Raw genomic sequence first — 204,829 nt, forward strand, 5'->3', positions numbered from 1 at the left:
AGATCGGCATGGCGGTGCGGAGTTTATCCATCTGTTTTTCAATGTCAGTGATTTGAATGTTTTCCATCCGACCAATATGAGCGCAAGTTGCCATAAGTCGAGACCCTGCCAAAACTAAAAGTTGACATGTGGGTGACGGCCATCTATCTAGGGTTTATCGATATTTGCTTGCTGAGCTTTGGTTACCGCGCGATTAGCACCGCGCTCTGAACGAACCCCTCTTCAAAAATCGCTATCCTCCGCAGCGCATTCGCGTTGGGATTCTCTATTGCTTGAAAGGGTTCATCATGACCACAGGCACAGTAAAATGGTTCAATTCCACGAAGGGCTTCGGTTTCATCCAGCCTGACAACGGCGGCGCTGACGCCTTCGTCCATATCTCGGCCGTCGAACGCGCCGGAATGCGCGAAATCGTCGAAGGCCAGAAGCTCGGCTACGAACTCGAGCGCGACAACAAGTCGGGCAAGATGTCGGCCTGCAATCTTCAGGCCGCGTAATCTGAACTGCTCCCGCTTTGACCACGGATGTACTGGCACTGCGGTAAGCTAGTTTTTGGAAGGCCGGACTTATGTCCGGCCTTTTCCGTATGTCAGTCCACAGCTATCGGAGGACTTTATGTCCGTCAGCAAATCCCGTGAACATGCCGAAGTCGCATTCGGCCATCTGCAGTCCCAGTTCTTCGCGCGCGGTCACGCGGTCGAGGAGATGGATCACGTGACGAAGTCCCGTGAAGAAAAGACGTCCCGACTACGTGAAGCAAGGCTCGCCAGGGAAGAACAGGACCGTCTGAGCGCCTCGACGAAGCCAGCCGCGAAAACACGTAAGAGGACCTGATGATGGCCAAGGCCCACAGCTTCGATCATTTCGACTGGTCGCCCGACGAACTTCGCGGTGCCCTCGAGGCGGCTGAGTTGCGCTCTGGTCCTGGTAGGTCGATACTGACGATCTCCTCATGGACAGCCATGGCTATACGCTGTGGGATGTCCGTCGAGCCATCGATGCGATCACTCCGCGTGCATTCGCAATGACGTACTGGAAATAAACTTTCCTCCGAGAAGTTTGCGGGGTTCGTCCAGTTCGGCTTCATTTGGCTTTAGAATTCCAATTTGGAGTGAGGCTGCGATCCAGGTGGAGCGATCCCGGAAATTTGCATTTTGAATATTCGTCTGAAGAACCCGGGTCTTGCTTATTTTCCGGATGGTTTGCGCAATTGCGGCCGAATCTAGGACGTTGGCGGGCATTGCGAGACTGATGAAACCAGCCCACGGTTACATCGATTGCCCGCTCGCGATCCGAACCGCTCCTTTGCATACTCGAGAATATCAGACGTTCCGGTCAATCGCTTCCTCAACAGTGACGACAGCCAATACAGTCCCCAGGTCGTCGCTTATATCAATGCCCAAATATGTTGTTCGTCGACCGGTGGCTAACTGGTCTGCTACCATTTCGAACAGACTTGCCCTAGCATCTACCGTCGCAGCCTCGAGGTTTTGAAAGGGTATACCGTCGTCGTCGGCCTCAACTCCCAGGGACGTCCTGACATGGAAATGAAATCTCGGCATGAAGCTATCTCCACTCAGTTAGAGCCACTGTAGGCACAGGGCAGGTAGCTAAAAACAAGACGACAGACTAGCGAGGTGGAGAGGCAGCCTAAGAGAACGCCATTCAAGCTACAATTATAGCTCGTGACATTTGTTCCTGCCCGGCTACGATAAACTTTTGTGGAGACATGCGGTGATCGAGTCTTTGATTGCGAATCTTCGGGCGCGTGACGTGGTATCGTCTCACGAGGCGCAACTTCTGTCGTCAATCATCGTGCGCCAGCGTTGGATCGCCGCCGATGAGGACCTGGTGAAGGAGGGCTCACGGCCGACCTACAGCATCCTCCTCGTTGATGGCATTGCCGCGCGATACAAATTTGTCGAAGACGGAAAAAGACAGATCACGGCACTGCATGTGTCCGGGGACTTCGTCGATCTTCACGCCTTTCCCCTAAAGGAAATGGACCATGGCGTCGTGGCACTGTCGCACTGCCATGTTGCCTTGGCCGATCACAGCGACCTGAAGAAAATCACCGAAACAGAACCACATTTGGCGCGGCTGCTTTGGCTGTTGACGGTTATCGACGGGGCGATCCACAGAGAATGGATCGTGGCGATGGGACGGCGCTCGAAGAAGTCGCATATGGCTCACCTTTTTTGTGAGCTGTTGCTGAGGCTCGAGGTGGTTGGCAAGGTTGAAAACTCCAGCTTTTCGTTTCCACTGACGCAACTCGAAATGGCCGACGTTTTAGGAATATCGCTGGTCCATCTAAACAAGACTTTGCAGCTTTTGCGCGACGAGAAAGTGTTGCAATGGACAAAGCAGACAATCACTGTACTCGATCTTGAAAGGCTAAAATCGATCGGGGAGTTCGAGCCCGGGTACCTAAACTTACGGGTAGAACCACGATAGTCGCATCGTCCATTGTCGGTGTCGAACGCTGGTAGCCGCGTCGCACTGGTTGCTCGCGCCCTTTTTTAAGTCGGTCCTGTGCGAACGGGCTACAGCCACGATCGTCGGGACAATGATTCGACGGTATGGAACCATTTTCCCAATGCTTGGTTCTGGCGGCGAGGGTCGCGGTGCGTGTCAATCGGACGCGGCGGGGATGACGAACACGGGGATTTTTCCAATTTCTTCCCGTGGCCAACGAAACGGCATTCGAGTGTCCAACCCGTCCGGCCGCGCCCTCAGCATCCTCTCGTAGAAAGTTTTCCATGATTGATCCCCCACGCCAACAGCCGGGCCATCCCGAGCGGAAATTTGAATTGCATCAGGCCGTGGACTACGTGGTTCAATTACTCGTGGAGGAAGCACATGTGTCGGATGGCAACGGATAGAATTCCTCACAGCAGTGATGGACGCGGCGAACCCGCGAATCTCTGCCATGGAAGAAGAGGTAGAGATCGAGGAGAGCGAACCAGCGATCCTTACCGAAGGCAATTCGAGACCGTAAGCGATTTGCCGGAGCCGACGATTTATTACTGCGTCGAACATATGGGTTCAAAATGACCAACATTGCTATCATCGGCTCCGGGCCGACTGGAATTTACACTTTAAAGGGGCTGATGGAGAGCAATACACCGCTATCTGTAACCGTCTACGAAGCCAATGCCGATCCGGGGAAGGGAACTCCATATCACCCCCGCGCCAACGATCGGGCAATGCTCGCAAACATCGCAAGTATCGAGTTACCACCCGTGTGCGAGAGCCTGGCGAACTGGCTTCGGCGCAAGAACCCGGCCGAACTCGCGATGCTAGGCGTTCCAGTCGAGACCATCGGCGAACGGGAGTTTTATCCGCGGGTCGTTCTTGGGGAGTATTTCGAGGCGCAATTCAACGGCCTTTTGGCGAAGGCGGTGTCGCGCGGGCATGTCGTTCACGTCAAGGCAAGTCACAGGGTCGTGGATATTCAGCTCAGAGAACGCGACATTGATGTCGCGGTCGAGAGTGCTGACGGCACAACCGAGCGCAACGCATTCGACCATGTCGTGATGGCGACGGGTCATGACTGGCCGGAGAAAACCGAGACGAAACCGGGATTCTTTGTTTCTCCGTGGCCAGCCAAAAATCTTGACACGATCGGAGATGTCTCGGTCGGCGTACTCGGAACGTCTTTGAGCGGTATAGACGCTGTCGTGTCGGTCGCCACGTCCCACGGGTCGTTCCTGCTCGATGACTCGGGAACGATGCAGTTTCACTCGGGTTCCGGCCCCGACTTCCACCTGACGATGATGTCGAGGAAAGGCCTTCTTCCTGAAGCTGACTTCTACTGCCCCATCCCCTACGAACCGCTCGCGATATTTACGGAGGCGGCCGTGGATCGCCTGGTGGAAACGGTTCCCTACAGGCTACTCGACGAGATGTTCGAACTCTTCCGTGCCCAGCTGTTCGCCAGCGACCCGGCCTATGCCGAGAGCATCGGGCTCGGCATGCTGACAGTCGAGACCGTGGCCGACGCATACTTCGCGGAACGGGAGACTTACGACCCGTTTACCTGGGCCGCACTCAACCTTGGAGAAGCCAAGGCCAATAAGGCGACGCGCAACACTGTTGCCTGGCGATACGCGATACTGTCCATGCACGAGACCGTGCTAAGGGCCGTCCCGCATTTCAACGACGTCGATCTGAAACGCTTTCACAAGCATTTCAAGACGCTATTCGTCGACGACTATGCGACCGTGCCGCACCAGTCGATCGAAAGGCTTCTGGCGCTCCATCGGGCTGGGCGGCTGTCGGTTCTCAAACTTGGACCGGACTACAAGCTCGACCACGACACCGTCGAACGGGGAGCCGTGATTGAGATCGGAGATAAGCGGCACGCTTTCACGGCATTCATCGACGCGACGGGTCAGCACGCCGTTTCCGCATGGGATGTCCCATTTCCAAGTCTGATAGAGCAGGGTGTCGTGCGCGAAGCGCGGACGGTGAAAGCATCCACCGCACTCGCCGCCAACGACGACACGGCCACTGTCGCGACGGGCGGCATCGATCTCGACAGCCAGTTCCGGCCAAAGTTCGAAAAGCCGCTCAGTCACAATCTCTACTGTGTGTCGATACCGTTCCTTCTTCACAAACTGCCCTTTGTCCAGGGAATTACGAGTGCCGAGGAACTCGGGAGCCTTGTGGCGAAGGCCATCTTGGAGGATGCCGCAAGCACCGAGTTCGGTCTCGACGTTGTGCGGAAGGTGGTCGCCTGATCCTTCTGCTCAGTGGAAGCGGAACAATAGCTTCGACGACTGGTTGTGCTCACGCCTCCAACCAAAGGAACATGCATATGTTCATGAGAGTCGACCAGCTGCAGGCTTCCCTGCCAGCTCCAAATCGTGCAGACCCCAACGCAGCCGCCGCCCTGCAGGAACTCCTCGGCGGAAAGTACGGCGAGATGTCCACTCTCGGGAACTACATGTTCCAGAGTTTCAACTTTCGGTCCAAGGAAAAGCTGAAGCCATTCTATTCCTTGGTTGCCAGCATCACCGCCGAGGAACTCGGCCACGTAGAGCTTGTCAGCGCGGGCGTTGCTATGCTCAACAACGGTCCTGACAAGAAGGACGGAGACATGGGCGACGGCGGGGATATCTCCGACGCGCCCTGGGAAGGGATGAAGGATATCCGGCTAGCTGCGGCATTCCTGTCCGGCGCGGGCGGGGCGCAACCCGTCAATAGTAACGGGGTGTCGTGGAACAATGACTTCATCACGACGACGGGCAATGTCGTCATCGACCTGCTGCACAACTTCCATCTCGAATGCGGCGCGCGTCTTCACAAACTCCGTGTCTACGAAACTCTTTCCGATCCGACGGGTCGCGAGGTCTGCGGATATCTACTCGTGCGCGGCTCTGTACATGCGCATGCCTATGCTCTGGCGCTCGAGAAAATCACTGGCGTCGACGTGAGGAAGTTTCTGCCGACACCAAACATTCCGCTCGACAAGATTCCGGAATGCCAGAAATACCTGGATGAGGGCTCCCACCGCAGGCTCTACACGTTCAGCCCGAACGACTACAAGGAGATGTCGGGTATCTGGGGCAACGGCGAGGTAGCATTGCCGACCGACCCGCCAGGCGAACTGGAAGTCGTAGACGGCATGCCGGAAGGCGGAAAAATCGAGCAGCTTGTCGGCGTTCCGTCGGCGTTCACGCCGGACTACGCGCCGGAAGAGATGTTCGAGATAGCAGAAAAACTTTACAAGGCGTCGAGATAATCCGAGCTTCGGGGGCTTTGGTCCCCGAAGCCCTTCTCAACAGGAGCGGCGCGGGGTCCAGTGCGTCTCCGCACGCGGACAGGGGAGCGATCAGGATATAGCCACACGCCTGATGACGGGTATCTTCTTGAATGTCACGGGCCGCAAGCAGGCTGAAGAAGGACACGAGCTCTTGGCAGGAGAAATGAGCCACAGGGTGAAGAATCTGCTCGCCATCGCTACGGAATTTACTCAGTTGACATCGCGGTCTTCGAGTTCGATCGCGGATATGACCACCCAGCTCACTCAGCGACTGACAGCTTCCTAACGATCTCACGACCTCAGAGGCGGTCATTACAAGGAAAACGCAACACCTGCCAAATGACCCGCCCGTTCCACGAATAGGCGTTATCCCACGAAGTAAGTCTTTTCAGACGCTTTAAGCTATGTGACCAACCAGTCGCCGGTTCGACTCATATCAAGGCGCCTGGGATTGATGAGGCGGGCCAGTGGTTCGAAATCAAATCGTGTTGGGGGCAGATGACGGCGGTGAGTTATTCCGGCATTGTCCTTTCCCATGTTCCGCCAGTCCACGCTCTCCCCCTTTGTGTATTTGTCTCCGGCTCTTCATCAGGATGAGCTGGCAGCTAGCCCACTTGCAACCAATGGCATGAAGCTTCTCCGCCATGTCGAGCAAAACAGCGGCATTCCGCTGACGCAATCCATGGGCGCGTTTCATAGGAAATGTGTCGAATGGGCCGCGCATGAATTCCAGTGGCCAGGATACGAACCGGAAATTCTCTATTCGGTGAATAAGGTTCTCAACGAACTGGATTTCCCCCCGCTCTCCATCCTGCATTGCGCGCTGCAGGACCTTCGTATCATCCGCCACTACAAGGGCCGGGCCATTCTAACAAAACGCGGCAGGTCGATCCTCGGCAATCACGGGGAGCTTCAGGCTGTTCTCGCCGAATGGATGCTGGCGGCTCCGCTGCAGGAGAGCCTGTCCCCTGAGGCTGCCGCCCTGTTCTGGGATCTTAGGCATATGCTGGGCATCGTCTCGACCCGGTTGGGCGACTGGGTGACGCTTGGCGATTATACCGAATGGGCACTCCCGGCGGAGATTTTCCCGGCGAGGGGACCGCTCGGCCCCCGACACGAGGCAGGCTGGTTCATCGCACATAATCTCGTTCGCCCGCTGACCTGGTTGGGCGTACTGGAAAACTCGCCGCAGACCGTGCCAGCCATGTCGATGATGGACAGGCAATTTCGGAAAACGGTGTTGTTCGATAAGTTCTTCAGAATCGGCCTTCCGATCGAGATACAGGCGGTCGTACTCCACTAAATGAGCCCAAAGGACGGGGTCGCTGGGGCTATCGCGAGCGGGCGCTCTGACGCCCACGCCGGCGCACTTGCCGTCGTACAGATATTCAGCCCACAGCACGTTCTGCGGTTTGTAAATCACCGCGCGGTCCGATGCAGCACCCGGAATCTATAGCGCCAACCAGCGCTGTGCGGTGGATGCGACAATCTGTTTTATCGCGGTACGTCTTGGGATCTCTTTGCTGTCAATTTTGATCATGGAGCTAAGGGGGCGGCACTGGAATGTGAGAGGCGGCCCCGCGCGCCGGGGGCTGTCGATCCCGATTTCCGGCGTTGCCGTCGCTATGCTAAATCTCCGGCGGCAACCCTTTTAACCGGTCTTGCGGGAGGCGAACGGCTTTCGCACCTCCTGCTACAGCTGGTATGCCTTTTCCTGTTTTAGACGCTTCCGCGAAACGACCCAGAGCTCCCACCGCGTGAAACTGCGCGGTTGTAAACCTTGCTCGCCGAGTTGGCTGAAATCGCCCCCCGCCAACACGGTTGATCTGCCGATCGTGCCGTGTTTTGAAGGTGGCAAATTGGCAGCGGGGCTTTGACAACAGAAATGGCAGAACAGTTTGACATGTTTTCGGAGCAGGCTGCGCGCGATCCGATGGTCACGCGTGGCGCCACCAAATCCGCCAAACCGGACAGGCATGCCATCCCCATGAGTGAAGCGGACATGGTCCGTCATCTGTCGGAGACAGGCCGCTATCGGATCCTGCAGAAACTGGTGCCGCGCGCAATCTCACCGTTCCCGCGTCCGGAGTACCGCCTCAAGGGCATCATTCTCGACACAGAGACCACGGGCCTGAATGCTCGCAAGGATGAGATCATCGAGATTGGCGTGATCGCTTTCACCTTCGATGCGACCGGAAGCATCGGTGACGTGACCGGCATCTACGGTGGACTTCAGCAGCCAAGCGTTTCGGTTCCCACAGAAATCACTAGGCTTACCGGGATCACCGACGAAATGGTCGCCGGACAATCGATCGATGTGACTGCTTTGCGGGCGCTGATAGAACCGGCGGATCTGGTGATCGCCCATAATGCCGGTTTCGACCGGCCATTCTGCGAGGCATTCTCTCATCTATTTTCCGGCAAGGCCTGGGCCTGCTCGAACTCCGAGATCGATTGGGCTTCGCGTGGATATGAAGGCACCAAGCTCGGCTACCTCATTGGGCAGGCAGGCTACTTCCATGAAGGTCATCGGGCGGTCGATGATTGTTTCGCGCTATTAGAGGTTCTCGCTCGGGAAGTCGATGGATCGGCTTCCACCGCTTTCGCGGAACTCTATCAAGCAAGCCAGAGATCGCGTGTCCGGATCTTTGCGGAGAACAGCCCCTTCGACATGAAGGACCATCTGAAGGCGCGAGGCTATCGCTGGTCCGACGGAAGCGACGGCCGTCCCAAATCCTGGTGGATCGAGGTTGGCGAAGAAGCGCTCGATGTTGAGCTCCGCTATCTCAGGGCCGAAATCTACCGCTATCCAGACGCCGATCCTCCCATCAAACACCTGACCGCCTTCGACCGCTTCCGGGCCTGATGCAATCCTATTGATGCATCTCCGAAGCGACCCATGCTTTGAGCGCATGGCCGACCTGAGACCTTGTGCCTTATCGACGGGCGGGCAACGGCCTATATTCTAATCATCGAAACGACGTTGGAACTAAAGCATGGTTGCTGGCGTCAAGAGAACTCACGAAAGGGGATCACCATGAACGTAGCACGCTCTTTCAATAACTGGCGCAAGTATCGTCAGACCGTTACCGAACTCGGCCGCATGAGTTCGCGCGAATTGCAAGACCTCGGCATCGATCGCGCCGACATCCACAGCGTTGCCCGCCAGTCGGTGGCTCGCTAAGCGGCTTTTCCTGCCCATCCTGTATGACAGTACGCCCGCTGATGACGCGGGCGTTTTTGTGTCTGACCGCCGCGAGGCGCCGCGCTGGAGATCGCTCTCATCAGAACTACGTCGTGCATTCTACGCATAGCTGCACTGCAGCAAAGTCTATTTAATGTGCTGTGTGAATGAGTATCTTGGTTTCCATCGAAGCGATGCACCTCCTCCCGCAGAGCTTCGATTTCAGACGGCCCACTCCTCCTCCCAAGGGACGTCTGTCGGAACAGCGGCACTCCTCCTCCCAGCCGTTGTTCGGCTCTTTTCGGAAAGCCTGCCGCACCTCCTCCCGCGGCAGGCTTTTCGTTTTCAGGGCCGTCGCATTAGAGCCCGAGAGCGAGTTGCGGTTCTTGCCCGCTCACTTCCGTGTTGAGCGATGACAGGGTGATCCCGAGGAGCCGCACCGGACGTTTGAACGGGAACACCGAGGCGAGCAGGGTCTCAGCATTCTCCAGGACCATGTCGATGTCTGACATGGATCCCGACACGGTCCTGCTGCGGGTCGCCTGACTGAAATCCGAATATTTGATTTTGACGGTGATCGTCTTTCCCGTGATGTCGTGCGCCTCGCAATACCGCCAGACCTTCTCGGCCAACCGGCCGCAACTCGGCTTTGGCCAGATCGAAATCGTCGATGTCCTCAACGAAGGTGTCTTCCGCGCCGACGGACTTCCGGATGCGATCAGGTCTAACCTGCCGTTCGTCGATCCCGCGGGCAATGCCGTAGAAATACGGACCGGACTTGCCGAAATTCTGCTGAAGGAACGCGAGGGACTTCGACTTGAGATCAAGCCCCGTCTCTATGCCATGCCGTTTCATTCGCTCGGCCGTGGCCGGCCCCACGCCATGGAATTTCTTGACGGGGAGGGCCTCGACAAAACCCGGGCCGTTCTTTGGCGTAATGACCGCCTGGCCATTCGGCTTGTTCAGATCGCTCGCCATTTTGGCCAGGAACTTGTTGTAGGAGATGCCAGCCGACGCATTGAGGCCCGTGACCGCCTTGATTTTCGCACGGATCTCAAGCGCAATCTCGGTGGCGATCTCCATGCCCTTCAGGTTTTCGGTGACGTCGAGATAGGCTTCGTCCAGCGACAGTGGCTCGATCAGCGGCGTGTATTCGGCAAAAATCTCGCGGATCTGCTGCGAGACCTGCCGATAGACGTCGAAGCGCGGCGGCACAAAAATCAGATCCGGGCATTTGCGCTTGGCGGTGACCGATGGCATGGCCGAATGCACGCCGAAGACACGGGCCTCGTAACTCGCGGCCGCCACAACGCCACGTGCCGCGGATCCACCGACGGCCAGTGGCAGGCCACGCAGCTCCGGGTTGTCACGTTGCTCGACCGAGGCATAAAAGGCATCCATATCGACATGGATGATTTTGCGCACGGGTTGCACGCTCCCCATGACGTCAGTTCCCAAAGAATAAGCCGGCATTTGGTAAACCGCCATTTGACTGCCCTGGTCGTGCTCTGTGCTTTCAAAGCAGCAGACCTTCCTCGTCCGGCTTCGGTTTGGCCTGTGGCGGCACGATCACAAGCATGTTGCCCGGGAGCGGACGCTGTAGGTGGCGGGCTTCATCCCACGGTGCTGTCAACCAGGTCTCGACTTCTTCAGGCGTGGTCAGGATGGAGGGCATTGCCTTTTGATGGATAGGCGAGACGATCTCGTTGGGCGAGGTCGTCAAAAATCCGAACAGCTCGTATTCCTGCTCGCCATCCCTGACTTTGCGCACGCCCTTCCAGGGCGTCCAGAAGCCCGCGAAAAACATCAGCGGCCGGTCTTCGTTGCCGGCGAACCAGGCGTTCGGCACACGCCCGCCTTCGACCTTGCTGGCCGGGTCGGGCTCGGCAAAGGAGGTGAACGGGACTACGCAGCGGCTGGTGGGTCCAAGCCAGCGGCGCCAGTGCGGCGACGCCACATTGCGGATATTGGTGACGCCGGGATCGTAGTTCTTCACATAGGCAGGCGGTGACGGCATGCCCCATGTTGCCCGTGCAATCTCCCGCTGACCGTCCTCTGCGATGCGGACAATCGGCGCTTGATAGCCCGGGTAAACGTCGAAGCTCGCTTCGTTCCAGCCAGCGCGATCCCGGAAGGCTTTCGTGAACTGCAGAACCGCGTCACGGGTGGTGGTCACATTGTAGAGATTGCACATCAGATCCTCTCCCTATTTCCACATGGCCCGCATGCGCGCGCCGACATCGATGCGGATCTGCTGGGCGCTTCGCTCAGATGCAGTTGCTGAAACCTTCGGCCAGGTCGTCGTCTCGAAGAATTGGAGCAGGGTTGCCGGGACGAACCGCGTCCTCGCTGCATAAACGTGCCGATCCCCTTGAACGTTCTGCCCATGGGTAAAAAACCGCTGCGGCGTGATCAGGGCCAGTTGATCCCTGGCGCGTGTCATGGCGACATAAAGCAGCCGACGCTCTTCCTCGAGTTCCTGGCTGGTGCCGGTTCCAAGATCCGACGGTATACAGCCGTCGACAACATTGAGCATGAAGACCGCACGCCATTCCTGGCCCTTGGCCGAATGAATGGTCGACAAGATCAGATAATCCTCGTCGAGCAGCGGCACCCCCGCCTGGTCGCTGGTGGCATCTGGCGGATCAAGTGTCAGTTCGGTCAGGAAGCGCTCGCGCGAGGGGTATCCACTGGCGATCTGTTCGAGCTGCAACAGGTCGGCCTTGCGGGTGTCGGCATTCTCATGGATGCGGTCGAGATGCGGCTCATACCAAAGGCGTGCCTGCCCAATATCCAAAGGCCAGCCATCTTCGGCCTTGCGCAGGTTTGCGAGCAACTGGACGAAGGAAGTCCAGTCTTCGCCGGTCTTGGGCGGAGGCGGGATTTCGGCAAGGGCCAGCAAAGGTTCAGGGTCGGCCGCGATCGTCTCGAGAATGTTGCCGGCCGTCTTCGGCCCGATGCCCGGCAGCATCTGCAGCAGCCGGAAGCCTGCGACACGGTCGCGTGGGTTCTGCGCGAACCGCAGCACCGCCAGCATGTCCTTCACATGGGCACTGTCGAGAAATTTCAGGCCACCAAATTTGACGAATGGAATGTTGCGGCGGGTGAGTTCAACTTCGAGCGGACCGCTATGACTGGATGTGCGAAACAGCACGGCCTGGTTCTTCAGCGTCATGCCAGTCTCGCGATTGGCAAGCACCTGGTCGACAATGAAGTTCGCCTGTTCCGTCTCGTCCTTGACGGTGACGAGCTTCGGTCGATCCAGCGATTGCCGCTCGGTCCACAGGTTCTTGGTGAAGCGCTCGCGCGCCAGATCGATGACGCCATTGGCCGCAGCCAGGATCGGCTGTGTCGAGCGGTAGTTGCGATCAAGCGTGATTATGTCGGCGGCTGGGCTGAAGGAAGACGGGAAATCAAGAATGTTGCGAACCGTCGCTGCCCGGAACGAATAGATCGACTGGGCATCGTCGCCGACCACGGTCAGGCCACGACCGCCCGGTTTGAGCGCCATCAGCACCGAGGACTGCAGCTTATTGGTATCCTGGTATTCGTCGACCATGACATGGTCGAAGCGATTGCCGATATCGTCGGCAAGATCGGGGTCGCTGACCATCTGCGCCCAATACAGCAGCAGATCGTCGTAATCGAGCACGTTCTGAACCTGCTTGGCCTCGACATAAGTTGCGAACAATTGCTTCAGCTGTTCTTCCCAACTGCCCACCCATGGATAGTGCTGGCGAAGAATGTCGTTCAGCGGCGTCTGCGAATTGACCGCGCGCGAATAGATCGACAGGCACGTGCCCTTGGTTGGAAAGCGGTTTTCAGTCTTGGACAATCCGAGCTCGTGGCGGGAAAGATTCATCAGGTCGGCGCTGTCTTCGCGGTCGTGGATGGTGAAATCCACGTTCAGCCCGATCTGCTCGGCATAGATCCGCAGCAACCGCGCGCCGATTCCATGGAACGTCCCGGACCAGGAAAGCGCGTCGGTGAGTACGCCGGAATTGGCGCCAAGCACCTGTTTGCAGATCCGCTCAACGCGGCGCGACATTTCGGAGGCGGCACGCCGTGAAAACGTCATTAGCAGAATGCGCCGAGGATCGGCGCCATTGACGACCAGATGGGCGACCCGGTGCGCCAAAGTGTTGGTCTTGCCGGATCCGGCGCCCGCGATGATCAGCAGCGGTCCCGCGACCTGTCCGTCCGCCAGCCCAATACCGTGTTCCACAGCCTGCCGCTGCTGCTCGTTCAGTTTTTCAAGATATGCGGCCATGAACGCTCGATTGACAGGTCGGGTCGGGACAACTCTTGCTCCGAACAAATACGGAACATACAATCGAGAAAGCAGGTTGGGAAGATGGCATTTGCAGAGTTAGGGGCGGGGCGCTCTCGCATCCCATAGCGATTCCTGCTGAGAACCGTCGAACACCCTTTGTATCGAATGCGAATCGAAACCAACGGCAAGCCAAAGCGTTGTGTACTGTGACCTCACCAAAGCGGAGACAGACCCATGGCCGACGACAGCACCACAACGATTAAAGCGACTTTCGATACCCGCGCAGCAGCTGATCTTGCGGTCGAGCACCTCGTTCAGCAGCACAGCATATCAAGGCCGGACATCTTCATCCAGTCAGCCACATCCCAAAACACGGCCGGAACGTCTCCATCCGGCGGGGATGCCTCCCATGAAGACGGTGCTCGCCGCGATGCGCCGCTTGGCGGAGAGATCGAAGTCTCTGCCGACTTCCAGCCAGATTGCCGCCGTTCAGCGCAGCCTGGGCGAGGCTGCAGCAATTCTGGTTTCCGGCCGCTGATGGTTCCGTCGCGGCATCACGCCGAACCCAGTATCGTTTGCGTATCAGGATAGCGAACCAATGGCAGACACTCTTTCGACTTACCGCGCCAAGCGCGATTTCAAGAAGACAGCCGAGCCGAGTGGTGAGGCTCATGTCAAGCCGTCGAACCGCCGGCGTTTCGTGATCCAGAAGCACGATGCGACGCGGCTGCACTATGATCTCCGGCTCGAACTCGACGGCGTATTCAAATCCTGGGCGGTGACCAAAGGTCCTTCGCTCGATCCACACGACAAGCGCCTGGCCGTCGAGGTCGAAGATCACCCGCTCGACTACGGCGACTTTGAAGGCACAATTCCGAAAGGTCAGTACGGCGGTGGCACTGTCATGCTGTGGGATCGCGGCTACTGGGAGCCGGAGGGAAATAAGACGCCCGAGGAGGCGCTCGCCAAGGGCGATTTCAAGTTCACCTTGGAGGGCGACCGGCTCCATGGCAGCTTCGTTCTCGTGCGCATGCGCCATGACCGCGATGGCGGCAAACGCACCAACTGGCTTCTGATCAAACATCGCGACGAGGCGGCCGTTCACGAGAATGGCGCAGCAATCCTCGATGACAACGACACATCGGTCGCATCGGGCCGGACGATGGACGCCATCGCTGCTGGCAAGGGGAAAAAACCTAAGCCGTTCATGCTGGAGGGTGGGGCGGTCGAAGCCGACGCTATCTGGGACAGCAATCATGGTCTTGCGGCTGAAGAGCGCAAAGCCGGGACAAAGACCGCAGTGAAAGCTAAAACGACGAAGAGAAAGCCGTCTGTTGCGCAACGTGCCAAATCCGAGATGCCCGACTTCATTGCGCCGCAGCTGTGCGACAACCTTTCGCGTCCACCGTCAGCGCGTGGCTGGATCCATGAGATCAAGTTCGACGGCTACCGAATCCAGATGCGCATCGAGGGAGGTGAGGTTACGCTCAAAACCCGCAAGGGCCTGGATTGGACGGCCAAATGGCCCGCCATCGTCAAGGCGGCTTCGGTACTTCCCGACTGCATGATCGACGGTGAAATCTGTGCGCTCGACGAACAGGGCGCACCGGACTTCGCAGCACTTCAGGCGGCGCTATCAGAGGGCAAGACAGGCGATCTCGTCTATTTCGCTTTCGATTTGCTGTTCGTTGGAGGTGAAGACCTGCGGGAGCTGCCGCTCACCGAGCGCAAGGAACGGCTGCAAGCCCTCCTATCGGATGGCGGCGAGGACGCTCGTCTGCGCTTCGTCGAACATTTCGAGACGGGTGGCGACGCTGTGCTGAAATCAGCCTGCCGCCTGTCTCTCGAGGGCATTGTCTCCAAGCAGGCTGATGCACCCTACCGGTCGGGCCGGACCGATACCTGGGCAAAGTCAAAATGCCGCGCCGGCCATGAAGTGGTGATCGGTGCCTATGCCAAGACCAACGGCAAATTCCGCTCACTGCTTGTTGGCGTCAATCGTGGCGACCATTTCGTCTATGTCGGCCGGGTAGGCACGGGCTATGGTGCCAAGACCGTCGAATCTTTGCTCCCTAAGCTTCAGGAAATGGAAACGTCCAAATCGCCGTTCACCGGGATCGGCGCACCGAAGAAGACTGCGAATATTGTCTGGCTGAAGCCGGAGCTTGTCGCCGAAATCGAGTTCGCCGGCTGGACCGCCGATGGCCAGGTCCGGCAAGGCGCCTTCAAAGGCCTGCGCGAAGACAAGCCAGCGGCGGAGGTCGAGGCCGACGAACCGGCGTCTCCCTCGAAGGCGGATGTCCCTGATCCCGAGACCGACAGGCCACCGGCTAAGCGCTTGCGCAAAGGTGCAAAGGAAGAGGTCATGGGGGTGATGATCTCCAGCCCGGAAAAGGCGCTTTGGCCGGATGCCGGCGACGGGGAGCCGGTCACCAAGGTCGATCTGGCGCGCTACCACGAAGCGGTTGGCTCGTGGCTGATCGACCATATCAAGGGCCGACCCTGTTCGATCATTCGAACACCTGATGGTGTCGGTGGCGAGCAATTCTTTCAGCGCCATGCCATGCCAGGCACCTCGAACCTGTTGGAACTTGTGACCGTCTTCGGTGACAAGAAGCCCTATCTCCAGATCGATCGGGTCGAAGGTCTTGCGGCAATTGCACAGATCGGCGGCATCGAGTTGCATCCCTGGAATTGCGAACCTGGCCAGCCGGAAGTCCCCGGCCGTCTGGTCTTTGACCTTGATCCCGGCCCCGATGTGGAATTTGACACGGTCGTCGAGGCCGCACGCGAAATCCGCGATCGGCTGGAAGAGTTGGGGCTCGTCAGTTTCTGCAAGACAACGGGTGGCAAGGGCCTGCATGTCGTCACGCCTCTGGCTGTGCCGAAAGGCAAGAAGCTCAGCTGGGATGAGGCGAAGGGCTTTGCCCATGACGTCTGCCAGGAGATGGCACGCGACAATCCGGACCTGTATCTAATCAAGATGGCAAAGAACCAGCGCGAGGGTCGGATCTTTCTCGACTATCTGCGCAATGACCGCATGGCGACGGCCGTGGCGCCTTTATCGCCGCGGGCACGGCCGGGGGCGACCGTGTCCATGCCGCTCAATTGGACGCAGGTGAAGTCAGGCCTTGATCCCGCACGTTTTACCATCCGGACCGTGCCGGACCTCATCAAGAGGAGCACGGCCTGGCAAGACTACTGCGATGGTCAAAGACCGCTGGAGCTGGCGATTAAACGGCTGACTAAGGCGAAGAAGGCGGCTGCCTGATCAGCGGTCGGACATATCGAATATGGCCGCATTGTCCTGAACCTCGCGGAGACCTTTGTAGGATGCGTGACGCAAACTGCCGTCGTCGGTCCAGCCGCGAAACTCGATTTCCGCAATCAATGTCGGTTGCGCAAACACAAGATTCTTTCCCTTCAGCGGCACGGCCGGCATTTTGGTCCGAAGTTTATCGAGCGTGGACTTCAAGTTGACAGCGTCTTTTTCCTTGAAGCCAGTCCCGACGGCCCCAACGGAAACCCAGTCGGTACCGCGACAAGCGGCAAGCAACAGGCTGCCCAAGCCGCTACGGGCGGATGCCGACCGCTCATAGCCGACGACGATGAAACTTTCGCTCTGGATACATTTGATTTTCAGCCAATCGCCATTGCGGCCGGATCTGTAGGTGCTGTCCCGGCGCTTGGCAATAATGCCTTCGAGACCGAGGGAACGGGCATTTTCCAGAAGGTCGCCGCCATCGCCGCCAACCTCCTCCGACAGCCGGATCGTGGTTCCCGCGCCTTCCAGCAGATCCTCTAGCAGATGGCGCCGGACCGCAAGTTCGGTGCCCGTGAGGTCGTGGCCATCGAAATAGAGAAGATCGAAGGCAAAGAGCACTGACTCCGTGGACTCCCGCTTTCCACCTCGGCCGCCGAGCGAACGCTGCAACGCGCCGAAATCGGAGTGTCCTTCATCGTTGAGTACAACGGCTTCACCATCCAGAATTGCGGTTCCAACGCCGAGCTTGCCAGCTGCGTCGGCAATGGCCGGAAAACGGTGGGTCCAGTCGTGGCCGCCGCGGGTGATGATCCGCACCCCCTTCGGCTCGATATGGATGGCAAGTCTGTAGCCATCCGATTTGATCTCGAACGCCCAATCCGGCCCGCTTGGCACTGTTGGTTTCAACATAGCGAGGCAAGGCTCGACACGGTCCGGCATCGGATCGAAGGGTAGATTGGGCTGCGCCGGATCGCGCCGTCTGCGCGGTTTTGACTGGGCGGCCTGATTATCCTGCAACAGCGGTTTGGCGCGTTGCTTCATCGGTTGGTCCGGGTTTCGGCGGCAACGGATTTCTTCAGGGCATCCATGATGTTGATGACGTTGCTGGGCGCGGGGGAGGACGCTGGCGTCTTGGTCTTGGCTTTCGCCGGTTTTTTCATGGCCTTTTTCTTTGCCTTGATGATGTCGAGCAGACGATCCTGCACCGGATCGACGACCATCGTCGCATCCCAATGCTGCGTCTTGTTTTTGATGAGCTGCTGAATGAGCGGCATCAGGTCTGAATCAGCTTTGTCATCGCCAATACTCTCAAAATAGCTGTCCTCGTCGCGGACCTCATCACCGTAGCGCAAGGTCCATAGAACGATACCCTTGCCGCGTGGCTCCAGCATGACGGCGCGTTCGCGCCTTGAAATCACCAGGCGAGAAATGCCGACCATATCCTGCGAAGCCATGGCATCGCGGATAACCGAGAACGCCTCCTGAGCGACGATCTCGTTCGGGGAGAGGTAGTAGGGCGTATCGAGCCAGATCCACTCGATGGTGTCGCGTTTTGTAAAGGTCGAGATATCGATCGTCCGGGTGCTGTCGAGCGCGACGTTCTCAAGCTCGTCGTCTTCGAGAATGATGTACTCGTCCTCACCGCGCTGGTAGCCCTTGACCTCGTCGTCTTCCTTGACGTCCTTGCCCGTGACGGAGTCTACGTAGTGGCTGACGACACGGTTCTGGGTTTCGCGATTGAGCGTATGAAACCGAACCTTCTCGCTTTCGGATGTTGCCGGCATCATTTGCACCGGGCAATTGACGAGGGAGAGTTTCAGGTAACCCTTCCAGTAAGGACGAACGGCCATGGGTGTCTCCTATCAACCGGCGCGGCGGACTGGTGCTGCTGCGGTTTTCGCCTTTGCGGTAGCGGGTTTGGCTTTCGCGCGACCGGCACCCTTATTGGCATTGGCCGCCGCCCGCTTGGGTTTCTCCTCCTTGGCGCCAAGGCCAGCACTCTCGCGCAAAGCTTGAAGCAGATCACTCGACTTCGAAACGACCGGTGCCTTTTTCTTCGGTAGCGATCGACCCTCGATCTTGGCTTTGACGAGTTCGGCCACCGCCTCCTCGTAGCGGTCGTCGAATGTGCTGGCGTCGAAACTGCCCTTCTTTTTGCCGATGATCAGTTCGGCAACTTCGAGCAGTCCCGGATCACTCTTCATGTCCGGCAGGTCTTCAAACGCGTCTTCGGAGGAGCGGACTTCGTAGTCGAAGTTCAGTGTTGATGCGATCAGTCCGTTGCCATGCGCGCGGATCAAGACGGTACGCAGGCGGCGGAACAGCACCGTCTGGGCAATGGCCGCGACCTTGGCGGCCTTCATGCCGTCGCGGAGAAGCACATAGGCATCAGTGCCCATCTTGTCCGGCGTCAGATAGTAGGGCTTGTCGAAATAGACGTTGTCGATTTCCGAGCAGGGAATGAAGGACAGTATCTTGAGCGTCTTGTCGCTCTTGGGGACCGCCGCTGCAACTTCCTCTGGCTCAAGCACGATGTACTGGCCGTTTTCGACCTCGTAACCTTTGACCTGATCATCCCGCTCGACCGGATCACCGGTCTCGGTATCGACGAACTCGCGCTTTACTCTATTGCCGGTTGCCCGGTTCAGCGTGTTGAACGCGATGCGCTCCGACGAGGACGCGGCCGTGTAAAGCGCAACGGCACAGGACACCTCTCCGAACTTGATGAAGCCTTTCCAATTCGCTCTTGGGGCAACCATGATACGCGCACTCCTGTACAACCGACGCGATTCAACGGAATGAGCTGCCGAATCGTTCCGAGGCAAAACGAATCATTTTCAATGACTTAGCACCGGAGCTGTTCGCGTTTGGCGAGTCTTGCCTAGAGTCCTGATTCAAATGCATCTTTTGTCGGTGACGCGCGTTTATTGGGGACAGCAACCCTAGAGGAGTCGGCTATGAGCAAGCGCGAATTGATCAATACCGGTACTGACAAGCGTTATGTGCGCCGTGATGAAGACGGCAAGTTCGAGGAGAGCGTCGATGTCTCGCGGTCTCTTTCCGCCGACGCCCGCCACGATGCCAAGAATGATGCGAAACCCGCCGAGGGCGACAAGGGCGATCGCAGGCGCTGACCCCTTCGGTGAAACTCGCAACCTACAATGTCAACGGCATCAACGGCCGCCTCGACGTGCTGCTCCGCTGGCTTGAGGAGGCAGAGCCGGATGTGTGTCTGCAGGAACTGAAGACACCCAACGACAAGTTTCCCCGCAAGGAGATTGAACGCGCCGGCTACGGCGCGATCTGGCACGGGCAAAAATCCTGGAACGGCGTGGCTATCCTTGCGCGAGACAGGGAACCGATCGAGACGCGACGTGGCCTTCCCGGCGATCCCGACGATGGCCACAGTCGGTATATCGAGGCGGCCGTCGACGGAATGATCGTCGGCTGCCTCTACCTCCCGAACGGCAATCCGGCTCCAGGACCCAAGTTCGATTACAAGCTGCGCTGGTTCGAGCGGTTGCAGTCCTATGCGGCGGAACTGTTGGAGCTGGACGTCCCTGTCGCATTGGTTGGCGACTTCAACGTCATGCCCACCGACCTTGATGTCTACAAACCAGAACGCTGGACCGACGACGCGCTGTTTCGTCCGGAAGTAAAGGCGGCCTATGCCGACTTGGTCGCGCAAGGGTGGACGGACGCCATCCGGCATCTTCATCCCGACGAGCGCATTTATACGTTCTGGGCTTATTTCCGAAATGCCTTCGCGCGAGATGCCGGTCTTCGTATCGACCATTTCCTCTTGAGCCGGGCGCTCGCCGCAGATCTCAAGCGATATGGCGTCGATAAATCGGTGAGAGGCTGGGATCATACGAGCGATCACGCCCCGGTGTGGATAGAGCTCTAACGTGGTCGGGAGATCGTTCGGCGGCGAGGTCCGTTGCCCTGTTCAGACAGTCCGGTCTATTTGAACTTTGCAAGACATGGAAAGCTTTTCCCGCATTGGTCGCCGTCGGGATGAACGAGACGGTCGCAGCCGAGCGCCGACATCCGCCGCAGGCGCGCGAGCGTGATGCCGGCCCCATGTTTTTTGACAAGTTCCGCTCTGACATAGCTTCCCATCCGGCCGCATGGTCGACACTCCACGTCGATGACAGGGTCGCGGATCTGGCGCAGGGTGGAGGTCAGACGCACCGCTTCAATGTTCGCACGGCTCATCGCTGCTCTGCTCCCACCATCGGGCGTAACAAAGGGACGTTGTTCAAACCATGGTCGTGCAATTCCATCGTCCCCAAATTTATTTGAACCATGCCAGACGCCTGTCTGTGGATGTTATCGGTATGATTCGCTTTACGAATCTATTTTTTCCCAAATGTTGAGGACGATATTCCTATTTTTCACACTGTTGACTCTCTGGTTATGAAGGAACAGAACGTGAACTTCAATTGTTAAAAGCGGCATGATGTCGTCCATGAAGAGAACACGAACCTAGAGGATTCCGTGACCGATGACGGCTGCGCGAGAGCACGTCATAGCCGATCTTCGTACCCGCATCGCGCTGCAAAGTGGCCCTGCGAAGCAATCCGGCTGCCTGCCATTCGGCGTTGACGAAATCGACACCATGCTGCCAGGAGGGGGTCTTATGCGTGGTGCGCTCCATGAGTTCGCAGGCGGTGGTGCGGGTACGGTCGATGGAGCAGCGGCTGCCCTGTTTGTTGCCGGGGTCGCTGCGCGTACGAAGGGCAAGATCGTCTGGTGTCTGACGCGACCGGATCTGTTTTTCCCGGCGCTTGCGCAGGCCGGCCTGAATGCAAACCGGGTCATATTTGTCGAGGGCGACAGGCAAGAGGACGTGCTTACGTCCATGGAAGAAGCCTTATCCTATGGTGGCCTCGGCGCCGTTGTGGGGGAAGTCGTCCGCCTGCCGATGTTGGCAAGCAGGCGCCTTCAGCTTGCGGCCGAAAAGAAGGGAAGCCTTGCCCTCGTCGTTCGCAGATGGCGCCGCCAGTCTGAGGCCAACGATTTTGGCCAGCCGACCGCGTCGACCACAAGATGGCGCGTAAGCGCGCTGCCGTCGGTAGCATTGCCCGTGCCCGGCGTTGGACGGGCAACCTGGTTGCTGGAGTTGATGAGATCGCGTGCAGGCGAGTGTGCTGAGTTTATCGTTGGAGCGTGTGATGACCAGGGTCGTATCGATCTACCTTCCCGATCTGTCGACGGATCGCATTCGTCGCGCCGATCCCGCCATTCCGGTTGAGCAGGCCATTGCCGTGATTGCAAAGAGCGGATCGAAACGCTGGGTGTCTGCGGCCGATGCTTCTGCAAAGAAGGCAGGTGTCCGGATTGGCATGCCAGCCGCGAAAGCCCAAGCCCTGTTCCAAGGGCTCCTCATGATCGACGCAGATCCACGAGCCGATGCTGCGGCACTCGAAAGGATCACATTATGGGCGTTGACCCAGTATTCGCCCATCGTCGCCGTCGATGCTTCCGACGGTATCGTCATGGACACCGAAGGGGCCGATCACCTTCGGGGCGGGGAGCTTCCAACGCTGACGGGCATCGCCAATCTGTTCAGGGGCAGGGGTCTGATGACGCGTGTCGCCATCGCCGACACATGGGGCGCCGCTCATGCCTGCGCGCGTGCGATCTGCCGGGATACCGTCATCATCCCCAGAGGCGAGACCGTGCGAGCCGTCGAGCGCTTGCCCGTCGGCCTGTTGCGGCTCCCGGAAAAGACTGTTGGCGATCTCAGGACTCTCGGGTTTCGCACAATTGGGGAGCTTTCAGCGACACCGCGGGCGCTGCTCACGCTTCGCTTCGGGCCTGAGATTGGACGACGGTTGGACCAGATGTTCGGCCGCGCCGGTGAGCCGATCGACCCCATCCGCAGTTCCGAGCAGATTGAGGTCAGTCGCTCTTTCCAGGAACCGATCGGGGCAGCCGAGACGATCGACAAATATGTCGGGCGGCTTGTCGTCCAGCTTTGCGACGAACTTCAGAAACAAGGGCTCGGCGTGCGGCGCGCGGATCTCATTATCGACAAGGTTGACAACACCCGTCAGGCGATCCGCGCAGGAATGGCAAAGCCCGCACGGGATGTAGCGTGGCTCACCAAGCTGTTCAGGGATCGCACGGAAAAAATCGATCCCGGGTTCGGCATCGAGAAGCTGACCCTCGTGGCCGTGATGTCTGAGTTGCTCGAGGAAACACAGACGGCATCGTCGTTTATTGAGGATGTCGGCGAAGATCTCACGCCTCTCGTGGACATCTTCGGTAACCGCGGCCAACGGGTCTACCGCTTGGCTCCAGTGGCGTCCGACGTCCCGGAGCGCAGCGTCCGGCGTATTGCCGCTACCGCTGACGATGTCGACGTCTTCTGGTCACATCAATGGCCGCGCCCGGTTCGGCTTCTCGCTCATCCAGAACTGGTCGAGGTCATTGCGCTGATGCCGGACCATCCGCCTGTGTCCGTGACATGGCGCGGCAAACGCCGAAGGGTCAAAAGCGCTGATGGGCCCGAACGGATCTTTGGCGAATGGTGGCAGCGCACGTCCGAATGGGCTGCCGTTCGCGATTACTTCATCGTCGAAGATGATGCAGGCGAGCGCCTCTGGATCTTTCGATCCGGGGACGGTGTCGACGGCGAAACCGGTTCTCACAAGTGGTTTGTACAGGGAATTTTCACATGAGATATGCCGAGCTTCAGGTGACCACCCATTTCAGTTTTCTAAGGGGCGCGAGTTCGGCGCAGGAGCTGTTTGTCACCGCGAAACAATTGGGTATCGAAGCGATTGGAGTTGTCGATCGCAACTCGCTTGCCGGGATTGTCCGTGCACTCGAGGCCTCGCGCGAAACCGGCGTGCGGCTGGTCGTCGGCTGCCGCCTCGATCTGGCTGACGGCATGTCGATCCTGGTCTATCCGACCGACCGGGCCGCCTATTCAAGGCTGACCCGACTGATCACACTCGGCAAAAGCCGAGGCGGTAAGAACAACTGCATCCTGCATCTGAACGATGTCGCGATGTATGCGGATGACCTCCTCGCCATCCTCGTCCCTGACATTGCCGACGATACCTGCGCGGTTCAGCTTCGCAAGATGGCCGACATTTTTGGGGATCGCGCCTACCTGTCATTGTCCTTGCGGCGTCGCCCGAACGATCAACTGCGGCTGCATGACCTATCAAACATAGCCGCGCGCTGCAGGGTGAAGACCGTCATCACCAACGATGTGCTGTTTCACGAGCCAGCAAGGCGGCAACTGCAGGACGTCGTCACCTGCATCCGCAACAACACCACGATCGACGAGGTCGGTTTCGAGCGTGAACGTCACGCCGACAGATATCTCAAGCCGCCCGAGGAGATGGAACGCCTTTTTCCGCGCTATCCGGAAGCGCTGCGGCGAACGATGGAGATTGTCGATCGTTGCAAATTTTCGCTCGAGGAACTGACCTACCAGTATCCGGAAGAGGCCATCGTTCCCGGAAAATCGGCCCAGGAGTCGCTCGAACATTATGTCTGGCAATGTGTGCCTGATCGTTATCCGGAGGGCCTGCCGCCAAAGACGCTGCAGATCGTCCGGCATGAGCTCGACCTGATCAACAAGATGAAATACGCGCCTTACTTCCTCACGGTGTTTTCGATCGTGCGGTTTGCGCAAAGCCAAGGCATTCTCTGCCAGGGACGTGGGTCCGCTGCGAACTCTGCCGTTTGCTACATTCTTGGCGTCACCTCTATTGATCCTGAGACGAACGATCTCCTTTTCGAGCGCTTAGTCAGCCAGGAGCGGGACGAGCCGCCGGACATTGATGTCGATTTTGAACACGAAAGGCGCGAGGAAGTCATCCAATGGATCTACAAGACCTATGGCAAGGTAAAGGCGGCACTCTGCGCGACCGTGACGCGCTATCGCGCAAAGGGGGCGATCCGTGACGTGGGCAAGGCGCTGGGCCTGCCAGAAGATTTGATCAAGGCGCTGTCGTCAGGCATGTGGTCGTGGTCGGAAGAAGTCAGCGACCGTAACGTGAAAGAGCTCAATCTCAATCCGGATGATCGCCGTCTGATGCTGACTCTGCAGCTGGCGCAGCAATTGATGGGAGCGCCTCGCCACCTCGGACAGCATCCGGGTGGCTTTGTGCTTACCCATGACCGCCTTGACGATCTCGTTCCCATTGAGCCGGCCAGCATGAAGGATCGGCAAATTATCGAGTGGGATAAAGACGACGTCGAAGCGTTGAAGTTCATGAAAGTTGACGTGTTAGCCTTGGGCATGCTGACCTGCATGAGCAAAGCCTTCGAACTTATCTGCGAGCACAAGGACGAAGACCTGGATTTGTCCAAAATCCGTCAGGAGGATCATGCCACCTATTCGATGATCCGCAAGGCCGACACGCTGGGGACGTTTCAGATCGAGAGCCGGGCGCAGATGGCGATGCTGCCGCGCCTGAAGCCGAGGACATTTTACGATTTGGTCGTCCAGGTCGCGATCGTGCGTCCGGGCCCAATCCAGGGCGACATGGTGCATCCATACCTGCGCCGGCGGGAGGGCAAGGAAAAGGTCGAGTATCCGACGCCGGAACTGGAAGCTGTCCTTGGAAAAACGCTCGGCGTGCCGCTTTTTCAGGAGAGCGCGATGAGGGTCGCGATGGTCTGCGCCGGGTTTACTGGTGGCGAGGCCGATCAGTTGCGCAAGAGTATGGCGACGTTCAAGTTCACCGGAGGCGTCAGCCGGTTCAAGGACAAGCTTGTCTCGGGCATGGTTCGAAACGGTTACACGGCCGAATTCGCTGAAAAGACCTTCAGCCAGCTCGAGGGGTTCGGATCCTATGGCTTTCCGGAATCCCACGCGGCTTCCTTCGCGCTGATCGCCTATGCGTCCAATTTTGTGAAGTGCCACTTCCCCGACGTTTTCTGCGCGGCCCTTTTGAATAGTCAGCCGATGGGCTTTTATGCCCCCGCCCAGATCGTCGGCTGCGCTCGCGCCCATGGCGTTGAGATCCGCCCTGTCTGTGTCAACCAATCCCGTTGGGACTGCACGCTGGAGCGGATCGGAAATACCGAGAGACATGCGGTCCGGTTGGGCATGCGGCTGGTCAGAGGGCTGGCTGTCTCGGACGCCGCCCGGATTGTAGCAGCTCAGATGAACAGTGAATTTGCTTCCGTCGACGACATATGGCGCCGGTCGGGTGTGCCAGCTGCTTCGCTGGTCGAACTTGCAGAGCAGACGCGTTTCGGCCGGCCCTGAATCTTGAGAGACGCGATGCCCTGTGGGCAATCAAGGCGTTGCGCGACGAGCCGCTGCCTTTGTTCGCCGCTGCTGCCGATCGGGAGATGCAGACGATCGCCGAGCAGCACGAGCCCGAAGTCGAGCTCAGGCAGATGACCGAAGGCCACAATGTGGTTGAGGACTATGGCCATACCGGGCTGACCCTTCGTGACCATCCGATTGCGTTCCTGCGAAACGACTTGGCAAAGCGCAGCATCGTGACCTGCGAGGAGGCCATGACCGCACGGGATGGTCGTTGGGTCATGACGGCGGGACTGGTGCTCGTGCGGCAAAAGCCGGGCTCGGCGAAAGGAGTGATGTTCATCACGATCGAAGATGAAACCGGACCTGCGAACATCGTGGTCTGGCCAAAGCTGTTTGAGAAGCGGCGCCGGGTCGTTCTGGGGGCGTCGATGATGGCGATCAATGGACGGATCCAGCGGGAAGGCGACGTCGTCCATCTTGTCGCCCAGCAGTTGCTCGACTTGTCAGGCGATCTCTCCGGCCTTGCGGACAGAGACATGGAGTTCAGGCTGACATCGGGCCGCGGTGATGAGTTTGCCCATGGCTCTGCCGGAAGTGGGGATTCACGAGACCGGGCACCGCCACCGAAACCCCGTGATATTTTTGTCCGTGACCTTCATATCGACACCTTGAAGGTCAAGGCGAGAAACTTCCAGTGACTGTCATCAGCTTGTCTGTGGTCGGGTCTCACCTTATCCTGCGGCAATGACAAAGGATCCGCCACACGACGCCTTCGAGCGCGCACTGGAGCGATTTGCCGATGGCTATACGCAAGGCATGTTCGAGGGGCGGGCATGGGGCGTGACCGTAAAACGCTCTGCGGATCGTAACCGCATCTGGCTTTACGCCGAGGACCTCGCCGGATCCGACATTGTCAGCTTCAATCTTTATCGACTAAAAGGCGCGGGCCTGACGCTAAAGCCGTGCGAGATGTCATCCGAAAAGGTTATGGCCTTCGTGCTCGGCTTTAACATCGGGCCGTCATCATCGACGGGCGGCATAATGGCGGTCTCGATTTCCAAAACTCCCGTTGGACCGAGAGCGACTGATCAGGTGCTTATGTTGGCCCACCAATCGGCATAGGGCGTGTTTTTGGCAAGCTTGCGATTGTAATCCGGCGCATCGTCCCACCAGGTTGGCCCTCGTTCTCCAAGGGCGATCTTGGCATCATCGACCCGTTTGCGCGCGGCGGCCGTTGCGTCCTTGTCTCGCCTGGCATCGCGAACGGCCCGACGTGCCGCCATCAGTTCGTTGACGAGCTCGACGCGTTTCGTTTCATCCAGGTCGGGATTGCTTTTGCGCCAGAGCCGCCCTTTCACCACGAAGTACCGACCGTCTGGCGTGTCCGGATATGTTTGCTCGTCTTTTGACATTTGGATTTCACGCGGAAAACAGGTCTGCGGTCTGGCTGGGATGCCCGCCAAGGCCGCCGACCGCCGTGTATCGCGGCAGAACCGTCATTCTCTCTTCCGGAAGCGGTCGCTGGAGCTTCTTGGCCTCCTTCCAGTCCGCAGTCATCCAGATCTCACATTCCTCTTTCGTTGTCAGAAGGACCGGCATGGCTTTGGGATGGATTGGTTTGACGATCTCATTGGGGTTGGTCGTCAGGAACGCGTAGATATCGTGCTCACCCTCACGCGGTGCTTTGATCGGACCGCGGGCACCAGTCCATGTCGTATGAATGCCGGCCAGGGCGAACACCGGTTGGTCTTCGTTCACGACGAACCAGCGCAGGGGCTTCTTGCCCGTTTCCAGGTCGGCCACTTGTTCGTACTCGCTGAACGCGGTGGCCGGCACAAGGCAACGGTGTTCCACACCAAGCCATTGCTGCCAGTGCGGGATCCATGTCTGGCGCACATTTGTGACGCCCTTGTCCGGCTTGCCGTCAAGGTGCTCTTCCGGGGTTGGCATGCCCCAGACCGACATCGCCAGTTCCCGTTCACCGTCGACATCGACACGAACAATCGGCCCGGGACGGTCGGGGTGGACATTGATGGAGGGAGGCAGATTGCCCTCTCGATATCTGGTGATATCGATAAAATCCCGGATAGCCTGCTGATTGCTTGTCAGATTGTACAGGTTACACATCGCATTCCCCCTCGCTGGCATGAAGATAGAATATCCAGTTCGACTATCAACGTTGTGCATCGCCCGCTCGTTGCATCGGGTCCGCGCCTCGATGCAACGAGCGACGGTCAAAGCGCTGCAGCGCATCGCATTGGCCCCGACGCGTGAATTCCTGACTGGCATCCATGCTGTCTGGCCCGGTGAACCTGGGAGTAACATCAACAGCGCGCTCATAGCGGATCTGACGGCAAACCTTGCTTCTTCGTGTCGTCAGTGTCTTATTGCCGATGAGCGGGACTCATTGCGGCCGGCCCTCAAAACGAAAGATCAGGGCGACTGCCTTATGCCAAATACCATAATCCTCAACCCGAATACTGGTGCGCCTTCCTTCGGCCTGGTGCCAGGGATGAATAGCCGGGGCACCGTGATCGTGTCGGGAGAAATCCGGCTACTGCGCGGCAAACACCTTGGCCCCAATCGGGGATTTGGTGCCTGCCACATATGGGCCGAGCACACCAAGGAAATGGAAAAGCTCGGCTTTTTGCTTGAATCCGATGTGCCGAAATACGTGGCTCACATCATTCGCACCGGAACGCCATTGTTCTACAGTGGGGATAGCTTCACAAAGATACGTCTCATGGCGGTGAGGGCAGTGGCGGGTACCGCCATTCTGGAAGTGAGAGAGCAGCGTGAGCTGACGTTCTGGTCTGTCGTGACGGCATACTCAGGAACAAAAAACCACGGCACCCGTGTGGGAACCGTGGTCTGAAAACTGGTGTGATTGCAGTAGCAGCGTCGCCTTAGCTCAAGGGTTCGGAGACCAACCTAATGTCCTGCAAATAAGCTCCCTGTAGAGCTTACCATCCACATGAGCGGGCCAATTTACAGGTGAAGCCGACTCAAAATGCTCTTTATGCCACAGTGGATATATAGGTGAACATGACGGCTCCGTCAAGTTCAGCAGGGTTAGACACCCTGCGAGAACCTATGCGACCCCGCGTCAGAATTCCTGCCCATGCTGAGCTATATAAGAGCAACGGCAACACCCTTCCAGTCATTTCACCAGAAGTCGCCGTTTGCCTCAGAGAAGATTTTTTCCCGCCATCGCGCGTTAGCAGATGAGCATTCAGGCAGTGGATCTGCGTAATAGATTTTGGTCAGGCGCACGCACGGTCGCACCAGCCGCCAGCGTTGCCAAACCCAGCTCTCTTGTCTGGCATCCCTAATCCAGTCCCGTCCTTGGACGGTCAACCCACAAGGGGGGTCGCAGCTACTGCGACCTCTCTGGCTGTGCCGCCGAGGTGACCGCGGCCGGGCCCGGATCAAACGGGCGCCATCGAGCGGGGATTGGCCCCGCCAACCGATGGAGCCTCACATGTCGGATCGCAGCCTCGCACAAAACCACGCACTCGATCTTGCCCGGACCCTGATGGTCCCGGTCACCCTCTTCGAAATCGATGGCGAGATCGGCGTCATGCCTTCCGCCGAGTATGACGGCGACGAAGACGCCATCATCAACGAATACGATCCGTTTGCCTATGGATCGGCTCATTGAGCCGATCATCCCTTCGGGGGAAGGCGTGCCGCTTGCGCTGATGCGCGCGCAAGGGAGGCTTCGCCGCGAACTTTCCTCGCAGATCTGCACATTGCGAACCGCGCCCTTGCGCGCTTCCATCTTCGCGGCCTGGGCGCTGCCAGTCCGAAAAGTCAGGAAAGCTAAAGGTGGCGATATGGAAAAGAATGACATCGAAAAGTTGCGTACCCGGGTGGGCTGCGCAGCAGTGCTTGAGCATGAGGGCTTTGCGATAGACCGGAAAGAGAGCACACGCCGGGCAGTCAAATTCCGGCGCGACGACGATATCATCATCGTAATTCACGACGACAGGGGCTGGTTCGACGCCCGTTCGGATTTCAAGGGCGATGTGTTTGCACTCGCAAGCTATCTGCGTGGGATCGGCTTTGCCGAGGCCCTGACCATGGTTGGCGATCTCGTCGCGTTTCAGCCAACCGCACCGACCTGGGAAAAACCTATCGGTTGCACGCAAACAATGGCTTCGGTCGCTGACCGCTGGAACCATAGAAAACGGCCGTGGCGCGGATCGGCGACATGGAACTACCTCCGACAGGGACGGGCTTTGCCATGGCAGGTCATCTCTGCGGCGATCGATGCAGACGTTCTTCGCGAAGGACCCTACGGCTCGATGTGGGCAAAGCATGTCGATGAGGCGGGCGCCGTCATCGGCTGGGAGGAGCGCGGTCTGGACTGGCGCGGGTTTTCCACCGGCGGCGCCAAGGCGCTCTTCCGGTTTGGAAAGGTGGATGCCCGTCGGATCTGCGTCACAGAGGCGGCGATCGACGCGCTCAGTCTGGCGGCAATCGAACAGACGAGACCCGACACGCTTTATGTCAGCACAGGTGGCGGCTGGTCGCCGTTGACCGCTCAGGCGTTGGAAAAACTGGCTTCCCGGGATGGCGCGTGGCTGGTGGCGGCGACCGACAACAATGTCCAGGGAGAAGTCTTCGCCGATCGCCTGCGCCAGATGGCGGAATGCGCCACTTGCGATTTCTCGCGACTGAGGCCGCCATGTGAAGACTGGAATGAGGAATTGAAGGAGAGGAGGGAGAGAGGAGAGCTGCCGCATACGCGGACAGCGCATCAAGGGTGAAGCTGCCGCCCGCCTGACTGCGGCCCTTGACCCGCTGCCCACGAGGCGCCGGCTGAGGAGGGGTGATCAAAGGACTGAACAGAGAGGTCGATCAGGCTTCGCGTCAGTCGTAACCCCGAAGGAGCCGCAGATGTTCGTTTCTCCAGCAATTCGTAAAGTGTTCGAAGGCGTCGCCAGCCGCCACGAAATGTACGCCCTGTTCAATCGCCATAGCCAATCGCCGTTCGACGATAACAGGATAAATGGCACGCGATATATCGGCGAGTGGTTTGAGATATCAGAAGCCGAACACGACCACATGTTCGAAATTCTGCCGCCGCTGTTCTATCGCGGTGATATCTTCGCCATGCGCGAATTTTTGGCCGCCAGCGTCACCAGTGTCTTTTTCGCGCTGACGATCGATGATCGCTCCCGCTGGTTTCACGGCTATTGCGATCTGAGCGATCGTCAGTCGCCCGACCGGATGCGCGCCGAGATCATCACCCGCGAATCCCGGCCGGTGCGTGCCATGAACCGACAGGAAAAGCTCGATCATATCTGGAGCGCGACCAGTCCGGATTTCCGCGGCTATGCCGACGCTCGCTTTCCAGCCGATCTGCGCAATCGCCAGACCGTGCTCGTCTATCCCTCAGCTCACGGCAAGATCTGGAAGCTGCTCGACGATCTGACCGACGAGGAGATCGCCGCAAAACTGCCGGTGCAGTTCCGTCTCCTTCCAGAAACCATTGCTGCCTGACGGCAGCCTTCACTTCCTAATCTAACCATTCGCGTCCTGGCAACACCCGCAGTCAACAGCGGGTGTGCCTCGGCGCGCCCAGTTACAGGAGTTTTCCAATGGCGCAAAACGACCCTTTCACCATCGACCTGTTTGGCAATACAGCTCTCTCATCCAGCTTCGATCTCGGTGTGCCGGGTTTTGCAGCAGAGTTCGGGGCCGATCTCGACCCGCCGCCATCGACGCCGGCGATGGCCGCTACGGTCCGCAAAGAACCGAAGCCCGCACCGCCGATACGGACGATGGCCAATTTCCGGCTGCAGGGTTCTCGCGGTCTTGCGAAATCCTGGCGTGACCGTGCGCGTGACAATATCGCCGCGATCCTACTGGCCAACGAGGTAGAGCGTCAGGGCCTGCCGGCCCGACCTGACCAGCAGGCGAGGTTGATCAAGTTCACCAGCTTCGGTGCCTCGGACCTGGCCAACGGCATATTCCGACGTCCGGGCGACATGGTGTTTCGCAAAGGCTGGGAGGAGCTCGGCGGCAATCTTGAGAGCGCCGTCGCGGTAGGAGACTACGCATCTCTGGCGCGCTGTACCCAATATGCCCACTTCACACCGGAGTTTATCGTTCGTGCCATCTGGGCAGGTTTAATCCGTATGGGCTTCCAGGGGGGACGGATCCTCGAGCCGGGCATCGGCACGGGCATGTTTCCTGCCCTGATGCCGGATGCGCTCTCCCGCACCAGCCACGTCACGGGCGTCGAGCTTGATCCGGTCACCGCCCGGATTGTCCGATTGCTGCAACCACGGGCCAGGATCATCACAAGTGATTTCTCGCGGGTGGAGTTGCCTGCGCATTTCGATCTGGCGATTGGCAACCCGCCGTTTTCGGATCGGACAGTGCGGAGCGATCCGGCTTTCCGCTCTCTCGGCTTCCGGCTGCATGATTATTTCATCACCAAGTCCATCCACCGCCTGAAGCCTGGCGGGCTTGCTGCCTTTGTGACCTCGTCCGGCACCATGGACAAGGCCGACGCCCGTGCCCGCGAACACATCGCTGGCATGGCCGATCTCGTTGGCGCGATCCGCCTCCCCGAAGGCAGCTTTCGCGCTGACGCAGGCACGGATGTTGTCGTCGATCTCCTCTTCTTCCGGAAGCGCCGCGCCGACGAGCAGGCTGGAGACGACAGATGGGTCAATCTCGCGGATGTAAAGGTGGCAGGTGAGGGCGACAGCGTCCGTATCAACAGCTGGTACGCCAATCATTCCGACATGGTGCTGGGACGGCATGCAGTCACGTCAGGTCCGTTCGGCGAAGCCTATACATGCCTTCCTTTTAACGATGACCTCGAAACGATCTTGAACTCCGCGATCAGCCAGCTACCAGCTGATATCTATGACGGTGAGGCCTCCACAATTGACTTCGCCCTTGAGGACGAAGTCGCGGAAGCCGTGGCGGAGCGCCCGGATGATCCCAAGGTTCGCGAAGGCAGCTATTTCATCGGCAAGGTTCACAGCGTGCCTGGGACCTGTTCGTCAAATCCCGGTTCATCGAGACGAAGAACCCCGGCAGGGCGCTGGTGCTGGCGTCGGGCACGCCGATCACCAACACGCTTGGCGAGATGTTCTCCGTGCAGCGGATGGATCCAGAGGCGTTGTCGGAACGTGGTCTGCATGAGTTCGATGCCTGGGCGTCGACCTTCGGCGATACCTCGACCGAACTCGAGCTTCAACCGTCCGGCTAATACAAACCGGTCACGCGATTCAGCCAGTTCGTCAACGTGCCGGAACTGATTGCCATGTTCCGGTCGTTCGCCGACGTCGTGCTGCCGGTCGATCTGAAAACATATGTGAAAGTGCCGGAGGTCTCCGGCGGCAAGCGCCAAATCGTCACCGCCGAGCCGACGGCCGCTTTCAAGTCCTACCAGAAACAGCTGGACGCGCGGATCAAGGCGATCGAGATGCGCGATGGTCCGGCCAAGCCCGGCGACGACATCCTGCTCTCGGTCATCACTGACGGTCGTCACGCCGCCATCGATCTGCGCCTGGTCGATCAGGCTATGAGCAATGAGACCGCCAACAAGCTGAATGCACTTGTCACGAACACCCACCGGATCTGGCAGGAAACGGGAGAGGCGGAGTATCGTCGCAAGGACGGCAAGCCGTTCGACCGGCCGGGCGCTGGCCAGCTCATCTTCTCCGATCTCGGCACGATCAATGTCGAGGCGACGCGCGGGTTCTCGGCTTATCGCTGGATCCGCGATGAGCTGGTGCGGCTTGGCGTGCCGACTACCGAGATCGCGTTTATGCAGGATTACAAGAAGTCGGACGCCAAGCAGCGGCTGTTCAACGACTTCAATGCCGGCAAGGTCCGCGTGCTGATCGGCTCGTCCAAAACCATGGGCACCGGCGTCAATGTCCAGGCCCGGTTGAAGGCGCTCCATCACCTTGATGTGCCGTGGTTGCCATCGCAGATCGAGCAGCGTGAAGGCCGTATTGTTCGCCAGGGCAATCAGCATGACGAAGTCGATGTGTTCGCCTATGCGACGCTCGGCAGCCTCGATGCCACCATGTGGCAGAACAATGAGCGCAAGGCCCGCTTCATCGCGGCTGCACTGTCCGGCGACACTAGCGTCCGCCGGCTGGAGGACATGGGCGAGGGACAGGCCAACCAGTTCGCCATGGCCAAAGCCATCGCATCCGGCGACGAACGCCTCATGCAGAAGGCGGGACTGGAGGCCGAGATCGCCCGCCTCGATCGCTTGCGCGCCGCCCATATCGACGACCAGCATGCTATCCGGCGCCAGATCCGCGACGCCGAACGGGATATCGAGTTATCCAGCTGCCGGATCGAGGATGTGGGAAAGGACATCGACCGTCTGGTCCCAACCATTGGCGACGCATTCACGATGCAGGTCGGAAGGGCCGAACTTGACGAGCGAAAGCTCGCGGGCCGTGCGCTGATGAAGGAAATCCTGACGCTGGTTCAGCTTCAGCAGGAGAAAGAGGTGATCATCGCCACCATCGGCGGCTTCGATCTCGCCTATCAGGGCGAACGGTTTGGCAAGGATGGTTATCGCTATGACACCCTGCTCCAACGCACAGGTGGAGGCTACGAGATCGATTTGGCCGTCACCACCACGCCGATCGGCGCGATCTCCCGGCTCGAACATGCGCTTGGCGGGTTTGAACAGGAACGAGAGAGCCATCGCATTCGTCTCGCCGATGCGAAACGTCGGCTCACCTCCTACACGCCACGTTTGGGTGAAAGCTTCTCATTCGAAGCCGAACTTGAACTCAAGCTGGGCCAACTGGACGAGATCGAAAGGGATCTTGCGACAACAGCCGATGAACCAGAGGAGGATCGCCAGGAAGCCGCGTAAACTGCGGTATATTCACCGTCACTTGAAACGGGGTCGGACCATACACATCTATTGGTCATCACCCGTTTCGATGGTTTCCTGCAGTGGCGATTGCCGCGCGTTTGAAACTGTCCGGGTTGTGAGGGCGCTCCCCGAAAGGGTCGAGCGCCCTTTCGTTTCTTGCCCTACAGGCGCTATTCCGGGAGTTTGTAGATCGCTGCGTTATCCTGCAGTTCCCGCAGGCGTGTTGCAGTTCACATCGAACCGAACTCGGTACGGATCATCACCCGTGGCGGTCATGACTGGACCGACAGGTTTCCGGCAATCGCCGCCGCTGCGCGCAAGCTTGGCGTCGGAACGGCCATTCTCGATGGGGAAGCCGTCGTCCCTGATGCCGAGGGCCGCTCGGACTTCGGGGCGCTGCAGCGTTCGCTTGGCGGGCGTGGGGGCAAAAAAGCATCTGAGGATGCGAGCCTCTACGCTTTCGACCTGTTGTATTTCGATGGCCATGACCTGACGAAGATGGAATTGTCCGGACGTCGTCACTTGCTGGGAGACCTGATCGGCGAAAACGAAGGAGCGATCCGCGTCTCGCAGAAGATCGAAGTGGATGGCGCGACACTTCTGGAGGCCGCGCGAGAGCACGGTCTGGAAGGCATCATCGCCAAGCACCGCGACAGTGCCTATCATTCGGGCCGGCTCGGCGACTGGCTGAAGATCAAATGCATCCAGAGCGAAAGCTTTGTGATTGTCGGATACGAGCCATCCGCTGTGGCACGCGGCGGGATCGGCAGCCTGTTGCTTGCGGCATACCAGGGCGACGCGTTCGTCTATGTCCCGCTGCTGCTGGCAGATCCCTCAGACGATCTCGGCGCCATGCAGTCCTTTGCGGAAAACATCGCCCGCGAACCGCTGAACCCGGTCGACCAATGGCGCGCCATCGAGCGGCTGGTGGCTCTCGGATGGACCGAGGAGTCGATCGCCATGGCGCTGGCACTTCCGAGCCGGCAGATCCGCAAACTCCGGCTTCTGGCCAATATCCTGCCCGCCATGCTCGACCAGATGGCGCGTGGCGATATGCCGAACGAGCAGCAGCTGCGCACGATCGCCGCCGCCGGTCAGGACGAACAGGCCGAGGTCTGGAAGAAGTACAAGCCGAAGAAGCAGGATCCGCAGGTGTCTTGGTGGGAGGTGGCTCGCGCACTGACCACGACCCGGATGCTCGCGAAACATGCAAGTTTCGGCGACGATCTGGCTTTGGCTTATGGCATCACCTGGGTCGAGGACCTGTTTGCACCCGCTGACGAGGACAGCCGCTATACGACAGACGTCGAGGCGTTTCTCGGTGCGCAGCAGGAATGGCTCTCCAACAATCTGCCGAAGCGTGGTTCGGTCATCGAGGCCAATGAATACGGCCAGGCCAAGCTGCCGTCCAAGGCACAACAGGTCTACGGCAAGCCGGGCAAGGGTGACCTGACCGGCTGGTACATCAACGCGCGCGACGGCTCGGTTCAGTCGGTTGCCTATCGCATGCCGGAGGCGAAGAAGCCGAAGTTGGTCAAGGATGCCGATGGTGTCGAGACTGTCGTGGAGGAGGTCGAAGCTCCGAAAGCACGGCCCGATGTGACCCAGAAGGGTCTCGACATGATCGGCGACTTGCGGACGGACGCTCTGCACGAGGCGCTTGCCCGTGCGCCGATCGAGGACGATACGCTGATGGCGCTGCTCATTCTGGCCTTCACCGGCACCAATGTCAGCATTGCCAGCGGCGCATCGGACAATCCCTATGGTCATGCGAAATGCGGCCCGCATGCTGCTAGGCTGATTGGCGAGGACGGCAAGCTGTCCTTCGATCGCGAGACACTGGTGCAGGCTGCGCGCTCGGTCCTGATCGAGGCGCTGTCGCTTCGCCGCAATCGCTCCGACAGCGGACTGGTCGCCCGCATTGCCGGGGACTCCGTCGGCGCTGATCAATTCTTGCCCAATATGGCGACCGAAGACTTCCTCTCCTGCCTGTCACGCACTGCGCTGGAGGCGACCGCGGAAACGGCGGGCGTGCCCGGTCGGATCAAGGTGAAGGCTACCCGCGCGGCTCTGGTCGAGCATTTTGCCGAGGGAAAGCTGGTGCATCCAGCAGCGCTGCTCGCGCCATCCGCTGAGGAGGTGCGATCGTGGGTCGGACGCTACACCAGCGTCGACAGCGGATTGGAGGATGCTGGCGACGTTCCCGATACGATCGAAGATCAGCTCTCAGGTGGTGACATTGTGGACCATTCTGCGGCCGAGGAAGAGGCGGACGAAGGTTTCCGCGAGGCTGCCGAATAGCACCAGGCATCAGGATCTGAACCAACGCCGCTGGCTCACGCTGGCGGCGTTTCTGTTTCGAGCAATCAGAAGGAGTTTGTCATCGCAGAGATCCATGATGACATGGCCACAGAAAAAGCAGTGCATCAGGCTGAACTAAGGGCATTGGACCGGCCGACGATACAAGCAGGAGCGTCGACGCCTTGGGGCACGGCACAGGTCTCGCGACGATATGCCGACGGTATCGTTCTGCATTCGACCGCCGGCCATGGTGGTTTCCATCTCGCCGAGAATGCCAATACCATCGTCCATGCCCTCTATCGTAATGACACCGAGTTTTACGAAGAGGATTGTGAATGGGCGAAGGTTGCCCATGCTTTCCCGGATCTATTCACGACCTATGAACGTCGGTTGGCCGATCGGACGCTTCGCGACTAATTCCCTGATGCCTACGAGCGCGTCACGGGCGCAATACTGAACGGCAGTCAGTCTCACATGCGGGACAGTCAAGAATTCGAGAGTCGCCATCGCAACGACTGGGTGGTGATCGCAGCCCTCAATTCCGATCATCAGCCTGGCTTTGTCGAGTGCATCGCGACGCTGGGCGGGATCCGGGGCGAGACCGGCGAACGACGGTTCCTGGTTCCACGCTCCGACTACGTGATCGGCCGGCATGGCTTCGTCATCGATCCACTGAAGCAAAGGCCATATGACGGTCCGTCCAGCTTCGTGACCTGGGCGGCAAGGCTATGACTGTCGCGTTCACAGACAGCAGGGCTCCCCGAAATCAGGTGATCGACTTCACCGAGCTCTATCGCAGGATCTGGGCACGGCAGCGGGAACGGCATGGCCCACCATCGACCACTGCACGCAGATCAACTGAGCCGGGTGAGAGTGGAAAGCCCGGCCAACGTGAGGTGCGATAAAGCGTTGATCGACGTGCGGAAGACATGGCACGGGGCAACCGGCTTGCAATGGCGTGTGCTTGGCCCCGAGATTTGTCAGTGCCCCCAGTGGGTGACGCGGCGTTCCCATGGTCGGATCGCTATGGCTTTGCATCATGCCGTCGTGGACCAGATCGTCGGCCGGCACAGCACCTCGGTTTTGTTGCGGTCTGACATGGGCGCGTCCCGGTCAAAGGCCGCTGGCGCGCCGCGTTGCGACAGGATCATCGCCTCGTTGCAAGGCAGGCCCGCGTCTGTCGCAGCCCGCAAGTGCAGGCAGCACCATCCGCAAACCATCCTTGCTCCTCCTGGCGATGCCCTGACCTTGGGCCGGGCCGCTGACGCCCATGTCCTTTTGCCCGCACCCGAGGGGCTGAGCCGGACGACAACCGGCACCCCGGGCTTCGCTGAAACATCGCTCATAAAGGATCCGATCATGGCATCGCTCAACCGCTCCACCCAGAAGAACCGTCCCGCCAAATCCCAACGCGCCACCACCCTCGAAATGGTCAGGCACGCCTGCCCTGATACAGCCCAGGCGCTGCGCATCTCCGAAAGCTTCGGCCTTGCCCTCATCGACAGCGACGGGATCCGCGACCTCCACCGCGGCCAGTTGATCGAAAGCGCCGATGCCCTGAAGGAGGGCCTCGTCGAAAAGGCCATGCAGATCCACATGCAACGCATCGTCGGATCCTTCGTCGGCTCAGCCTACGGCGCCGGGCAATTCTACAGCCGCGCGGTTACAGAGGCCCGCGACCTCACCACCAAGCTTTCCAACGATACCAGAGACGAGGACCTCGACGGCCCGGTAGGCTTCGACAGCCGCGCCCAGCGCAAGCGCGAGTTCGCAGCCGACATGGGCCTGCAGGTCCACGTGCTTCGCATGGCAGCCGAAGGTGCGGTCTCCGCCTACGAAGACATCACCGGAGAGACCTGGAAGCCCTATGAGCGCACGGTCGAGCAACCCGCCAACTCTGTGACAGACAAGCTGCGACTGCCCAAATGTCAGCGTTCGAGTAGCCGACTTGCGGGGCTTCGGCCCCGCATTTCTCCAATGCCCGCAACGCCGTTGCGACGTGTTTCGGAAAAGAAAAAAGGGCCGACGGAAAACCGCGGCCCATAAAGTGTGAAGGTCATGGACCTCCAGAGGGGAACAGCTGCTGCGGCGGAACTGGGAGGAGCCGCCATGTGCATCAGCTGAAGTCTGTATGCACGAATTTTCACCACGCTGCACCTAATTTTTGTGCAGTGCAGCTATGCGTTCGTGGCCTGAAGGACCGCAATCCCTATGCCGGCATTTTTCCGATGCGCTATTAAAGTGAACGCTACCAGGTGATCAACGGCGACTTGCGCAACCAATGATCCGTGGTGACTTGATCCAGCACGAAGGTCGCAACGTTTTCGCGCGAGATGGAGCCCCCGCGGAACTGGCTGAAATCCGTGAGCGTCTGGATTGTCTCGTGACGAGGCTTGTTATTGAGAACGGTGGGACGGACGATGGTCCAATCGAGTCCGCTGTCCCTGATGATGGCTTCCTGCCTGTTTTTATCCGCGTAGACCTTTCGCAGGAGCAGAGGGAAGATTAAGTTGTCAGAGAGGAGACCGCCGTGCCCTGCGCTATCGCCAGCGCCCATACCGGTAATGGTGACAAGACGCGAAACGTGTTCCGCCTTCATGGCGCTGACAAGCGCTCGGGTCGCGGTCGAAAGAAGTGTGACCTCGCGAAACGGGCTTGCGGGTGTGCCGAGCGCGCTGATCACGGCATCGCGACCCTTGACGGCCTGGCGCAGCACCGTCTCGTCACGGGCGTCTCCAACGACGATCTTCGCTCCCTTCATGTCTGCGGCCTTTTCCGGCGAGCGCACCAGGAGCGTGACATCGTAGCCGCAGCTGACGGCCTGGCTCACGATATGGGGGCCGGTTGGTCCAGTCGCGCCAAGGACCAGGATCTTCGGTGCGGCGGAGAAATACTTGTCAGTGACGGAAGCGGTCATGGTTTCGGTCCTCTTTAAAGCAGGGCGCCTCTCAAGAGGCCGCCCTGCAGGGTTTGTTATGTGGGATGATCAGAGCCTGCCTTCCGCGAGCAGTTCTCGGGTCCGCTTCAGCGTCGACAGCAGCGCGAACTTGTAGCCCTTTTCACTGTCGAACTGCGTCTGCTCGGCCTGTTCTTCCGAGCCGTTCGGCGGCTTGCCGCGCAGGCCGAGGTAGCAGTAAAACTTCAGTTGCAGTGCGCCTGCTTCGTTCTCGAATAGTTCATTGATAATGGCGCCTTCGCGTGGGCCGGTTGCCTGGAAGAAGGTGATTTTGCTCTGTGGCTCGAGGGTGATGATTTCCCTGATGTCGGAACCGGCAATAGTGGCTTCGCGCACGAAATGGACAGCGCTTTCCTCGACGACGTTGCAGCGGGTGCAAAGGCCGGGCGGGAGAAACAGGCGCGGGTCGCGCGCCTTCAGTTCGAGGTCCTTCCAGACCTGCTCCCGGGTGAGTTTTGTTTCGCCTTCCGGATTTACCGGGTTGCGGTCGAATAGATCATCACGGTTGTCCTTTGAAATGTTGGCGATTGCCTCAGGCAGCGGCCACGGTTTCCGAGGCAAAATCTCGATAAGAGCGGAGCGGACGGCCGAGAAGCGTCGTCAGGCGCTCGACATCGCCGCCTTCAGGCAGCATGCCATCTGTCAGGAAGCGCTCGCCCATGATGCGCATGTCATAGGCCATCCACGGCGGCATGAACTGCTTGAGGTTCTGTTCGAAAGCTGCCGTATCGCCGCCGCCATAGTTGATCTGACGGCCAAGAACATCCGACCAGATAGCAGCGATAGCCGTGCCGGTGAGTGTGTCAGGGCCGACGAGGTTGATGCGATAGGTCGGAAGCGGCTGTGCGGCCCGTTCGCGTCGCAGCAGTTCAATTGCAGCAATCTCCGCGATATCGCGGACGTCGATCATGGCAAGGCCCTTGGTCCCGACGGGCATCGGGTAGACGCCATAGCCGGTGATGACGTCCTTGATCGTCAGATCGTTCTGGATGAAGTATGCCGGACGTAGGATGGTGGCGTTTATGCCCATCTGCTCGATCATCCGTTCGACGCCAAACTTGCCGGCGAAGTGCGGCACGTTCACGTAGACATCAGGGTGAATGACCGACAGGTAGACGATGCGTTCGATGCCAGCCGAGTGGGCGACGTTGAGGGCGATCAAAGCCTGGGTGAACTCGTCTGGTGCGACAGCGTTCAGCAGGAAGAGCGTCGACACACCGTCGAAGGCCGTGCGCAGGGCATCGACGTCGAGAAAGTCACCTTTGACGACGGCAACACCTGCCGGGAAATTGGCCTTGGAAGGGTCGCGGACGAGAGCGCGGACATCAGCGCCGCTATTGACGAGATGCTGGATGACTTGGCCGCCGATATTGCCGGTGGCGCCGGTAACGAGAATGGTCATGGGATTTTCTCCGGGTTGGTTTTGCTTGACACCCGGAATATGGCTGGTTCACTATTAAACCAATAGACCGTTAAAGTAGACAGTTCGTCTCACAGGTGGAACGATCATGGATCTCGTCGCACTTGCCGATTTCAACCTTGTCGCGCGTCACGGCGGTTTCGGCAAAGCGTCGCGGGCGTCTGGGCGCCCAAAGGCGACCTTGTCTCGACGGGTGACCGAACTGGAGGCTGCCCTTCAGCTTCGCCTATTTGAACGTGGCGCGCGCAACCTCAAACTCACCGAGGAAGGACGCGCCCTTCATGAGCGGACAGCCGCTCTGCTGACGGAGCTCGACGAAACGGCGGCCACCATCGCGGCGGGCGGGGACAAGCCGCGCGGCAGGTTACGGATCAGCGCGCCGCTTTTGTTTTCGCAGACAGCCATGGGTCGGATCGCGGCCGGCTTTGCACTGAAATATCCCGACGTGCGGTTGGAAGTCACGACGGAGGACCGGGCTGTCGACATGATCGAGGAAGGCTATGACCTCGTCATCCGGGTCAATCCGGACCCGGACGAAAGTCTGGTCGGCCGAGCCTTTCTGCATGATCGTCTGGTCGTCGTGGCAAGCCCCGACCTTCCCCGCCCAGTGGCCGATCTCCCGGCGCCAGGTGTCGTGCGCGTGGCGGGCGATCGGCAGACCTGGAGCGTCGTGACTTCAGAAGAACCCGCGACGATCGGGATCGAGCCCATCCTCGCACTGTCTTCACTCATCATGGTTCGGGATGCCGTGCGAACGGGCGTCGGCGCTGCTCGTATGCCGATTTCGCTGGTGAGCCACGATCTAGCCGACGGCACTTTGCTGCACTGGGGCGATATCGAGGGCTCCGAGATCGCGCTGTGGGCGCTCTATCCATCGCGTCGATTGCTCAGCGCGCGTGTCTCCGCCTTCCTGGATTTTTTAAAGCAGGCTTTTCCCAACGGAACGCCCGATGAACTAGCGGCCTACATCGGCAGGTGAGGGACCGCCTGTTCCAATTCTGCAATCGCGCTAGCGTTGGCCAGCAGTGTTTATGCGCGAATAAGCGCCGGGCGGCATTCCTACATGCCGACTAAACGCAACGCTGAAGGCGCTTGCCGATCCATAGCCGACGCGTTGCGCAATCTCCGCCGTGGCGACATCCTCGCGGAGCAACTCCTTCGCCAGCGCCATGCGCCAACCGGTCGCGTATTCCATCGGGGCGACGCCAACCTCCCTCCGGAAACGATCGAAGAAGGTCGACCGGGACATGGCGGCATCCCGCGCAAGTGTTTCTACCGTCATGCTGCGACCTGGATCCGCGTGGATCTGGCGTAAGGTCGGTGCCAGCAGAGGATCGGCCATGCCGCGCAGGAGACCGGGTGGGGCCGCAGCGCTTCCCGTTGATCGCAAAGCTTCGATCAACAGCACCTCCAACAACCGGTGAAGCACCATCTCGCGCGCGGAACGGTCGGCTCTCGTTTCGTCATTTATCATCCGGACCAATATCGTCAGCCGCTCTTCGCCTCGAACATGGATGATCTCCGGCAGCAACGAGACGAGAAGAGCTTTGTCATCCGAGCCAAAGGCACAATGGCCAACCATTGCCTTGATTTCGGCGGCGCTTCGGGGTCTCCGAGCCGGAAGACACCCGGGCTGGTCTCAAGGCGCTGGGCAAGCGCTCCGCGCGGCGGAGGTTCCAGGCTGCTCATCGTAAACGAGAAGATTTCCGGAACCAGCACGAAGTCGCCGGCCGTAAGCAAAATTGGCTCACGACCGGCGATCGTCATCCGGCAATGGCCCTCGACTACCGCGCAGTAAAAGGGGCTTCCAAGTTCCGTGCGCTCGACGAGCCACTGACCGCCACCCGTCACCAGCTTTGAGATCGACGGCATTGGCTTGAGCAGGGAAACGACTTCGGCAATTGGATCGCTCATGGTTTCGGACTCATGCTAAAAATTCTCGGACAATCGAATATAGATAGTCCGATGTGTCTGGTCCATCTCTTGGCAAGGTAATTGTCAGGAGACAGAACATGCCAAGGATTCTCATCACCGGTTGCTCGTCCGGTTTCGGTCTCGCCATCGCGCAGACATTTGTGAGCGCAGGATGGGACGTGGTCGCGACCATGCGTACTCCGCAGACCGATCTGATGCCCCATAGCGAAAAACTTAAGATACTGGCGCTGGACGTGACCAGCGCCGACAGCATCACGAAGGCGGTCGAAGCGGCCGGGCCGATCGATGCTCTTGTCAACAATGCCGGCGTCGGCATGCTCAATGTACTAGAAGGCGCCGAGATGCCGAAAATCCGCGAACTGTTCGAAACGAACGTGTTCGGCGCGATGGCGATGACCAAAGCCGTTCTTCCGCAGATGCGTATCCGTCGGTCGGGCGTTATCGTGAACGTCAGCTCCAGCGTCACCATCAAGCCGCTGGCCGCACTCTCTGTCTACAGTGCCAGCAAGGCAGCGCTGAACGCTTTCACGGAAAGTCTCGCTCTGGAGACCGCTCTGTTCGGCGTGCGTGCGAAGCTTGTTCTGCCGGGTTCGGCGCCGACGACCGGGTTCGGCAAAAATGCCGTCGCACGTATGGGAATGGATATTCCCGAGCCATACAGCGCATTCGTCCACGACTACCTGACAACACTGCGTTCCGGCACAGAATTCACGACGCCGGATGATGTCGCAGACGCCGTCTGGCGCGCCGTGACGGAACCGGATGCACCGATGAAAACGCCCGCCGGCGCCGATGCGAAAACCTGGTTCCGCGAGGCAGGCCACTCGCTGGCCTGAAGACGACCACCCCAAAATCAATGTTTAAGGACCCGAACGTGAACAACCTGATCGATCTCGCCAAACATATTCCCACGCCTGAGGCGACGCTCACTGTGGCCTATACCCCAATCCGTTTGCCGATGGTCGGCCGCCAACCGCTGGAACTGCGTCTGACCGCGCCCGCGACCGGCGGCAACCTTCCCATCGTGCTGCTGTCGCATGGGTTCGGCCCCTCCAACTACATCCCGTCAAAAGACGGTTACGCTCCGCTGGCCCAGTTCTGGGCGGAACGGGGTTTCGCGGTTATCCAGCCGACGCATGCGAGTTCGCTCGTCGGTGGCTTGCCTTCGGATTCCCCCGGCGCGCCGTTCTTCTGGCGCGAGCGCGTCGAGGAGATAAAGGCGATCCTCAACCAACTACCCGAGGTTGAACGGCAGGCGCCCGCCGTTGCGGGCCGGATGGATCATTCGCGCATCGGCGCGGCCGGCCATTCTTTCGGTGGGCACACCGTCGGGCTCCTGCTAGGCGCGCAGCTGAATGGTGAGGATTTCTCCGATCCGCGTATCTCAGCAGGCATTCTACTGACGACTCCGGGGCGAGGCGGCAAGGATATGACCGAGGAGAAAGCTGCCCGGTTTCCGTTCTTCGACGTTGATTTTTCGCCGCTGACGACCCGCAGCCTTGTCGTCTGCGGTGATACGGACAATCCGCATTTCACAACGCGCGGCCCTGAATGGCATGCGGATGCGTTTCACGATGCGCCGGGCGCAGAGGCCCTGTTGACGATGCACGGCGTCGGACACGGGCTTGGCGGGATCGCCGGATTTGACGCAAAGGAAACAGAAATCGAGGCGCCCGATGTGCTGGAAGCAACAAAACGTCTGACGCTCGCTTGGCTTCAGACGGTGCTAAGAGCGGATGTAGGTGCATGGCCCGGCGCATGCCTTGCGCTCGAGGGTGAAGCCGCGCCGCTTGCGGATGTCACACAAGGCCAGAACTAAAATTGGTAAAGTCGATTTGCGGCCAGGTTGCTCCTCGCGATCTGGCCGTTGGTGGCTTAAAGGAACCGGTTGCACGGCGGAAAACTTCGAGCGGCTTGAAGCCCTTGGATTGGTCCAGGGTGTGGTCTGTCTGAAGCTGGGAGTGGGGAGTGAGCACGTCTCAATCTTGTCACCCGTCCAGGCATGGCACCACAACCACCAGCGCGAAGAAGCAATGCAGCGTTCCCGGGAACCTCCCAAATCCAGTCGTTGGCTTTGACCAAGTGTTTGGGGCTTGTGGGCGCTATGCATCCATTCCCATTGGTCGCCACCCGATGATGCCAATGTGTATCCCTTGATCCGCCAGCTGGCACGTCCACTGCGGTCTCGATGGGGCATGTCTGACCAAAGACCGCCTCGAGGTGCTCGGCTCGATCGGCATCCGCAACGGCCGGCTCGTTTTCTTCCCCTGACTGCAAGCAGCCATTCCTCGCGAGGCAAGAAAGCCTCTCCTATGGCCGTCCTCCACTCCGTTTCGGCCTTTCAGGTGCGGGCCCATCGTCCCCGGTCCTATCGACTGCCATCGAGATCCTATGAGTAATGGCGGCGATCTGTTTTGATCTGGTTGACGTCAATGCCGTTGCAGAAAGGAGCAGGACGATGTCGCAGGATGGTGTTTATGCAGCAGGAACTCCCCAAAGAGAGCTCGGGGCGATTTTCACCTCGATCGAATTGAGCAAAAAGACGTGGCTACTGACCTCGATGTCACCCGGCGCCGGTGAGAAGATGTCTCGTCACATTATTGCCGGTGGCGATATCACCGGCCTTTTTGCCCAACTCACTATGTTGCGGCGAAGGGCGTACGACCGAACCGGCTCCGATTATCCGTTCGTCATTATACAGGAGGCCGGCCTCGATGGATTCTGGGTCCACCGCGCGCTGACGGCAGAGGGCTACGAGAGCCATGTCGTTGACGCGGCCTCCATTGCAACATCACGACGCAAGCGGCGGGTGAAGACCGATAGATTAGACGGCGAGAGTTTGATCCGAGCGTTGCTCGCCTTCAAGCGGGGAGAGCCGCGGGTCTGCTCGATGTTGCGCGTGCCGACCCCGGATGAAGAAGATCGCCGTCGCATCGTCCGGGAGCGGAAAGTTCTGATGGAAGAGCGTATTCGACACAGCAACCGTATCAAGGGTCTGCTCTTCTCGCAGGGGATCACTGGCTACGATCCCCTGCGACGTGATCGCCGCGAACAGTTGGAGACGCTTCGTACGGGCGATGGGCGAGCTTTGCCGCTACACATGAAACGGCAGGTCTTGCGCGAGATGACCCGCATGGACCTGCTGATCGACCAGATCAAGGAGGTTGAGGCAGAACGTGACGACATGCTTGCGGAGGAACGGCAGTCGGCTCGCGAAGTGGTATTGCTGTCGAAGGTCGTGGGTATCGGGCCAGAGTTTGCTGCAGTCCTTTGGGGTGAGGGCTTGTTTCGACGGTTCGACAATCGGCGGCAAGTCGCCGCCTACGCGGGGCTTGCGCCAACGCCTTGGCAGAGCGGATCGATTGACCGGGAGCAGGGCATTGGCAAGTCCGGGAACCCTCGGCTTAGATCGACCCTGTTGGAGATGGCCTGGCTTTGGTTGAGGCATCAGCCCGCCTCAACGCTCAGCCGTTGGTTCAATGAACGAGTCGCGCAAAATGGCGGCCGCTTCAAGAAGGTGATGATCACGGCACTGGCGCGCAAGCTGGTTGTGGCGTTGTGGAAATATGCCAGCGCGGGCGTCGTGATCGAGGGCGCGGTGGTCAGACCGTGACCGTTTAAGCGCATACCAGTTCGGCACAGGCCTGATCAGCCTCGCCGGAACCAGGTGGACGACCGCATCGCGGCTTGGCTTCAAATGCCGTCATCGAGAATGGTCTCGTCCTCCTGAGCCCTAGCCGCCGTAGGCGGGATTGTGGTGCGGCCGTTGAAACGGCGACCGGATATGAGGTTGATACGTGCAGGGCGCGCGGATCAAGAAACGGGCTCAGACCGAAGGTTCTAAAGGCGAATTCGATGCGCCACCAGTGCCGGTCCATGGTTGGAAGATCGTTGTCCAGCATCGTTCTCGTGAGAGACCGGTGTCCGGAGCGGCCCCTTGCGACCTCTCTTCAGGCTGGTCTGACGCCAATCTGTCCTGATCCTGCAACGGCTTCGCCGAACTTCTTCCCCTGCGTCGTCGCCGCATTCCTCGCGAGGCAACAAGTCCGGCTTTCGCCGTCCTACGCTTAGCGCTGCGGCCCTTGGGATGCAGTCGGCCTGATTGGCGTCTTACGACCGCTATCGAGGCCGCAAGGGGCGGCTTCGGCAAACTCAGTCAGGAGAATGACAATGGCTACCATCGGAACCTTCCAACAATCGGGCAACGACTTCAGCGGCGAGATCGTCACTCTTTCCCTCCAGACCAAAAACGTCCGCATCGTTTCCGATACGCGCTCCAGCGGCGAAAACGCTCCCAGCCACCGCGTCTTCGTCGGCCGGATCGAAATCGGAGCCGCCTGGTCCAAGCAGTCCAACGAGGGCCGCAACTACCTCGGTCTCAAACTCGACGACCCGAGCTTCACGGCTCCGCTCTACGCAAATCTGGTCGAAGACGAAGATGGCAAGGCCTTCAGCCTCATCTGGTCGCGGCCGAACCGCCGGTCCGGCGACTAACCCCTCCCAACGTGACGCCCTACACCTGCGGGGCGTCACGAAAACCAGCCACTCACAGCTCGAAACCGTAGCTTGACGAGTGGCTCCTCATATGAGGCCGCGATGGACGCGGCCCGAACAACCGAAAAGGATTACGACAATGGCAACCATCGGCTCTTTCACCGCTTCCGGCAACGGCTTCTCCGGCACCATCAAGACCCTCAACCTCAACGTCAAGGCAACCATCCGCGCCGTCGAGCGCACTTCCGAAAAGGGCCCGGACTACCGCATCCTCGCCGGGGCTACGGTCGAATTCGGCGCAGCCTGGAAGAAGACCTCGAACGAAGGCCGTGACTACCTCTCGGTCAAGCTCGACGATCCGAGCTTCCCGGCCCCGATCTACGCGACGCTAATCGAGGTCGAAGGTGAAGAAGGCCTCTCCCTCATCTGGTCCCGGTCGAACCGGGACTGATACTGGATGCCCCGCCGTAAGGCGGGGCTCTCCACGTCAAGGATCACTTGTTCAGTGCATCCTTGAGCGCCTTGGCAGGCGCAAAGGTCAGCTTCTTCGAAGCCGCAACCGTCATCTTCTCTCCGGTCGCAGGATTGCGACCCTCGCGCTCAGGCGAAGCTTTCACCTTAAATTTGCCGAAGCCAGGGATCGACGTTTCAGCGTCGGAGCCTGCAGCATCGGCGATGGCCTGGAACACGGCCTCGACAATGCCCTTGGACTGAACCTTCGTCAGGCCGTTGTCGGCTGCAATCTTGTCGGCGATTTCATTGGTGGTGGTCATGGAATTCCTCGCATCTTGTTGTCAAAGATAAAATCCGTGTCAGCTTATGACCGGATTGTCATCGGCGACGATGGAGACGAGGATCAGATCCGTGGGATGTCCACAGGTCGTTTTGGCCGATAACCCCGTTTGCGCTTCTCACAAAGGACGTCGAGGAACAGGTTGATGGCCTGGCTCTCGTTGTCAAACAGATGCACCATCTGCTGTCCGCGCGTTCCAATCCGCCCCCAGGCACGTATAAGCGACATCTCGCCGAACAATGTCGGCTGAACGGCGAGCGCGTAGAACCGCGCCATGTTCGTTTCCGGCGCGATACGCTCGATATAGAGGTGGTAGGGCTGCGTGATCATGACGGCAGATTCGCGCGTTCAAAGACTGCCGTCCAATGAGAGTTTTGAATCGGATGGGCCTTATCGATTCATAACATTGATCCCCGACGCCCGGATCACTCGCACCAGCCCCGGCGTGATACCTGCCACTTCCGGGCCAGTCCCTCGGCAACGAGCATATCCCCGACCGATCGCCGATCTCGGTAGACGATCCTGAACTTGCGACCGAAGCGATCTTCATCCCTGGCGGTCGTCTTGAACAAGAGCGGACCGGAATTCAGGGTGTCGAGCAAACGTTGTTTCGCCGCAAGGCCACGCTTGCGTTCGCTCTCGCATCTTGGCGGGCTGAGCTCCGGCGTGTCGATGTCGGCGATCCTGATCTTTTCACCTCGAAACCAGAACGTATCACCGTCCACCACGCAGGTGATCCTATGGCCGCCATCGCACAGAGAGAAGGCTTCGCTCGCTCTTTTCGGCTGTTGGGCTGACACCGCGGATGCGAGGAGGCAGACTGCTATGGTCGATAGGGTGGCAACGGCCGTGGAAATTTTCAATCTATTGTCTCCTCGATTCCCGTGGAGCGGCCTGTCCCATTTGCATTCGACCCTTTTATGGCTTGCCTGTGAAACCGGTTCTCCCCGACGGAAGCGCTCATATCCTTGCGCCTGAACCAGATGGCGCGACCGCAGCGTAGCGGCGCATTGCCAGCGGTGAAGACGATCTGCTCGTCGCCGCGCATGCGCATCACTTCATGCGGGAGGATCAGCGGACGGCGGGTCAATTGTTTCGATCGTGAGCGCGACGATCCTTTCATTCCGGAAGAGCGGTTTGTCTGGTCGATCTCGACCGTGGTGTCGCCGCAGCGCTTGGATATGTACTCTGCGGACTCCGGATCGTTGATCGCCGCGAACGAAATCCACGATGCAGACTCGAACCATTTCGAGCTGGCATCGCGACCGCCATAGGCTTCGCGCATCTGGCCGAGTGACTGGAAGATCAGTGCCAGGCTGATGCCATATTTGCGTCCGGCGTCACGGGCGGTTTCCAGGACGCGCAGATAGCCGAGGCGGGCTACCTCATCGAGCAGAAACAGGGTGCGACCTGCAACCTCGCCATTGCGATTATAGATCGCATTGAGGAAGGAGCCGATGACGACCCTTGCCAGCCCCGGGTGCGATTCCAGAACCTTCAGGTCAAGGGCGATGAAGATGTCCGTGCCGCCGGTCGCCAGCTCGTCGGTCGAGAAGCTGTCGCCTGAAACGAGGGCGGCATAGTTCGTATAGGAGAGCCAGTGCGTTTCCTTGACCGCATTGGCGTAAACACCGCTGAATGTTTCCGGCGTCATGTTGACGAATACGGCGACGTTCTCGCGCACGAAGGTGGATTGCGACTGCTCGTAAATCCGCGTTAACCGCTCCCGCAGTTTCGGTTCGGGCTCGGATAGATTGGCGCGGACACGGCGCAGCGTCTGGTCCCTGGCGTCCGTGTGTCCGGACAGGCAGACATCGGCGATCAGCGCCGTCAGCAGCTACATGGCGGACGCGCGGAAGAAGTCGTCGCGTGCGGAAGCTGCTCGGGCATTGTCGGTCATGATCCAGGTCGCGACTGCGACGATGTCCTCTTCCTTCGTGCTGCCGTGTCGCCCGATCCAGTCGAGCGCGTTGAAACCGACGCCTGACGCCTAGGGATCGAGAATGATCACCTTCCGGCCAGTCTTGCGGCGATGCTCCGATACCATCGGCGCCACTTCGCTCGACGGATCGAGGACGACAAGGCCGCACCCCACTTGAGCGCGGTCGGGACCGTTACCGACGTCGTCTTGAAGCCACCGGAGCCGGCGAAGACAATGCCATGGGACGAGCCGAACGAGCCGTCGAAGCATAGGAGCGGGCTCTTGCCCCCCGCTCCCCAGGTCGACGGATCGTCAGCGCGGAACGACACGGCCGCAACGCTGTCGCGATCGACGCGATATCGTTCGCCTAGGACGATGCCGCCGGGATCGGGAAAAAGTTTTGCAGCCTCCTGCACCGTCATCCAGTCGGCCTCGCCATGCACCGCTCGCTTTCCCCCAATCCGCCGTGGTGCGGCTTGGGCAAAAGCTGCGTTTCCCTTCGTCGTGACGCGCAGTGCGAAGACGCCGGCGAGGAATGCTGTCAATGCGCCAAGCATCGTTGCGGGGTCCGCATATCCGAGCACGGATTGACCTTTCGGGATGTCGCCAGCCATCCCGGCCAGGCGAACCCCCTCGCGCAGGCGAGCGATGAGGATTGCCACTCCATTTCCGCTAACGACCCCCCATCCTGCAGCCTTGATACCCGCTGCGCCATTTGCCGCGAACAGAAAGATCGTGCCGATTGCAGCCGCAGTGGCATAGGGCAACGCAAGGCCGATCCGCCCGAGCATCAGCTTGGCCTGCGCGGTCTTGCCGAGCGCGGCCAGCAAGTGTTCGATCCCCGGCATGAACACCACGACGACGATCATCGTCGCCGCCGGGATGACGGCGAGGAACAGTTTACTCACTGTCACGACCGAACACCTCCGCGCCTATCACTGTCAGGCGCGATTGCTCCGTATCGTTGCCCTTGAGGCGACGACTGGCATCGATCAGCAGGCCGAGCAGTAGTGCCCGCTTCTCGTAACGCAGTCCTGCCTTGACGATGAGGCCACCGAGTTCGATTTTTTCGCGGGTGTCTTTCTTTCGGGCGTCAGCCGTCATTGTGCGGGCCATGCGTTCAAGCCTCACCAGGCCTGCCCGCAGGCGCGCCAGTTTCGATCGTCGTGACCGTCTCGCCTGCGGTCCTGCCGTCGCCGACATTTCTCTTCCCGGTCGCACTTCCTTTGCCTCCGCGAAACCGCCTGGTGATCTCCTCGAACGCAGCCTGTAACTCGTTTTCCTCGATCTCGATCTCACCGAGGCCGGCCTTCAACGCGATCCGGCCGATGCGCTCGGCCTCGCGTGTTTCCGCTTGTCTCAGCTGATCCTGCAATCTGGCGATTTCTTCCCTGATCTTCGATGATGGTTTCTTCATTCCGGTCGCATCTCCCCTGGAAATCTTGGCGGCTCTGTTCCGTTGCAAGATTTCCCCAAAAGCACATCCGAAGGAATGTGCAGATCTGCACGTCGGCAAAGCCGACACTTTGGAGGATGATCCCGCCGTTCCGAAGGAGCGGATCCAAGTGCGCAATTATACGTCGCTGACGCGACGCCCTGCGTAGGGGCCTAAAGAGGGGCCGACCATGGTCCGACCGCTCCCGACGATGAAGTTCAAACCGGGAGCTTTACCGCCGTGGCCATCGCGCACTTCTCAGCCAGCATCGTCAGCCGCGGCGGCGGCCGCAGTGTGGTGCTGTCTGCTGCCTACCGGCACTGCGCCAAGATGGAATATGAGCGCGAGGCCCGTACCATCGACTACACCCGTAAAGAGGGGCTGCTGCATGAGGAATTCGTCTTGCCTGCCGATGCCCCGAAATGGGTGCGCGCGATGATTGCCGACCGCTCTGTTGCCGGAGCTTCGGAAGCCTTCTGGAACAAGGTCGAAGCCTTCGAAAAGCGTTCTGATGCGCAGCTCGCTCGCGACCTGACCATTGCGCTTCCATTGGAGCTGTCTACCGAGCAGAACATCGCACTGGTGAGGGACTTCGTCGAGAAACACGTCCTCGCCAAGGGTATGGTGGCCGACTGGGTCTACCACGACAATCCCGGCAATCCGCATATCCATCTGATGACCACATTGCGTCCGCTGACCGAGGACGGGTTCGGATCGAAGAAGGTCGCGGTCGTTGGCGAGGATGGCCAGCTGGTCCGCACGAAGTCCGGGAAAATCCTCTATGACCTCTGGGCCGGATCGACCGACGACTTCAACGTCCTGCGCGATGGATGGTTCGAGCGGCTGAACCATCATCTGGCGCTCGGCGGGATCGATCTCAAGATCGACGGCCGTTCCTACGAGAAGCAGGGCATCGAACTCGAGCCGACCATCCATCTTGGCGTTGGCGCCAAGGCGATCGAGCGAAAGGCGCAGGAGCAGGGCGTCCGGCCAGAGCTTGAGCGCATTGAATTGAACGAAGAGCGGCGGTCGGAAAACGTGCGTCGTATCCTGCGCAATCCAGCCATCGTGCTCGACCTGATCACGCGAGAGAAGAGCGTCTTCAATGAACGCGATGTCGCAAAGGTTTTGCATCGCTATGTCGATGACCCGACTGTTTTCCAGAAACTGATGTTACGCATCATCCTGAATCCCGAGGTACTTCGGCTGCAGCGTGACACGATCGCGTTCGCGACCGGAGAAAAGGTGCCGGCCCGTTATTCGACCCGTGCGATGATCCGGCTGGAAGCGACGATGGTGCGGCAGGCAATCTGGCTGTCGAACCGGGACGGTCATCCAGTCTCTGAAGCAGCTCTGGCCGCAACGTTCCGGCGGCATGAGCGGTTGTCGGACGAGCAGAAAACTGCGATCGAGCGGATCGCCGGTCCCGCCCGGATCGCAGCTGTGGTTGGACGCGCCGGCGCTGGCAAAACCACGATGATGAAAGCTGCCCGCGAGGCATGGGAACTGGCCGGATATCGTGTGGTCGGCGGAGCACTTGCCGGCAAGGCGGCGGAGGGCCTGGAAAAGGAAGCTGGGATACAGAGCCGGACGCTTGCGTCTTGGGAACTGCGCTGGAACCGTGGTCGTGACGTTCTCGATGACAAAACCGTCTTTGTCCTGGACGAGGCCGGCATGGTCGCCTCAAAACAGATGGCCGGCTTTGTCGATGCCGTCGTCAGGGCAGGTGCCAAGATCGTTCTGGCCGGCGATCCCGAACAGCTCCAGCCGATCGAGGCGGGGGCTGCCTTCCGCGCCATCGTTGACCGCATAGGTTATGCCGAACTCGAGACAATCTATCGCCAGCGCGAGGACTGGATGCGCAGGGCGTCACTCGATCTGGCGCGAGGCAACGTGGAAAAGGCGCTGACCGCCTATGATGCCAATGTCAGGATCACGGTAACGCGCCTGAAGGCCGAAGCGGTCGAGCGGCTCATCGGTGACTGGAACCACGATTACGATCAGACGAAGACAACATTGATCCTCGCGCATCTGCGCCGTGACGTGCGCATGCTGAACATTATGGCCCGCGAAAAATTCGTTGAACGCGGCATTGTCGGTGAGGGCCATGTCTTCAAAACGGCTGACGGCATTCGCCAGTTCGACGCGGGCGACCAGATCGTCTTCCTGAAGAACGAAGGGTCGCTCGGCGTCAAGAACGGCATGATCGCTCATGTCGTTGAGGCTGCACCAAACAGGATCGTTGCTGTTATCGGAGAGGGTGATCAGCGCCGCCAGGTCATCGTCGAGCAACGCTTCTACAGCAATCTTGATCATGGCTACGCCACCACGATCCATAAATCGCAAGGCGCTACTGTCGACCGCGTGAAGGTGCTGGCAAGCCTGTCGCTCGATCGGCATCTGACCTACGTGGCGATGACCCGCCACCGCGAAGATTTGCAGCTTTATTACGGCCGCCGGTCATTCGCCTTCAACGGCGGGCTCAGCAAAGTTCTTTCCCGAAAAAATGCCAAGGAGACCACGCTCGATTATGAGCGCGGAAGGCTTTACCGCGAGGCGCTGCGGTACGCAGAAAACCGTGGCCTCAACATCCTCCAGGTGGCGCGGACGCTGCTACGCGACCAACTCGACTGGACGCTGCGCCAGAAGACGAAACTGGTCGATCTCGGCCAGCGCCTTGCAAACTTTGCAGAGCGTCTCGGTCTGCACCATCCCCCGAAAACCCAAACGATAAAGGAGGCCGCGCCCATGGTCGCAGGCATCAAGACATTCCCCGGTTCCGTTGCCGACACAGCATGGAACAAGCTGGACACCGATCCAGCCCTCAAGAAACAATGGGAAGAGGTCTCGGCCCGCTTTTCTTACGTCTTTGCCGATCCCGAAACCGCTTTCCGGGCGATGAACTTCGATGCGGTTCTGGTGGATAAGGAAACGGCCAAACTGGCGCTTCAGACGCTGACGACCGCCCCGGCGTCGATCGGACCGCTCAGGGGCAAGACAGGCGTTCTTGCTAGCAGGACAGAGCGCGAGGACCGTCGCGTTGCAGACCTCAATGTTCCGGCCCTGAAGCGCGATCTTGAGCAGTATCTGAGGATGCGCGAGACCGCCGTGCAGCGGCTGCAGGCGGATGAACAGGTTTTGCGTCAGCGCGTGTCGGTCGACATCCCGGCATTGTCGCCGGCAGCACATCTGGTGCTGGAGCGCGTGCGTGATGCAATCGACCGCAACGATCTGCCGGCTGCCATGGCATATGCACTGAGCAATCGGGAAACCAAGCTGGAAATTGACGGGTTCAACCAAGCCGTCACCGAACGCTTCGGCGAACGTACCATGCTCACCAATGCCGCGCGCGAACCCTCCGGAAAGCTCTTCGACAAACTCTCCGAAGGGATGCAGCCCGAGCAGAAGGAGCGTCTGAAGGAAGCTTGGCCGATCATGCGTACGTCGCAGCAACTCGCCGCTCACGAGCGCACCGTCCAGACCCTGCGGCAAGCCGAGGATTTGCGTCTCTCCCAGCGCCAGACGCCGGTGATGAAACAATGAGTCGGCGCCTTCTCCTGTTCCTGGCCGGTGCGGGCGGGGTGATCGCCGCACTAGTGGCAGTCGGCTATATGGGCGGCTTTCGGTTGAACCTGACGCCGAGCGAGCCGCTTGGACTCTGGCGTATCGTGACCCTCCAGCGTCCGGTCGAAGCCGGCGATCTCGTGTTCATCTGCCCACCGGCAACCGCTTCATTCGAGGAAGCACGGCGCCGCGGCTATGTCAGGCGCGGCCTCTGCCCGGGTGGCTATGCGCCGCTGATCAAGACAGTGGCGGCGCTTCCCGGACAGCATGTGGAAATAGGCGCGAATGTCACTGTCGACGGTAGGCCTCTCGCCTCATCGATCGTTCGCGCGAGCGATGGCGAGGGCAGGGCGATCACACCGTTCAAAACCGGCATCGTGCCACTGAGATATCTGTTTCTTCACTCATCCTTTGCGAGCTCCTATGATAGTCGGTATTTCGGGCCGGTTCCGGACACGGGCCTTCTCGGCCTGGCGCGGCCGGTCCTCACATTCGATCCATAACTGGCGGCGATCCTGCCTGCTCATCGCGGTATCTGTCACTTGCGGCTGGACTGCCTGGAGCGGCCATGTCTTGACCCTTCCGGTTGCTGTGTTGTTTCCGGCGCTCTGGGTGTTGTCGCCGTCCAGACTGACCGCGTTGCTCGTCTCGGCCGGATATTTTCTGGCTGCCTCGCGTGGGCTGCCGCAGGGCGTCGCCAACTTCTATGCCGCCGATCTCTGGCCTGGGCTTCTGCTCTGGGCAACAGCTTCTCTCTCCTTTGCCGGCACTGCCGGAAAGCTACAGGTCAGAGGAATTGACCGGTGGCCCACAGCATCTTCGTTACATTGAGGCCAGCATCGAGATGCACGCGCAGATGAGCGCAGTGAGTACCCTGATCAGCATGCTCGGCTACATCCCGACCGTTAACTAATCCGGATTCATGGCCATACATGGTGAGCAACTCGGCCACCGGCGCTCTCACATCAGTTTTCTGCGAATTGCCAGCGCCGTAAGATGGGCCTTGCTCCGGACATCGAAGCGCTTCATCGCCTCGCGAAGCTTGACGCGGACGCTGTTGTATTTGACGCCCTCCACATCAGCAATCTCCTCCATCGTCATGCCGACGGCGATCCATCTTAGATAGGTCGCCTCTTTAGGATCGAGCCAGGTGGCATCTTCCACGGTAGGAGTGGTTTGAAGGAACGAGATGCAGGCAGGGAGCTGTCCGACGGCAGCGGCGGCCGCGACCGCGTCGATCTCACGGTCGAGATCGATTGCTTGCCTTTCCGACGCTAGAGTGAACATCGACATCGAGCCGTTGGCAGTCTTGATCGGAACGGTTATCCCGGAGCGGATGCCGAAATCGGCAGCATGCGCATAGAAGGCGCGCTCTTCCTTCGATTGCCTTGCGCGATCGTGTTCGCTGGACCACGCAAAAACTTGCTTTCTGGATTTCGCGCGCTTGACGACCGGATCGAGCTTATCGAAGTTCGTCTCGAAATACGTCGACCGCCACTCGCGATGATAATTGGTGACTGCAATGCTGTGCTTGTGCTGGATGTGCAGATAGGCGTAGCCGGTGAAGCCAAAGTGGTGGGTGAGGTCGGAAAGGCCCTGCGTGAGGATGCTTTCGTCGCCCTGTATCGCCGCAAGATCGGTCAGCTTGTCCAGCCAATGCTGCATTTTTCACTCCGATTTGGTCGTCAGGTGGAACAGATCACTAGAGCCCCTCGACGTTTACAATTATATGCGCTCAAAAATCAACCCAAGATTGCATAATAGTGCATGTGGAACTAGAATAAAAGCCACTTTATGAGTTTGTGAAAACCCTCGGCGACGCGAGCCTTCGCCCCCGGCGGACTTCGCTCACCGCGGAGTGAATGCGTTGGAACAACTCGCGACAGGACCTACCGAACCTGCAACTGCCAGTCTCGCCTGATCGAGCGGGGACGGGTTGGAGATGTCTTTGTGACTCAGAGCGAGCGCAATGTCGATCTGATCGGACAGAACCCCTTCTGTGTAATACATATGCCCGGTCTCGCAGCTGGTTGAGATCGAAAGTGGCTTTACAATCATATGCAGACGCTCGTGCTCATCGCCAGGAACACGGCAATCGCTTCCCTGGTCGACGGAAGCATCCCTGTACAGAATTGATCCTGACGCCGGCGGCGGAATATCTCAATTTTCGCCGCCACCAGCCTCTCGGCGTCAGTCAATCGAGCGTCAGCGCCAGGAATCAAGTGCTGGAAAAGGAGCGCGTATTCCGCTAGGGCGGCAGCGATGTGGGTTTTGCATGTGCCGGGCCAACCAACCAGACAATCGCGCTTGCCAGGATAGCGCGCAGGTCTGTTCCATTGAACCCGCTGTAATTTTTCCTCACGACGTTCTGGAACAGCTAATCGACTCTGCCAACCGCTTCATCATTTTTGGAGAAGAACTACGGGAGCAATCAGGCTATTAGCACAGCGCCGCCGGCGCCGCAGGTCAACATCAGCTATAGATCATAGTGCTTTGCCTTGGCACAATGTGGTAGGTCCGCCAGCTAGCCAAGCGAATAGCAAGCCTGGAGCGACTAGTTCCTGAGCCTGCGAAGTACCCCCTGCGAAGCGGCGAAACTTGCCCTCCTTGTCCTCGAACCATGCGTCCAACGCACAGTACGGGATCGCGCGGTTGGTGTTTCAGTTCCATAAACAGCGTGTGCCTAAGTAATGATGTCCTCATCAGACAGATCACCCTGGCTGGGGGTGCAAAGGTCCGTTTGATGCAGCTTCGTGGATCGTTGGTGCGCACACTACCATAGTCTCCCGCTTCTGAGTTGTCGTTGATGATCGCTGGATGCTTTGGCGCCTGCATCTTGGCTCGCACCATATCACCGAAGCTCAGCCGGGGGTCTTTGATGCCGGACCAGCGAGCGGGCAATATCGATGATATCGTCCCGCGAGGCCGTTGGATCTTTCATATTCCAGGCAACCCCCATGCCAATCTTGAAATCCACCCCCCTCACCTTTCGAAGCTCGAAATTGCGGTTGGGGAAATCTCTCGTCCATTGCGGTGCAAAGCCAATGCCAAGGCCTGCTGATACCAACGAGATCAGCGCGAAGGTGTCGTCGCAGCTATAGGCGATATTGCGGGCCAGATCGTGCTCGGCAAACATCTCGGCAAAGTACCGCTCTGTATAGGAGAGGTTCTGGCGCGAAAACGAGATGATCTTTTGATCGCGTAGGTCTTCGATGTCGATCTCTGCCAGATTGGCAAGACGGCTTTCCTTGGCCACAGCGAGCAGATATTCATCATTCGCCATGGAGAAGAACCGCAGGCTTCCGATGTTCTCCACGGGCCGGATGAAGCCAAGGTTGATCTGGCCGGATTCCAGGCTGCGGATGATATCGCTGGTCGAGCCGCTCTGGATCTGCAGCTGGATGTCGGGATATTTACGAGCGATCTTCGACAGAAAGGTTGGAAGCACGCCGATGGTGGCTGGATAGATCGTGCCGATCCGGATCTTGCGCACGGTCTTGCCGGCAGCCGAACGCGTCGCTTGCGCACTCATATCGATATCGCTCAAAATCCGCACACTGCGGTTATAGAATGTCTCGCCGGCAACCGTAAGCTCTACCCGCCGTGTCGAACGGACAAACAGCTGCACGCCCAGCTCCCGCTCCAGCGCCTGGATCTGCGTCGACAGGGCCGGCTGGGCGATATGCACCCGTGCTGCCGCCCTGCCGAAATGCAACTCCTCGGCAACAGCGACGAAGTAGGTGAGTTGGCGCAGTTCCATTTATCCTACATATTGTTGGTTTTGATACCAACATATCGTACATGGACCCGTGTGGTTTGTCATGAACAAATTGTGGGGATGGAGCCATTTGCTAGAAACTTACGCTCACGCGCCGCGAAACTCGGTATTTCGAATGCCGAGGTGGCTCGCCGTGCCGACCTGAGCGATCGCCGCTATGGCAATTACGTCAGTGGACGGCGGGAGCCGGACCTAGCGACGTTAATTCGTATTTCAAGAGTTTTGGGTGTCAGCGTGGACGAACTGGTAGGTTCGACAGTCGAAAAACGGACTGAAAGCAAGGAGCATCTACTTCAAGAACGCATCGAGGCTGCACTGCGAACTCTTGACCATGACGATCTTCAGAGACTTGCCATCATGGTCGAAGCACTTGCGGTTGCTCGCACCCCCCCATGAACGGCTCACGCCCGCGGCGACTCGGAAATTTGCTCGCCTTGATAGGAACGATCAACAGTTTCAGTTGGATTTCAGTAGTTTCAGCTACTTAGGTAACTCCGGGCGAGAGTATCCGTAGCGAGCAACGGAGGCGGACTGTGTAACGTACATCCACATTGGTTGCGGATGACATTCAAATAGCTGCGCACAGCATCAATCGCTTTGGCGCAACTTAGCGAGGGCATCATCTGAGAGTTAGCGCCCCATAATGAACAAGCACCGTTGCCTACCTTTTTGATCCATTCTTGCAGTGAGCGCACCAAATTCCTTTGCTTTGGGACTGGAGGGCGGGTTTGCCACAGCGAAGTCGCTCGGGGAAGATAGGAGAATAGTTTGCGCATCACCTGCGTACCTAGAAAAAAATGGCACACCAATGCATCCGGATGACTTCGCCAAACACGACTGCATCACGATGCGTTTTGTACAATATCTTGATCGTGAGTGGCCCTCTGTCGTAGACGGCGCCGTGCGAAACGTTGCAGTAAAAGGCCGTCGGGTTGCCAATGGGGGGGGAACCCTTAGTTTTGAAGCATAGGTGAATCGGTTTCGTCCGGTTGTTTTCGTATGGTCAACCAGGCGTGATCCATCTCGCGGCCAATCAATCATTCTGGGGAAACCGCTGCTAACCGCACCGAAGCGGTGTCGCTCCAAAGAAGTTGTACTTGTACAACAACAGCTTCCCGAATCCGGATGCTGTTGGTTAATCTGTCGTTAACGAAAAAGACTTTGCCACGCCGGATAGAATCGGGCCTAATGAGATCAGCGCATTTTAAGCGCTAATCAAATAATAAGCGCGGATTGAGTCGGGGCCAATATGTTGAACATCGCAGGCAATAAAAATGGTGAGAGCCTGCGCTCTCTGATCGCCACTGATGCCGAAGAATTGTCGCGCCAGCTGCAGGCGCACCAACAGCGCACATTCCCGCCCACAGCGCAAAAGAATATTCGCCAGTTCACACCGGCTGAGGCTGCCGATTTCATTGGTATCCACCAGGGATATCTGCGCCAGATCGTGGCGGATGGGCATGGGCCTGAACCCTTGGCCAATGGCCGCCGTCAATATTCGGTGCAGGACATCGAAAACCTTCGCCATCTTCTTGACGAAGGCGGGAAGGGGCCTCGCAAATATGTCCGCCATCGGCGTGAGGGTGAAAAGCTTCAGGTCATCTCCGTGATGAACTTCAAGGGCGGTTCGGGAAAGACCACGACATCGGCGCATCTTGCACAGTTTCTCGCCTTGCGCGGCTACCGGGTTCTTGCCATTGATCTCGATCCGCAGGCATCGCTCTCGGCGCTGTTCGGGCATCAGCCGGAATTCGACGTCGGCGAAAATGAAACGCTTTACGGTGCGATCCGTTATGATGGCGCCAGGCGGGACGTGACCGATATCGTACGGGCGACCTATACGCCCAATCTCCATATCATTCCGGGAAATCTGGAATTGATGGAGTTCGAGCATGAAACGCCCAAGGCTCTGGCCGACCGGCATCAATCGGATTCGATGTTCTTTGCCCGCATCGGCGAATGCCTGGCAGAGATCGAAAGCGCCTACGACATTGTGGTGATCGATTGCCCGCCGCAATTGGGCTTCTTGACGCTTTCAGCGCTCTGCGCGGCGACGGCGGTTCTCATCACTGTGCATCCGCAGATGCTCGACGTGATGTCGATGAGCCAGTTTTTGCATATGACCGGGGATCTGCTGTCGGTTGTCGAAGAAGCCGGCGGTTCGATGGACTATGATTGGATGCGCTATCTCGTGACGCGGTATGAGCCGAACGACGGTCCACAATCGCAGATGTCAGGCTTCATGCGCTCGATTTTCGGAAACCGGGTTCTGGAAAATTCGATGGTCAAATCGACGGCGATTTCCGATGCCGGGCTGACCAAGCAGACGCTGTATGAGGTGGACAGGAACCAGTTCACCAGAGGTACCTATGACCGGGCGCTTGAATCCCTCACGGCCGTGAATACGGAAATAGAGGATCTGATCAAGCGAACATGGGGGAGGAAGTAACGGGTGGCGCGCAAGAATGTTTTTAGCCTCATCGAATCCGATGTGAACCCGCAGGTGGACAATGAGCCTGCGTTTGCCAATTCGCGGCCGCTTGCCGGTTTTGAAAAGCCGTTGAAACGGGCAAGTCCCGTTGGCGCCATATCCCAGTCGCTGGGTGGCGTGCATGAGAAGGCACAGCGTGTCGATGCGCTGGAGAAGCAGCTTGCTCAGGGGCAGGCGATCGTCGAACTCGACACGGCGGTACTGGACAGTTCGTTCGTTGTCGATCGGCTCAGCGTGAGTTCGCAAGACCAGGCGCTTCTGGTTTCTCAGATTCGCGAACACGGGCAGCAGGTGCCTATCCTTGTGCGTCCGCACCCGGAGAGGGAAGGGCGCTTTCAGGTTGCCTATGGTCACCGCCGCCTGGCCGCCATCAGGACGATCGGCGGCCCCATCCGCGCCGTGATTCGCGATCTCACTGACGAACAGCTCGTTGTCAGCCAGGGGCAGGAAAACAATGCGCGGACAGACCTGACATTTATCGAGCGCGCCTTCTTTGCTTCACGCCTGGAAGGACGCAATTTCAGCCGCGATGTCATCATGTCTGCGCTGGGTGTCGATAAGGCTGCCCTGTCGCGCATGATCGCGCTTGTAAACCGGCTGCCTGCTGAACTTATCGAAGCGATCGGTGCCGCTCCCGGTTTTGGCCGGACGCGCTGGGCCGAGCTTGCCGATCTGATCGAAGACGAGAGCCGGAGGAAACGAGCGCTCGATTCACTTCGCGCCACAGGTTTTGACAGCCTGACATCAGACGCGCGCTTCCAGGCGGTCTACGACCGGCTGCGGGAGAGCAGGGACAAGGCGCGAAGCTCGTTTTGGAGTGCCGGTACGGGCCGCAAGGCGGTGAGAATATCCGAGACGGGCGACGCTTTGAAACTGGTGTTCGACAAGACGGTCGAGCCGGATTTTGGCGCCTATGTGGAAGGCAAGCTTTCCGCGCTTTACGACGATTTCGTGCAATCGAAAGAGACAACAGGAACAGGAGACTGAACCGCAAAAGAAAAAGGCCCCCAAACGTTTCCGTCGTGGAAGCCCTTCTCATAAGTTTCGCAGCTAGAGAATCACATTTCCACGAATCATAGTCAAGAGTCTTTGGCATCGTTTTGGTGAGCAAATTTCTTTTGCCTTTTACAAGGTGAAGAAAATGCAGGTTGGAAGTGTGACGACGCCCTTTGGGCGGCGGCCGATGACGCTTGCCATGGTGGCAAATCAAGTTTTGGCCCAGGAGATCGAGCCGGAAAAGTCGGTCGACAAGTGGAAACTCTATCGCAGTTTGTGCGAGGCACGTTCGCGCCTTCAGATAACCGATCGTGCTTTAGCGGTTATGAACGCGCTCTTGAGCTTTTATCCGAAGAATGAGCTGTCGGTGGACAACGGCCTCGTCGTCTTTCCCTCGAATGCGCAGCTCTCGTTGCGTGCCCATGGAATGGCGGAACAGACGTTGCGCCGGCATCTGGCGGTGCTTGTCGAGGCGGGGCTTCTGTCGCGCAAGGACAGTGCCAACGGCAAGCGCTATGCGCGCCGTGACCGGGCGGGCTCGATCGACGAGGCCTTCGGCTTCTCCCTAGCACCGCTTCTGGCACGAGCCGATGATATCGAACGGCTGGCAGACGAGGTTGTTGCGGAGCGCCTGCATACGCAGCGCCTGCGCGAGCGATTGACCATCTGCAGCCGCGACCTATCAAAGCTCATCGAAACCGCGCTGGAGGAGGGGATTGCGGGCGATTGGGCAGGCACGCATCTGCATTATAGCGCTCTTTTGGGCGCACTCCCGCGCAAGCCAGGGGCAATTGAGCTGACGGCCGCGCTGGGCGAAATCGAGGCATTGCGCGATGAGGTGGCCAACCGATTGGAAACACAGATCAATCAACAAAAAACAAGCGGCAATGCCCTCCAAAATGAGCGGCACATACAGAATTCAAATCCCGACGCTACTTCTGAATCTGAACCTGCTCTCGAAAAGAAGCAGGAGGAAAATTCCGTGACCGGGCGGCACGGTGGGAATGAGCGGGTAAAGGCGTTCCCACTCAACATGGTGCTGTCGGCATGCCCGGATATCACCATGTACGGGCCGGGCGGCGGTATTTCCAGCTGGCGTGACCTGATGGCTGCCGCAGTGGTGGTGCGCTCGATGTTGGGCGTCAGTCCCAGCGCCTATCAGCAGGCTTGCGAAATTCTCGGTCCTGAAAATGCGGCGGCCGTGATGGCTTGCATCCTAGAGCGGGGCGGCCAGATCAATTCTGCCGGCGGATATCTCCGCGATCTGACCCGCAGAGCCGAAAAGGGCGAGTTTTCACTGGGGCCAATGTTGATGGCGCTGATGCGGGCCAATGCGCCGGGGGACCGGAAAGCCGGGTAGGGCAGGGGGCCTTGTCCAGCCCACAGAGCCCTGTTTGCAGTCTAGGCTGGCCTTCGCAACCGGGACGCCTGATCGTCAATCGGGGGAAGCGCGTGAAAATCCTCCGGGGGCGCGGGCCGGCCGACATGAAAGCCTTGGACGTGATCGATGCGAAATTCGCGCATGAGTTCCAGCTGTTCGTCGGTTTCGACACCTTCGACGAGGATTTTGTGGCCGCGATTACGCACCAGCCCGATAATATCCTGCAGCATGGCCTTACCCCTTGCGGTGCTGCTGTCGTGCAGGAAGGAACGATCAATCTTGACGGTATCGAAATCGATCAGACGCAGCCAGGAGAGGCCGGCAAAACCCGTTCCGAAATCATCGAGCCAGATCCGGATACCCAGCATCTTCAGATCGCTGATGCAGCGCAGGATGTCGGAATTCATCTCCATTTCGATGCCCTCGGTGATCTCGAAGGCAAGCCTGCCGCCGGCAACACCGGTATCGCCAAGGATGGCAGCCACAGATGTGGCAAAACCAGGCGTCTTCAGCTGGATCGGCGATACGTTGACGCTGACGACACGGACATGATTGTCGATCAGGAGATCGGCACAGACTTTGCGGATAGCCCAGTATCCAAGGTTCAAGATGGCGCCGGTTCGCTCTGCGATCGGGATGAAGAGAACGGGAGAAACCGCAGTTCCATCCAGCATCTTCAGACGCATCAGGGCCTCGACGGCCTCGAGGCGGCCGGTGGAAACGTTGCGGATCGGTTGATAGACCAGCGATACAAGGTTCTGACCGGTGGCGATTTTCAGGAGAGCCGCGATATTTTCGCTCTCATCGCTGCTTTGCGGATCATTGGGGTCGAACAGCTTCGCGCAGTTGCGTCCGCTTGCCTTGGCGGCGTACAGGGCGCGATCGGCCTCGTGGATGATCTTTTCAAGTTTCGTGCCGGCCTGGCTCCGGGTGAACGCAGCCCCGACGCTGACCGTGACGATCGACATGCCATCGCGGCGCTGCTGGTGCACCAGGCCCATGCTTTCCACGGTCTGGCAGATGTTTTCCGCCAGATCGGCAACCTCTTCCAGAGTGTCCACGCGCGCAAGCACGACGAACTCTTCGCCGCCATAACGACCGATCGAGCCATTGTAGCGCTTTATCGAATCCGCAAGGGCATCGGCGACCAGGATAAGGCATCGATCGCCTTCCTGATGGCCGTAGCAATCGTTGTATTTTTTGAAGAAATCGACATCGATGAGGATGGCTGCAAAACTGGTGCCATATCTCTGCCAGTCGCTCCAGTAGTCCCGGAGCCGTTGATCGATGGCGCGGCGGTTTTCAAGTCCGGTCAGCGGGTCGGTATTTGACAATCGCAACAGTGCATCGCCCCGCTCCGACGCCTCTTTTTGCTGAAGCTTTGCCTCGAAAGCATTCAGGAACACCTTGTAGCGCTCCCTGTTCAGCTTCCAGTTCACATACGAGGTGAAAACGAAGCAGGAGATGCAAAATGTTCCGAATGCAAGCTTGTAGGAGTGGTCGATCAGCGGAAAAGACTGCAACGCAGCCAGGAAAATGAACAGGATAATGGCTGAGGCAATCAGGGACAGGCGGAACTGGAAGCTGAAAAACAGATTGACGCTCATCATGAAGATCGCGCCGAACACCATGTAATAGGAGATGCTGACGGTATCGGCCGTCATCAGCGACGGGTAGAGCCAACCGGCATAGGCAACAACCAGGCTGGCGGCGCAGGTTGTGTCAATCACATCGGCACTGGCATTCCAGCGAACCTCGGCTTCCAACAGGAAAAAAGCAATGGTCCCGATGACGAAACGGGATGCAACCACATATGCTGCGACGTCCGGAACGAGCAGAACGTCGGTGATCGAAAACAGCAGGTAGACGGCGATCGCGATCCACATGCCGTGACGCGTATCCTGGCGGCGGATGTTCTGGCCTTCCTCCTTATAGAGCGTGCGAAGCTCCGCCGATGCCGGCCGTAACGGCTCAGCATTGAGGTCGATCTCCACTACATCGGCCAGCGTGTGCTTCATGCACGTTCCATGGGGTTGCGTCGCATCCTTCCACCCTTGAACTGAAATTCCGGCTGCGACCATAACCCGCGATATTTGCACGCGCAGGAAAGCGAGGCAGCCCATCAAGAAAAGACAGCACTTTTAGGCACAGTAGGCGACGTACATTAAGTTTTCCTGAATTTGCCGTAGGTTAGCAGGCTCGGGCGATCAAACCAACTGTTACGCGAGCACGTTAACCATGACATGCGGTTACGTGCAATTTTGATTGGCACTGCACGCGTTTTTCTCCATAGTGTTAACGATCCGTTAACGCATGAGGCTCGAGTGACCCAATTTAAGATTGCCTTTGATGGCGAAAGCCTGATCACCCCTGCGGCCATAACCACAGAACTTTCATCCTCCAAAACCGATCTTCACTATGAGCAATTGGCAACCGGCCGCGTGGAAGTCGCGCTGGCGCTGAAGATTGCGCAGCAGCAGATCACCGATGAGCAGAGCCCCGCGCTGATCATCCATCGCCTGATCGGCACGCTTCATGAAACGCGGCGCAAATATCATCACAACGTCTGGCAGGAACTGATCCCGATCGTGCAGAACCATCCGGTCGCCGATTTCTTCCATGAGGATCCCTTCACGCGCTGGTCGTTCATGAAGCCGCGTGGTTATTCCGGCGATGCGCAGTTGATCGACTTCATCTACGGCCATCCAAGCGTTTCGGGGGAAATCGCCAAGGCTTCGCCGCTCGGCAAGGAACTCTACGGTTACACCAGCCAGTCGCCATCTCCGGTTGCAGTGCGCGAACGGCGCGATCTTCTGACACGCTATGTCGACGAAATCGCGACGGAAAAAGGTCCGGATACGGAAATTCTGACTGTCGCGGCCGGCCATTTGCGTGAGGCTGACAATTCGGTTGCGCTGCGCGAAAAGCGGATCAAGCGCTGGGTGGCCCTCGATCAGGACCCGCTCAGCGTCGGCTCGATGGTCCGCGACTTCAACGGTACCTGCGTCGAGGCGATCGACGGCTCCGTTCGCGGCCTTTTGACGAAATCACACACACTTGGCAAGTTCGACTTCATCTATGCGGCAGGTCTCTACGACTATCTCGCCGACAAGGTGGCGATCAAGCTGACGCAGACCTGCCTGGACATGTTGAAGCCAAACGGCGTGTTTCTGTTCGCCAATTTCTCGCGTGACGTCGATGATGACGGCTATATGGAAACCTTCATGAACTGGGCATTGCTGCTGCGTTCAGAGGTGGAAATGTGGAACATCATCAACGCCAGCGCCGACCGCAACGCGGTTGAGGCGCGTGTCGAATTCGGTGAAAACCGCCATATCGTCTACGGTATTATCCGCAAATACGGCTGAGACTTGAGAGGGGCGGCCAGGCCGCCCCGATCCATCAACCCTTGAACAGATATTGCTCGATGGAGGCCGGTTTCATCTCGATGGAGAAGCCCGCGGCCTGGGGCGGCATATAGGCGGCGTCCTGAATGATGCAGGGCTCCAGGAAATGTTCGTGCAAGTGGTCGACATATTCGATCACCCGCCCGTCCTTGGTGCCGGATACCGCGACATAGTCGATCATCGACAGGTGCTGGACATATTCGCAAAGGCCGACGCCGCCGGCATGCGGCCAGACCGGAAGGTCATATTTCGCGGCAATCAGCAGAACGGCCAGCACCTCGTTCAGCCCACCCATGCGGCATGAATCGATCTGCACGATGTCGATCGCGCCCTCGGCGATGAACTGTTTGAACATGATGCGGTTCTGGCACATTTCGCCGGTCGCAACCTTCACGGCGCCTATGCCGGCGCGGATCTTGCGGTGTCCGGCCACATCGTCCGGGCTGGTCGGTTCTTCGATGAAGAATGGCTTGGCAAAGACGAGCTTGTTCACCCATTCGATGGCTTCGTTGACTTCCCAGACCTGGTTGGCGTCGATCATCAGGTAACGATCCGGGCCGATGACCTCGCGGGCGATACGCAGGCGGCGGATGTCGTCATCGAGATCACGGCCGACCTTCATCTTGATATGGTTGAAGCCCGCATCGATCGCTTCCTGGCAGAGGCGGCGCAGTTTGTCATCGTCATAGCCGAGCCAGCCGGCGGATGTCGTGTAGCAGGCATAGCCTTCCGCCTCGAGCGTCGCGATGCGCTCGGCCTTACCGGCTTCGGCGCGCTTGAGAATGGCGACCGCTTCCTCGCGGGTGAGCACGTCGGTGAGGTAGCGGTAATCGACGATATCGGCGATCTCTTCGGCCGGCATGTCGGCGACCAAGCGCCAGACGGGCTTGCCGGCCTGTTTGGCAAGCAGATCCCAGACGGCATTGACGACGGCGCCGGTGGCAAGATGCATGGCGCCCTTGTCGGGGCCGATCCAGCGCAGCTGGCTGTCGCCGGTCAGATGCCGCCAGAACTTTCCGGGATGCGCGAGGATATCGCCAAGTTCGGCGCCGATGACCAAGTGTTTCATGGCATTGATCGCCGCGCAGCAGATTTCATTGCCGCGGCCGATCGTAAATGTCAGCCCGTGGCCCGAAAGGCCGTCCATATCTGTATCGAGAATGACGTAGGCCGCCGAGTAATCCGGATCGGGGTTCATCGCGTCCGAACCATCCAGGCTTTGCGAGGTGGGGAAGCGCAGGTCAAAGACGCGAAGATCGGTGATGCGGGTCATGGGTTTGCTCCGGAATGGATGGCGGCGTCGGTCGTGAATGGGAGCTGGCCGGTGCGAGCGATCCCGCACCGGCCAAGACTCTAGATATCTGCCCGTGTGGTTTGCTTCTGGCTTCCGAGACCTTCGATGCCGAGTTCGACGACATCACCGGCTTTCAGATAACGTGGCGGCTTCATGCCCGTGCCGACGCCGGGCGGCGTCCCTGTCGAAATGATGTCGCCGGGATGCAGCGACATGAACTGGCTGAGATAGGACACGAGGAAGGCCGCCCCGTAGACCATGGTTTTCGTCGTGCCGTTCTGCACCGTCTCGCCATTGACCTTCAGCCAGAGCCCGAGGTTCTGCGGGTCGGCAACCTCGTCCTTCGTTACCAGCCAGGGGCCGATCGGGCCGAATGTGTCGCAGGATTTGCCCTTGGTCCACTGGCCCGAGCGCTCGATCTGGAAGGCGCGTTCGGAAACGTCATGCACGGTGCAATAGCCGGCTACATAATCGAGGGCGTCTGCCTCGGACACATATTTGGCCGTCTTGCCGATGACCACGCCCAGTTCGACTTCCCAGTCGGTTTTTTCGGAACCGCGCGGGATCAGCAAATCGTCGTTTGGTCCGACGATGGCCGAGGTCGCCTTCATGAAGATCACGGGTTCCGGTGGAACGGCCATGCCGGATTCGGCGGCATGGTCGGCATAATTGAGACCGATGCAGATGAATTTCCCGGTTCCGGCAACGCAAGGTCCGATGCGCGGCGTGCCCTCGACCAGAGGCAGGCTCGATAGGTCGAGATCCGCCAGTGTGGCCAATGCAGCCGGGTCGATATCCTTGCCACCGATATCGGCGACATGGCCAGACAGGTCACGGATCGCGCCATCGGCATCGAGAATGGCCGGCTTTTCGGCGCCGGGTGTACCATAGCGAAGAAGTTTCATGAGGGTGTTCCTGTTTTAGGGCGTTAGATCGTCCAGCCGCCGTCGATGGCGTAGGCCTGGCCGGTTGTATAGGTGGCGCCGGCGAGATAGACCGCGAGGCCGGCGATCTCTTCCGGCGTGCCGAGCCGGCCCATCGGCTGGCGGGCGATGAAGGCGGCGCGGGCGGTATCGTAGTCGCCCTGCGAACGCATGCGTTCCTGCAGCGACGGACTTTCGACCGTGCCGGGGCAAATGGCGTTGCAGCGAATGCCCTGCGCGACATAATCGGCAGCTATGGCCTTGGTCAGGCCGATGACGGCTGCCTTGGTGACGCCATAGGCAAAGCGGTTGGGCACGCCCTTGATGCTGGAGGCGACCGACGACATGTTGATGATCGAGCCGTCGCCACGCGCCAGCATGCCGGGAAGGACGGCGCGGATAGTGCGGATCATCGCCTTGACGTTAAGGTCGAACGCGAATTCGAGATCGCTGTCCTTCATCTCCAGAACCGAGCCGCCATGAACGACGCCGGCGCAGTTGAACAGAACGTCGATATCGCCGATTTCGGCGACCAGCTTTGAAACCGCATCGGCTTCCAGCACATTGAGAATGTGGGTCGTCATACCCGGCTCATTGCCGAGCTTCGCAAGCGCCTCGGCATTGATGTCGGTGGCATGGACGGTGGCACCCGCACGGGCGAAGGCGAGGGCCGAGGCCTGGCCGATGCCTTGGGCTGCAGCGGTGATCAGGACTTTCTTGCCGGTCAGATTGGCGGTCATGTCATTAGCCTCTTTTAGGTTTTCTTGCGTTCGACGATAAGAATGTGATCGGCGGCGAGCACGACTTCGCCGCGTTGGTTGATAACTTCGCAGCGTTCGGTGACACGGCCGGATGCCGGCCGTTTCGGGTCGTCATCCTTGGCCGCGATCGTCACGCGCGTGCGGATGGTATCACCGATATGGACCGGACGGACGAAACGCAATCGATCATAGCCATAGGAAAATGCGACGGGATTGATCAGCGATGCGGTGAGGCCGACGCCGATGGAAAAGATCATCGTACCATGGGCGATACGCTGGCCGCCGGGCAGGGTCTTGGCAAATTCGGCATCCATATGATGCGGGAAGAAATCACCCGTATGACCGGCATGCACGACGAAATCGGTCTCGGTAATGGTGCGGCCGGTGGTCAGCCTGACGGAGCCGGGTTCATAGTCTTCGAAATGGATGATCTGTTCGCTCACGGTTCAAACCTCGGCAAGGGCGCAAGCGGCGTCGCCGGCTGCGCACTGGATTGATAGGCAGCCTCGACCAGCGCCATGGTCTGCCAGGCATCTTCGACGGAGCCGATCAGGGCATCGTCCTCGCCGGTGGCAAAGCGCTGCAGATTGGCCATGCGATTGGCAAAGGCATCGGGAAACCATGCGCCCTGCAACGGCACGGAAATCCATTCCTCGCCACCGGCAGGGCGGATCCAGAGCTCGTCCGGCTCGCCGCGCGGATAGTCGAGATTGACGCCCAGCTTGACATAGGCAGCGCCCTTGGTGCCGGAAATGCGAAACTCGCAGGCCTGGAACTTGCGGCCGAAATCATGGTCGTGATTGACGGACAGAACGCAGCGCAGCCTGTCGCCATAATCGAAAATGGCCGCCGTGCGGGTCTGGGGGACGTCATGGTTGGGATGACCGATGGTCTTGGCGTGGACACCGTGTGGATTGCCGATCAGGCCCCGGATGAAATCGAAATAATGAATGGAGTGCATGGCGATTTCGATCCGTGGCAGACCTTTGAGAAAGGGCCATAGTCCCCACGGCGTTGCAAGCGCCAGCCAGGCGTCAAAATCGACGATCTCGCCGAGAAAACCGCGATCGACGGCATCTTTGAGAGCCAGCATCATCGGCGCAAACCGCAGCTGGAAATTGACGGCCGCCTTTAGCTGGCGCGCGCGGCAGATCGTCAGGATTGCGGTTGCGGCGGCAAGGTCCGCGCCCATCGGCTTCTGGATGAGCGCGGCAGCGCCGATCGGCAGTTTCGACAGGATGGCGGCATGTGTTGCCGGAGGCGTGGCGAGGTCGAAAATGGCGCCCTGGACTGCGAGCGCCTCGTTTTCATCCGCAAACGCACGGGTGCCCCATGTTTCCGCCAATACACGGGCCTTTCCGGCATCCGGATCGTAAACCCCCGCAACCGGAAAACCGGCATTCCTGTAAGCCGGCAAATGCGCATCGCCAACGATGCTGCCAGCCCCAAATATAACGATGGGACGCGGGGCATCAGGCTTTGGCCACCATTGGCGCAGCGTTGTGGGATCGAAGGTCATGTCGTTACCCTCCCCTTGAGGGGGAGGGTCGGGCCGCAGGTCCGGGGTGGGGTGATTGCCGCGAACTCAGAGCTTGTGGTGATCACCCCCACCCGCGCGTGCCGCGCGACCTCCCCCCTCAAGGGGGAGGTAAAGGGCGACCGGCTGATGTGGAATGAAGTCGCCGGGCAACGATCTCCCTCTTCTCCCCAGCGGGGAGAAGTGCCGAGCGGATGCGAGGCGACGAGGGGGGCTTCGGCGGAGCCGGAGCCAAGGTGAGGTGGCCTTCGGCCCCCCTCATCCGGCGTTCCACGCCACCTTCTCCCCGCTGGGGAGAAGAGGGAGGACGCCGAGGGCCATATGCGATTGCCCTTTCCCTGTAAGTGAGTTCGGCCAAACATCTCAATCATGATGAAAAACCTCTTCCATCATCGCCCACCACTCGCCGTCTTTGCGCGTGGACAGCGGTCTCTGGCAGGGCATGCAGACCGACCACCATTCCTTGTTTTTCGGATGCGCCGCCATCTTCGCCATATCGGCGTCGAAGTCGGAGCCGGTATATTCCCAGTAGCCGAACAGCAGGTTTTCCGGTTCCTTCAGGAAGATCGAGTAGTTGGTGATGTTGCAGTCCGAGATCAGGGCCAGGATTTCCGGCCACACGGCCGCATGCAGCCGCCGGTATTGCGCGATCTTGGTGGGCTCAAGCCCGATCACCATGCTCATGCGCTGCATCATCGTCTCCCGTCAGGCCCGGAATTCGTGGGTGAATTCTTCGACCGAGCGCGATTTGACCGCATCCCAATCCCAGGAAATGCCGATGCCCGGCTCGGAAGGTGCCAGCGCCTTGCCATCGACGATCTCCATGCGCTTGTCCGTCAGGTCGTCGAGCTGCGGAATATACTCGACATATTTGCCGTTCTGTACGGCGCAAACGAGGCTGACATGCAGTTCCATCAGAAAATGCGGGCAGACTGGAATATCGAAGGCTTCGGCTGCATGCGCAACCTTCAGCCATGGCGTGATGCCGCCGATACGGGCGACATCGACCTGGACGATCGAGCAGGCGCCCTTTTGCATATACTCACGGAAATGGCGGATCGAATACATCGATTCGCCAACGGCAATCGGCGTCGTGGTCGAGCGCGAAAGCCGGATATGGCCGTCGAGATCGTCGGCCGGAAGCGGCTCCTCGATCCAGGCGAGATCCAGTTCCTGCAGGCGTCCAGCGCGCCGGATCGCCTCATCGACGGCAAAGCCCTGATTGCAATCGGTCATGATCTCGAAGGCCGGTCCAACGGCCGCGCGCACCGCCGACAGCCGGTCATAATCTTCCGAACCGTGCGGGCGGCCGATCTTGATCTTGGAGCCGGAAAAGCCTTTGGCTTTCGCCTGCAGCGCATCATCGACCAGCGCCTGCTTGTCGATATGCAGCCAGCCACCCTCGGTCGTGTAGAGCGGGCAACGGTCGCGGGCGCCGCCGGCAAGCTTCCAGAGCGGCAGGTTCTGCTTCTTTGCGCGCAGATCCCAGAGTGCCGTATCGACAGCCGCGAGCGCCAAGGCCGTGATCGGGCCGATCGTGGTGGCATGCGTGGCAAATTCCAGCTTGTGCCAGATCGCCTCGATGCAATCGGGATCCGCGCCGATCAACAGCGGCACGAGATGGTCCGACAAAAGCCGCATGACGGAGGAGCCGCCCGTGCCGATCGTATAGCTATAGCCGGTTCCGGTTGCGCCATCGGAATCGGTGATGGTGACGAAAGGGGTTTCCTGGCTGACAAAGCTCTGGATCGCATCGGTCCGCTTCACCTTCGGCTGAAGGTCCACCATTCGCAGTTCAATTCTCTCTATACGGGCCATCAAAGCTTCCTCAGGGTACAAGGCTCTTGCCGGTGGTCAGGTCGAACAGGTGCGCTTGCGAAAGATCGAAGCTCATCTTGATGGCCTGGCCGGAGGGCAGGGGGCGCGGATTGAGCATACGCGACACCCAATCGCGGCCGTTGAAACCGACAAAGACCAATGTTTCGTTGCCCAGCGGCTCGGTGATCGACACCGGCAGTTCCAGTTCGGCGACCGCCTCGGCATCGCCGGAATTGAGCCCATGACCTGCCGGAAAGAAATCGTCGGGCCGCAGGCCGAATGTCAGCTTCTGGCCGGCCGTCAGGCTTTGGCGGAATTTTGGTGGAATTGGCAGCGTGGCGCCGCTGGCAAAGACCAGCTTGCCATCATCCACGGTCACATCATCCATGTTCATCGGCGGCGAGCCGATGAAGCCGGCAACAAATTTGGTCAGCGGCCGGTTGAACACTTCTTCCGGCGTGCCGATCTGCTCGATATGGCCGTCGCGCATGATGACGATACGGTCTGACAGCGTCATCGCCTCGACCTGGTCATGCGTGACATAGATCATTGTCGCCTGCATGCGGGCATGCAGCTTCTTGATTTCGGTTCGAACCTGCGTGCGCAGCTTGGCATCGAGATTGGACAGCGGCTCGTCGAACAGGAACACATCCGGGCGCCGGACGATCGCCCGGCCCATGGCGACGCGCTGGCGCTGGCCACCGGAAAGCTGCGACGGCCGGCGCTCAAGCAGATGCGAGAGATCGAGGATGGCGGCGGCATCGGCCACCTTCTCCTTGATTTCATCGACCGGGCGCCCGGCGATCTTCAGCGAAAATCCCATGTTTTCGCCCACCGTCATATGCGGATAGAGCGCGTAGGACTGGAACACCATCGAGATATTGCGGGCGCGGGGCGGCAGGTCGTTGACGACATTGCCGCCGATCTCGATCGTGCCGCCGCTGACGTCCTCGAGGCCAGCGATCATGCGCAGCGTCGTCGATTTTCCGCAGCCGGACGGGCCGACCAGGGCGATGAACTCACGGTCCTTCACTTCGAGGTCGATGCCGTGCACCACTTCCAGTGCGCCGTAGCGCTTGACCAGTTTCTTCAGACTGACAGGAGCCATGATTTATCCTTTGACCGCGCCGAAGGTGAGGCCGGAGACGAGGTGTTTTTGTATGATGAAGGTGAGTGTCAGCGCCGGGATGATCATCACGACGGCGAGTGCGCACATGCCGCGCCAGTCGATGGTGAACTCGGCGGTATAGTCGAGCAAGCCGACCGGCAACGTCTTGGAATTCACCGAGCGGGTGATCTGCGAGGCCAGCGCATATTCGTTCCAGGAGATGAGAAAGGCGAAGATGCCAGCGGATGCGATGCCGGGACCGGCCATCGGAAACTCCACCTGCCAGAACGCCTGCCAGCGGGTGCAGCCGTCGATCTGGGCGGCTTCCGCCAGGTCCTTCGGCACCTGCCTGAAGAAGCCGTCGATCAGCCAGATGGTGAAAGGCACGTTGAGCGCGACATAGGTGAGGATCAGCGCAAAATGCGTATCGATGATACCGGTGCGGGCAAAGATCATGAACAAAGGCAGCGACAGCGCGATGCCGGGCACGGCGCGGGTCAACATGAACCCGAGGAAGATCGCCGACTTGCCCTTGAACTTGTAGCGCGCAAAAGCGTAGCCGCCAGCCATGCCGATCCCCAGCGCAATGAATGTCGATGTGATGGAGACGATCAGCGAGTTGCGGAAATAGGACCAGACGGGAATGCCGCCCTGGCCTGCGCCTGAAAACATCGAGCGATAAGCGTCAAGCGACAGGTCCTGGGGGATCCAGACCGGCGGCTTTGCCATGATCTCGACGGTCGGGCGCAGCGACGACAGGATGATCCAGAAGCCGGGCAGGCAGATGATCAGCATCGCCACAAATAGGGTGATGACATGGGCGAGCGCATTAAGCCGCTTGCGCAGGCGGTGGGACGAATTGATATCCATTACCACTCAGCTCCGATCTGCTGGCGCGCGGCTGCGAGCTTGCGGAAGAAATAGACGGTGAAAAGGATCGACAGGACGATGGCGAAATAGGCCATGGCATTGGCCAGCCCCATACGGGCATCGCCATAGGCGGTGCGTCCGACCAGCGTCCACAAAAGCTCGGTGCGCTTGGCCGGGCCGCCATCGGTCATGATCTTGACGATGTCATAGGCTCTCGCCACATCCAGCGAACGGATGGTCATGGCGATGAAGGCAAACGGCATCAGATAGGGCCAAGTGACATAGCGGAAGGTTTGCAGCGGGGTGCAGCCATCGACATGGGCGGCCTCGATCGGATCGCGCGGCATGGCGAGAAGACCGGCCAGAATGAGGATCGCGAACACCGAGGTCGATGACCAGACTTCGGCAACGGTGATCGAAAACAGCGCCAGGTTGCCGTCGATCAGCCATGGGATGGCCTGGTCGGTCAGCCCCAGCGATTGCAGGGCGTTGTTGATCAGGCCGATATTGTCGTTGAACAGGAACTTGAACTGAAAACCGACGAGAACCGGCGAAAACATCATCGGAAACATCATCAGCGTGCGCAGCAGCCGCTGACCGCGCACGGCCTTGGAGACCAAGAGCGCAAGACCAAGGCCGAGCAGCATTTCGGCATTCAGCGCGATCGTCAGGAACAGGACGGTGCGTCCGAACGCGACCCAGAAATCCCAGCTCGAAATGACGGTGATATAGTTGCGCAGCCCGATGAAGACATAGAGCGATTCCGGCTTTGTGAGGCGGAACGGCGTGAAGCTCGAATAGAAGGATAGGGCGAGCGGCACGACGACGACGGCCGCCAGAACCAGGAATGCCGGAAACAGCAGCAGCACCGGGGCCGATAATCTGGATAGTTTCATGTCGCGCCCTTTGATTTGCGCCGGAAATGAAAAGCGGCGCCACGGCATCAGCCGTGGCGCCGCATCAGTTCAATCAAAGCTTGCCGGCATCCTGCAGGATGGCCGTGGCCTTTTCGGCGGCCGCATCAAGCGCCTGCTTGGAGGTCTTGTCGCCAAGGATCGCAGCCTGCAGCTCGGGATACACCGAGTTGGAAATCTCGATCCATTCGGCTGTCTGCGGAACCGGGAAGGCATTCTTTGCCGCTTCCTGGAAAGCCTGCAGCACTTCGGTCTTATAGGCGTCGCCCTCGGCGGCCTTGATGTTGAAATCCCAGACGGCGCTGCGTGTCGGCAGCGGACCGGTCGCCGATTCCAGCTTCTGGCTGTCTTCGTTGGTCAGCCACCAGACCAGCGATGCGGCGGCTTCCTTGTTGGCGCAGGATTCCGTGACCGAGAAGCCATGGTGACCGGACCAGCCGGTGCGCTTGCCGGACGAGCCGGCCGGCTGCACCTTCACGCCGACATTGCCCGCGACCTTGGAGGACTTCGGGTCGTTGAAGAAGCTTGCCCAGCCAGGCCAGTCGAGATTGAGCGCGATCGAGCCGGAGGCAAAGCCCTGGCCCAGATCGTCCCAGAGATAGTTGGTGGTCCCGGCCGGAACGGCCTTGTTCTTGTAAAGATTGACGAACCAGTCGAGCGCGCGCACGCCGGCGTCCGAATTGAAGGCCGGGCGGCCGTCCTTGCCGAGATATTCGCCGCCTTCGGCAACCAGCATCTCATAGAAGCGGCCATTGATTGCCTCTTCCTTGCCGGCAAACTGCGTGCCGTAGAAAGTCGGCGGCGAGGAGAAGAACTCGGCCTGGTCGGTGACCTGTGCCCATGTGTCCGGCGGTGTCAGGTCGTAGCCGTACTTCGCCTTAAACGCCGTCTTCTTGGCTTCGTCCTGATAGAGGCTCTTTTGATAATAGAGTGCTGACACGTCGAACTGGGCGCGCGGCAGCATGACCAGCTTGCCGTCAAGCGTCGAGGCGGCAATCAGCGCCGGGACGAATTTGGCAAGTTCCTCGGCCGGGATCAGCGGCGTCAGGTCGGTATAGATATCCGGATATTGCGGCGCGAACGACGAATGGTTCGAGCCGACGCACCAGCTGAGGCCACCGGTGGCGATATCCGATTTGATTTCCTTGTCGAGCTCGAAATGGTTCTTCTTCGAGAGAATGTTGACCTTGGCGCCCGTCGCCTTTTCCCACTCGCCGATGCGCTCGTAGAGCTTTTCATATTGCTGGCCACCGATGAGCTTTGCGTCGATCGTGACGCCATCGAATTTGCCGGGCAGGTCAGCAGCTTGTGCCGCGACCGAGCAGGCAAACACCATTACCCCGGCGGATACGCCGGAAAGCAGCTTGTTCATGATTTTTCCTCCTCACGTCCTCACCATCCCAATGGCAGGAATTCCTCATTTGTGAGGAATTGATTTATATACAAACAGCAAACAGCCCGTTGCGTCAAGCCGCAACTTTGCTTTGTCGCGCGCCTCGTATGCGTATATGAAGTGTTTCATTCACAGGGGGATGTGTTGATGGACGCTGATGAATCCGACCGTTACCGCGCGCCAGCGCTCGACAAGGGGCTTGATATTCTCGAGCTTTTGGCTGGCGTCGATGGCGGACTGACCCAGGCCGAGATTTCCAAGAAGCTGGAGCGCAGCCCGAACGAATTCTACCGGATGCTCGACCGGCTGGTGCGGCGCGGCTATGTCACGCGGATCGACGGCGATCGCTACTCCCTGACGCTGAAGCTGTTCGGCTTGGCGCAGCTGCACGCACCTGTCCGGCGGCTGGCATCCTACGCAACGCCGCTGATGCGAGACCTTGCGCAGCGTAGCCGCCAGGCCAATCATCTGGCGGTGTTCGACCGTGGCTTTGCCGTCGTCATCGCGCAACAGGAAGCCCCGGATTACTGGGGTATCTCGATCCGCGTCGGCTCGCATATCAGTCTTTTCGACACCGGATCAGGCCATGTCCTGCTGGCCTTCCGCAGCGAGGAAGAGCGGAAGATGATGATCTCCGAGCATGTCAAGAGCCAGTCTGAACCGCCGCTGTCGGACGATTTTTTCGAGCGGCTCGACCGGATTCGTGAGCGCGGTTATGAAATGATGGCCAGCGCCCAGACCGCCGGGGTCTACAACCTGTCTGCCCCGATCCTTGGACCCGACGGACGCGGTATTGCGGCATTGACCTGCCCCTATATCGCCCTGGTCAACGCGCCGTCTGCGCCTGATATAACCGAAAGCATCGCGCTGTTGCAAAAGACTGCCGCCCAGCTGTCGCTGCTTGCCGGATCGGATGTGAACCATTCGGAATGAGAAAGCGTTAACGCGGAAGATGATAAAATTCTTATTTGAATGATATCTTCCTATGTGAAATAATTAGATGAGACGCCGGGGAGGAAACGGACCAATGATCATCGACACCCATCTGCATCTGATCGACAGGGCAGCACTTGCCTATCCGTGGCTGTCGGGGGTTCCGGCGCTGGATCGTGACTTTCTCTACGAAACCTATGCGACCGAGGCGAAACGCTGCGGTATCGCGGCCGCACTTCATATGGAAGTCGATGTCGATCCCACTGAGATCGAAGCCGAGATCGATTATATCCAAGGCCTTTCGAAACAGCCCGGAAACCTGATCACCGGCGCCATCGCCGCCTGCCGTCCGGAAGAGGCCGGTTTTGCCGCCTATCTTGAACGTCAGCGCGCCAACCCGTTCGTCAAGGGCTTTCGCCGCGTGCTGCACGTCGTGCCCGATGATGTGTCGGAAGGCGCACTGTTTCGCGAGAATATCAAGCGCCTTGGCGAAACCGGCCTGTCCTTCGACCTCTGCGTCCTGCCGCATCAGATTCCGAATGCGATTGCGTTGGCCGATCTCGCACCGGACGTTCAGTTCATCCTCGACCATTGCGGCGTCCCGGCCATCGCGTCCGGCGCGGTCCAGCCGTGGCGGGACAATATGAGCGAGATCGCCAAACGCCCGAATGTGACCGCCAAGATTTCCGGCGTCGTCGCCTATGCGGAGGCGGAAAGCTGGTCCGTCGAAACCCTGCGTCCCTATGTCGAGCACACGATCGCACAGTTCGGCTGGGGGCGTGTTGTCTGGGGCAGCGACTGGCCGGTCTGCACGCTGGGTGGCGGCCTGTCGACCTGGATGGCTGCAACGCATGCGCTTTTGGCCGGGTGTTCGCAAACGGAGCGCGATCAGCTTCTGTCGGGCAATGCCAAGAGGATTTGGCGTCTATAAACAGGCGGCCGGCGTGATCCGCCGGCCTGCTTTTTATCAAAAGCTCTCCGCGAACAATCGATTGATGTCACCGACGACGGCCCTAGCGGATTGACGCTGCAACAGGCCTGCGTTGAGACGGTCGGATGCCGCCTGCTGGAAGCCCATGTAGCCGTTATGACGGGGCCGGACCCAGGCGGCATCGAGCGTTGCGCGGGTGCCGCGATAGAAATCTGCGGTGGCGTGGTTGACGGCGGCATCCTCCCACGCCTGCGCATGGCCGGGTTGTCCGCCGGCTGCCGCATACCCCGCTTTCTGGACATCACCGCTGGCGATCCAGTAGGCAAAGTCGATCGCGGCATCGGGGTTTTTAGAAAAAGCCGAGACGGCAATGCCGGTCCCGCCCAGTGCCGAGCCCACCGGCCCGCTTTTACCCGCAGGAGGAATGTCGCCGAAGCGGATGAGGCTTGGGCGGAAATCCTTCACCGAATAGCTGACATAACCATAGATTAGCGGCGCGGCGACAGCGGTTGTCTCGGGCGCTGCCATTTGTTCGAGAACGGCGATGGGGTCCATTTCGAAACAGGCCGGATCCATCAAAGCTGCGATTTCACGCAGCATCTCAAAAACCTGCACCCCCGTTTCAACATTGACCAAGTCACCCGGACCTTCGACCGCGCAGGGCCGCCCGATATTGCCGCAGAGCGTGTAAAAGCTCATCAGCGAATGGGGCGGGCGCAGCGGAATGAGAATCTTGCCGGCCCGTGCCAGTTCAAGCACCTCGGCCCAACTCTTGGGAGGGGTGTCCGTGAGATCGTGCCGCCAGGCCTGCACCTGCGTGGCCGCATCGATCGGAAAGGCCCATTGGCGGCCCTGCCAGGTGTAGCTCGGATAGGATTGCCCAACACTGGCTGCCGCCAGAGCACTTCGCTCGATCTCGCGCCCGGTTACGTCCAATGGCAAGAGGCATTTCTCATGGGTGATCTGCCCGACATGCGGATGATCGATGACGATGAGATCGAACTGCCGCGCCAGCTCTTCGACGGGGAATGTCTCGAAATCCTGCAGCGACCGCTTTTCCCATTCGACCTGCACACCCGTGTCCTCAAGCCAGCGGCTGGAACAGGCGACCATGGGATCGTAGCCGCGCGGATGGTTCCAGGTCATGCCTTTGAGTGTGATGGTCATAGGCCGAACTCTTCGCGAATAGCCTGGCTATGTTCGCCGATGCGCGGTGCGGCGCGATCGACCTTGGCGCGCACGCCGTTGACGCGCAGCGGCGAGCGGGTCGTCGTGATTGAAATATTGTCGTCTCGGGTCACGGTCTGCAGCATGTCGAGAACCTGGAAGCCTTCGCTTTCCAGAAGCTCGTTCCAGTTCAACACCCGCGCGCACCAGATATCCGCCGGCTCCAGGATTGCCAGCCATTCATCCGTCGTCTTGGTGGCGATGCGCTTGGCGATCAGCGCCTTGATCTCGTCGCGGGCGGTAAACCAGGTGGATGATGTGTCGCGGTAAGGCGCCAGTTCCTCCATGCCGAGCAGGTCGGCAAGTTTCGGGATCGGCGTCATCGCGATGGCAAGATATCCGTCGGCCGCCGCATAGACGCCGTAGGGTGCAGAGAGATAGGCATGGGCACTGCGGAAATTCGACCGTTTCGGCAAGCGCTTTCCGTCGTTGAGATGGGTGGTCAACACCTCGAACTGGAAATCAACGAGGGCTTCGAGCAGGCTGGTCTCGACATGGCTGCCGGTGCCCTTGACACTGCGGCGCACGAGCGCTGCGAGAATGCCTTGGGCCAGTGCTGCACCAGCCAGCATGTCGCCGATCGCCAGGCCAAACGGGACAGGCCCCTGGTCTTCATCGCCGTTCAGCCACATCACGCCCGAGCGCGATTGCGCCAGGAGGTCCTGTCCGGGCCGCTTGACCCAGGGGCCTTCCTCGCCGTAACCGCTGATCGACGCATAGACGAGGCGTGGGTTGATCGCCTTGACGGCCTCGTAATTCAGCCCCAGCCGTTCGATCACGCCCGGCCGGAAATTCTGGATCAGCACATCGGCCTGGGCAAGCAACGTCCGCAGCGCAGCCAGATCCTTCTCGTCCTTCAGATCGATGGACAGGCTTTCCTTGGCGCGGTTGATGGCATGGAAAATGGTGGAATCGCCGCCGATCTCGGTGTCGCTCAGATAAAGCCGCCGCGACAGGTCGCCGCCATCCGGCCGTTCGATCTTGATGACGCGGGCACCCAGATCCATCAGCCTTAGGGAGCAATAGGGTCCGGACAGGAACTGGCTGAGATCGACGACGATCAGGCCGGCGAGGGGTAGGTCGGTATCGGCTGGCATTTATTGTTTTTCCGTCTTGCCGGCAAAATCGGCGGGGTTCTTGTATTTCACGGTCTGCAGGTGCTCGCAGTAGAGCACCAGTTCGCCTTCGCCCTTGAAGATTTCATAGCTGGCGCGGATCAAGCCCATGTCCTTGTAGCGCGGCGTCTTCTCGAGATTGGTGCGGATCGCGTAGATCGTGTCGCCGATGAAGACCGGCTTGATGAAGCGCAGCTTGTCATAGCCATAGGAAAAGGCATTGACACAATTGGTGGCGACAAGCCCGAGGCCGGCTGAGAACACGAAGGCTCCCGCAATCAGCCGCCTGCCGAAAATGCCTTCGCGCTCGGCAAACATCTGATCCTGCACATAAGGGTGAATATCGGTGACCAGCATGTTGAACATGTGGCTTTCGCCTTCGGCCATCGTGCGACGCAAGGAGCGGATGCGCTGTCCTGCCGGCCAATCCTCGTAGAACCAGTTTTCGGCATTCCAGACCGGAAGCGAAGCATGGTCTTCCGGCATGTCGGAAGGGTGGGTGGAGGACACGCCAACGGTGGGTGCAGTCGCGCTCATGGCGTTCCCGCCGCGCGAATTCCGTCTCGCTCTGTCATGTCCAAACGTGCCTCCAATTTTCTTATGTAAAGAAGGTTTTCACATATGGATGATTTTTGCAAGCGTGAACCGGCGCTTTAAGCGCGCTTGCCGGCGCCGAAAACGATTGCCCGCACGAAAAACGAGGTGCGAGGTGATGAGGGGACTGAATTGCAAATGGGATGTGCAGGATGCCGGATGAGCCCGATGGAACACTCCATTCCCGCTGAAAGGGCTTTTTCGGCCGCTAAAACCGGCAAAGCCAGGCGCTGGATACCAAGCGTTAACTATATGCTTTGTAAATCAGAATCACCAACATGGAGAACCGCCTGATGAGTGCTGCGTTGAAGGATGTGCGTTTTTCGGAAACGGAAGAACGGGTCGTACCGTTTCCCCTGTCGGGACAGGCCAGCACCATCAGACGCTGCGCGCGCGAGCTTGAAAACGTCCATGGCGAGGAAGCTCTGCAATATTGGAAAAGAGAATGCCGCGCGCTGGCCGAACGCCTGAGCAATCTCGGCATCGGTGAAGACGCCGTCCGCAACCAGGTCCTGTCGTTCCAGACGGAGGTCCAGGTCGAGATGATGCGGCGTTATTCGGACCGTCTGGCAGCTGAGGCGCAGGACGGCTACACGCTCAATTCCTGATCAGTCTCTCCGGTCGGAAACATCAAGACTTCGATGCCTTGGGTCAGGGCATTAAAAAGGGCAGCCGGGCTGCCTTTTTAATTGTAGCAAGCCAGTTTATGTCTTCTTTTTCTTGAATACCGCGTAATATTCGTCCGCCATGGCGCGCAGCGAACGGCCGATCGCCGCATATTCGAATTCGTTGAGATTGGCGAGCGAGGCGCGTCCAGCCGGTTGCTGGGTGCCGAAGCCGCGGCCGGGGAGGAGCACGATCCCCGTCTCGTCGGCAATGCGGAACAGCAGTTCGTTGGTGGAGAATTCCGCCTTGACCCATTTTGCAAATTCCGCGCCGTAAAGTTTCAGCGCAATCTCCTCCAGGTCGAGCAGGGTATAGTAATCGACCGAGTTGGGGTTGTCGGTGACGGGAATTCCGAGTTCGCGGTAAAGTGCGGCCTCACGGTTGCGGATCACCTTCTTCAAGGTCGATTTGTAGACATCGTTCTCGTCCATCAGCGCAAACAGCGAGAACAGGACCATCTGCACCTGCTGCGGCGTCGATAGGCCGGCGGTATGATTGAGGGCAACGGTGCGGCTGTCGGCCACCAGCCGGTCGATGAATTTCAGCGAGCTGACATCCGGCAGCAGGGAGCCATAGCGGCGGTCCAGCGCAGTCTTGGTCGTCTTGGGCAATTCCCGCAGCTTGCCATCGAGGATATTGTCCTGGTGGGTGGCAATCACGCCGAGGCGCCAGCCGGTCGCGCCGAAATATTTCGAGAACGAATAGATCAGGATGGTGTTGTTCGGGCAAATGGCAAACAGCGAGCGGAAGTCATCGGCAAAGGTGCCGTAGACGTCATCGGTCAAAATGATCAGGTCCGGGCGGTGGTTCTTGACGATATCAGCGATCTTGTTGAGGCTGCGGTCGTCGAGTTTCACCGACGGCGGGTTGCTGGGATTGATGCAGAAGAACACCTTGATGTCAGGGTCCTTCAGCTTTTCAAGTTCCTCATCGGTATATTGCCAGCCCTGTTTCGGATCGGCGTTGATCGCCACTTCCTTCAGGCCGTATTCGTCCAGTTCCGGAATTTCGATATAGGGCGTGAAGACCGGCATGCCGATCGCCACCTTGTCGCCCTTGGTAACGAGGCCGTTCTGCTTCAGCGTGTTGAAGATATAGGTCATCGCCGCCGTGCCGCCTTCAACGGCGAAGACATCGACGCTACCAGCCGAAAGCGAGCCGCCGATCATCTCCCTGACGATATATTGGCGCACGATCTGCTCGCTGATCTTCAGCATGCGCGGCGGGACGGGATAATTGCAGCCGAGGATGCCTTCAACCATTTCATGCAGGAATTGCGAGCCGGAGAGACCGAGCTGGTCGCGGACATAGCTGAGCGACCGCTGCAGGAAGGCAACGCCGGCCTGATCGCGGTTCTCGGTCGTGAAACGCTCGAAGCGCGCCTCGATGCCTTCGATATTGGGCAGGCCGCCGATCCATTTCTGCATGTAGGAATAGGACAGCTCGGATTCCGTGGCGGCAAAAAGCCCGAGCCGGAAGAAGGCGCGGCGTGGCAGGGTGGCCATGAAATTCGGATTGCCGCGTCCTGCATTCAGCATGGTCCGGTTTTCCTTGGCCGAAGCCAGCTTGATCAGTTCGTCCTTGAGCTCGAACGGGCTCAGTTTGGCGAAGCTGCTATAGTCGGTCATAGGTTCACTCCTTGCTAAGTCACAGATCAGACGAAGGCGACGACGAGCGGGCCAAGCAGTGTCAGGAAGACGTTGGCGAGCGCGTAGGTAATGGCGAAGGGTGTGGTGGGGACGGTATTTCCTGCCTTGTCGAGGATTTCGCCAAAGGCGGGATTGGCGCTGCGCGAGCCGGAAAGCGCACCGGCGAAGATGGCGGTATTGTCGTAGCGCAGGATGTAGCGGCCGACGAGCATGGTGATGATCAGCGGCAGGATGGTGACGACGACGCCGATCAGGAAGATCGAAATGCCGTTTGCCGCGATCGTGTGCACGGCCTGTTGGCCGGATTGCAGCCCGACGACAGCGACGAAGCCGGCAAGGCCGAGATCGCGCAGCAATGTAGAGGCGGCCGTCGGCATATTGCCGAGCGTCATGTTGCGGCTGCGGTACCAGCCGAAGGCAAGGCCGGCGAGCAGCGCGCCGCCGCCGCTGCCGAGCGTCAACGGAATGGAGCCGATGCGGATGACCGCAAGGCCGATCAGCAAACCGATGACGATACCCAGCCCATGGAAGACGAAATCGGTCTTGTCGCTGGGGGTGATCACAGTGCCCACCCGCTTGGCGATGCGCTGCAGGTCTTCCTGCAAGCCGTGCACGGTGACGAGGTCACCCGCCTCGATGCGGGTATCGGCCACAAGCGTCAGCGGGTTGCCGCCGCGCTTGACCTGGAGCACGAAGACGCCGTGGCGCAACTCCTTGGTCGCCTCGATGATCTCGGCAACCGTTTTGCCGGCAAACTCCTTGTTGCCGACGACGACATCCCGCGTCGCCACGACCATGTCCATACCGTCGGAGGATTGGGTTTCAGGCCCGATCGTGTCTGCCATGCCGACCACGCCTGCGCGGCGGCCGACAACGAGAACAATGTCGCCGGTTTGCAATTTGAGATCGGGTTCGACGCCGATGATGGCGCCCGCGCGCTTTACCCGCTCGATGGCAAGTGCTGCCCCGGTTGCGCTCCTTTCGATTTCCGAGATCGTGCGCCCCGCAGCCTGAAGAACCTGGAACAGCCGTCCGACGAGATCGGGAAGGGCAGGGGTTTCCCCAGGTCCATAGACCTTGGCACCCGCCAGCATCTCGGCCTCGGCCTTGACCGCCTCGTCCCGGATGCTGCGGCCCATGAACCAGGGCAGAATGTTGACGCAGACGATGATCGCCCCAAAGGAGCCGAAAATATAGGTGACGGCATAGCCGATCGCGACATTGGCCTGCAGGCGTTGCGTTTCGTCAGCGGCAAGGCCGAGCTTGCCGATGGCTGAACTGGCGGTGCCGATGATCGCCGATTGGGTGAGGCCACCGGCGGCGATCCCGGCTGCAAGTCCCTTGTCGAGACCAAACATCTTGGCGAGCACGACGACGGTAACAAGCCCGCTGATGGCAAGCACGGCAGCCATGACAATTTCCCGGATCGACTTGCGCCCAAGCGAGCGGAAGAATTGCGGGCCGCTCTCGAAGCCGACGGCGTAAATGAACAGCGCGAAAAGGACGGCCTTGATGCCGTTGTCGATGGTGATGCCGATCTGGCTGAGCACGACTGCAACCAGAAGCGAGCCGGCGACACCGCCGAGCTGGAATTTTCCGAATTGGAACTTGCCAATCCAATATCCACCGGCCAGGGAAAGAAACAGAGCAATTTCAGGAGATTGTTGAAAAATCGACTGCAGGAATGACATAGGCCCCTCCGGATCAATGCTGCTTGTGCGCCAGAATTTGATCAGAAACGAGGGTTGCGACGGGGTCAATAAAAAACTTGCGCGGGAAGATTAACGCAGTTCAGCTTTTGTGCAGATTTGAGACTCATTGCCAAAAAAACGAAAACGCCCGGCATTTTCGCCGGGCGTTCATTCTGCAGGACCTGAGGGAGGATCTACATGTCCTGCGGAAGCGGTGTGATCAGACCGTTACTTGCCAGCGTCGAGGCGGTCGATTGCCTCGACATTGCCGGCCGACGAACCGTTCGGATCGAATTCAGATTCCAGCCACTTATCGACGATGGCCTTGGCCAGTTCCGGGCCGATGACGCGGGCGCCCATGGTGATGATCTGGGCGTTGTTGGATTTGGCGGCGCGTTCTGCCGAATAGGTATCATGGGTGAGGGCTGCGCGGATGCCCGGCACCTTGTTTGCAGAGATCGAGACGCCGATGCCGGTACCGCAGATCAGGATGCCGCGGTCGTTCTGACCGTTGACGATGGTTTCGGCCAAGCCCTTGGACAGGTCGGCATAGAAGCCGGACTGGCTGAGATTGGAGACTTCAAGGCCGCTCTTGGTGGCGAGATGGGCCTCGATGATGTCGAGAAGCGGCTTGCCTGCGCTGTCGGCGCCGATTGCGATTTTCATGGCTTTAATCCTTCCGTTGACTGTTGTTTCAGAGCGCCGAAGCGACGCGTTTGAGGATGTCGAGATAGCCTGAGACGTCCCAGGCCGAGCGGCCGATGAAAAGGCCGTCAATATGCGGTTTGGCAATCAGCTCCTCGCAATTACCGGGATTGACGCTGCCGCCGTAGAGAACCGGAACGGAAACGCCCAGGCTTGCCTTCGCCCATTCGGCAATCTCCGCATGACGCTCATCGGCATAATCGGCAGAGGCTGGAATGCCGTTGACGCCAATCGCCCAGACCGGCTCATAGGCCAGAAGCACCGGCTTTTCCTTGTCAGCGCCGTCGAGCAGCGCGAGCGCGCCTTCGACCTGGCGGCGCAGGACCGTAGTGGCTTGGCCGGCCTCGCGCTCGGCCAGCGTTTCGCCGATGCAGATGAGCGGGATCAGGCCGTGCCGGACGGCAGCGGCCGTTTTCAGGCCGACCGTACGGTCCGTTTCGCCGAAATGCTCGCGCCGCTCGCTATGGCCGAGCTCGACGATATCGAGATTGCAATCCTTCAGCATGACCGGCGAGATTTCACCGGTCCAGGCGCCGGCATCGTCCCAGTGCATGTTCTGCGCGCCGACCTTGACGCTGGTTGCGGCAAGCCGCTCCTTCACCTGACGCGTGGCCGTGAACGGCGGAATGACGAAACGCTGGACGCGGTTGTCTCGTTCCGCATCAGCCTCCGCCAGCCCGTCGGCAAAGACCATCGCCTCGGCGAGCGTCTTGTTCATCTTCCAGCTGGTTCCAACCCAGACGGATGTCTTTGTCATCGTGTTTCCTCCGCGGTCTTTCCGCTGATCTTGTGAAGCTTGATCCCGGCTTCCTTGAGGCCTTGCTCGAAGGACGGTTCGATTTCGGCGCCGGTCAGCACCATGCCGAACGCATCGAGCCCTGTCAGGAAGTGCAGGGCGGATTTGCCGAACTTGCCGTGATCGACGAGCAGAACGCTGCGTGCCGCCGACTGCATCATCTGCCGCTTGGTCTGGACCACTTCCTGATCCTGATGAAAGGCGGATGCGCCATGAATGGCCGAGCTGGACAGGAATGCCATATCGGCGCGCAGCGAGCGCAGGGCCTCCTCCGTGGTTATGCCGAAGAAGCCGTTGAACTTTTTCGAATACTGGCCGCCGAGCGAGATCACGTCGATACCGGCGACCGTTGCCAGCTTGTTGATCACGCCGAGATTGTTGGTGATGACCGTCAGCGGCCGGATCTCCTTGAGATAATCGGCAACGCCGCCTGCGGTCGATCCATCATCGATGATGATGATCTGGCCCGGTTCGATCAGCGAGGCGGCATGCTGTGCCAGCCGCCGCTTTTCCTCCGCTGCAATCTTCTCGCGATAACGGAAATCGCTTTCGAACTGCGGGCTCGACTGGATGGAGGCGCCGCCATGCACCTTGCGCAGAAGGCCTTCCTGTTCGAGGTCATCGAGATCGCGGTGCACGGTCATCTTGCTGACGGCAAAACGGCCGGCCAGATCCTCGACCGAAGCCGAGCCCGTTTCCATCAGGATATCCATGATCGCCTGGCGCCGGTCTTCGGGCTTCATCGGGATGCTTTCGCGTGGCCTGTTTCACCCGTGGAGATATAACGATACCTGTGAGAATTTCAACTGTATAAATGGTATTTTGTGATATTTTAATGTTACGATGTGATGTTTACGGACGGCGCTGCGGCGTCAAATAAGGGCTGGCCGGTTTTTCCGGCTTGAGGGAAATTGCTTTGTTGCATCAGCCTGTTGCGGCGGGGGCGAATGCCGTGCCATGACTGTTGCGGAGAACCGGACGCCGTGCCGGAGCGGGAGAGACCATTCATGACCAAGACCGACATCGCTCGCCGGGTCTATAACAACGCCTGGAAACTCGATCCGGTCGTGCGCAGCCTGCTCGACACGGATTTCTACAAACTGCTGATGTTGCAGATGATCTGGCGGCTCTATCCGGATGTCGATGCGACCTTCTCGGTCATCAACCGGACGAAAACGGTTCTCTTGACCGACGAGATCGACGAGCAGGAACTGCGCGAGCAACTGGATTATGTCCGCGGCCTGCGGTTTACCAAGAAGGAAATGATCTGGCTCGCCGGCAACACCTTCTATGGCCGCAAGCAGATCTTCGCGCCGGATTTCCTCGCCTGGCTCGCTGATTTCCAGCTGCCGGACTACGAGCTTTCGCGCAAGCACGGTCAGTATGAATTGACCTTTCCCGGCAAGTGGACCCACACCTCCATGTGGGAGATCCCGGCGCTGGCGATTATCAACGAGTTGCGCTCCCGCACGGCGATGAAGGATATGGGGCCATTTGCGCTGGATGTGCTCTATGCTCGCGCCAAAGCCAAGATGTGGTCCAAGGTCGAGCAGTTGAAGACCCATCCAGACCTGCGGATTTCCGATTTCGGCACGCGCCGTCGCCACAGCTTCCTGTGGCAACGCTGGTGCGTCGAAGCGCTGAAGGAAGGCATCGGCAAATCCTTTTCCGGCACCAGCAACGTGCTTCTGGCCATGGATACCGATCTGGAAGCGCTCGGAACCAACGCCCACGAACTGCCGATGGTGGCGGCAGCGCTTGCCCGCACCGATGCGGAGCTTGGGGCGGCCCCCTACAAGGTTCTGCAGGACTGGAACCAGCTTTACGGCGGCAACCTTCTGATCGTCCTGCCGGACGCCTTCGGCACGGCGGCATTCCTGCGCAATGCGCCCGACTGGGTCGCCGACTGGACCGGTTTCCGGCCGGACAGCGCGCCGCCGATCGAGGGCGGCGAGAAGATCATTGCCTGGTGGAAGAAGATGGGACGCGACCCCAAGGAAAAACTGCTGATCTTTTCCGACGGCCTGGATGTCGAAACGATCCTGGAAACCTACGAGCATTTTCAGGGACGCGTGCGCATGAGCTTCGGCTGGGGCACGAACCTGACCAATGATTTTGCCGGATGCGCGCCGACCCAGATCAGCGGCCTCAACCCGATTTCCATCGTCTGCAAGGTGATCGATGCCGACGGCCTTCCGGCGGTCAAACTGTCTGACAATCCCCGCAAGGCGACGGGCGAGCCTTCCGAGGTCGAGCGCTATCTCAAGTACTTCGGAACGGAAGATTTTGCCGAACTGGCCGTCAAGGTCTGAGCGGCACCCTTCACAACGAAAAACCCAGCCGGCGGAGGTGCCCGGCTGGGTTTGCGTGCGCATTCTTGGGGGATGCGCCGGGAGAACTTCAGTTCCGTTACGCGCTCATGCGGAGGCAGTCGGAGCGCGAAGCGAGCGGGTGGACCATCGACAGCAGGCGGCGCTTGGGCGCTGCAAGCAGGTTGGTCGTATGATTTTTGGCGCTTACCGTTCCCGGCTGCATTTCGCGCAGCGCGCTGGCAGCGGAGTAGAGGAGCGTTTTCATTTCATTGGTCGTGACGCCGTCCGCACGCATGACGGCACGGATCATCGGGTCTGTCAGGACCTCGTGGATCGTCAGATCGCTGTTTGCCTGGTGCATTGGGGTATTCCTTCGGGTTCGTCGTCTTTTCCGGCGGGCGGGTCCCATCCGGTGTCTCAAACTTGACATCGTTTTCATGTGGTGTTACCAGTAAGTAACATCTGAATAGTTACCGACCGGTCACACCTATGTCAAGAAGCTTTGCCGATAAAAATTCGAAATCCGTATCGTCTCCGAAACCGGCCGATATAAGGCTGGAAAAAGGTGACTGTGTGCAGGTGCGCCCGGCGCCGCGGGACCGTATCGTTTCAACGGCTTGTGAGCTGTTCCGGCAACACGGCATCCGCGGTATCGGCGTCGATGCGATCGCCGAGGCGGCCGAGACCAACAAGATGACTCTGTACCGTCATTTCGGCTCGAAGGACGACCTGATTTGCGAGACACTCAGGTTCACATCCGACAAAGCGGCCGCCTTCTGGGACCAGCTCGAAGCCGACCATCCCAAAGATCCGATGGCGCAGCTGCAGAGCTGGGTGAAAGCCCGGGCACAATGTCTGGCCGATAATAAATATGGTTGCGACCTGGCCAATGCCGCCGTCGAACTGAAAGAGCAGGGGCATCCGGCCCATGTGGTGATCGAGAACTTCAAGCTCGCCCAACGCCGCCGTCTCGAACAGCTCTGTCGCGATGCCGGCGTCAGCGAACCGGAGCTGCTATCCGACACGCTGTCGATGCTGATGGAGGGCGCGCAGGTGAGCAAGCTCGCCACCGGCAGCGAAGGCCCGTCGATGCGGTTCATGCGGGCCTGCGAAGCGGCCATCGCCTCGTTTCGCCAGCCGGCAAAGGCAGCTGTCGAAACAGTCGCCTGAATTCACAGCTGCTTAGTGGCATGTCGGATATTGCTCGCATAGGCTGATTGTTGTCACCCCCGAAGCTTTCGATGGAACAATCCGGCCCCGTGTCCATTTACTCGTTGATTGAAAGCGCAGCCTTTGCGCCTTTAGCCGCAGCCCTGCGGCGCACGCCAACGAGAAGGACAGCATGTCCCCCATACAGGACTTCATCGTCACCCCGGACCCTGCAGATTGGTGGACAGCCCATCGTGGCTCCTCGCCGATCGTCGGCACGGCTATCCATAATGGCCATGATATTCGCAGCGCGCTTGGCAACCATCTTGGTCTCAGCGACGGGGAGCGGTTGCGTGAGGAAGACCCGTTCACCGAATTTTTCATCCGCGACCTGCCAAACCGCATCGTCTTTCACCGCTCCCGTTTCGAAATCGATCTCAACCGGGCGCGTGATGGCGCAATCTACCTGACGCCGGAACAGGCCTGGGGTTTGAAGGTCTGGTCAAAGCCGCTGACGGACGATCAGATTGCAGCCTCGCTTGGCGTACATGATGCTTATTATACGATGCTTGACAGCTATCTGCGCGGCGTCGAACAGCAGTTCGGCTCCTTCGTTGTACTCGACATGCACAGCTACAATCACCGCCGCGACGGGGCGGACGGCCCTGAAATGTCTTTCGAAAAGGCGCCGCAGATCAATATCGGCACGTCCTCGATGGACCGCGAGCGCTGGGCGGACGTACTCGATCCCTTCATCGAACATCTGCGCCGCTTCCGGTTTCGTGGCGAGCCGATGGATGTGCGTGAAAACATCGCCTTTCAGGGCAAGGGCGAGCAGACCCGTTTCGTGCACGAACGGTTTCCCGAAACCGGATGCGCCATCGCCATCGAGTTCAAGAAATTCTTCATGGACGAATGGACCGGGGAACCGGACCTTGAAGCGCTGACCGCGATGCGCGAAATGATCCGTCAGTCGCTGCCTGTCCTTTTGGAAAGCCTGCGAGCGCGGCCATGACCAGCCCGCACCGCAAACAGCCGCAGGCGGCAAGCCATCACCCGCAATGGCTGGAAGACATCCTCGACTGCCTCCGCACGGACAAGTCTGTCCGCAAGGATTTTGACAATGGCGGCCGCCTTCATATCGACCGGCCTCTGCCTTTTCTCTCCGTTCATATTGCCAAGGGCAGGGAGGATCTGGCAGCGCGCGATATCGCTGCGGCCAATGCGTCCTATCTGATCGTCGAGGATATCAGCGAGGCGCTGCCGATCATCCTGGCTGTCGGCGGTGTGCTGCGCGACCGTTTCGGGGCGTTTCTGCTTTTGGATATCGACGAGTTCGATCATGACACGCTGATCACCGACGACGCCCCCTATCTGCCGCCCTTTGAGATCGGCATCGCTTCTACCTGCGACCCGGCAGCGCAGAAGGCGGGTTCGGCTTTGGCTGAGGGTGCCGATGTCGGCGAGGTCAAGTTCCGCACCCCTCATGTCAACCGGTTCGACCTGGAGGCCGACGCTCAAGCGGCGGCGCTGGCGGTACAGACCGGCTTCCCGCTGGTTGCCGTCCGCTTTGCACCGATCTACCAGGCGCCGGAATCCGGCAATATCTATCCCGATCTGCGCGAACGGCTCGTTGCCAATATCTTTGATGCCGGACTAAAGGCTTTCGCAGCCTTTGTCGGCACCACCCAGAGCCTGAAGCTGACTACACACCGGGCGCTTGGCCGCAAGGCTTTCGTCGATGCCGTCAGCCGCGCCGACCGCAGCATGGATGAAGTGGCCTCGAGCTTCGATTTCTTGCTGGCGGTCACGCCGATCAACACAGACGCCGCCTGGAAGGCATTCAAGGCGGCAAAGTTCAAGCAGGAACCGCAGTTCCTTTACCGGCCGCTGTCGGTGCAGGTCGAGGCAGAAAAACGCAAGCTCTTCTCCGTTGCATTCGATCGCTTCGAGGATCCGGTTCTCTACCATCTCTACCGTGAGAAACAGCAGGAACTGGACCTCCAGCTGTCCTTGATTTCCGCCCGCGAAACCAGCCGCTTCGTCGAATATGGCCGCGCGCTTTATGGTCCGGTCGAGCTTTCGCTCCACCGCGCGGCCACCGATATCCTCGCAAAGACTGCTTCGTTTGCCGACGATGGCGATGACGTCGAGGACGATCCGCAGACTGCCGATTGCGAAGAGGTCGCTGGGGCCGCGCGCGCCATGATCGGCGATTATCACCGGCAATATCCGGGTTTTGCAGCGGAAATCGAGTTACGCGACGACCTGCCGTCCGGCCTGATGGTGTCGGGCGAACGCCTGCTCATCTCCCGCCAGACCCTGATGCCGAAGGCACGGGTGCATGCACTGCTGAGCCACGAGATCGGCGTGCATCTCCTCACCTATTTTAATGGTTCGGCACAGGGGCTGCGGCTCTTCCGCTCCGGTCTGGCCGGTTATGAGGGCATGCAGGAAGGTCTTGCAGTCTTTTCCGAATATATGGCCGGCGGCATGACGGTCGGGCGATTGCGCCTGATTGCCGCCAGGGTCGTTGCCTGTGCGGCGATGCTGGAGGGGCGGCCGTTTACCGGCACTTACGCCATGCTCGTCGATGAACACCGGTTTGGACCGGTTGCTGCCTTTCATCTCGCCATGCGAATCTATCGTGGCGGCGGCCTGGCCAAGGATGCGATCTATCTGCGTGGCCTGTTGGAACTGCTCGGCCACCTGAAAACGGGCGGCGCCCTCGATCCGTTCTGGATGGGCAAGATTTCCGCGTCGCATTTCCGGGTGATGCAGGAATTGAGCCTGCGCGGCCTGCTCAAGGCGCCCGTCATCCGCCCTGCCTTTCTCACCCATCCGCAAGCACAAGCCCGCCTGGACAAGGCGCGGGCAGGACTGAACCCCCTGGATATGATCATCAGTTAGGAGCCACCATGCGCGTCGCATTTTTCGTCAATTCGATCGAGAGCGAGGAACCTCATTTTACCACGACCGGGCTGGCGATGGCGGCGCTCGCCCGTGGCCATGACGTCTGTTACATCGCGCCGGGCGATTTCGTCCTGCGCGCCGATGACAGCCTGATGGTGCGGGCAACAACCGTTGCCGCAGGAAAATACAAGAATGCGCAGGCATTCCACGAGGGATTCCAAGGCAAGAATGCCAAGGTCCAGACGATCGACGTTCGCGAGGTCGATATCATCTTCCTGCGCAACGACCCGTCGCTGGATTCCGACGACCGGCCATGGGCCGCGCATATTGGCGCTATGTTCGGACGTCTTGCCAGCGAACGCGGCTCGATCGTCGTCAACGACCCGGCTGGCCTGGCACTTGCGCAGAACAAACTTTATTTCCAGGGCTTTCCCGAGGCCGTGCGTCCGGAGACTTTGATCTCCAAGAGCATCGAAGAAATCCGCGCTTTCATTGCCGACCATCGCAAGGGCGTGATCCTCAAGCCGCTGCAGGGCTCGGGTGGCAAGAACGTCTTCAAGATTGCCACTCCCGACGATGCCAATCTGAACCAGATTTTCGAGGCGGTGAGTGGCGAAGGGTACCTGATCGCGCAGGGCTATCTGCCCGAAGCCAAGGCCGGCGATATCCGTTTCTTCATGATGAACGGCAAGCCGCTGCAGCGCGACGGCGCCTATGCCGCCTTCCGCCGTGTTCCGGCCAAGGGCGAAGTGCGCTCCAACATGCATGCGGCCGGTACGGCGGAAGCGGTCAAGATCACCGATGACATACTGGCCGTTGCCGAGATGGTGCGCCCCAAGCTGATCGAAGATGGCATGTTCCTGGTCGGCCTCGATATTGTCGGCGACAAGATCCTCGAGATCAACGTCTTCACGCCGGGCGGAATTCCAGACATCGCCGCCATGCACAAGGTGGACTTTTCCGAGGATATTATCGAGGCCCTGGAGAAAAAGGCCGCCATCCGCAAAGCCTATGGCGGCGCCATGTCGAACCGGGCGCTCGCAACGCTATAGCAGTCGGTTCCGTTCGCAGATGCTCCAGGCTGTTTTTGCTGATCATCTGTGCTATCGCGGGCGCCTCAACGATTGGAAGCGCCCGTGATACCCTGGACCCTCATTGACACAGCGATCATGCCCGATGGCGGCGGCGAGCTGCGGCTGAAACAGCGCGGAACAGAATTTTCGATCATGCTCGGCACGATCGAACTCATGAACAGCCGGTTGAGCGGCTCTGAGGAGGCGTTGGCCCGTCTTTCCCATGAGCGTATCCGCACCCATTCAAAACCGCATATGCTGATCGGCGGGCTGGGCATGGGCTTTACGTTGCGCGCTGCCCTGGCCGAACTGCCGCTGGATGCCCGGATCACGGTCGGGGAACTCGTGCCTGCCGTCGTTACCTGGGCGCGCGGGCCGATGGCGGCGGTGTTTGCCGGCTGTCTGGATGATGCAAGGGTAACGATCCGCGAAGGCGATGTCGGCCGCCTCATTCAGTCGGCAACCGGAGACTATGACGCGATCCTTCTCGACGTTGATAACGGGCCGGAGGGACTGACCCGCAGGGCAAACGACGATCTCTACAGCGTCGCCGGGCTACGAGAGGCGCGCAAGGCGCTCAGGCCGAACGGTGTTTTGTCCGTCTGGTCGTCAGCGCCCGATGCCGCCTTCACGCGCAGGCTGAAGCAGGCCGGCTTCGTGGTCGAGGAATTATCAGTGCGCGCCAGCACCAAGGGCCGTGGGGCGCGCCATGTCATCTGGATGGCCACGAAAAAGGCAGCCTGACACTCTTTCCGTCAGAGGCCTTCGCGTTCCAGCAGGATGCGCACTTCATCGAACCGGCGCTTGTTTTCCTCGTTCTTTTCATCGGCAGAATAGCAGGTGCTCGACAGGCAGAACTTTTTTAGCCTGAACGGTGCCGTGGCGCTCTCGAACTGGCATTCGATCGTATCGACCATGTCCTTTTTCTCAACGCCGTCGCGGGTCGAATAGGTCATGCGCGCGCCTGGCGGCTTGAGTTCGGGAAAAGACTGAACGACGCCGGTGTGCAGGGTTTCGGTCATCAGAAGATTCTTGGCGACTTTCACGCACATATCCTCAACCTTCACCGTCTGTGCAGCAGCCGGGGAGGCCAGCAGCACCAAGGCAAGCACGAATTTTTTCATGATACACTCCTGAAACGCCGGCCCCCATGCCGGTGCGCCGGTCATAACGATTATGGGCGCTTTTGGTTCCATAGCCTTGCGAGAAAACGCGTTTCGCTGGTTGTGGTTTGAGGCATGCGCACGTCACGCGTCATCATCGCAGAACAGTTTTTCAAACCGCGTCTGGCTCCTGGTCTTACGGCGTGTCATTCTGCTTTGACGCGAGGTTTGATCGTGGCGGATATTGAACGCGATATGTTGGTCTTAAACGGTGTTCTCTGGGAACCAAGCGCTCGCGCAGAAGTTTCTATGTGGCCATTTCGACAAGGATAAAAAGAGATGACGGAGATCAGTGAAGACGACATCAGATTGCGAGCCTATGCCCTTTGGGAATCCGATGGCCGCCCTGCTGGAAGTCATGATGTGCATTGGCTGCAGGCCCTGCGGGAACTGACGGAGGAAGCTGGCGCTTCAGGCGGCGATACGCCGAAAAAGAAAGCCAAGGCCGCCAAACCAAAAGCCGCTGTCCACGAAGAACCAGTCAAACCGGCTGCCCGCAAGCGCAGCAAAACTACATAATTCTTTGAAAGCTCTCCTCTCGCTGCTTCGGTTTTACGTCAGCATCTAAAAACATGCGGGAGTGAACGAAAATCAGAGCACGTCCATCGCTTTATTTTGCGATGCAAAAACTTTTTGCGCTTGCGATGCGCTTTTCGGGGGACATCATCATCGCTTTGCAACATCATGTCTTTGCGGCCTGCGTCGTGTCGCAGCTGCGTCGTTAATAACCGGTGATTAAAGGCCGGTGCTACAAGGAACGTGACCTGCGTGAAGATACTATCGGTGACGTCGGAAGTCTTTCCATTGATCAAGACCGGCGGGCTTGCAGATGTGACAGGCTCGCTGCCCAAGGCCCTGGAGGGCTATAATTGCTATACGCGCACGCTGGTGCCTGGCTACCCGCAACTGTTTTCAAAGCTTCCCGACGCCCGCCAGATCTATTTCTTCCCGGACCTGTTTGGGGCTCCTGCCTCGTTGCTTGAAGCCCGCTATGAACAGCTCGATCTTTTAATCCTTGATGCGCCCGCCCTCTACAACCGGCCAGGCGGTCCTTATCTCGACGAAACCGGCCACGATCATCCCGACAACTGGAAACGGTTTGCCGTCCTGTCTTATGTGGCATCGGCCATTGCCGGCGGATTGCTGGCCAACTGGTCGCCCGATGTCGTTCACACCCATGACTGGCAGACCGCGCTGACCTCGGTTTACATGCACTATTCCAGCAATGCCCGGAAGGTTCCAAGCGTCCTGACAATCCACAACCTGGCATTCCAGGGACAGTTCCCGACCTCGGTCGTCAGCCAGATCGGCCTGCCGCCGGAAGCCATCTCGCTCGATTGCCTCGAATATTATGGGGATGTCAGCTATCTCAAGGGCGGCATCCGTACCGCCAGCGCCATCACGACGGTGAGCCCCACCTATGCGCGTGAAGTCATCGGGCCGGACCTCGGCATGGGCATGGAAGGGGCGCTGAGCTCGCGTCCGCGCACCTTGACCGGGATCGTCAACGGCATCGACATGGATATCTGGAACCCGGCCACGGATGCCTACCTGCCTGTCAATTACGATCACAAGAGGATCAGGCAGCGGGGACAGAACCGCGCAAAACTCCTAGAGACCTTTCGCCTCGACGATGGTCCCGGACCCGTCTTTGCCGCCGTAACCCGGCTGACATGGCAAAAAGGCGGTGACATGCTGGCAGAGGTGGCAGAAGAGATCGCAGCGCTGGGCGGCCGTCTGATCGTGCTGGGCAAGGGTGAGGAACATATCGAGACGGCGCTTCTGGCGACTGCCGGCCGGCATCCTGATCGCATCGGCGTGCGTGTCGGCTATGACGAGGCGACGGCCCATCTTATCCACGGTGGCAGCGATGTCATCATCCAGCCATCACGCTTTGAGCCTTGCGGGCTTACCCAGCTCTATGCTCTGCGGTACGGTGCGGTTCCGGTCGTGTCGCGCACCGGCGGCCTTTCGGAAACCATCATCGATGCCAATGACGCGGCGATTTCGGCGCGGGTAGCAACCGGCTTCCAGTTCCACCCGGCAACGGCAGAAAACCTCCGGCTCTCCATCCACCGCGCCTTTGCAGCCTATCGTGAACCGAAGAAATGGGCCCGGCTGCAGAACCAGGGAATGAAGGCCAATTTCTCCTGGGAGCGCAGTGCCGAGCAATATGCGGCACTTTACGCGCAGCTCATTCCGGCCCGCAAGACGCGGTCCGTTCCGCGCGTGAAGGCTGCAGAATAACGGCGCCGCGATGGGCGCCGTCATCTTCGATTGATCCGTATCAGGCCGGATGCAGCAGGGTGAGGCTGCGGGCGGGAAGCTCGAAGTCAGCCGGCACGTCCGTGCCGGTTTCCGCCGCGTCTCCAGTCGTGAGCGCACAGGCCCAGGAGCCGGACAACGAATCCGGCAGCTTGAACGGCACGGGTCCGTCATGCGGGTTGAACAGGATCAGTGCCTCTGACCAGACGCCATCGACACCTTTAAGGTCGTCGCGGGAGAGACGCACGCCAAGCGTCGTGCCACCCTCGTCCTGCCACTGCTCTTCCGTCTGCTCGCCGCCGCCGGGATTGAACCATGTCACGGTCATACCGTCGCGCCAGCTTTCGCGGCGCAGCAGCGGCTGGGCCGCCCGCAAGCCCGTCAGCTGACGAACGAAATCGCGCAGTTCTTCGGCGCTGCCGGGCAGGTTTTCCCAATGGACCCAGCTGATCTCGCTGTCCTGGCAATAACCGTTATTGTTACCCATCTGGCTGCGGCCGAACTCGTCGCCGGCAAGCAGCATCGGGGTGCCGTGGGACAAGAGCAGCGTGGCAAGCAGGTTGCGCTTCTGCCGGTCGCGAACGGCGTTGATGGCGGCATCGTCGGTGGGGCCTTCCACGCCGTAATTGGCGCTACGGTTGTCGCTATGGCCGTCCTTGTTGTCTTCGCCGTTCGCCTCGTTGTGCTTCTCGTTATAGGAGACGAGGTCGTTGAGGGTGAAACCGTCATGGGCCGAGATGAAGTTGACGCTTGCCCACGGACGCCGTCCGCGCTGGTCGTAAATATCACCGGAGCCGAGCAGGCGGGCGGCGAAATCCGGCGCCGTGCCGTCGCCGTCCTTCCAGTAATCGCGCACGGTGTCGCGGTACTTGTCGTTCCATTCCGCCCAGCCCGGCGGAAAGCCGCCGACCTGATACCCGCCGGGGCCAATATCCCAGGGCTCGCCGACCAGCTTGGTCCTGGAAAGAACCGGATCCTGCGACACCGCATCGAAGAAGCCGCCACGCTGGTCGAACCCTTCGGGTTCCCGGCCAAGGATGGTGCCGAGATCGAAGCGGAAGCCGTCGATATGCATCTCCTCGACCCAGTAGCGCAGCGAATCCGTGACCATCTGCAGGACGCGCGGATGCGAGGTGTTGACCGTGTTGCCGGTGCCGGTGTCGTTGATATAGTAGCGGTGATTGTCGGGCAGGGTGCGGTAATAGGAAAAATTGTCGATGCCCTTGAAGGACAAAGTCGGGCCGAGTTCGTTGCCTTCGGCGGTGTGGTTGTAGACCACGTCCAAAATGACCTCGATGCCGCCATCGTGCAGAGCCCGCACCATGTCGCGGAAACCGTCCATGGCGCGTGGACCGTAGTAGCGCGTTGCCGGTGCGAAGAAACCCAGGCTGTTATAGCCCCAGAAATTGCGCAGACCCTTTTCCGCCAGATGGCTATCATCGGGGAAGAAATGGATCGGCAAGAGCTCGACCGAGGTGATGCCGATGCTTTTCAGATAATCGACGATAGCCTTGTGCCCGAGCCCTTCGAATGTTCCGCGCAGGTTTTCCGGAATAGCCGGGTGCAGCTGCGTGAAGCCCTTCACATGGGTTTCGTAGAAGATGGTCTTCGACCAGGGAATGTTGGGACCGCGATCGGCTTTCCAGTCATAGGCCCTCGGATCGATGATCCGGCATTTGGGCATGCCGGCAGCACTATCGCTGTCGTTGAAGGACAGGTCCTTGTCCTCCGCTTCGAGATCATAGGCGAAATGCGCGCTCGACCAGGCGACATCGCCAACCAGTTCGCGGGCATAGGGGTCGATCAGAAGCTTGTTAGCATTGAAGCGATGGCCGTTGGCCGGATCGTAGGCGCCGTGAACGCGGTAGCCGTAGAGCGCGCCGGGCTTCAGGCCGGGAATATAGCCGTGCCAGACTTCGTTCGTATATTCCGGCAGCTCGATGCGCGCCGTCTCGACCGCGCCGCTGTCGTCGAACAGGCAGAGTTCGACTCGCTCGGCATTGGCGGAAAACAGGGCGAAGTTGACGCCGTCCTTGTCCGGAACAGCGCCAAGCTGCTGCCACTCGCCGGGCTCTATTTTATGCTGGTTCACCTTGGCATCCACGTGCGAAAATCCCCTCTGTACAAAATCTGCCCCACCCAATTGTGCAGCGCATCATTTTGTTCCGTCCGGAAGAGCCCGGAATGCAAATATTTCGCTGTTCGGCTTGGGATCGGCTCTTGTTTGCTGATATCGCGGCGATCTCTTTCATCCCGGCCGGAAAAACGGCGAATATTATCTTTGCCGGATTGATGTCATGATGAAACGCGCTATTTAGCGCCTGCTGCGATCTTTTTGGCAGCCGGGGCCCTCTTTTCATTTCAGGTTTTCATGCAAGCGCCTGCATCCGACACGCGATACCCGTTCCTGGCCGAGGGTGGCGAGCTTGCGGCGCTGATCCGCGATTTCGACTGGTCAAAAACCTCGATCGGCCCGCTTTCAACCTGGCCCTATCATCTGAAATCCGTCGTTGCGATCATCCTGCGCGCCAAGGTGCCGATGATCCTTTTGTGGGGCGGCGACGGCGTGATGATCTACAATGAAGGTTATGCCGCCTTTGCCGGTCAGCGCCATCCCGTTTCGCTCGGCTCGAATGTCAGGGAACATTGGCCGGAGGTGGCGGAGTTCAATGCCAATGTGCTCAAAGTGGTGCTGGGCGGCGGGACGCTTGGTTACCGCGACCAGCATCTGGTCATCGAGCGCAACGGTTCGCCGGAGGATGTCTGGCTGAACCTCGATTACAGTGCGGTTCCGGATGAGAACGGCGTGCCGGCCGGCGTGCTGGCAATCATCAAGGACACCACTCACCGGGTGCGGACCGAGCAGCGCCTGCGCATTGCACAAGAGGCAGGCGGCATCGGCACGTTTGAATGGTACCCGCAAACCGGCATGCTGGAGGTATCGGACGAATATCGCCGCATCTGGGGCCTTGCGCCCGACGTGGTGGTGACCGACAAGCTCCTGGTTGGTCTTCTGCATCCGGACGACCGGGCCAATACCGGTCCGGCGAAACTCAGCCAGAGCAATCCGCTCGACTATGCCGAATACCGCCGGATCGACCCCCAAACCGGGCAGGTCCGATGGATTGCCCGGCGCGGCGAGGTCGTATCAAGCCCCGAAAGTGGCCAGAGGCGGTTCATCGGCATTGCGTTCGACATTACCGACCGTAAATGCGCCGAGGCTGCGGTCCGCGAGGGCGAAGCGCGCTGGCGCGGCCTGTTCGAACAGATGCAGGAAGGCTTTTTTGTCGGCGAGGTCATCCGCGACCCTCAGGGCCTGATCCACGATTTCCGGTTTGTCGAAGTCAATCCGGCATTCGAAAAGCATTCCGGCGTCCCGGCCGATAGCGCGCTCGGACGCAGCGTCCGCGACGTTATTCCGATGATTTCCGACGACGTTTTCGAAGCCTATGCCGAGGTCGTCAATACCGGCATAGCGCAGGTTTTCGAGGTTCAGGTGGCTGCGCTGGATGGGCGCTGGTTCGAGGTTCGCGCCCGCAAGGCCGCGCCCGACCGGTTTGCAGCGCTTTTCGTCGATATTTCCAGCCGCAAGCTTGCCGAAAAAGCGGTCGCCGAAAGCGAGGCCCGGTTCCGCAACCTGGCGCAGTCGATGCCCAATCACGTCTGGACGGCGTCGCCGGATGGCATGCTGGACTGGTTCAACGACCGGGTCTACCGCTATAGCGGCGCGCCTGCGGGCACTCTGGATGGCGAAAACTGGGGTGTCATCGTTCATCCCGACGATATCGGCGATGCCGCCGAAGCCTGGGCCGCGGCCCGTCATACCGGTGACCAATATGAGACCAAGTTCCGGCTTCGCCGGCATGACGGCGCCTATCGCTGGCATATCGCCCGTGCCGTTTCGCTGCGTGACCGCGCCGGCCGGATAGAGAAATGGATCGGTACCAACACCGATATCCAGGAACAGAAGATCGCCGAAGCGGCGCTGGCGGAACTGGCGTCAACGCTCGAACAGCGGATCGAAGCACGCACGTCCGAACTGCTCCAGACCCAGGATGCCCTGCGCCAGAGCCAGAAGATGGAATCGATCGGCAACCTCACTGGCGGCGTCGCCCATGATTTCAACAATCTGCTGCAGGTGATCAGCGGCAATCTTCAGCTGCTTTTGAATGAAGTGCCCGGCAATGAGCGCGCCGAGCAGCGCGTCCAGAATGCCATGGCCGGTGTTGCGCGCGGCTCCAAGCTCGCCTCGCAACTGCTGGCATTCGGCCGACGCCAGCCGCTCGCGCCGAAAGTCGTCAATATCGGCCGCCTGTTGCGCAATCTCGACGATATTTTGCGCCGGTCTCTCGGCGAGGCCATCGAAATCGAGACAATCGTCGCGGGTGGTTTGTGGAACACCCATATCGATCCCGGCAATGTCGAGAATGCTATCCTCAATCTCGCCATCAATGCTCGCGACGCGATGAGCGGTAGCGGCAAGCTGACGATCGAGGCGGGTAACGCCTATCTCGATGCCAAATATACCGAGGCTTATGCGGACGTTCCGCCCGGCCAATATGTTCTGCTGGCGGTGACCGACACTGGCTCGGGCATGGCGCCGGACATCCTGGAAAAGGTATTCGAACCCTTCTTCACCACCAAGCCGGAGGGCCGGGGCACCGGGCTCGGCCTGTCGATGGTCTATGGTTTCGTCAAGCAATCGGGCGGCCATATCAAGATCTACAGCGAACTGGGGCATGGCTCGACGATCAAGCTCTATCTGCCCCGGTCGATGCAGTCGGAAGACGTTCTGATCGAGCGGGATGCGGGACCGATCACCGGCGGCAGCGAAACCATCCTCGTGGCCGAGGACGACGAAGCCGTTCGCGAAACCGTCGTCGCCATTCTCACCGACCTTGGCTACCGTGTCTTGAAGGCCAAGGATGCGCAGAGCGCGCTGACGGTGATCGAAAGCGGTGCCTCCATCGACCTGTTGTTCACAGATGTGGTAATGCCGGGCACGTTGAAAAGCCCGGAACTGGCACGCAAGGCGCGGGAACGGCTGCCGCAACTGAGCGTCCTGTTCACATCCGGCTATACCGAAAACTCGATTGTCCATTCCGGCCGCCTGGATGAAGGGGTCGAACTCTTGAGCAAGCCCTATACGCGGGAAGCGTTGGCCCGCCGGATCCGCCATGTTCTGGCAAAGGAACCGGCTGTGGCATCACCGGCGCAAACACCGGCACATGACGCTGCCAACGATCAGAAACCGGACGGGAAAAAGACTGTCCTCGTCTGCGAGGACGATTGGCTTATCCGCGCCAGCACGGTCGATATGCTGGAAGACCAGGGACATATCGTTCTGGAGGCTGCCGACGCGAAGACAGCGCTTGCCGTGCTGTCGGAACAACCGATCGATGTTCTGGTCACGGATGTCGGGCTTCCCGATATGTCGGGCGTGATGCTGGCGGAGCGTGCCAAGGTTCTGGTTCCCGGCCTGCCGGTCATATTCGCCACCGGCAACAGCCATGTTGAGGGCGTGACGCTCGGGCCGAATGTGCAACTGGTGGTCAAGCCTTTTTCCGGCGAGGCATTGGCGCAGGCTATCGCTCTTGTGACACGAGGGTAAAGTCTCAAGACGCTTTTTCAGCAACATCCGTTCCCATAATGGAACAAAACACCGTGCGTTTTTCTTCGACGCGGGGTTGCAGGTGACAAAGCTCCCGGTGAGTGCTCTAACTTTCTAAAATGCAAGAAAGTGCCATTGCGGCGGTGTGAGCTGAGGGGTCGGCCTATGAGAGCATCTGGTAATATCAGGCTGTTGGTCTTGCGGTTGTGGTGCTTGGCGGCTTTGGTGCTGGGTGCCGGTCCAGCGATGATCCAGCCGGCCCTCGCACAGGCGGCAAATTCACAGACGGCAAATCCACAGACGGGAAGTGTACAGGCGGCAAGTCCACCGGCGAGCTCCGACAAGGTCGATCAACTGATCAAGCTGCTCGACGACCCCGAAATACGCGCCTTGCTCAACAGGCAGACGGCGGCACCCGTTGCCGACGCTGATACCAATATGTCCGCGACGGAGTTCAACGCCTTTGGCGACCGGGTGCGGGATCATCTGCGTCATATCGGCCAGGCCATTCCGCTGCTCCCTTCCGAGTTCATGCGCGCGGGCGCAACCATTGCTGACGATATCAACGGCCATGGTCCCTTCGGTGTGTTCGTGCTGTTTCTGACACTGGTGGCGATCGGCCTTGGGGCGGAATGGCTGTTTCATCGCATTGGACGCCGCAGCCGCATGCATGCAAATCTGGCCCATGCGGACGGTGCGCCGGAAAACCCGCTCTATGCCGCCGGCCGGCACCTGTTTGCGCTTTTGGCCCCGCTCGTCGCGTTCAGCTTGGCAAGCCTTGGCCTGTTGATGGCGATGACATGGCCGCCGCTGCTCGATGCGCTGATGCTGCCTCTGCTTCTGGGCGTCATTGCCTGCCGTTTCGTTATCCGGATTGCCCGGCTGCTGCTGCTTGGGCCGGCGAGCGGCGCTTCCGAAGCGGCTGGCCTTGCCGCTGCCGATCACGCCTCCGGGGCCTTCTGGTACAGGCGGATCTTCTGGTTGTCGTGCATCCTGTTTACCGGCTGGTCCCTGGCGGGCGTCATGGAAGCCTTGACCATTGCGCCGGCAGTGCGGGGCGTCGTCGTCTATGCCCTTGGTCTCGGACTGCTGCTGGTCGGTATTGAAACCATCTGGAACCGCCCGGCAGCGATCGCCCGCCCGCATGGCCGGGGCGCTGTCGAATGGGCGCTGACATTCTATCTCTGCCTGCTCTGGGTGCTCTGGGTTGCAGGTCTCGTCATCATTCTTTGGGTGGGCATCTATGCGCTGATATTGCCGGGCATTCTGAAAGCCACCACGGCAGTGTCGAGAAACGCGTTCGCGGCCCGGCCCGGAATGCCCGGCGGCAATCCCGTTATCGAGGTTCTTGTGGAACGCGGCGCGCGGGCGGCCATCATCACGCTTGCCGTGCTCTGGCTTGCCTTCATTGTCAGTAAGCGCTCGTCGATGTTTACCGGCGAGGGCATGGCGGATCATATCATCCAGGGCGTTTTGGCCGGTGCGGTCATTCTGCTGGTCGCCGACATTCTCTGGCAGATCGTCAAGGCGGTGATCAACCGCACGCTGGAACAGGCCAGGAGTTCCGCGACCGGCGACACGGCGCATGGCGCGCGCAATGGGCGGCTTTTGACATTGTTGCCGCTGCTGCGGACCGTGCTAGCCGTACTGATCGCCGTCATCGCCGTGTTGATGGTTCTCTCCGGCCTTGGCGTTCAGGTGGCCCCGCTGATTGCTGGTGCGGGCATTTTCGGCGTGGCCATCGGGTTTGGTTCGCAGACCCTGGTCAAGGATGTGATCAGCGGCGTTTTCTACATGATGGATGATGCGTTCCGGGTCGGGGAATATATCCAGAGCGGCAGCTACAAGGGCACCGTGGAATCGTTCAGCATCCGCTCTGTGCGGCTGCGCCACCATCGCGGCCCGGTCTTCACCGTTCCGTTCGGTACGCTCGGTGCCGTCCAGAACATGAGCCGCGACTGGGTGATCGACAAATTCACCATCTCGGTCGGCTACGACACCGACATCAACAAGGTCCGCAAGATGGTCAAGGGTGTTGGCGCAGCGCTGCTCGAGGACGAGGAATATGGCTCGATGATCCTGGAAACCCTGAAGATGAAGGGCGTCGAACAGTTCGGCGACTATGGCATCAACCTCAGCTTCGCGATGATGACCAAACCGGGATACCAGACGACGATCCGCCGCAAGGCCTATATGATGATCCGGGAAGCATTCACCACCAATGGCATCGTCTTTGCCTCTCCCACAGTCCAGGTCGCCAGCAACGACCCGTCGGCAGCGGCAGCCGCGGCTGCGACGGTGAAGGCGGCGATGGATCAGAAGAAGCTGGCCGAAAGCGGGGAGGGTGCCTGATGGCAGGTGCTATTCCTCGTAGAGGTCCCGCAATGTCTTCAGCGTTTGTTTGAGGACTGGTGGTGGAACGATGCCCAAACGTTTAACGAGGGGTTTCTTGTCAAGCGCGCGGGACCAAAGGAGCGGCGCTTCACCATGTCAAAGCGTCGTCATCTTTATTGCCAAATTCGGACCATCCGGAGACATCATCCCCGTTTGCTGCCAGCCGTTTGGCATCGGCGGCCCAGCCTTGTCGCGGTGACGTGATCACGCGCTCAATGATGATGCTACCCGCGTCAACGATGAGCTGAACATGATCGCCGGCCGTGGCGCCCAATTCCATCAGCATTGGCTTGGGGATAATGATATATGTCGAATTGCCGGATTTCTTGACGGTGCTCAACATCGCATCCTCCAGGCCGCTGAGGTGGATTGATTCTTATCATTCAAGCGATGAAGTGACAGCCATGTTGCCAGCAATCTGGGGCAGGGTCTTTGGCTCAAGAGACAGGGAGGAGGCCGGAATCTCTCCGGCCTTCGCTCCTGATTAGCGCTGGCGGGCCTTGCGGGCGGCATAGCGGCGATCGCGCTCGGCCTTGCGCTCGGCTTCGTCGGCAACGACGCGGGCGATGCGATCGCGGGCGGCTTCTTCGCGGGCGGCAGCTTCGGCTTTCGATTCCAGCTCGGCGGCGGCGGTCAGCGCTGCGGCTTCTGCGAGCTGGCGCTCGTTTTCTTCCTGCTTCAGGCGGTCGCGTTCGGCGCGGCGGGCTTCGCGCGCAGCCGTATTGGCCTGCCGCTCGGCGAGCTTTGCTGCCAGTTCCGGGTCATCAGCCTTCGGTGCCGATGCAAACTTCTTCAAAAGCTGCTGCTTGGCTTCGGCTGCGGCTTTGCGCCGATCGGCAAAGCCATTATCGGATGCGTGTCTCAATCTTCGTCGTCCTTGTTTGTCGATTCAGGTTTGTAAATTTAGCTCTGGCCGGTCATGGCCGGGAGAACATTCGTCGCCGTGCCGGCCGGCATCTGTGTCGTTTCGCATTTTGCGCCTTCCCAAGATAGGGTGGAAGCGCCAAAAAAATAGAGAGGCCGCCGTCTTTTGCGTCCTATTTCAGTAGAACTGAATGATAACAGCTATATGGCGGCCGTAAAAGCCGCGACAAACAATCAGCGTTTTGTTTGTTTTTCAGCGGCCGCCGCCTTGGCGGTTGCAGCAGCTTCCTTTTCCAGCCGCAATTCGCGCAGCCGCAGGGTCTTTGCATCCCGCTCGGCTGCCACGGCATCGATCTCGGAAATCGTCCGGCTGCGGGCCATGAACTGGGTCTGTGTCCGGCTGAACGCCGTTTCCGCCTGATCGCGGGCTTTGGTCGAATTCTCGGTCAAAATCATATCCTGGTGCTGTCGCACCGGCGTTTCGTCCAGATCGTTCTGTCGAAGACGGCGCGTGGTTTGGCGGTTTCGCCAAGAAAAAAGGCCAGGCGACTAGCCTGACCTTCCATTGGATTTCGCCTCGTCGACGATGCCAGTACATCCGTGGTCATCGGAGAGGCTACGTCCGATTTAAGCAGCCTGAAGCTGGCAAGCGGACATTTTGCCCGACTTGTTGTCGCGTTCCATCTCGTAGCCAAGCTTCTGGCCTTCGACGATTTCGCGCATGCCGGCCCGTTCGACAGCGGAGATATGGACGAATACGTCCGGACCGCCGTTGTCAGGCTGAATGAAGCCGAAGCCCTTGGTGGAATTGAACCATTTAACTGTGCCAGTGGTCATAACGAACCCTTTCAATAGCAACAAATATCCGTCACCGTACGACGCACGGTGATCAGCAGTCTCGATTTTTGAAGGGGGAAGTTCGTCAGAGACGCGGCAAGCGCGGGCAGAAACAAATATCAGTCAAACAACTATCGATGACAGGTATATAGGCTGTCCTTTACGTCCTGTCAACTTTTAGTTTTTTTGGCTGCGCCGGATAATATTTCCGGTTGTATTCCTTTCTTCTTCCCGCGTCTTTATTCGTCGCCGGAGAGGCAAAAATTTCACGACTGCAATCCGGCTCATCCTTGAACAGTGATTTTCAATTGTTCAGCAAATGACGACAATGCGTCCAGCTTTGTGTGCCTATCGAACCCCGCCAATTGAGCCCATTTATAGCGGCGACACCAAGCCCAACTTGGGCACACCGCGATACCACATATCTGAGGCGAAGCGTTGGGACTGCCCGCAGCACATGCCTGCGGCGATCCTCAAGCGGCGCTTACAGAAGCTGGAAGGCCAAGGGAGAAACAGCATGACCGATTATGGCTATGTGCACCGGGTGAAGGCCGGCGCACCGGGAAATCCGATCTTTTTCGTCTTTCACGGGACCGGCGGCGACGAGCGGCAATTCTTCGATTTCGGCGGCGATCTGCTGGCGGATGCGACGATCGTCTCGCCGCGCGGTGACGTGTCGGAACATGGCGCGGCGCGCTTCTTCCGCCGCACCGCAGAGGGCGTCTACGACATGACGGATCTTGCCCGCGCGACCACCAAGATGGCGGAGTTCGTGGCGCGGCTCTCGGCAGAGCATGAAGCCTCGGACGTGATCGGCCTCGGCTTTTCCAACGGCGCCAATATTCTCGCCAACCTGTTGATCGAGACGAGCCTGTTTAACAAGGCGATCCTCCTGCATCCGCTCATTCCCTTCAAGCCGAAGGACAATCCGGCGCTTGTGGGAAGACAAATCCTGATCACCGCCGGCCAGCGCGACCCGATCTGCCCGGCGCCGCTGACACAGGCCCTTGCCGATTATTTTGCGGCGCAGAAGGCGGTGGTCGACATGGAATGGCACACGGGCGGGCATGATATCCGGCCGAACGAGATCGAGGCGATCAAGCGGTTTTTGGGGTGAGGCTTTTTCACCTCCCCCTTGAGGGGGGAGGTCGCAGCGCAGCTGCGGGAGGGGGTGACGGCCGCATATTCAACAGGCAATTGCGTGCGCCGCAGTCACCCCACCCCGGCACGATGTGCCGACCCTCCCCCTCAAGGGGAGGGTGAACACTCAATACCCCCGTGCAGCCCCCGACGTCGCGCGGCTGTCCATGGCGCCGTTGTAGCGGGCGCCGCCGCCCTCCTCGATCTCGGTCAGGTTCTTGCCCCCGACGAGGATCCCGGCCGCCTGGCCCCAGATGGTCCAGCCCGGATCTACGGCGACGTCATGGCCCATTTCCGTCAGCAGTTTCAGCGTATCCGACGACAGCGCGAAGGGTTCCATGTACACTTTATCGGGCAGCCATTGATGATGGATGCGCGGGGCGTCGATGGCTTCCTGGATGCTCATGCCATGGTCGATGACATTGATGATCGCTTCGAGTGTGATGGTGATGATGCGCGCGCCGCCGGGACTGCCGATGACCATGAACGGCTTGCCGTCTTTGGAGATGATCGTCGGGCTCATCGATGACAGCGGCGTTTTCTTCGGTTCAATCGCATTGGCTTCCCCCTGGACCAGGCCGTAGAGATTGGGCGAACCGGGCTTGGAGGTGAAATCGTCCATCTCGTTGTTGAGGAGGATACCGGTTCCCGGAGCAACGACGCCCGCACCGAACGAGCCGTTCAGCGTATAGGTGACCGCGACCGCATTGCCGTCATTGTCGATGATCGAATAGTGGGTGGTCTCGGTGCTCTCGCCCATGCCCTTTGGCATCAGGTCCTTCGAAATCCCAGCCTTGAAGGGATTGATCCGAGCGCGGATTTCCTTGGCATAGGCCTTGTCCGTGAGCTTTTCGACGGGGTTTTCGACGAAATCGGGATCGCCGAGCGCCGAGTTGCGATCGACATAGGCACGGCGCATCGCCTCGACCATCGCATGCACCGTTTCGGCCGAGCCATAGCCGAGATAGGAGAGTGGATAGCCTTCCAGCACGTTGAGGATTTCACAGATGATGACGCCGCCAGAGCTTGGCGGGGGCGAGGAGGCAATCTCATAGCCGCGATAATTGCAGGTCACGGGTTTCAATTCCCGGACCGTGTATTGCTCGAAATCGGTCTTGGCGAGAATACCGCCGGTCGCCGCACTCGCCTTGACGATATCGCCGGCAATCGCCCCCTTGTAGAAGGCGTCCGGGCCTTTCTCCGAGATGCTGGCCAGGCTAGCGGCCAACTCCGCCTGGACCAGGGTGTCGCCGATCGAGAACGTCTTGCCGTCGGGCTTGAGGAAGATTGCGGCGGCGGCCTTGTCCATGGACAGTTTCTTGGCGCCGTTCTGCAGCGAGGCGACATCGCCCTGATCGAGCACGAAACCGTCCTTGGCAAAGCGGATGGCGGGCGCCAAAAGTTCCTGCCGAGACAGCGTGCCGTATTTTTCCCGCGCCGTCTCAAGGCCCAGGACGGAGCCGGGCACGCCGACGGCCAGATAGCCGGCGGTGCTGGCACCCTTGACGATCTCGCCCTTGCTGTCGAGATACATGGTCTTGGTGGCGGCGAGCGGTGCGCGTTCGCGGAAATCGAGGAAGGTGGTCTTGCCGTCTTTCAGCCGGATGGTCATGAACCCGCCGCCGCCGATATTGCCGGCGGTTGGATAGACGACGGCCAGCGCATAACCGACGGCAACCGCCGCATCGACGGCATTGCCGCCCTTCTTCAAGACCTCGACGCCGACATCGGAAGCGAGATGCTGGGCGGTGACGACCATGCCATGTTCGGCCTTGACGGGCTCGGGCGAGGCCGCTGCCGCGGGGTTAAGCGGTAAGAGAGCAATGGAAACGATAAGCGCGGCAATCGCGCCGGTACGGGGGTGAGGCAACATGGTGTTTCTCCCGGTTCCGGTTTTCGGATCGGCCATCTTCGCCGAGATCGGCCGGCAATGCCAGCTTTTGCTATGCTGCAAAGCCGCAATCGCCGGAGCCTGCTATCGTGTTATCGCGGCGGAATGACCTTGCCGGGGTTCATGATGCCGTTGGGATCGAGCGCCGTCTTGATGCGGCGCATGACGCCAATCTCCGCTTCGCTGCGGGAATGATCGAGGAAGTCGCGCTTCAGCGTGCCGATGCCGTGTTCGGCCGAGATCGAGCCCTTGTATGTGCGCACGAGATCATAGGCGATGGCGTCGATCTCATGCAGGTCCTCATCGCGCGGTGCCTTGATCCAAGCTGCCACATGCAGGTTGCTATCGCCGACATGGCCGAAGAAGGAGACGTGGGCGGCGGGAAAACGCGCCAAAAGCGCTCTTTCGCAATCGCCGGCGAAATCGTCGAGCTGTCCCACCGGCAGGCTGACGTCGAGATTGATCAGGCCCGGCAGAAGCTGATCCATCATGTGGCCCTCGCGCACCGACCAGAAGGCGCGGGCTTCCTTTTCCGACTGGGCGATCAGCGCATCAGTGACCAGGCCATTTTCGAAAGCCTTGGCAAGGAAAGCCTCGAAACGGTCCTTGTCCTCATCGCTGCCGTCGACATCCTGTTCGATGATGACGGCAAACGGATAGGCCTTGTCGAAGAACGTCAAATTGAGCGCTTCGGCGTTGAAGCGGAAATAGCTTTGCCACATGGCTTCGAAGGCCGACAGGCCTGAAAGACTGCGCTGGGCCGATTTGAGCAGCGCGACGACGGACACGTAGCTTTCGATGGCGCACAGTGCGGTCAGCCGGGAGGCGGGCAGGGGGCGCAGCCGCAGCACGGCGCGCGTGACGATGCCGAGCGTGCCTTCCGAGCCGATGAACAACTGGCGCAAATCATAGCCGGTATTGTTCTTGGTCATGCGGTTCAGCGACGACAGCACGGTGCCATCGGCCAGCACCGCCTCGAGGCCCAGCACATTGTCACGGGTGACGCCATGGCGGATCACGCGGATGCCGCCGGCATTGGTGGAGATATTGCCGCCGATCTGGCAGGAGCCGCGGGCACCCAGATCGATCGGCAGCAGGAAGCCGGCGGTTTCGGCGACAAGCTGCGCCACCTCGAGCGGCGTGCCGGCCAGAAGGGTCATGGTGCCGGCGGCGATGTCGATCTCCTCGACGCCGGACATGCGCTCCAGCGATATTGCGATATCGCCAGCGCGCGCATTGGCGCCGCCGGCAAGGCCGGTGAGGCCGCCCTGTGGCACGACGGGCTGGCAGTGCCGGTCGCAGATGAAAAGGGCGGTTGCGACCTCTCCGGTGCTGGCGGGACGCAAAACGGCAAGCGGTAGAGCTTTACCGGTGCCACTGGCATCGCTGCGGTAACGGCCACCGATGGCCTCGCCGGTCAGCACCACGTCTGTACCAAGGGCTTCGATCAGGTCGTCGATAACGGTCATGGTTTTCTTCTCCGCTTCAGCCCTGCCGGGCACCGTAATGGGCGGGCGCATGGAGGAAGGAGGGCAGCTCGGCAACCGTCCGGCAGCCAAGCTGGGCCATCGCGCCGGACAGTTCAGCCTTGAGGATATCAATCAGATGACCGCCACCGGCGGCCCCCATCGCGGCGCTGGCAAACACGAAGGGGCGGCCGATCAGAACAAAATCGGCGCCGAGCGCCAGCATGCGGGCGACATCGAGGCCCGAGCGGATACCGCCATCGGCGGCGATCAGCACGCCTTGACCCAGCGCCACGCGAATGGCGGGCAGGACGGAGATGGCGGTAGGGGCCGCATCGAGCTGACGGCCTCCGTGATTGGAGACGATCAGGCCGTCGGCGCCCATGGAGAGATAGGCCTGCGCTTCCGAAACGTCGAGCACGCCCTTGATCAGCAGCGTGCCTTTCCAGGCATCGCGGATGCGGCGCACGCGGTCGGCGCCGAGATGACCGGTCATGACGCGGCCGACGAATTCAGCCGACTGTTTCAGCGACGAACCCTTGGGGTAATAGGGCGACAGGTTTTCGAAATCGGGAATGCCGTGGCGCAGCACATGGCTTGCCCAATGCGGATGGGTGGCGATCTGGACCATCGTCTTTAGATCGAGGATCGGCGGCACGGACATGCCGTTGCGAATATCGCGCTCGCGGCGGGTCGGCGCGGGGATATCGACGGTCAGAACCAGCGTCTGGTAGCCGGACCGGGCGGCACGGACGAGCATATCGGCTTCCATGGCCGGATCGTTGGGCGGATAGAACTGGAACCAGCCATTGTCGCCGGTGACCGGTCCGATGGTTTCCATGGCGCGATTGGCAAAAGTCGAGAGCACATGCGGTATGTTGTGAGCCTTGGCCGCTTTCGCGATCGGCACTTCGCAGCCTGGCCAGAGCAGGCCGGCAAGACCGAGCGGGGCAACGCCGAACGGCGCATCGAACCGTTTTCCGAGCACAGTGACGCTCAAATCCGGCGCGGGCGCTTCCGACAGGTAGCGTGGCATCAGTTCGATCGTGTCGAAAGCTTCAGCATTGCGCCGGACGCCGCTTTCCCGGCCAAGGCCGCCGATCAGATAGTCATGTACAAAGCCCGGCATGCGCCGCGCGGCCGCTTTCTCCATATCGGGGATGCAGGGAAAACGTCTGTGAAGATCTGTCATGCTTGGTCCGGATGCTCCTCGAATCGCCGGGAACCTTAGCGGGTTTAGCCTGTTGGCCGAAAGCCCCTCACCCTAACCCTCTCCCCGCATGCGGGGAGAGGGGATGACAGAGTTTGCCGCTTGTCCTTCGCCCCGCCCAGCGGGGAGAAGGTGCCCGAAGGGCGGATGAGGGGCCTTTCTGAGGAGCCCTACGCCGCTTCCCGGACCAGAGCCTGCGCCATGCAATGGATGCCGCCGCCGGTCTTGGAGATTTCGCTCATATCGACGGCGGCGACTTCGAAGCCGCGGGCGCGCAGTTTGTCGATCAATGTCTTTGACGATATCGGGGCGATGACGCGGTCGCGGCCGAGCGACATGAAATTGCAGCCCAGTGCCATCGTGTCCTGGAAGGGCACGTCGATGATTTCGTGGCCCTTGGCCTTCAGCCAATCGACAATGCCCGGTTCCGTGCAGGCAAGGCAGACGGCCGTCAGCTTGGGCGCGATCGGCACGACCATCAGGTCGATATGCACATAATATTCGTCAATGAAGGCAAGGCGGGTTTCCCAGCCCTCCTTTTTGAACCAGTCCTCCACCTGACGGGCGCCTTCCTCCTGCGTGCGGGCGCCGCCGCAGCCGATCAGCACGACGCCGTCCTCGATCACGTTGAAATCGCCGCCCTCGAAGGTGCCTGCCGTCACCATGTCATAGATGGGAATGCCGAGCTTTTCATAGGTGCGGATGGCGGCATAGTTTTCGCCGCGCCGCCACCAGTTGGCCATGGCGGTGATGATGGCGCCATAGGGGGTCATGACGCTCGAATCGCGCGAATAGACCTGCATCGGCAGCTCCGGCGTCGGCTCATGCCAGTGGATCTTAACGCCGAAATGCTCATAGGCCGAGACCAATTCCTTGTGCTGCGACTGCGCCACCTGGATATTGCAGGGCGCCTCGCGCAGATGCTTGCGCGACAGCGAACTGGTGGAGAGGTGCCGCAGATGCGCCGGCGAGCCGAGCAGAACGTCGCTCAAGGGATCGGTCTCGTTCTTGAAGCCCCAGCGGGTAAGCGGCGCGGTGCCGCCTTTCGGATTGCGGCGCTGAAGCGAAAAAGGCTCGTTGAACTGCATGTCATGCCTCCGGGGTTGAGGGTTTGGGGATCCACCAGTCGCGGCCACGGGCGGTGGTCACATATTCGGGCCAGCGGAAATGGATGGGGGGTTCGTAATCGCAAAGAGGCGGGATCCACTTTAATCCGCCGATGCCGCCACCGGTGCGCTCGTTAAACTCGGTTTTGGCGGCTTTGCGAAGAGTATCGTCTTGCAAAAGCCGGATGGCAGAGACCGCAATCGTCTTGGCGGCGCAGAGCACGGTCGGATCGATGGTGGCCGGTATGCCGCCGAGCGCATTGGAGACCCAGACGGGATAGGTGTAATCCGCCGGTGCCTTCAGCGCCGGACGGGCGATGTAGAAGCGGGCAGTCGGCGCGTGCCAGCTCATGTCGGTATAATCGTCCGAGGTGGAATTCAGCTGCGACGGGGCGAGATCGCGCCGCAGGATGGCTTCTGCGTCCTGCGGTGAAATCAGCTTTTCCATCTCGTCGATGAAAGGATTTTCCATTGTCTCGACGCCCAGGTTTGCCTGAATTTCGCGGGCGGCGGTCCTTGCGGCCGCGTCCCAGCGCGGCGGGCCGACGCTCTGCAGGGCGTCCCAGACGAGATTGGCCATCGCGTGGTTGGCAAGCCCGGGCCGGGATTTGGAAACCCAGTGGCGTTCGTAGCGGCAGCCGGTCATGGTAGCCGCCGCTGCGGCATTGCGGTCGAGCACCGAGGCCACTTGCTCGGCCATGGCGATGGTTGGCACGCGGATCATATATTGGATTTCGGCAAGGCCTGCCGGCAGGTTGTCTGCGGTTGCCTGGCCCGCCGTCAGGATCGCCTCGCTGATCGACCAGCCGCCCTGATGGGTAAGCATCGAATCGCGCAGTGCCTTGGACGCCATGTACATGGTCATCAGCGCATCGTTGGCACCGGGCGCGCGCACGGCGGAATGCGATTGCGGGATCGGCGCATCGTCGCTGCGGCCCCAGGCTTCCGGCTGGTCGCAGATGAAGCGGTAGATCATCGAATAGGCAGCACCACAATGGGTATCCCAGCGCACCGTATTGCACATTGGCAGCATGTAGAACGGGTGGAACGAAAACATGCCGTCCAATCCGTCATAATAGCCCTTGGCCGCGTGGATCGGCTTGGAGCCGCGCACTTTTTCCGCCGGTTCGCCGGTGAAGCGCAGGATGCCCTTGATATCGTGCCGCTGCATCGCCGCCTTGGTGGCGAGCAGGCCGCCGAGTGCGCCGATACCCAGCGCCGAATGCGGATCGGTATGGCCTCCCGCCTCAAAACTCAGGTTTTCGCGCGGTTCGCGGCGCGTCGTGGCCGCCTGGCAATTGCCGGGTACCGCGTCATATTCCGCATACATGCCGATGACGGGGCCGGGACCGTTGCTCCATTCGGCCGAGAAGGCTGTCGGCATGCCGGCTGAGCATTCCTCGACGGAAAAGCCCTGTTTGCGCAGGAGATCGACATACCAGGCGGCCGATTCATATTCACGCCAGGCGGTTTCGCCAAACGAGAAGATCCGCGCCGTCCAGTCCGACAGGTCGGCCCGGATGGTCTCGACATAGCTCAGGGCTGAGGTCTGGGCGGCGGATATCGGCACGAGGGTTCGTTTCGCTGGAGGGATCGGCTGAGTTGCTGCGATCAGTTAAGCGCCGATCCAATCTTTGAAAAAGTGAAATGTTTTCCCGCCTTCGACAAATTAAGTTCGCCAATGCTCAAAATCCGGACTAGCCTTTCGCCATTATCAGGAGGGCGCCGATGCAGAGAATTCCATCGACACAGGCTTTGCGGGCGCTGGAGAGTTTTGCACGCCATGGCACGGTCTGGAAGGCTGCCGACGAACTCAACCTGACGCGCAGCGCCATCAGCCATCAGCTGCGCCTGCTGGAGCGGGAGCTCGGCTTCCAGATCTTCAACCGGGTCGGCACGCGCATCGAATTGACCGAGCAGGGGCTGGGATATGCCGCGGATATCAGGCAGGCGCTGAACGCCATTGCGGGGTCGGCCTCGCGCCATGCCAGCCGCGGCGTCAGCGGTTCGATCACCGTCAGCTGCCCGCCGGGCTTTGCCTCCAACTGGTTGTGCAATTACATCTCGCATTTCCGCGACGCCTATCCGGATGTGCGCATCTCCATCGTCACGCCGCGCCGGCTCGACGATATCAGCAATCCCGATGTCGATGTTTTCATCGCATTCGGCACGGGAAACTGGCCGTCGATGCAGGTGGAACTGATCATCGAGGTGGAGTTTGCGCCGCTCTGCAGCCCGGTCCTCTTGAACAAGATCGGCGGGTTGAACGACCCCAGCGATATCAAGAAGATGTGCCTGCTGCACCTCACCGACTACGAGGACTGGGAGACCTGGCTGGCATTGGCGGGGGTGGACCAGAGCTACGCGTCGACCGGCATCGTGTTTTCCGACATGAACCTGGTTTTCGCCGCGACTTTGTCGGGACAGGGGGTTGCCGTGGGCGACCGCTTTACCTGCCGGCACGCCATGAACAGCGGGCAATTGGTGCAGCCCTTCGATATCAGCATCAATTCCAGCCGCTCCTATTACCTGGTGACATCGGAGGCCAAGGCCGACAACCAGGCCGTGGTGGCCTTCAGTTCTTGGCTGCGCTCGGAAATGCTTAAAAATGACGCAGATGCCTAGGCAACGGCGTGGGGAGAAGGCGGCTTTTGGCAAATTATATTTGTCCAAGCGGGGAAAAGATTTCGTTTGTCCTGCCGCTCAAACGCCCATACGATTTCGGGGGTTGGAAAAGGAGCGTCGATGAAGAGCGGACACGAGGCGGCCGAAATCGCAGCGAGCGGGATAGGCAAGGCCTATGGCGATTTCCATGCCCTGAGCGATATCTCGCTGACCATCGGCTCCGGTGAGTTCCTGACACTTCTCGGCCCCTCCGGCTCTGGCAAAAGCACCTTCCTGATGATCCTGGCCGGCTTCGAGACGCCGACATCGGGGACGCTTCGCAAGAACGGCGCGGATATCACCACCGTCCCCGCCGAAAAGCGCGCTTTCGGCATGGTCTTCCAGGGCTATGCGCTGTTTCCGCATATGACGGTCGAGCAGAACATTGCCTTTCCGCTGCAGGTGCAGGGACGCGCTGACACTGACATCAAGAGCAGCGTCGATCGGATCATCGATCGTGTCGGCCTGCGCGGGCATGAAAAGAAGCGGCCATCCGGATTGTCCGGCGGCCAGCAGCAGCGTGTGGCGCTGGCGCGCGCCCTGGTGTTCGAGCCTTCGGTGCTTTTGCTCGACGAGCCGTTTTCCGCACTCGACAAGAATCTGCGGTCCTCGATGCAGGAAGAGGTCCGGCGGCTGCATCAGGAGACCGGCACGACCTTCGTCTTCGTCACTCACGACCAGTCCGAGGCCTTGGCGCTCTCGACCCGCATCGGGATTTTCAATCACGGCAAGTTGCAGCAGCTGGGCACGCCGAAGGATGTCTACGAGCGGCCGGCAAACCGGTTCGTGGCGGAATTTCTGGGCGATGTGAATTTCCTGTCGCTGTCAGCCGTCAAAGCAACGGCGGATGGTGCCGAGGGGTTGTTCGAGGGACATCCGATGCGGATTTCAGCGCCCGGTCAGTCTGTCAGCGAACATTTCGCCATCCGGCCGGAACATATGGTGATGTTCGAGCAGGCGCCGCCCGAGGGCAATATGCTGAAGGCCGAGATTGGCGACATCACCTATCTCGGTGCCGAAACGCGCTTTGGCCTGAAAACGCCGGGGGGCATCGATCTCGTTTTGCAAATGCCGACGCGGGAGGTGAAAAGCGCCTTCCAGCCGGGACGGCAGGTCTGGGCCGGCTGGCCCGCCAACCAGGGTTTCTTTCTGTAAGTGCTTTGAACGTGCCTGAACGTGCATGACACGAGCGACGCCGATAAAGGCGCGCCGCAAAAACCAGAGGAGAACGGCATGAGCGAAATATTGGCCAATGGCGGCATGTCCCGCCGCAGATTTACCCAGCTGGCAGCCCTGTTTCTGTCGGTCAGCCCGATCGCGCTTGGTGCGACGCGCGGCTGGGCGGCGGAAGGCGAACTGGTCTTCGTCAACTGGGGCGGCGATGCCGGTCCAGCCTATGACAAAGCCTATGGCGCGCCCTTCAAGGAAGAAGCCGGCGTCACCGTGAAGCAGGACGGCTCCGGCCCGACGGAAGGCGCTGTCGCGGCCCAGTTTTCAAGCGGCAAGCCGGCCTGGGATATCGTCGATATCGATCCCTTCTCGGCAGAAGCGCTCGGCAAGAAAGGCATGATGGAGCCGATCGATTACGCGATCGTCGACAAGGCAAAGATGCGCGAAGGCTTCGGCTGGGAATATGCCGCCTCGACCTATTTCTTTTCCTATATCATCGCCTATGACGCCTCGAAGTTCGGCGACAAGGTGCCGGCCGGCATGGCGGATTTCTTCGATGTGGAAAAATTCCCCGGCAAGCGCTCGCTCTATAAATGGGGTGCGGGCATGTGGGAAGCGGCACTTCTCGCCGATGGTGTGGAGCCCGCAAAGCTCTACCCGCTTGATCTCGAGCGCGCCCACAAGAAGATCGAGGCTTTCAAGGACAACATCGTTTCCTATTGGGGTGGCGGCGCCGAGAGCCAGTCGGTGCTTCTGAACGGCGAGGCCTCGATGGCGCTGATCTGGTCGACCCGCGCCGGGCTGATTGAAAAGGATTCCGGCGGTTCGATCAAGTTCGTGTGGGACCAGGGCCTGATCTCGCCCGGTGCCATGGGCGTGATCAAGGGCAATCCGGGCGGAAAGGACGCAGCGATGAAGTTCATCGCCTCGGCGCAGGACCCGAAGAAGCAGGTCATCATGTTCGAGATGCTCGGCCAGGGCCCGGCAAACCCGGCCGCCGATGCGCTGCTGTCTCCGGAACAGGCCCGCCTCAGCCCCGTCGATCCGGCCAATATGTCCAAGCAGATCGCCCTCGACATGGCCTGGTACGAGACCAATTACGGTCCGGCTTTGGATGAGTATACGAAGATTATTTCGGCTTAAGCGGTTTTCCTCTTCTCCTCTTCGGGGAGAAGTGCCGAACGCAGTGAGGCGATGAGGGGGCGGCGAATTCAGGGCCTGCCGCCCCCTCATCCGGCGCTACGCGCCACCTTCTCCCCGGCGGGGAGAAGAGGGGGCCTGACCCCGCCATCGTATCAAGTCCGCATCATAGAAAGGAGCACCGCCATGACATCCGACAGACTGAAACCGGTGCTCCTGCTCGGCCCTCTCGTGCTGTTTCTCGGCCTTGCCTATCTCGTGCCCTTCCTCGGCGTCATGCAGTGGAGTGTCACCCTGCCGGAGCCCGGGTTTTCGCAATATGGCAAGGCCGTCACCGATCCACTGATCCAGTCGGTGTTTTTCCGCACCTTCCGCATCTGCCTGATCGTCACCTTCTGCGCTGTCGCGGCTGCCTATGCGATTGCCTATGTCTGGGTGCGCGGTACGCCGGCGCAGCGGCTGGTGACGGAGCTTTGTATCCTTATTCCGTTCTGGATTTCGGTCTTGACGCGCGCCTTCGGCTGGGTAGCGCTTTTGTCCAATCGCGGGCTGATCAATACCTGGCTGCAGGCGGCCGGCATTATTTCCGAGCCGCTCACCATGGTGCGCAACGAGTTCGGCGTCGCGCTCGGCATGATGCATTTTCTCATACCGTTTGCCGTCTTTCCGATCGCATCCGCCATGCGCAGCCTGGACGAGCGGGTGTTTCTGGCGGCCCGCGGCATGGGGGCATCGCGGCTCAGGATCTTCTGGTCGATCTTCGTGCCGATGACGCTGCCCGGCATTCTCGGCGCCGGGTTGATGGTGTTCGTCTTCGCCCTCGGCTTTTTCATCACACCGGCGATCCTGGGTGGCGGCCGCAGCGTCATGATTGCGGAACTGATCTACCTGCGCCTCTTCCAGAGCCCGGACTGGGGGCTGGGCGCTGCGATCAGCGTCATCCTCATGCTGATTGTCGCAGCACTTTTGATCCTGATGCTGCGCCTTGTGCGGCCCAACAAGATGCTGGGTTGAGCCGATGTCGATGAAACCCACGCCGATTGCCGTTTTCCTCGCCTTTGCGGTGGCGCTGTTCCTGCTCCTGCCGCTGATTGCGGTCGTGCCGGTCTCCTTTACCCCGGCGCGCTTTCTGTCGATGCCGACCGATGTGTGGTCGCTCCGGCACTATCAGGCGCTTCTCGACAATCCCGCCTGGCTGCAAAGCATCTGGCTCAGCCTGCGCATCGGTATTCTCAGTTCGGTGATCGCGACGCTTCTGGCGCTGATGTTCAGTCTCGGCATCTGGATGTTCCGGCCGTGGTTCGGCAGCCTGCTGTTCGGCTTCGTGCTTTTGCCGATGGTGGCGCCGCCTGTCGTCTCCGCCATCACGCTGTATTTCTTCCTGACGACGCTGTCCAAGGTCAACGATGTCGTGGCCTACGATACCTGGGTGGGCGTCGCCATCGCCCATGCTGTGATGATCGCGCCGTTCGCGGTGGTGATGGTGACCGTTGCCTTGGCGCAGGTGGACCGGCGCATCGATCTGGCCGCGCGCGGTTTCGGCGCTTCGGTCAGCCAGCGGGTGTTCAAGGTCATTTTGCCCAATATCAAGTTCGGTATCTTCACCGCCTTCTTCCTGTCCTTTGTGCTCTCCTGGGAAGAAATCGGCGTGACACTGTTCATCACCAGCGTTGATGCCGTGACCCTGCCGAGGATGATGTGGATGGGGCTGCGCGACAATATCGATCCGGCCATTGCCGCGATCTCGGTCATCCTGATCGGTATCGTCATCACGGTCATTCTGGTGAAAACCGCCTTTACCCTCAAGCTTTCCCGCAAATCCTGAGAGAAGCCCGCGCCGGTCTTGCGCGCGGTTAAATTATACAATTGTATAGCAAAGAATGAGACGAGGACTATCCGCATGATCAGTACCGGTATGTATCTGACGAAACTGCTCACCTCCTATGGCGTCGATACCGTCTTTGGCATTCCGGGCGTGCATACGGTCGAGCTCTATCGCGGGCTGGCGGGCAGCGAAATCCGGCATGTGACGCCGCGCCACGAACAAGGGGCGGGGTTCATGGCGGATGGTTATGCGCGCGCGACCGGCAAGCCGGGCGTCTGCTTCATCATCACCGGGCCGGGCATGACCAATATCGTTACCGCGATGGGGCAGGCTTACGGCGACAGCATACCGATGCTGGTGATCTCGACCGTCAATGCCCACGGCCGGATGGGATCAGGCGAGGGATGGCTGCATGAACTGCCCAACCAGCAGGCGCTGGTCAGCGGCGTCTCGGCCTTCAGCTGCACCGTCAACCGGCCGGAGGATCTTGCGCCGGCTTTGGCGCGCGCCTTTGCGATCTTCGACAGTGCCCGGCCGAGGCCCGTTCATATCGAGCTTCCGATCAATGTCATGCTGGCTCCGGCTGATCATCTGACCGTTGCGGACAAGCCGTTGCGCCTGTCGCGGCCGGCTGGGGATGCAAACGCGTTGAGCGCGGCGGCAGCGGCTCTGGATGCGGCGAAGGCACCGGTGATCTTGGCAGGAGGCGGCGCCATTGGTGCGGCGGCGCAGATCCGGGCGCTGGCCGAAAGGCTCGATGCGCCGGTGGTGATGACGACCAATGGCCGGGGCATTCTGCCGCCGGGACATACGCTGGCGGTCAATTTTTCTGCCAGCATGCCGGCCACCCGTGCGCTGATCGAGGCGGCCGATGTGGTGCTCGGCATCGGCACGGAGCTTGGGGCCACCGATTACGACATGTACGAGGACGGGTTCTTTTCCATTCCCGGAACCTTCATTCGCGTCGATATCGACCCGGCACAACTGATGCGGACGCGCGCGCCCGAAATCGGCATTGTCGGCGATTCAGCGGCTTGCGCGGACGGTTTGGCAGCTCTGGTGTCCGAGCGTGTGCATGACGGTGCCCTGCGCGTGGCTGAAGTCGAAACGCGCGTCCACCACGATATTCCCACCGCCATGATCAACGACCTGATCATTCTGGAGGCGATCCGTGATACGTTGCCCGGCGTGCTGATCGCCGGGGATTCCACCCAGCTGGTCTATGCCGGGAATACCGCATATGTGGCGGCCTCGCCCGGCTCCTATTTCAATTCGGCGACCGGTTACGGCACGCTTGGCTATGGCCTGCCGGCCGGCATCGGCGCCAAGATCGGGCAGCCGGACCGTCCGGTGGTGGTGCTGGCGGGAGATGGCGGCTTGCAGTTTTCGCTCGCCGAGCTTGCCTCGGCGATGGAGGCGAAGGCGCCTGTGATCCTCATGCTGCACGACAATGGCGGTTACGGCGAGATCAAATCCTATATGGTGGCGAAGAACATCCCACCGCTCGGCGTCGATCTGCACACTCCCGATTTCATCGCCATCGGCCGTGCCTATGGCTGGCATGCGCAGCGGCTGGAAAGCTTTAAGGGCTTGAAACCGGCGTTGGAGGCGGCGGCAAAGCGGGATGTGCCGACGATGCTGGTGTTCGGCGACGATTTTCGCGCTGAGGCCGCAGCTGAAGGAGCGTAAGGCATTTATCCAGCAGGCTGCACCCGGGCAAGCGACATTGCGGCATAGCCGGCCGATGTCAGAACGATGATAACGCAGACATAGATATCCGCGGTCATGGTCAGCCCGACGGCGCGCGACAGGAAGCCCGCGAGAATGGCGGGAATGCTGAAGGCCAGATAACTCTGGACATAATAGGCCGAGAGCAGACCGGCGCGTTCTTCCGGCTTGGCCAGCGGCATGATCGTGCTGACCGCACCGAGGAAGCAGGCGCCGAAACCGGTTCCGGCGATGATCGTGCCGGCAAACAACAGAGCCACCCAGCCGGTATGGACGCCGGCGACGACGATCAGCAGTCCGATCATCATGGTTAAAACGCCGAGCGTGAGATTGGAACGGGCGGGCTTCTGACGGCGGAAGAAGACGGCGAGCGCGCCGCTCAGCGTCAGGGCTGCGACCGTCAGGCCGCCTGTCATCGGCGAATGATTGCCGGTGGCGGCACCCACAAGCGACGGCATCAGCGAGAGATAGAAGCCACCGAGCGACCAGATCGAGATGTTGATGGGCGTGATCGCCATCAGCGACGGGCGGACCTGCGGCGGCACGCCGACATGCGGACGCAGCGATGCCAGCGCGCCGGGCTTGGACATAGCCGTTTCGGGAACGCTCCACACAAAGACGGCCTGCGCCAGCAAGGCTGCAAACAGCACGAGATAGACGAGACGCATCGGATCGGGCGCAAACTGCACGAGCGCGCCGGCACCCAGCGCACCCACCGCCATGCCGAGCAGCGGCGAGATGCTGTTGACGATCGGGCCGCTGACCTTGTTGGCGTCGACCAGAGCCGCGCCGATGGCGCCGCTTGCAGCTCCGGTGGCGATGCCCTGGACGATGCGGGCGGCGATCAGCCAGGAGGGGCTGTCTGCCAGCATGAACAGCAGCATGGCGGCAGCCTGCAAGAGGATGGCAGCGAAGATGACGGGGCGCCGGCCGATATGATCGGACAGGGAGCCGACAATCAGCAGCGTCGTCAGCAGGCTGAACGCATAGACGCTGAAGATGAAGGTGAGCAGGATGGGCGAGAAATGCCAGCTCTCCTGATAGAGATGATAAAGTGGGGTGGGCGCAGCCGAGGCGGCGAGGAACGTGATCAGGGTTGCTGCGTGAAAGCTCAGCGCCCACAGCCGTTTGGCGGGTGAAAAATCGCCGGAAACCGGTTCACTTTTGCTCGACATGGCACTATTGTCCCTAAAAGCTAAAATATTGCGTTAGCTCTTGTAGCGCGACTGCGATATAAAAGCAAATTATTTGCTTTAGCGATTGTGCTGATAACATTGAGCGGAGATGGCGCCGATGAACATACGGGAAAATATCCGGCCGGGCGGACGCAGCGCTCGCGTGCAGGCCTCGGTGCACCAGGCTGTGCGCAGTCTTCTGGTGGCGACGGACCGCAGCGACGTGACCATCCCGCTGATTGCAGCCGAAGCCGGCGTCACGCCCTCGACGATCTACCGGCGCTGGGGCGACCTGCAGGAGCTTCTGGCTGACGTTGCCGTCGAGCGGCTGCGCCCGGATGCACCGCCCAAGGATACCGGGTCGGCGCGCACCGATCTGATGCAATGGGCGGAGCAATATGCGGACGAAATGGCCTCGGGGCCTGGCCGCGCCATGATCCGCGATGTCCTGTCCAGCGTCGCAACCGACAGCCGCAACGCCGGAAAATGCTGCGGCTATACCCGCGAACAGCTGCAGGTCATTGCCGGACGCGCGCGGGAGCGCGGCGAAGACTTTCCGGATGTGGAGACAGTGATCGACGCCGTGGTCGCCCCGATCATGTACCGCATCCTGTTCGACGACGCACCGCCCACTGCAGGCAAGGTTTCAGCGCTGGTCGAGCGGATGATGCCGCAATGGCGTTCGAGCGCTTCATCTTGAACTTGGCTTGCCAATGTAATACCTTTGTAAAAACATTCCTTACCGAGGTGCAGCATGAGCGCGACAGTGACGACGAAGGGGCAGGTGACCATTCCCAAGCCGGTGCGTGATTTTCTCGGCATCGTGCCGGGAACGCGGGTGGATTTTCAGCGCGGCCCTGACGGCAGCGTCGTCCTGACGCGCGCCGACGAAAAACGCCCTGCCAGCCGCTTCAGCAAGCTGCGCGGCCATGCGGGCAAGGGGTTGAGCACCGATGCCATCATGGCGCTGACGCGCGGTGACGAGTGACGCTGATCGATACCAATATTCTGCTCGATGTGGTGACGGACGACCCCAACTGGTCGGACTGGTCGATCGATCAGCTGGAAGCCGCTGCCCTGCGCGGTCCGCTGCTGATCAATGATGTCGTCTATGCCGAACTGGCGGTGCGCTACGAGCGGATCGAAAGGCTGGAGGCGTTTTTAACCGAAGCCGGGATCGAGATTGCGTCAATGCCGCGCGCGGCATTGTTCCTGGCCGGAAAAGTCTTTAAGACATACCGCAAGGCGGGCGGTTCGCGCGCCGGCGTCCTGCCGGATTTCTTCATCGGCGCGCATGCGGCCGTTGAGCGGCTGGCGCTTTTGACGCGGGATAGGGCGCGCTACAGGACATATTTTCCGACCGTGGCGCTGATTACGCCTGACCGGTAGGGCAGGGCACGCACTGAAAGAAAAAGCCGGGCAAATGCTGCCCGGCCCGTCATTCCTCAAATCATCCCCGCTTCCGGCGGGATCGGTTTTTCCTTTGGCCTGTAGCCAAACGAGCGCAGCGCGACATAGAAGACCGGGGTGAGGAACAGGCCGAGGATAGTCACGCCCAGCATGCCGGAAAACACGGCGGTGCCGAGAGACTGGCGCATTTCGGCGCCGGGGCCTGTGGCGATCATCAGCGGTACAACGCCGAGAATGAAGGCGAAGGCGGTCATCAGGATAGGCCGCAGGCGCAGGCGGCTGGCCTCGATGGCGGCATTGACCGGGTTCATGCCCTCATCCTGCGCTTGCCGCGCAAACTCGACGATCAGGATCGCATTCTTGGCCGCAAGGCCGATCAGCACGATCAGTCCGATCTGGGTCAAGATATTGTTGTCCTGGCCGCGCAGATGAACGCCGATCAGAGCGGCAAGCACGGCCATCGGCACGACGAGGATGATCGCCAGCGGCAATATCCAGCTTTCATATTGGGCCGATAGCGCCAGGAACACGAAGATCACCGAGAGGGCGAAGATGAAGATCGCCGTATTGCCGGTATTGCGCTCCTGGAAGGCAAGGTCCGTCCATTCGAACGAGGTGCCAGGCGGCAGGATCTGGGCGGCCAGTCCCTCCATCTTGTCGAGGGCCGCGCCGGTCGAGATGCCGGGTGCCGGATTGCCCTGGATCGGGACAGACACATACATATTGTAGCGCTGGACGAGCGCAGGGCCTGTGGTATCGCGGATATCGACAAGCGTTCCGAGCGGCACCAGCGCGCCGGTGGCGGAGCGCACCTTCAGGGCGAGAATGTCTTCCCGGTCCAGCCTATATTGCTGATCGGCCTGCGCCCGCACCTGATAGACGCGCCCGAAAGCATTGAAGTCGTTGACATAGGACGTGCCGAGGTTGATCGACAGGGTCTCGAAGATATTGGGGATCGGCACGCTCAGCGCCCGCGCCTTGTCGCGGTCGATCGCCAGGAAATATTGCGGGCTGGATGCGGAGAAGGTGGTGAAGACACCGGTCAGCCCCTCCGTCTGGTTGGCGGCACCCATCATCTGATAGGCAAGGCCCAGGGCCCGGCGCATGTCGGAGCTTTCACGATCGACGATCTGCATCTTGAAGCCGCCGGAATTGCCGATACCGCGAATGGATGGCGGCGGCACGGCGATGATGAAGGCTTCCTCGATGCTCTGCATCGAACCGTAGAGCTGGCCGATTATCTGGTTGGCGCTATAGCCGTGTTTCAGGCGTTCCTCGAACGTGTCGAAGGCGGCAAAGACCACGCCGGAATTGGACGCATTGGTAAAGGTCGCGCCGTTGAAACCGGAGAAGGCGACGGCGTTCTTGACACCCGGCACCTTGAGGATCATGTCGGACGCGCGCTGGATGACGGCGTCGGTGCGGGCAAGCGAGGCGCCTTCGGGCAATTGCACGACGACGATCGCATAGCCCTGGTCCATCGTCGGCACGAAGCCGCGCGGCACGATCTGCGCCATGTACCAGGTCGCCGCCAGCAATCCGAAAAACACGATCAGGCTGGCGCCGAGCGCGATCCGCGTCGAGACCAGATGATGGACAACCCAGGAATAGCCCCGGGTCATCCGGTCGAAACCAGAGTTGAAACCATTGGCAAGGCCTCTGGTGACGCGGGTCAAAGGATTGCGGGTTTCGTGGTGGTCCTGATGCGGACGCAGGATCAAGGCGGCAAGAGCGGGCGACAGTGTCAGCGAATTCAGGGCGGAAATCGCCGTTGCCACGGAAATCGTCACCGCGAATTGCAGGTAGAACTGCCCGGAAATGCCGGGGATGAACGCAGTCGGTACGAAGACCGCGATCAGCACCAGCGAGATGGCGATGACGGCGGTGCCGACCTCGTCCATCGTCACATGCGCCGCCTGTTTGGGCGTCATTCCCTTGGAGAGATTTCGCTCGACATTCTCCACCACGACGATGGCGTCATCCACGACGATGCCGATTGCCAGAACCAGCCCGAACAAGGTCAGCATATTGAGCGAGAAGCCGAAGGCCAGCAACAGCGCGAAAGTTCCGATCAGCGACACCGGGATGGCGACGATCGGGATCAGCGCGGTGCGCCAGGACTGCAGGAAGATCAGCACGACGATGGCGACCAGAATGGCCGCTTCGAGGATGGTCTTGTAGACCTCGTTGATGGATTCGGAGATGAACTCCGTCGGATTGTAGACGATGGTATATTCGAGGCCGGGCGGGAAATCCTTCTTCAGGGTTTCCATCGTGCCCTTGATCTGTTCGGCAGCTTCCAGGGCATTGGTGCCAGGGCGCGAGAAGATGCCCATGGCGACGGCGGCCTTGCCGTTCAGGTAACTGTTGGTGACGTAGTCCTTGGCGCCAAGCTCGATGCGGGCGACATCCTGCAACTGCACGAGACGTCCGCTCGCCGTCGATTTGACGATGACATAGCGGAACTGCCGGGCATCGCTGAAGCGGCCCTCGGTGGTGACCGTATACTGGAAGGCATTGGTGCCCGCGTTCGGCGGCCCGCCAATCGAGCCGCCGGACACCTGGACGTTCTGATCGCGCAACGACTGCACGACATCGCCGGAGGTCATGCCGTAGGAGGCAAGCTTTTCCGGATCGAGCCAGATGCGCAGCGCATATTCGCGTTCGCCGAACAGGATAACGTCACCCACGCCTTCCAGCCTCACCAGCTGATCGCGAGCGCGGCTGCGGGCATAGTTGGAGACATAGAGCTGGTCGTAGCGGTCATTCGGCGAGATGAGATGGACGACCATCATCAGGTCGGGCGAGCTTTTCGCCGTGGTCACCCCGATGCGGCGGACCTCTTCCGGCAGGCGCGGCTCGGCGATCGAGACGCGGTTCTGCACCAGCACCTGCGCCTTGTCGAGATCGGTGCCGAGCTTGAAGGTGACGGTGAGCGCCATCGAACCGTCCGCTGTCGAATAGGAGGACATGTAGAGCATGTCCTCGACGCCGTTGATCTCCTGTTCCAGCGGGGTGGAGACCGTATCGGCGATGGTCTCGGCATCGGCGCCGGGATAGGCGGTGCGGATGACGATGGTCGGCGGGGCGATCTCCGGATATTGGGCGATCGGCAGCTGAAAATAGGCGATGCCGCCGACGATCAGGAGCACGATCGACAGGACCGATGCGAAGATCGGCCTGTCCACGAAGAAATGGGCAAATCTCATTGGCCGTTCTCCACAGCCACTGCTTCCGGCGGCAGGACAACCAGTTTCGGATCGACGATCACGCCTGGTCTCAGGCGCATCAGGCCGTTGACGACGATGGTCTCGTCGCCGGTCATGCCTTCGCGGATGACCCGGTAACCGTAGAGTTTCGGTCCGATGCGAACGGGTTTGGTGGTGAAGCTGCCATCCTCGGCAACGACATAGACGACGCGCTGATCCTGGTCGGAACCGACGGCTTCATCGGGCACGAGAATGCCCTTGTAGGTATTGGAGGCATTGACCTCGACGCGGCCGAACAGGCCAGGCTGCAGCACGAATTGCGGATTGTCGAAACGGGCGCGCACCCGCATCGTGCCGGTTTCCTGATCGACGCGGTTTTCGGCGAAATCCAGTTTGCCCTTGAAGGGTTTTTCGGTGCGGTCGGCGATGGTCACGGAGACCTCCAGCGCGCCGCCGCCTTCCTGCAGGTCGCTGCCATGTTCGCGGGCGACACGGGCATAGTTCAACAGCCGGCGTTCGTCGACATCGAAGTAGAAGTCGATCGGATCGAGCGACACGATCGTCGTCAAGGCGGTCTGGTCGGCCTGCACCAGGTTGCCGACGGAGATCAACCGCCGGTCGATGCGGCCGCCAAGCGGGGCGACGATCGTGGTATATTCCATGTCGAGCTTGGCGCGGGCGAGACTTGCCTCGGCGCCGCGCAGATTGGCCTGGCCGGACTGCAGCTCGCGGCGGCGGTCATCGAGGGTGGAGATCGAAAGCGTGCCTTTCTGCACCAGGGCTTCGGTACGGTTGAATTCCGATTCCGCGAAGGTCAGCGTTGATTTTGCCACTTCCTGCGCCGATGTCGCGACATCAAGTGCGGTCTTGAAGGGGCGCTGGTCGATGACGAAAAGCGGATCGCCCTTCTTCACCATCGCGCCGTCCTTGAAATTGACCTGATCGAGATAACCGCCGACCCGCGAGCGCAGGGTGACCTCATCGACGGCTTCAAAGCGGCCGATGAACTCGTCACTATCGACGACATCGCGCACAACCGGTTTGGCCACGGTGACCGGGGCTTTTTGTTGTTCCTGTGCGAAGGAGGGGCCTGCGGTCAGGGTCGTGGAGAAAAGCAGTATTGCCGGAACAAGCCAGTATCGTAGCATTGATAAGCCCCCTGAAGCGCATGAAACACGTTTCCCCGCACGGGTGCACGGGTCAGTTCACGACGTTTTTGAGTGGTCAGCCTTGCCGGACTTAACGTGATTTCGGGCAGTCTGGGCACGGGTATGACCAAGTCGCGGTTCGTTCAAAATCAGCAGATATTTCAAATCGGTAGATGCTTTGCCCGTTGGCTGCCCCCGGCTTTGACGCCACAGCCCTGTCAAACAGGCAATGCTATTTCATCTGTAGCTTACATCATTCGCACCGCGTGTCATCACGGAAAAGACACGATCGGAAAACGGGGTGGCTTTTCAGGCTTTGTGTCTTTCGTCATGCGACAAGCCACACCCGGATATCCGTATTTTCATTCCCCGCTAATCTGTCCGGGCGATTTTCGCTTGGAGCTTATGGGCGGTCCAGCCGGCGAAGGAGCCGAGCCCGCTGACGGCGGCAAGCTCTGAAAAGGCAAGGATGCCCGGCTCGAGATGGGCGGCGAAGAAAGTGATCAAGCCAAGGAAATAGGCTGGAATGTTGTTGATGGGGGCCGCCGCCCGCAGCGAGACGACGATAACAGCCACGACAAAGACGATGGCGCCGAAGGCGAACGGCCCGATCAGCGGCAATAATGCGCCGACGGCAAGGGCGGCCCCGGTTCCGATTGCGATGCCGATGGCAAGGCACAGGTAGCTGTAGAGCGCGTCCTTGCCGGAATGGCCGCGGGTAAAGAACGCGACCCAGCCCATGAACATCGCCCAGACCGGCCAGCCGAGGCTGGCGGAGGTGGTTGCGGCGATGGCTGCGGTCAGAGCGGCTGCAAGCGTCAGGACGGTGAAGCGTAGAGATGCCGGGCCGGGGGGCGCCTTGATATCGGAGGTCATTGTCTTCTCCTTTGAGATGTTTGGTGCCAATGCCGGTTCGACACGGAACTGGCCCATTGCGGTTCAGCCGTTACCGGCAGGTGTCAGGAGATCGGCCAGGCCGATATTGCGGAACATTTCAGCCCTGACGCGGTCGGCAACGCCGTTGACGATTTCGGCACCATCCTGCGATGGATCGATATGGACGCGGAATGGGCGCGTGCCGAAGGGCCTGTTGACGATATCGACAATGGCCTCAGCAACGGAAGCCGGATCGGCATCGGCAGGCTCCAGAGCTGCGAGACCTTGCAACGCCTTTTCTGCCACGCCCTTGTAAGGGCCGCCGTTATATTCGGCAGCACGGGCTTCGTCAGCCGGCGAGCCGGAATGGGCGAAATGGTTGGTGCCTTTGGTAAAAGCGCCGGGCACGACGATCGATGTTTCGATGCCCCAGCGGGTAAGCTCCGCCGCATAGGAGACGGCGAGCGAATCCATTGCAGCCTTTGCGGCAAAGTAGGGGGCCAGATACGGTGGTGTGCCGCCGCGTGTGGAAGAGGACGAGACCCAGACGACCAGGCCCTGGCCCCGCTTGCGCATATGCGGGAGTGCCGCGCGGTTGATCCGCTGGGTGGACAGGACGTTGATGTCATAGAGTTCGGCAAACTGTTCCGGCGTGAAGGCTTCGGCGGGACCGAAGGACATATGGCCGGCATTGTGGATGACGACGTCGAGACGGCCGGCATCCGCGATGATTTCAGCGATCCCTTCCTCGACGGAGGCATCGGCGGTGACGTCAAGTTCGACGGAGCGCAGATCGACACCGTGCTCAGTGGCAAAGGCCGCCGCATCGGCAACGGCTTTGGCATTGCGGGTTCCGGTGGCGCGCATGCCGGCATAAACCGTATGGCCTGCTGTTGCGAGCGCCCGGGCAGCCATGGCACCAAAGCCGCTGGAAGCGCCGGTGATGACGATGATGTGCTTGCTCATGGTCCTGTTCCTTCCGAAAAATAGGTGGGTCTGGGCCGTTGATCTCTTGGTCTTCGACGGCGAATGGGGAGGCGCGGATCAAAGCGCGACGCTCCCGGGGGAGGCTCGGTTGACGCTCAGACCATGCCGCCATTGGCGCGCAGGACCTGGCCGTTGATCCAGGCGCCATCGGGACCGGTAAGGAAGGCGACGGCGGAGGCGATATCCTCTGGCGTGCCAAGGCGTTCCAGCGGGTTCATCTTCGCCATGCGGGCGATCAGCTCTTCGCTCTTGCCGTTGAGAAAGAGATCGGTGGCTGTTGGGCCGGGGGCCACCGCATTGACCGTGATCGAGCGGCCGCGCAGCTCCTTCGACAGGATCGCGGTCAGCGTTTCGACGGCGGCCTTGGTGGCGGCATAGACGCCGTAGTTCTCAAGCTTCAGACCGACGACGCTGGTCGAGAAATTGACGATCCGGCCGCCGTCGCGCAGGCGTCTTGCCGCTTCCCGCAGCGTGTTGAACGTGCCCTTGAGGTTGACGGCGATTTGGCGGTCGAACAGGGCGTCGCTGCTGTCGGCGAGCGATGAAAGCGTCATGATGCCGGCGTTGTTGACGAGCACATCGACACCGCCAAAGGCTGTTTGCGTGGCGTCGAACATCTGGCGGACCGCTTCCGCGTCGCTGACATCGGCCTTTGCGGTCAGTGCGCGGCCGCCGCGGTCTTCGATTTTCCGCGCCAGGACTTCAGCGGGTGCGGCATCGCCCGAATAGTTGAGGACGACGGTGAAACCATCCGCGGCGAGACGTTCGGCAATGGCTGCGCCGATGCCGCGCGAGGCGCCGGTGACGATGGCGATCCTGTTGCTGTTATCCGGCATTGTCTTTCTCCTTGGTTAACCACGCCACAGCGCGTTTTCGATGAGGAGAAGATGCCGCTTTTCATTCGGCGGATAATTAGCCATTATTCGGCATCACTATTCGAAATTGGCGAACAATCCGCGATGGACAGATTTGAAGCGATGCGGGTGTTTTCGCGCGTGGTGGAGCGGCGCAGTTTCACACTGGCAGCCGAAGACACCGGCCTGCCGCGCTCGACCGTGACCGACGCGGTCAAGCAGCTGGAAGCGCGTCTCGGCGTCCGCCTTCTCCAGCGCACCACCCGCCATGTCAGCCCGACGCTCGATGGCGAAGCCTATTATCGCCGCTGTCTGACCATTCTCTCCGATATCGAGGATGCGGAGGGCGCCTTTGCAGGGGCCAAGCCGAAGGGCCTGTTGCGCGTCGATGTGCATGGCAAGCTCGCCCGGCATTTCGTCCTACCCGGATTGCCGGCGTTCCTGCAGGAATTTCCGGACATCCAGATCTATATGAGCGAAGGCGACAGGCTGGTCGATCTCATCCGCGAGGGGATCGATTGCGTGCTGCGGGTCGGCGACCTGCAGGATAGCGACATGATCGCCCGGCGCGTCGCCCTTCTGGAAGAGGTGACCTGCGTCTCGCCGGCCTATATCGCCCGCTTTGGCCTGCCGCAGAGTATAGACGATCTGGGTGGCCACCAGATGGTCGGCTTCTGGTCGACGGCGATCGGCGGCCTGCTGCCGCTGGAGTTTACCGTGGATGGCACTGTCCGCACCGTTTCGCTGCCGTCCACGGTGTCCGTCAACGGTGCCGATACGCTGGCGGCGGCGGCACGGCTGGGGCTCGGCATCATGCAGGCGCCGCGCTACTCGCTGGAGGAGGATTTGAGGCAGGGCACGCTCGTCGCCGTCCTTCCCGACAATCCGCCGACCCGCACGCCTGTGTCGCTGCTTTACCCCCGCAGCCGTCAGCTCTCGCCGCGCGTGCGCGTCTTCATCGATTGGCTCTCGCGCGAATTTGTCACACGCCAGGACGATATGTAAAAAGACACTTGTTTAGCCTTGCCGTCCGGCTGCAGCTTCCCCACATGGGGCGGCAACGTCACGAGGCTCCCCCTCACATATCTCCCCGTATGGCCGGTAGACCGGCCCCGTTTCTGAATTCGATTCCGGATCGATCGGTTATGCGATAGACGTGTGAATGTGGGCAGGAATCAGGGAAATCGATATGAACGCCAACGATATCAGCGAGATTTCCGCCTGGTTGACGACGCAGGGCCTGAAGGGCACCGACGAAATGGACATCGTCAACGGCTTCTGCCAGCGCGTTCGCGAGGCAGGCATGCGGCTCGATCGTGGTCTGGCGCTGATCGATACGCTGCACCCGGTCTATGAAGGGCGGGCCTTCCAGTGGGACAGCCAGGAGCCGGTGAAAACGGCGTTCGAATATGGCCCCACCAATGAAGGCGTTTCAGCCGATAACTGGGAGCGATCCGCGTTCTTTCACTTACGTGAAAACAATCAGAATGAGCTCCGCCGGCGGCTTGGCTTCGGCGATCCCGCCGATTTCTACATGCTGGATGTGATGCTGGCGGCTGGGCACAAAGACTATATCGCGATGATCCATCGCTTTGCCCAGGAAAGCCATATCGGCGATATGGACTGTTTCTATTCGCACTGGACCACCACGGATGAAGAGGGATTTCGCGACGAGGACCTCGCAGCGCTGCGGCAGCTGGTTCCGGTGCTGGCGCTGGCGATCAAATCGGGATCGCTCACCCGTATTTCACGCACCATTGCCGAAGTCTATCTCGGCGAAGATGCGGCAAAGCAGGTGCTCGAAGGCCGCATTTCACGCGGCAAGGCCGAGCGGATTTCTGCCGTTTTATGGTTCTCCGACCTGCAGAACTACACGCGCATTTCCGACAACCTGCCGCCCGACGAGATCATCCCCTTTCTCAATGATTATGCCGATGCGGTAATCTCCTCCATTCACGAGGCCGGCGGAAATGTGCTGAAACTGATCGGCGACGGCACGCTGGCGATCTTCAAGGCGGAGGAACGCGAGGACGCCTGCGGCCGGGCGCTGCTGGCCGAACAGAACCTGCGCGCCAAGCTGAAAGGCCTGAACGAGCTGCGTCTGCTGGAAGGGCGGCCCGTCACCGAGGTCTATCTCGGGCTGCATATCGGCGATGTCTTCTATGGCAATATCGGCTCGAGCGACCGGCTGGATTTCACGGTGATCGGCCCGGCCGTCAACGAGGTCAGCCGCATCGCCTCCATGTGCCGCTTCGTCGATCGCAGCGTGATCATGTCGTCGCAATTCGTGGCTGCCGCACCACCGCCGCGCAATTCGGAAGTGGTATCGATCGGCCGCTATGCACTGCGCGGCGTCAAGCGTGCGCAGGAACTGTTTACCCTGATGCCGGTGGAATCTCCCGCGGTCGAATAGGCCGCGCCGGCGGCAGCGTCTTTGCGGTACTCGGCGCTATCTTTTTTCTGGGATGGAGAAACGGATATCCGCGACCGAGGCGACGACGATGATCTCGTCGCCGAGCGACCATTCTGCCGATCGTGCGGCCATGGCGGCTGGAACCAGTCCAGAACCGCCGGGGCCGGGCGGGACGTCATAGGTTGCGTGACCGTCATGCGGCAGGATGACACCATAGCCGCGCTGCATCGCGCCCCGAGCCGTCGCGGCCACGCACATCTCCGAGAGGACGCCGCAAAGCGCCAGGGTCCGAATACCAAGCCCGGTGAGGATATCGTCCAGTCCGGTTTGTTCGAAGCCATCGTCCATGGTTTTTCTGACGACGATTTCATGTGCCCGTGGCGGAAAGTGCAATTCCCAGCCCGGTTGATGCGGCGCATCCACCGTGCCGGGTGTACCGTCATTTTGCAGGAAGATGACGGGGGCTGTTGCAGCGCGCGCGGCATCGATCGCGGTTTGGACCGCTTCAACCAACGCGGCATGTCCTGGAACGGCTGCATTGCCAGTGACGAATGCTGCCTGCATATCAACGATTAGAAGTGCTTCCGCCTGCTGCAAGGCTACTCCAAATAAAGTCTTTTTGGCCGAACCTCTCTCACAAACGCTTGCTTATGTGGAAATTACTGAATTGCCGGTCAATGTCAAAACCGCAAGCCACCGCTGTACCCTATGAAATCAGACCTTCTGACCAGCCTCGTTGAAGAAATGTAGGTTTGTCACCGGTAGCCTGACATTGACCTCGCTGTGCATGCCAAGGAAACGGCGGTCGAGCGTGAAGGCCTTGAAGGCGACGGGGCCGAGTTTCAGGTGGACGATAATGCCGAAGCCGGTCGGCTCGACCAGATCGACGGTCGCTGCAAGCACATCCGGGCCCTCGGCGCCGAGAACGACATGTTCCGGCCGGATGCCGAGGGTGGCGCGGCTGCCATCTTCGAGATTGGCGGTGCCACTGAGCGGCAAGACGATGCCGCCGGTCAGGGCGAAGTTTGCGGTCTCGCCGGCCGCCATGTACCGGCCTTCGAAGAAATTCATGCCCGGCGAGCCGATGAAGCCGGCGACGAAGAGGTTGGCGGGGTTGTCATAGAGTTCGAGCGGGCTGCCGACCTGCTGGATGATGCCGCCATGCATGGCGACGATCCGGTCGGCGAGCGTCATGGCTTCGATCTGGTCGTGGGTAACGTAGATCGAGGTCGCGCCGAGGTCCTGGTGCAGCTTCTTGATCTCGGCGCGCATCTGCTCGCGCAGGCGGGCATCGAGATTGGACAGAGGTTCGTCGAACAGGAAGGCCTTCGGCTCGCGCACGATGGCGCGGCCCATGGCGACGCGCTGGCGCTGGCCGCCGGACAGAGCTTTCGGGCGCCGTTCCATCAAAGGGTCGAGCCCCAGCTTGCTGGCAGCACCGGCAACCACGGAGGCGATCTTTTCCTTGGCGGTTTTTCTGAGGCGCAGGCTGTAGCTCATGTTTTTCGCCACGCTCATATGCGGATAGAGCGCGTAGGACTGGAACACCATGGCGATGTCGCGGTCCTTCGGGGCAAGGTCGTTGACGCGCTTGCCGTCGATACGGATCTCGCCTGACGTGACCGCTTCCAGACCGGCGATCATCCGCAGCAGCGTGGACTTGCCGCAGCCAGACGGGCCGACCAGAACGACGAACTCGCCGTCCTTGATCTCAAGATCGACACCATGCAGCACCGGGTGGATGCCATAGGACTTGCGGATAGCGGCGATATCGATGGATGCCATGGGATCAGCCTTTCACGGCGCCGGCCGTCAGGCCCTGCACGAGGTAACGTTGGATCAACAGAAAGAACAGGCAGGCCGGGATGAGCGCCATGACGCCCGCCGCCATCATCTGTCCGAAATCGACCGAGAATTTGGAAACGAAGGACAAGAGCCCGACGGGGAAGGTCGCCGCATCATTGCCGGAGATCAGCATCAGCGAGAACAGGAGTTCGCTCCAGGCGGCCGTGAAGACGAAGCCGAGGGTTGCGGCGATACCCGGCAGCGTCAGCGGCAGGATGATCTGGCGGAAGGCAACGAACTGGGTGGCGCCGTCGATCATCGCGGCCTCTTCTAGATCCTTCGGGATGCCGTCGAAGAAGGACTGCATCAGGAACGTCGCGAACGGCACGTTGAAGGCGGTGTAGACGATGACGAGGCCGGTCAGGCTGTTGGTAAGGCCGAGCGGCGAGAGGATCTTGAAGATGGGTGCCACCAGCATGACCAGCGGGAACATCTGCGTAAGCAGCATCAGCGTCACGATCCAGTATTTGCCGCGGAAATTGAAGCGCGACATGGCATAGCCGGCCAGCGAAGCGAGTATCGTGACGATGATCGCGGTGGAGCCGGAAACGATCAGGCTGTTCTTGAAGAAGGTCGGGAATTCGCTGTGTTTCAGCACGAAATCGAAATGCTCGAAACTTGTCCGCGACGGCCACATCCGGATGCCTTCGGAATAGAGCAGCTTGTTGGGCGTGACCGAGACTTTGAGGAGCCAGTAGAGCGGGAACAGCGCGAAGACGACATAGGCGAGAATGGCCAGACGATGCGCGAGAACGGAGAGGATGCGTGTGCCGGTCATGATCTCAATCCTTGCTCAGGAGCCACTGCCGCAGGATCACGATCAGCATCGAATAGGTGATCAGCAGCACAAGCAGCACCAGCGCGATGGCTGAGGCATAGCCGAAATCCAGCCGCTTGAAGGCTTGCGTGAAGATATAGCTGGCGACGATCTGGCTGCGGTCGGCCGGGCCGCCATTGGTCATGACGATGATGAGATCGGCAAAATTGGAGATCCAGACGGTGCGCAGGAGAACGGTGATGGCAATCGTCGGGGCGAGGAAGGGCAAGGTGATCGAGACGAAGCGCTGCACCGGACCGGCGCCGTCGATGCTGGCCGCTTCATAGAGGTCACGCGGGATTGCCTGCAGCGCTGCCAGAAGCGTGATGGCGAAGAAGGGAATTCCCCACCAGACATTGGCAATGATCGGCCCCCACATGGAGAGGTGCGGATCGGAGAGAATATTGGACGGCTCGCTCATGAGCCCCATCGCAAACAGCCAATGCGGGATGGGGCCGACGACGGGATTGAACAGCCAGGCCCAGTTGAGGCCGGCCAGGAAACTGGGAACGGCCCAGGGCAGGAAGACCAAAGCCTGGACGATAGCGCGGCCATGGAAGGGCTTGTCGAGCAAAAGCGCAAGGATCAGGCCGAAGACGAATTGCAGGAGCACCGACCAGCCCGTCCACCACAGGGTGTTCTTCAGGGCCCGGTAGAAATTCTGGTCTTCATAAAGCGTGCGGAAATGATCGAGCCCGATAAAGCCGCCGGAAAAGGGATTGAGCAGCTGGATATCGCGGAAGGCATAGGAAATGCCGAGCACCAGCGGCACCAGCATGACGGTGACGATTAGGATCAGCGCGGGCGCGCTATAGAGATAAGGCGCGGAAGCATCGGCAAGCCGCTTTTTCAGCGGCCGCTGATCCCTGTGCGCGCCGCTATTGCGGGCTGCTGCTTGTGAGGCCATCGTCAGATATTTCCGTTTCATAGCTGTTCGCGGAGTTCGGCATTCAAGGGCGCGCGCTTGTTCGCAGGCGACACCCCCTCTGGCCTGTCGGCCATCTCCCCCACAAGGGGGGAGAAAACTCGGGGTAAACCTCTCGCCTCAAGCTTTGGGCAGTGCGGTGTCCGAGCCCCTCCCCCTTGTGGGGAGGGGTTGGGGAGGGGCACGCCTCAGCACAGTCCTTGGCTTACTTTTTCGCAAGGAACTTTTGTTGCGCCTTGGTCATGTAGTCAGCCCATTGCTTGGCCATCTCTTCCGGCGTGATATCGCCAAGCATGGCTTCCTGGCTGGTCTTGATCGCCATGGAATCCTTGAAGAAAGCGAATTCTTCGAGGTAAGTCGGCATCACCGTCGGAACCGCGTCCTTGTCGGCCAATTCCTCGAACCAGCCCTTGAACTGATCGGTCGCAAAGAAGGGGTCTTTCTCTGCTGATTTGAGCGCGGGCAGGGCGCCGATCTTCTTGTTCCACTCGATATTGCCTTCCGGGCCTTCGAGCGTGGCGATCAGCTTCCAGGACAGGTCCTTGTTGGCGCTGGCCGACATCATCGACCAGCCGGCAAAACCGATGGTCGGGAAGGTCTTGCCGGAGGGTCCCTTCGGCATGGTCGTGATGCCGTAATCGGCGGCGTCCATGCGTTCGGCAATGGCGATCAGCGCGTCCGGATCCTGGTCGAGCATCGCGCAGGTGCCGGTGTAGAAGCCGGCGACGATTTCGTTGAAGCCCCAGTTGACGCTATCCTTCGGCGCATAGCCGTTCTTGTAGAGGTCGGTCATCCAGGTAAAGCCCTTGACCCAGCCTTCCTCCGAGAACTTGGATGTGCCATCGGCATTGAAATAGGTGTTGTCACCCGCCATGGTGGCGCCCATCATCATCCAGCCATTGAGGCCGCCCGGACCGCCGCGCATGCAATAGGCATATTTGCCCGGCAGCTTCTTGATCTTCTCGGCGGCGGCGACAAAGTCGTCCATCGTCTTTGGCGGGCCATCGACACCGGCTTCGGCGAAGATCTTCTTGTTGTAGAACATCGCCCGCAGATAGAAGCCGTAGGGCAGCATGTACGCCGTATCCTTGACGTCGCGGCCGAGTTCCAGCGCGCGATCCGTCAGTTCCGGCGTCTGGTCCCAGGTCTTGAGATAAGGCTCCAGGCTTTCGAGCATGCCGTTATTGGCATAGAGCGACAGCCAGGTATCCGGCATTTCCATCACATCCGGGATTTCACCGGCCGACACCATCGTGGCGAATTTCTGGAAGGCTTCGCCCCAGGGCAGCGAGATGATCTCGACCGTGGTGCCGGGATTGGCGGCTTCGAACTTGGCGACGATCGACTTCAGCGTCTCGGTGCGTTCCGGGCTGGTGATGACTTCAACCAGTTTCAGCTTGGTGTCAGCGAGCGCTGTGCCAGCCATCAGCGTGGCGACCAAGGTCGCGGCAATCAGTTTCCTCATTTTCGTTTCCCTTTTATTGTTCAAGTGGTTTGCTTGCTGTCGTGTCAGCCTATCGAGGCGGCTGTGATTGCCGCTTCGATATCGCTCCAGAGGGCCTCCGTTCCCTCCAGGCCGACATGGAGCCTTACCGACCGCGGGCTGATGCCGAAGGCGACCGCGGAATTGGGTTGTGCTTTTTGCGACAGGACGACTTCGCCCGGTACGATCAGGCTTTCGTGGCCGCCCCAGCTGACACCGAGCTTGAACAGCTCAAGGTGATCGGAGAAGGTGCGGACATTGACGCCGTCCTTGAAGATGAACGAGAACAGGCCGGACGTGCCCTTAAGGCCGGGGGCCAGCTGATTGGCAAGACCCGGATAGCAGACCGTCTCAACCGCATCGTGCGCCTGCAAGCGCTTGGCGATTTCGACGGCCGATTGCTCATGCGCCTTCATGCGGATCGGCAGCGTGCGCATGCCGCGGATCAAAAGCCAGGCATCGAACGGCGACAGCTTGCCGCCGAGATAGGGATAGGCTTCCGAGCGAATGCGGCCAATCAACTCCTTGGAGCCCGCAACGACACCGGCGACGACATCGCTATGGCCGCCAAGATATTTCGAGGCCGAATGGATGACGAGATCGACACCGAGCGCGATCGGCTGCTGGAAGACCGGGCTTGCCCAGCTGTTGTCGATGGCACTGATGATGCCATGGCGCTTGGCGAGCGCTGCAAGGGCTGCGACGTCATGCGTTTGCATGACCCAGCTCGTCGGGCTTTCGAGATAGAGAAACTTTGCGCCGGGCAGCGCCTTGGCGACCTCTTCCTCGTCGCGGCCATCGACATAGGTCACCTCGATGCCCATGCGCTTGAAGAAGGTGCCAAACAGGCGGTAGGCATCGGGATAGAGATGCTTGACGGCAACGATGCGGTCTCCGGGCTCAACGAAGGACAGCACCGTCGATGAGATGGCCGACATGCCGCTGGCAAAGCCGATGGCGTCTTCGGCGCCTTCGAGCTTCGCGAGCATGTCCTCGAAAATCCGCACCGTGGGATTGAGACCGCGCGTGTAGATCGGCCGGACCTTTTCGCCGCGATAGGAGGCGACCATGTCGTCATAATCGGTGAAGGTGAACAGAGACGTCTGCACGATCGGTGGCACGACGGCGTCATAGGCATTGCTCACGTCATGGGCGACGATGAGGGAGGCTTCTTCGAACGGATCGAACCCGTTGCTCATTTGGACATTTCCTTGATGTCTTCCTCGACGATCGCGAGGATTTTCAGTGTTTCGCTGCGGGCGGCTTCAGGGTCCTGGGCCGCGATCGCATTGAAGAGGGTGCGGTGGAACGGAAAGGAGCGGCGGGCAAAGTCCGGCCGGTCGAAAGGCTTTTCCCAAAAACGCTCGAAAGCGCCGCGCATCTGTTCGAGCAGCTGCTTGAACAGTGGATTGTGGGTGGCGTCGTAAATGGCAAGATGGAAGGCAAGGTCTTCCGGGCCGGATGTGCCCTTGGAGAGATGCACCCGTTCCATCTCGTTGAGCTTCTCCTCGATCATCCGGACGTCCTGCGCTGTGCGGACGCGGGCGGCAACCATGCCGGCTTCCGCCTCGATGCCCCGGCGCACCTGCAGGGTCATCAACAGCACGTCGCGCAGATGCGTGGTGTCCAGCGACAGCGGCATGTGGATCGTGGTGCCGGAGATCGGCTTCAACAGGTAGGTGCCGCTGCCCTTGCGGGCCTCGACGACGCCGAGTGCCTGGAAATGGCGGATGACTTCGCGGATGGTCGAGCGTCCGACGGCAAGCGCACTCATCAGCTCGCGCTCGGCCGGAAGGCGGTCGCCCGGAACAAGGTTGGAGCGCTGGATGTAATCGGCAAGCGCCGCCGTCACCTGCTGCGCCCGGTCGGCCGGGGGCAGGGGGACAAGCGCTGCTCTTGCATCCGAATGCTTCATCGTCCGCTTTCCAGCTGAAACCAAGAATTGGTCTGACATCTGAGCAATAGTGCAAATCATGACGCTGCCGTCAAGCGCGTTTATCCGGCGCTGGCGAAAGCTGCGTAGAGTAGGGGACACGGTTGGACGGGTGATCCGCTCTGCGGGCACACAGGAAGAAGGGATCACCATACAGGTGATGCCGTCCTCCTGCGAGCAACGGCGAAATCCAGCTTGTCATTCATTCAGGGAATGTCAGCGGGTGTCGCGGCCGCTGAATCCGCAAGCCCCGCAGGATAGGTGCGGCCGCTCAGCGGTACCGCGTCGATCGCCGCAACCAGTCTGTCCACCAGCAGATTTTCGGCGCGGCTGCCGCGCGCAAACCGCCGGGTGACCAGGTAGACATCGGCGGCGGGCGGGTTTTCGTAGGGCGGCAATTGCCAGAGCTGCCGCGCTTCGATATCGGCCGCGACCACATGGATGGGCAAGGGCCCAAAGCCGAACCCGACTTTGATCAGCCGCTTGACCTCTTCGAGATTGGTGAAAAGACCAAGCACCTGGCCGCTGAAATTTTCCCGCTGCCGCAGCCGGGCGACCGGTGCGAGGGCGCCGCCGAGGTGATCGGTCTTGAAGGACACGTAATCGAGCGTAGCCAGATCGGCGGTCTGCGTCCCGCGCTTGCCGAACAGCGGATGACCGGGGGCGCAGAAAAAGCCGAAATGCTCGCGATAGAGCACGGTATAATCCAGTTCCGGGTGCTTTTCATGGGCAAGACAGATGCCGAGGCAGGCTTCGCCGGACAGGACGTTCTCGATCACCGTTTGGCTTGCAGAGACCGTGGTGGAGAAACTGACACGCGGAAACGTCCTGTGGAAGTCGGCCAGGAACCGGTCGAGGAACGGGCATTCGATATGGCTGGCAAACGCCATCTCCACATGGCCGGTCACCAGGTCCGGATCGTCCTTCACGAGATCCGGCAGGCCGTTGACGATGTTGAACATGGTCTGGCATTCGGCATAGAGCCGCGCGCCGGCCGGTGTGGTCCGGAAATGGTTGGACGAACGGTCGATCAGGCGGCAGGCCATATGCTCTTCGAGGCGGCGAAGCGCATTGCTGATAGTCGGCTGCTTCAGCGACAGCCGGTTGCCCGCAGCCGTCAGGCTCTTTTCCTCGACGATCACCGTGAAGGTGCGCAGGAGGTTCCAGTCGATCTCCCAGACGAAACGGCGTCTTGGGCTGGGCATGGGTCACCTCATTCATTTGGTGAATGCTGGTCCTTCACCTAATGTATTTGTCGGGTGGAGTCCATTGTGGTTTGATCATCGCGGACCGACGACCCTGCGAGGCATGACGTGACCGATCAAGACCCAGTTTTCCCCGATTTCGGATTGACCCCAGAGGAGCGGCACCAGGCCGTTCGCGGTCACTATTACGAATATCCGGGCATGGACGGCGCCCGTGGTGAAATCTGGTGCTACACGCGGTCCTATGCCTACACGCCCGGCGCAATGGTGGACCTGCATATCAGCTCGACTGCGTCCTCCTGCCGTTTGGAGATCGTGCGCGACGGTGCCGTCGAGATCAGCGTTTATGGCACCGACAATATCGAAACGGTCTGGCAGGAAACGCCGGACCAGGTCTCCGTCACCGGCTGCGGCTGGGAGCCCACTTTCACGTTCCAGGTCCATGACAGCTGGCCTTCCGGCGCCTATCGCATCACGCTGACGGCTGAAGGGCGCGACGGCAAGCCGATCCAATGTCACCACATGATTATCGTCCTGCCGAAACCCGGTCCGAAACCCGGCCGCATCCTGCAGGTTGCCGCCACCGGCACCTGGACGGCCTATAACACCTGGGGCGGATCGAACCATTATCAGGGCATTACCGGCCCCAACCGCGACAAATATGCGACCACCGTCAGCATCGAGCGGCCGCTCTGCCGCGGCTTTGTCGTGCTGCCGCCGGATGCGCCGCGCGTGCCGCTGGAGGTCAGCCTGCCGCCGGGCACCATCCCGCGGTATCCGCATATGGAATGGGCTTTCGCCAACGGCTATTCGAAGAAATACACCTCGTCCGGCTGGGCAAGCTATGACAGCCAGTTCTTCCGCTGGGCGGAGCGCGAGGGCTATGGCGTCGATCTCGCCAGCCAGCACGAACTGCACAACAATCCCGGCATTCTCAATGATTACGACTGCGTCGTCTTCGTCGGCCATGACGAATACTGGACCTGGGAAATGCGCGATGCCGTCGATGCCTATGTCGATCAGGGCGGACATGTCGCGCGCTTTGCCGGCAATTTCATGTGGCAGACGCGGCTGGAAGACGAGGGCCAGCGGCAGGTCTGCTACAAATATGTCGCGCGCACGGAAGACCCGATCTACCAAAGCGGCGATGTCACCCGCGCCACAAACTCCTGGGAAGCGCCGGAGATCGGCCGCCCCGGCGCACTGACTTTCGGGCTCAATGCCACCAATGGTGTCTATTCCGGCTGGGGCGGCTGCGCGCCGCGCGGCGTGCGCGGTTTCCCGATCTACCGGCCGCGTCACTGGGCCTTTGCCGGAACCGGCCTGTTCTACGGCGACCTGCTCGGCGCCGACAGCCATATCTATGGCTACGAAGTCGATGGTCTTGCCTATGAGATTCGCTACGGCCTGCCTTATCCGGCAGCTGACAGCGGCGCGCCGGAGGGTCTGGAAATCCTGGCTCTGGGCATGGCGAGCCAGGTCGAGGAAAGCGATATCCTGACGCGCGAAGATCTGTTTTTCGGCGACGAGGACGGGCGGTTCATTGCCGAGACGCTTTATGGCGAGGCGAGCGACGAGAACATGGAAAAGGTTCGCTACAGCAACGGCATGATCGTCAACTTCAAGCGCGGCAAGGGCGAGGTTTTCCACGCCGGGACCTGCGAATGGGTGGCAGGCCTGCTGCGCCGGGACGCCATGGTCGAGCGCGTCACCGCCAATGTGCTGAACCGCTATCTCAACCGATAATTTCACCAAAGAGCAGAGCATCATGACCATCCAAGCCAATGAGCGGCCCGCATCCCATCTCTTCTACGTGACCCGCCTGCGCCGGCCGCTGGTCGATCGCGCCGAGGGCATTTATTTCTGGACTGAGGACGGCCGCCGCTTCATCGACGGCTCGAGCGGGCCGATGGTCAGCAATATCGGCCACGGCAACCGCCACGTCATCGATGCCATGAAGCGGCAGATGGAAAAGACGAGCTTTGCCTACCGCCTGCATTTCGAAAACGAGCCGGCCGAAGAGCTGGCCCGGCGGCTCGCTGGAAAGATGCCTGGCGATCTCGACCGGATCTTTTTCGTCTCCGGCGGTTCGGAAGCGGTGGAATCGGCAATCAAGCTGGCGCGGCAATGGGCAGTGGCAACCAGCCAGCCGAAGCGCTGGAAAGTGATCTGCCGGTTTCCGTCCTACCATGGCGGCACGATGGGGGCGCTCGGCGTGACCGGTGACCTGGCGCTGACTGAAACCTTTGCGCCGCAGATCCAGCCGATGCCGGCCATTCCGGCGCCGACAGCCTACCGCGACCGCGACAACCTGACGATGGAACAGCGCGGCCTGCGTTACGCCGACATGCTGGAGGAGAAAATCCTTGCCGAAGGGCCTGACAGCGTCGTCGCCTTCATCATGGAACCGATCGGCGGGGCGGCAACGGCAGCGCTTGTCGCACCCGATAGCTATTTCGCGCGCATCCGCGAAATCTGCGACAAATACGGTATCCTGCTGATCCATGACGAGGTGATGAGCGGCGCGGCGCGCACCGGCCGCTATCTCGGCGGCGACCACTGGAACTGCAAGCCTGACATCATCACTCTCTCGAAGGGCATCGGCTCCGGCTACGCCGCGCTTGGCGCCATGGTGGCCTCGTCGAAGCTGGTCAAGCCGGTGCTCGACATGGGCGGCTTCCAGCATGGCTATACCTATGCCGGCAATCCGCTGGCCTGCGCTGCCGGTCTGGCTGTGCTTGAAGAAATGGAACGGCTTGGCGTCGAAGCCAATGCGGCCGCGATGGGGGATCTGCTGAAATCCGAACTGGAGGGGCTTTCCAGGCGCTTCCCCTTTATAGCCGGCGTGCGCGGCAAGGGGCTGTTGATCGGCGCCGATCTCGTCGCCGATCCTGTGACCTTTAAATCCTTTCCCAAATCACAGGCGACCAACCAGCGGCTGCTCGATATCGCCTATGAAAAAGGCCTCATCCTCTATTCGCGCCGTATTCGCGGCGATGGCTACGAGGCCGACAATCTCATTTTGGCCCCGCCGCTGATCATCACGGCTCAGGAAATCGGCGATATGGTCTCGATCCTTGGCGATAGTTTCGAACAGCTGGCGCGTGAACTCGACCTGCCAGTGAACGGCTGAGAACGCGATCATGAAAAACAAGGTCATCATCACCTGCGCCGTCACCGGCTCCGTCCACACACCGTCGATGAGCCCCTATCTGCCGGTCACGCCGGACGAGATCGCCGGACAGGCGATCGCAGCGGCCGAAGCCGGCGCGTCGATCCTGCATCTGCATGCCCGCAATCCCACGGACGGCCGCCCAACCGCCGATCCCGCCGTATTCATGCAATTCCTGCCGCGCATCAAGCAGGCAACGGATGCCGTCATCAACATTTCCACTGGCGGCAGCTCGCTGATGACGCTGGACGAGCGCCTGGCCGCCTCGCTTCAGGCACAGCCGGAAATGTGCTCGCTCAACATGGGCTCGATGAATTTCGGTATCTTCCCGCTCGCCAAGCCCGGCATGGAATGGCAGCACGACTGGGAGCCGCAGCTGCTGGAGGCGACGCGCGGCACGATCTTCAAGAACACCTTTGCCGATATCGAAGATATTCTCAAACGGCTGGGCGAGGGGTGCGGCACGCGTTTCGAATTCGAATGCTACGATGTCGGCCATCTCTATTCGCTGAAGCATTTCTACGATCGCGGGCTGGTGAAAGGTCCGCTGTTCATCCAGTTCGTGCTAGGAATTCTCGGCGGCATCGGCGCCGATCCCGACAATCTCAGCCATATGAAGCGCATTGCCGACAAGCTGTTCGGCGCGGACTATCGCTTCTCGGTTCTGGCCGCCGGCCGCCAGCAGATGCCGCTGATCACCATGGGAGCGGCGATGGGTGGCAATGTGCGGGTCGGGCTCGAAGACAGCCTCTATCTCGGGCGCGGTGAGCTGGCCAAATCCAATGCGGACCAGGTGAGCCGCATCCGCACCATTCTTGAAGCTCTTTCGCTGGACGTCGCGACCCCCGGCGAGGCGCGCGCGATGCTGGCGCTCAAGGGCGGCGATCGGGTGGGCTTCTGATGGGAGAGAATTTACACCCGCCCGTGAAAATCCGCGTCGCGGCCGCCGAGGACGTGCATCTCATCCATGCCGGCCTGCTCATCATCGCCCGGCATCTCGATGCCGAAGGAAAGGTTACGGCGACGCCGGAAGACCTGCGCAAGCATGGTTTTGGGCGCAAGCCTGCCTTCACCGTTCTGCTGGCGGAATCCGGTGGCGAATTTGCCGGCATGTGTCTGTTTTTCCCAAGCTTTTCCACATGGCGCGGCTGCACCGGCGCCTATATCCAGGACATTGCCGTTGAAGAACGCTTTCGCGGCACAGGGGTCGGCGTGGCGCTCCTGCGCCACACGGCAGCGCATGTCCGCGCCGAGGGGGGCCGCTATCTGCGCCTGTCCGTCGAAGCGAAGAATGTCTCGGCGCAGCATTTTTATGAGCGGATGGGGCTTGCCTGGTCCGGCGAGGAGCGCATTCATGCGGCCTATGGCGAGGCTTTCGAAGCGCTGGCCGGACAGCATGAGAGCGGGGTTTAAGCAATGAGCATGAAGACATTTTACGCTGAAGAGCAGGCGAAACACGATCCGAAAATGTTTCTCTCCAGCGGCGCCCCCCAGCCCAATCCGGAACAGCCGGAGCGGATCGCACGGCTTCTCGCAGGCGCAAAGGCGGCGGGATCCGAGATCGTCAGACCGCGTAATCATGGCCTAAAACCAATCGCCGCTGTGCATACGCCGGAATATCTGGAATTCCTGCAAAACATCTTTCTGCGCTGGCAGCGCATCGAGGGTGCCTCGCAAGAGGTGATCCCGAATATCCATCCGCTGGCAAGAACCGGCCGCTATCCAGCCTCCGCCGTCGGCCAGGCCGGTTATCACATGGCCGATACGGCTTGCCCGATCTCGGCCGATACCTGGGGCAGCGCCTGCTGGAGCGCCTGGAGCGCCGTCGAGGCGGCGCAAGCGGTTCTGGCCGGCGAACGCCATACCTATGCGCTCTGCCGCCCGCCGGGCCACCACGCCTTTGCCGATGTCGCCGGCGGGTTCTGCTTCCTCAACAATTCCGCGATTGCTGCGCAGCATCTGCTGACGTCGTCGAAACGCGTCGCTATCCTCGATGTCGACCTGCATCACGGCAACGGAACGCAGGGGATTTTCTATGGCCGCAGCGACGTGCTGACGGTATCGTTGCATGCCGATCCCGTGCGCTTCTATCCGTTCTTCTGGGGCAATGCCGATGAACGCGGCGAAGGCCTGGGGCTGGGCTACAACTACAATCTGCCACTGCCACGCAAGACCGCCGACGCCGGTTTCCTCGAAGCACTCGACGCCGCCAACCGCCGCATCGAAGCCTATGCACCGGACGCGCTGGTGGTTGCGCTTGGCCTCGACGCCTTCGAAGGCGATCCCTTCGGCGGACTATCCGTTTCCACCCCCGGCTTTGCCCGCATCGCCGAAGCCATCAGCAACCTCAGCCTCCCAACCGTCATCGTCCAGGAAGGCGGCTATCTCTGCGACGCGCTCGGCGATAACCTGACGTCGTTTTTGACCGGCTTCGGGCATTGATGGGTGGATTGGCGGCGGCATGGGTGAGAGTTCCATAACTTACCTTATCCATTCCGGAGCTGTAGCCGGGTGGATTCCATTTCCAAGTGCGACATCCCGATCGTGCCGGCCGCTTAGTTCTGGTTTCCGGCGCGGCTTGCCTCAGGCCCGTCAGGTCTTGCGCTTGCGGCAGTAGAGTTCCAAGCGGTGGCGGACCAGGTCGTAGCCGAGTTCTGCGGCGATCTCGGCTTGTAGCTGCTCGATCTTGTCGGAACGGAATTCGATGACCGCGCCGGTGTCGATGTCGATCAGATGATCGTGGTGCGGCGCATCCGCGGTTTCAAATCGGGCGGTGGCGCTTTCAAAGGCGTGGCGATGCACGACGCCCTGCTGCTGCAGCGCAGACAGCGTTCTGTAGACAGTTGAAAGCGAAACAGTAGCGTCGATTTCCTTTGCCCGGCGGTGCAATTCGCTGGCATCCGGGTGGTCCTCGGCATTGGCGAGTATCTTCAGGATCGCTGCGCGCTGACGCGTCACGCGTACGCCGCCGTCCCTCAGCACGCCCTCCAATTCCACAACGCGATTCTGGTTCTGTTTCATGGCCGTACACTAAAGCGCTTCATCGTTAAACGGAAGCCATTTAGCCCAAGCATGACGCGTTTGAAAATAGCCAGTTGCGAATGCTTCTCATTTGCATTGACTTGTGCAGATCATTCCCGTTATCCTGCCCGCGTCATCAAGGAGCATGGAATGATCGATCAGACGAGACGGATTATACTGGCTGGAGCAACGGCACTGGCAGTCTTGGCGCTTGCTGCGGGCACCGCAGCGGCGCAGGAGAAATTCAAGGTGGTCACCACATTCACCGTGATTGCCGATATGGCCAGCAACGTTGCCGGTGACGCCGCAACCGTCCTATCGATCACCAAGCCAGGTGCGGAAATCCATAATTACCAGCCGACCCCGCGCGACATCCTGAAGGCGCACGACGCCAAGCTGATCCTTTGGAACGGCCTCAATCTCGAACTCTGGTTTGAAAAATTCTTCCAGAATTTCGGTGATGTCCCAGGTGTTGTCGTCTCAAAGGGTGTGGAGCCGATGGGCATTGCCGAAGGCCCCTATAGCGGCAAGCCTAACCCGCATGCCTGGATGTCGCCCGCATCGGCGCTGATCTATGTGGATAATATCCGCGATGCTTTCGTCAAATACGACCCCACCAATGCCGCGATCTACCAGGCCAATGCCGAGGCCTACAAACAGAAGATCGGAGCGGCAATCGCGCCCATTCGCGCCGAAATCGGCAAGATCCCTGAAGACAAGCGCTGGCTGGTGTCGAGCGAAGGCGCTTTCAGCTATCTCGCCCGCGACTTTGGTCTGAAGGAGCTTTATCTCTGGCCGATCAACGCCGATCAGCAGGGCACGCCGCAACAGGTGCGCAAGGTGATCGACGCGGTCCGCGCCAACACAATCCCTGTCGTTTTCTCCGAAAGCACGATTTCCCCTGGTCCGGCGCAGCAGGTGGCGCGCGAGACCGGCGCACACTATGGCGGCGTGCTTTATGTGGATTCCTTGAGCGAGACGGACGGTCCGGTTCCGACCTACATCGACCTCCTGCGCGTCACGTCCGAAACCATCGCCAAGGGTCTTTCGCAATGACCCGTCAGGTTGAAACCGGACCCGGCCAAGAGAAAAAATCCGGGCAGCCAGGCAGCGGCATTCGCGTCTCAGGCGCAACGGTGACCTATCGCAACGGCCATCGCGCCTTGCTCGATGCGTCCTTCGAAATCCCGACCGGCACCATCACGGCGCTGGTGGGCGTCAACGGCAGCGGCAAATCGACCCTGTTCAAGGCGATCATGGGGTTTGCGCGGCTGGCGCGCGGCGACATCTCGGTGCTTGGGCTTTCGGTGCCGCAGGCGCTGAAAAACAACCTTGTCGCCTATGTGCCGCAGGCGGAAGAAGTGGATTGGAATTTTCCGGTTCTCGTCGAAGACGTGGTGATGATGGGCCGCTACGGTCACATGAACATGCTGCGCATCGCGCGCAAGGCCGATCACGATGCGGTCGAAGCCGCCCTCGCCCGCGTCGGCATGAGCGATTTCCGCAAGCGCCAGATCGGCGAATTGTCTGGCGGGCAGAAGAAGCGTGTCTTCCTGGCGCGCGCGCTGGCGCAGGATGGCCGCGTCATCCTGCTCGACGAACCCTTCACCGGCGTCGATGTCAAGACCGAGGACGCGATCATCCGCCTGCTGATGGGCTTGCGTGACGAAGGCCGGGTGATGCTGGTCTCGACCCACAATCTCGGCAGCGTGCCGGAGTTTTGCGATCGCGCGGTGCTACTCAAGAACACGGTGCTGGCCTACGGGCCGACGGAAACCACATTCACCCGGGAAAACCTCGAGCGCGCATTCGGCGGCGTGCTGCGCCATTTCGTCCTCGGCGGCAACAGCCTGCACGACGACGCCGATCCACGGCAACTGTCGGTTATCAGCGACGATGAGCGGCCACTGGTCATGTACGGCGCCAAGGGTCAGATGGTGCCGCAGCCCGCAAAGCCGCAGACTGCAACGCCGAAAACCGGAGCGGAGGTCAACAGACGATGATCGCCACGCTGATGGAGCCGTTTACCTACGGCTATATGCTGAACGCCATGTGGGTGAGCGCACTGGTTGGCGCCGTCTGCGCGTTCCTGTCGTCCTATCTCATGCTGAAGGGCTGGTCGCTGATTGGCGATGCGCTCTCGCACGCGATCGTTCCGGGCGTTGCCGGCGCCTATATGCTCGGCCTGCCCTTTTCGCTCGGCGCCTTCTTCTCCGGTGGGCTTGCCGCTGGCGCGATGCTGTTCCTCAACCAGCGTACCCGGCTAAAGGAAGACACCATTATCGGTCTGATCTTCACGTCTTTCTTCGGTCTTGGCCTGTTCATGATCTCTCTGTCGCCAACGTCTGTAAATATCCAGACGATCGTGCTCGGCAACATTCTGGCCATTACACCGGCCGACACCCTGCAGCTTGCCCTGATCGGGGTGATCTCGCTGATCATCCTGACGGCAAAATGGAAGGACCTGATGGTGACCTTCTTCGACGAGAGCCACGCGCGTTCGATCGGTATCCGCACCACATTGCTGAAGGTGATGTTCTTCACCCTGTTGTCTGCCTGCACGGTGGCAGCATTGCAGACGGTCGGGGCGTTTCTCGTCATTGCGATGGTGGTCACGCCCGGTGCCACCGCCTATCTGCTGACCGACCGCTTTCCCCGGCTGATCATCATCAGCTTGGCGATCGGTGCGTTGACGAGCTTCTTCGGCGCCTATGTCAGCTATTTCCTGGATGGCGCCACCGGCGGCATTATCATCCTTTTCCAAACGCTGCTCTTTTTCGCTGCCTTCGTTTTTGCCCCGAAACATGGGCTGCTTGCCGCCCGCAGACGCACAGCTCAGGCTCTGGAGGTGACCGCATGATGTCACTCGACATGCTCATGGCCGTCTTCGAATTCCCGTTCATGCGCAATGCGCTGCTGATCTCGGTGCTGGTGGCGGTACCGACGGCGCTGCTTTCCTGCTTTCTCGTCCTGAAAGGCTGGTCGCTGATGGGCGACGCGATTTCGCATGCGGTCTTTCCAGGTGTCGTCATTTCCTACATTGCCGGTCTGCCGTTTGCCGTTGGCGCCTTTGCCGCCGGCATGTCATGTGCGCTTCTGACCGGGTATCTCAAGGAAAACAGCCGTATCAAGCAGGATACGGTGATGGGCGTGGTATTCTCAGGCATGTTCGGCTTCGGTTTGGTGCTCTACACCAAGATCCAGAGCGATGTGCATCTCGACCATATCCTCTTTGGCGACATGCTCGGCATTGGCTGGCCTGATATCCTCCAAACCGGACTGATCGCGCTGGTGACCACCGCTATCCTTGCGGTGAAGTGGCGGGATTTCCTTTTGCATGCTTTCGATCCGGCCCAGGCAAAGGCCGTCGGTCTGCCCGTCAACTGGCTGCACTACGGATTGCTCGTCCTTCTTTCGCTGACGATCGTCGGAGCCCTGAAGGCCGTCGGGCTGATCCTCGCCATCGCCATGCTGATCGCACCGGGCGCCATTGCCTTCCTGATCACCCGGACGATGGGAGTGATGCTGATTGCCGCTGTCCTCGTCGCAACCGTGGCATCGTTCTTCGGGGTCTATCTCTCGTTCTTCATCGACAGTGCGCCAGCCCCGACCATCGTGCTTCTCATGACAATTATCTTCATAGCCGCCTTTATCTGGTCGTCATGGAGGTCCGCCAGCGCAGAGGCGCAGCAAACCATCAGCGAGTGATCTTGCGTCATCTTGAGCTTGCGACGCTGGATTTCAAACGATCCTGCCGCGGGCGGCGACGGGCCAGATGGCTGAAATCTCGCCGTTTTCGATGATGTTGACCGCATCGACCAGGTTGGTGACGACGCAAGCGTGATTGGGGACGATGCGCAGCCGGTCGCCGACTTTCAGGTTGATCGGCCCGTCGCTGACCAGGCGGCCGTGCTCTTCCGAAAGCTGATCGATGGCGATGTCGTCGCGGTTAAGCACATGGCCATAGCCCGAGAGACCGAGCAGGTCGGAGGTCAGCGCCTTTGAGCCGGCGTCGATGATGGCGCGGTTGGCTGCGGGGACGGACACCACGGTTGCCAGCACCGTAAGGGCGCAGTCGTCCCATGTGCAGACGCCGCGCGTCACCAGAGAGCGGTCGTTATAGACATAGGTTCCCGGCCGGTATTCGGTCGTCACCGGTGCCTTGGCCGCGTCCATCATCGAGGGTGTGCCGCCCGATGTAATGACCGCCACCGTAATGCCGGCTGCCTCGATGAACGCCTTGGCGCGGGTCATGAAGGATTCGACGGCGGCCGCATCATTGGCCGGCGGATAGGTCATCAGCCCGCCGAAGACCAGGCCTTCGGCCTTGGCGATCCGTTGCGCAAGCGTGGCTGCGGCTTCGGGCGTCGGCACGCCGCAGCGGTCAGCCCCGGTATTGCATTCGACCAGTACCCGCAGCGGCTGAGCTTCCTGCGCAAAGGCGGCGGAGAGGCCGTCGATGACCGTCTCGTTGTCGGCAACGACACTCAGCGTCACCTTGCGTGCAAGCGCTGCGAGATGCGCGAGCTTTTCGGCGCCGAGAATATTGTAGGTGATGAGAACGTCGCGGATTTCAGCGCTGGCGGCGACCATGGCCTCGGCTTCAGACACCTTTTGGCAGGTCACGCCGATGGCCCCTGCCCTAAGTTGCATCTCGGCCACCGCCGGCAGCTTATGCGTCTTGATATGCGGGCGGACCTTCAAGCCATGGGCGTCGGCATAGGCCTGGAAATGATCGATATTGCGCTGGGCGATGTCGAGATCGACCAGGACGGCTGGCGTGCTCACGGTCTGAAACGTCGATGGGGCCTTGCTCATGGTGTCTCCGGATGTCCTGCTATGATCTTGACGGAAGCGCTAGCGTTTCCCGCCCGAATTCCTATCCGGCAAAGTTCTGCCCGTCCATGCGCGTCGCGTAAATTGCGGCGATTGCCATGGACGTCAGTTAAAGCGGCTCAGCTCTCACCCGGGCTGCGCCGCCATTGCCGGGGCGAAAGGCCTGTCCGCGTCAGGAAAAAACGGGAGAAATAGGCGGGATCGGCAAAGCCGAGCCGGAAGCCGATTTCCTGCACGGAAATCTGCGTGAACAGCAGTTCGCGTTGCGCCTCGTCGATCAGCTTGCCGTTGATCAGCATCTGGGTGCTGCCGCCGGTCAGCTGTTTGACGATGCGGTTGAGATGCGTGGGCGACAACCCCAGCGCATCTGCATAGAAGGATGCTGGTTTGTGGGAGCGGAAATGCTGGTGGATCAAACCGGTCAACCGGTTGAGCCGCCGCTCGTTTGCCGTCGCTCCCGCCTCTTCGTCCGCCTGCCCCCCGGACGTCAGCCGTGCCGTCAGCCTGAGCGCGGAGGTGAGATAGGCCTCGCAAAGATCGGCCGCCCCGGTACGCCGGGCTGCCGCCTCTGCCGCCAGCCGGTGCAGCGTATCGGCGATATAGCGGCTGCCGGTGTCGTCCGGGAGCAGCGCCGTCAGGCGCGGCAGACTGAGCCAGGCGCCAAACCGGCTGTGATCGCCGGGCATGGTTTTCAGATGCGACGCAAGCACCGTGAACACGTAACCATCGATATCCCTGGAGAACCGGAATCCGTGACGGCAAAGCGGCGGCACCGTGATGACGGCGGGTGCTGTAATCGCCTGGACGGCATCGCCAAAAACCGCGTCGCCCGATCCTGCCGCGATGTACAGGATCTGAAAGAACTGCTCGTGGCGATGCTGACCGATTTCCCAGTGATGCAGGCTGCTACGCGACGGAATCGTTTCGCAATGCAGCCAGAAACGCGGTGAATCACCGGAGTTTTCGCCATAGAGCTCATAGGTGGGGATCGCGCGCATCATGCCCTGACAATATCCGGATGTTCGATTTGTGCAATTTTCTGGGTTTGATGTCCATGGAGACGGCCCCCGCCCGGTGCAACAATCCAGCTGCCTATTTCGGGAGGAAACATGCGCACGCAGGTCGTCATCATCGGTTCGGGGCCATCTGGCCTGCTGCTCGGGCAATTGCTGGCGAAATCCGGTATCGAGGCCATCATTCTGGACCGTGCGGACAAGGACTACATTCTGGGCCGCGTGCGTGCCGGCGTGCTTGAGCAGGGCACGGTGGGGCTGATGGACAAGGCCGGAGCTGGTGCGCGGATGCATGCCGAGGGTTTGCCGCATGGCGGCTTCCAGCTTGCCTTCGATGGCCGTGACCACCGCATCGACCTTGCTGATCTGACCGGTGGCAAAGGAGTGACGGTCTATGGCCAGACCGAGCTGACGCGCGACCTGATGCAGCAGCGCGAGGCAACCGGCGCAACGACGATCTATGATGCGGTGAATGTTTGCCCGCACGATTTCGACGGCTGCTCGCCCTATGTCACCTATGAGAAGGCGGGCGTCACCCACCGGATCGACTGCGATTTCATCGCCGGATGCGACGGGTTCCATGGTGTCAGCCGCAGGAGCGTGCCGGAAAAATCGATCACCACGTTTGAAAAGGTCTACCCGTTCGGCTGGCTTGGCCTGCTCGCCGATGTGCCGCCGGTCAATCACGAATTGATCTATGCCAATCATCCCCGTGGTTTTGCGCTCTGCTCGATGCGCTCGCAAAGCCGCAGCCGCTATTATCTGCAATGTGTCTTGGACGAGAAAGTGGAGGACTGGAGCGATCAGCGGTTCTGGGACGAACTGCGCCGCCGATTGCCCGAGCATCACGCCGAAGCGCTTGTCACCGGCCCGTCCTTTGAAAAATCGATCGCGCCGCTGCGCTCGTTCGTGGCCGAGCCGCTGCGGTTCGGCTCTCTCTTCCTCCTTGGCGATGCGGCTCATATCGTGCCGCCGACGGGGGCCAAGGGGCTGAACCTGGCGGCAAGCGATGTGTATTACCTGCATGCCGGTCTCTGCGAATACTATCAGGAACGCTCGCCTGCCGGTATCGACGCCTATTCTGCACGCGCCCTCTCCCGTGTCTGGAAAGCGGTTCGTTTCTCCTGGTGGATGACGACAATGATGCACCGTTTTCCGGATACCGGCGCCTTCGACCAGAAGATCCAGGAAGCCGAACTGGACTATCTCACCCATTCGCGCGCGGCAGCTACGGTGCTGGCCGAGAATTATGTGGGGTTGGATTACTGAGCAATGGGAGGCATCCGAAAGGCCTCCCTCTCCAACCAGGAATGTGTCGGCAACCGATATCGCCGCCGCTCCTTACATCAGGCACGTTCGAGCGCGATTGCGATCCCCTGCCCGACACCGATGCACATGGTCGATAGGGAAAAGCGGCCGCCGGTCAGCTGGAGGTCGAGGGCGGCGGTGCCGGTGATGCGGGCGCCGGACATGCCAAGCGGATGGCCAAGCGCGATGGCGCCTCCGTTGCGGTTGACGCGTGGATCCTCATCGCCGATGCCGAGTTCACGCAGGACGGCGAGACCCTGGCTGGCGAAGGCTTCGTTGAGCTCGATCACATCGAACTGGTCCTGCGTCATGCCAAGCCGCGCCATCAGCTTTTGCGAGGCGGGCACCGGGCCGATGCCCATGATGCGCGGCGGAACGCCTGCGGCTGCACCTCCCATGACGCGGGCGACCGGCGTCAGGCCATGTTTCTTCACGGCGGCTTCCGAGGCAATGATCAGCGCGGCCGCGCCATCGTTGACGCCGGAGGCATTGCCGGCGGTCACGGTGCCGCCCTCCTTCTTGAAGGGTGTGCCGAGCTTGGCGAGCGTTTCGATCGTGGTTGCGCGGGGGTGCTCATCCCTGTCGATGGTGATCGGATCACCCTTGCGCTGCGGGATGACGACGGGGGTGATCTCGCGCGCGAGACGTCCGTTGTCCTGGGCAGCGGCCGCCTTGTTCTGTGAGTGGAGTGCGAAGGCGTCCTGGTCTGCCCGGCTCACCTTGTAATCCTCGGCGACGTTTTCGCCGGTTTCCGGCATCGAATCGACACCATATTGTTTCTTCATCAACGGATTGATGAAACGCCAGCCGATCGTCGTATCGTGAATTTCGGCGGCGCGGGAAAAGGCAGTTTCGGCCTTGGGCATGACGAACGGTGCGCGTGACATGCTTTCCACGCCCCCGGCAATCATCAGTTCGGCCTCGCCGGCACGGATGGCACGGGCGGCCGTGATGACGGCATCCATGCCGGAGCCGCACAACCGGTTGATGGTGGTGCCGGACACGTCAAGCGGCATGCCGGAGAGCAGCAGCGACATGCGCGCGATGTTGCGATTGTCCTCGCCCGCCTGGTTGGCGCAGCCGAAAATCACATCGTCCACCGCCTGCCAGTCAACGAAAGCATTGCGTTGCATCAGCGCTTTCAGCGGAATGGCGCCGAGATCATCGGCCCGCACGGAAGAGAGAGAGCCACCGAAACGGCCGATCGGCGTGCGGATATAGTCGCAGATATAGGCTTCAGCCATCACGCCGCCTCCCCGTCGCCCTGATGGGCTTTCCTGGTGCGGGCGTTGATGTCGCGCAGGGTCTGCAGCTCGGTTTCAGTCGGAGCGGGCGTGTCGATCACCGTGTCGGCAAACTTGATCGGCCAGCCGCAATTTTCAGAGATTTGCGCGTGGGTCACGCCCTGATGGATCGACACCACGGTCAATTCCTTGGTGACCGGGTCCGGCTCGAGGATGCAGAGGTCCGTGATCACGCGGCTCGGTCCCTTGGTCTTCATGCCGAGCCGTTCGCGGTGATTGCCGCCTTCGCCGTGGCCCATCGAGGTGATGAAATTGAGCTTATCGACGAAGCCGCGCTTGGAGAGCGCCATGGTAATGAAGATCTGGCCGCAATTGCTGGCAATCTCCGGCGCGCCACCACCACCGGGCAGGCGCACCTTCGGATGATCGTAGGGACCGACCACCGTGGTGTTGAGATTGGCGAATCTGTCGATCTGGGCGCCGCCGAGAAAGCCGGTGGTGATGCGCCCGCCCTGCAGCCAGTAGCGGAACATTTCAGGGACCGGGACGGTGAACAGTGCCGTGTCGCACAGCTCGCCATCGCCGATCGACAGCGGCAGGACATCCGGCCTGGTGCCGACCGTGCCGCTTTCATAGATCAGCGTGATATCCGGCGCATGGGTGAGCCGTGCCACGTTGCAGGCAGCCGACGGCGCGCCGATGCCGACAAAACAGACATCCTCGTTGGTCAGTGCACGCGCGGCCGCAATGGTCATCATTTCGGTGGGGGTGAAGTCGCTCATCGTCATCTCCTCACGCGGCCTTCTTTGCATGCCTGGCAAAGTCTTCCGGCCCGGCCTGCATGATGTTGTCCTCGATCCAGGCCTGGAACGTATCGCGATCGCGGGCGATCTCGTCCCAGGCAATGTAGAAGGCGTTCGAGCGTGGATAATAGCCATGCGCATAGGATGGAAAAGCGCCGCCGGGCACGGCAACGACGGCAGTCACGGCCCAGGAGGGCAGAATGACGGAATTGGGTGAAGGCGCGTTCAGATCATCGACAATCTCCTCGACCGTGACGATCGAGCGCTTTGCACCAAGCACCGCTTCCTTCTGCACGCCAACGATCCCTTCGAGCAGTACATTGCCCTTCCGGTCGGCCTTCAGCGCATGGATGATCGTCACGTCCGGGCGGATGGCCGGCACGGCCGCCAGCACCTCGCCGGTGAAGGGGCAGGTGACCTGCTTGATATTCGGGTTCACCTTGGGAAGGTCGGCGCCGATATAGCCGCGCAGCATGGCAAATGGCAGGTTTGCGGCGCCGGCTTCATAGGCGTTTGCCATCGCGGCGTGGGAGTGCTCCTCGATCTCCAGCGGCCGTGGCCACTGGTTTTCGACGGCATCGCGGAAGCGGTGCAGCGAGCCGACGCCCGGATTACCGCCCCAGGAGAATTTCATGCCGCGCGCAGCACCCGCCCCGATCAACTGATCGTAGAGAATATCCGGCGTCATGCGGATCAGGAACAGATCCTTTTTGCCCTGCCGGATCACCTCATGACCGGCGGCATAGGGGATCAGGTGGGTGAACCCCTCCATGGCGACGGTATCGCCGTCCCGTACGTTTTCGGAAATGGCTTCCGCCAGCGAAGTCAGTCGCGCCAAGGCATTCTCCTTCTGATCTTTGGGTGGCGCAAATAAGCGCTCGAATCCACGCGCCGTCAAATATTTCGTGCGTTATTTGATATTTGTTCGTATAACGCACATACGAAGATCAAATTTGCGAGGCGTGGTTATGCGGGAATCGGATTTCGTCAGCGGCTTTGCCCGCGGTCTAAAGGTCATCGAAGCCTTCGGGGAAGCACGTCCGAAGCTCACCATCGCCGAGGCTGCGAAGCTCACGGAACTCGACAGGGCGACGGTGCGCCGCTGCCTGCTCACGCTCGCCGATCTTGGTTATGCCGATTATGACGGCAAGTTCTTTGCCTTGACGCCGAAGGTGCTGCGGCTCGGCCATGCCTATCTCTCGGCAACGCCCCTGCCCCTGGTGATCCAGCCCTATCTCGACCAGCTCTCGGAAAAGGCGGGGCAAAGTGCCTCGGCGTCGGTTCTCGACGGGACCGAGATCGTCTATATCGCCCGCGCCGCGCAAAAGCGGGTGATGTCGATCAATCTTTCTCCGGGATCGCGCTTGCCTGCCTATTGCGCCTCGATGGGGCGGGCTCTTTTGGCTTCGTTGCCCGAAGCGGAGGCGCGCAGCATTCTGGACCGCTCGGAACTCAAGGCCAATACGCCGGTGACCAAGACGGAACCGGATTTCCTGATGGCAGAGCTTCGCCTTGTGCGGGCGCAGGGATATGCCGTCATCGATCAGGAGCTGGAACTCGGCCTCTGCTCCATCGCCGTCCCCGTTGAAAACGATCGCGGCCGGGTGATGGCTGCCATCAATATCGGCGCCCCTGCAGCGCATGTGCCGGCAGCGGACATGGTTCAGCGCTACCTGTCTTTGCTCAAGGACACGCAAAAGGCGCTGCGGCTGGTGCTGCGATAGCCAATATGGGCGCGGCAAGCGGGCAAAGGCCGATCGTTCTGCTGAAGAAGGTGTGGCGCGGCAAAGATGCAGCGGCAAACATCGGAAACTTGACCTTGCCGGGACGCCTGGAACATAGATGACAGCGTGCTCCGGCCGATGCCGGTCAACGGAATGTATGGAAGCGATGGCATGCGGAAATTACCTGCGCTTTCGGCGATGAAGGTGTTCGAGGTCGTCGGGCAGACACGCAGTTTTACGCGTGCGGCCGAGCTGCTGAATCTCACGCAAAGTGCGGTCAGCCGCCAGGTGCGCAATCTGGAAAAGCAGCTGGGCGAAAACCTTTTGATCCGCCATCATCATGATCTCGAATTGACCCGCGCGGGTGCCGAACTTTTGGCAACGCTGCAGCTTGCCTTTCACAATGTCGAGCAGACGGTGCGCTCGATCATGGAAAAGAGCAACCGCAACCGGCTGCGCATCAACGTGCCGCCGACTTTTGCCAAGCGCTGGCTGATGCCCCGTCTGTCGCGTCTGCGCAAGGCCCTGCCGGAGATCGAGATCAGCCTCAGCACCGATCTCAAGGATACGCTGGCCGAGCGCAGCCTGCTTGATTGCGCTATTCGCTTCGGCGATGGCGAATGGCCGATGCTGCAATCGCGCATCCTGATGACCGAACGGCACATTGCAGTCTGCGCGCCCGGCCTTTTGAGGGCGGCGGAGCGCGGTGGCCGGATCGACCTTTCGTCCTTTACCTTCCTGCATGTGCTGGCGGCCGCCGATCAGCGCTACCTCACCTGGCAGCACTGGCTGGATGCCGCCGGTCTTGGCGGCACCGATGTGCGCGGCGGCATGGAATTCGATCTTCTCGACCTGGTGATCGAAGCCGCCTGCAACGGGCTTGGAATTGCCGTGGTTGATCGCTTCATGGTGGAAAGCCAGCTGCAAAGCGGCCAGCTTGTGCCCGTGCTCGATGTCGAGATCGAGGGCCATGAATCCTACTGGCTGGTTACCCGCACCGACCAGCCTGAGGGCGCCAGTGTCCGGCAATTTCGCACATGGCTGATGAATGAGATTGCGCTGGCTGACGGCTCCAACGCCGCAGCACAATGAGCAAGGCGAAACATTCGTTTTTGGAATGCTTGGCCCGATAATAAGTCGCTTGCGAACGGGGGCGAAGGTCCCGTCTACTGGCTGAACTGACTATGTTTCGGGTGGGCTCATGACGCAGTATCGCAACTTCATCGGTGGCCGTTTTGTCGATAAGGCCGGCTTGGCTGAGATCGAGGTGCGCAATCCGGCCAATGGCCAGATCTTCACCACGGTTCCGGCCGCGGACGACGCGGATGTCGTAGCGGCGGTCGAGGCCGCGAAACGCGCGCAGAAGCTCTGGCGCAAGCTCCCGGCGATCCAGCGTGGCGATGCCTTGCGCAAACTGGCCGATGCGGTCGAGCGGCATGCCCCGACGATTGGCGAGGCGCTGGCGCTGGAATCCGGCAAGAGCCTTGCGGATGCAACCGCCGAAGCCATCTACGGCGTCGAACTGATGCGCTATCACGCGGAATGGGCGCGCCGCATCGAAGGCGAGATCATCGAAAGCGACACGCCGGGTGAGACGCTGCTGCTCAAGCGCGAGCCGATCGGCGTCGTTGCCTGCCTGATCCCGTTCAATTTTCCGATCTATACGCTGGTGCGCAAGATCGCGCCCGCCCTCATCACCGGCAATGCCGTCGTTGTGCGTCCGAGCAACACAACCCCGGCCTCCGCCTTCGCGTTTGCACAAGCGGTTCTGGAAGCGGGTCTGCCGGACGGGCTCGTCAACATCATGACGATGTCGCACGATGTGGCCCGCACCATGTGCACGCATCCGGCCGTCGGCATGATCACGCTGACCGGCAGCGTTTCGGCGGGCCAGACGGTGCTCGATTACTGCAAGACCAATATTGCCAAACCCTCGCTGGAGCTTGGTGGCAAGTCGCCTGTCATCGTCGAGCCCGATGCCGATCTCGACGCGGTGGCCCGCATGGTTCTCGGCGCAAAGACGGCCCATTGCGGACAGGTCTGCACCTCTGCCGAGCGGCTTTACGTCCACGCGTCGATCCACGATGTTCTGGTCGAGAGGCTGCGCCAGGGCTTTGCCGCCCGCCGTTTCGGCGACCGCGCCATTGACCCCGAGATGATGGGACCGCTTGCCAATGCGGCGGCGCGTGACCGTATTCATGGCATGGTCGAACGGGCCGTGGCGGAGGGAGCGACAGTCGCCGCCGGTGGTGCCGTTCCGGATGGCGAAGGCTATTTCTATCCGCCGACCCTGATGACCGGCTGCCGCCAGGATATGGAGATCGTCCGCGAAGAGGTGTTTGGCCCGGTGCTGGCGGTGTTGTCCTACGAGACGTTCGACGAGGCTTTGGCGCTCGCCAGCGATCACCAGTTCGGGCTCGCCTCGGTGCTGTTTTCGGAAAATTACCGCAAGGTCATGCAGGCGGCGAGCGAGATGGAAGCGGGCGAGCTTTACGTCAACCGTTTCCCGGCCGATCCCTACCAGGGCTATCATGCAGGCTGGAAGAAATCCGGGCTCGGCGGCGATGACGGCAAGCACGGCATGCTCGAATTCACGCAGACGCGGCTTGTTATCCTGAAACATTGATGACCCGGCGAGGAGGAACCACCCCATGAAGATCGCATCGATGAAAACCCACGTGGTTGCCGTTCCACCGCCGCATGTCGGCGGCATGTACTGGATTTTCGTCGAGCTTGAGACGGCCTGCGGCATTTCGGGGGTGGGCGAAATCTATGCGACCTCGTTTCATCCCTCGGCCATGGTTGCGCTAATCGACGATGTCTTCCAGCGCTATCTTCTCGATCACGACCCCCACCAGATCGAGCGTTTCTGGCGGGCGGCCTATTCGAGCGGCTTCACGCAACGTCCTGATACGACGATGATGGGGATCGTCTCGGGTTTGGAAATCGCCTGTTGGGACATTATCGGCAAGGCTGCAGGCCGGCCGGTTTCCGATTTGCTGGGTGGGACCGTCCACGAAAAGCTGCGCGCCTATACCTATCTCTACCCGAAGAATGCGGCCGGCGACTACGATTACAACGACCCGGATCTTGCCGCCGAAGAGGCCATCCGCATGGTCGAGATGGGCTTTACCGCCGTCAAGTTCGATCCGGCCGGTCCCTATACCAATTATTCCGGCCACCAGCTTTCGATGGGTGTTCTCGACCGTTGCGAACTCTTCTGCGCCAAGATCCGCGAAGCGATCGGTAGCCGGGCGGATATCCTTTTCGGCACGCATGGACAGATGGTGCCGTCTTCGGCGATCCGGCTGGCGCGGCGGCTGGAAAAATACGATCCGCTGTGGTTCGAGGAGCCGGTGCCGCCCGGACAGGAAGCGGCCATGGCCGAAGTGGCGCGCGCCACCTCCATCCCGATCTCGACCGGCGAGCGGCTGACGACGAAATACGAGTTCCAGCGTGTGTTGCAGCTTGGCGCGGCGGCGATCCTGCAGATGAATGTCGCCCGCGTCGGCGGCCTGTTGGAGGCCAAGAAGATCGCCGGGATGGCCGAGGCCTTCTATGCCCAGATCGCACCGCATCTCTATAACGGGCCGGTGGGCGCCGCCGCCAGCATCCAGCTTTCAGCCGCAACCCCCAACTTCCTGATCCACGAAGCGATCATGGATTTCGGCGGCTTCCACGCAGAGGTGCTGAAAACCAAGCTGCAGTTCGACGATGGTTATCTCATTCCCTCGCGCGAGCCGGGCCTCGGCATCGAGCTCAATCTCGATGTGATTGCAAAAAACTCCCCCTATACCGGCGACCGCCTGCACCTGCAGATGGCCGCAACGCCCGCCGACATCAAGGAATTCATGCCCGCCAGGGGCTGAGCCTGAACAGAGACCGTCCATGATCTACGATTTCGTCATTATCGGTGCGGGTTCGGCCGGCTGCATCCTTGCAAGCCGCCTCAGCGAAAGCGGCCGCTACAGCGTTCTCCTCATCGAGGCGGGCGGCAAGGACACGTCCTTCTGGTTCAAGATCCCGATCGGGTACGCCAAGAGCTATTACAATCCCAAGGTCAACTGGATGTATTCGACCGAGCCGGAAGCGGGGCTCGATGGGCGCAGGATCTATGTGCCGCGCGGCAAGGTCCAGGGCGGGTCGGGTTCGATCAACGCCATGGTGTTCGTGCGGGGTGCGGCCGATGATTTCGACGACTGGGAAGCAGCGGGGAATCCAGGCTGGGGTGCGGACGAAGTCCTGCCCTTTTTCAAGACGCTCGAGACCCATGCAAATGGCGCCTCCCCCTGGCATGGCGGCCATGGCCCGATCCATGTGACGCCGATGCGCGGCATGACCCACCCGGTCACCGATGCCTATCTGAAGGGCTGCGAGGAGCTGCATCTGCCAGCCACCGCCGATTTTAACGGCGCCTCGATCGAAGGTGCGGGGGTCTACGATATCAACACCCGCAACGGCCGGCGCTCGCATTCCAGTGCCGAATATCTGCACCCGGCGCTGAAAAGAGCCAATGTCTCGATCGTGTACCGTTCCCTTGCGCAAAGGCTGGTCTTTGCGCCGGATGGGCGAGCGGCCGGCGTCGAGGTCCTGCAGGATGGCGTCAAGCGGATATTTTCGGCGCGGCGCGAGGTCATCCTGTCGGCCGGTGCGGTCGATACGCCGAAACTGCTGCAACTTTCCGGCATCGGCGATGGAAAAGCGCTTAACGAAAAAGGTATCGCGAGCCGCCGCCATCTGCCGGCCGTCGGGGAGAACCTGCAGGATCATCTGGCGGCAAGCTTCTACTACCGTGCCAACCGGCCGACATTGAACGGCGTATTCGCAAGCCTGTTCGGCCAGGCGCGGCTGGGACTGCAATATATGCTGACCCGCAAGGGGCCTTTTGCCATGAGCGTCAACCAGGCGGGCGGGTTCTTCCGCGGGTCGCCGGCGCAGGCCCGGCCGAATATCCAACTCTATTTCAATCCGCTGTCCTACCGCATCCCCGTCGATGCCAGCGCGTCCATGGTGCCCGAGCCTTATGCGGGTTTCCTGATTGCGTTCAATTCCTGCCGCCCGACAAGCCGTGGCCGGATTGCGCTGGCCTCCGGCGATCCGGCAACGGCTGCGCTGATCCAGCCGAATTACTTGTCGACGGAGCGCGATATCACCGAAGTCATCGAGGGGAGCCGGCTGGTACGCCGGATCGCTTCGGCGCCGTCGCTGGCCGCCATTATCGACGCCGAGGTCTCCCCGTCGCCAACAGCTGCAAGCGACGAAAGCCTGCTCGATTATTTCCGCGCCAATGCCAGCTCGATCTATCACCTCTGCGGCAGCTGCATGATGGGACCGGATGCGGAGACCTCGGTGGTGGATGCCCGGCTGCGGGTGCACGGGGTGGAGGGCCTGCGCATTGTCGATGCCTCGGTCTTTCCCAATGTCACCGCCGGCAACATCAATGCACCGACGATGATGGTGGCCGAAAAGGGCGCAGCGATGATCCTTGAGGATGCGGCTTGAGACTATGACCATGGCCGGCGGCGGATGGAGCCATTTCATCAGTCCCGGAGCGACCTGAAACGGAGGACGGATATGCGCTACGGCTTTATCGGACTTGGGCATTTGGGCCAGCACCTGGCGGGCAGTCTCGTGCGCGAGGGTTTTCCGCTCACCATTCACGACCGGGACCGCAGCCGTGCGGAACCATTGCTGGAACGCGGCGCGCTGTGGGCCGACAGTCCGCAGGCGCTGGCAGCCGGCGTCGATGCCGTAATCACCTGCCTGCCCTCGCCAGCGATTTCGCAGGCTGTGCTGACGGGTCCGGACGGTATCCTGTCAGGCTTGAAGGCCGGTGGCACCTGGATCGAGATGAGCACGCTCGACCAGAACGATATCGAGAGGCTTGCAGCACTTTCGGCTGCAAAGGGCATCCGTATGCTGGAGGCACCGGTGACGGGCGGCGTCCACCGCGCAGCCGCCGGCGACATCACCGTCATTGCAGGCGGCGACCGCGATCTGTTCGATACGCATCTGCTGGCGCTGAGCGCCATGGGCGGCGAAATCTTTCATGCCGGGCCGCTCGGCAAGGCCGCTGTGATCAAGGTCATCACCAATATGCTGGCCTTCATCCATCTTCTGGCGACCGGCGAAGCGCTGATGCTGGCCAAGAAAGGCGGCATCGACCTGACCGATGCCTTCAACATCATCAAGGCGAGCTCCGGCAACAGTTTCGTGCATGAGACCGAAGGCCAGGTGATCCTGAACGGCAGCTACAACATCAATTTCACCATGGATCTCGCCTGCAAGGACCTCGGCTTCGCGCTCGGTTTCGGCAAACAGTTCGGCGTGCCGCTCGATCTCGCCTCGCACACCTTGCAGACCTTTATCCGCGCCCGCTCGACCTATGGCGGCGACGCCTGGTCGTCGCAGGTGGTGAAGCTGCTGGAAGACGCCGTGGGCACCGATCTGCGCGCTCCAGGCTTCCCGGCGGAGTTGTGAGGCGCAAATCTTTTTCCAAAAGCAGGCATGCGTCAATTGCCGTTGATATAGACAACGGCAAACTCATCGCCATAGGCTTTGCTCCAACCGGAAAGCTCGTTAAAAAATGGGATGCGGGCGTCATTCGCTTCCAACAGTGCCCACGTGATATCGTGGTCTTCAATGGTTTTTTGCAGAACGGGTTTGCCCGCTGCGGTTGCCATAATGGCGGTTGCATTCATGAAGCCATTCAGGAAAAGCTGATCGGTGCGGCCGTCAATATATGTTTTGATGCCGTGAAAGATCAGCGTGCCGCCAAAATTGTAGCTGTTGAGCACATTTCCTGACAAACGCTGCGTTCGCGCGAAAGCGAGTGCACCTGATGCGGATGTCTGAGCGCCCGGACTGACCGTCGAAAAACCTAGAAAGCCGGCGCAAACGGCAAACCAGCCTCCTATAATCACACCGGCGATCCGGCGGTGATGTTTGGCGATAATCCGTTCCAGACCGTCGCGGGCTTCGCCCATCCAACTGCGCAGCGACAGGGCCGCAAACTGTTGCGCAATATCGGGGGCCAGCACGATGGGTACCAAAAGCAGCCAGAGATACTGGAAGCGCGAATAGGCCAGGAACAGATGCAGCGTGAAGATGAAGAAGGCCGCATATGTCCAACGAACGCGTACTCTTGTTAGCAAAAGTGCGGCGACGACAATCAGCAACAAGACTTCCTGAAGAACATCCGTGCGCGCATTTAGCGGGCTCCATTCACTGATTTGGGCGACAGCCTCATTGCCCGACGCGACGGTGAAGGTCGCAAGAATGGCCTTTATGCCGTAGGGATTGATCAACGTTACCAATGGGCACAACAGGCCGAAGACGATCCATTGGGCGAGAACGCGTGGTTGCGAAAGGCGCGCGCGCGCCAGAAAGTCCAACCCGGCGACGGCTGCGATCACGAACCCGAAGGTGAAGGTTCCGTGCAGATTGGCCCATAGCGTGATCAAAGCCAGAAGCCAGAATGGCGGTGGCTGCCGTTCACGCGCAGTCTGAAACAGCACGGCGGTCCACAGGACGATGATGGGAAGACTGAAAATGAGCGGCCGCGCACTATAGACGGAACTCGCGAAAAACGTGACGGTGATGGCAACCGCGACCGTGACGACCGGTTTGAAAGCAGCACTCAGATACCAGGTCAGAATGAACGTCATCAGGCTAACTGCCGAGACTGTTATGGCGATCACGCCGCTCCAGCCGAAAGTCTGGTATGCGGACGCCAGAAGAACCTGGCCCAGCCATTCCTTGGCAATCCACGGCTGGCCTGCAAACGTATGCGAGTAGGTATCGGCAACCGGGATCATCCGGTTTGCCAACATATCGAGGCCCACCTTCACCTGCCACCAATTGTCGGGATCCCGCAAAAGATCCGAAGAATAGATGAAAAGCTTTGCAGTGACCGCAAGGACGACCGACAGGCAAACAATCAGCCGGATTTGCCGGCTTTGTTCCGCCGACGTTGCATCGCCCATAGCTGGGCTTTCCTGGCGGACCGGTTTTTCAAAGGTTATCTCAGCTACCGCCATGATCCAATCTCAAGATGAGGTGTCGTTTGAAGGGTTGCGTGGTGGTGCGGGCACGAAAACGAACCGCGATGATGCGAGATAAAAGAGAACCGAATAGACGCAGATCCCGGCCAGATGCACCCATGGATTATGGGTGAGGCTGATGGAAAGTGCTGTCGAAATGACTGCCAGATTGGCTCCATAGGCTAGGGTAAAACTCAAGGCATACCGAAAGACAGCGCCCTGTCGCGGGCGCTGCCCGCTTGAAAATGTCCACCGGCTGTTGAGGATGAAGCCGAGCAACAGCCCACCGGCATAGCCGAGACTGTTGGACACGATGTCGCCGTAGCCGAACCAGAGTGCAGCAAGGATGATCGTGTATCCAAGCGCGGTGTTGAGCAATCCCACCGCCGCAAACCGCACGATACGAGCGGTTTCAAAGGTCCGGTTTGACCGCATGAACAAAATACTGAGCTCCCATGGGCACACTGGCGAGGTAGCGTTCCAGTGGCCGCAATTTGGCAAGGAAACGCGGAAAGAAGATCCGGTAAACGATTTTGGTGTTTAAAAAGCCCGCTTTTCTCATGCGGCTTTTCATCTGAGCGGCGTTGATCAGGACGGCATTCTCATCGAAACTGCAGTTGCGGACTGCGTTGAGGGTCAGTGGGTTCCAAGGGTTGTGTTCGAACAGGAAAAAGCTTCCACCTGGCTTCATCACCCGGGCGATCTCGGTGAGAAGCCCGACGTGAAATTCCGCAGGGATGTGATGGAAGACGCAGGCTGTGAAAACCAGATCGAAATGATTGCCGTCATAGGGAATGGTCCGGCCGTCGAACGGCTGGCAATGCGCCTGGCCTGGAAAACGCGTCCGGGCGATATCCAGCGATTGGGAGGACGGATCGAGAAGGACAATCTCACTACTGGGGAAAGCTTCACGCATCGGCCCCAGCGAGTTGCCTACACCTGCGCCGAAATCCAGTATGCGCAGTGGTTTGTCGCCGCGCTGTCGCAGAACCCTGGCTACGTCGTCGATCTTGTAACGGGCAAAAAACGCTGGCGCCTCACCGCTTAGGCGTATGCTGGCAGCGTGTTCCTGGTCGTATTCTTTGGCAAATTTATCGAACTCAGCCTCAAGCACGGGCGCCACCGCTCACAAGGGTCCGCAGGCGGTGCACATGCGAATTCGTGTCCTCTGCAATCGGGTCCGAACACACAATTTCGTTGACGATGTAGAGCGGCCGCCTTTTCGTCTCCATATACATGCGCCCTAGATATTCACCGAAAATACCCAGCACCAGCAGTTGCACACTGCCGAGGATTAGCACGATTGCGGCGAGACTCGTCCAACCAGGGATGACATTGCCTTCCAGCCAGGAGACGATGGTGTAAACAAGTGCGGCTAGGCCGATCAACCCGAATATCATCCCCAGATGCGAGGCAAAGCGCAGGGGGGCGATCGAGAAGCTGGTCATCGCATCCATCGCCAGCAGGACCATCTTGCGCAGTGGATAATGCGTCGTGCCGGCAAAGCGGGCCTGGCGGTGATAGTGAAAGGCAGTCTGCCTCAAGCCGATCCAGGTGACCATGCCGCGGATAAAGCGATAACGCTCCGGCATGGCGTTGAGATGATCGACGGCACGGCGGCTCATCAACCGGAAATCGCCGGTATCGGCCGCAATGTCGATATCGACCATCCGCCGCAGAAGCCGGTAGAACAGCGACGCGGACGTTCGTTTGAACAGGCTCTCACCGTCGCGTTTCAGCCGTTGGCCGTAGACGACGTCAAAGCCATCGTCCATCTTGGCCATCATCGGGCCCAGTAATTCGGGCGGATCCTGAAGATCGGCGTCGAGGACAAGAATTCGCTCGCCACGACAAAGCTCAAGACCGGCGCTCAGCGCGATCTGGTGGCCATAGTTTCGCGATAGGTCGATCGCAACAATATGGCTATCTTTGCGGGAAAGATCGAAGATTGCTTCGCGTGTACCGTCTGTGGCACCATCGATGATGAGGACAATCTCGTAAGACGAGCCTGCTTGCGCCTGGCAGGCAGCGGTAACACGCCGATGCAATTCCGCAATGCCGTCCCGTTCATTGTAGCACGGGATGACAACTGAGAGCTCTGTTGCCTGTTTCGCCGCAATGTCCATCCGCCCGGGCACCCGTTGCTCCCTCTTGTCCATTCGGGTTTACGCCATAGCGATTAAAAATCCGTTTTTGCAATGCCAAGATGAGCGGCGCATCTCACCCTTTCGAGGGGTCCGTTATCGACCGCTAGCCTCAATTCCGGCGCAGCATGAAATGCAGCGAGGCCAGGGCGACGCAGGCTACCGAGACCAGGAAGATGGCGCCGGACATGGCATAGATCACCGGAGAAGCGCCGGAATTCATCTTGCCGAACAGGACCACCGGCAAGGTGTTCTGGCGGCCGGCGAGATAGAAAGCGCGGGTGAATTCGTTGAGCGACAGCAGGAAGGAAAAGATGAAGGCGCTGACGAGACCGGGGCGGATCAGCGGCAAGGTGATATCGGCGAACTGACGCCACCAGGTCGCGCCGAGATCGGCTGCGGCGGTCAGGTAGGACCGGCGCACGGTGGCGAAGCTGGTGAGAATGACGATGAAGGCGAAGGGCATTGCCCACAGAAGATGACCGGCGATCACCGTCAGGCTCGAGGCCTTGATGCCGCTGCGGGTAAAAACGGCCGACAGCGCCAGCCCCTGGATGACCCCCGGCACGAACATCGGCAGGATCACCGTCAGGAACCAGGCCGTCCGCTGCGCCCGCAATTCGAAATAGGCAAGCGCTGCCAAAAGCGACATGCCGGTCGCCAGCACCGCAGTTATTGTTGCAATCATCAGCGATTGCTGCAGGGCTCCGACCAGCGCACGGTCATTCGGCAGTGCCGCATACCAGGTAAGGCTGAGATCCGACAGGCGCGGCAGGCCGGGCTGCAGGGCCGGATTGAAGGATACCGCGAGCAGATAGAGCGGCGGCGCATAGATGACGATCAGCCCGGCGATGGTGATCGCCCAGAGCAGGATACGGTTGGCCAATCCTTCGCGGATCATCATGGCGACTGATCCTCAAACAGCGAGGCAAGACCGAAAACACGGTTGCCGATCAGCACGAGACCGAAGATCACGATCAGGACGATGGTGGAGATGGCAAAAGCCAGCGGGTAATTGGCGACGCGCATGACATCGTTGATCATCACCGAGACGATCGACGCACCGGCACCGCCGAGCATTTGCACCTCGGTGGACGAGCCCACCACCATGACAAAGACGAACAGGAACCCCGCAAAGATCCCAGACATTGTCAGCGGCAGCAGAATACTGGTCAGGCTTTTCCAGAACCCGGCGCCGAGGTCCTGGGCTGCGGCAAGAAAGGTCGGATCGACGCGGCGCATCGACAAGAGGAGCGGAAAGGTCGCGAATGGCAGATGGGACGCGACAAGACCGACGACGACGGCAAAATTGCTGAACAGGAGCCAGTCGAGCGGTGCACCGATGATCCCCAGATCCTGCAGCCAGGTGTTGAGCACGCCGGTGCGGCCCAGGACCAGACGCCAGGAGAAGGACCGGATCAGATAGGATGTGAAGAAGGGAATGGTGATCAGGGCCAAAAGCAGGATGCTGAGCCTTTTGCCTGCGAGGAAATGCACGGCGTAGGCGGTTGGATAGGCGATGAGCAGGCACAAGAGTGCGGTGCCGAAGGCCTTGACCAGGGTCGAGATGATGACCGTCCAGCGCCCGGCTTCCAATATGCCGGCATAGCCTGTGAGGCTGAGGTCCGGCTTGATCCAGTATGTCGAGGGATCCCAGCTCCAGAAACTCCAGACGACGACGATGGTCAGCGGCGCCAGTCCCAGCGCCAGGATCACCAGGAGCGGCGGCGTGATCAGAACAGGTGAAATGGGCAGGCGCGATCCGGTCATGCTGGTCCTTTGAAGGTGGAGGCAGCGGCAAGCGAACCTGCCACTGCCAGGGATCGGTCTCAGGCGTTGCGCAGCTTCTGCCACCATTCTTCGTAAAGCTGGAAATTATCCGGACGGGCATTCTGCCAGTAGATCTTGCCGGCAAATTTCGCCTTCACATGCTCGGCCAGCTTCTCGACCTCTCCCGGCTTGTATTCGTCCGGGTGGGCCTTGGCGTAGACACCATTGTTGTCAGTCGGCACCAGATAGCCGCGCGCCTGGCCGAGTTCGCAACCGTAGAAGCCGCCAAGCAGGCCATCGACGAACTTGTGCGCGGTGTCGGCAACACCGCGGTCGCCAGCACCTTTCAGCAGGACCATATTGTTGCCCCAGCCCTCGTAGCCTTCGACCGGTGCTGCATATTCCACCTGAAGTCCGCGTTTGCGGCCCTCATAGACGATCGGCTCCCAGCCGGTCATCGCATCCACTTCCTGATCGGCCACCAGCTGGACGCCCTGCTCCCAACCATTCCAGAACGTACGGAACTGGCCGTCGGACTTGTGCTTGATCAGGAATTCCATCACCAGGCCGAGTTCGGATTCCGACAGATTTCCGGGGTCGGCGATCGGCTGGTTTTCGCTTTCCTTGAGATACATGGCGGTGAAGATAGCGCTGTTGATCCAGGCATCCTCCATCGCCACGCGGCCCTTCAGTTTCGGATCGAAGATCGCGCCATAGCTGTCGATCTTGCCGAGCTTGTCGGGCCGGTAGATGATCGAGTCGGCATTGACGACGGCCGGAATGCCGTACTGCTTGCCGTCATGCTTGAGATAGGGAATGTCCTTGGCCCATTGCCAAAGACTTTCGTAGTTGGGGATCTTGGCCGTATCCCAGGGGATGATCACGCCCTGACGCGCCAGTTCCTTTTCGGCGCCGCCCTGAAAGCCGCCGATATCGAAGAGATCGTTGGCATTGCCGGCGGCAAGCCGGGCAATGACCGGGCCGAGATCGTTGCCATTATCGGTGAATTCCGGCGTCACACCGGCCTGCTTGGCAAATTCCGGCCATTTATCGCCGATATCCAGCGTCGCCGTCGCCCAAAACGCAACTGTTGCTGCATCCTGGGCCGCAAGGCGCGAGGCAAAACCCAGGCCGCCGGCAGACAGCGCGATCCCGCCTGCCCCCATCAGCTTGAGGAAGTCACGGCGCTGCACATTGCTGTGTGCCCGGGGTGAAAATGGTCTGCTGTGCTTGGTCATGATCATTCCCCTTTTTGGTTTTGGCATGCGATTGATCAGTCGGTGGTCGCGTTATCCTGCCGGTAGTCCTGCATTGGAAATCAGCACGGCCGCCTCGGGCTTCAGTCCGACAGGAACCTGTTGCCCCGTGGAAAGTTGGCCGATATCGGCATCAGCCTCAATGGCGATCACCAATGTCTGGCCGTCGGCAAAGGCCAGTTTCAGATCGCGATGCAGGCCACGGAACGTCGTCTCGACTACCGTCAGGATCAGCGCATGCGGCGCTCCCTGCGGCGCGAGAAACAACCGGTCGGGTCTTATCGCAATGACGCTTCCAACAGCATCGGCGGCGCCTTGCGCGCGCACCGGCAATGTCTGGCCAGCGACCGTTGCTTCCGTTTTTCCGGCGTTTACGGCGACCGTTTCCGGCCGCAACAAGGTGTCGATCCCGACGAAGCGGGCGACGAAAGCGTTGGCGGGCGCTTCGAAGAAACGGGCGGGTGCATCCACCTGCTCGATACGGCCCCGGTGCATGACGGCCATGCGGTCAGACAGGCTAAGCGCCTCGTCCTGATTGTGCGTGACCAGAATGAAGGTAGCACCCGTTCGCTTGTGCAGCCGTCCGAATTCGTCACGCATCTGTTGGCGCAGGCGCTCATCAAGCCCGGTCAGCGGCTCGTCGAGCAGTAGAATTCCGGGTTCCATCACCAGCGCCCGTGCAAGCGCCACGCGCTGCCGCTGGCCGCCGGACAAGAGATTGACGTCGCGCGGGCCGAAGCCGGAAAGTTCGACCAGATCGAGCGCATCGCCGATTTTCGTGTCCAGTGACGCCCCGGACAGTCCCTTCAGGCGAAGGCCATAGCCGACATTCTGCGCGACGGTCATGTGCGGAAACAGGGCAAGGCTCTGGAACACCGTATTGACCGGCCGTTTGTTGGCCGGCAGATCGCCGACATCCTTGCCGTCGAAGGCGACGCGACCGGAGGTCTGCCGGTCAAAGCCACCGATGAGCTTCAAAAGCGAACTTTTCCCGCATCCGGATGATCCGAGCAGGGTGAAGAACTCGCCGGCCTTGATATCGAGGGTTACGTTATCGAGCGCTTTGACCGGTCCATATTCCCGGGTGACAGCATCGATCTGGATCGATATCGCCATATTATCCCGCCTTGCCACTGTTTTCGCGGATGATCAGGATACCCGTATCCGTCACTTCAAGCACCTGGTTTTCCAGAACGAGTGTCGTTGCCGTTGCCTCCTCCACGATCATCGGACCCTCAAACATCTGCCCCGCGCCCAGGAGGCCGCGCTGATAGACCGGGCATGAAACCCAGCCGAGCACTGCACCGAAATAGACGTCCCGGCGGGCTGTTGCCTCTGCCCTGATACCAGTACCGGTTGCGGGCAGCGACGGCAAGGTGATCACGGGACCATTCAGCACCGCTTCGAGATGCAGGGTGGTGATTTCAATACCGGCATTGGCGAGACGGAACGAATAGGCCCGCTCATGCGCCGCATGAAAACGCTCGGCAAAACTTTGTGCGTCGTCATGGCGATCGAACTGGGCGAACACGCCATGCTCCTGCCCGCGATAGCGGGCTTCGACCTGGTAGGTGAAGCGGATATCCGCATCGTGACCCTTGGCGAAATAGGCGACGGCCTCGGCTTCCAGCCCGTCGAATTTTGCCGACAGCTCGCCGAGTGCCTCTGCCGTCAGGGCTGAAAGCCAGGTGCTGCGGAAATCGGCGCGGGGTTCGGCTGCCAGCATGCCCCAGGCGGAAAAAATGCCCGGATGCGGCGGGATGACCGTCGCCTTGACGCTGAGGTCCCGGCCAAGCCGGGTGGCGAGCGCCGGTCCGGCCCCGCCGCTGACGACAAAAGCCGCATCGCGCGGATCGTGGCCGCGCTGTACCGTCACCAGCTTCAGGGCATTGATCATGCTGGCATGCGAGATGTCGATGATGGCGATCGCCGCATCCTCGATGCTGATACCCAGCGGGGTGGCGACGGTGGCGATCGCGTCGGCCGCTTTCTGCTTGTCCAGATGCATGCTGCCGCCGGCAAAGGTGGCAGGATCGAAGATGCCGACGGTCAAAATGGCATCCGACAATGTCGGCTTTTTGCCACCATGCCCATAGCAGGCCGGTCCGGGCGTGGAGCCGGCACTTTCGGGGCCAACGCGCAAGGCGCCCCGGTCGTCCAGCCGGGCGATGGACCCGCCGCCGGAGCCGATCTCGACGATATCCACCACCGGCACCTGCACGGGATGTCCGGGGCGGATGCGGGTATGTTCGAGTTTGTAATCGACATTCAAAGTCGGGCGCCCGTCATGGATCAGCGAGCACTTGGCCGTGGTGCCACCAACATCCAGCGACAGGACCTCGCTTTCACCGAGCGCTTCCCCGATCCTCGCTGCACCTGCAACGCCGCCGGCGGGACCTGATTCGACGAGCGTCAGCGGACTGTCGACCGCCTGGTCGAATGTCGAGATGCCGCCGTTGGACTGCATCGCATAATAGGGGCAGGTCAGGCCGCGCTTGATCAGCGCTTCCTCCAGCCGCTCGAAATAATATTGGATGATCGGCTGGACATAGGCATTCAGCACTGCCGTGTTGGTGCGCTCATACTCCCGCCATTGCCGCGAGACGGCATGGCTGGCGCAGACCGTGACCTCGGGAAGCGCGTCCGCCAGAATGCCCGCGCACAGGATCTCATGCTCGGGATTGGCATAGCTGTGCAGAAACAAAATGGCGATCGCCTCGATCTTTTCCTCCTTGCAGCGGGCAATGATCGGCCGCAGGTCATCCAGTTCGAGCGGCTGGACGATGTGCCCGGAGGCGTCGAGACGTTCGCGCACTTCAAAGCGCAATTCCCGGGGAACGAAAGGCTCCGGACTGTGGAACTGCAAATTGTAGAGATCGGGGCGGTTCCCCCGGCCGATCTCCAGCACGTCGCGGAAGCCTGCCGTGGTCACCAGCGCCGTGCGCACGCCCTTGCGCTCGGTAATGGCATTGATCACGGTCGTGCCGCCATGGGCAAAGAAGGTGACGTCGCGCGTTCGAAGCCCGCACTTCTCTTCAGCCGAAGAGATGGCATTGAGCACGCCTCTCGATTGATTCTTGACGGTTGTCAGGCTCTTTGCCGTGAACAGTTCGCCGCTGCGTTCGTCATATCCGACAAGATCGGTGAAAGTACCGCCGACATCGGTTGCCAGTCTGATCATCCTGAAACCTCCGTGTTGTATCCGTAAAGACTTGACGCCTGTGCCTTGGTCAGAAAGCCGTTGCGCAGATCCTGCTCGATCAGCAATGGCTCGCGCTTGCACGGTTCACCCCAACCGCCGCCGCCGCCGGTAATGACGCGCAACACGTCGCCCTTATTGAGATCGATATGCGCCACGCGGCCATAGGTCCGGACCGCTCCGCCCTGGACCGGTGCGATCTGCAAGGCATTGACCGTCCCCTGCCCGCCGCCGTCCATGCCCCATGGCTGTGTCGCCGTTCGCCCGAAGCTGCCATAGGCCGATGCGCCCGTGCCGAGGATTTCGTATTCGCGCACGATACCGAAGCCGCCGCGCCGGCGCCCGGCGCCCGTTCCACCCTCGACATTGAAGCCGTAGCGCATGACCCTGAGCGGGAACCGCGCCTCGATGACTTCGACGGAATAATTGTAGGTATCGCCATCGGTCAGCGCGATCAGCGCGCCGGCCCCATCCCGGTGCTCGCTGGCGCCCCAGCCACCATGTTGCGGCTCGATGTGAATGAACGGCTGGCCGCTGCGGTCCTTGCCGGAAATATAGACGACGCAGAGACTGGAATAGGACCCGGCGGAAAACCGCGACGGCATCAACGGTGCGAGCGCCTTCCAGACCAGCTCCGATGCATGAACCGATCCTTCGTAATACCAGCCGGTCGGGGACGGTTTTTCGGCGGTGAAGATGGTGCCTGACGGTGCGATGACCGTCAGCGGCCGGAACCAGCCTTCGTTGGACGGGTCCTGAGGGCCGACCATCGCCTTGACGATGGTTCTGACGGCCGACTGCAGTGCACCCCGCGCGCAGTTGATCGGCCCGGCAACTGCCGGCGGGCAGCCGGTAAAATCGATCGTGATTCCGTCGCCCTCAATGGTCACCGCCACCTGGACATGGATCGGCTCCTTGCTGACGCCGTCTCCGTCAATAATATCTGTTGCCGTGTAATGGCCGTCTGGAAGGGCTGAGATGGCTGCCCGGCTGCGTGTCTCGCTGGCGTTCAAGAGATTGGCGAAGGCGGCATGAACGATAGGCGCGCCATACTTGCCCGCCAGCTCCGCCATGCGGCGACCGGCAACCCTGACGGTTGCGACCTGCGCATTGAGATCGCCGAGGGCGATATCCGGCAGGCGGACATTTTCGCTGATAATGTGCAGGATTTCATCGGAGAACACGTCGGCGCGGACGATCTTGACGCCCGGCAGCCGCAATCCCTCCTGGAACACGGATGTGGCATCCGGTGCAAGGCTGCCCGGAACCGATCCGCCGACATCGAGATAATGGGCGACGTTGATGGCATAGGCGAGGATTTCTCCATCGACGAAGAGCGGCTTGACGATTGCAAAATCGCAGGCATGGGTGCCGCCGGCATAGGGATCGTTGGACAGCAGGATGTCGCCATCGGCGAGATTGCCGCTGAATTTTTCAATCAGCGCTTTCACCTGCACGCCGAACGTGCCGGTAAACAGCGTGATGCCGTTCATCTGGGCAACAAGTTCGCCTTCTGCGGTGAGGAGACCGCAGGCAAAATCGAGCACTTCATAGATGACCGGGCTCATGCTGGTGCGGGCCATGACAATGCCCATCTCATCGACGGTCGCCATCAGCTTGCCCTCGATGATTTCCTGGGTCACAGGATCGACACGTCGCCCGCCGGTGGTCATCGTTTGCGAACCCTCCTTGCACTTATTAAGAGCAGACTAGGAGTGTTCGGCGCGTGCCGGTAGCCGGTCAGATGGGTGGCTGGATAATGTCCCACCCTACCCGTATGGGTAGGTATCGGATCAGGGCGACACGCCGGCGTTCCGGCTCGCCATCACGGCTGCAGTCCGGGTTGTGACGTTGAGCTTGGCAAAGATATTGCGCAAATGGAATTTGACCGTGTTATCGCTGAGATCCAGCTTGCGGCCGATTTCCTTGTTGCTGAGGCCTGCACTTAAAAGCCGCATTACGCTGCGTTCCCGCTCAGTCAATCCGCCGGTCTCCCGGCTCAGATCGGCAGCCGCAGCACCGACAGAGGACGCTTCGGACGGTATCTTTATGACCGGCCCGTCGAGAATGTGAGCCAGGCGTTGCGCTATCACAGCCGGGATTTCCACCAAGGTCGCCAGACGGCGCAGGTCATTGGCAAAATCCGCACCTTCGATTTGCAGGATTGCGCGATAATCCGCGATGGGCTGCGACAGGAGCAGGTTCGACAGGCACGCGGCGGCCTTTTCCGGCTGGTCTTCGGCCTGCAGCAATTTGATATCGAGAAGAGCGAGTTCGATATGGCGCGGCACATGGGGTTTCAGCGCCTGTTGCGTTCGCAAGCGGTCGAACACGTCGCGGGCCCGCGCAATGTCGCCCCGCGCAGTGTATATCCGCGTCCAGAGGAGCGCCGGGACGCAACCGCGCAGGTTGAGCCCCAGATTGTTGGGCGCGTCGGTATAGGCAGCCTGTAAGGGAAAGCCGCTGGCTTCTGCATACCGTACCGCCTCCTCGATATCGCCTGTGGCGACAAGCAGGGTGACACGCTCGCCGTCGATCAGCCGGGTCAAGCGTTCAAAGCCCCGGCGCCTGGCTGTCGCCCTGGCACTGTCAATGGCGGCATGCGCGGCAAGGATATCGCCATTCAGGCGCAGCACTCTTTGCTGCGCCATGAAACCTGCGGCGAGAAGATCAAACCAGGTATCATGACGTTCCAGATGCGGCAGTGCCCAGGACAGGGCGCCCGACGCCGCATCGAGTTCGCCGCGCATCGACAGAACTTCGCTGAGCAGCACCTGGCCTACCGCATCGAGATCGCTGCCTTCGCCAATATTGGTCTGGGCTTCCACGATCAGGCTCCGGTAGGCATCCTCGGCGCTTGCGCTGTCGCCGCTGAAGAACGCCGCTTGGCCGATATGCGTATACAGATGCATGGCGCCGAAATCCGCGCCGCCGTCGCGAAACGCCCGCATGGCCAGCTGCCCGTAGTGCATGGCGCGATCGAGGTCGGTGCGGATCAGGAAATTGTAAGCCAGCATGTTGAGGGCGAGCGCACGGTGAATGAGCTCCATATCGCCGCCATAGGAAAGATCCGCTTCCAGCGCAGAAAGATCGGAAGTGCTGGCCCAGTGATCGGTATAGAGCGACATCAGCACGCGCACCACCCGCAGGTCGCGTGACAATGCCTCGCCTGTGCAGGCCCGCTCGGCAATCGCCAGATAATGGTTGGCGGCATCGAGCTGGCCTGCCTTTGCGCTGATCACGGACAGACCAAGCGTTGTCAGCGGATAGCCGGACAGATTGATATTGGCAGCCTTGGCGATCAACGTCTGGAACAAGAGCGTGCCGCCGCGCGTGGTCGCGTAGACCCGCCGCCATCCGCCGCATGTCTCGACAATCTCTGCGGCGAGGGCCGTATCGCCCGCCAACAGAGCATGACGGACCGCCGCATCGCAATCGTCGCGGGTTTGAAACCAGCGTGCGGCCTTTTTCAGGATATCCCGCGTGTCGATCCCAACCCGTGCGGCCTCTTCCTTGAGGAAACTGTTGAAGACGGGGTGGCACCGGATCCACATTCCCTGATTGTCGAGCACGGCGATCGGCAAGGCATGATCGGCAAGCCGGTTGAAGAGTGCCGCGGCATCCGGACTTGCGGAGATGGCTGCGGCCAGCGTGCGGCTGATCGCAGGAAGCGATGCGGTTTCCACGAGGAAATGCTGGATATCGGATGGCAGGCTGGAAAATACCTGTTCGGACAGATACCGGGCCATTTCAATATTGCTGCCGTCGAACGATTCCAGAATGGAGGCGCTGTGACCGCTTTCGGCTACGAGAACGCGCACCATCTGCAGCGCCACGGCCCAGCCTTCGGTGCGCTTGTTCAGCTCGCCGATCTGTTCACGCGTCAGTTTTTCGGAGCGGCCAACAAAGAATTCCTGGGCTTCCGTGTCCGAAAAGCTCAGATCGGTTACGCCGATCTGCTTGAGTTCGCCATTGAGGCGCAGAGCCGACAGCGGAAATCGTGGCGCGCTGCGGGAAATCAGGACGAATTTGACGTGGGCAAGGTCCTTCGCGGCCAAAAGCTTGGCCAGAAGAGATTCCGTCGCATCCGTCTGGGCAAAATGGTAGTCGTCCAGAAACAGCGTGACCGGCGTGTCGATCCGGCGCAACCGGGTGACGAGTACGGATAACAGCGTGGCGACGGACATGCCGCTGGCGTCAAGGCCGCGTCCCTCGCCCGGCTGCAGCTCCTCCAAGGCCTCCAGCAGGGCGACGAGAAAGTGGCTCTGGTCGCAATCGTCGGCTTCCAGCGGCAGCCAGACCAGTTTGCCCGCATGGTTTCGCATCAGATCATACCATTGCGCGGCGAAAGACGTCTTCCCGTAGCCGGCAGGCGCGATGATGGTCGTCAGCCGCCGGGGGCCCAAACGCTGCAGTTGCTGCAGCAGATTGCGGCGCCTGATATGCTGGCCGCCATTTACCGGCGGTTGAAAACGGCTTTGATGCGTGACCATAACTCATGTTGCTGAGGTACAACCCAGATTGCAAGTTCACGATGGAAATAAGCCGCCTCTTGATCGTGAAAATCTCATGTGTTCCACTCACTTGACAGCTTCACACGGGATTTTGTATTTTTTTGTCATGGAATAGTTGCTGTGGTTAATTTAGTCGTCTCTAAGTTGTAATTTAGTTGGGGCTTCCGGTTGGAATCATTGGTCGTGAATTCGTTGAGCCGGCACGGCGTGGCATTGTCAACTTAGACATCAATCGAGATGTGGCGCGGCGGATTTTTGGCACTTTCAGCGCCGACTGTTGGGCCGGTGAAGGGATAATCCTGCCGAAATGACCGGTCCAGGCGAAAGACCATGCAGATTATGTGAGAAATTTTGCCATCCGCTCTGGATTTGGTTCGTAAATTGCTCTACTGCCCCTGCCATCTCTAGTGAACATCAGACTTTGAAAGATTCACATGCAAGTATTGGTTCGCGACAACAACGTCGATCAGGCTCTCCGAGTGTTGAAGAAGAAGCTTCAGCGCGAAGGTGTCTTCCGTGAAATGCGTATGCGGGAAGCATACGAAAAGCCGTCCGTCAAAAAGGCGCGCCAGAAGGCAGAGGCTATCAGCCGCCAGCGCAAGAATGCGCGCAAGCAGCTGCAGCGCGAAGGCCTTCTGCCGGCACCGAAGAAGAAGCCGACCCGCTAATAACGGGTTCTTCTGACAGGATTGGGGCTTTCTAGTCTAGGCGCGTCCGGTATCCGGACGCGCCTGCTTTTGTTGTTTCTGAAAAGCCAGTTTGATCGGCATTGCCGCTACCGCCCGTCTTGGCTTGGTCTGGCGGTGGGCAAGCTGCGCCCCCTCCCCGTTTTCATCGGCGCCGCTGCCATACCTTGCAATCCCTGTGGCATCGTCGGGCCGAAAATGGTCCCAAAAGAAATATTTCCCACAAGCAAGAAATCTATTCCGATCTACTTCTGATTGAATCTTGAGGTAGATTAATGGACCAGCCCCAAATTGACAGAGCCCGTGGTATGCGGCTCAAACAAGCCATGGTGATCCGCGGCCACCACAAAGCGATGGCCCTGGCGGCGGAACTCTCCATTTCACCGGCAGCCTTGACGAAATGGACGCAAGGTCACGCCATGTCCGTCGATCATGCGTGCAAACTCGCCACCCTGCTGCATGTGTCGCTGGACTGGCTGCTGATCGGGCGTGGTGGCCCTGATTTTCTGGCCTCGGATCATTCGAGTGCCCTGGAACTCGATCTGATTGGAAAGCTTCGCCAGCGGCCGGCACGGATCACAAAGCTCCTGATCGACCTGACGGCAGAGATACCGAAGGCGGCACCACAAACACAGCCGATTCAACCGTGAGTGAATTTGCAGCGCAATTTTGACTGGCCGTCAATAACCACAGGTAGAGTTAAGTTAAGTGTTATCGTAAAAGTGGTGCCGGGAGAGATGCAACTGATAGCTGTGTGCCGGCGATGCCGTGTGCAGCTTGCAGAAAGTGCAAATCCGCCCCGCAGAAAACTCAAATCGGAGACCTATCGATGTCCACACTTTTGACGATCAATGTGACCAATCTTGAGAGTGCAACGCAGCAGTTTTATTTCTTTCAGCAGCCGGCCATCTATACCGGCGGAGCAACCGTTTACAGCAACAGCCTTTTTTCCAGCAGCTTGGGAAATTACGCCCTCACCGGATCGACGCTGACATTTCAGGTGAACATGCAGTTCTATGCGGGCATCCAGCAGGCGCATAGCACACCAACGATTGGCCAGACGTCGGGCTATTTGTCCGCCAGCCGGGCGATCGATCTGGCGCCGGCCTCCGGCCCGGCCAATGATTGGACCACCGCATCCGTCAATCCGCTGGGATTGTCGCAGCCGACGAACGGGAACGGCGTTCAGCCGGGCGCGTTCCGCATCACCACCCCGACCTATTCACCGCCCGCCGTCTACAACGTCGGCTCCGCCGTCGAAGTCAACGGCGGCATTGCGCTCTCGAACTTCGTGGTGGCAAACCCCAGCAACAACACGGATTGCCAGCCCGTCCTGATCTATTATGTCCAGACGGGTAACTTCACGCCGGGAACCGTCATGAGTTTCTCGGCCTCCAGCGTCAACGCGGCGGTCCGCGATTTCACGGGTGGCCATTCCATCATCAATGTGACGCTCAATGCGGATGGTTCCTGGGGACAGCAGATCATCCAGTAGTCCGTTGATCTGACGTGACGTGTGGGCGGGTTGTCCGTTGAAGACCCCGCTTGCACGGCTCGATCGAGCGCGTGCCCCTTACCGGGCAGCCATCCTTATTTTGACAGAGATGATCACTTCAGGGGCCAAACGGCACCTGGGAGGCGGAACCCATGACGTCGCAATACAGCATCATCATCAAGAACATGTCGGGGCAGAGCATGTCATTTTACGCCTTTCAGAAACAGGCAGCCTTTGCCAATGGCGGCTCGGTACCCGCCATTTTGTCCAGCAGCCTGGCCTGCGGAAACCTTGCACCCAATGCCAGTTCGGGTGCACAGCTGGATTTCAGTTTCGATGTGCAAAATTACGTGGGTGCCAAAAGCACGGCCACCGCGTCATCCCAAGTAACATTCAATGCAAGCCTGTCGATGGTCAGTGCCAAGACCGCAAGCAGCAGCGCTGCCGCAGTCCAGCCGATCGATTTGACGGCCTCGACGCCAGGCCAGACCACCGGCAATTCTTCCGTGCTCTCAATCGATCCCCTGGGTCTGTCGGCCGCAATCTATCAACCGGGCCTGCCCGCAGGTGCGTTCGGCATCCAGGTTCCCTCCTTCACGCCGGTGCCAATGCCGCAATTATATTGCGGCTGCGCGGCGATCAATCAGGACGGAAGCATCACGCTGTCGAGCTTCATCGCGCCGCTGCCCAACAGCCAGGTCAATTGCACGCCCACTGCGATTTTCTATGTCGGCACCGGAAATCATCCCGTCGGCCAGACGGTGACCTACGCAACGGCCCAAGCTGCCGAGTGCAATTTCACGACGGGCTATCGCATGGTCACCGTTCAATACAACAGCGATGGCTCATTCACGGCAAAGGGGGGCTGACAGATGCGGTAGAGGAACCCGGACCTCTTTCAGGAACTGAAAAATTCATCTCCGCCGTTTTTTAAGCGGCTTTCACCCATGGGAATTTTCATATGGCAACCTATTACAATATTACGCTGGACTCCAATATCCCGCATGGCTCCGACATCCTCGACAAACCCTGCAGAGTTGTCTTCAGCTATCCGGATGGCAGTTTCTCCTACGCCTATACCGGCACGGTGTTTGCCTGGCCAACCGCCAATACGGTGCGTATCAAATCTGCGACGTTGAATATCGAGGCTGCATGGGTAGGGGCCAATGGCGGCACACTGACCATTCAAACCGGCGGTGGCCTTGCCTATCGGATTACCGGCTTTGTCAAAATGTGAAGGCCGTTGCCTTGGGCCGTTGTGACACTTGTCCGAAAGGACGTTCGCAGCGGCTCATGCCGGTTCAGCGCCGTGTTGCGGCCTTTCAAAGGTTACGCTAAGCCTTCGTCGCGCCAGCGGCAGGACCCGTCCGCTCAGTGCAAAGCGCGGAGGAAGATATGTCCGGTCAATCCCTGGTCACCTATGTCGGCGTTGCCCATCCCTGGATGTGCGATGTGATGGGGCATATGAATGTACGCCATTATGCGGCGATGTTTGACGATGCCAGCTTTCAGCTTCTTGGGCATATTGCCGGTGCCGAAGGGCTTTCCGATACAAGCCGCGGCTGGGCCGATGTGCGCTCCGAGGTCGAATACAAGCACGAGACCAAGGCTGGCGCGCTGTTGACGATCCACTCGCGCGTGATCAAGGCCGGGCGCAGTTCGGTGACGTTCGAGCAGGTCATGTCCGGTTCGCTTGATGGCGTCGTTCATGCGGTCAATCGAACGGTGAGCGTGCGGTTTGATCTTATCGAGCGGACAGCCGTGGCGCTTGACGCCGGTATGCTGGCGCGCGTCGAGGCGCTGCAGGCGGGCGCAGCCGCCAACGAGAACAGTGCTGGCTAAGCGCCGTAGATGCGTTGATCGAGCGGGGTTTCGGCGATGGCGGTCTGGATACCGGTAATGAGCGCTTTTTCGGCGCGGTTGATGATCTTTTCCGGATTGACCAGCAGGAAGACATCGATGGCGGGCGGGGTCTCATAGGGCGGCAACCGCCAGAGCACGCCGTCGGCCACGTCGCGCCGGGCCACGTGGAGCGGCAATGGGCCGATACCGAGCCCCGCGACAATCATGCGGCGGACCTCCTCAAGGCTCGACGATACCCCGACCACATTGGTGGCGAGCTTGGCTTCACTGCGCAACAGCGCCACGGGCCGCAGGACATCGGCGATATTGTCGGTGTGGAACGAGACGGAGGGTTCGCCTTTCAAATCGGCGAGCTTCAAATCCTCCTGCCCGAAGAAACGGTGGTCGGGACCGCAGAAGAAGCCGAAGAATTCGCGGTAGACCATCGTATAGTCCAGGGCCGCATCGCGGTTGCTGACAAGGCACAGTCCCAGCGAGGCCCGCTTTTCGCGCACCTGGCGGGTGACATCGCCGCTGGTGGCAACGGTGATGGTCAGCGTTGCGCGCGGGTGGCTGCGATGAAACGCCGTCAGCGCCTTGTCGAAGATCGGCGAAATGACATGGCTTGCGACTGCGATCGTTACATGGCCGGTGACATCGTCGCCGACGCCGCGCACCAGCTGCGGAAGCTGCGAAATCGTGCCGAAGACCTCGATGCTCTGCTCATAGAGCAGCTGGCCGACATCGGTCAGCTCAAAACGAGTGGCATCGCGCTCGACCAGCCGGCGGCCGACCCGGTCTTCCAGGCGCCGCAGCGCATTGCTGACGCTGGGTTGCTTGAGATTGAGCTGCTCGGCGGCCCGGGTGATGCTCTTCACCTCGGCAATGACAACAAAGGTTCGCAGGAGGTTCCAGTCGAGCTCCCAGACCAGCCGGTCGGATCGTGGCGGTATCATTCCTGAAATCTATGCCTTCTATTTCCATTATCTATTTGCGCAATAATAGCACAAAGGCAATCATCAAATTCGGAAGGCGCGTCAACGCGTAACCCAAGCGACAGAGAATGCGCTTTCATCCAGAGGAAAACAGGACCATGAAAACACTCATTTCAGGCCTTATGGCCGCGACATTGGCCTTTGCCGCCAGCTTCACCGCTTTTTCGGCCAGCGCCGACGATCTCGAGGCGATCAAGTCTTCCGGTGAATTGCGCATCGCCATGTCCGGCCAGTATCCGCCTTTCAACTTCGTCAACGAGAAAAACGAGGTCGTCGGTTTCGATGCCTCGATCGGGACGGCGATCGCCGAGCGGGTCGGCGTCAAGGGAACGCTGGTGACGACAGCCTGGGACGGCATCATTGCCGGCCTGCTCGCCAACAAGTTCGACACCGTCGTCGGCTCGATGACCATCACGCCGGAACGCGAGAAGGTCGTCGATTTCGTCGGCCCCTACTACCATGCCGGCCGCGCGGTGTTCGTCAACGACGCCTCGGCAGTTCAGAAGCTGGACGAACTGAAGGGCAAGACGCTCGGCGTCACGCTTGGCGAAACGCATGAGAAATGGGCCCGTGAACAGGGCGGCTGGGACGTGCGTACCTACAAAGGCCTGCCGGAACTGCTGCTTGAGTTGAAGTCCGGCCGTGTCGATGCCATCGTCGTCGATAACATTCCCGTCATGGTCGCCGTCAAGGAAACCGGTGAAAAAGTCCGCCGCCTTGAAACACCGGATATCGAAGGCGGCAGCGTTGCCATCGGCATCGCCATCCGCAAGAACAATCCGGAGCTGAAGGCTGCGATGCAGAAGGCTCTTGACGCGATGATGGCGGATGGTTCCTACGAGAAGATCGCCATGGAATGGGTCGGCAGCGACATCCGCTGATCGATCGACAATTCAACGCATATGGCCGGCTGGGGATAAGCCGGCCATATGCCGTTCGCAGGCCTTTCCCGGAGTTTTGCCATGGATTTCCCGCTGATGCTGCGCGTCTTCCCGTTCTTTGTGGAAGCCGCTTGGGTCACCGTGCAGATATCGGTTCTATCGTTGCTGCTCGGCCTTGCTGTCGCAGCCGTCATTGCGTCGGCGAAGATGTCGGGCTCGCTGGTCTTGCGCACATTCGGACGGTTCTATGTCAGCGTGTTTCGCGGCACGCCATGCCTGATCCAACTGTTCGTGCTTTATTTCGGCGGCCCGCAGATCGGCATCAATCTTGATCCGTTTGCTGCAGGTGTGATCGGCCTCGGGCTGAATATCGGCGCTTACATGGCTGAATCCATTCGTGGCGGCATTCTTGGCGTTGACCGGGGCCAGGTGGAGGCGGCCCGCACGATCGGCTTCAGCAAGCTGCAGACGCTGCGTCTGGTGATCCTGCCACAGGCGGCGCGCCTGATGATCCGTCCGCTCGGCGTCAACGCCGTCGGCCTGATCAAGGGGTCGGCGCTCGTCTCGACGATCTCCGTCGTCGAACTGACCTACACGGCGCAGCGCTTCATCGGCTCCACCTACAAGCCCTTCGAGATCTTCGGTATCGCCGCCCTGCTCTACATGATCATTGTTTATGCGGTGTCGCGCGCAGTCGATCTTCTCGACCGCCGCTACGCCATCAACTGAGGGAGGCGCGACATGCAAGGTCTCGATTTCAGCGTCGTCACGCCCTATACCGACATTCTCCTCCTCGGCGTATGGTGGACGGTGGTCCTGACGGTCACCGGCGCCGTCATCAGCTTTTTCTTCGGCATCTTCTTTGCCGTTGCCGTGCTCTACGCGCCGAAGGTGATTGCCTATCCGATCCGTTTTTTCATGTGGCTGTTCATGGGAACGCCGCTGCTGTTGCAACTGTTCCTGATCTATTTCGGGCTCGCGCAGATCGGCATTAATGTTCCGGCGCTGGCAGCCGGGATCATTGGCCTTGGACTGCATTTCGCCGTCTACAATGCCGATGTCATGCGCGCCGGTATCGTCTCGGTGGATGTCGGGCAGACGGAAGGGGCGCGCAGTATCGGTTTTGGCCGGTTCCAGACGCTGCGTTACGTCGTCATTCCGCAAGCCGTGCGCAACACCCTGCCCTCGATCGGCAACAATCTGATCGTGCTTTTGAAGGAATCGTCGCTGGTCTCGATCATCGGCATTGCCGAACTCGTGCACTCGGCGCAGCTGGCGATCAGCGAAACGTTCCGGCCATTCGAATTCTACATCACGGTGGCCGCACTCTATTACATACTCAATCTCGTCCTTGAAACCGGTTTGCGGCAGGTCGAAAAACAAGTGGAGGTATCCCGATGACCGTCCAGCGGCCCATGGTCGAGGTAAAGGGCGCCCGCAAGGCCTATGGTGCGCTCGAAGTTCTCAAGGGGATCGATCTCTCCGTCACGCGCGGCCAGATCGTCGCCATCATCGGCCCGAGCGGCTCTGGCAAGAGCACGCTTCTGCGCTCCATCAACCATCTCGAAACGCTGAATGGCGGCGAGATCTGGCTTGACGGCGTCCAGGTGAACCAGCCTCTGCGGGGTGCGCCGTTCGAACGTCATATCAACGCGGTGCGCCAGCAGATGGGCATGGTGTTCCAGCACTTCAATCTGTTTCCGCATCTGACCGTACTCGAAAACATCACCATGGGTCCGGTCATTCTCAAGGGCATGGCCAAGAAGGCCGCCCGCGAACTGGCGGTCGAACTCCTGTCGAAGGTGGGGCTTGCCGAGAAGGTCGATGCCTATCCGTCGCGGCTGTCGGGTGGGCAGAAACAGCGCGTGGCTATTGCGCGCGCGCTTGCCATGCAGCCGAAGGTGATGCTGTTCGACGAAGCGACATCAGCGCTCGACCCGGAACTGGTCGATGAGGTCAACGCCGTCATGAAGCAGCTGGCTGCGGAGCATATGACCATGCTGATCGTCACCCATGAAATGCGCTTTGCCGGCGAAGTTGCCGACCGCGTGCTGTTCATGGATGGCGGCGTGGTCGTCGAGGAAGGACCGCCCAGCGACATTTTTCGCGCGCCTACACAGGAACGCACCCGCGCCTTCCTGAAGAAATATCTTGCTGCCTGAATGAGACGATCCGTTGTGCCGGGCAATGCGTTTCCGGCATAACGCCCGATGCCGGAAAGAAGCGCTCGGTTATCCACGCGCGCCGGCGCAGACGCGTCCATCGTCTCTGCAAATGGCGTTGCCATTGAGTTGTCGCCGCCCTTCCCCAAAGCCCAATCTTTGTTCCGTTGACATCGCAAGGTGCGGTTCGGTGTGCCTTGCTGGGCGCCGTGCGGCCGCAATCCTAGCTTCGCCGCTGTGATGGAAACAGCGCATTTGACTTTTGTCAGCACTGATGACTATTGTCTAATTCGGCGATTGAAGGAGACATGATGCCCATCCGGTCCACTGATCAGATTCTGCACAAGGCGGCATGGCTCTACTATACCCATGGACTTCGGCAGGATGAAGTGGCGCAGCGGCTGAATATTTCCCGCGCATCCGTCGCCACCTATTTGAGACGCGCGCGGGAAACCGGGATCGTCAATATCGCCACATCGACCCAGCTGTTTGCCGACGACATCCTGGCGCGCCAGCTGGAGGATGCGCTGGGCCTCACCTCGGTATGGATCGTGCCGGAAGACCGGCAGGCAATGGATCCGACGGCGGAAATGCCGGTGGTCGCAGCGGCAGTCTTTCTGGAATTGATCAACAAGGGCGACCGTGTCGGCGTTGCCTGGGGACGCACGGTCTATCATCTCGCCGACGTCATGCCCTATGCCGACCTGCAGGGCGTCACCGTGGTGCAATTGTGCGGCAATCTCGGAGCGCCATATTCCTACCGGCCCGACCAATGCACCACGGAAATTGCCCGGCGCCTGAACGCCGAGGGTATCAATGTCTACGCGCCGCTGGTGCTCAGTTCCGAAGAACTGGCTGCCGCCTTGCGCGCCGAACCGGTCATTCGCGAGCAGATGGCGACCATCTCCGATTGTCAGCTAGCGCTGTATTCCGTCGGCGGCATCGAGGATGACAGCCACCTGGTGAAATGCGGGGCACTGACAGCGCAGGAAATGCATGCGCTGGGAGAAAAGGGCGCTGCGGGCGTCATTGCCGGCCAGATCATCGATCATGATGGGCAGTGGCTGGACTGCGCGCACAACCGCCGTTGCATTTCCGCCGATCTCGATTCCATCCGCGCGATCGGCAAACGCATGATGGTGATCCAGGAAGACAGTAAGTTCGAACCGCTTGTGGCCGCGATCAAGGGCGGTTTTGCCTCGCATCTGGTGGTGACCACGTCCATGGCCCGGCGGCTTCTGGAGCGCTGGAGCACCGGCAGCCGCAGCACCTCATAATCCCCTGTCCCATCTGATCCACCCGGCAAAGACCGGGTCTCAAAAACCTGCCCGAGGGAGGAGCAAACAATGAAAAATCTCTGGAGCGATACCGACGCCGAGGCAATGGTCTCAACCTATGCCGCAAAAGGCATCAACCGCGATCTGGCATTGCGTACCTATACGACGCGTCTGCTCGGCGGCAATCCGCGGCTGGTGCTGCATGGCGGCGGCAACACTTCGGTGAAAACAACCGTCAGCGATCTTGTCGGCGACGAATGGGATGTGCTGTGCGTCAAGGGCAGCGGCTGGGACATGGGGATCATCGAGCCGGCCGGCCTTCCAGCCGTTAAGATCGCTCCGCTGTTGAAAGCCCGCAAGCTCACCAAGCTTTCCGACGAGGACATGGTGACCCTGCAGCGCGCCAACCTGATCGACCCGGCTTCGCCCAACCCGTCCGTCGAGGCGCTGCTGCACGCTTTCATTCCGCACAAGTTCGTCGATCACACCCATTCGACCGGCGTTCTGGCGATTGCCGACCTTGAGGACAGCATGGAGGTCAGCGCAAAGGTGTTCGGACCGAAAATGGGGCTGGTGCCCTATGTGATGCCTGGCTTTGATCTTGCTAAGCTCGCTTCCGAAGTTTTTGACCGGGACCCGACGGTGGATGGCCTCATCCTCGACAAGCACGGTATCTTCACCTTCGGCGCCACCGCCAAGGAAGCCTATGACCGGATGATCCACTATGTGACGCTGGCCGAGGATTACGTGGCGAAAAATGGCCGCAACCCTTTCACGCCGGCCGCCCTGCCCGCAGATCTCGCCAGGCCGAACGATATTACCGCCATGCTGCGCGGGGCGGTTGCCGTTTCAAAAGGTGATGGCCGCTACGATCGCATGATCGCAGAGTTCCGCACCTCGCCGGCAATCCTTGATTTCGTCAATGCAGCCGAAGTCGAGGACATGGCGTCGCGGGGCGTTTCGACGCCGGATCTGTCGATCCGCATCAAGACCGGGCCGATGGTGCTGCCTGCACCCGATGCCAACGATCTCGATGGATACAAATCTGTTATTGCGGCCCGTGTTGCCACGTTTGTGGAGAACTACACCCGCTATTTTGAGGCAAATGACGCACGCGACGACGTCAAGCGCATCATGCTGGACCCGATGCCGCGTTTGACGCTGGTGCCGGGGCTCGGCATGTTCGGCCATGGCCGCACACTGAAAGATGCGAAGATCGCTGCGGATGTTGGAGAAATGTGGATCGAGGCGGCCCGCGATGCCGAATCCATCGGCCGGTTCCAGCCGGTCAGCAAACCCGATCTGTTCGATCTTGAATATTGGTCGCTGGAACAGGCAAAGCTTGCCGGCGCCAAGGCCAAACCGTTCACCGGGCAGGTCGCGGTGGTCACCGGCGGCGCCGGTGCGATCGGCGCTGCCACCGCCAAGGCTTTTGCCCGTGACGGCGCGCATGTGGTCGTGCTCGATCTCGACGGCGGCAAGGCGGCGGAGGTGGCAAAATCGATCGGCAACCAGTCCATTGGCCTTTCCTGTGACGTGACCGATCCTGCCTCGGTGCGCGCAGCCTTCGATGCCGCCCTCACCACCTATGGCGGCGTCGATATCGTCGTCTCCAATGCGGGTGCCGCCTGGGAAAGCCCGATTGCAACCATGGACGATGCGCTGTTGCGCAGGAGTTTCGAACTCAATTTCTTTTCACATCAGAGCGTGGCGCAAAACGCGGTGCGGATCATGAAGGAGCAGGCCACCGGCGGTGTTTTGCTGTTCAATGCCAGCAAGCAGGCGGTCAATCCCGGCGCCAATTTCGGCGCCTACGGCCTGCCCAAGGCAGCCGCCCTGTTCCTGTCGCGCCAATATGCGCTGGAACACGGCAAGGATGGCATTCGCTCGAACGCCGTCAATGCCGACCGTATCCGCTCGGGCCTTCTCAACGACGAGATGATCGCAAACCGTTCGGCCGCACGCGGCCTGTCGGTCAAGGACTATATGGGCGGCAATCTGCTGGGTCTCGAGGTAACGGCTGACGATGTTGCCCAGGCCTTCGTGCACCATGCCCTAGCCGAGCGCACCACCGCCGACGTGACCACTGTCGATGGCGGAAATATCGCCGCAGCGATGCGGTAATCCATGGCAACGGCCTCGCTCAGGCGAGGTCGGTTAACGCAAAGTCATCGCCCTTGTATTCGAGGGCGATGTTCAGCGACTTTGCGCAGGCATAGCTGAAACAGTCGCCAAAGTTGAGATCCGCCGGCCAATGGCCTTGCCGGTGGTTAGAGATCATCCCACATTTCATCGATAAATGGTTTCATATCGAAATCCGGATCGCTCGGACCCATTGTCCCGGCCATAGTTTGGGCCTTGGCAATCCGCTCCCGCAACGGGCGCACCTGCTCGACGCGATCAAGTTCACGCTGCAAAGCCTGTCGCACCGCTTCCGTCTTGCTTGGAGCGTTGAGAGCTTTTTGTAATTGTCTTGTGAGTGCATCGACAGAGCTATCGCGGATGAAAAGCGCCACGTGCATATCCCTCAAAGATATCCATACTGTGTAGAACGATATCTCTGGTAGTTGGTCTTTCAAAGACCTGCCAAAACAAAAAAAGAGCGGCCCGGAGGCCGCCCGAAGTTTCCACGGGGGGTGTGGATTACTTGGCGTTTGGGTTCGGCATCCAGGCCGGCATGGCGACATCGGCATGGGCGAATTGCGGCAGCTTGGCGCCGAGCTCTTCCATGTTCTTGATGTCGTTGTCGTTGAGATCCTTCTGGGTGATCAGCGTCGGCGGGACGATGACGTTGTGGCCCGGATCTTCGCCTGCCAGCATCATGGCGAGTGTGCGCACCGACACCTGGCCGACGACGGCCGGATTGGTGGCGGCCGTTGCAGCCCAGGCACTGTCCGGCTCGCGCATCGCGGCGATATCCGAGGTCGAAATATCGGCCGAGTAGATCTTGACGCTGGACGACATGCCGGCTTCATCGACCGCGATCTTCACGCCCTTGGCGAATTCATCGTAGGGCGCGAACATGACGGTGATATCCGGATTGGCCGAGATGACCGAGCGTGCCTGGTTGGCGACGGAATTGGCGATCGGGTTGTCCATGGTGCCGAACATCGCGGCTTCATTGATGCCCGAGTATTTCTTCTTGAATTCCTTCCAGGTCTCGTCGCGGCGGTCGAGCGGCGCTATGCCGGCGACGTAGACGTAACCGGCCTTCCAGCTTTCGCCATTATCCTTGATCGCCTGTTCCAGGGCCAGGCGCGCGAGGTCGCGGTCGGACTGTTCAACCTGCGGGATCTTGTCGTTCTCGACATTGACGTCGAAGGCGACGACCTTGATGCCGGCATCAACCGCACGCTTTGCCGCTTCTTTCATCGATTCCGTCAGGCCGTGCTGGATGATGATGCCCTGAACGCCAAGCGCGATGGCCTGATCGACCATGTCGGCCTGCAAGGCGGCGTCCTGGCGGCTGTCGAGCACGCGAAGATCGACGCCGAGCGCTTTGGCCTGCGATTCCACGCCCGACAGATAGGACTGGAAGAAGTCGCCGGTCGACAGGTAGCGCACCAGCGCGATCTTCACGTCGCCGGGCTTGTCGAACGGTGCCGGCATATCAGCGGCAAACGACACGCCTCCCAGCGTCGTTGCAGCCAGCATTCCAAGCGCGAGCTTTGAAAAAGTTCTCCGCGTAAACGTCATAAGGGTCTCCTCCACATTAGACTTGTTGTTTGATTTGCAGTCCCGCACGGAGCTTTGCGCTCCCTAGCGTTTGCCCCTCCTGGAGAGCGCAAAGGTGAACACCAGGGCGATGACGAGCACAAAGCCCTTGACGAAATCCTGGGTGTAATAGGGTGCGTTCATCATCGTCAGCCCCTGCAACAGCACGCCGACGAACAGCGCGCCGATGGCAGTGCCGAACGCGTTCGGCTTGGCTGCACCCAGCACGGCAAAGCCGATCAGGGCGGCGGCGACAGAATCCAGCAGAAGATTGTTGCCCGATGCGATATCGCCGCGTCCGAGCCGGGCCGCCAGGAGAATGCCGCCGATCGAGGCGAAGACGCCGGAAATGATATAGGCCCAGATCTTGTAGGCATTGACCGGCGCGCCCGCGAGCCCCGCAGCCCGCTCGTTCGAGCCGACCGCATACATCATCCGGCCGAAGCGGGTATATTCCAGGAAAAACCAGATCAGGATGGCGAGCACGATCAGCACCACCACCGAGACCGGCACCAGATTGGGTAGGACGAGATCGAAACGGTGACGGCCGAGCGCCAGGAAGGCGGGGCTGAACGTGCCGGTGGCGGTCGAGCCGTCCGGCATGCTCATGCCGGTGGCAATCGAGCGGCCTTCGGTGGGGATACGCTGCAAACCGACCAGAAGGAACATCATGCCCAGTGTCGCCAGAAGGTCCGGCACCCGCATATAGACAATCAGAAAACCGTTGATCAGCCCGACGATAACGCCGATGGCCAGGCAGACAAGCGTTGCCGTCAGCGCGTCTCCACCCATCACCACCATCACATAGGATGACGCCATCATGGCTGTTGTTGCCACCGACCCGATCGACAGGTCAAAGCCGCCGACCACCAGTGTCGCGGTGACCCCGAGTGCCAGAATGCCGGTGATCGATACCGACTGGAAGATGAAGACCGCGCTTTGCGGCGAGGCAAAGCCGCGGGTCATGATGCAGAAATACACGATCATGCCGAAGAGCAGCGTGACGAAGCCGTATTTGATGGCGAGTTCGCGCGGCGTCAGCGCTGCGGCCGCCGATGCTGCCTTGTGGGTGGAGGGGTTGGCGGTCGTCTGTTCAATGCTCATGTCAAAGTACCATTTCGTGGTGGCCGGCGATTTCGGCCAGAAGTCTGTCGACATTGATGCCGGCGTTGCGGTGTTCTCCGACCAGCGTATGTTCCGACATCACCAGAATGCGGTCGGCGATCTCGAAGGCTTCATCCAGCTCGGTGAGAAATACGATCGTTGCGCGCCCCGATGCAGACGCCCGCAGTTTTGCGGCAATATCCCGGCGCGCGGAAATATCGACACCCTGGAACGGCTCGTCGAGGATCAGCAGGCGTGACGCCTGGCTCAGCCAGCGGCCGACCATGACCTTCTGCTGGTTGCCGCCCGACAGCGTGTTCATCTCGTCGCGTTCGGTCCGGCAGACGATGCCAAGCGCTGAAATCTGCTGGCGCGCCTGTGCCCGCTCGGCCCGGCGGTTGGAAATGCCGAAATTCGAGATGCGCTTGAGGAACGGCAGGCTGACATTCTCATAGATGTTGAAATCCGGAACGATGCCGCTGTCGCCGCGATCCTTGGCGATCAGGAAGACGCCCTGATCGATCGCCGCCCGCGTGGTTTTTGGCGCGTAGGCGCGGCCGTCCAGCATCATTGATCCGGACACCGGAAGGCGGGCGCCGAACAGGGTTTCGGCGAGCGCCGTCTTGCCGACGCCGACAAGGCCGGTGATCGCCACCACTTCGCCATCGCCCAGCGTCAACGAAAACGGCTTTGCACCTCGCGCGATCGTCAGGTTTTCCGCTGTGAAGACCGGGGCGGTACCATCGCGCACGACGATGTTACTCAGACTGATCTTCTGGCCGAGCATGGCATTGACGGCACCTTCGTAATCGAGTGTCTCGCCTTCAAACAGCCCGGCAATACGGCCGTCCCGCAGGGAGACGATGCTGTCGGCAAGCCGGCGGATGTCGGACATGCGGTGGGAAATATAAAGGATGGCAACACCACGGGCGCGCAGCCGGTCGACAAGCTCGAACAGCCGGTCTGCCTCAGCGCTCGACAGCGACGATGTCGGCTCGTCGAGAATGAGCACCTTGGGTTCATGCGCCATGGCGCGGGCAATCGACACCATCTGCCGGTCGGCCAGCGAGAGATCGGCGACTGTGGCGTTGAGATCGATGGCAAGCCCCATGCGGCCGGCAACGGCCTGGGCTTCGCGCCGCACGCGGCGGGGATTGAAAATCAGGTGGGCGCCGCGACCATTCAGACGGTCGAGCGTCAGGTTGGTCGCCACATCGAGATCGGCGACGACGCCGTCATTGATGTTCTGGTGCACGGTGACGACGCCGGCGCGGATCGCATCGGCGGGCGTGGCCGGCGCGTAAGGCTCGCCTGCAAGCGTGATCTTACCCGCGTCGCGTCCATAGACGCCGCTGACGATCCGCACCAATGTCGATTTTCCGGCTCCGTTGGCGCCCATCAGCACCGTGACGGCCCCTGCACGCAAATTCAGATCGACGCCACCCAGAACCTGGATGGGCCCGAACGATTTGCGCAGACCCTCAATACGGAAAACGTGTTCCTGTATCATCTGCTCCTCCCTGAAGATCAGGTTAGGCTGCCATCTAATCAAATGTCAAGCCCATTGACATTTGACAGAATGGTGGCTTACCAAAAGAGAAAGAACGGCGGGAACGCGTGTGGAGACGCAGTCGCGCCGGGAGCGGAACGAGAAGAATGCCGGGGTTTTTCGCCTGGCGCGCCGCTCTGCTGGTGAGGAGGAATGATGACTATAAGCAATTTCGAAGCGCTGACGCCTGAGACCCTGCCGCAGCGGCTGGGGAGCAATGCAGCGCTCTCAGACAGGATCGGCGCGGATAGTGCAGAATGGAAGGTGCGCGAGGTCGGCGACGGCAATCTCAACCTTGTCTTCATCGTCGATGGCGGCACGGGAAGCGCCATTGTCAAGCAGGCGCTGCCCTATGTGCGCCTTGTCGGCGAGAGCTGGCCGCTGCCGCTGAAACGCTCCTATTTCGAATATCATGCGCTGAAGCGCGAGGCCGAGCGAGACCCCGGCATGGTGCCGGAGATCCTGCATTTCGACCGCGAGCAGGCGATCATCGTCATGGAATTCCTGACGCCGCACGTCATCCTGCGCCGGGCGCTGATTGACGGACGCCGGCTACCGAAGATCGCCCGCGACCTTGGCCTGTTTCTGGCCCGCACGCTGTTTCGCGGCTCGGACCTCTCCATGGAAGCCCGTAAACGCAAGGAGGACCTCGCGCTCTTCGCCGATAATGTCGAGCTCTGCGACATCACCGAAAACCTGGTCTTTTCCGATCCCTATTTCGATGCCAAGCTCAATCATTTCACCACTCCGCAGCTGGACGGCATTGTTGCGGAACTGCGCGCCGACCGCGATCTCAAGGTCGAGGCGCAACGGCTGAAGCATCTGTTTACCGCCAATGCCGAAACGCTGCTGCATGGCGATCTGCACACGGGTTCGGTCATGGTCACCGACACGGAAACGAAGGTTATCGATCCAGAGTTCGCGTTCTACGGGCCGATGGCAATCGATGTCGGCATGCTTTTGTCGAATTTCTGGATGAGCTATTTTTCGCAGTCCGGCCACGAACAGGACGGCAGCCGCGAAGAGATGCGCACCTATCTGCTCGACGTTATCGTCGAGATCTGGGGCACATTCCGCGCCGAATTCGCGCATCTCTGGCGCACTGAGCGCACAGGTATCCTGTACCAGCGCACCTTGTTCGAGAACCAGGGCGATCACCTCGGATCGGAGCAGGCGCTGGACGAGGTACTGCACACGCTCTGGACCGACATGCTCGGCTTTGCCGGCATTGAAATGCACCGGCGCATTCTCGGCCTTGCCCATAATGCCGATTTCGAAACCATTGAAGACCCGGACGTCCGGGCCCGCTGCGAAACCAAGGCGCTCAAGCTCGGGCGCCACCTAGCCGTCAATCGGCGCCGCATCCACAGCATTGCCGATATCAATGCGCTTGCGCAACGCCTCGAGAAGGAGTCAGTCATTTGAACGTCGGAGATCGCCACTACCATACTATCTGGCTGAACGAGGACGGCCGGTCCGTCGATATCATCGACCAGCGCTGGCTGCCGCACGAGTTCCGGATCGTCACGCTCAAGACCGTCGATGATGTGGCTGTCGCCATCCGCGACATGTGGGTGCGCGGCGCGCCGCTGATCGGTGTGACGGCTGCCTATGGCGTCGCCATCGCCATGCGCGACGATGCCAGCGACGCCGCACTCGATGCCGTCTGGGACGTGCTGCACGAAACCCGTCCGACCGCGATTAACCTGCGCTGGGCGCTGGACGAGATGCGCAATGGTCTTCGCAAGGTGCCGGTTTCAGAACGGGCTGCCGCTGCCTATCAGCGTGCCGCTGACATTGCCGAGGAGGATGTCCAACTCAACCGCAGCATCGGCACCAATGGCCTGAAGGTGATCCGCGAAATTGCCGCCCGCAAGAAGCCGGGCGAGCCCGTCAATATCCTCACCCACTGTAATGCCGGCTGGCTGGCGACCGTCGATTACGGAACTGCCACCGCGCCGATCTACATGGCGGCGGAGGCGGGCATTCCGGTGCATGTCTATGTGGACGAGACGCGCCCGCGCAACCAGGGTGCCCAGCTGACCGCATGGGAGCTGAACGGCCACGGCGTGCCGCATACGCTGATCGTCGACAATGCCGGTGGCCACCTGATGCAGCATGGCCAGATCGACATGGTGATCGTCGGCACGGACCGCACCACCGCCGATGGCGACGTCTGTAACAAGATCGGCACCTATTTGAAGGCGCTCGCCGCCAAGGACAATGGTGTCCCCTTCTACGTCGCCCTGCCCTCGCCGACCATCGACTGGACCGTGCATGATGGTGTCAAGGAGATCCCGATCGAGGAGCGCAACAGCGATGAAGTGACCTTCGTGCAAGGCCGCGCGGCCGATGGCTCGATTGCCACGGTACGCATCTCGCCGGAGGGAAGTTCAGCCGCCAACCCGGCCTTCGATGTGACGCCGGCACGCCTGATTACCGGCCTGATCACCGAACGCGGCATCGCCAGCGCCTCGCCCGAGGGGCTGAAGGCCTTGTTTCCGGAACGGAGCTGAGCGCGATGATCCTGTCCAATCAGCAGACCACAGAAGATGTCGCCGCCGGCATTCGCAAGCGGGTTTTCCTGCACACCATGCGCAACAATGGCGGTTATCTCAGCCAGGCCTGTTCGGCCGCCGAAAGCCTGGCATTCCTCTACAATGAAGCCTTGACGCTCGGCGAACCGACCTTGCCGAAAGTACCGCTGCCGTTCGCCGGCGTGCCGTCGGCGGCCAATCCGGATGCCTTTACCGGTGCCGGCTATCACGGCCCGTTTGCGCCTGAATTTGACCGGCTGATCATTTCTCCGGCGCATTATGCCCTGGTGATCTATTCGGCGCTGATCCAGGCCGGCCGCATGGACGAACACGCGCTGGACCACTTCAACGTCGATGGCGGCTCCGTCGAGATGATCGGCGCCGAACACAGTCCGGGTATGGAAGTGACCACCGGCTCGCTGGCTCAGGGGCTTTCGATGGCGGCAGGGATTGCATGGGCACGCAAGCGCAAAGGCGAGCCCGGCAAGGTCTGGGTCTATATGTCCGACGGCGAGTTCCAGGAGGGGCAGACTTGGGAAAGCCTGGCTGCGATGGCCTATCACGGCATCGACAACGTCCGCGTCATCGTCGATGTCAACCGCCAGCAATGCGACGGCGCCATGTCTTCGGTGCTTGACCTCGGAGACCTTGCCGCGCGCGTCACTTCCTTTGGCGTCACGTGCCGCTCGATCGACGGCCACGATCTCGATGCGATGCGTAAAGCGGCCGATAGCGCCGAGCCGGGCAAGCCGCTGATCATCCTGGCCAACACCTCGCCCTATCAGGGCATGCAATTCCTCAAGAAACGCTTTCCCCGCCTGCATTACGTCCGCTTCAAATCGGCGGACGAACGCCGCGAAATGCAGACCGCCATCGCCGCCGAACTCGGCTTCGATGAAGCCGAAATTGCGAGGGCATGATCATGGCCGATATCGTCAACCGTCCCTATGCCAAGGCCTTCGAGACCTTCGCATCCGCCCGTCCTGACATCCTCTGCCTGTCGGCGGATCTCACGTCGTCCTGCGAGGTCGATGGTTTCCGGGATAAATATCCCGATCAGTTCCTGTCCCTCGGCATGGCCGAACAGAACATGCTGTCCTTTGCCGGCGGTCTCGCCATGCAGGGGTTCCGGCCGTTCCTGCACACGTTTTCGGTCTTCCTCTACCGCCGCCCCTATGATCAGCTGATCAACTCGATCGCCTATTCCAACCGCAAGGTGCGGCTGATGGGCTTCCTGCCGGGGATCACCACGCCCGGCGGCATCACCCATCAGGCGATCGAGGACATCTCGGTGATGCGGGCCATTCCGAACATGACGATCCTTGAATGCGGCGACGCCACCGAAGTCGAGACCGTCCTTGAGGTTGCCGATAGCATCGATGGACCGGTCTATGTCCGCGTCCTGCGCGGCGAAGTCCCACGATTATTTTCGACCCCGTTCGAATTCAACAGGCTGCGCACGCTCAGTGAAGGAGACGATGTCCTTGTGGTGACGGCAGGAGTGTGCACCGAAGAGGCCCTGCGCGCCGCCGGTCCCTTGAAGGCTCGCGGTATCGGCATCCACCATCTGCATGTCTCCACCCTCAAACCCTTCGATCGCGAGGGCCTGATCAAGGCGGCGCGCGGCAAGAAGGGCGTCGTCACGTTGGAAAACCACACGATCAACGGCGGTCTCGGCTCGCTGGTGGCGGAAATCCTTTCGGAGGAAGGGCTTGGCGTCAAACTGCGGCGTCTCGGCCTGCAGGATACGTTCGCGCATGGCGCGTCCAAGCCATATCTGATGAAGAAATACGGGCTCGACGCCAGCGCCCTCGTCTCTGCCATCGGCCAGCTTCTCGATAAGAACCTTAAGATCGACGATGCGGAACTGGACGCCGTTCGCATCGACACCGTGCACTCGGCTGCAAAGGCGGAGGCGCTGTAATGGCCCGATTTTCGGTCACCTACTGGATCGGCGTTGCCAGCGAGACTGACGCCCGCGCCCGCGCGCTGGAAATCGCCGTCGAGCAGACGGTGGAGATCCCCCGCGATATCGTACCGGCCGGTTATATCGAGGACGAAATCCTCGGCCAGATCGACAGCATCTATCCCTGCACCGAGCCCCGCGGCGGGTTCTTCACGGAGATCTCCTATAGCGACGACGATATCGGCGACGATTTTCTCCAGCTCCTGAACATCGTCTTCGGCAATTCCTCGATCCGGACGCAGACCCGCGTCGAAACGATGACCTTGTCGCAAGCAATCATCAAACTGTTGCCCGGCCCAAGGTTCGGAACGCCGGGCCTGCGCGCACGCACCGGTGTGAGCCACGGGCCAATCCTGATGTCGGCGATCAAGCCTGTTGGCCTTTCCACGGCCGAGCTTGCTGGGCTTGCACATCAGTTTGCGCTGGGCGGCATGGATTACGTCAAGGACGATCACGGCCTGGCCAATCAGAAGACATCGCCCTTTGCAGAGCGCGTCAAAGCCTGCACCGATGCCATCGGCGAGGCCAATGCCAAGACCGGCTTGGCCACCACCTATGTGTCGAACATCACCGGACCCGCCACCCAGATCTTCGAGCGTGCCTGGACGGCCAAGGAAATGGGGGCCGGCGGCGTCATGCTGGCGCCCTCGCTCGTCGGCTTCGATGTATCGCGTGCCCTGGCGGCGGACCCGGATTTCGGCTTGCCGATCGTCTCGCATCCGACCTTCGGCGGCACCAATGTGATCACCCCGGCCACGGGCTTTTCCCACCGCTTTTTCTACGGCCTCCTGCAGCGGCTGATGGGCGTCGATGCGGTCATCTATCCGAATTTCGGCGGCCGGTTCAGCTTTTCGCGTGAGGAATGCCTGGCGATTGTCGATGGCTGCACCTGCGATCTCGGCGGTCTGAAGCCCATCCTGCCTGCGCCCGGCGGGGGCATGACCTTCGAGCGTGTGCCGGAAATGCGCGATGCGTATGGTGAAAACGTGATGTATCTGATCGGCGGAGCACTGCTGCGCGAAAAGTCCGACCTTCCGGCCGCCTGCCGCAAGCTCATCGATGCCGTTCGAACGGCAAGATAAACATGTCGAGGATAAATTGGTGACTGCCGTATACCTCGAGACAACGGCAGCCACCGGCTCGGTCTTACCGGTGCGGTGCCAGATCGGCCTCGGCAAGGTCTAAAGCCTTCAGCAGGCGGTCCAGGGCAAGATCGATCGTGGCGCGGGTCCAGACCAGCGGCGGCGACATGATCAGCGTATCGCCCGTGGCGCGGATCATCAGACCGTTCTGGACGGCGTGATCGCGTACTTTAATTGCGGCTGATCCATCTGGTTTGAACCGTGTCCGCTCTTGCTTGTCGCGGACGATCTCGACGGCACCCATCAGCCCGACCGACCGCGTCTGCCCGACCAGCGGATGATTGTTGAGCCGTCTGGCGAGTTCCTGGGCGAGATAGGGCCCGGTATCCTCTCTGACGCGATCGACCAGGCCTTCGTTGCCGATGATCTCCAGGTTCTTCAGGGCGACGGCGCAGCAGACGGGGTGGCCGGAATAGGTATAGCCGTGATTGAACTCGCCGCCCTTTTCGACCAGGGTCGCGGCGATCCGGTCACCGACCAGAAGTGCGGAAAGCGGCTGGTAGCCTGAAGTCAGCGCCTTTGCCGTGGTAATCGTGTCCGCCTCGATGCCGAATGTGGTGGCGGCGAACCATTCGCCGGTGCGGCCATAGCCGGTAATGACTTCATCGAGCATCAACAGGATATCGTATTTGCGGCAGATACGCTGGACTTCCGGCCAGTAGCTTGCGGGCGGAATGCGCACGCCCCCGGCCCCCATGACCGGTTCGCCGATAAAGGCTGCCACCCTGCCGGCGCCTGCCGCAAGGATCGCTTCTTCAATGGCGCGTGCTGCGCGCAGGCCAAACTCATCATCGCTTTCGCCCGGCAGGGCCAGTTCATAGGCA

Annotated in this window: 180 protein-coding genes and 13 pseudogenes (2 of these 193 only partly in view); 100 read left to right on the forward strand and 93 right to left on the reverse strand. The window is 60.2% G+C overall.

Translation table 11 applies throughout. The features are described 5' to 3' along the window. Window positions 1–67 carry the 5' portion of a hypothetical protein gene (locus PYR65_RS25625; protein WP_276122150.1) on the reverse strand. 251 nt of this gene lie to the left of the window's left edge, so 67 of the gene's 318 nt are visible here — the first part of the coding sequence; the start codon lies at window positions 65–67; its stop codon lies beyond the left edge, outside the window. A 220-nt stretch (window positions 68–287) separates the two neighbouring features. On the opposite strand from PYR65_RS25625, the gene PYR65_RS25630 reads away from it, so the two are divergent. Beyond that, window positions 288–497 (forward strand): cold-shock protein, encoded by a 210-nt coding sequence (locus PYR65_RS25630; protein WP_276122151.1) that lies wholly within the window; start codon window positions 288–290, stop codon window positions 495–497. Window positions 498–615: 118 nt separating this feature from the next. Next, the gene (locus tag PYR65_RS25635; RefSeq protein WP_276122152.1) at window positions 616–834 is read left to right on the forward strand and encodes a hypothetical protein; all 219 of its coding nucleotides are present in this window, start codon (window positions 616–618) and stop codon (window positions 832–834) included. 488 nt (window positions 835–1,322) lie between these two features. On the opposite strand, the gene PYR65_RS25640 is transcribed toward PYR65_RS25635, so the two are convergent. Next, window positions 1,323–1,562, reverse strand: a complete 240-nt coding sequence (locus PYR65_RS25640) for a DUF6894 family protein (protein ID WP_276122153.1) — start codon at window positions 1,560–1,562, stop codon at window positions 1,323–1,325. A 172-nt stretch (window positions 1,563–1,734) separates the two neighbouring features. Here PYR65_RS25640 and PYR65_RS25645 point away from each other — a divergent pair, with 172 nt between their 5' ends. The 7 genes and pseudogenes from PYR65_RS25645 (at window position 1,735) to PYR65_RS25675 (ending at window position 8,951) form a co-directional block, all read left to right on the forward strand. After that, entirely contained in the window at window positions 1,735–2,454 is a 720-nt protein-coding gene (locus PYR65_RS25645) for a Crp/Fnr family transcriptional regulator (RefSeq protein ID WP_276122154.1), read from the forward strand. 596 nt (window positions 2,455–3,050) lie between these two features. Further along, a complete protein-coding gene (locus PYR65_RS25650) occupies window positions 3,051–4,742 on the forward strand; it encodes an FAD/NAD(P)-binding protein (RefSeq protein WP_276122155.1) in 1,692 nt (563 codons plus the stop codon). Between the two features lie 77 nt (window positions 4,743–4,819). Further along, complete coding sequence (locus PYR65_RS25655) at window positions 4,820–5,746, forward strand: manganese catalase family protein (protein ID WP_276122156.1); 927 nt, start codon at window positions 4,820–4,822, stop codon at window positions 5,744–5,746. A gap of 55 nt (window positions 5,747–5,801) precedes the next feature. Then, window positions 5,802–6,047, forward strand: a pseudogene (locus tag PYR65_RS25660) (HWE histidine kinase domain-containing protein); the annotation flags it as partial. 255 nt (window positions 6,048–6,302) lie between these two features. After that, entirely contained in the window at window positions 6,303–7,070 is a 768-nt protein-coding gene (locus PYR65_RS25665) for a hypothetical protein (RefSeq protein ID WP_276122157.1), read from the forward strand. Window positions 7,071–7,652: 582 nt separating this feature from the next. Next, window positions 7,653–8,633: a 3'-5' exonuclease gene (locus tag PYR65_RS25670; protein WP_276122158.1), complete on the forward strand. Its 981-nt coding sequence runs from the start codon at window positions 7,653–7,655 to the stop codon at window positions 8,631–8,633. A gap of 171 nt (window positions 8,634–8,804) precedes the next feature. Next, the gene (locus PYR65_RS25675; protein ID WP_070150011.1) at window positions 8,805–8,951 is read left to right on the forward strand and encodes a DUF1127 domain-containing protein; all 147 of its coding nucleotides are present in this window, start codon (window positions 8,805–8,807) and stop codon (window positions 8,949–8,951) included. 359 nt (window positions 8,952–9,310) lie between these two features. On the opposite strand, the pseudogene dinB reads toward PYR65_RS25675, so the two are convergent. The 3 genes and pseudogenes from dinB to PYR65_RS25690 form a co-directional block, all read right to left on the reverse strand. Then, window positions 9,311–10,394 (reverse strand): annotated as a pseudogene (dinB, locus tag PYR65_RS25680) (DNA polymerase IV). A gap of 73 nt (window positions 10,395–10,467) precedes the next feature. Next, entirely contained in the window at window positions 10,468–11,145 is a 678-nt protein-coding gene (locus PYR65_RS25685) for an SOS response-associated peptidase (RefSeq protein ID WP_276122159.1), read from the reverse strand. 12 nt (window positions 11,146–11,157) lie between these two features. Continuing rightward, entirely contained in the window at window positions 11,158–13,221 is a 2,064-nt protein-coding gene (locus PYR65_RS25690) for an ATP-dependent helicase (protein ID WP_276122160.1), read from the reverse strand. A 237-nt stretch (window positions 13,222–13,458) separates the two neighbouring features. Between PYR65_RS25690 and PYR65_RS25695 the strand changes: the two are divergent. Together PYR65_RS25695 and ligD (PYR65_RS25700) are read left to right on the forward strand one after the other, a co-directional pair. After that, window positions 13,459–13,762, forward strand: a pseudogene (locus PYR65_RS25695) (hypothetical protein). A gap of 60 nt (window positions 13,763–13,822) precedes the next feature. Further along, the gene (ligD, locus tag PYR65_RS25700; RefSeq protein WP_276122161.1) at window positions 13,823–16,495 is read left to right on the forward strand and encodes a DNA ligase D; all 2,673 of its coding nucleotides are present in this window, start codon (window positions 13,823–13,825) and stop codon (window positions 16,493–16,495) included. On the opposite strand, the gene ligD (PYR65_RS25705) is transcribed toward ligD (PYR65_RS25700), so the two are convergent. From ligD (PYR65_RS25705) to ku (PYR65_RS25715), 3 genes are read right to left on the reverse strand one after another with little or no spacing between them, the layout of a single operon-like run. Further along, window positions 16,496–17,530, reverse strand: a complete 1,035-nt coding sequence (ligD, locus tag PYR65_RS25705) for a non-homologous end-joining DNA ligase (protein ID WP_276122162.1) — start codon at window positions 17,528–17,530, stop codon at window positions 16,496–16,498. Continuing rightward, on the reverse strand, window positions 17,527–18,339 hold the full coding sequence (gene ku, locus PYR65_RS25710) for a non-homologous end joining protein Ku (RefSeq protein WP_276122163.1): 813 nt from the start codon (window positions 18,337–18,339) through the stop codon (window positions 17,527–17,529). The genes ligD (PYR65_RS25705) and ku (PYR65_RS25710) overlap by 4 nt, the downstream gene beginning before the upstream one ends. 12 nt (window positions 18,340–18,351) lie before the next feature. Continuing rightward, window positions 18,352–19,248: a non-homologous end joining protein Ku gene (ku, locus tag PYR65_RS25715; RefSeq protein WP_276122164.1), complete on the reverse strand. Its 897-nt coding sequence runs from the start codon at window positions 19,246–19,248 to the stop codon at window positions 18,352–18,354. Between the two features lie 198 nt (window positions 19,249–19,446). Here ku (PYR65_RS25715) and PYR65_RS25720 point away from each other — a divergent pair, with 198 nt between their 5' ends. Further along, window positions 19,447–19,623, forward strand: coding sequence for a hypothetical protein (locus PYR65_RS25720; RefSeq protein WP_276122165.1), 177 nt, complete (start codon window positions 19,447–19,449; stop codon window positions 19,621–19,623). Between the two features lie 8 nt (window positions 19,624–19,631). Further along, window positions 19,632–20,396: an exodeoxyribonuclease III gene (xth, locus tag PYR65_RS25725; protein ID WP_276122166.1), complete on the forward strand. Its 765-nt coding sequence runs from the start codon at window positions 19,632–19,634 to the stop codon at window positions 20,394–20,396. A gap of 56 nt (window positions 20,397–20,452) precedes the next feature. Here the strand turns inward: xth and PYR65_RS25730 are convergent, their stop codons facing one another. Then, window positions 20,453–20,707: a hypothetical protein gene (locus PYR65_RS25730; RefSeq protein WP_276122167.1), complete on the reverse strand. Its 255-nt coding sequence runs from the start codon at window positions 20,705–20,707 to the stop codon at window positions 20,453–20,455. A gap of 289 nt (window positions 20,708–20,996) precedes the next feature. On the opposite strand from PYR65_RS25730, the gene PYR65_RS25735 reads away from it, so the two are divergent. The 4 genes and pseudogenes from PYR65_RS25735 to PYR65_RS25750 form a co-directional block, all read left to right on the forward strand. After that, window positions 20,997–21,746 (forward strand): ImuA family protein, encoded by a 750-nt coding sequence (locus PYR65_RS25735; protein ID WP_276122168.1) that lies wholly within the window; start codon window positions 20,997–20,999, stop codon window positions 21,744–21,746. Next, window positions 21,667–23,178: a Y-family DNA polymerase gene (locus PYR65_RS25740; RefSeq protein ID WP_276122169.1), complete on the forward strand. Its 1,512-nt coding sequence runs from the start codon at window positions 21,667–21,669 to the stop codon at window positions 23,176–23,178. Before PYR65_RS25735 ends, PYR65_RS25740 begins: the two co-directional genes overlap by 80 nt. Continuing rightward, a pseudogene (locus PYR65_RS25745) lies at window positions 23,175–26,434 on the forward strand (error-prone DNA polymerase). The gene PYR65_RS25740 and the pseudogene PYR65_RS25745 overlap by 4 nt, the downstream one beginning before the upstream one ends. A 46-nt stretch (window positions 26,435–26,480) precedes the next feature. Then, a pseudogene (locus PYR65_RS25750) lies at window positions 26,481–26,744 on the forward strand (hypothetical protein); the annotation flags it as partial. An 80-nt stretch (window positions 26,745–26,824) separates the two neighbouring features. On the opposite strand, the gene PYR65_RS25755 reads toward PYR65_RS25750, so the two are convergent. Further along, window positions 26,825–27,148 carry a hypothetical protein gene (locus PYR65_RS25755; protein WP_276122170.1) on the reverse strand — a complete coding sequence of 108 codons (324 nt, stop codon included), beginning with the start codon at window positions 27,146–27,148 and terminating at the stop codon, window positions 26,825–26,827. A 7-nt stretch (window positions 27,149–27,155) separates the two neighbouring features. Then, window positions 27,156–27,863 (reverse strand): SOS response-associated peptidase, encoded by a 708-nt coding sequence (locus PYR65_RS25760; protein ID WP_276122172.1) that lies wholly within the window; start codon window positions 27,861–27,863, stop codon window positions 27,156–27,158. Window positions 27,864–27,954: 91 nt separating this feature from the next. Here PYR65_RS25760 and PYR65_RS25765 point away from each other — a divergent pair, with 91 nt between their 5' ends. From PYR65_RS25765 to PYR65_RS25805, 10 genes and pseudogenes are all read left to right on the forward strand, one after another. Next, window positions 27,955–28,611, forward strand: coding sequence for a hypothetical protein (locus tag PYR65_RS25765; RefSeq protein ID WP_276122174.1), 657 nt, complete (start codon window positions 27,955–27,957; stop codon window positions 28,609–28,611). 606 nt (window positions 28,612–29,217) lie between these two features. After that, window positions 29,218–29,397: a hypothetical protein gene (locus tag PYR65_RS25770; protein ID WP_276122175.1), complete on the forward strand. Its 180-nt coding sequence runs from the start codon at window positions 29,218–29,220 to the stop codon at window positions 29,395–29,397. Between the two features lie 175 nt (window positions 29,398–29,572). Then, window positions 29,573–30,508 carry a DUF3991 and toprim domain-containing protein gene (locus PYR65_RS25775; RefSeq protein WP_276122355.1) on the forward strand — a complete coding sequence of 312 codons (936 nt, stop codon included), beginning with the start codon at window positions 29,573–29,575 and terminating at the stop codon, window positions 30,506–30,508. A 130-nt stretch (window positions 30,509–30,638) separates the two neighbouring features. After that, window positions 30,639–31,244, forward strand: a complete 606-nt coding sequence (locus PYR65_RS25780; RefSeq protein WP_276122176.1) for a DUF1419 domain-containing protein — start codon at window positions 30,639–30,641, stop codon at window positions 31,242–31,244. A 98-nt stretch (window positions 31,245–31,342) separates the two neighbouring features. Then, window positions 31,343–32,734: pseudogene (locus PYR65_RS30620) on the forward strand (N-6 DNA methylase); the annotation flags it as partial. Then, window positions 32,734–34,608, forward strand: a pseudogene (locus PYR65_RS30625) (helicase-related protein); the annotation flags it as partial. The pseudogenes PYR65_RS30620 and PYR65_RS30625, both read left to right, overlap by 1 nt. Window positions 34,609–34,869: 261 nt before the next feature. Further along, complete coding sequence (locus PYR65_RS25790) at window positions 34,870–36,912, forward strand: ATP-dependent DNA ligase (protein WP_276122356.1); 2,043 nt, start codon at window positions 34,870–34,872, stop codon at window positions 36,910–36,912. A 102-nt stretch (window positions 36,913–37,014) separates the two neighbouring features. Continuing rightward, complete coding sequence (locus PYR65_RS25795; protein WP_276122177.1) at window positions 37,015–37,329, forward strand: DUF7007 domain-containing protein; 315 nt, start codon at window positions 37,015–37,017, stop codon at window positions 37,327–37,329. Between the two features lie 57 nt (window positions 37,330–37,386). Then, window positions 37,387–37,644: a hypothetical protein gene (locus tag PYR65_RS25800; protein ID WP_276122178.1), complete on the forward strand. Its 258-nt coding sequence runs from the start codon at window positions 37,387–37,389 to the stop codon at window positions 37,642–37,644. A 627-nt stretch (window positions 37,645–38,271) separates the two neighbouring features. Beyond that, window positions 38,272–38,855, forward strand: a pseudogene (locus PYR65_RS25805) (hypothetical protein). A gap of 305 nt (window positions 38,856–39,160) precedes the next feature. On the opposite strand, the gene PYR65_RS25810 reads toward PYR65_RS25805, so the two are convergent. The 3 genes from PYR65_RS25810 to PYR65_RS25820 form a co-directional block, all read right to left on the reverse strand. Continuing rightward, a complete protein-coding gene (locus PYR65_RS25810) occupies window positions 39,161–39,829 on the reverse strand; it encodes an NAD(P)-dependent oxidoreductase (RefSeq protein WP_276122179.1) in 669 nt (222 codons plus the stop codon). A 69-nt stretch (window positions 39,830–39,898) separates the two neighbouring features. After that, window positions 39,899–40,387 (reverse strand): AtaL-like protein, encoded by a 489-nt coding sequence (locus PYR65_RS25815; RefSeq protein ID WP_407951375.1) that lies wholly within the window; start codon window positions 40,385–40,387, stop codon window positions 39,899–39,901. Between the two features lie 13 nt (window positions 40,388–40,400). Then, window positions 40,401–41,270, reverse strand: a complete 870-nt coding sequence (locus PYR65_RS25820) for an SDR family oxidoreductase (protein WP_276122180.1) — start codon at window positions 41,268–41,270, stop codon at window positions 40,401–40,403. A 106-nt stretch (window positions 41,271–41,376) separates the two neighbouring features. On the opposite strand from PYR65_RS25820, the gene PYR65_RS25825 reads away from it, so the two are divergent. Continuing rightward, window positions 41,377–42,267 (forward strand): LysR family transcriptional regulator, encoded by an 891-nt coding sequence (locus PYR65_RS25825; RefSeq protein ID WP_276122181.1) that lies wholly within the window; start codon window positions 41,377–41,379, stop codon window positions 42,265–42,267. Window positions 42,268–42,297: 30 nt separating this feature from the next. On the opposite strand, the pseudogene PYR65_RS25830 reads toward PYR65_RS25825, so the two are convergent. Then, window positions 42,298–43,202, reverse strand: a pseudogene (locus PYR65_RS25830) (cupin domain-containing protein). Window positions 43,203–43,300: 98 nt separating this feature from the next. On the opposite strand from PYR65_RS25830, the gene PYR65_RS25835 reads away from it, so the two are divergent. The 5 genes from PYR65_RS25835 (at window position 43,301) to PYR65_RS25855 (ending at window position 48,168) form a co-directional block, all read left to right on the forward strand. Further along, window positions 43,301–44,059, forward strand: coding sequence for an SDR family oxidoreductase (locus PYR65_RS25835; protein WP_276122182.1), 759 nt, complete (start codon window positions 43,301–43,303; stop codon window positions 44,057–44,059). 38 nt (window positions 44,060–44,097) lie between these two features. Further along, on the forward strand, window positions 44,098–45,042 hold the full coding sequence (locus tag PYR65_RS25840) for an alpha/beta hydrolase family protein (RefSeq protein ID WP_276122183.1): 945 nt from the start codon (window positions 44,098–44,100) through the stop codon (window positions 45,040–45,042). A gap of 639 nt (window positions 45,043–45,681) precedes the next feature. After that, window positions 45,682–46,836: an IS110 family RNA-guided transposase gene (locus PYR65_RS25845; RefSeq protein WP_276122184.1), complete on the forward strand. Its 1,155-nt coding sequence runs from the start codon at window positions 45,682–45,684 to the stop codon at window positions 46,834–46,836. 557 nt (window positions 46,837–47,393) lie between these two features. Continuing rightward, window positions 47,394–47,717: a DUF736 domain-containing protein gene (locus PYR65_RS25850; protein ID WP_250972851.1), complete on the forward strand. Its 324-nt coding sequence runs from the start codon at window positions 47,394–47,396 to the stop codon at window positions 47,715–47,717. 139 nt (window positions 47,718–47,856) lie between these two features. Further along, window positions 47,857–48,168, forward strand: coding sequence for a DUF736 domain-containing protein (locus PYR65_RS25855; protein ID WP_041699667.1), 312 nt, complete (start codon window positions 47,857–47,859; stop codon window positions 48,166–48,168). 43 nt (window positions 48,169–48,211) lie between these two features. Here the strand turns inward: PYR65_RS25855 and PYR65_RS25860 are convergent, their stop codons facing one another. From PYR65_RS25860 to traC, 6 genes and pseudogenes are all read right to left on the reverse strand, one after another. Further along, window positions 48,212–48,490, reverse strand: a complete 279-nt coding sequence (locus PYR65_RS25860) for an HU family DNA-binding protein (RefSeq protein ID WP_065657819.1) — start codon at window positions 48,488–48,490, stop codon at window positions 48,212–48,214. Window positions 48,491–48,573: 83 nt separating this feature from the next. Further along, window positions 48,574–48,840 (reverse strand): WGR domain-containing protein, encoded by a 267-nt coding sequence (locus PYR65_RS25865; RefSeq protein ID WP_276122185.1) that lies wholly within the window; start codon window positions 48,838–48,840, stop codon window positions 48,574–48,576. A gap of 95 nt (window positions 48,841–48,935) precedes the next feature. Then, window positions 48,936–49,373: a thermonuclease family protein gene (locus PYR65_RS25870; protein ID WP_276122186.1), complete on the reverse strand. Its 438-nt coding sequence runs from the start codon at window positions 49,371–49,373 to the stop codon at window positions 48,936–48,938. Next, window positions 49,370–51,345: pseudogene (gene traG, locus PYR65_RS25875) on the reverse strand (Ti-type conjugative transfer system protein TraG). The gene PYR65_RS25870 and the pseudogene traG overlap by 4 nt, the downstream one beginning before the upstream one ends. After that, window positions 51,332–51,547 carry a type IV conjugative transfer system coupling protein TraD gene (gene traD / locus PYR65_RS25880; protein ID WP_276122187.1) on the reverse strand — a complete coding sequence of 72 codons (216 nt, stop codon included), beginning with the start codon at window positions 51,545–51,547 and terminating at the stop codon, window positions 51,332–51,334. The pseudogene traG and the gene traD overlap by 14 nt, the downstream one beginning before the upstream one ends. Before the next feature lie 4 nt (window positions 51,548–51,551). Beyond that, window positions 51,552–51,848, reverse strand: a complete 297-nt coding sequence (traC, locus tag PYR65_RS25885) for a conjugal transfer protein TraC (protein ID WP_276122188.1) — start codon at window positions 51,846–51,848, stop codon at window positions 51,552–51,554. A gap of 258 nt (window positions 51,849–52,106) precedes the next feature. Between traC and traA the strand changes: the two genes are divergently transcribed. The 4 genes and pseudogenes from traA to PYR65_RS25905 all read left to right on the forward strand — a co-directional run. After that, on the forward strand, window positions 52,107–55,409 hold the full coding sequence (gene traA, locus PYR65_RS25890; RefSeq protein WP_276122189.1) for a Ti-type conjugative transfer relaxase TraA: 3,303 nt from the start codon (window positions 52,107–52,109) through the stop codon (window positions 55,407–55,409). Continuing rightward, complete coding sequence (gene traF, locus PYR65_RS25895) at window positions 55,406–55,933, forward strand: conjugative transfer signal peptidase TraF (RefSeq protein ID WP_276122190.1); 528 nt, start codon at window positions 55,406–55,408, stop codon at window positions 55,931–55,933. Before traA ends, traF begins: the two co-directional genes overlap by 4 nt. A gap of 16 nt (window positions 55,934–55,949) precedes the next feature. Beyond that, window positions 55,950–56,192, forward strand: a pseudogene (locus PYR65_RS25900) (conjugal transfer protein TraB); the annotation flags it as partial. A 4-nt stretch (window positions 56,193–56,196) separates the two neighbouring features. Continuing rightward, window positions 56,197–56,343: pseudogene (locus PYR65_RS25905) on the forward strand (transcriptional repressor TraM); the annotation flags it as partial. Between the two features lie 47 nt (window positions 56,344–56,390). Here PYR65_RS25905 and traR read toward each other — a convergent pair. Next, window positions 56,391–57,095 (reverse strand): autoinducer-binding transcriptional regulator TraR, encoded by a 705-nt coding sequence (traR, locus tag PYR65_RS25910; protein WP_276122191.1) that lies wholly within the window; start codon window positions 57,093–57,095, stop codon window positions 56,391–56,393. A gap of 1,186 nt (window positions 57,096–58,281) precedes the next feature. Beyond that, a complete protein-coding gene (locus tag PYR65_RS25915; RefSeq protein WP_276122192.1) occupies window positions 58,282–59,190 on the reverse strand; it encodes a LysR family transcriptional regulator in 909 nt (302 codons plus the stop codon). On the opposite strand from PYR65_RS25915, the gene PYR65_RS25920 reads away from it, so the two are divergent. From PYR65_RS25920 to repC, 4 genes are all read left to right on the forward strand, one after another. Continuing rightward, a complete protein-coding gene (locus PYR65_RS25920) occupies window positions 59,176–59,604 on the forward strand; it encodes a helix-turn-helix domain-containing protein (protein WP_328518524.1) in 429 nt (142 codons plus the stop codon). The two genes, PYR65_RS25915 and PYR65_RS25920, sit on opposite strands and share 15 nt — an antisense overlap. Before the next feature lie 853 nt (window positions 59,605–60,457). Then, window positions 60,458–61,657 carry a plasmid partitioning protein RepA gene (gene repA / locus PYR65_RS25930; protein WP_276122193.1) on the forward strand — a complete coding sequence of 400 codons (1,200 nt, stop codon included), beginning with the start codon at window positions 60,458–60,460 and terminating at the stop codon, window positions 61,655–61,657. Between the two features lie 3 nt (window positions 61,658–61,660). Continuing rightward, entirely contained in the window at window positions 61,661–62,686 is a 1,026-nt protein-coding gene (gene repB / locus PYR65_RS25935; RefSeq protein ID WP_276122194.1) for a plasmid partitioning protein RepB, read from the forward strand. Between the two features lie 154 nt (window positions 62,687–62,840). Continuing rightward, entirely contained in the window at window positions 62,841–64,055 is a 1,215-nt protein-coding gene (gene repC, locus PYR65_RS25940; RefSeq protein ID WP_276122195.1) for a plasmid replication protein RepC, read from the forward strand. 41 nt (window positions 64,056–64,096) lie between these two features. Here repC and PYR65_RS25945 read toward each other — a convergent pair whose 3' ends face one another. Continuing rightward, complete coding sequence (locus PYR65_RS25945; protein WP_276122196.1) at window positions 64,097–66,094, reverse strand: putative bifunctional diguanylate cyclase/phosphodiesterase; 1,998 nt, start codon at window positions 66,092–66,094, stop codon at window positions 64,097–64,099. Between the two features lie 306 nt (window positions 66,095–66,400). Between PYR65_RS25945 and PYR65_RS25950 the strand changes: the two genes are divergently transcribed. After that, window positions 66,401–67,444: a class I SAM-dependent methyltransferase gene (locus tag PYR65_RS25950; RefSeq protein WP_276122197.1), complete on the forward strand. Its 1,044-nt coding sequence runs from the start codon at window positions 66,401–66,403 to the stop codon at window positions 67,442–67,444. Window positions 67,445–67,478: 34 nt separating this feature from the next. Here PYR65_RS25950 and PYR65_RS25955 read toward each other — a convergent pair whose 3' ends face one another. From PYR65_RS25955 to PYR65_RS26005, 11 genes are all read right to left on the reverse strand, one after another. Beyond that, window positions 67,479–68,756, reverse strand: a complete 1,278-nt coding sequence (locus PYR65_RS25955) for an L-fuconate dehydratase (protein WP_276122198.1) — start codon at window positions 68,754–68,756, stop codon at window positions 67,479–67,481. 80 nt (window positions 68,757–68,836) lie between these two features. After that, entirely contained in the window at window positions 68,837–69,682 is an 846-nt protein-coding gene (locus PYR65_RS25960) for a fumarylacetoacetate hydrolase family protein (protein ID WP_276122199.1), read from the reverse strand. A gap of 23 nt (window positions 69,683–69,705) precedes the next feature. Continuing rightward, on the reverse strand, window positions 69,706–70,440 hold the full coding sequence (locus PYR65_RS25965) for an SDR family oxidoreductase (protein WP_276122200.1): 735 nt from the start codon (window positions 70,438–70,440) through the stop codon (window positions 69,706–69,708). Window positions 70,441–70,454: 14 nt separating this feature from the next. Further along, window positions 70,455–70,904: a MaoC/PaaZ C-terminal domain-containing protein gene (locus PYR65_RS25970; protein ID WP_276122201.1), complete on the reverse strand. Its 450-nt coding sequence runs from the start codon at window positions 70,902–70,904 to the stop codon at window positions 70,455–70,457. After that, entirely contained in the window at window positions 70,901–71,980 is a 1,080-nt protein-coding gene (locus PYR65_RS25975; protein ID WP_276122202.1) for a Gfo/Idh/MocA family protein, read from the reverse strand. The genes PYR65_RS25970 and PYR65_RS25975 overlap by 4 nt, the downstream gene beginning before the upstream one ends. Window positions 71,981–72,361: 381 nt before the next feature. Continuing rightward, entirely contained in the window at window positions 72,362–72,691 is a 330-nt protein-coding gene (locus tag PYR65_RS25980; RefSeq protein ID WP_276122203.1) for an L-rhamnose mutarotase, read from the reverse strand. Between the two features lie 12 nt (window positions 72,692–72,703). Next, window positions 72,704–73,816 carry a mandelate racemase/muconate lactonizing enzyme family protein gene (locus PYR65_RS25985; protein ID WP_276122204.1) on the reverse strand — a complete coding sequence of 371 codons (1,113 nt, stop codon included), beginning with the start codon at window positions 73,814–73,816 and terminating at the stop codon, window positions 72,704–72,706. Between the two features lie 10 nt (window positions 73,817–73,826). Beyond that, window positions 73,827–74,924 carry an ABC transporter ATP-binding protein gene (locus PYR65_RS25990; protein ID WP_276122205.1) on the reverse strand — a complete coding sequence of 366 codons (1,098 nt, stop codon included), beginning with the start codon at window positions 74,922–74,924 and terminating at the stop codon, window positions 73,827–73,829. Window positions 74,925–74,927: 3 nt separating this feature from the next. Continuing rightward, entirely contained in the window at window positions 74,928–75,794 is an 867-nt protein-coding gene (locus PYR65_RS25995) for a carbohydrate ABC transporter permease (protein ID WP_276122206.1), read from the reverse strand. After that, entirely contained in the window at window positions 75,794–76,690 is an 897-nt protein-coding gene (locus PYR65_RS26000) for a carbohydrate ABC transporter permease (RefSeq protein WP_060637232.1), read from the reverse strand. The genes PYR65_RS25995 and PYR65_RS26000 overlap by 1 nt, the downstream gene beginning before the upstream one ends. Window positions 76,691–76,763: 73 nt before the next feature. Further along, the gene (locus PYR65_RS26005; protein ID WP_276122207.1) at window positions 76,764–78,080 is read right to left on the reverse strand and encodes a type 2 periplasmic-binding domain-containing protein; all 1,317 of its coding nucleotides are present in this window, start codon (window positions 78,078–78,080) and stop codon (window positions 76,764–76,766) included. A gap of 168 nt (window positions 78,081–78,248) precedes the next feature. On the opposite strand from PYR65_RS26005, the gene PYR65_RS26010 reads away from it, so the two are divergent. Continuing rightward, window positions 78,249–79,034 (forward strand): IclR family transcriptional regulator, encoded by a 786-nt coding sequence (locus tag PYR65_RS26010; RefSeq protein WP_276122208.1) that lies wholly within the window; start codon window positions 78,249–78,251, stop codon window positions 79,032–79,034. A 94-nt stretch (window positions 79,035–79,128) separates the two neighbouring features. Then, window positions 79,129–79,965, forward strand: coding sequence for an amidohydrolase family protein (locus PYR65_RS26015; RefSeq protein WP_276122209.1), 837 nt, complete (start codon window positions 79,129–79,131; stop codon window positions 79,963–79,965). A 36-nt stretch (window positions 79,966–80,001) separates the two neighbouring features. Here PYR65_RS26015 and PYR65_RS26020 read toward each other — a convergent pair whose 3' ends face one another. The 3 genes from PYR65_RS26020 to PYR65_RS26030 are packed head-to-tail and all read right to left on the reverse strand — an operon-like array spanning window position 80,002 to window position 82,844. Then, complete coding sequence (locus tag PYR65_RS26020; RefSeq protein ID WP_276122210.1) at window positions 80,002–81,132, reverse strand: extracellular solute-binding protein; 1,131 nt, start codon at window positions 81,130–81,132, stop codon at window positions 80,002–80,004. After that, on the reverse strand, window positions 81,129–82,289 hold the full coding sequence (locus PYR65_RS26025; protein ID WP_060637137.1) for a CaiB/BaiF CoA transferase family protein: 1,161 nt from the start codon (window positions 82,287–82,289) through the stop codon (window positions 81,129–81,131). The genes PYR65_RS26020 and PYR65_RS26025 overlap by 4 nt, the downstream gene beginning before the upstream one ends. Then, on the reverse strand, window positions 82,290–82,844 hold the full coding sequence (locus PYR65_RS26030; RefSeq protein ID WP_276122211.1) for a MaoC family dehydratase: 555 nt from the start codon (window positions 82,842–82,844) through the stop codon (window positions 82,290–82,292). Window positions 82,845–83,194: 350 nt separating this feature from the next. On the opposite strand from PYR65_RS26030, the gene PYR65_RS26035 reads away from it, so the two are divergent. Continuing rightward, complete coding sequence (locus PYR65_RS26035; protein WP_276122212.1) at window positions 83,195–83,509, forward strand: DUF6074 family protein; 315 nt, start codon at window positions 83,195–83,197, stop codon at window positions 83,507–83,509. A 96-nt stretch (window positions 83,510–83,605) separates the two neighbouring features. Here the strand turns inward: PYR65_RS26035 and PYR65_RS26040 are convergent, their stop codons facing one another. From PYR65_RS26040 to PYR65_RS26060, 5 genes are all read right to left on the reverse strand, one after another. Continuing rightward, on the reverse strand, window positions 83,606–85,195 hold the full coding sequence (locus PYR65_RS26040) for a bifunctional aspartate transaminase/aspartate 4-decarboxylase (RefSeq protein WP_276122213.1): 1,590 nt from the start codon (window positions 85,193–85,195) through the stop codon (window positions 83,606–83,608). Window positions 85,196–85,221: 26 nt separating this feature from the next. After that, window positions 85,222–86,907, reverse strand: a complete 1,686-nt coding sequence (aspT, locus tag PYR65_RS26045) for an aspartate-alanine antiporter (protein WP_276122214.1) — start codon at window positions 86,905–86,907, stop codon at window positions 85,222–85,224. A 228-nt stretch (window positions 86,908–87,135) separates the two neighbouring features. Next, on the reverse strand, window positions 87,136–87,573 hold the full coding sequence (gene derI, locus PYR65_RS26050) for a D-erythrulose-4-phosphate isomerase (RefSeq protein ID WP_060637141.1): 438 nt from the start codon (window positions 87,571–87,573) through the stop codon (window positions 87,136–87,138). Between the two features lie 28 nt (window positions 87,574–87,601). Beyond that, window positions 87,602–88,369, reverse strand: coding sequence for a triose-phosphate isomerase (locus PYR65_RS26055; protein WP_276122215.1), 768 nt, complete (start codon window positions 88,367–88,369; stop codon window positions 87,602–87,604). Then, window positions 88,366–89,151 carry a DeoR/GlpR family DNA-binding transcription regulator gene (locus tag PYR65_RS26060; protein ID WP_276122216.1) on the reverse strand — a complete coding sequence of 262 codons (786 nt, stop codon included), beginning with the start codon at window positions 89,149–89,151 and terminating at the stop codon, window positions 88,366–88,368. Before PYR65_RS26060 ends, PYR65_RS26055 begins: the two co-directional genes overlap by 4 nt. Window positions 89,152–89,415: 264 nt before the next feature. Between PYR65_RS26060 and pncB the strand changes: the two genes are divergently transcribed. Beyond that, a complete protein-coding gene (gene pncB, locus PYR65_RS26065; protein ID WP_276122217.1) occupies window positions 89,416–90,720 on the forward strand; it encodes a nicotinate phosphoribosyltransferase in 1,305 nt (434 codons plus the stop codon). 97 nt (window positions 90,721–90,817) lie between these two features. Here pncB and PYR65_RS26070 read toward each other — a convergent pair whose 3' ends face one another. Beyond that, window positions 90,818–91,081, reverse strand: a complete 264-nt coding sequence (locus PYR65_RS26070) for a hypothetical protein (RefSeq protein ID WP_060637145.1) — start codon at window positions 91,079–91,081, stop codon at window positions 90,818–90,820. A gap of 128 nt (window positions 91,082–91,209) precedes the next feature. Here PYR65_RS26070 and PYR65_RS26075 point away from each other — a divergent pair, with 128 nt between their 5' ends. The 5 genes from PYR65_RS26075 to PYR65_RS26095 all read left to right on the forward strand — a co-directional run bounded on the left by PYR65_RS26075 (window position 91,210) and on the right by PYR65_RS26095 (window position 96,599). Further along, window positions 91,210–91,890 (forward strand): TetR/AcrR family transcriptional regulator, encoded by a 681-nt coding sequence (locus PYR65_RS26075; protein WP_276122218.1) that lies wholly within the window; start codon window positions 91,210–91,212, stop codon window positions 91,888–91,890. Between the two features lie 172 nt (window positions 91,891–92,062). Further along, window positions 92,063–92,884 (forward strand): N-formylglutamate amidohydrolase, encoded by an 822-nt coding sequence (locus PYR65_RS26080; protein ID WP_276122219.1) that lies wholly within the window; start codon window positions 92,063–92,065, stop codon window positions 92,882–92,884. After that, window positions 92,881–94,779 (forward strand): flavohemoglobin expression-modulating QEGLA motif protein, encoded by a 1,899-nt coding sequence (locus PYR65_RS26085; RefSeq protein ID WP_276122220.1) that lies wholly within the window; start codon window positions 92,881–92,883, stop codon window positions 94,777–94,779. The genes PYR65_RS26080 and PYR65_RS26085 overlap by 4 nt, the downstream gene beginning before the upstream one ends. 8 nt (window positions 94,780–94,787) lie before the next feature. After that, entirely contained in the window at window positions 94,788–95,834 is a 1,047-nt protein-coding gene (locus PYR65_RS26090; RefSeq protein WP_276122221.1) for a glutathione synthase, read from the forward strand. 117 nt (window positions 95,835–95,951) lie between these two features. Further along, the gene (locus tag PYR65_RS26095; RefSeq protein WP_407951376.1) at window positions 95,952–96,599 is read left to right on the forward strand and encodes a spermidine synthase; all 648 of its coding nucleotides are present in this window, start codon (window positions 95,952–95,954) and stop codon (window positions 96,597–96,599) included. An 11-nt stretch (window positions 96,600–96,610) separates the two neighbouring features. On the opposite strand, the gene PYR65_RS26100 is transcribed toward PYR65_RS26095, so the two are convergent. Further along, window positions 96,611–96,979 carry a hypothetical protein gene (locus tag PYR65_RS26100; RefSeq protein WP_060637234.1) on the reverse strand — a complete coding sequence of 123 codons (369 nt, stop codon included), beginning with the start codon at window positions 96,977–96,979 and terminating at the stop codon, window positions 96,611–96,613. Between the two features lie 318 nt (window positions 96,980–97,297). Here PYR65_RS26100 and PYR65_RS26105 point away from each other — a divergent pair, with 318 nt between their 5' ends. Next, window positions 97,298–97,537, forward strand: coding sequence for a DUF2934 domain-containing protein (locus tag PYR65_RS26105; RefSeq protein WP_276122223.1), 240 nt, complete (start codon window positions 97,298–97,300; stop codon window positions 97,535–97,537). A gap of 249 nt (window positions 97,538–97,786) precedes the next feature. Next, complete coding sequence (glgA, locus tag PYR65_RS26110; protein ID WP_276122224.1) at window positions 97,787–99,265, forward strand: glycogen synthase GlgA; 1,479 nt, start codon at window positions 97,787–97,789, stop codon at window positions 99,263–99,265. Window positions 99,266–99,305: 40 nt separating this feature from the next. Here the strand turns inward: glgA and glgX are convergent, their stop codons facing one another. Beyond that, window positions 99,306–101,375, reverse strand: a complete 2,070-nt coding sequence (gene glgX, locus PYR65_RS26115; RefSeq protein WP_276122225.1) for a glycogen debranching protein GlgX — start codon at window positions 101,373–101,375, stop codon at window positions 99,306–99,308. 279 nt (window positions 101,376–101,654) lie between these two features. On the opposite strand from glgX, the gene PYR65_RS26120 reads away from it, so the two are divergent. Then, a complete protein-coding gene (locus PYR65_RS26120) occupies window positions 101,655–104,894 on the forward strand; it encodes a PAS domain S-box protein (protein ID WP_276122226.1) in 3,240 nt (1,079 codons plus the stop codon). A 165-nt stretch (window positions 104,895–105,059) separates the two neighbouring features. Beyond that, window positions 105,060–107,246: a mechanosensitive ion channel family protein gene (locus tag PYR65_RS26125; protein WP_276122227.1), complete on the forward strand. Its 2,187-nt coding sequence runs from the start codon at window positions 105,060–105,062 to the stop codon at window positions 107,244–107,246. A 130-nt stretch (window positions 107,247–107,376) separates the two neighbouring features. On the opposite strand, the gene PYR65_RS26130 is transcribed toward PYR65_RS26125, so the two are convergent. The 4 genes from PYR65_RS26130 to PYR65_RS26145 all read right to left on the reverse strand — a co-directional run bounded on the left by PYR65_RS26130 (window position 107,377) and on the right by PYR65_RS26145 (window position 108,989). Continuing rightward, entirely contained in the window at window positions 107,377–107,631 is a 255-nt protein-coding gene (locus PYR65_RS26130) for an AbrB/MazE/SpoVT family DNA-binding domain-containing protein (protein WP_276122228.1), read from the reverse strand. Between the two features lie 141 nt (window positions 107,632–107,772). After that, entirely contained in the window at window positions 107,773–108,153 is a 381-nt protein-coding gene (locus PYR65_RS26135) for a DUF6481 family protein (protein ID WP_276122229.1), read from the reverse strand. A gap of 233 nt (window positions 108,154–108,386) precedes the next feature. Beyond that, window positions 108,387–108,608 carry a hypothetical protein gene (locus PYR65_RS26140; RefSeq protein ID WP_407951367.1) on the reverse strand — a complete coding sequence of 74 codons (222 nt, stop codon included), beginning with the start codon at window positions 108,606–108,608 and terminating at the stop codon, window positions 108,387–108,389. Window positions 108,609–108,779: 171 nt separating this feature from the next. Further along, window positions 108,780–108,989: a cold-shock protein gene (locus PYR65_RS26145; RefSeq protein ID WP_060637157.1), complete on the reverse strand. Its 210-nt coding sequence runs from the start codon at window positions 108,987–108,989 to the stop codon at window positions 108,780–108,782. A gap of 517 nt (window positions 108,990–109,506) precedes the next feature. On the opposite strand from PYR65_RS26145, the gene PYR65_RS26150 reads away from it, so the two are divergent. Then, window positions 109,507–110,106, forward strand: a complete 600-nt coding sequence (locus PYR65_RS26150; RefSeq protein WP_276122231.1) for an alpha/beta hydrolase — start codon at window positions 109,507–109,509, stop codon at window positions 110,104–110,106. A gap of 150 nt (window positions 110,107–110,256) precedes the next feature. Here PYR65_RS26150 and ggt read toward each other — a convergent pair whose 3' ends face one another. The 5 genes from ggt to PYR65_RS26175 form a co-directional block, all read right to left on the reverse strand. Further along, window positions 110,257–112,002: a gamma-glutamyltransferase gene (gene ggt / locus PYR65_RS26155; RefSeq protein ID WP_276122232.1), complete on the reverse strand. Its 1,746-nt coding sequence runs from the start codon at window positions 112,000–112,002 to the stop codon at window positions 110,257–110,259. Window positions 112,003–112,112: 110 nt separating this feature from the next. After that, window positions 112,113–113,489, reverse strand: coding sequence for an FAD-binding oxidoreductase (locus tag PYR65_RS26160; protein ID WP_276122233.1), 1,377 nt, complete (start codon window positions 113,487–113,489; stop codon window positions 112,113–112,115). Between the two features lie 16 nt (window positions 113,490–113,505). Continuing rightward, complete coding sequence (locus PYR65_RS26165; RefSeq protein WP_276122235.1) at window positions 113,506–114,678, reverse strand: alpha-hydroxy acid oxidase; 1,173 nt, start codon at window positions 114,676–114,678, stop codon at window positions 113,506–113,508. Window positions 114,679–114,866: 188 nt separating this feature from the next. Beyond that, window positions 114,867–115,784: a dimethylarginine dimethylaminohydrolase family protein gene (locus PYR65_RS26170; protein ID WP_276122237.1), complete on the reverse strand. Its 918-nt coding sequence runs from the start codon at window positions 115,782–115,784 to the stop codon at window positions 114,867–114,869. A 1-nt stretch (window position 115,785) separates the two neighbouring features. Next, window positions 115,786–117,372 carry a zinc-binding metallopeptidase family protein gene (locus tag PYR65_RS26175; RefSeq protein ID WP_407951368.1) on the reverse strand — a complete coding sequence of 529 codons (1,587 nt, stop codon included), beginning with the start codon at window positions 117,370–117,372 and terminating at the stop codon, window positions 115,786–115,788. Between the two features lie 158 nt (window positions 117,373–117,530). Between PYR65_RS26175 and PYR65_RS26180 the strand changes: the two genes are divergently transcribed. The 6 genes from PYR65_RS26180 to PYR65_RS26205 all read left to right on the forward strand — a co-directional run bounded on the left by PYR65_RS26180 (window position 117,531) and on the right by PYR65_RS26205 (window position 124,290). Further along, a complete protein-coding gene (locus PYR65_RS26180; RefSeq protein WP_276122238.1) occupies window positions 117,531–118,427 on the forward strand; it encodes a LysR substrate-binding domain-containing protein in 897 nt (298 codons plus the stop codon). Between the two features lie 120 nt (window positions 118,428–118,547). Continuing rightward, window positions 118,548–119,621, forward strand: coding sequence for an ABC transporter ATP-binding protein (locus tag PYR65_RS26185; RefSeq protein ID WP_276122239.1), 1,074 nt, complete (start codon window positions 118,548–118,550; stop codon window positions 119,619–119,621). A gap of 78 nt (window positions 119,622–119,699) precedes the next feature. Then, complete coding sequence (locus PYR65_RS26190) at window positions 119,700–120,779, forward strand: ABC transporter substrate-binding protein (RefSeq protein WP_276122240.1); 1,080 nt, start codon at window positions 119,700–119,702, stop codon at window positions 120,777–120,779. Between the two features lie 183 nt (window positions 120,780–120,962). Continuing rightward, complete coding sequence (locus PYR65_RS26195) at window positions 120,963–121,790, forward strand: ABC transporter permease (protein WP_276122241.1); 828 nt, start codon at window positions 120,963–120,965, stop codon at window positions 121,788–121,790. Window positions 121,791–121,794: 4 nt separating this feature from the next. Then, complete coding sequence (locus PYR65_RS26200) at window positions 121,795–122,601, forward strand: ABC transporter permease (RefSeq protein WP_276122242.1); 807 nt, start codon at window positions 121,795–121,797, stop codon at window positions 122,599–122,601. Window positions 122,602–122,676: 75 nt separating this feature from the next. Then, window positions 122,677–124,290, forward strand: a complete 1,614-nt coding sequence (locus PYR65_RS26205) for a 5-guanidino-2-oxopentanoate decarboxylase (RefSeq protein ID WP_276122243.1) — start codon at window positions 122,677–122,679, stop codon at window positions 124,288–124,290. A gap of 5 nt (window positions 124,291–124,295) precedes the next feature. Here the strand turns inward: PYR65_RS26205 and PYR65_RS26210 are convergent, their stop codons facing one another. Then, window positions 124,296–125,504: an MFS transporter gene (locus tag PYR65_RS26210; RefSeq protein ID WP_276122244.1), complete on the reverse strand. Its 1,209-nt coding sequence runs from the start codon at window positions 125,502–125,504 to the stop codon at window positions 124,296–124,298. Window positions 125,505–125,622: 118 nt separating this feature from the next. Between PYR65_RS26210 and PYR65_RS26215 the strand changes: the two genes are divergently transcribed. The 3 genes from PYR65_RS26215 to PYR65_RS26225 are packed head-to-tail and all read left to right on the forward strand — an operon-like array spanning window position 125,623 to window position 126,893. Then, window positions 125,623–126,204 (forward strand): TetR/AcrR family transcriptional regulator, encoded by a 582-nt coding sequence (locus PYR65_RS26215; protein ID WP_276122245.1) that lies wholly within the window; start codon window positions 125,623–125,625, stop codon window positions 126,202–126,204. A 54-nt stretch (window positions 126,205–126,258) separates the two neighbouring features. Beyond that, complete coding sequence (locus tag PYR65_RS26220) at window positions 126,259–126,492, forward strand: AbrB/MazE/SpoVT family DNA-binding domain-containing protein (protein ID WP_276122246.1); 234 nt, start codon at window positions 126,259–126,261, stop codon at window positions 126,490–126,492. Then, window positions 126,489–126,893, forward strand: coding sequence for a type II toxin-antitoxin system VapC family toxin (locus PYR65_RS26225; RefSeq protein ID WP_276122247.1), 405 nt, complete (start codon window positions 126,489–126,491; stop codon window positions 126,891–126,893). The genes PYR65_RS26220 and PYR65_RS26225 overlap by 4 nt, the downstream gene beginning before the upstream one ends. Window positions 126,894–126,949: 56 nt before the next feature. On the opposite strand, the gene PYR65_RS26230 is transcribed toward PYR65_RS26225, so the two are convergent. From PYR65_RS26230 to PYR65_RS26250, 5 genes are all read right to left on the reverse strand, one after another. After that, entirely contained in the window at window positions 126,950–130,123 is a 3,174-nt protein-coding gene (locus PYR65_RS26230) for an efflux RND transporter permease subunit (protein WP_276122248.1), read from the reverse strand. Further along, window positions 130,120–131,271 (reverse strand): efflux RND transporter periplasmic adaptor subunit, encoded by a 1,152-nt coding sequence (locus PYR65_RS26235; RefSeq protein ID WP_060637172.1) that lies wholly within the window; start codon window positions 131,269–131,271, stop codon window positions 130,120–130,122. The genes PYR65_RS26230 and PYR65_RS26235 overlap by 4 nt, the downstream gene beginning before the upstream one ends. Before the next feature lie 372 nt (window positions 131,272–131,643). Continuing rightward, window positions 131,644–132,147, reverse strand: coding sequence for a DUF1097 domain-containing protein (locus PYR65_RS26240; protein ID WP_276122249.1), 504 nt, complete (start codon window positions 132,145–132,147; stop codon window positions 131,644–131,646). Between the two features lie 63 nt (window positions 132,148–132,210). Beyond that, window positions 132,211–133,113, reverse strand: coding sequence for an SDR family oxidoreductase (locus PYR65_RS26245; RefSeq protein WP_276122250.1), 903 nt, complete (start codon window positions 133,111–133,113; stop codon window positions 132,211–132,213). Between the two features lie 116 nt (window positions 133,114–133,229). After that, window positions 133,230–133,970, reverse strand: a complete 741-nt coding sequence (locus PYR65_RS26250; RefSeq protein WP_276122251.1) for an SDR family oxidoreductase — start codon at window positions 133,968–133,970, stop codon at window positions 133,230–133,232. 123 nt (window positions 133,971–134,093) lie between these two features. On the opposite strand from PYR65_RS26250, the gene PYR65_RS26255 reads away from it, so the two are divergent. Then, complete coding sequence (locus tag PYR65_RS26255) at window positions 134,094–134,993, forward strand: LysR family transcriptional regulator (protein ID WP_276122252.1); 900 nt, start codon at window positions 134,094–134,096, stop codon at window positions 134,991–134,993. A gap of 184 nt (window positions 134,994–135,177) precedes the next feature. Next, window positions 135,178–136,401, forward strand: a complete 1,224-nt coding sequence (locus tag PYR65_RS26260; RefSeq protein WP_276122253.1) for an adenylate/guanylate cyclase domain-containing protein — start codon at window positions 135,178–135,180, stop codon at window positions 136,399–136,401. Window positions 136,402–136,437: 36 nt separating this feature from the next. Here the strand turns inward: PYR65_RS26260 and PYR65_RS26265 are convergent, their stop codons facing one another. The 8 genes from PYR65_RS26265 to PYR65_RS26300 form a co-directional block, all read right to left on the reverse strand. Continuing rightward, entirely contained in the window at window positions 136,438–136,965 is a 528-nt protein-coding gene (locus PYR65_RS26265) for an isochorismatase family protein (RefSeq protein WP_276122359.1), read from the reverse strand. A 150-nt stretch (window positions 136,966–137,115) separates the two neighbouring features. Further along, on the reverse strand, window positions 137,116–138,186 hold the full coding sequence (locus PYR65_RS26270) for an ABC transporter ATP-binding protein (protein WP_276122254.1): 1,071 nt from the start codon (window positions 138,184–138,186) through the stop codon (window positions 137,116–137,118). A 4-nt stretch (window positions 138,187–138,190) separates the two neighbouring features. Continuing rightward, entirely contained in the window at window positions 138,191–139,024 is an 834-nt protein-coding gene (locus PYR65_RS26275; protein ID WP_060637178.1) for a carbohydrate ABC transporter permease, read from the reverse strand. Window positions 139,025–139,028: 4 nt separating this feature from the next. Next, the gene (locus PYR65_RS26280) at window positions 139,029–139,970 is read right to left on the reverse strand and encodes a carbohydrate ABC transporter permease (RefSeq protein ID WP_276122255.1); all 942 of its coding nucleotides are present in this window, start codon (window positions 139,968–139,970) and stop codon (window positions 139,029–139,031) included. Between the two features lie 223 nt (window positions 139,971–140,193). Then, on the reverse strand, window positions 140,194–141,453 hold the full coding sequence (locus PYR65_RS26285) for an ABC transporter substrate-binding protein (protein ID WP_060637180.1): 1,260 nt from the start codon (window positions 141,451–141,453) through the stop codon (window positions 140,194–140,196). Between the two features lie 44 nt (window positions 141,454–141,497). Beyond that, a complete protein-coding gene (locus PYR65_RS26290; protein WP_276122256.1) occupies window positions 141,498–142,670 on the reverse strand; it encodes a PLP-dependent transferase in 1,173 nt (390 codons plus the stop codon). Next, window positions 142,667–143,386 (reverse strand): FadR/GntR family transcriptional regulator, encoded by a 720-nt coding sequence (locus tag PYR65_RS26295; protein WP_276122257.1) that lies wholly within the window; start codon window positions 143,384–143,386, stop codon window positions 142,667–142,669. The genes PYR65_RS26290 and PYR65_RS26295 overlap by 4 nt, the downstream gene beginning before the upstream one ends. Window positions 143,387–143,610: 224 nt before the next feature. Continuing rightward, window positions 143,611–144,609 (reverse strand): LysR family transcriptional regulator, encoded by a 999-nt coding sequence (locus PYR65_RS26300; protein WP_276122258.1) that lies wholly within the window; start codon window positions 144,607–144,609, stop codon window positions 143,611–143,613. Between the two features lie 108 nt (window positions 144,610–144,717). Between PYR65_RS26300 and PYR65_RS26305 the strand changes: the two genes are divergently transcribed. Genes PYR65_RS26305 through PYR65_RS26325 form a run of 5 tightly spaced genes read left to right on the forward strand, consistent with a single transcriptional unit; the run spans window position 144,718 to window position 150,223 of the window. After that, a complete protein-coding gene (locus tag PYR65_RS26305) occupies window positions 144,718–146,355 on the forward strand; it encodes a N,N-dimethylformamidase beta subunit family domain-containing protein (RefSeq protein ID WP_276122259.1) in 1,638 nt (545 codons plus the stop codon). A 22-nt stretch (window positions 146,356–146,377) separates the two neighbouring features. Next, window positions 146,378–147,742 (forward strand): aminotransferase family protein, encoded by a 1,365-nt coding sequence (locus PYR65_RS26310; protein WP_276122260.1) that lies wholly within the window; start codon window positions 146,378–146,380, stop codon window positions 147,740–147,742. A gap of 7 nt (window positions 147,743–147,749) precedes the next feature. Continuing rightward, on the forward strand, window positions 147,750–148,682 hold the full coding sequence (locus PYR65_RS26315) for a BKACE family enzyme (RefSeq protein ID WP_276122360.1): 933 nt from the start codon (window positions 147,750–147,752) through the stop codon (window positions 148,680–148,682). After that, the gene (locus tag PYR65_RS26320) at window positions 148,682–149,194 is read left to right on the forward strand and encodes a GNAT family N-acetyltransferase (protein ID WP_276122261.1); all 513 of its coding nucleotides are present in this window, start codon (window positions 148,682–148,684) and stop codon (window positions 149,192–149,194) included. Before PYR65_RS26315 ends, PYR65_RS26320 begins: the two co-directional genes overlap by 1 nt. A 9-nt stretch (window positions 149,195–149,203) precedes the next feature. Beyond that, window positions 149,204–150,223, forward strand: coding sequence for a histone deacetylase family protein (locus tag PYR65_RS26325; RefSeq protein ID WP_276122361.1), 1,020 nt, complete (start codon window positions 149,204–149,206; stop codon window positions 150,221–150,223). Window positions 150,224–150,373: 150 nt separating this feature from the next. Here PYR65_RS26325 and PYR65_RS26330 read toward each other — a convergent pair whose 3' ends face one another. Next, window positions 150,374–150,802: a Fur family transcriptional regulator gene (locus PYR65_RS26330; protein WP_060637188.1), complete on the reverse strand. Its 429-nt coding sequence runs from the start codon at window positions 150,800–150,802 to the stop codon at window positions 150,374–150,376. 150 nt (window positions 150,803–150,952) lie between these two features. Here PYR65_RS26330 and PYR65_RS26335 point away from each other — a divergent pair, with 150 nt between their 5' ends. From PYR65_RS26335 to PYR65_RS26350, 4 genes are read left to right on the forward strand one after another with little or no spacing between them, the layout of a single operon-like run. Then, window positions 150,953–151,858 (forward strand): metal ABC transporter substrate-binding protein, encoded by a 906-nt coding sequence (locus PYR65_RS26335; protein WP_276122262.1) that lies wholly within the window; start codon window positions 150,953–150,955, stop codon window positions 151,856–151,858. Continuing rightward, complete coding sequence (locus PYR65_RS26340; RefSeq protein ID WP_276122263.1) at window positions 151,855–152,805, forward strand: manganese/iron ABC transporter ATP-binding protein; 951 nt, start codon at window positions 151,855–151,857, stop codon at window positions 152,803–152,805. The genes PYR65_RS26335 and PYR65_RS26340 overlap by 4 nt, the downstream gene beginning before the upstream one ends. Then, window positions 152,802–153,662 carry a metal ABC transporter permease gene (locus PYR65_RS26345; RefSeq protein ID WP_276122264.1) on the forward strand — a complete coding sequence of 287 codons (861 nt, stop codon included), beginning with the start codon at window positions 152,802–152,804 and terminating at the stop codon, window positions 153,660–153,662. Before PYR65_RS26340 ends, PYR65_RS26345 begins: the two co-directional genes overlap by 4 nt. Further along, window positions 153,659–154,510, forward strand: a complete 852-nt coding sequence (locus PYR65_RS26350) for a metal ABC transporter permease (RefSeq protein ID WP_276122265.1) — start codon at window positions 153,659–153,661, stop codon at window positions 154,508–154,510. The genes PYR65_RS26345 and PYR65_RS26350 overlap by 4 nt, the downstream gene beginning before the upstream one ends. A 33-nt stretch (window positions 154,511–154,543) precedes the next feature. Here the strand turns inward: PYR65_RS26350 and PYR65_RS26355 are convergent, their stop codons facing one another. Both PYR65_RS26355 and PYR65_RS26360 read right to left on the reverse strand, forming a co-directional pair. Continuing rightward, a complete protein-coding gene (locus tag PYR65_RS26355) occupies window positions 154,544–155,620 on the reverse strand; it encodes a D-TA family PLP-dependent enzyme (RefSeq protein WP_276122266.1) in 1,077 nt (358 codons plus the stop codon). Window positions 155,621–155,757: 137 nt separating this feature from the next. Next, window positions 155,758–156,639, reverse strand: a complete 882-nt coding sequence (locus PYR65_RS26360; protein ID WP_276122267.1) for a helix-turn-helix domain-containing protein — start codon at window positions 156,637–156,639, stop codon at window positions 155,758–155,760. A gap of 108 nt (window positions 156,640–156,747) precedes the next feature. On the opposite strand from PYR65_RS26360, the gene pobA reads away from it, so the two are divergent. After that, entirely contained in the window at window positions 156,748–157,920 is a 1,173-nt protein-coding gene (gene pobA / locus PYR65_RS26365) for a 4-hydroxybenzoate 3-monooxygenase (RefSeq protein ID WP_276122268.1), read from the forward strand. A 77-nt stretch (window positions 157,921–157,997) separates the two neighbouring features. On the opposite strand, the gene pcaF is transcribed toward pobA, so the two are convergent. Genes pcaF through PYR65_RS26380 form a run of 3 tightly spaced genes read right to left on the reverse strand, consistent with a single transcriptional unit; the run spans window position 157,998 to window position 160,844 of the window. Next, the gene (gene pcaF, locus PYR65_RS26370) at window positions 157,998–159,203 is read right to left on the reverse strand and encodes a 3-oxoadipyl-CoA thiolase (RefSeq protein WP_276122269.1); all 1,206 of its coding nucleotides are present in this window, start codon (window positions 159,201–159,203) and stop codon (window positions 157,998–158,000) included. Further along, window positions 159,203–159,985, reverse strand: coding sequence for a CoA-transferase subunit beta (locus PYR65_RS26375; protein ID WP_276122270.1), 783 nt, complete (start codon window positions 159,983–159,985; stop codon window positions 159,203–159,205). Before PYR65_RS26375 ends, pcaF begins: the two co-directional genes overlap by 1 nt. A 10-nt stretch (window positions 159,986–159,995) precedes the next feature. Then, entirely contained in the window at window positions 159,996–160,844 is an 849-nt protein-coding gene (locus PYR65_RS26380; RefSeq protein ID WP_276122271.1) for a CoA transferase subunit A, read from the reverse strand. A gap of 130 nt (window positions 160,845–160,974) precedes the next feature. Between PYR65_RS26380 and PYR65_RS26385 the strand changes: the two genes are divergently transcribed. The 6 genes from PYR65_RS26385 (at window position 160,975) to PYR65_RS26410 (ending at window position 168,210) form a co-directional block, all read left to right on the forward strand. Then, window positions 160,975–161,730 carry an IclR family transcriptional regulator gene (locus tag PYR65_RS26385; protein WP_276122272.1) on the forward strand — a complete coding sequence of 252 codons (756 nt, stop codon included), beginning with the start codon at window positions 160,975–160,977 and terminating at the stop codon, window positions 161,728–161,730. A gap of 171 nt (window positions 161,731–161,901) precedes the next feature. Next, window positions 161,902–162,822 carry a LysR substrate-binding domain-containing protein gene (locus PYR65_RS26390; protein WP_276122273.1) on the forward strand — a complete coding sequence of 307 codons (921 nt, stop codon included), beginning with the start codon at window positions 161,902–161,904 and terminating at the stop codon, window positions 162,820–162,822. Between the two features lie 109 nt (window positions 162,823–162,931). Continuing rightward, a complete protein-coding gene (gene aldA, locus PYR65_RS26395; RefSeq protein WP_276122274.1) occupies window positions 162,932–164,356 on the forward strand; it encodes an aldehyde dehydrogenase in 1,425 nt (474 codons plus the stop codon). 25 nt (window positions 164,357–164,381) lie between these two features. Then, entirely contained in the window at window positions 164,382–165,599 is a 1,218-nt protein-coding gene (locus PYR65_RS26400; RefSeq protein WP_276122275.1) for a mandelate racemase/muconate lactonizing enzyme family protein, read from the forward strand. Window positions 165,600–165,618: 19 nt separating this feature from the next. Then, a complete protein-coding gene (locus PYR65_RS26405; protein ID WP_276122276.1) occupies window positions 165,619–167,232 on the forward strand; it encodes a GMC family oxidoreductase in 1,614 nt (537 codons plus the stop codon). A gap of 72 nt (window positions 167,233–167,304) precedes the next feature. Then, on the forward strand, window positions 167,305–168,210 hold the full coding sequence (locus tag PYR65_RS26410) for an NAD(P)-dependent oxidoreductase (RefSeq protein WP_276122277.1): 906 nt from the start codon (window positions 167,305–167,307) through the stop codon (window positions 168,208–168,210). 32 nt (window positions 168,211–168,242) lie between these two features. Here the strand turns inward: PYR65_RS26410 and PYR65_RS26415 are convergent, their stop codons facing one another. The 11 genes from PYR65_RS26415 to PYR65_RS26465 all read right to left on the reverse strand — a co-directional run bounded on the left by PYR65_RS26415 (window position 168,243) and on the right by PYR65_RS26465 (window position 182,634). Then, window positions 168,243–169,715, reverse strand: a complete 1,473-nt coding sequence (locus tag PYR65_RS26415) for a hypothetical protein (RefSeq protein WP_276122278.1) — start codon at window positions 169,713–169,715, stop codon at window positions 168,243–168,245. A gap of 63 nt (window positions 169,716–169,778) precedes the next feature. Then, on the reverse strand, window positions 169,779–170,207 hold the full coding sequence (locus PYR65_RS26420) for a GtrA family protein (protein WP_276122279.1): 429 nt from the start codon (window positions 170,205–170,207) through the stop codon (window positions 169,779–169,781). Next, window positions 170,185–170,886, reverse strand: a complete 702-nt coding sequence (locus tag PYR65_RS26425) for a class I SAM-dependent methyltransferase (protein ID WP_276122280.1) — start codon at window positions 170,884–170,886, stop codon at window positions 170,185–170,187. Before PYR65_RS26425 ends, PYR65_RS26420 begins: the two co-directional genes overlap by 23 nt. Further along, window positions 170,879–171,898 (reverse strand): glycosyltransferase family 2 protein, encoded by a 1,020-nt coding sequence (locus tag PYR65_RS26430; protein WP_276122362.1) that lies wholly within the window; start codon window positions 171,896–171,898, stop codon window positions 170,879–170,881. Before PYR65_RS26430 ends, PYR65_RS26425 begins: the two co-directional genes overlap by 8 nt. Before the next feature lie 130 nt (window positions 171,899–172,028). Next, complete coding sequence (locus PYR65_RS26435; protein WP_276122281.1) at window positions 172,029–172,820, reverse strand: ABC transporter permease; 792 nt, start codon at window positions 172,818–172,820, stop codon at window positions 172,029–172,031. Beyond that, on the reverse strand, window positions 172,817–173,686 hold the full coding sequence (locus PYR65_RS26440) for an ABC transporter permease (protein ID WP_276122282.1): 870 nt from the start codon (window positions 173,684–173,686) through the stop codon (window positions 172,817–172,819). Before PYR65_RS26440 ends, PYR65_RS26435 begins: the two co-directional genes overlap by 4 nt. Window positions 173,687–173,745: 59 nt before the next feature. Further along, the gene (locus PYR65_RS26445) at window positions 173,746–174,924 is read right to left on the reverse strand and encodes an ABC transporter substrate-binding protein (RefSeq protein WP_276122283.1); all 1,179 of its coding nucleotides are present in this window, start codon (window positions 174,922–174,924) and stop codon (window positions 173,746–173,748) included. Between the two features lie 51 nt (window positions 174,925–174,975). Then, a complete protein-coding gene (locus tag PYR65_RS26450; RefSeq protein ID WP_276122284.1) occupies window positions 174,976–176,058 on the reverse strand; it encodes an ABC transporter ATP-binding protein in 1,083 nt (360 codons plus the stop codon). A gap of 1 nt (window position 176,059) precedes the next feature. Next, window positions 176,060–178,123, reverse strand: a complete 2,064-nt coding sequence (locus tag PYR65_RS26455; RefSeq protein WP_276122285.1) for a hydantoinase/oxoprolinase family protein — start codon at window positions 178,121–178,123, stop codon at window positions 176,060–176,062. After that, window positions 178,120–179,814, reverse strand: a complete 1,695-nt coding sequence (locus PYR65_RS26460; protein WP_276122286.1) for a hydantoinase B/oxoprolinase family protein — start codon at window positions 179,812–179,814, stop codon at window positions 178,120–178,122. Before PYR65_RS26460 ends, PYR65_RS26455 begins: the two co-directional genes overlap by 4 nt. A 120-nt stretch (window positions 179,815–179,934) precedes the next feature. Further along, the gene (locus tag PYR65_RS26465; protein ID WP_276122287.1) at window positions 179,935–182,634 is read right to left on the reverse strand and encodes a LuxR C-terminal-related transcriptional regulator; all 2,700 of its coding nucleotides are present in this window, start codon (window positions 182,632–182,634) and stop codon (window positions 179,935–179,937) included. A gap of 455 nt (window positions 182,635–183,089) precedes the next feature. Here PYR65_RS26465 and rpsU point away from each other — a divergent pair, with 455 nt between their 5' ends. From rpsU to PYR65_RS26495, 6 genes are all read left to right on the forward strand, one after another. Beyond that, on the forward strand, window positions 183,090–183,323 hold the full coding sequence (rpsU, locus tag PYR65_RS26470) for a 30S ribosomal protein S21 (RefSeq protein ID WP_037110421.1): 234 nt from the start codon (window positions 183,090–183,092) through the stop codon (window positions 183,321–183,323). 293 nt (window positions 183,324–183,616) lie between these two features. Beyond that, window positions 183,617–183,991, forward strand: a complete 375-nt coding sequence (locus tag PYR65_RS26475) for a helix-turn-helix domain-containing protein (RefSeq protein WP_276122288.1) — start codon at window positions 183,617–183,619, stop codon at window positions 183,989–183,991. Window positions 183,992–184,170: 179 nt separating this feature from the next. Beyond that, window positions 184,171–184,836, forward strand: a complete 666-nt coding sequence (locus tag PYR65_RS26480) for a hypothetical protein (protein WP_276122289.1) — start codon at window positions 184,171–184,173, stop codon at window positions 184,834–184,836. A gap of 152 nt (window positions 184,837–184,988) precedes the next feature. After that, window positions 184,989–185,705: a hypothetical protein gene (locus PYR65_RS26485; protein ID WP_276122290.1), complete on the forward strand. Its 717-nt coding sequence runs from the start codon at window positions 184,989–184,991 to the stop codon at window positions 185,703–185,705. Window positions 185,706–185,797: 92 nt separating this feature from the next. Then, window positions 185,798–186,073 (forward strand): hypothetical protein, encoded by a 276-nt coding sequence (locus tag PYR65_RS26490; RefSeq protein ID WP_276122291.1) that lies wholly within the window; start codon window positions 185,798–185,800, stop codon window positions 186,071–186,073. 158 nt (window positions 186,074–186,231) lie between these two features. Continuing rightward, window positions 186,232–186,678 (forward strand): acyl-CoA thioesterase, encoded by a 447-nt coding sequence (locus tag PYR65_RS26495; protein ID WP_276122292.1) that lies wholly within the window; start codon window positions 186,232–186,234, stop codon window positions 186,676–186,678. Here the strand turns inward: PYR65_RS26495 and PYR65_RS26500 are convergent. Continuing rightward, window positions 186,675–187,634, reverse strand: coding sequence for a LysR family transcriptional regulator (locus PYR65_RS26500; protein ID WP_276122293.1), 960 nt, complete (start codon window positions 187,632–187,634; stop codon window positions 186,675–186,677). The genes PYR65_RS26495 and PYR65_RS26500 overlap by 4 nt on opposite strands. 137 nt (window positions 187,635–187,771) lie before the next feature. On the opposite strand from PYR65_RS26500, the gene PYR65_RS26505 reads away from it, so the two are divergent. The 6 genes from PYR65_RS26505 (at window position 187,772) to PYR65_RS26530 (ending at window position 194,117) form a co-directional block, all read left to right on the forward strand. Next, window positions 187,772–188,554, forward strand: a complete 783-nt coding sequence (locus tag PYR65_RS26505) for an ABC transporter substrate-binding protein (protein WP_060637216.1) — start codon at window positions 187,772–187,774, stop codon at window positions 188,552–188,554. An 81-nt stretch (window positions 188,555–188,635) separates the two neighbouring features. Continuing rightward, window positions 188,636–189,283 carry an amino acid ABC transporter permease gene (locus PYR65_RS26510; protein ID WP_276122294.1) on the forward strand — a complete coding sequence of 216 codons (648 nt, stop codon included), beginning with the start codon at window positions 188,636–188,638 and terminating at the stop codon, window positions 189,281–189,283. Window positions 189,284–189,295: 12 nt separating this feature from the next. Beyond that, a complete protein-coding gene (locus PYR65_RS26515; RefSeq protein ID WP_060637217.1) occupies window positions 189,296–189,955 on the forward strand; it encodes an amino acid ABC transporter permease in 660 nt (219 codons plus the stop codon). Then, window positions 189,952–190,716 (forward strand): amino acid ABC transporter ATP-binding protein, encoded by a 765-nt coding sequence (locus PYR65_RS26520; RefSeq protein ID WP_276122295.1) that lies wholly within the window; start codon window positions 189,952–189,954, stop codon window positions 190,714–190,716. Before PYR65_RS26515 ends, PYR65_RS26520 begins: the two co-directional genes overlap by 4 nt. Window positions 190,717–191,027: 311 nt before the next feature. Next, window positions 191,028–191,993 (forward strand): sugar-binding transcriptional regulator, encoded by a 966-nt coding sequence (locus PYR65_RS26525; protein WP_276122296.1) that lies wholly within the window; start codon window positions 191,028–191,030, stop codon window positions 191,991–191,993. Between the two features lie 69 nt (window positions 191,994–192,062). Next, the gene (locus tag PYR65_RS26530) at window positions 192,063–194,117 is read left to right on the forward strand and encodes a bifunctional aldolase/short-chain dehydrogenase (RefSeq protein ID WP_276122297.1); all 2,055 of its coding nucleotides are present in this window, start codon (window positions 192,063–192,065) and stop codon (window positions 194,115–194,117) included. Window positions 194,118–194,136: 19 nt separating this feature from the next. Here PYR65_RS26530 and PYR65_RS26535 read toward each other — a convergent pair. The 5 genes and pseudogenes from PYR65_RS26535 to PYR65_RS26555 all read right to left on the reverse strand — a co-directional run. Further along, a pseudogene (locus tag PYR65_RS26535) lies at window positions 194,137–194,244 on the reverse strand (type II toxin-antitoxin system VapC family toxin); the annotation flags it as partial. Window positions 194,245–194,263: 19 nt separating this feature from the next. Then, window positions 194,264–194,515, reverse strand: coding sequence for a type II toxin-antitoxin system VapB family antitoxin (locus PYR65_RS26540; RefSeq protein WP_328518529.1), 252 nt, complete (start codon window positions 194,513–194,515; stop codon window positions 194,264–194,266). A 121-nt stretch (window positions 194,516–194,636) separates the two neighbouring features. Beyond that, window positions 194,637–195,689 (reverse strand): substrate-binding domain-containing protein, encoded by a 1,053-nt coding sequence (locus PYR65_RS26545; protein WP_276122299.1) that lies wholly within the window; start codon window positions 195,687–195,689, stop codon window positions 194,637–194,639. 63 nt (window positions 195,690–195,752) lie between these two features. Then, window positions 195,753–196,694, reverse strand: coding sequence for an ABC transporter permease (locus tag PYR65_RS26550; RefSeq protein ID WP_407951377.1), 942 nt, complete (start codon window positions 196,692–196,694; stop codon window positions 195,753–195,755). A 118-nt stretch (window positions 196,695–196,812) separates the two neighbouring features. Then, a complete protein-coding gene (locus PYR65_RS26555; RefSeq protein ID WP_276122301.1) occupies window positions 196,813–198,321 on the reverse strand; it encodes a sugar ABC transporter ATP-binding protein in 1,509 nt (502 codons plus the stop codon). A gap of 195 nt (window positions 198,322–198,516) precedes the next feature. Here PYR65_RS26555 and mtnK point away from each other — a divergent pair, with 195 nt between their 5' ends. Genes mtnK through PYR65_RS26580 form a run of 5 tightly spaced genes read left to right on the forward strand, consistent with a single transcriptional unit; the run spans window position 198,517 to window position 203,945 of the window. Continuing rightward, window positions 198,517–199,785, forward strand: a complete 1,269-nt coding sequence (gene mtnK / locus PYR65_RS26560) for an S-methyl-5-thioribose kinase (RefSeq protein ID WP_407951369.1) — start codon at window positions 198,517–198,519, stop codon at window positions 199,783–199,785. Continuing rightward, on the forward strand, window positions 199,782–200,876 hold the full coding sequence (gene mtnA / locus PYR65_RS26565; RefSeq protein WP_276122303.1) for an S-methyl-5-thioribose-1-phosphate isomerase: 1,095 nt from the start codon (window positions 199,782–199,784) through the stop codon (window positions 200,874–200,876). Before mtnK ends, mtnA begins: the two co-directional genes overlap by 4 nt. Window positions 200,877–200,881: 5 nt before the next feature. Beyond that, window positions 200,882–201,817: a transketolase gene (locus PYR65_RS26570; RefSeq protein ID WP_276122304.1), complete on the forward strand. Its 936-nt coding sequence runs from the start codon at window positions 200,882–200,884 to the stop codon at window positions 201,815–201,817. A 2-nt stretch (window positions 201,818–201,819) separates the two neighbouring features. Next, window positions 201,820–202,821, forward strand: coding sequence for a transketolase family protein (locus PYR65_RS26575; RefSeq protein ID WP_276122305.1), 1,002 nt, complete (start codon window positions 201,820–201,822; stop codon window positions 202,819–202,821). Further along, window positions 202,821–203,945 (forward strand): RuBisCO large subunit C-terminal-like domain-containing protein, encoded by a 1,125-nt coding sequence (locus tag PYR65_RS26580; RefSeq protein WP_276122306.1) that lies wholly within the window; start codon window positions 202,821–202,823, stop codon window positions 203,943–203,945. The genes PYR65_RS26575 and PYR65_RS26580 overlap by 1 nt, the downstream gene beginning before the upstream one ends. Before the next feature lie 64 nt (window positions 203,946–204,009). Here the strand turns inward: PYR65_RS26580 and PYR65_RS26585 are convergent, their stop codons facing one another. Then, on the reverse strand, window positions 204,010–204,829 hold the 3' portion of the coding sequence (locus PYR65_RS26585; protein ID WP_407951370.1) for an aspartate aminotransferase family protein. The gene runs 569 nt beyond the window's last position; only the last 820 of its 1,389 coding nucleotides appear in the window; the start codon falls outside the window, past its right edge; the stop codon is at window positions 204,010–204,012.

Origin of the sequence: Pararhizobium qamdonense (assembly GCF_029277445.1) — a bacterium.
Classification (GTDB): Bacteria; Pseudomonadota; Alphaproteobacteria; order Rhizobiales; family Rhizobiaceae; genus Pararhizobium; species Pararhizobium qamdonense.

Excerpts from the sequence above, each read along its gene's own strand:
- PYR65_RS25630 (WP_276122151.1), top strand. The coding sequence starts at position 288 with ATGACCACAGGCACAGTAAAATGGTTCAATTCCACGAAGGGCTTCGGT.
- PYR65_RS25635 (WP_276122152.1), top strand. The coding sequence starts at position 616 with ATGTCCGTCAGCAAATCCCGTGAACATGCCGAAGTCGCATTCGGCCAT.
- PYR65_RS25640 (WP_276122153.1), bottom strand. The coding sequence starts at position 1,562 with ATGCCGAGATTTCATTTCCATGTCAGGACGTCCCTGGGAGTTGAGGCC.
- PYR65_RS25650 (WP_276122155.1), top strand. The coding sequence starts at position 3,051 with ATGACCAACATTGCTATCATCGGCTCCGGGCCGACTGGAATTTACACT.
- PYR65_RS25655 (WP_276122156.1), top strand. The coding sequence starts at position 4,820 with ATGTTCATGAGAGTCGACCAGCTGCAGGCTTCCCTGCCAGCTCCAAAT.
- PYR65_RS25665 (WP_276122157.1), top strand. The coding sequence starts at position 6,303 with ATGTTCCGCCAGTCCACGCTCTCCCCCTTTGTGTATTTGTCTCCGGCT.
- PYR65_RS25670 (WP_276122158.1), top strand. The coding sequence starts at position 7,653 with ATGGCAGAACAGTTTGACATGTTTTCGGAGCAGGCTGCGCGCGATCCG.
- PYR65_RS25675 (WP_070150011.1), top strand. The coding sequence starts at position 8,805 with ATGAACGTAGCACGCTCTTTCAATAACTGGCGCAAGTATCGTCAGACC.
- PYR65_RS25685 (WP_276122159.1), bottom strand. The coding sequence starts at position 11,145 with ATGTGCAATCTCTACAATGTGACCACCACCCGTGACGCGGTTCTGCAG.
- PYR65_RS25690 (WP_276122160.1), bottom strand. The coding sequence starts at position 13,221 with ATGGCCGCATATCTTGAAAAACTGAACGAGCAGCAGCGGCAGGCTGTG.
- ligD (WP_276122161.1), top strand. The coding sequence starts at position 13,823 with ATGGCAGACACTCTTTCGACTTACCGCGCCAAGCGCGATTTCAAGAAG.
- ligD (WP_276122162.1), bottom strand. The coding sequence starts at position 17,530 with ATGAAGCAACGCGCCAAACCGCTGTTGCAGGATAATCAGGCCGCCCAG.
- ku (WP_276122163.1), bottom strand. The coding sequence starts at position 18,339 with ATGGCCGTTCGTCCTTACTGGAAGGGTTACCTGAAACTCTCCCTCGTC.
- ku (WP_276122164.1), bottom strand. The coding sequence starts at position 19,248 with ATGGTTGCCCCAAGAGCGAATTGGAAAGGCTTCATCAAGTTCGGAGAG.
- PYR65_RS25720 (WP_276122165.1), top strand. The coding sequence starts at position 19,447 with ATGAGCAAGCGCGAATTGATCAATACCGGTACTGACAAGCGTTATGTG.
- PYR65_RS25730 (WP_276122167.1), bottom strand. The coding sequence starts at position 20,707 with ATGAGCCGTGCGAACATTGAAGCGGTGCGTCTGACCTCCACCCTGCGC.
- PYR65_RS25735 (WP_276122168.1), top strand. The coding sequence starts at position 20,997 with ATGACGGCTGCGCGAGAGCACGTCATAGCCGATCTTCGTACCCGCATC.
- PYR65_RS25740 (WP_276122169.1), top strand. The coding sequence starts at position 21,667 with ATGACCAGGGTCGTATCGATCTACCTTCCCGATCTGTCGACGGATCGC.
- PYR65_RS25755 (WP_276122170.1), bottom strand. The coding sequence starts at position 27,148 with ATGTCAAAAGACGAGCAAACATATCCGGACACGCCAGACGGTCGGTAC.
- PYR65_RS25760 (WP_276122172.1), bottom strand. The coding sequence starts at position 27,863 with ATGTGTAACCTGTACAATCTGACAAGCAATCAGCAGGCTATCCGGGAT.
- PYR65_RS25765 (WP_276122174.1), top strand. The coding sequence starts at position 27,955 with ATGCAACGAGCGACGGTCAAAGCGCTGCAGCGCATCGCATTGGCCCCG.
- PYR65_RS25770 (WP_276122175.1), top strand. The coding sequence starts at position 29,218 with ATGTCGGATCGCAGCCTCGCACAAAACCACGCACTCGATCTTGCCCGG.
- PYR65_RS25775 (WP_276122355.1), top strand. The coding sequence starts at position 29,573 with ATGGAAAAGAATGACATCGAAAAGTTGCGTACCCGGGTGGGCTGCGCA.
- PYR65_RS25780 (WP_276122176.1), top strand. The coding sequence starts at position 30,639 with ATGTTCGTTTCTCCAGCAATTCGTAAAGTGTTCGAAGGCGTCGCCAGC.
- PYR65_RS25795 (WP_276122177.1), top strand. The coding sequence starts at position 37,015 with ATGGCCACAGAAAAAGCAGTGCATCAGGCTGAACTAAGGGCATTGGAC.
- PYR65_RS25800 (WP_276122178.1), top strand. The coding sequence starts at position 37,387 with ATGCGGGACAGTCAAGAATTCGAGAGTCGCCATCGCAACGACTGGGTG.
- PYR65_RS25810 (WP_276122179.1), bottom strand. The coding sequence starts at position 39,829 with ATGACCGCTTCCGTCACTGACAAGTATTTCTCCGCCGCACCGAAGATC.
- PYR65_RS25820 (WP_276122180.1), bottom strand. The coding sequence starts at position 41,270 with ATGACCATTCTCGTTACCGGCGCCACCGGCAATATCGGCGGCCAAGTC.
- PYR65_RS25825 (WP_276122181.1), top strand. The coding sequence starts at position 41,377 with ATGGATCTCGTCGCACTTGCCGATTTCAACCTTGTCGCGCGTCACGGC.
- PYR65_RS25835 (WP_276122182.1), top strand. The coding sequence starts at position 43,301 with ATGCCAAGGATTCTCATCACCGGTTGCTCGTCCGGTTTCGGTCTCGCC.
- PYR65_RS25845 (WP_276122184.1), top strand. The coding sequence starts at position 45,682 with ATGTCGCAGGATGGTGTTTATGCAGCAGGAACTCCCCAAAGAGAGCTC.
- PYR65_RS25850 (WP_250972851.1), top strand. The coding sequence starts at position 47,394 with ATGGCTACCATCGGAACCTTCCAACAATCGGGCAACGACTTCAGCGGC.
- PYR65_RS25855 (WP_041699667.1), top strand. The coding sequence starts at position 47,857 with ATGGCAACCATCGGCTCTTTCACCGCTTCCGGCAACGGCTTCTCCGGC.
- PYR65_RS25860 (WP_065657819.1), bottom strand. The coding sequence starts at position 48,490 with ATGACCACCACCAATGAAATCGCCGACAAGATTGCAGCCGACAACGGC.
- PYR65_RS25865 (WP_276122185.1), bottom strand. The coding sequence starts at position 48,840 with ATGATCACGCAGCCCTACCACCTCTATATCGAGCGTATCGCGCCGGAA.
- traD (WP_276122187.1), bottom strand. The coding sequence starts at position 51,547 with ATGGCCCGCACAATGACGGCTGACGCCCGAAAGAAAGACACCCGCGAA.
- traC (WP_276122188.1), bottom strand. The coding sequence starts at position 51,848 with ATGAAGAAACCATCATCGAAGATCAGGGAAGAAATCGCCAGATTGCAG.
- traF (WP_276122190.1), top strand. The coding sequence starts at position 55,406 with ATGAGTCGGCGCCTTCTCCTGTTCCTGGCCGGTGCGGGCGGGGTGATC.
- traR (WP_276122191.1), bottom strand. The coding sequence starts at position 57,095 with ATGCAGCATTGGCTGGACAAGCTGACCGATCTTGCGGCGATACAGGGC.
- PYR65_RS25915 (WP_276122192.1), bottom strand. The coding sequence starts at position 59,190 with ATGGAACTGCGCCAACTCACCTACTTCGTCGCTGTTGCCGAGGAGTTG.
- repA (WP_276122193.1), top strand. The coding sequence starts at position 60,458 with ATGTTGAACATCGCAGGCAATAAAAATGGTGAGAGCCTGCGCTCTCTG.
- repC (WP_276122195.1), top strand. The coding sequence starts at position 62,841 with ATGCAGGTTGGAAGTGTGACGACGCCCTTTGGGCGGCGGCCGATGACG.
- PYR65_RS25945 (WP_276122196.1), bottom strand. The coding sequence starts at position 66,094 with ATGAAGCACACGCTGGCCGATGTAGTGGAGATCGACCTCAATGCTGAG.
- PYR65_RS25955 (WP_276122198.1), bottom strand. The coding sequence starts at position 68,756 with ATGACCCGCATCACCGATCTTCGCGTCTTTGACCTGCGCTTCCCCACC.
- PYR65_RS25960 (WP_276122199.1), bottom strand. The coding sequence starts at position 69,682 with ATGAAACTTCTTCGCTATGGTACACCCGGCGCCGAAAAGCCGGCCATT.
- PYR65_RS25965 (WP_276122200.1), bottom strand. The coding sequence starts at position 70,440 with ATGACCGCCAATCTGACCGGCAAGAAAGTCCTGATCACCGCTGCAGCC.
- PYR65_RS25975 (WP_276122202.1), bottom strand. The coding sequence starts at position 71,980 with ATGACCTTCGATCCCACAACGCTGCGCCAATGGTGGCCAAAGCCTGAT.
- PYR65_RS25980 (WP_276122203.1), bottom strand. The coding sequence starts at position 72,691 with ATGCAGCGCATGAGCATGGTGATCGGGCTTGAGCCCACCAAGATCGCG.
- PYR65_RS25985 (WP_276122204.1), bottom strand. The coding sequence starts at position 73,816 with ATGGCCCGTATAGAGAGAATTGAACTGCGAATGGTGGACCTTCAGCCG.
- PYR65_RS25990 (WP_276122205.1), bottom strand. The coding sequence starts at position 74,924 with ATGGCTCCTGTCAGTCTGAAGAAACTGGTCAAGCGCTACGGCGCACTG.
- PYR65_RS25995 (WP_276122206.1), bottom strand. The coding sequence starts at position 75,794 with ATGGATATCAATTCGTCCCACCGCCTGCGCAAGCGGCTTAATGCGCTC.
- PYR65_RS26000 (WP_060637232.1), bottom strand. The coding sequence starts at position 76,690 with ATGAAACTATCCAGATTATCGGCCCCGGTGCTGCTGCTGTTTCCGGCA.
- PYR65_RS26005 (WP_276122207.1), bottom strand. The coding sequence starts at position 78,080 with ATGAACAAGCTGCTTTCCGGCGTATCCGCCGGGGTAATGGTGTTTGCC.
- PYR65_RS26010 (WP_276122208.1), top strand. The coding sequence starts at position 78,249 with ATGGACGCTGATGAATCCGACCGTTACCGCGCGCCAGCGCTCGACAAG.
- PYR65_RS26015 (WP_276122209.1), top strand. The coding sequence starts at position 79,129 with ATGATCATCGACACCCATCTGCATCTGATCGACAGGGCAGCACTTGCC.
- PYR65_RS26020 (WP_276122210.1), bottom strand. The coding sequence starts at position 81,132 with ATGACCATCACACTCAAAGGCATGACCTGGAACCATCCGCGCGGCTAC.
- PYR65_RS26025 (WP_060637137.1), bottom strand. The coding sequence starts at position 82,289 with ATGCCAGCCGATACCGACCTACCCCTCGCCGGCCTGATCGTCGTCGAT.
- PYR65_RS26030 (WP_276122211.1), bottom strand. The coding sequence starts at position 82,844 with ATGAGCGCGACTGCACCCACCGTTGGCGTGTCCTCCACCCACCCTTCC.
- PYR65_RS26035 (WP_276122212.1), top strand. The coding sequence starts at position 83,195 with ATGAGTGCTGCGTTGAAGGATGTGCGTTTTTCGGAAACGGAAGAACGG.
- PYR65_RS26040 (WP_276122213.1), bottom strand. The coding sequence starts at position 85,195 with ATGACCGACTATAGCAGCTTCGCCAAACTGAGCCCGTTCGAGCTCAAG.
- aspT (WP_276122214.1), bottom strand. The coding sequence starts at position 86,907 with ATGTCATTCCTGCAGTCGATTTTTCAACAATCTCCTGAAATTGCTCTG.
- derI (WP_060637141.1), bottom strand. The coding sequence starts at position 87,573 with ATGAAAATCGCAATCGGCGCCGACAGCGCAGGCAAGCCGCTTCTCGAC.
- PYR65_RS26055 (WP_276122215.1), bottom strand. The coding sequence starts at position 88,369 with ATGACAAAGACATCCGTCTGGGTTGGAACCAGCTGGAAGATGAACAAG.
- PYR65_RS26060 (WP_276122216.1), bottom strand. The coding sequence starts at position 89,151 with ATGAAGCCCGAAGACCGGCGCCAGGCGATCATGGATATCCTGATGGAA.
- pncB (WP_276122217.1), top strand. The coding sequence starts at position 89,416 with ATGACCAAGACCGACATCGCTCGCCGGGTCTATAACAACGCCTGGAAA.
- PYR65_RS26070 (WP_060637145.1), bottom strand. The coding sequence starts at position 91,081 with ATGCACCAGGCAAACAGCGATCTGACGATCCACGAGGTCCTGACAGAC.
- PYR65_RS26075 (WP_276122218.1), top strand. The coding sequence starts at position 91,210 with ATGTCAAGAAGCTTTGCCGATAAAAATTCGAAATCCGTATCGTCTCCG.
- PYR65_RS26080 (WP_276122219.1), top strand. The coding sequence starts at position 92,063 with ATGTCCCCCATACAGGACTTCATCGTCACCCCGGACCCTGCAGATTGG.
- PYR65_RS26085 (WP_276122220.1), top strand. The coding sequence starts at position 92,881 with ATGACCAGCCCGCACCGCAAACAGCCGCAGGCGGCAAGCCATCACCCG.
- PYR65_RS26090 (WP_276122221.1), top strand. The coding sequence starts at position 94,788 with ATGCGCGTCGCATTTTTCGTCAATTCGATCGAGAGCGAGGAACCTCAT.
- PYR65_RS26095 (WP_407951376.1), top strand. The coding sequence starts at position 95,952 with ATGCCCGATGGCGGCGGCGAGCTGCGGCTGAAACAGCGCGGAACAGAA.
- PYR65_RS26100 (WP_060637234.1), bottom strand. The coding sequence starts at position 96,979 with ATGAAAAAATTCGTGCTTGCCTTGGTGCTGCTGGCCTCCCCGGCTGCT.
- PYR65_RS26105 (WP_276122223.1), top strand. The coding sequence starts at position 97,298 with ATGACGGAGATCAGTGAAGACGACATCAGATTGCGAGCCTATGCCCTT.
- PYR65_RS26120 (WP_276122226.1), top strand. The coding sequence starts at position 101,655 with ATGCAAGCGCCTGCATCCGACACGCGATACCCGTTCCTGGCCGAGGGT.
- PYR65_RS26125 (WP_276122227.1), top strand. The coding sequence starts at position 105,060 with ATGAGAGCATCTGGTAATATCAGGCTGTTGGTCTTGCGGTTGTGGTGC.
- PYR65_RS26130 (WP_276122228.1), bottom strand. The coding sequence starts at position 107,631 with ATGTTGAGCACCGTCAAGAAATCCGGCAATTCGACATATATCATTATC.
- PYR65_RS26140 (WP_407951367.1), bottom strand. The coding sequence starts at position 108,608 with ATGATTTTGACCGAGAATTCGACCAAAGCCCGCGATCAGGCGGAAACG.
- PYR65_RS26145 (WP_060637157.1), bottom strand. The coding sequence starts at position 108,989 with ATGACCACTGGCACAGTTAAATGGTTCAATTCCACCAAGGGCTTCGGC.
- PYR65_RS26150 (WP_276122231.1), top strand. The coding sequence starts at position 109,507 with ATGACCGATTATGGCTATGTGCACCGGGTGAAGGCCGGCGCACCGGGA.
- ggt (WP_276122232.1), bottom strand. The coding sequence starts at position 112,002 with ATGTTGCCTCACCCCCGTACCGGCGCGATTGCCGCGCTTATCGTTTCC.
- PYR65_RS26160 (WP_276122233.1), bottom strand. The coding sequence starts at position 113,489 with ATGACCGTTATCGACGACCTGATCGAAGCCCTTGGTACAGACGTGGTG.
- PYR65_RS26165 (WP_276122235.1), bottom strand. The coding sequence starts at position 114,678 with ATGACAGATCTTCACAGACGTTTTCCCTGCATCCCCGATATGGAGAAA.
- PYR65_RS26170 (WP_276122237.1), bottom strand. The coding sequence starts at position 115,784 with ATGCAGTTCAACGAGCCTTTTTCGCTTCAGCGCCGCAATCCGAAAGGC.
- PYR65_RS26180 (WP_276122238.1), top strand. The coding sequence starts at position 117,531 with ATGCAGAGAATTCCATCGACACAGGCTTTGCGGGCGCTGGAGAGTTTT.
- PYR65_RS26185 (WP_276122239.1), top strand. The coding sequence starts at position 118,548 with ATGAAGAGCGGACACGAGGCGGCCGAAATCGCAGCGAGCGGGATAGGC.
- PYR65_RS26190 (WP_276122240.1), top strand. The coding sequence starts at position 119,700 with ATGAGCGAAATATTGGCCAATGGCGGCATGTCCCGCCGCAGATTTACC.
- PYR65_RS26195 (WP_276122241.1), top strand. The coding sequence starts at position 120,963 with ATGACATCCGACAGACTGAAACCGGTGCTCCTGCTCGGCCCTCTCGTG.
- PYR65_RS26200 (WP_276122242.1), top strand. The coding sequence starts at position 121,795 with ATGTCGATGAAACCCACGCCGATTGCCGTTTTCCTCGCCTTTGCGGTG.
- PYR65_RS26205 (WP_276122243.1), top strand. The coding sequence starts at position 122,677 with ATGATCAGTACCGGTATGTATCTGACGAAACTGCTCACCTCCTATGGC.
- PYR65_RS26210 (WP_276122244.1), bottom strand. The coding sequence starts at position 125,504 with ATGTCGAGCAAAAGTGAACCGGTTTCCGGCGATTTTTCACCCGCCAAA.
- PYR65_RS26215 (WP_276122245.1), top strand. The coding sequence starts at position 125,623 with ATGAACATACGGGAAAATATCCGGCCGGGCGGACGCAGCGCTCGCGTG.
- PYR65_RS26220 (WP_276122246.1), top strand. The coding sequence starts at position 126,259 with ATGAGCGCGACAGTGACGACGAAGGGGCAGGTGACCATTCCCAAGCCG.
- PYR65_RS26230 (WP_276122248.1), bottom strand. The coding sequence starts at position 130,123 with ATGAGATTTGCCCATTTCTTCGTGGACAGGCCGATCTTCGCATCGGTC.
- PYR65_RS26235 (WP_060637172.1), bottom strand. The coding sequence starts at position 131,271 with ATGCTACGATACTGGCTTGTTCCGGCAATACTGCTTTTCTCCACGACC.
- PYR65_RS26240 (WP_276122249.1), bottom strand. The coding sequence starts at position 132,147 with ATGACCTCCGATATCAAGGCGCCCCCCGGCCCGGCATCTCTACGCTTC.
- PYR65_RS26245 (WP_276122250.1), bottom strand. The coding sequence starts at position 133,113 with ATGAGCAAGCACATCATCGTCATCACCGGCGCTTCCAGCGGCTTTGGT.
- PYR65_RS26250 (WP_276122251.1), bottom strand. The coding sequence starts at position 133,970 with ATGCCGGATAACAGCAACAGGATCGCCATCGTCACCGGCGCCTCGCGC.
- PYR65_RS26255 (WP_276122252.1), top strand. The coding sequence starts at position 134,094 with ATGGACAGATTTGAAGCGATGCGGGTGTTTTCGCGCGTGGTGGAGCGG.
- PYR65_RS26260 (WP_276122253.1), top strand. The coding sequence starts at position 135,178 with ATGAACGCCAACGATATCAGCGAGATTTCCGCCTGGTTGACGACGCAG.
- PYR65_RS26265 (WP_276122359.1), bottom strand. The coding sequence starts at position 136,965 with ATGCAGGCAGCATTCGTCACTGGCAATGCAGCCGTTCCAGGACATGCC.
- PYR65_RS26270 (WP_276122254.1), bottom strand. The coding sequence starts at position 138,186 with ATGGCATCCATCGATATCGCCGCTATCCGCAAGTCCTATGGCATCCAC.
- PYR65_RS26275 (WP_060637178.1), bottom strand. The coding sequence starts at position 139,024 with ATGACCGGCACACGCATCCTCTCCGTTCTCGCGCATCGTCTGGCCATT.
- PYR65_RS26280 (WP_276122255.1), bottom strand. The coding sequence starts at position 139,970 with ATGGCCTCACAAGCAGCAGCCCGCAATAGCGGCGCGCACAGGGATCAG.
- PYR65_RS26285 (WP_060637180.1), bottom strand. The coding sequence starts at position 141,453 with ATGAGGAAACTGATTGCCGCGACCTTGGTCGCCACGCTGATGGCTGGC.
- PYR65_RS26290 (WP_276122256.1), bottom strand. The coding sequence starts at position 142,670 with ATGAGCAACGGGTTCGATCCGTTCGAAGAAGCCTCCCTCATCGTCGCC.
- PYR65_RS26295 (WP_276122257.1), bottom strand. The coding sequence starts at position 143,386 with ATGAAGCATTCGGATGCAAGAGCAGCGCTTGTCCCCCTGCCCCCGGCC.
- PYR65_RS26300 (WP_276122258.1), bottom strand. The coding sequence starts at position 144,609 with ATGCCCAGCCCAAGACGCCGTTTCGTCTGGGAGATCGACTGGAACCTC.
- PYR65_RS26310 (WP_276122260.1), top strand. The coding sequence starts at position 146,378 with ATGACCATCCAAGCCAATGAGCGGCCCGCATCCCATCTCTTCTACGTG.
- PYR65_RS26320 (WP_276122261.1), top strand. The coding sequence starts at position 148,682 with ATGGGAGAGAATTTACACCCGCCCGTGAAAATCCGCGTCGCGGCCGCC.
- PYR65_RS26325 (WP_276122361.1), top strand. The coding sequence starts at position 149,204 with ATGAAGACATTTTACGCTGAAGAGCAGGCGAAACACGATCCGAAAATG.
- PYR65_RS26330 (WP_060637188.1), bottom strand. The coding sequence starts at position 150,802 with ATGAAACAGAACCAGAATCGCGTTGTGGAATTGGAGGGCGTGCTGAGG.
- PYR65_RS26335 (WP_276122262.1), top strand. The coding sequence starts at position 150,953 with ATGATCGATCAGACGAGACGGATTATACTGGCTGGAGCAACGGCACTG.
- PYR65_RS26340 (WP_276122263.1), top strand. The coding sequence starts at position 151,855 with ATGACCCGTCAGGTTGAAACCGGACCCGGCCAAGAGAAAAAATCCGGG.
- PYR65_RS26345 (WP_276122264.1), top strand. The coding sequence starts at position 152,802 with ATGATCGCCACGCTGATGGAGCCGTTTACCTACGGCTATATGCTGAAC.
- PYR65_RS26350 (WP_276122265.1), top strand. The coding sequence starts at position 153,659 with ATGATGTCACTCGACATGCTCATGGCCGTCTTCGAATTCCCGTTCATG.
- PYR65_RS26355 (WP_276122266.1), bottom strand. The coding sequence starts at position 155,620 with ATGAGCAAGGCCCCATCGACGTTTCAGACCGTGAGCACGCCAGCCGTC.
- PYR65_RS26360 (WP_276122267.1), bottom strand. The coding sequence starts at position 156,639 with ATGATGCGCGCGATCCCCACCTATGAGCTCTATGGCGAAAACTCCGGT.
- pobA (WP_276122268.1), top strand. The coding sequence starts at position 156,748 with ATGCGCACGCAGGTCGTCATCATCGGTTCGGGGCCATCTGGCCTGCTG.
- pcaF (WP_276122269.1), bottom strand. The coding sequence starts at position 159,203 with ATGGCTGAAGCCTATATCTGCGACTATATCCGCACGCCGATCGGCCGT.
- PYR65_RS26375 (WP_276122270.1), bottom strand. The coding sequence starts at position 159,985 with ATGAGCGACTTCACCCCCACCGAAATGATGACCATTGCGGCCGCGCGT.
- PYR65_RS26385 (WP_276122272.1), top strand. The coding sequence starts at position 160,975 with ATGCGGGAATCGGATTTCGTCAGCGGCTTTGCCCGCGGTCTAAAGGTC.
- PYR65_RS26390 (WP_276122273.1), top strand. The coding sequence starts at position 161,902 with ATGCGGAAATTACCTGCGCTTTCGGCGATGAAGGTGTTCGAGGTCGTC.
- aldA (WP_276122274.1), top strand. The coding sequence starts at position 162,932 with ATGACGCAGTATCGCAACTTCATCGGTGGCCGTTTTGTCGATAAGGCC.
- PYR65_RS26400 (WP_276122275.1), top strand. The coding sequence starts at position 164,382 with ATGAAGATCGCATCGATGAAAACCCACGTGGTTGCCGTTCCACCGCCG.
- PYR65_RS26405 (WP_276122276.1), top strand. The coding sequence starts at position 165,619 with ATGATCTACGATTTCGTCATTATCGGTGCGGGTTCGGCCGGCTGCATC.
- PYR65_RS26410 (WP_276122277.1), top strand. The coding sequence starts at position 167,305 with ATGCGCTACGGCTTTATCGGACTTGGGCATTTGGGCCAGCACCTGGCG.
- PYR65_RS26415 (WP_276122278.1), bottom strand. The coding sequence starts at position 169,715 with ATGGGCGATGCAACGTCGGCGGAACAAAGCCGGCAAATCCGGCTGATT.
- PYR65_RS26420 (WP_276122279.1), bottom strand. The coding sequence starts at position 170,207 with ATGCGGTCAAACCGGACCTTTGAAACCGCTCGTATCGTGCGGTTTGCG.
- PYR65_RS26430 (WP_276122362.1), bottom strand. The coding sequence starts at position 171,898 with ATGGACATTGCGGCGAAACAGGCAACAGAGCTCTCAGTTGTCATCCCG.
- PYR65_RS26435 (WP_276122281.1), bottom strand. The coding sequence starts at position 172,820 with ATGATGATCCGCGAAGGATTGGCCAACCGTATCCTGCTCTGGGCGATC.
- PYR65_RS26440 (WP_276122282.1), bottom strand. The coding sequence starts at position 173,686 with ATGACCGGATCGCGCCTGCCCATTTCACCTGTTCTGATCACGCCGCCG.
- PYR65_RS26445 (WP_276122283.1), bottom strand. The coding sequence starts at position 174,924 with ATGACCAAGCACAGCAGACCATTTTCACCCCGGGCACACAGCAATGTG.
- PYR65_RS26450 (WP_276122284.1), bottom strand. The coding sequence starts at position 176,058 with ATGGCGATATCGATCCAGATCGATGCTGTCACCCGGGAATATGGACCG.
- PYR65_RS26455 (WP_276122285.1), bottom strand. The coding sequence starts at position 178,123 with ATGATCAGACTGGCAACCGATGTCGGCGGTACTTTCACCGATCTTGTC.
- PYR65_RS26460 (WP_276122286.1), bottom strand. The coding sequence starts at position 179,814 with ATGACCACCGGCGGGCGACGTGTCGATCCTGTGACCCAGGAAATCATC.
- PYR65_RS26465 (WP_276122287.1), bottom strand. The coding sequence starts at position 182,634 with ATGGTCACGCATCAAAGCCGTTTTCAACCGCCGGTAAATGGCGGCCAG.
- rpsU (WP_037110421.1), top strand. The coding sequence starts at position 183,090 with ATGCAAGTATTGGTTCGCGACAACAACGTCGATCAGGCTCTCCGAGTG.
- PYR65_RS26475 (WP_276122288.1), top strand. The coding sequence starts at position 183,617 with ATGGACCAGCCCCAAATTGACAGAGCCCGTGGTATGCGGCTCAAACAA.
- PYR65_RS26480 (WP_276122289.1), top strand. The coding sequence starts at position 184,171 with ATGTCCACACTTTTGACGATCAATGTGACCAATCTTGAGAGTGCAACG.
- PYR65_RS26485 (WP_276122290.1), top strand. The coding sequence starts at position 184,989 with ATGACGTCGCAATACAGCATCATCATCAAGAACATGTCGGGGCAGAGC.
- PYR65_RS26490 (WP_276122291.1), top strand. The coding sequence starts at position 185,798 with ATGGCAACCTATTACAATATTACGCTGGACTCCAATATCCCGCATGGC.
- PYR65_RS26495 (WP_276122292.1), top strand. The coding sequence starts at position 186,232 with ATGTCCGGTCAATCCCTGGTCACCTATGTCGGCGTTGCCCATCCCTGG.
- PYR65_RS26500 (WP_276122293.1), bottom strand. The coding sequence starts at position 187,634 with ATGATACCGCCACGATCCGACCGGCTGGTCTGGGAGCTCGACTGGAAC.
- PYR65_RS26505 (WP_060637216.1), top strand. The coding sequence starts at position 187,772 with ATGAAAACACTCATTTCAGGCCTTATGGCCGCGACATTGGCCTTTGCC.
- PYR65_RS26510 (WP_276122294.1), top strand. The coding sequence starts at position 188,636 with ATGGATTTCCCGCTGATGCTGCGCGTCTTCCCGTTCTTTGTGGAAGCC.
- PYR65_RS26515 (WP_060637217.1), top strand. The coding sequence starts at position 189,296 with ATGCAAGGTCTCGATTTCAGCGTCGTCACGCCCTATACCGACATTCTC.
- PYR65_RS26520 (WP_276122295.1), top strand. The coding sequence starts at position 189,952 with ATGACCGTCCAGCGGCCCATGGTCGAGGTAAAGGGCGCCCGCAAGGCC.
- PYR65_RS26525 (WP_276122296.1), top strand. The coding sequence starts at position 191,028 with ATGCCCATCCGGTCCACTGATCAGATTCTGCACAAGGCGGCATGGCTC.
- PYR65_RS26530 (WP_276122297.1), top strand. The coding sequence starts at position 192,063 with ATGAAAAATCTCTGGAGCGATACCGACGCCGAGGCAATGGTCTCAACC.
- PYR65_RS26540 (WP_328518529.1), bottom strand. The coding sequence starts at position 194,515 with ATGCACGTGGCGCTTTTCATCCGCGATAGCTCTGTCGATGCACTCACA.
- PYR65_RS26545 (WP_276122299.1), bottom strand. The coding sequence starts at position 195,689 with ATGACGTTTACGCGGAGAACTTTTTCAAAGCTCGCGCTTGGAATGCTG.
- PYR65_RS26550 (WP_407951377.1), bottom strand. The coding sequence starts at position 196,694 with ATGATCGTGTATTTCTGCATCATGACCCGCGGCTTTGCCTCGCCGCAA.
- PYR65_RS26555 (WP_276122301.1), bottom strand. The coding sequence starts at position 198,321 with ATGATACAGGAACACGTTTTCCGTATTGAGGGTCTGCGCAAATCGTTC.
- mtnK (WP_407951369.1), top strand. The coding sequence starts at position 198,517 with ATGACTATAAGCAATTTCGAAGCGCTGACGCCTGAGACCCTGCCGCAG.
- PYR65_RS26570 (WP_276122304.1), top strand. The coding sequence starts at position 200,882 with ATGATCCTGTCCAATCAGCAGACCACAGAAGATGTCGCCGCCGGCATT.
- PYR65_RS26575 (WP_276122305.1), top strand. The coding sequence starts at position 201,820 with ATGGCCGATATCGTCAACCGTCCCTATGCCAAGGCCTTCGAGACCTTC.
- PYR65_RS26580 (WP_276122306.1), top strand. The coding sequence starts at position 202,821 with ATGGCCCGATTTTCGGTCACCTACTGGATCGGCGTTGCCAGCGAGACT.